The organism is Pseudomonas helvetica, from assembly GCF_039908645.1.
GTDB lineage: Bacteria > Pseudomonadota > Gammaproteobacteria > Pseudomonadales > Pseudomonadaceae > Aquipseudomonas > Aquipseudomonas helvetica.
Genome location: NZ_CP150917.1, coordinates 2,510,706 through 2,741,391 on the forward strand (window position 1 = coordinate 2,510,706; position 230,686 = coordinate 2,741,391).

Consider the following 230,686-nt stretch of genomic DNA (forward strand, 5'->3'; position numbering starts at 1 on the left):
AGCAAGGCTTGCCCGCGATGGCGGTCTCACGGATGCCATTATTGGCGAGCCAGGCGCCTACACGTCAGGTGGAGGTCTTCAGGTAATCGGTGTGCTGACGAACGCCGGCAGCTGTTCGGCGTAGGCGGTGAACGCGCGGATTTTCGGGAACTGCGCGTCACTGACCTGATCCGGCACCACCAGATTGGTGAAGCTCCAGGCCACGGCGAGGGTGATGCCCGCCTGGTCGAGGGAACCGTCGGTCTTCAGTGGCTGCTTGACCAGTTCCTGTTCCAGCGCCGAATACGCCGCCAGCAACTGCCCGCCGACGCGTTCCAGCCACGGTTCATGCTGTTTCTCGGCAGGTCGCAAAGTGCGCTCGTAATAGATCTGCACCGACTTCTCGCAAGCCGCCAGGGCCAGGCCGATCAGCCGCAATGCACGCACGCGCTGGTCCAGTTGCGCGGGCATCAGGCTCTTGTCCGGTCCGCTCAAGGCTTCCAGGTAATCGATGATCAAGGTCGAATCCATCAGCACTTCGCCGTTGTCCAGCACCAGCGTCGGGGCCTTGACCACCGGGTTGATCTGCTGGAACTGCGCAAAGTGCCGGAACACCGACACCGAGGCGTGCTCGAACGGGATGTCCAGCGATTTCAGGCTAATGGCGACGCGTCTTACATAAGGTGAATCGAGCATTCCGATCAGCTTCATGTACAGCTCCTTTGATAATGCGTAGACAGTGCGCCGCCAATTTAGCGGTAAACCCATGACCTTCGCCAGTGCACTCGGGCTCAGCCGCTATGCTTGAGAGTCTAGGTACCCGGATGTTTCTGGAGGTCTGTCATGCCCGCCGAAAAAACTGCGCTCGTCCTTGCCGGTGGCGGCAGCCTCGGTGCGGTTCAGGTCGGCATGTTGCAGGCGCTGGTCGAAGCGGGCGTGTCGTTCGATATGGTGATCGGTGCCTCGGTCGGTGCCATCAACGGTGCGTACTTCGCTGCGCGCCCGAACGCGCAAGGGGTGGCCGAGCTGGCGGACTTCTGGCGTGGTTTGCGCAAGGCCGATGTGTTTCCGTTTTCGTTGCTCGATAGCCTGTCGGCGATTTTTCGGCGCAGGGGTTTTCTGTTGCAGTCTGCGGCGCTGGAACATCTGGTGCGGCGGGCGTTGCCCTTCAAGCAGATCGAAGACACCGAGTTGCCGCTGCACATCGTCACCACCAATTTGCTGACCGGCGCCGAAGAGCTGCTGTCCAGCGGCAGTGTCGAGCAGGCGTTGCTGGCCAGTGCGGCGATTCCATTGGTGTTTCCGTGTGTGCAGATCGGCGGCAAGCTGTTGATCGACGGCGGCGTGGCCAGCAATACGCCGATTGCCAGTGCGGTGTACCTGGGCGCGACGCGGGTTGTCGTGGTGCCGACCGGATTCGGTTGTGACTGCCCCAGTCCGCCCTCAGGGCTGGTGGCGTTGGCGCTGCACACCTTGAACCTGATGAGCATGCGCCAGCTGGTGCGCGACATTGAACTGTATTCACCGCGAGCGGCGATCCACGTGGTCGCGCCGCTGTGTCCGCTGGGGATCTCGGTGTTCGATTTCACCCAGACCGATCAACTGCTGCAGCGCGCTTATCAGTCGACCCAGGCCTGGATCGAAAGCGGCGGGCTGAATCGCGCCGGGGTGCCGGGCTCATTGCAGGCCCACACCCATCATGGCGCTGAGGGTCAGTCCTCGAACCCGACCTGCTCGTGAATCTCATCCATCTTCAACTCCAGGCGATAGGCCACGGCGATGAACAGCGCCTGGCACAGGCACAAGGTTGCACTCAAGGAGCGGAACGCAAACGAGGAGCCTTCATTGACCAGCAACACTGTGTTCGCCCGTTTGGCCAGCGGCGAGAGGTTGCTGTCGGTGATGATCAGGGTTTTCGCCTGATGGTGCTGGGCGATGCGCAGGCAATGCTGGGTTTCCTTGCCGTAGGGCGTGAAGCTGATGGCGATCACCAGGTCATTGGCCCGCACGCTGCGCATTTGCTCGCGGTAGCTGCCGCCCAGTCCCGAGACCAGGTGAATACGCTTGTTGGTGTGTTGCAGGTTGTACACCAGGTAATCGGCCACCGCGAACGAGCGGCGCACCCCGACCACGTAGATGTTGTCGGCATTCACCACCAGGTCCACGGCTTTCTCGAAGGACTGGTCATCCAGCTCCAGGCCCAGGCGTTCGATGCCTGACAGCGTGGCGTTGATGCACTCGCGCGCCAGGTCGCCGCCGCTGGCCTTCTGCGATTTGTTGGCGATCATGCTGCGAATGCGCTGCTGGTAGTTCTGCACCGGCGTGGTCTTGTGGGTGTACGCCTCGCGGAACAACGCCTGCATTTCGCTGAAACCGCTGAAACCAAAGCGCTGGGAGAAACGCACGATGGCCGAAGGGTGTACTTCGCATTCGCGCGCGATGTCGCTGATGCGGTCGACCATGATCCGGTCGCTCTGCTGGCTCATGTAGCTGGCGATGCGTTTGAGCTGCCGCGGCAGGCTTTCGTATTCGTTGGTGATCAGCTGCAGCAAGCGTTCGGCATTGATCGGGGGGCTGGCGAGGTCGCTTTGCGGCGTGGTCTCGGCGGTAGCCGGCTGATCGGTGCGGGACATAGATAATCCTTCTGGCTTGTTCTTATTGGGCCGCTCGGTGAAGCGTTGCCCATGACAATAGGTTGGCTGTGCGCAGTCTACAGGGTAGGCGTGAATAAAATCTTGAGCCGTGGGTCAGCCGGACACGTGCTGAAACGATGCACAGTGTCTGGAGCGGTTCTGTAAAAGTTTATTGGAAAAAATATTCCGCGTAAAAATTTATTGGAATAAATATTGATTTGTGGGCGCCACACGTTTTAGTCTGCATCCACCAAGAGTGTTCGGCGCCACCGTCGCCCCGAACGCAGGCTGATAAAAATAACAGGAGCCAGCATGGGCCAGACTCGTTTTGCCAGTGGGCGTCAATTGGATCTGATTTGCCTCGAGCGCCTTGGCGTCGATCTCTATGCACAGCAAGTCGGTGCACGGCTGGAGGATGTCTCGAGCTTCGCCAAATACCTCGGAGGTTCGTCCGCCAACATCGCCTTCGGCACGGCCCGGTTGGGGCTGAAGTCGGCCATGCTCAGCCGGGTGGGGGACGACCACATGGGGCGTTTCCTGGTTGAATCCCTGGCCCGTGAAGGCTGCGACGTCAGCGGCATCAAGGTCGATCCGGAGCGCCTCACCGCCATGGTTTTGCTGGGCCTCAAGGACCGCGAAACCTTTCCGTTGGTGTTCTACCGCGAAAACTGTGCCGACATGGCCCTGCGCGCCGAAGACATCAGCGAAGCCTTTATCGCCTCCAGCAAAGCCTTGCTGATCACCGGCACGCATTTCTCTACCGACGGCGTCTACAAGGCGAGCATCCAGGCGCTGGAGTACGCCGAAAAGCACAACGTCAAACGCGTTCTCGACATTGATTACCGGCCGGTTCTTTGGGGCTTGGCGGGCAAGGCGGATGGCGAAACCCGTTTCGTCGCCGACCAGCAGGTCAGCCAGCACGTACAGAAAATCCTCCCGCGATTCGACCTGATCGTCGGCACCGAAGAGGAGTTCCTGATTGCCGGTGGCAGCGAGGACTTGTTGAGTGCACTGCGCAACGTCCGTCGTCTGACAGCGGCGACCCTGGTGGTCAAGCTCGGGCCGCAAGGCTGCACGGTGATTCACGGGGTGATTCCGGTTCGTCTCGAAGACGGCGCGATCTATCCCGGTGTGCGGGTCGAAGTGCTCAATGTGCTCGGCGCTGGCGATGCGTTCATGTCGGGCTTCCTCAGTGGCTGGCTGGAAGATGCCAGCGATGAGCGCTGCTGCCAGTTGGCCAACGCCTGCGGCGGCCTGGTGGTTTCTCGCCACGCCTGCGCCCCGGCGATGCCGACCCGCGCCGAACTGGATTACCTGTTCAACAGTCCGGTGCCGATCACCCGGCCGGACCAGGATGCCGTGTTGCAACGTCTGCATCAGGTCAGCGTGCCGCGCAAAACCTGGAAGCAGTTGTTCATCTTTGCCTTCGACCATCGCGGGCAATTGGTGGAGCTGGCGCAAAAGGGCGGTCGCGAACTGAGCAGCATCGGCGAGCTCAAGCAGTTGTTCATCAAAGCCGTGGAGCGGGTCGAAGCGGATTTGCGTCGGCAGGGCATCGAGGCGGATGTCGGTCTGCTGGCTGACCAGCGTTTCGGCCAGGACTCGCTGAATGCCGCCACCGGTCGCGGCTGGTGGGTGGCGCGTCCGGTGGAGGTGCAAGGTTCACGGCCACTGGCCTTCGAACATGGTCGTTCGATTGGCAGCAACCTGATCGCCTGGCCGCAGGAACAAATCATCAAGTGCCTGGTGCAATTTCACCCCGACGATGAACCGCTGCTGCGTCTGGAACAGGAAGCGCAGATCAAGGGGTTGTATCAGGCGGCGCAGGTCAGCGGCCATGAGTTACTGCTGGAAATCATCCCGCCCAAGGATCACCCGTCAGCGCATCCGGACGTGCTCTATCGCGCGATCAAACGCCTGTACAACCTGGGCATTTTCCCGGCCTGGTGGAAGATCGAGGCGCAAAGCAGCGAGGAGTGGAAACAGCTCGACGAGCTGATCCAGGAGCGCGACCCCTATTGCCGAGGCGTGGTTTTGCTGGGGCTGAATGCACCGGCCGCAACGCTGGCCGAAGGTTTTGCGCAAGCCAGCCAGAGCAAAACCTGTCGCGGGTTTGCCGTCGGCCGGACGATTTTCCAGGAGCCGAGTCGAGCGTGGCTGGCCGGCGAGATCGATGACGAAGCGCTGATCCAGAGAGTACAGGGCACGTTTGTCGAACTGATCAATGCCTGGCGCACAGCCCGCAGCTGACGAAGATTTTGTGGCGACGGGCTTGTTGTGGCGAGGGAGCTTGCTCCCGCTCGGCTGCGAAGCAGTCGTAAAACCTGTAGACGTGGTTTACCTGTTGCACTGTGCTGCCAGGTTTGGGCCTGCTTCGCAGTCCAGCGGGAGCAAGCTCCCTCGCCACAAGTGTTCGGTCGACACTTTCAGCGTTTATTTAGAAAACAATAAAAGGTGCAGCCATGCCCGCTATCCGAATTGGCATCAACCCGATTTCCTGGAGCAACGACGATCTGCCGGCCCTCGGTGGGGAAACGCCGCTGAGCACTGCCCTGAGCGAAGGCAAGGAAATTGGCTACGAAGGTTTTGAACTCAACGGCAAGTTTCCCAAGGACGCCAAAGGGGTCGGTGATGTGCTGCGGCCTTACGACCTGGCGCTGGTCTCGGGCTGGTATTCCAGCCGCCTGGCGCGGCGTTCGGTGGCTGAAGAAATCGAGGCCATTGGCAGCCATGTCGAATTGCTGGCGAAAAATGGCGCCAAGGTGCTGGTCTACGGCGAAGTCGCCGATTCGATTCAGGGCCAACGGATTCCGCTGGTCGAACGCCCGCGTTTTCACACCGAGCAGGCCTGGCAGGAATACGCCGACAAGCTCACCGAGCTGGCACGTTTCACCCTGTCCCAGGGCGTGCGTCTGGCGTATCACCACCACATGGGCGCGTATGTCGAATCGCCGGCAGACATCGATAAGCTGATGTCCCTGACCGGCAGCGAAGTCGGCCTGCTGTTCGATTCGGGCCATTGCTACATGGGCGGTGGCGAACCGCTCGAGGTGCTGCGCAAGCACATCGGGCGCATCTGCCACGTGCATTTCAAGGACGTACGCAAACCGGTGGTGCAACTGGCGCGCAACAATCTCTGGAGCTTCCCGGACTGCATCATCAACGGCACGTTCACCGTGCCGGGCGACGGTGATATCGACTTTGCCGCGCTGCTCGACGTATTGCTGGCCGCCGATTATCACGGCTGGCTGGTGGTCGAGGCCGAGCAGGATCCGGCTGTCGCGCCGAGCTACGTTTATGCCAAGAAAGGTTACGAGACCTTGCGCGCCTTGCTCGATCAGAGGACCGGACAATGAGCCTGCTGGTCAAGAGCAGCGCCAAGGGCCGGACCCTGGTCGAGTTACCCACCGGAGCGCTGGAATACGTTGGTTTCAGCGCCTACCGCCTGAGCCTCGGCGAAACCTTGCCGGTCAGCGCGGGCGATAAAGAACTGTGCCTGGTGCTGCTCAGCGGTCGGGTTGATGTCAGCGGTGAAGCGCCAGGGCAGGGCGCGTTCAACTGGGACAACATCGGCGACCGCCAATCGGTGTTCGAAGATAAATCACCGTTCGCCGTTTACCTGCCACCTGGCAGTCAGGCGCAGATAGTCGCACTCAGCGATGTACAGATTGCCGTGTGCGCTGCTCCCGGTTCGGCGTCGGCAGGCATCGGTCCACGGCTGATAACCCCCGACAGCATGAAGCGCAGCGTGCGCGGCAAGGGCGCCAATACCCGTTACGTCTGCGACATCCTGCCCGACACCGAGCCTGCGCATTCACTGCTGGTGGTGGAAGTGCGTACGCCGTCCGGGCATTCGTCGAGCTACCCGCCGCACAAGCACGACACCGACAACCTGCCACACCAGAGCTTTCTCGAAGAGACCTATTACCACCAGGTCAACCCGCCGCAGGGCTTCGTTTTTCAGCGGGTCTATACCGATGACCGTTCTATCGATCAGGCAATGGCCGTGGAAAACAGCGATCTGGTGGTAGTGCCCAAGGGCTATCACCCGGTCAGCGTGCCTTACGGCTACGAGTCGTATTACCTGAATGTCATGGCCGGCCCGAAACGGATCTGGCAGTTCCACAACGATCCGCAGCACAGCTGGCTGCTGGACCTCTGAATTCTGAAGACGCACTGGAGAACAAAAACAATGAGTGATGCCAAGGTTATCGGCCACTACCTCAACGGCCAGGTGCAGGACACTGGCAGTGAGCGCTTCAGCAATGTCTTCAATCCGGCCACTGGCGCGATTCAGGCGCGGGTCGGGCTGGCCAGCCAGCAGACCGTCGATGAAGCCGTGGCTTCGGCGCTGCGGGCGTTTCCGGCCTGGTCCGAGCAATCGTCGCTGCGCCGCTCGCGGGTGATGTTCAAGTTCAAGGAACTGCTCGACCGTCATCACAATGAGCTGGCAGAAATCATCAGCCGCGAACACGGCAAAGTTTTTTCCGACGCCAAGGGTGAAGTCACTCGTGGTATCGAGATCGTCGAGTACGCCTGCGGTGCGCCGAACCTGCTAAAAACCGAATTCAGCGACAACATCGGTGGTGGCATCGACAACTGGAATCTGCGTCAACCGTTGGGCGTTTGTGCCGGGGTCACGCCATTCAACTTCCCCGTGATGGTGCCGCTGTGGATGATTCCGCTGGCGCTGGTCACCGGCAATTGTTTCATCCTCAAACCTTCGGAGCGTGATCCGTCGGCCAGTTTGCTGATGGCGCGCCTGCTCACTGAAGCCGGTTTGCCGGACGGTGTGTTCAACGTGGTGCAGGGCGACAAGAGCGCCGTCGATGCGTTGCTGCAGCACCCGGATATCGAAGCCATTTCGTTTGTCGGTTCGACGCCGATTGCCGAGTACATCCACCAGCAAGCCACGGCCCGTGGCAAACGCGTGCAAGCGCTGGGCGGGGCGAAGAACCACATGATCGTGATGCCCGACGCCGATCTGGATCAGGCCGCCGATGCGTTGATTGGCGCTGCATTCGGCTCGGCCGGCGAACGCTGCATGGCGATCTCGATTGCCGTGGCGGTAGGCGACGTTGGCGACAAACTGATTGCCAAACTGCTGCCGCGCATCGATCAGTTGAAGGTCGGCAACGGTATGCAGGGCGACAGCGACATGGGGCCGCTGGTTACCGCCGAGCACAAGGCCAAGGTCGAAGGCTTCATCGATCAAGGCGTGGCCCAGGGCGCCCAGCTGATTGTCGATGGTCGCGGCTTCAAGGTGCCGGGTGCGGAGAATGGTTTCTTTGTCGGTGCAACGCTGTTCGACAAGGTCACGACCGAGATGAGCATCTACCAGCAGGAAATCTTCGGTCCGGTACTGGGCATCGTTCGGGTGCCAGATTTCGCCAGCGCCGTGGCGCTGATCAACGCCCATGAGTTTGGCAACGGCGTGTCGTGCTTCACCAGCGATGGCGGGATTGCCCGAGCGTTTGCCCGCACTATCAAGGTCGGCATGGTCGGCATCAACGTACCGATTCCGGTGCCCATGGCCTGGCACTCGTTTGGTGGCTGGAAGCGTTCGTTGTTCGGCGATCACCATGCCTACGGTGAAGAAGGCATTCGTTTCTACAGCCGCTACAAAAGCGTCATGCAGCGCTGGCCGGACAGCATCGCCAAAGGCCCTGAGTTCAGCATGCCCACTGCCAAATAAACACCTTGAGTGCGGAGAACAAGAATAATGAGCCAGCCCCTGCGTTTCGCCCTGAACCGTATGGTTGCCCCACGTTTGTCGCTGCCTGAATTCATTGAACTGGCGGTGACCCTGAAAGCCGATGCCATCGAGATCCGCAACGACCTCAAGGGCATCGAAATCGAAGACGGTACGCCGCCCGAACGCGTGCGCCAGTTGTGCCAGGCTAACGGAATCAGCGTGCTGTCGATCAACGCGCTGTACCCGTTCGATGTGTGGAACGACGAGCGCCGCGCACACGCCCTGAAACTTGCCGCCTATGCCCGCGATTGCGGCGCGCAAGGCTTGGTGATGTGCCCGCTGAATGATCGCGCCGACCCGCGCAATGAAGCTGAACGCAGCGCTGGCTTGCGTACTGCGTTGAGCGAACTGGCGCCAATCCTGCGCGAATACGGGATTCTCGGTTTCATCGAACCACTGGGTTTCGAAGAGTGTTCACTGCGGCGCAAACGCACCGCAGTGGATGCGATCAAGTCCATTGGCGGGCTGGATGTGTTCCGTCTGGTGCATGACACCTTTCACCATCATCTGGCCAGTGAACACGAGTTCTTTCCCGAGCTGACCGGGCTGGTGCACATCTCGGGCGTCGAGGACGCGCAAGCGCCGCTGACGTCTATCCGCGATGGGCATCGGGTGCTGGTGGGCGAGGGCGACATCCTCGGCAACGCAGCGCAGATCGATACCTTACTCAGCACCGGCTACAGCGGCTACCTGTCGTTCGAGCCGTTTGCCGACAGCGTGCACGGGCTGACGGATATCCGCCAGGCAATCGGCGCAAGCATGGATCACCTGCAGAAATCCCTGAGCTGACTAGCCCCCTGTAAGAGCAAGGCTTGCCCGCGATGAACGATGACGCGGTGTATCAGAAACACCGAGGCGCCTTTATCGCGGGCAAGCCTTGCTCCTGCAGAGACAGTGTCGCATCCACATAAAAGGAGTGGACATGAGCACAACACGACTGACCATGGCCCAGGCCCTGGTGAAATTCCTCGATAACCAATACGTCGAGGTCGATGGGGTTCAAAGCAAATTCGTCGCCGGGATCTTCACCATTTTCGGCCACGGCAATGTGCTCGGCCTCGGCCAGGCGCTGGAGCAGGACAGCGGTGATCTGATCGTCCATCAGGGCCGCAATGAACAGGGCATGGCCCACGCCGCCATCGGTTTTGCCAAACAGAATCTGCGGCGCAAGATCTACGCTTGCAGCTCATCGGTCGGCCCCGGTGCGGCAAACATGTTGACTGCTGCGGCGACGGCCACCGCCAACCGGATTCCCCTGCTGCTATTGCCGGGTGACGTCTACGCCAGTCGCCAACCGGACCCGGTGCTGCAACAGATCGAGCAGTTCCACGACCTGAGCATCAGCACCAACGATGCCTTCAAAGCGGTGAGCAAATACTGGGACCGCATCAACCGTCCCGAACAACTGATGAGCGCGGCGATCCACGCCATGCGCGTGCTCACCGATCCGGCGGAAACCGGCGCGGTGACGCTGGCCTTGCCGCAAGACGTGCAGGCCGAAGCCTATGATTACCCCGATTACTTCCTGCAAAAACGCGTGCACCGCATCGACCGTCGCCCGGCCACCGAAGCCATGCTCGGCGACGCTGTAGCGCTGCTCAAAGGCAAGCGCAAACCGCTGATCATCTGCGGCGGCGGGGTCAAATATTCGGGCGCGAATGCCGCGTTGCAGGCGTTTGCCGAGCGTTTCGACATCCCGTTCGCCGAGACTCAGGCCGGTAAAAGCGCGGTGGTTTCCAGTCATCCGCTGAACGTCGGCGGAATTGGCGAGACCGGTTGCCTGGCGGCGAACCTGCTGGCCAAGGAAGCCGATCTGATCATTGGCATCGGCACTCGCTACTCGGACTTCACCACGTCGTCGAAATGGCTGTTCCAGCATCCCGAGGTGAAGTTTCTCAACCTGAACATCAGCCCTTGCGATGCGCTGAAACTCGATGGTGTGCAGTTGCTGGCCGACGCCAGGTCCGGCTTGCAGGCATTGTCCGAAGCCTTGACCGATTACCGCTCCAGTTGGGGTGATCAACCACATCAGGCCAAGGCGCAACTGGATGAAGAGGTGGATCGGGTCTATCAGGTCGAATACCAGACCCAGGACTTCATCCCGGAAATCAACGACCACATGGACCCGGCGGTGCTGCGCGAATTTATCGAGCTGACCGGTTCCTGCCTGACCCAAAGCCGCGTGCTCGGCGTGTTGAACCAAACCCTGGCCGACGACGCGGTAATCGTCGCCGCTGCCGGCAGCCTGCCCGGCGACTTGCAGCGCAGCTGGCGCAGCAAGGGCGTGAACACCTATCACGTCGAGTACGGTTATTCGTGCATGGGCTACGAGGTCAATGCCGCGCTCGGGGTGAAACTCGCCGAACCGACGCGCGAAGTCTATGCGCTGGTGGGCGACGGCTCGTACATGATGCTGCATTCGGAGCTGGCCACCTCGATCCAGGAGCGGCGCAAGATCAACGTGATCCTGCTCGACAACATGACCTTCGGCTGCATCAACAACTTGCAGATGGAACACGGCATGGACAGCTTCGGCACCGAGTTCCGTTTCCGCAACCCTTCCACCTGCAAGCTCGATGGCGGCTTCGTCCCGGTGGACTTTGCCATGAGCGCGGCGGCTTATGGCTGCAAGACCTACAAGGTCAACACCGTCGAACAACTGCAAGCGGCCTTGGCCGATGCGCGGTTGCAGACGGTGTCGACGCTGATCGACATCAAGGTCCTGCCCAAGACCATGATCCACAAATACCTGTCCTGGTGGCGGGTGGGCGTGGCGCAGGTCTCCACCAGCGCACGTACCGATGCGGTAGCCAAAACCCTTAATGAACGACTGGCCAAGGCCCGTCAGTACTGATTGCTCTGCCATCTCAACAGGAAGGAGTCTTCGCATGTCTTTAAAGCTAGGCGTCATCGGCACCGGCGCCATCGGTCAGGATCACATCCGTCGTTGCAGCCAGACCCTGCTCAACAGCCAGGTGGTGGCGGTTACCGACATTAATCTGCAGCAGGCCGCCAAAGTGGTTGCCGACCTGAAGCTGACCGCCGAGGTGTACCCGGACGGCCACGCGCTGATCAAGGCGCCGGACGTCGAAGCGATTCTGGTCACCTCCTGGGGACCGAGCCACGAAGAGTTCGTGCTGGCGGCGATTGCGGCGGGTAAACCGGTGTTCTGCGAGAAGCCGCTGGCGGTCACCGCCGAGGGCTGCCGCAAGATCGTCGAGGCCGAAGTGGCCCACGGCAAACGTCTGGTGCAGGTCGGTTTCATGCGCCCGTACGACGAGGGCTATCGAGCACTCAAAGCGGTGATCGACAGTGGCCAGATCGGCGAGCCGCTGATGCTGCATTGCGCTCACCGCAACCCGACCGTGGGCGAAAACTACAAGACCGACATGGCGATCACCGACACGTTGATCCATGAACTGGATGTGCTGCGCTGGTTGCTCGATGACGATTACGTGTCGGTACAAGTGGTGTTTCCGCGCAAGACCAGCAAGGCCCACGCCCATCTGAAAGACCCGCAAATCGTCCTGCTGGAAACCGCCAAGGGCACGCGCATCGACGTCGAAGTCTTCGTTAACTGCCAGTACGGTTATGACATTCAGTGCGAAGTGGTTGGCGAGACCGGCATCGCCAAGCTGCCAGAGCCGTCGCAGGTGCAGATGCGCAGCGGGGCCAAGTTGTCCAACGCGATTTTGATGGACTGGAAAGACCGCTTCATCGCTGCTTACGACGTTGAGTTGCAGGCGTTCATCGACGGCGTGCGCGCCGGGCAGGTCGGTGGGCCGTCGGCCTGGGACGGTTTTGCCGCAGCGGTGGCGGCGGATGCCTGCATCGAAGCACAGCAGAGCGGGGCGATCGTCAACGTCGCACTGCCAGACCGCCCCCGTTTCTACGGCTAACCACCGCAACCTGATCGTTGCCGCCATGGACGCTCCGCGTCCGCTCCAGAATGTGACGCGGGGCGTCACGGGATGCATTCCCACGCAGAGCGTGGGAACGAGAGGAGAACAAAAAAAATGCGCATCGCACTAGACCCCTACATGTACCGCACTCTGTCCCTGGGCAAGATGGTCGACAAGGTCGCCGAGCTTGGTTACGAGCACATCGAGCTTTCACCCCGGGAAGATTTCCTGCCGTTCTACAAGGCCCCGCGTGTCGACAAGGCGCGGATCAAGGAGTTTCGCAAAGCCCTGAGCGACACCGGGGTGAAGCTCTCGTCCTTGCTCCCGATGTACCACTGGGCCGCCGCCGATGAAGGCTTGCGGGTGGCGGCGGTGCGTAACTGGAAGCGCGCAATCCAGATTGCTGTCGAGATGGACTGTGAGCTGGTCAACACCGAGTTCACCGGTCAGTCGGACAACCCGCTGGTCTGCGAGAACCAGTTCATGCGTTCCATGGACGAGCTGATGCCCGAGTTTGAACGCGAAGGCATCAAGCTCGATATCCAGGCGCACCCGTATGATTTCTGCGAACGCAATAACGAGTCGGTCGACATCATTCGCGGCCTCGATCGCGACTGGATCAACTACCTCTACGCAGCGCCGCACACCTTCTTCTACGACGACGGCAAAGGCGACATCGCCTCGATGCTCAAGTACGCGGGCTCCAAACTCAGCCACTTGATCATCGCCGACACTTACAACCACAAGGCCTCCTCGGGGCTGCGCTACATCGTCAACCCGCCGGGCGTTACGGCCACGGTGCACCAGCATCTGGACATCGGTCAGGGCGAAGTCGACTGGGACGCGTTCTTCAGCACCCTGCGCGAGATCAAGTTCGACGGCATTGCCACCGTCTCGGTGTTCGCCTGGGAAGATCGCCCGGACGAATCCAACCGGATGATGCTCGAGCGCGTGACCCGCGAGTTGTGTCGATAAGCATTTTCGGGAACGCCTCCAGACATTGTGGCGAGGGAGCTTGCTCCCGCTCGGTCGCGTAGCGAACGTAAAACCTGCCAATGGGCTCTACCTGGAGGAACCGGTTGCAGGTTTCAGGACTGCTGCGCAGTCCAGCGGGAGCAAGCTCCCTCGCCACAGGATTGATGTCTGATCTTATTCCCCGTTTTGTTCAGCGCCAAAAGGAAAGCTTCATGCGAATCGGACTTGTCGGTTACGGCCACGGTGGCCGGTTTTTTCATGCGCCGTTGATCAGTAGCTTGCCAGCGGCGACTTTTGTCGGCGTGGTGACGCGTTCCCCCGAGCGTCGTCAGCTATTGGCGGCTGAATACCCCGGCGTCCCGGCCTTCGACAACATTGGCCAGTTGGTGGAAGTCGGGGTCGATGTGCTGGTGATTTCCACCACGCTGGAAGGGCGGGCGGCGCTGGTGCTCGAAGCGATTGAGTACGGGGTAGCGGTGGTCTGCGACAAACCCTTCGCTGCCGATGCACAGCAGGCCGAAGCGCTCGTAACCGCTGCCGAGCAGCGCAAGGTCCCACTCAGCGTCTATCAGAACCGGCGCTGGGATTCGGACTTTCTCACGGTACGCAAACTCATCGAATCCGGTGCGCTGGGCCAGGTCACGCGCTTTGAGTCCAGCGTAGAACGCTATTCGCCGCAGTCAGTGGGCAAGGGCAGCGGCGGTGGGTTCCTGCGCGATCTGGGCAGTCATCTGGTGGATCAGGCGTTGCAACTGTTCGGACCGATAACACGGGTCTACGCCGAACTGGACTACCTCAATCAGGAGCAGTTATTCGACAACGGCTTTTTCCTTTCGCTGACCCATGCCAATGGCGTGACCTCGCACTTGAGCGGCAGTTGCCTGCAAAACAATCCTGGGCCACGTTTTCGGGTCAACGGCACGGCGGGTTGCTACAGCGTCGACGGTCTGGACGGACAAGAGGCCCTGGCGCTGGCCGGGCTGACGCCAACGTCCGAAGGTGATCGCTGGGGCGTTGAAGAGCATCGACGCTGGGGCTGGTTCGAGCACGGTGAAGAGCGCGAGCGGGTTCCGTCTGAGCGTGGTTGCTGGAATCAGTTCTATTTACAGCTGCAAACCGCGTTGCAAGGCGCTGGCCCATTGCCGGTCGAGGCCCGTGATGCACTGGCGACCACCCGCGTTCTAGACGCCGCACGGCTGAGTTTCGAACGCCATCAGGCGATTGAAATGAAGCCTGCATGCGGTCATGGAATAAAATTAGAATAAAATTCTAAAATGAGTTGATATGGAAATTAAATTCCAATAAAGTCATTTCCAGGTTGCCGACTATCAACGTCCCGATCGACCTCAAGCCAGCCTTGAGTGCGGGGAGGGCGAAACAAAAACAAGAAACAACGATAGGTGCCGTCGATGAAAACCTTCAGCTCTGCTCTGCACGTTTTACGTAACGCGTTCCTGCCTCGTGTTCAAACCTTTTCCCTTTCCGGTTGCCTTTGCGTTCAACGCAAGGGCGCCTTGGTGTGCTGCATTCCCGGCGCACCGATCGTTCGCTTGCCCACTCACTGAATTCGTCCCGCGCCTTATCCATAAAACCTACAAGAATGTGGAGAAAGACTTTTCATGAAGACCAAGATCCGTTTCGCCTCACTTACCCTGTCCCTGATGCTTGCCAGCGGTGCTGCACTCGCTGACCTGAGGATTGGCGTCAGCATGTCCCAGTTCGATGACACCTGGTTGACCTACTTGCGCGAATCCATGGACAAGCAAGCCAAGTCCATGCCCGATGGCGTCAAACTGCAGTTCGAAGACGCCCGCAGCGACGTGGTCAAGCAACTGAGCCAGGTCGAAAGTTTCATCAGCCAGAAAGTCGACGCCATCGTGGTGAATCCGGTGGATACCGCCGCGACCAGAAAAATCACCGAAGCGGCGGTCAAGGCCGGAATTCCTCTGGTCTACGTCAACCGTCGTCCGGATGACCTGAAACTGCCCAAAGGTGTGATTACCGTGGCCTCCAATGATCTGGAAGCCGGCCAGATGCAGATGCAGTACCTCGCCGAAAAAATGAAAGGCAAGGGTGACATCGTGATCCTGCTCGGCGACCTCGCCAACAACTCCACCACCAACCGCACCAAAGGCGTCAAAGAGGTGCTGGCCAAATACCCGGGCATCAAGATCGACCAAGAGCAGACCGGTACCTGGTCACGCGATAAAGGCATGACACTGGTCAACGACTGGCTGACCCAGGGCCGCAAATTCGACGCCATCGTCTCCAATAACGATGAGATGGCCATCGGCGCGGCCATGGCCTTGAAACAGGCCGGCGTGGAAAAGGGTAGTGTGTTGATCGCCGGTGTCGACGGTACTCCCGACGGCCTGCGCGCCGTGAAGAAAGGTGATCTGGCGGTCTCGGTGTTCCAGGACGCCAATGGCCAGGCTGTCGACTCCATCGACGCCGCCGTGAAGATGGCCAAGAACGAGCCGGTCGAGCAAGCCGTGTGGGTGCCGTATCGCCTGATCACCCCGGAAAACGTTGACCAGTTCAAATAGTCAGTCCGTTCAAAAACAACAATAAGCACGCAAGGTGGCATTGCCAACCTTGCTGATGGAGTACCTGATCATGTTCGCTTCAGCGACTGCTTCGAGCATCCCGTTGGTGGGTGTCCAGCCAAACGCCATACCTGTCGATGAGCCGTACCTGCTGGAGATCATCAACGTCAGCAAGGGTTTCCCCGGTGTGGTGGCGTTGTCCGATGTCCAGCTGCGGGTGCGTCCGGGTTCGGTGCTGGCCTTGATGGGTGAGAACGGCGCCGGCAAATCCACCCTGATGAAAATCATCGCCGGCATCTATCAGCCGGATGCCGGTGAGCTGCGTCTACGCGGTAAACCGGTGACCTTCGATACACCGCTGGCAGCCTTGCAGGCCGGGATCGCGATGATCCACCAGGAACTCAACCTGATGCCGCACATGAGCATCGCCGAGAACATCTGGATCGGTCGCGAGCAGCTCAACGGTTTCCACATGATCGACCACCGGGAAATGCACCGCTGCACGGCGCAATTGCTGGAGCGACTGCGGATCAACCTCGACCCGGAAGAACAGGTCGGCAACTTGAGCATCGCCGAGCGGCAGATGGTCGAGATCGCCAAAGCAGTGTCCTACGACTCGGACATCCTGATCATGGACGAACCGACCTCGGCGATTACCGACAAGGAGGTCGCCCACCTGTTCTCGATCATTGCCGACCTCAAGGCCCAGGGTAAGGGCATCATCTATATCACCCACAAGATGAACGAGGTGTTCAGCATCGCTGACGAAGTCGCGGTGTTCCGTGACGGCGCTTACATTGGCCTGCAACGGGCCGACAGCATGGACGGCGACAGCCTGATCTCGATGATGGTCGGGCGTGAACTGAGCCAGTTGTTCCCGGTGCGCGAGAAACCGATTGGCGATCTGTTGATGTCGGTGCGTAACCTGCGTCTGGACGGTGTCTTCAAGGGCGTGTCCTTCGACCTGCATGCTGGCGAGATCCTCGGCATCGCCGGGCTGATGGGCTCGGGCCGGACCAACGTCGCCGAAGCGATTTTCGGCATCACCCCCAGCGACGGCGGTGAAATTTGTCTCGATGGCCAGCCGGTACGTATCAGCGATCCGCACATGGCCATCGAGAAGGGCTTTGCGTTGCTGACCGAGGATCGCAAGCTCAGTGGCCTGTTCCCGTGCCTGTCGGTCCTGGAAAACATGGAAATGGCGGTGCTGCCGCATTACGCGGGCAACGGCTTTATCCAGCAAAAAGCCTTGCGCGCCCTGTGCGAAGACATGTGCAAGAAGCTGCGGGTGAAAACCCCGTCGCTGGAGCAGTGCATCGACACCTTGTCCGGCGGCAACCAGCAAAAAGCCTTGCTTGCCCGTTGGCTGATGACCAACCCGCGCATCCTGATTCTCGACGAACCGACCCGCGGCATCGATGTCGGCGCCAAAGCCGAGATTTACCGACTGATCTCCTATCTCGCCAGCGAAGGCATGGCGGTGATCATGATTTCGTCGGAGCTGCCGGAGGTGCTCGGCATGAGCGACCGGGTGATGGTCATGCACGAGGGCGACCTGATGGGCACGCTCGACCGCAGCGAGGCGACCCAGGAGCGGGTCATGCAACTGGCCTCGGGCATGTCTGTACGCCATTAAGTCAAGGGTGAACGCCGTATCTGTGGCGAGGGAGCTTGCTCCCGCTGGGCTGCGGAGCGGCCCCAATGTCTCGGATCTACCGTAGATCTGGCGAGCGCTACGCACTCGAACGGGAGCAAGCTCCCTCGCCACAGGTCTGTATTCGATGCCGGATTTCATTTGAAGGGTGAGTGGTTATGAACGCGATACTGGAAAACAAGCCTGCAATGGCACCGGCCAAGAGTCGTCGGCGCTTACCGACCGAGCTGAGTATCTTTCTGGTGCTGATCGGCATTGGTTTGGTCTTTGAAATGTTCGGCTGGATCGTGCGCGACCAGAGCTTTTTGATGAACTCCCAGCGGTTGGTCCTGATGATCCTGCAAGTGTCGATTATCGGCTTGCTGGCGATTGGCGTGACCCAGGTGATCATCACCACCGGTATCGACCTGTCATCGGGTTCGGTGCTGGCCTTATCGGCGATGATCGCCGCCAGCCTGGCGCAGACCTCGGATTTCGCCCGGGCGGTGTTCCCGTCGCTGACCGACCTGCCGGTGTGGATTCCGGTGATTGCCGGGCTCGGGGTCGGGCTGTTGGCGGGGGCAATCAACGGCAGCATCATTGCCGTCACCGGGATTCCACCGTTCATTGCCACCTTGGGCATGATGGTCTCGGCCCGCGGCCTGGCGCGTTACTACACCGAAGGCCAGCCGGTGAGCATGCTCTCGGATTCCTACACGGCCATCGGCCACGGCGCGATGCCGGTGATTATTTTTCTGGTGGTGGCGGTGATCTTCCACATCGCCTTGCGCTACACCAAGTACGGTAAATACACCTACGCCATCGGCGGCAACATGCAGGCGGCGCGCACCTCCGGGATCAACGTCAAACGCCATCTGGTGATCGTCTACAGCATCGCCGGGTTGCTGGCGGGGCTGGCGGGCGTGGTGGCGTCGGCCCGTGCCGCAACCGGGCAGGCCGGGATGGGCATGTCGTATGAACTGGACGCGATTGCCGCAGCGGTGATCGGCGGTACCAGCCTGGCGGGTGGCGTGGGGCGCATTACCGGCACGGTGATCGGCGCGCTGATCCTCGGGGTGATGGCCAGCGGCTTCACCTTCGTCGGTGTCGACGCCTACATCCAGGACATCATCAAAGGCCTGATCATCGTGATCGCGGTGGTCATCGACCAATACCGCAACAAGCGCAAACTCAAGCGCTGAAAGTCCCCCTGAATCTCCCCCCGTAGGAGCAAAGCTTGCTCGCGATGAACGATAACGCGGTGTAACAGGTAAACCGCATCACGCCCATCGCGAGCAAGAGCTGGGCGCCCCCAGCGCCTACACAGCAGTCCCCCGATTCAATCTTCTTAAAAAACTCCTAATAACAATAAAGGTGAGCTTTGCCATGGGCGTAAGAAAATCAACCTTGTACCTTTCACCGTGCCTGCTGCTGGCAGCCATGGGCAGCGCAGGACACTGCCTGGCGGCGGATGCGTTTTCGGCCGATTCGAAATGGCTGACTGGCGATTGGGGCGGTCTGCGCACCGACTGGCTGGAAAAGGGCTACGACATTCAGCTGGAGCACGGCGGTGAATTTGCCAGTAACCTCAAGGGTGGCTACAACGACGACAAGACCGCACGCTGGACCGAGCAGTTCGTGTTTGGGCTCAAGGTCGATCTGCAAAAGGCCATGGGCCTCGAGCACGCGACCTTCAAAATGGCGATCACCGAACGCGACGGTCGGAGCCTGACCAACGACCGGATTGCCGACCCGCGTGTGGGTGGTTACAACTCCTCCCAGGAAGTCTACGGTCGTGGCCAGACCTGGCGCCTGACCCAGTTGTGGTTGAGCAAGGGCTTTCTCGACGACGGCGCGCTGGACATCAAGGTCGGTCGCTTTGGTCCTGGCGAAGACTTCAACAGCTTCCCTTGCGACTTCCAGAGCTTGACCTTCTGCGGTTCCCAGGTCGGCAACTGGGCTGGCAGCATCTGGTACAACTGGCCGGTCAGTCAGTTGGCCGGGCGGGTCAAGTACAGCCTCAATCCTGAAGTATTCGTGCAGGTCGGTGCCTACAACCAGAACCCCTCGAACCTGGAAGTCGGCAACGGCTTCAAGCTTGATGGCAGCGGCACCAAGGGCACGATATTCCCGGTAGAGCTGGTCTGGTCGCCGAAAGTCCAGGGGCTGCCGGGCGAATACCGGGTCGGCTACTACTACAGCACCGCGAATGCCGACGATGTGCTCAAGGACGTCAACGGCCAGCCGCAACCACTGACTGGCAACGCGTTCAAGTCTCACAGCAGCAAGTCCGGTTACTGGCTGGTGGCCCAGCAGCAGATCACCAGCCATAACGGCGATGCCAGCCGAGGTTTGTCGCTATTCGCCAACCTGACGCTGCATGACAAGGACACCAACCAGGTCGACAACTTCATGCAGGCGGGGATGGTGTACACCGGACCATTCGATTCACGGCCCAAGGATGCGATCGGCTTTGGTGTCGCGCGGGTTCACACCAACAGCGACTACCGCGAGCGCGCGCAATTGCAGAATCAGGTCAACGGTGCGACCGATTACAACGACCCGGCGAGTATCCCGCTGCAGCACAGCGAATACAGTTCCGAGCTGTATTACGGTTTCCATGTCACCAATTGGTTGACCGTGCGACCGAACCTGCAATACGTGCGTTACCCCGGTGGTGTACGTGAAGTCGATTCGGCGGTGATCGGCGGGATAAAGGTCGAAACCGTGTTCTAAAGGCACTTTTCGCGGTGAATTACGCCACGCAGGCAAGCGTGGCGTAGCCGTTTGTCTTCTATATACAGCCGCTCGATTGAATTTCTTGCTATAAACGCACTCCGATAAGCGCCTCAAAGCTTGCCAGAGAGCAATTTAAGGGCTGTATCGGACAAATTCCCTGTCTTTTCAGTTGCTGAGGTTGCAAGTCGGCCTTAGACTGCCGCCCCTCGTAAATTGAGTGCCGGGTGGCGCTTGGAATGTACGGCGCCTTTCCGAGGCCTGCGGGTCGACCGGAAAGCTCCCTGATTCGCCTTAATGCACGTATTTTTTATAGAGAAATCAATGACAAAGGAAAAGTTGCTGGCCATGCCGGCGGATGACTACATGAATGCCGAGCAACAGGCTTTTTTCACCGAGCTGCTGCAAGCCATGAAAGTGGAAACCCACGAGCGCATCGAACAGAACCGCATCGCCATTGAGAGCCTGGATACCCCGGCTGACCCGGCTGACGCGGCTTCGGTCGAAGAAGAGCGCACCTGGCTGGTCAACGCCATTGATCGCGATCAGCGCATGCTGCCTCAGCTGGAACGAGCGCTGGAACGTATCGGCGACGACACTTTTGGCTGGTGCGACGACAGCGGCGAGCCAATCGGCCTGAAACGCCTGCTGATCAGCCCGACCACCAAGTACTGCATCGAAGCTCAAGAGCGTCACGAGCAAATCGACAAGCACCAGCGTCAGGCCTGATTCAGTAGCGCCCATTCGCGGGCAAGCCCGTTCCCACAGGTCACACTTCACCTGAGGGAGCGGGTTTGCCCGCGAAGCTTTTTGCCGCCCGGAAAATATCCCCGCACTTCTATTGATCTGCTGCAAGCACCGCGACTAATGGACCATAGATAATGGCCTTCTAGTGGCGCTTAATGCTGACACAACAAATAGAAAACGCAGTGGGGTAACGAACATGGCAGGCGACGGATCTTTGGCTGGCGCAGCGGCGCAATCACGGGTTTCACCCAAGACGGATGCGCGCTGGTTGATGCCTGCGCTGCAAAGCGCCGCCTTGATGCTGTTGCTGTGCGCCTTGGCACTCGGCGGCTGGCCGCTTTACCTCTGTTTACCGGTGGCGGTGCTGATTATCTGGCTGCCCCGCCTGCGTTCGCGGGCAATCGTCGACGTTCCCGTCGCCGACGCGTCCAGTGCGATCACTGAACTGACCCGCGATCTGTCCTATTCCACCAGTCATAACGCGTTGTCTGCCGCTGGCGTGGCCTATTCGGTCAAGCAACTGGCCGGCAAACTGCAGTCGCAACTCGACGCTGCCGCGCAAATCGTCAGCAGTGCCGAAGTCATGATCGGGACTGAGAAGGCGACCTCACAACTCAGCCAGCAAGCCTTGAGCGCCGCCAGCGAAGCCCACCAAAGCAGTGTCCTGGGGAGCACCGTGCTGGCCGAATCCATCACGCGGATGCACCAGCTCAGTGTGCGCGCCAACGACAGTCGCGAGCTGATCGAAGCCCTGAGTGTGCGCAGTGAAGACATCCAGCGAGTAACGCTGGTGATTCAGACGATCGCCAGCCAGACCAATCTACTGGCGCTGAACGCGGCGATTGAAGCGGCGCGGGCCGGAGAGCATGGCCGTGGCTTTGCCGTGGTTGCCGATGAGGTTCGCGGGCTGGCCGGGCGCACTGCAACCGCTACGGGAGAGGTCGGGTTGATGGTGGCCGACATCCAGCAGCGCACAGCGCAGGTGGTCGAGCAGATCCGTCAGTTGTCCAGCGACCTGAACAGCGGTGTCGAGCAAGTCGAGCACACCGGGCGACAATTGCAAAACATTGCCCGACTGGCCGCCGGGGTTGAAGCCCAGGTCGGTGAGATCGCCAGTGGTTCCAGTAACAATCACCAACAACTGGACAGTCTGTTTCATGCCGTCGAACAGATGCGCAGCGATCTGGCAGTCAGTGATCAGCAAACCCGGCACCTGGCGCAAGCGGCGGTGCAAATGGAGGGGCAGGCCGAGATCATCAGCGAACGCCTCGCCGAGGTCGGACTGGACGACTACCACCAACGGATCTATGACCTGGCACGCGAAGGTGCCAGTCAGATCGCTGAGCGTTTCGCGCAGGACATCGACCAGGGGCGCATCAGTCTGGAGGACCTGTTCGACCGCAACTATCAGGCAATTCCCAACACGGCGCCGACCAAGTTCCAGACCCGTTTTGATCGCTACGCCGATCAGGTGCTGCCGGGGATACAGGAACCCTTGCTCAAGCGTCATGAAGGTCTGGTGTTTGCGATCGCCTGCACCCAGCAAGGCTACGTACCGACACACAATGCGATCTTCAGTCAGCCGCTGACCGGCGACGTAGATGTCGACGCGTTGCAGAACCGCACCAAACGCAAATTCAGTGACCGTACCGGTATTCGCTGTGGCAGCCATCAACAGCCTGTATTACTTCAGACCTATACTCGTGATACGGGCGAATTGATGCATGACTTGTCGGTTCCGATCATGCTCAAAGGGCGGCATTGGGGTGGACTGCGGTTGGGTTACAAACCTGAAAGCCCACGGTAAGGCTGGTCCCGGGGACATGTGATTGTTACCGGTTATGCAAGGAAATTGTGCAGGCAGGCGGCTATTTCCAGGGAGCGGGACTCATTAACATTTCTACATTGTTAGGAAGCTAATGAAAAATTCCGAGGTGCTCTCATGCAAAGCAAAGTCGATGTGGCGGTGATGATTGGCAGTGGCGTGCCTGCCGGATTGCGGGCAGCGGGGCAAAGCGTGTGCTGGGTCGTCTTGCTCAATGGCGAGCAACGTGGCACTGCATTCTCAAGCCGTAATGAGGCCGAGGAATGTAAAGCTGCTTGGTTGGCGCAACTGAACGCCGAAAAGCCCGACAGCCTGCATTAAATCGTTTTCGCTAATGAGTCTGCTCAAGTCGCGACCTGTCGATCAGGCTTTCAGTGCGCCTCCATCAACAGCAAGCTTCAACGCTTTGGCAGATTCCATGGCCGCGGCTGCAGCGACGTCCGTGGTTTTGAACCAACGGTCTTTCTCGACCTGGTGGTAAGTCACGGTGGTCAGCGGCGGCTTGGCGCGCATTACAATGACAGCCTGGAATTCGCCGTCGACTTCTCTGGCTTCGCCCCAAATAAAAAATTCGCCGATATCAAATTCCGTCACGTACGCCTTCCCTTGGAAATTATTCTGTTGTTTTCAACGCAGCCCGCCGAAGGGGCTGAGTTTCAATGGTCGGGCAGTATGGCAGTTGTTGCTTGCTGGCGGCGCAGTTAAGTCATCGGTGTGACGAAACGACAGTGCAGGCAAACACTATCCGGGGTGTCAGAAGCGGGTTTCGAGGTTTCTGGCGAGGGCGCAGGCTTCGTTGTGGTCACCACGGAAGCCTCTTACACGACCCGTTGCGGTTTCTTTGATATGGAAAAAGCGCTTACCTGCCAGAACCACCTGATAACGCAGGTGAGGGCTATAGGTCGGGGTGTTTGTGTGCTGGGCGGGGAGGGTCAGCGTGCTCATATGAATTCCTTTTCTATGGTTTGCCGACGGATACACGTCGCTTTAGGTAGTCTAGGGGCGCATGGCTGCTCTAGAATCGCCTCCACGGGTTGGAGGTTCATGCTTATCTAAAGCAATTTTTTTCTGGCGATATGTCAGAAAAGTGCTTTTTTTAAGGAGTTTTCTCCCTAAAGTAGATAGTCCAGTATTCTCTGGCCGTTAGAAGGGCGATTTCCTTCAGCATCTGACGACCGCCAGGGAAGACGGGAGGATGGGCACTCCAGTAGTCTTTTCCTACCCTGCGATGAAGGAGCTTTCTGCTCGCTTCACGATTTCAGCTTGGGTCATTGTTGCGACATTTTCGGTATGACCGTTTTTCTGCTGCCTGTTTTTTCTGCAGGTAGCGTCATTTTCAGATGTGGGGATGTTTCCTTGGCAGTAAGTAATCTCGATATGCATGCTTTGTTTGTGCTGGGTGATCTGCGCGCAAAGCTGGTCAAACAGTTTCAATCACGTTTCGTTTACATCACCGAGCAGACCCCTGAAGGTATTTACGTCGCCGAGATCGACACCGAGTCGGCGCTGGTGGTGGACGACAAGCCTCGCCTGGAACTCAAGGTCGGCGATCATTTCCGCGCAGCGGTATTGCCGAGTCGCGAAGGTGGGAAATTCGAAATCAAGTTTCGCGAGATCAAACTGACGGTCTACGGCCTCGGTGATTACGCATTTGTGACCACGGCAGACGGCCACGCCATTCTGTTCAAGGAAGGCCATAGCGTAGTGACGGTGTTTGCCGCTCACCAACAGCTACAGGAAGGCCTGACCAAAACCTTGAAAGCGGTAACCGGCAAAGCTGCCAAGTGGCGCAAGGGCGAGCTTATAACGTTCAAGGCCAGCGAATAAATGAGCCTGTCCCGGGCCGACTTCCATGAGCAAAACCTCGACAGTGCTCGTGCACAAGCCCAGCGCCTGTTCGCTCAGAGGGCTGTTCTGCAGGGCGCCTGGCTAAGCTGGGTGGCATCGCAGATCTACACCTTGCGTCCGGCGGAGTACGCCAGCATGGTGCGAAGGGAGTTGCAGCACTTGCAGGACTCTTCTGAAAGTTGATCGTTGGACCTCGAACGCACAAACCTCTACTACAGTCAGTTGACTGAGTATTCGCAGGTGCGCGGCCTTTGTGCGCAAAGCCGTCCTGCCATGGCTGTGAACAGCACGAGGTGCAACGCATGAAAGGGTTTCGACTGCTACTGGGAAGTCTGCTAGCCACTGTTGGTCTGTTGGTGTCGCCCGTGACCGTAATGGCCGCCCCGGCGCCGATCCACTTCGCTGACCTGAACTGGGAAAGCGGCAGTCTGATCACCGACATTTTGCGGATCATTGTCGAGAAGGGTTACGGCCTGCCGACCGATACCTTGCCGGGCACCACCATCACCCTGGAAACCGCGCTGGCCAACAATGACATTCAGGTCATTGGCGAAGAGTGGGCCGGTCGCAGTCCGGTCTGGGTCAAGGCCGAGGCTGAAGGCAAGGTGGCGAGTATCGGCGATACGGTCAAAGGCGCAACCGAAGGCTGGTGGGTGCCGGAATACGTGATCAAGGGCGATCCGGCCAAAAGCATCAAGCCATTGGCGCCGGACTTGCGCAGCGTGTCGGACTTGCCGCGCTACAAGGATGTCTTCAGCGATCCGGAAAGCCCCGGCAAGGGACGTTTTCTCAATAGCCCGATCGGCTGGACCTCGGAAGTGGTCAACAAGCAGAAGCTCAAGGCCTATGGCCTGACGGACAGCTATGTGAATTTTCGCAGCGGTTCCGGCGCGGCGCTGGACGCAGAGATCACCTCGTCCATTCGCCGTGGCAAGCCGGTGCTGTTTTATTACTGGTCGCCAACCCCGTTGCTCGGACGCTTCAAGCTGATTCAACTGGAAGAGCCGCCGTTCGATGCCGAGGCCTGGAAAACCCTGACCGATGCCGATAACCCCAATCCAAAACCAACACGCTCGCTGCCCTCGAAACTGTCGATTGGGGTGTCTGCACCTTTCCAGAAACAGTATCCGCAGGTGACTGAGTTTTTCAGTAAGGTTGATCTGCCTATCGGGCCTCTGAACAAGGCCCTGGCCGAAATAAGCGAGAAGCACACCGCGCCGCGCCAGGCAGCCGAAGCCTTCATGAAGGCGCACCCGGAGGTCTGGCGGGCCTGGCTTCCCAAGGATGTCGCAGACAAGGTCTCTGCAAGTCTGTAGGGTACCCGGTCGATCAATGAACGGTCAGAGCTCAGGCGAATTTTATGCGGCGTGACTGCAACATTGTCGTGGAACAACGCACTGACAAAAAGTCTGGTCTAGGCTGTTTCTTCTGCCATCGATTCCCGGAACCCTGCTCATGACGTTTGTGCTTGCTCAATGGATCGTCGCCGCGTTTGTGCTGATCAGCCTGATTCATTTGTACTGGGCGCTCGGCGGTCGTTGGGCCATTGACGCCGTTGTGCCGCAGGTACAAGGCGGCGCAGAGGAGGGGCTGCGGCCGGCTTTCAGACCTTCTGCACTGGGAACCCTGGCGGTGGCTGTCGGGTTGTTGCTGATTGCCCTGATGGTGTGCCTGAGAGTTGGCCTGTTTGTGCCGGCAGTCGGGCACTGGTCGATGCAATGGCTGATCAGTGCAGTTGCCTTGCTGATGTTTGCCCGCGCGATTGGTGATTCGAATCTTGTCGGCTTTTTCAAGGAACAGGCCGGGTCGAAGTTCGCGCGCCTCGACACCTGGGCCTATTCACCGCTGTGTGTGGTGTTGGGGGCGGGGTTGTTGGCCGTTGCGTGGGGGTGAGTTCTAATCTTCAGGGTCGCAGGCTGCGATCTTTTCGGCTCAACGCTCGCTTTCTGTCCGTCGACTGCTGACCTCAGCCGGCACATCATCCCCGGCCATGCGCTTGCGGAACAACGCCGCACGCGCCAGCAGCAGGGTGGTGACTGGCATGGTGATCGACAGCAGTATCGGGATCAGCCAGGCGTGCAACACCGGACTCGACTGGAGTGCCGAGAAAAAGATGATCGACGCCAGCGCCACGCACCAGGCGCCCAAGGTCGAGGCCAAAGCCGGTGGGTGCATGCGTTGGAAGTAGTCCTTCAAGCGCAGCAGGCCGATGGCACCGATCAACGCGAACAGGCTGCTGGTCACCAGCAGGATCGCCACCGGGATCTCGACCCACAAAGACAACTGACCCAGCTCATTCATTCGATCACCTCGCCACGCAACAGGAATTTCGCCAGGGCAAACGAGCCGACGAAGCCGAACAGCGCGATCAGCAGCGCCGCTTCGAAGTAGGTGTCACTGGCATAGCGGACCCCCAGCACCAGCATCATCAGCATGGCGAGGATATACAGGTAATCCAGCGCCAGAACCCGGTCCTGTGCCGATGGACCTTTGAACAGGCGAATCAGTGTCAGTCCCATCGCCAGCGAGAAAATGAACAGGCTGAACAGAACCGCATTCGAGAGCAGGGCACTCATTCGAAAATCTCCATCAAGGGGCGCTCATAAGTCGCCTTGAAGTGCTGGATGAAGTGCGCTTCGTCATCCAGATCGAACACATGCAACAGCAAAATGCTGCGATCCAGCGCCAGTTCCGACCAGACCGTACCGGGAATCACCGTGGTGATCATCGACAGCGCCGCGAGGCCGTTGGCGTCACGCAGGTCCAGCGGCACCTTGATGAACTTCGAGTGTGGCGGCCGTCGCCCGGCGTTCAACACGCCCCAGGCGACGGCGAGGTTGGACGCCAGCACGTCACACCCGACCAGGAAGATCAGGCGCAGGATTACCCCGGGACGACGAATACGGATCGGCAGCGGTCGCAGCTTGCGCATCATCAGTGGTGCGCAAAAACCCAGTATCGCACCCAGTAGCAGGTTGCCCGGGCTGATGGACTGGTTCAGCACCAGCCACAACAGCCAAAGAGCCAACGACAACCAGGGGGCAGGGAACAGACGTTTCATGGTTGCACCTCCTGCATCGCAGCCTTGGCTTCGGGGCTGGGTACGGCGCGGGTGCCGAGTACCGCCATCACGTATTGCTGCGGATTGTTCAAGGTGTCGGCGGCCGCCTGGGTGTAACGCATCAGCGGTTCGGCCTTGAAGGTCAACACGATGCTCAAGGCCAACAAGGCAAAGATCGGTACGCATTCCAGGCGTCGCAGCACCGGTGACGGGCGTTCTGCGGGCGTCCAGAAACGCTGGATACCCAAGCGCGAGAAGGCGATCAACGAGGCCAGCCCGGACAGGATCAACAGCGCCAGCAGGCTCCATGCCGCGTTCGATATCGGCTGTTCCCCCGAGGTGCCGAGGCCCAGCGGGTTGAGCAGGGCGCTAAGCAAGCCGAGCTTGCCGATGAACCCGGAGAGCGGCGGCATGCCGATGATCAGCAGGGCGCAGGCAATGAAGCTCAAGCCCAGGAAGGCCATGGTCCAGGGAATCACCTGACCGACCACGGCTTTCTGGTCGTCGTCGAGGTTGATGCCCTTGCTCGGCGGTGAAGATTGCGATGGTCGCGGTAGCGCTTCGATTTCATCGTCCAGCGGCATCTCGATGGCGGTGCGCGAGCGTTCGATCAGTTCCGCCAGCAGGAACAGCGCGCTCAGCGCGAGGGTCGAGCTGACCAGATAGAACAGCGCCGCGCCAATCAGGCTCGGCTGGGCAAAACCGATGGCCGACAACAGGATGCCCGCCGACACCATGATGCTCAGGCTGGCCATGCGCTCCAGGCGCTGCGTGGCGAGGATTGCCAACGCCGCGCAGATAATTGTCGCCATGCCGCCGTAGGTCAGCCAGTCGCCGCCAAAGTATGCCGACGCACCGGCCTGGCCGGAGAACAGCAGGGTCCACAGACGCAGCAGGGTGTAGACGCCGACCTTGGTCATGATCGCGAACATCGCCGCCACCGGGGCACTGGCCGAGGAGTAGGCCGGGGCCAGCCAGAAGTTCAGCGGCCACATCCCGGCCTTGGCCAGGAATGCCACAGCCAGAATCGCCGCGCCGGCATGCAGCAAGCCGCGATCGGCTTCCGGCACCAGCGGGATCTTCAGTGCCAGGTCGGCCATGTTCAGGGTGCCGGTGACGCCATAGATCAGCGCGGCGCCAATCAGAAACAGCGACGAGGCCAGCAGGTTGATCGAAATGTAATGCAGGCCCGACGACACCCGGGCGCGCCCAGAGCCGTGCAGCATCAAGCCGTAAGACGCCGCCAGCAGCACTTCGAAAAACACGAAGAGGTTGAACAGGTCGGCGGTCAGGAAGGCTCCGTAGAGGCCCATCAGTTGAATCTGGAACAGCGCGTGGAAGCTTGCGCCGGCACTGTCCCAGCGGGCCATGGCGAATAGCAGGGCGCTGACGCCGATGATCCCGGTCAGCACCAGCATCAGCGCCGACAGGCGATCGACCACCAGCACGATGCCAAAGGGTGCCTGCCAGTTGCCCGGCAGGTAGACACCGATGGAACCAGGCACGCCTTGCGCCTGGGTCCACTGCAGCAACAGTACGGAAATCCCCAGGCCCAGCAGGCTCGAGAACAGGTTGATCCGGGCTTTGAGCGGGCGGTGTTTTTCGCCGAGCATCAACATCAGCGCCGCCGTCAGTAACGGCAGCAGAATCGGTGCGGCGATCAGATGGGGCATCCAGCTCATTCTTTAGGCTCCCGGCCATCGACATGGTCGGTGCCGGTCAGGCCCCGGGACGCCAGCAACACCACCAGGAACAACGCGGTCATGGCGAAACTGATGACGATGGCGGTGAGTACCAGCGCCTGGGGCAGCGGATCGGTGTAATGCAGCAGGTCTTGCGGCACGCCGTCCTTGATGATCGGCTCCTTGCCGATGAACAGGCTGCCCATGCTGAAGATGAACAGATTGACCCCGTAAGACAGCAGGCACAGGCCCATGACGACCTGAAAGGTCCGTGGGCGCAGCACCAGCCAGACCCCGGAGGCAGCCAGTACGCCAATGGCAATTGCGATGACTTCTTCCATCAGGCAGCTCCTGGCTTGGCAATGGGTTTAGGCTGGCTGCCCGGCTTGTGGCCACGCACCGATTGGTGCGCCAGGGCAGTCAGGATCAGCAGTGTCGAACCTACCACCACGGCATACACGCCGATGTCGAAGCCCAGCGCACTGGCAATATGAATCTCGCCCAGCAGCGGCAACCCGAAATGCCAGGTGTGGGTGGTCAGGAACGGATAACCGGCGACCATTGCACCCAGGCCGGTGAGTGTGGCGAAGAGCAGTCCGGTGCCCATCCAGCGTACCGGTCGCAGGCTCATCTGCGCCTCGACCCACTGAGTGCCGGCGACCATGTATTGCAGGATGAACGCCACCGACATCACCAGGCCCGCGACAAAACCGCCGCCCGGTTGATTGTGCCCGCGCATGAACAGGTAGAACGACACCACCACTGCAACTGGCAATAACAACCGGACCAGCACCGCCGGGACCATCATGAAGCCCAGCGCGGTATCGCTGGCGTGACGCGGGTTGACCAGATCAGTGACCACGTCCGGTGCCAGCAGGCGCTGTTGTGCCGGTAGTTGCATGCTTTCTTTCGGTGGACGGAAGCGTCGCAGCAGGGCAAACACGGTCAGCGCCACGGCCACCAGCACGGTGATCTCACCGAGGGTGTCGAAGCCGCGGAAGTCCACCAGCATCACGTTCACCACGTTGCTGCCGCCACCTTCGGGCAATGCGCGACTGAGGTAGAACGAGGAAATATCGTTCGGTGTCTGGCGGGTCAACATGGCGTAGGCGAGCAGCGCCATGCCGATGCCGACCGCGCCCGACAGCAGCAAGTCGCGCAAACGGCGAGCCCGCGCCTTGGGCACGCTGCCGGGCAGTGGCGAGACCTCTTCGATCCGCCGTGGCAACCAGCGCAGGCCAAGCAGGATCAGCACGGTGGTCACCACCTCGACCACCAATTGGGTCAGGGCCAGGTCCGGCGCCGAGAACCAGACGAAGGTGACGCAGGTCATCATGCCGCAGACACTGACCATCGTCAGGGCCGCGAGTCGGTGGTACTTGGCTTGCCAGGCGGCGCCCAACGCGCAGGCAATCGCCAGCAACCAGAGCGTGACGAAGACGATCGAGCCGGGGATCTTTGGCCGCTCGCCCCAACTCAAGCCGCTGTGCAGCAGCGGAATCAACCCCGCCAACACGGCCACCAGCACCAGCAGGAACAATTGGGTTTGCAGGCGCTTGGTACTGACCCGCCGCTCAAGCCGTCGAGCCAGGCGCATCATCACCACCAGGCCGCGTTCGAACAGGCGCTTGCCATTGAGGCGGCCAATGAGAGGCGGGTAGTTGAACCGCCCGCGTTTGAGCTGATTACGCAGCAGCAGGTACACAACGATACCGGCGGACATGGCGATCAAGCTCATGATCATCGGCGCGTTCCAGCCGTGCCAGATCGCCAGGCTGTATTCGGGCAAGGTTCCACCCACCACCGGCAGGGCCGCAGCGGCGAGTAACGGGCCGACCACCTGGGCCGGGAAAATCCCGACCACCAGGCAGGCGAACACCAGCAACTCCACTGGTGCACGCATCCAGCGCGGCGGTTCGTGCGGGGTGTGCGGCAGGTCGGTGGCGGTTGGGCCGAAAAACACGTCTACGGTAAAGCGCAGCGAATAGGCGACGCTGAACGTACCGGCGATGGTCGCAACGATCGGCAGGGTAGTCTCGATCCAGGCCGAGGCATTGATGAACACGGTTTCGGCGAAGAACATTTCTTTCGAGAGGAAGCCGTTGAGCAACGGCACGCCGGCCATCGAGGCACTGGCGACCATCGCCAGGGTCGCGGTGAACGGGATCAGTTTGACCAGGCCACTGAGCTTGCGAATGTCGCGGGTGCCGCTTTCGTGGTCGATGATCCCGGCGGCCATGAACAGCGAGGCCTTGAAGGTCGCGTGGTTGAGAATATGAAACACCGCCGCGACGGCGGCCAGCGGGCTGTTCAGCCCCAGCAACAGGGTGATCAGGCCCAAATGGCTGATGGTCGAGTAGGCCAGCAGGCCCTTGAGGTCGTTCTGGAACATCGCGCAGTAAGCGCCGAGCAACAATGTACAAGCGCCAGCCCCGCTGACGATATAGAACCATTCTTCGCTGCCGGACAGCGACGGCCACAGCCGTGCCAGGAGGAAAACTCCGGCCTTGACCATGGTCGCCGAGTGCAGGTAAGCCGAGACCGGTGTCGGAGCGGCCATGGCGTGGGGAAGCCAGAAGTGGAAGGGGAACTGGGCACTTTTGCTCAAGGCGCCGATCAGGATCAACGGCAGCAGGATGGGGTACAACGCATGGGCGCGAATCAGATCGCCGGCGGCCAGGACCTTGTCCAGGTCATAGCTGCCCACGACATGGCCGAGCAGCATTACCCCCGCCAGCAGGCATAAACCACCGGCACCGGTCACCATCAGCGCCATGTAGGCGCCACGGCGAGCATCGGCGCGGTGGTGCCAATAGCCGATCAACAGGAACGAGAAGAGGCTGGTCAGCTCCCAGAAAAACACCATTTGAATCAGATTGCCGGAGATCACCAGCCCGAGCATGGCGCCCATGAACGCCAGGAAGAATGCAAAGAAGCGTGGCACCGGGTCGTCCGGCGACATGTAATACCGCGCATACAGCGACACCAGCGTGCCGATGCCCAGCACCAGCATCGAGAACAGCCAGGCGAAACCGTCCATGCGCAGGACGAAATTCAAGCCCAGGCTCGGTAGCCAGAAGAACTCTTCGCGAATCACGCCACCGTGGGCGATTTGCGGATACAGCAACGCCACCTGGACGGTGCCGATCAAGGCAACCAGGCCAGCGAGTATCGATTCAGTGTTACGCGCGTTGTGCGGCAGCAAGGCCGCCAGACAGCTGCCAATAAAAGGCAGAAGCAGTAGAACTATCAGGGACATAGGCTTCTAATCTGCGGAAGTTTGTGAAGGATCATACGTGCCGAGCCCCTGATCACCAACTGCCAAGCTGTGGCAGGATCCTACAAGGTAGGCTGAAAACGCCTGATTCACATTGTTTCGAAGCGCAGTATTCGACCGCTCTAACGCCATCGCGGGCAAGCCTTACTTCTACAGGTGGTGAGATCCTGTAGGAGCAAGGCTTGCCCGCAATAGCAATATTGCAATGACCACCGAAACAACGATTGTCAGCTCTCGGACTCGTGCTCCAACTCATCCGCGGTTTCAGCCGCAGCTTTACCCTTGGTCTTCAACTCACTAACAATCACCGCTGCGACAATTAACCCCGCACCGAACAGCGCCAGCCCCGGCAGCCGTTCACCCGCCAGGCGCCCGGCGATACCGGCCCAGACCGGTTCGCCAGCGTAGATCAGCGTCGCACGGGTTGGTGAAACGCTTTTCTGCGCCCAGTTCATCGCCACCTGAATCGCCGCACTGGCGGCGCCCAGGCCCACCGCGCTGGCCAGCAGCAACCAGGAGAAACCGGGAAGCGTTTCCTGAGTTGGCACAATCATCAAAAATGCCAGCACCGAAGTGGTCGCCAGTTGCACCACGGTGACCCGGCGCACGTCGACCCGGCCAGCATAAGTGCTGATCAGAATGATTTCGGCGGCGATGGCGACGGCGCTGATCAGCGTGGCGATTTCCCCGGAGCTGAAATTCAGCGACGCCCCGGCAGGGCCGGAGAGCAGCATCAACCCGGTAAACGCCAACATGATGCCAATGCTCGGCATCAACCCCGGCCGACGCCCCAGCACCAGCCATTGCAGCAAAGGCACGAACGGCACGTAAAGCGCAGTGATGAACGCCGATTGGCTGCTGAGAATGGTCTGCAAGCCAACGGTTTGCAGGCCGTAGCCGAGCATGATCGCCACACCAATGAACGCGCCGGCTTTGAGTTCAAACAGGGTCAACTCACGCAGGCTGCGCCAGGAGAACAGCGCGACAATACTCGCCGCTGCAGCAAAGCGCAGGCCGACGAAAAACATTGGCCCGCTGACCGTCATCGCATGCTGCACCAGCAGGAACGTCCCGCCCCAGACCATGGTGATCAGCACCAGCACGCATTCAGCCTTGCTGAACCGTGAGAAAAAGGTAGAGGGTTTGGAAGTATTCACCGACGTCATGGCCTTGCGCACTACCTGAGGGGGACGCACAATGCGCCCGAAGTTGGGCAGTATACTGCGCAAACCTACTAAGTGAGCAATATAGTGCACAAAGATTCCGGCCAACGAGCCTCCGTCCTGCAACACGTCAGCCAGAACGTCCGACGCCTGCGCCATGCCGCAGAGCTGAGCCAGACCGCATTGGCGGAAAAATCCGGAGTCAGCCGCCGGATGCTGGTGGCCATCGAAGCCGGTGAGAAAAACGTCAGCCTGACCACCCTCGACCGGGTGGCCGAAGCCTTGGACGTAGCCTTCAGCGACCTGATTCAGGCCCCCGAAGTGCGCGACCCGAGCCGCATCAACGAACTGGCATGGGCCGGTTTGATCCCCGGCAGTAAAGCGGTGCTGTTGGCCAAGGCCAATGCCAGTCGTGAAGTCGAACTTTGGGAGTGGCGACTGGAACCGGGCGAGGAATACGTTTCAGAGCCGGATGCCGATGGCTGGAGTGAACAGCTGTATGTCTTCGAAGGCAGCCTGACGCTGGTGCTGGGGGATGAAGAGCGGATTCTCGCGACAGGCGAGTTTGTCAGCTTCGCCAGTAACCGGCCTCACGCCTATCGCAATGATGGGACGGTGGCGACGCGGTTTGTGCGTAATGTGGTGCTCTGAAACAGATCATCGGTCCCGATAACCATCCAGTGATACATTTCAGACATTCCCCTCGATCCGTGAGAACCGCATGACCGAAACTCTTGGCGGACAAGCAACAGACATTATTCGCAACGCCGACATCCTGATCGTCGGCGGTGGCTTGAGCGGCGCATTATTGGCCATGCAGTTGCTGCGTTTGCCCGGCAAGCGTCAGGTGCTGGTGATCGAGCCTCGCGCCGAGTTGGGCCGGGGCGAGGCCTATAGCGCGGTTGAATTGGGCCATACGCTGAATGGCAATGCCGCGCGGATGGGTGTCGACCCGGACAACCCCGATGACCTGACCCAATGGCTGAGCGCATTTATTGCCAATGGCGGTTGGCCGGAGTCGGACCAGCAGTCGGTGCCGGTCGCCGAGTTGTTCCCGCCTCGGGGCATTTTTGGTCTGTACGTGCAGCAGCGGTTGGCCGAAGCCCAGGCCGTCGGCGCGCGTTATGGTTCAAGCGTCGAGCATGTGCGCGGGGAAGTGGTCGACCTGCAAACCGATGAACACGCGACATTACTGACCTTGAGTGATGGTTCACGGTTAAGCGGCGCTTTTGCGGTGCTGGCGACCGGCTTGTTCCCGGCTGCGCGAACCCCACAAACCGAGTCCAGTGGCTTGAACGCTGCAGCCGTCGATCCTTGGGATGTGGCGGCCATGACACGGCTTGATCCGCAATCGACGGTATTGATCATCGGCTCGGGCCTGACCATGGTCGATGCCGTGGTGTCGCTGGAGCAGGCCGGGCATCGTGGACCGATCGAAGTGTTTTCCCGTCACGGCTTGCTGCCGCATGTGCGTCGGCAACCGCCGGCGTGGGTGGATTTTCTGGCCGAAGATCCCGACATTCGCAGCCCGCGTCAGTTGATGCATGAACTGCGACGGCATTGCCGTGCGGCGATGGCGGAGGGTATCGACTGGCAGGCGCCGCTGGATACCGTGCGGGCGCATATCGGGCGGCTCTGGAGCCAGGCAACGGATGTGCAACGCCGGCAGTTTGTGCGTCATGTGCGGCCATGGTGGGAAAGCCATCATCACCGGTCGCCGCCCTTGAGTGCAGAGCTGGTGGCGCGTTTGCATCAGTCAGGGCGCTTGCGAATTCAGGCCGCTTCGTTCAAAGGCCTGGCGCCCTCGGCGGACGGACGGGTGAGCATTTTCATTCGTCGGCGCGGGGAGTCTGAAGTGACGGTGGTCAGTGGCGACGCGCTGATCAACTCCAGTGGCATCGAATACGACTGGCGCCGGGTCGCCCGACCCTTGCCGCAGCAACTGCTGGCCCGCGGCTTGATAAAACCGGGGCCATTGGCGCTGGGGATCGCAGCGGATCCGAGCGGGGCGGTCATGGATGCCGAGGGGCAGGTTGCCCAGCGCTTGTTCGCCATGGGCCCGCCCCTGCGTGGAATGTGGTGGGAAAGCACGGCGGTGACTGACGTGGCGAGCCAGGCCAAGGCGTTGGCACTACAGCTGGCGCGCTGAGCGTTGCCATGACGCAGCGCTGGAGCGATCAGACCTCCCTGATATTGACCCAGCGCTGCTCCCGCGCCGCCAGTCGAATCGCCGCCGCCAGGCGCTCCACTTCCCAGGCCTCCTCGAAATCCGTGCCGTCCTGGCCTTGTCCGGCCAGGGCCATGATCAGCGCATGCACTTCCAGCGTCTTCAACTCGTTGTAGCCCAGTTGATGCCCCGGTGCAGGGCTGAATGCCGCGTAGCCGGGCAGATTCGGTCCGGCCAGTAAACGCTGGAAACCGTCCTGGCCGGCGCGGCACAGGCGTAACTCATTCAAACGCTCCTGATCGAATGCCAGAGTGCCCTGGGTGCCGCTGATCTCGAAACTCAGGTGATTCTTGTAGCCGTGCTTGAGCCAACTGCTGCTGAAAGTGCCACGAGCGCCGTTGGCAAAGCGCAGCAGGGCGTGGGCCTGATCGTCGACGGCAATGCTGCGTTGTTCCAGGCTGCCCGCTGTAGCTGGACGCTGACGGTGCACCGTTTGGGTATCGGCGCACACCGCCTCGACATCGCCCACCAGATAGCGTGCCATGGCCAGCAAATGACTGCCCAGGTCCGCCAGCGCGCCGCCGGCATGTTCGGCCTCGCAGCGCCAGGACCACGGCGAGTTCGGGTCAGCCATGAAGTCTTCGCTGAATTCGCCTTGAAAGCTGATGATCTCGCCCAGGTCGCCATTTCGAATCAGCTCGCGGGCTAAGCCAATGATCGGGTTGTGCTGGTAGTTGTAGCCCACGCGGGTGACCACGCCGGCTGCTTTGGCCGCCAGGTGCATGGCGTTGGCTTGCTCAAGGCTGACTGCCAGCGGTTTTTCACAGTACAACGGTTTTCCGGCGGCTATAGCGGCCATGGCCATTGGGTAGTGAAGATGGTTGGGGGTGGTGATAGCGATCAGGTTGACCTTGGGGTCGTCGATCAACTGTTGCCAGTCACTGTGGGCCCGTTCGAAGCCCCAGGCCGTGGCGCACGCTTGTGCGCGAGCAGGATCGGCGTCGGCAAGCGCGGCGAGGCGCAGCGTGAAGGGCAGTTCGAAAGCCGCGCTGACATTGCGAAAGGCCAGGGCGTGGGCACGGCCCATGAAGCCCGTGCCGATAAGTCCGATTCCGAGTTCGCGCATAACTGGGTCCTTTGGATTTTTGTTTTCAGGATGCCTAGTTATGGAATAAATATTCTCTAAATGCAATTGATGGAATTAAAATTCCTTAATCTCTGGGATGACCTTCTTCCCTGTGGGAGCCGGGCTTGCCCGCGATACAAGCGCCACGGTACGACAGATGCACCTCGCTGATGCAATCGCGGGCAAGCCCGGCTCCCACAGGAGACAGAAAATCAGGACAGGAAACCACCGTCCACATTCAGCGAAACCCCAGTCGTATAGCTCGACGCATCACTCGCCAGATATAACACCGCACCGGCCATTTCGCTTGGATCCGCCACACGCTTGAGCGGAATCTGCTGCAGCGCGGTCTTCAGGATCGCGTCGTTTTTCACCAGCGCCGAGGCGAACTTGGTGTCGGTCAGGCCTGGCAGCAGGGCGTTGCAGCGGATGCCGAACTGCGCGCATTCCTTGGCGAAGACCTTGGTCATGTTGATCACCGCAGCCTTGGTCACCGAGTAGATGCCCTGGAAGATACCCGGCGAAATACCGTTGATCGACGCGACGTTGATGATGCTGCCGCCACCGTTTTCGCGCATCAGCTTGCCGGCTTCCACCGACATGAAGAAGTAGCCGCGAATGTTCACGTCGACGGTTTTCTGGAAGGCACTGAGATCAGTGTCCAGCACATTGCAGAACTGCGGGTTGGTTGCGGCGTTGTTGACCAGGATGTCCAGGCGACCGAATTGTTCGCGAATACTGGCGAACACTTGAGTGATTTGTTCCATTTCACCGATGTGGCAAGCGATAGCGGTGGCTTTGCCGCCGTCGGCGATGATCGCGTCGGCCACGTGCTGGCAGCCGTCGAGTTTGCGACTCGATACGATCACGTGGGCGCCTTGCTGGGCCAGCAGTTTGGCGATTGCTTCACCGATGCCACGGCTGGCGCCGGAGACGAAAGCGATTTTACCGTCGAGGTCGAACAAATGGGTCTTGGACATGGTTTTTCCTTGAGATGGGCAGGCGCCGGGCGCGTGATCAGAGGCTGGATTTCTGGATGACTTGCAGGCTCATCTGCTCCAGCAGCTTGTTCATGTGAATGAACTGCGCGAAGCGTTTGTCCTGGGTCTGACCATGGAAGAAACGGTAGTAGATCTGCTGCACGATACCGGCCAGGCGGAACAGCCCGTAGGTGTAATAGAAGTCGAAATTGTCGATCTTGATCCCCGAGCGCTCAGCGTAGTAATCGACGAATTCGCGCCGGGTGAGCATGCCGGGGGCATGGCTCGGTTGACGGCGCATCAGTTGCACCGGTGCCGGGTCGCCGGCTTCGATCCAGTAGGCGAGGGTGTTGCCCAGATCCATCAGCGGATCGCCGAGGGTGGTCAGTTCCCAATCCAGTACGCCGATGATCTGCATCGGGTTGTTCGGGTCGAGGATCACGTTGTCGAAGCGGTAGTCGTTATGGACGATGCTTGACGTCGGGTGGTCGGCGGGCATCTTGTCGTTGAGCCAGTCCTTGACCGCTTGCCAGCTCGGCGCATCAGGCGTCAGGGCTTTTTCGTAGCGCTCGCTCCAGCCATGAATCTGCCGGGCGACATAACCTTGCGGCTTGCCCAGGTCGGCCAGGCCACAGGCCTGGTAATCAACGCGGTGCAGTTCGACGAATTTGTCGATGAAACTCTTGCACAGGGCTTCGGTTTTAGCGGCATCGAGGCCCAGTTCCGCTGGCAGTTCGGAGCGCAGGATGATCCCCTTGACCCGTTCCATTACATAGAACTCGGCACCGATCACCGATTCGTCGGTGCAGTGCACGTAGGCTTTCGGGCAATACGGGAAACCGTCCTTGAGCTGATTGAGAATGCGAAACTCACGGCCCATGTCGTGGGCGGACTTGGCCTTGTGGCCAAACGGCGGCCGACGCAGCACGAACTCCTGCTCGGGGTATTCGAGCAGATATGTCAGGTTTGAAGCGCCACCGGGGAACTGGCTGATCTGTGGCAACCCGCTCAGGCCCGGAATGTGCGCCTTGAGGTACGGATCGATCAGGCTGGCATCGAGTTCTTCGCCAGAGCGGATACGGGTGGACTGGTCAGTAAGCGCCATGCTTATCCCTTCTGCTTATTTTGGAGGCCAGACATCATTGACTAATCTAATGGCGTGCCGGGGTCGCCACAAGCGCGGCAAGGTCTTATAGGTTAGCGTGTTGCTGGATAATCAGCGTTCCTGATGTGCGAGAGCAGGCTCGGCGAACTATGGTTCAGAGGAGCATCGCTTTCAGGAAGGAGATTCGACATGGGCTGTCCGCAAGTGTGCGCCACCGCGACCCTGCAATGCAGTTTCGGTGCGGCACCGGGGGTGCTCAACGTGCTGCCGGTAAACCGCACGCTGACCGGCGGCATGCCGGCGGCGAACATCATGGATCACATTCCGCTGCTGAACATCATGCCGTTTGGCATGTGCATGAGCCCGGCCAATCCAATGGTCGCCGCGGCCACGGCGGCCGCCCTCGGCGTGCTGACGCCGATGCCATGCATTCCGGCCACCGCCGCCCCGTGGATCCCCGGAGCACCGACCCTTTTGCTGGGGGGAATGCCTGCCCTCGATGCCAACTGCAGCTTGATGTGCAACTGGGGCGGGGTGATCAAGATTGCAATGCCGGGGCAGATGCAGATGCTTATCCCCTGATCCGAAGAGCGCCGCTGCCCTTGTAGCAGCTGGCGTAGCCTGCGTTCGGCTGCGTAGCAGTCGTGAAGTCAGACGCCGCGGTCTTTCAGGTCGACCGCGTGTAATGGATTGACGACTGCTACGCAGCCGAACGCAGGCTACGCCAGCTGCTACAGGTCTGCGTCAGGCCTGTGTCGGATCGGCCCAGCGCCGGTACCACCAGCGCATCCGCGAGATCGGTTTGCCCTCGGTATCCAACGGTCGTCCATCGCTGGCAAAGCCTTGTTCAGGTTCAAGCAACTGACCGTTGAGGTAGCGGGCGTTGACGGCGGGTTTGCCGTTAGGGTGAAAACGCTGGTAAACCCCTTCACGCACACCGTCGCGATAACACTCCAATTCAGCCACTTTCCCATCGGGGAAATAGTTGGTTGCTTCGCCATGCAGCAGGCCTCGGCGATACGTGGCTTTGCGTTGCAGCCAGCCTTGCGGCGCATAAAACGTTGCGACACCTTGTAACTTGTCATGCTCAAAAGGCAGTTGTGCCGACAGCTTGCCATTGGGGTGATACAGCAGGCTCCTGCCTTGCAGTTCGCCCTGGCTGTAATTCAAGGCGGCCTGGGGTTTTCCGGCTTCCTTGATGTGCAGCGGACCTTCCAGCCGGCCGTCGAGCATTCGTCCGTCGAGCCGGCTGTCACCGCGTTCCAGTTCCAGTTTGTCCGATGGCATCTTCGCTCGCTCCTCAATTGACCTTCACCAGTCCGCCCTTGATGGTCAGCATGCCGCCGCCATCCACGGTCTGTTCGGCGCCGCCCTTGTTGGTCAGGCTGACCCCCGCATCATTGGTCAGCGAGGTGCCGGCTTTGTTGGTCAGCTCCGTGCCGGCCTGATTGCTCAGGGAGGTGCCGGCTTTCTGGCTGATCGAGGTGCTGGCCTGGGCCGCCAGATCGGCGCCACTCTTGATCGCGAAACTGCCACCGCTTTGCAGCGTGAGAGTGCCGCTCACCTTGATGGTCAGGTTGCCGTCCACCGTCAGGCTGTAATCGCCGGTGACCTTGTGCTCATAGTTGCCGCCGGTACTGTGCTTCTGATCGGCGCCGACCTTCACCGTTCGGCTGTCCTTGACGTCGAGGCTGTCGCTGCCGGTCTGGATCGTCACGCTGCGTTTGCCTTTTTCCAGGGTCACGGTCTCGTCGCCTTCCTTGACCGTGCGGGTGCGGGCGTTCTTTACCGTAAGGATTTCGTCGTGGCCGACGCTGGCGGTGGTGTCGTTGAGCACGTTGATCTTGAAGTCCTTCTGCGCCTGCAGAAACACCTCTTCGGCGTCCTTCTTGTCCTCGAAGCGCAACTCGTTGAACCCGTCGCCACCTTTGGATGAGTGGGTCTTGATTCCGGATTGGGTCTGGTTCGCTGGCAGCGCATAGGGCAGGGCGTTGTCGCCGTTATAGACACAACCGGTGACCAATGGCCGGTCCGGGTCGCCGTCGATAAAGGTCACGATTACTTCCTGACCGATCCGTGGCACAAACTGCATGCCGAAGCCTTTGCCACTCCACGGCAGCACCACGCGGACCCAACAGGAACTGCTTTCGTCATTCTTGCCGTCACGATCCCAGGGGAACTGCAACTTGATCCGGCCGTACTGATCGGTCCAGATTTCCTCGCCGGATTTGCCGACCACCAGCGCCGTTTGCGTATGCATCCGCGGCTTGGGCGTAATCCGCGCCGGGCGATAAGGCGTGGCCTTGGGAATGGCTTCGAAGCGGTTGCGGTAGCTGTCGTGACTGGCCTCATGCGTGACCGCCGTCACCACCCAATCGATATTCAGCGTCGGGTCATCGTGACCGGCCAGCGTGAACCAGTGCCCCGGCACCAGCCAACGGCAATCGCTCTCGCCGACGAATCGTTTCTCCTGACTGCGCAAACCGTCCACCCGCTGCTTGGTCAGCGCATCGCCCCGGGCCTTGGCGTTGTAACCGCCCGGATGTTCGTAGATAGAGCGCGGCCCGGCCACTGCTTCAGCCTGATCGTAGAGGGACGTGGTCGGTGTGGTGAACTCATAATCCGTCGCCCGATACACCCCGGCCACCGCCTGCACACAGACTTGTCCGGAACGGATGCCATGCAATTCGCGCTCGCCCATTCGCTGCCCGAGATACGTCACCTTCGGCCCGTTGGGGATTGGCACAAAAGCGTCGTTGCTGTCCCCAAGCACCAGCGTGTGCTTGCCGTCTTCATGGGTGAAAAACCAGAAAATCCCTTCCTCTTCCAGCAACCGCGAAACGAAGGCGAAATCGGTTTCACCGTACTGCACGCAGTACTCGCGCGGGGTGTAACTGCCGGTGAGTTTCAACTGGAAATCGGTGAAGCCGTGAGCCTTGAAAATCGTCGTGACGATGTCCGAGGTGGCGAGGTTCTGGAACACCCGGTTGTTGCTGGCCAGGGTCAGCCACCAGAGCCATGGCCTTAGAACAAGCTGATAGCGCTCGGCGGTGGCGTCGGCGGGGAGTTGGCGGATCTCGGCGACCAGTGCGTCGAAGGGGCGGGTCAGGGCGTCATTGTGCAGGGTGGTAGTGATGTGGCTGGCGACGGCGCTGGTCAGGGTGAGGGACGCGCCGTCGTTGAGGCCGTTGAGGGTTTGTGAACTCAGGGCGTTAAGCGATTCTTCGCCGGAGATTGACTCAGGGTAAAGCGCCGACAGTGAGGTGGCGGTGAGGGAGAGGGTGGTGTTGCTGTCGGCGGTGCGGGGCATTGAGCAGTCTCAAATAGTCTTCAATGATTCGGCTGGCCATAGAAAAAATAAGTACCTTCGCTGGAAAGTTGAATCAAGGTACCCATCCCCAACCATCATGTTGGTTATAGGTGACCAATGTTGCTGCATTGGTCGCTACAGCAGTGCTGGATAAAATCACACGTTTGCTTGAAGCGCCTCCCCCCATATTCTCATCTGCATGAGAAAAAATTCGCAGAGGCGTATTGTTCAGCCCGTATAGGGTTCGCATCAGTGTTGGTACGGAATACAAACACCCGTGCTGGCCGGTACAGGGCATCAATTTGCAGTCGATGTCGATGCTGGTGATATTACCAACGCCACCGGCGCCCGCAATCGCGTTGGTAATGGCTGCAATCGCGGCCACAGCGCCATTCTGTCCAAGCGTTCTCCAATACTGTTGGTCTGGATGATTGGCCGGTTGATTATTTGCACCAGCAGACAATGGCGGTCGCAAACAGACAATTGTTCCATTAGCCAGATAAGCATGAGCCACATAGGAAATTTGTGGAGCGTTCCACCAGGTTTGTACGGTGTTGTGAATGTTAACGTTTCCGGAAGTACACGCTGCTTTGGAACGTCTTAGAGCCATTGTTATAGTCCTCTTAAGGAGTAACTTTAAGATTGTCTGACACGGCAACTGGGGTCTGCATTCACATCGGATGTCACCCTATAGCGGACTGATAGGTAGCACTGGAATTCATCAAGGACAAAAACGGACAGGGACGGTCTTCCTCCCCGAGCAGAAAAGTTTTTCTCTCTATGAAAATTGGAGCTGAGTCGGTTTCCAGAGGTTTCATATTTTTTTCCATGAATTGCCGACCTTTTTTTGGACCGGTGACCATATTCCCAAATTGGCATTTGGGTTAAGGTTTTTGGTGATTGAAGTAGGGTCGTCAAGCGGTGCCTTGAATCCTAACTTTCCATAAAACGTCTGGCCACCGGCCTCTCTCGGTTTGCTCATGTCGGTCAAGGTCAATCGGCCATTTTTCCCCATGCGTTCGGAAAACTGTACGGCACGCTCTATCAGTTCCGTACCTGTTCCTTGCATGGTTGGATTCGCGCAAAGATCTTCAACTTTAACTTCAGTGTCCTGGGTTTTGAGCTTCATTAGTCCCGCCACACTGCCGCCTGATTTAGTCAGCGCAATAAACCAGTACATTCCAGGCTCTTTGATCGAATAGGACTCCGCAATATTGAGTGCGTCACTCGCCTGGATAGCACGCTGACCCGTCACTGTTTTTTGTTTGATTAAATCGGCTACTTGGAACAGGAAGGCTTTTGCAGCCTCGGCGTAATGTTCCTGATTGACTTGATAGATGTCGTAAGTCATAACCAAAGCTCCGTGTAGACGATACTTAATGGATTACTCCAACACCCACTCCGCCAACTTCCCCGTCACCTGCGTCATCAACACATTCTCGACATCCCGCGCACCCGCCGCGCTGCACTTGGCCAACACCGCCTGCACAATCCCGGCATCAAACTCAAACTGTTTCCCGGTTGCCGCTTTGTAGCGGCCACGCAATTTCTCCAGTTTCGCCAGCACAATCCCTTCCAGCGTCGCCTCATCCAACGGCCGGTACGCCACCACGGTCATGCGCGCCAGAAACGCCGGGCGGAAGGCTTTCAGCAGCACGTTGTGCAAGGCTTCGGTGAAGGCATCGCTGTCGAGTTGCGCGGTCGGTGTGTCGAGCAACAGTTCGGCGCCGACGTTGCTGGTCGCGAGCATCACGGTGTTCTTGAAGTCCACCACCAGGCCGGTGCCGTCCTCCATCAGGCCCTTGTCGAAGACGTTATAAAAAGCCTCCAGCACATCCGGGTGGGCTTTTTCGATTTCGTCCAGCAACACCACGGAATAGGGTTTGCGCCGCACGGCTTCGGTGAGCACGCCGCCGCTGCCGTAGCCGACGTAGCCGGGTGGGGCGCCTTTAAGTTGGCTGACGGTGTGGGCTTCTTGATATTCAGAAAGGTTGATGCTGATCAGATTGCGCTCACCGCCATACAGCGCATCGGCCAGGGCGTAGGCGGTTTCGGTTTTGCCGACGCCGGTGGGGCCGACCAGCAGGAACACGCCGACCGGTTTTTGCGGGTCGGTGAGGCCGGCGCGATACGCCTGCAAGCGTTGGGCGATGGTGTTCAGCGCGGTGCGTTGGCCCATCACCCGTTGGCTCATGCGCTGGCCGAGGGTGCGCACGGCGTGGGCTTCGTCGGCGAGCATCTTGCCCACCGGGATGCCGGTCCAGCCGGCAATCACCGCGGCGACGGTTTTCGCATCGACTTGCTCCGGTACCAGCGGGTCATCCTGGCGAATGGCGTCGAGGCCGGCTTCCAGGCGCAGCAGTTCGGCGGCCAGATGGTCGAGGCGTCCATCAGTGACGTCGTCCGGTTTGTCATTGTCGGCGCGTTCGCTCAAGGCCAGCAGCTCGCGTCGGGTTTCCAGCAGCTCGCGCACGGCGACGCGCTCTTCGCTCCAGCGAATCTCCAGCTCGCGAATGGCCTGCACGTTACTGGTGGACTCGGTCTCGAGCACGGTAATGCGCTCACGATGATCGAGGCCGGTGGCCTGTTCGCGGCGCAGGCGTTCGACTTCATCCTTGAGGCTTTGCTGGCGATGACGCAGGCTTTCCAGTGGTGGCGGTACGTCGTGTTGCCCGAGGGCGACCCGCGCGCAAGCGGTGTCGAGCACGCTGATCGCTTTGTCGGGCAGTTGCCGGCCAGAGATGTAGCGATGGGACAGCTTCACCGCCTCATGAATCGCCGCATCCAGGACCTGCACGCCGTGGTGCTGCTCGAGTTTGGCGGCGACCCCGCGGAGCATTTCCACGGCAGTGATTTCATCCGGTTCTTCGACCTGCACCAGTTGGAAGCGCCGGGCGAGGGCCGGGTCTTTCTCGAAGTATTTCTTGTACTCAAGCCAGGTGGTCGCGGCCAGGGTCCGCAGTTCACCACGGGCCAGCGCCGGTTTGAGCAGGTTGGCGGCGTCGCTTCCGCCCTCGACACCCCCGGCGCCGATCAGGGTGTGGGCTTCGTCGATGAACAGGATGATCGGTTTTTCCGCGCTGCGGACGGCATCGATCACCCCTTTGAGCCGTTGCTCGAATTCACCTTTGACCCCGGCGCCGGCCTGCAACAAACCAAGGTCGAGGACCCGCAGACTGACTTCTTGCAGCGACGGCGGTACGTCGCCGGCGGCGATGCGCAGGGCCAGGCCTTCGACCACTGCGGTTTTGCCAACGCCGGGCGCGCCGACCAGGATCGGATTGTTCTGGCGACGGCGCAGCAGGATGTCGATGCACTGGCGAATTTCGCCGTCACGCCCGACGATGGGATCGATGCGTCCGGCATGCGCGTCGGCGGTCAGGTCCTGGGTGAACTGATCAAGTATCGAGTCCTGTTTCTGCTGCGGTTTGCCGCCGGTTGCGGCGACCGAGCGGGCGCCGCCGACGTGCTCGCGGGAGCTTTCGGTCCACTCCAGCAGATTGCTGCGCAGGGCGTCCCGAGGAATGCGCAGCAGCGACGAAGCACTGTTGAGCAACAGGCTGCGGCGTTCATCACGGTCGAGCAGTGCCAACAGCAACAGGCCGGAACGGATGCTCTCAAGGCCAAGCACGCTGGCCTGCACCACGGCGTCCTCCAGCAAGCCGATGGTCTGTGCCGAGAGTGCCGGAGTGCGGGTACTGCCGGTCTTGAACAGCTCCAGGGCCTTGTTGATTTCCGCCGTCAGGGCATCGCGTTCCAGGCCGAAGCGCGGTAGCAGGTAGGCGAAGTCGCCGCCTTCGATTTCCAGCAGTTCAAGCAACAGGTGCTCGATTTCAACGTAATGATGACCACGTTGCAGGCAACGCTGGGCGGCCCGTTCCAGGGCGCGGCGGTTGTCCGGGTTGAGGCGTCCGATCAGGCTGGCCAGTTCCATGTTCAGGTGATCTCCAGCTGACGAAGACGAGTCTCGATGCGTTGCAGAGTGAGGCTGGACTGGCGCTGCAAGCCACCGTTCCAGCTCAACAGCGGCGGTGTCTGACGACCGAGTTTTATCGGGCTGGCGCCACGCACCAGCAGCACCAGTGTGCACTCCAGGTCCGGCCCGAAATACAGTGCGCTGAGGCTGGCCAAGGCCGCGTGCGTTTCACCGTCCGGCAAGAAGGCGGCAGCCTGGGCGGGTGTCAGTGGGCCAAGGGTCAGACGGATGCCGGCATGTTCGTCCCAGACCCGGGTGCCGGCCACGGCGCTGCGCCCCAGTTGCAGGTTGCGTCCACCGGGCTGCAAGCGGCTGCGACTGGCGGCTGGAATCTCGCGCCAGGCACCTTCATAGGCGTTGAGCTCGACCGGCAATTCGAACTGTTCGCGCACGATGGCAGCGAAGCCTGCGAGCGAACGACGCCCGTCGGCGAACAGCGCGCTGCACGCCAGCACGGCGGCATCGGGAATCGCCTGACGATCATGCAGGGCCTTGGGCAGCAGGCCGGTCAGCGCTCGCAACTGAGCGTGCACCGGTGTTGCGCCAGGCACTGAAAAGCCCACGGCAATCCGGTGTTTGCGCAGCACTTTGTAGAGCAGGCTGAGCAGTCGGTGCTGGAACAGATCGAGGAACTCGGCCGGCGCATAATCCTTGGCGCGGGCGCGTTGTTGCAGCCATTCCTGATAGGCGTAGGGCAGTGGTCCGTCTGGTCCGCCGAGACCGAAAACCGGAGTGGTCAGGGTCGGCTTGTGATCCGTTTCCTCGGTCAGGCTTTCAACCTGGCTGGCGGCGAACAACGGCGTCAGCGGACCGCGCAGACGCAGCGCTTCAGCCTGCGGTGCGGTGCCGCTACCCAGCGATTCGGCTTGTGGATGCTCACGCTCGAGCAGCAACAAGGCCTGCAACAACTCGAACGCCTGAGGATCGCGGCGCAGTCGTTGGCTCAGGCTCAGAGGGAGAGCGGCATGCCGGCTTGGGGTTGCCATGCCTTGATCTCCTTGTCCGATTCAACCAGCACCGTGCGCACGAAGCGATTGGCCGTGGCATAGAGTGAGAAAAACTGCGCCAGCACCGCTGAAAACAGCACCGCGCTGGTGCCGACAAAATGCTGCGGATCGAGTTGCAGGCGCACCTCCAGCCCATTGCGCCAGCCGCGCCAGGCATCTTCACCGACATGCGCAATGACGCGCTCACAGCTCAGGCTCAGCAGACCTTCGATCTGCCGCAGAGCACTGGCCTCGTCACGCAGGTTATGCAGTGCGAGGATTTCCTTGAGTGCGTCCAGCGCCTGCGGACCTTCGACCAATGACAAATGATTGAGGGTCAATTGCGAGACCAGTCGCCAGCGCGATTCACCGTCCAGCCGCGGCAGGCTTTGCGGGCTCGGCGGATTACGCAGGCGCGCCGAGGCGACTGGCCCCGGTCGCTCGAAGCCTAGCGGTGTTCCAGCCGACAGGCTCTGGGCCAAGTGCCGATTGGTGCAGAGCAGCTCGGCGGACAGGCTCAGTTCAGTCACGTCTTCAAACGGGTCGAGCTGGGTGTCCACCAGACTCAACATCAGGTCGGTGCCCAAGCGGTTTGGGGTCATGCCGCTGATTCGCCGGGCGTGCCAATAGCAGCGGTGGTTGCCGCCGTGCTGGCTGCCGTAATACGCCGGTACGCGCTGCACGCCCTGCGAGGTGCTGGCGCGAAGGGCGCGGATGCTATGGATTTCGACGCTGTTTTCCCGATGGCTATCAGCAACCAGGCGGTATTCGCTGCGAGTGCCGTCCGGGCGAAGCGGCTCGGAAGTCCGTGGGAACAGGTTGATCACCGGCGCGCAACCCAGCGCGATATCGCTGGCTTGTAAATGCAGGCGGCTGCCGAGTGCCTGGTCGAAAACGATGTACAGATACAGCGTCTGGCTGTCGCTGATTGCACCCGCCAGCGGCACGTCGAAAAAATTGAATTTGTCCGGAAAGGCAAAGTACTCGGCGAGCAAACGCATCCCAGGATGCACGCCGTCTTCATCGGGTAGCAGCACTTCATCGTTGGCGAAACCGACGATTTTCGGCAGCCCGGCCAGCACTTTTGGTGTGCTGCCGGGTGGCCCGGCGAGGAGCTGAATCGCATGGGCACCGAGCAAGTCGTAGAGCTTGGCGTTAATCACCGGCGACGCGGCCAGGTGCAAGCGCAACTGCTCGATGCCGAGTTCTGCCCATTGGCTTTGGCCCAGGCAGCGCAGGCTCAAGCGCAGCGCCGAACGTGCCTGGGCGACGCCGGTCAGGGCCTGGGCTTCGTCACTTCCCAGCAGCAAGGCTTCGTCGATTGCCAGCGGCCAGAGGTGAACGGCGGCGCTGGTACGAAAGTGAATGCTTTCACCGTGGCGGGTGGTGACGAACAGCGGCGTGTCGCGCGGCAGCGGGTAACCGCCGGCCAGGTTGCCCTTGCTTGGATCGGGCTCGAACTGGACGATGGCGCAGGACGGCAGCGGCCGCATGGTCAGCGGATAGAGTTGTTCCAGCAGCGCGTCGCTGAACTCGGCGTAATCGTCGTCGAGTCGCCGTTGCAGGCGCGCCGCGAGCAAGGCGAAACCTTCCAGCAAGCGCTCGACATGCGGGTCCGGGCATTCGCCGGGAGACAGTTCCAGGCGTCTGGCAACCTTGGGATAGCGTTCGGCGAAAATGCTCCCGGCATGGCGCAGCCAGGTCAGTTCCCGCTGGTAGTAATCGAGCAGTTGCGGGTCAATCGAGTCGCTCATTGCGCACCTCAAGGCCATCGCCGGCGTTCTCGATGACGAATGCGACAGGCCAATGCTGCTTGCCGCTGCGTAGCTCACCTTGCAGCTTGATACTCAGCTGTTGCGGATTTTCGGGGACCGGCGTGACCTCGACCGCGTTGAGTCGCAGACGTGGTTCGAAGGCGTCGATGGCTTCACGAATCTGCCGCATCAATTGACGGCGGTCATCGCTGCGCTGTTGCTGCAATGCAGTCCAGTCAGCGATGCCGTAGTCAATAACGCTTGGCGGCGTGGTCAGCGGGCGCTGGCCACGACGGGTGTTGAACAAGCGCAGCAACTCGATACGGACCGACTCCAACAGTGCCTGGCGATCGAACGCCTGCACGGTATCCGCCTCACTGGCGGAAAGGCGTTCGAACAGCGGCGGCAGAATGCCGGTGCCGGTCATTTTCGGGGTACTCCGTCAGCCCTTGATCAGCTTGTTCGCGGCCAGGTCCCAGGTCGAAGCGGCCGTGCCTTCCTTGGTGCCATCGTCTTTCTGCGCGGTCAGTTCCCACTTGATCTTGGTGAAGTTCAGCGAGAGGGTTTCCACCGGTTTGCCGCCCGTACCACCGCTGACGCTGACGTTGGACAGCACCACGTTGTTCAGGGTGTAAATGATGAAGGGCATCAACTGGCCACTGCCTTCGGCCGCGTTGCGTCCGATGGTGATCTTGGCTTCCGGGATCGGTTTGCCGGCGCAGCAGTACTCGTTGAGAGACGGGGTCGAGCTGTCGACGAACTTGGTCAGCGTGAACTCGCCGATGTGCGGCTTGCCGGAGGTACGCTCGGAGTTGCTGACGTCGTTGGTCACCTGCATCGCGACGTTGTGGCTGTAGGACATGACTTCGATCTTGTCCTTGTAACCTTCGAGCAGACTGTCGCCTTTGATGTCGCCGCCGAGGTCGAGAATGATTGCATCCATCGCATGAAACTCCTGAAGAAAATCGCGTTAGATAAGCAAAGGAAAACCCGCCGGCCAGGCCGGCGGGAGGCAGGTCAGGCAGCTACCGGTGGCGGCAGGGTGGCGACCAGGCGGATCGAGGCTGTCAGCTCTTCGAGCTGGAAGTGCGGCCGCAGAAACACCGTGGCCCGATAGACGCCCGGTTTTCCGGCGACTTCCGAGACATCCACTCGGGCCTCACGCAGCGGGTACTGCGCCTTGATTTCCTGTGGGGCGTTGTCGTTGATCAGCACGTAATCGGCGATCCAGTTGTTGAGGTAGGTCTGCACGTTGTCACGGGTCATGAAGCTGCCGACCTTGTCGCGCATGATGACCTTCAGGTAGTGGGCGAAGCGGGACGCCGCGAGCACGTAAGGCAGCATGGCCGAGATCCGCGCGTTGGCGTTCGCCTCGTTGGTGTTGTAGACCTTGGATTTGTTGGTGGTCTGGCCACCGAAGAACACCGCCACGTCGCTGTTTTTCTTGTGGCACAGGGCGATGAAGCCGAGGTCGTTGAGCTCTTTTTCACGACGGTCGGTGATTGCCACTTCGGTCGGGCATTTGAGCGACAGATCGCCAGAGGTGGTGCGGAACGTGTGGGCGGGCAGTCCTTCGACGGCGCCACCGCCTTCGGCGCCGCGAATTGCTGCACACCAACCGTATTTGGCGAAGGCTTCAGTGATGCGTTGCGACAGGGCCCAGGCCGCATTGCCCCAGAGGTATTTGCTGTGGTCGCTGCCGTTGACGTCCTCGACGTAGTTGATGCCTTCCACCGGCAAGGTGTCCGGGCCATAAGGCAGGCGCAGCAGGAAGTGCGGCAGCACCAGCGACACGTAGCGCGAGTCTTCGCTTTCGCGGAAGGAGCGCCACTTGATCAGCTCCTGGCTCTCAAAGACTTTCGACAGGTCACGCGGCACCGCGAGCTCGGTGAAGCTGTTCATGTCGAACAGCCGCGGGCTGGCAGCGGCAATGAACGGCGCATGGGCGGCGGCCGCGACGTTCGAGAGTTTCTCCAGCAGGCCGATGTCCTGCGGGTTCCGGCCGAAGGTGTAGTCACCCACCAGCAGGCTGAACGGGTGACCGCCAAAGGTCCCGTATTCTTCTTCGTAGATCTTTTTGAACAGCGCGCTCTGGTCGAACTCGACGGCTTTTTCCAGATCGTTCTGCAGCTCTTTCTGGGTCACGTTGAGCAAGCGCAGTTTCAGCCTGGAACTGGTTTCGGTGTTCTGCACCAGCAGGTGCAGGCCGCGCCAGGACGCTTCGAGTTTTTGCAGGTCCGGATGGTGCAGGACTTCGTTGAGCTGGGTGCTGATCAGCTTGTCGATCCGGCTGATGCGGTCATTGATCATCGCCACGGTGTCCTTGTCGACGACCATGTCTTTGTCAAGAACCTGGGTGGCGAATTCCGCAAGCATGTCGCGGGCGTAATCCTTCTGGCTTTCGTCGTGGGCCATTCGCCCTTCGGCGATGATTCGGTCGAGCAGAGACAAGGTCTCGTTCACACTCTCGCTGGCTTGGGCCTGGGCGCTGGATGAGGCGGGCATGGCAATTTCTCCCTAAGTGAATGGACGATCAGGCTTGATCTTGCGGCGCCGCGTCGGCATCACCGGCAGGTGCAGAAGGCTGCGCTTCAGGCTGCGCTTCAGGCCGGGCCGACTTGATCTCTTGCAGGCCTTCGGTGTTGGCGATGACATCACGCAGCAGCTTGTCCAGGTCATCGTTGCCATCGAGTTTGGTCAGCAGGTCGCGCAGACGCTGACGCGCTTCGAACAGGCGCCGCAACGGCGCTACTTGCTCGACCACCTTGACCGGATCGAAGTCATCGATATGACCGAACTTGAGCTCGATGTTGAGCTTGCTGTCATCGCCGGTGAGGGTGTTGTTGACCTGTAAGGTGGCGCGCGGGGCGATCGAGGCGAGCACTTCGTTGAAGTTGTCGCGATCGATCTCGGTGAAGCGCCGTTCATTCAGTTTTGGGAGGGGTTCCAGCGGTTTGCCAGAAAGGTCGGCAAGAATGCCGACCACCAGAGGCAATTCTTTCTTCTCGATGGCGTTACCTATTTCAACGTCATAGGTGATTTGCACACGGGGTGGACGGACCCTGTCGAGCTTGTGCTGAGTACTTTCTGCCATGGTGGCTGACTCCGATGCATGGGCGGGAGCAATGCACCGGAGGGTCCGTTCATCGCATTCCCTTACCGAACCGTAGGTTAGAAAGGGAGGGCAGTTGGAACTGTCATTCCTTTGACGAACCTTCCACATTCGTCGTACCGACCGAACTACCCAAGACGCTAGAACAGGTCTATAAAAATGCAAACAAAAACAATTTTGGACCGTCATGAGAAAAGGAAAATTCATTGTGCGCGCAGGTTTTTTTATCTCTCTCTCGTTCCTGTTACTCGCGGGCTGTTCGTTGTTCGGGCCGCGAGTCGATCTCGATCGCCTGACGCTGGACGTCGCCGCCCATGCCAATGACGACACGCCGATTGCCGTGGATTTTGTCGCGGTGAATGATCCGGACCTGCTCAAACAGCTGTCGGCACTGACCGCTCGGCAATGGTTCAGCGAGCGCGAGCAGTTTCAACGCGACTACCGACAGCTGATGACGGTCTGGGGGCTGGAGCTGGTTCCAGGGCAGTTTATCGATCAACAACCCTTCCCCCTGGGCGGCAAGCGGGCCGCTGGACTTTTGATCTTCGCGAGCTATAACACACCCGGAGCGCACCGACTTCGACTGGACGATCAGAGCAAGGCCTGGCTGAAGTTCGACAGTCGCGAGATGACACTGGTCAGCGACACTGCGCACTGATCTGCACTGAAAAGATCGCCAGGCCGCGGCAAGCGGCGCCATTCGACGTCGAAGGGAATCGTATGAGTTTGCTACCTGACGCGGTTTGCTGGCACGAGGGCATGCAGTTGCTGCCCCAGCATTTTCAGTTGCAAGGTCTGCGCGCCGAAGCGTTGGTCGCGCATTTTGCCAAGGCCTGCAACCCCTGGTTCTGGGGTGTCACCCATCTCGACATCGACCCTTCGGCACTGAGTGCCGGGCACGTTCGCTTGCTCGCCTTGCAGGCGACCTTGCCGGATGGTTTGCCGATCAACGTGCAGGCCGGTGTGGGACCGATGCTGGAACTCGATGTCAGCGAAGCGGTCGATGCAACGGACAATGCCACTGTGACCGTGTACCTGGCGGTTAGTCCGTTGTGGCGTGCCGGACAATTACTGCCACTCACCGGACGCTTGCAATCGGTAATCGGCGATGCCTTGCCAGACCTCACCAGCGGTCAATACCCCGAGTCGATTACGGTGTGGCGACCCAATCCGCGTTTGTGCACGCAGTTGAACAAGGCCGATTCGATCTGTGTACCGCTGGTGCGTATTCGCAAGGAAGGCGGCGGCTTTTTGCAGTTGCCCTACACCGCGCCAACGCCGTGTCTGCTACCGGAGTCGGTGTTGGGCCGTCGGGTCGGCGGCCTGTGCGCCCGGGCCCGAGAGAAATGCATGTTTCTGGCCGGTCGCTTGCGCCAGGCACAGCAAGCTGGCAATCAGGATGATGCTGCGGAAATTCGTCGCCAATTGACCGCACTCTGGGCGCGTCTGCCGGAAGTCGAGGGTTTGTTGAGCAGTCGGTTGGCGACGCCTCAGGCGTTGTATGGTCTGCTGCTGGGGCTGGCCGGTGCCTGGTCGGCGCTTGATCCGCTGGCAGGGGTGCCGGCCTTTGCCGCGCTGGATTTTCTCGAGTTGCAGCGCGGCTACGAGAGCGTACTCGACTGGCTGGACAAGACCCTCGAATTGATTCGCGCCGGCTATCGCAGCCTGCCGTTCGAACGCCATGAACACCTCTTCTCGATCCAGTTGCCCGACGATCAGCCAAGCCAGCGCCTGGTGATCGGCTTGCGCATGCCCAATGGTGCAAGCGAGCAGTCTGCGAGTGAATGGTTGAGTCGGGCGATCATCGCTTCCGCGCCGCACGTTGCCCTGCTCGGTCGACAACGCATGCGCGGTCTGGCGCATGAGGCCATGAATCGCAACGAACAGGTGGCCTACAGCGTGGGCGAAGATACCCGGTTGTTTGTGGTCACCGCAGAGGGCCAATGGTTCGACGGGCAACTGCCGCTGCAGATTGTCGCGCCGGCCTCGCAGCTGGCGAGCAGCCCGTGGCAAGTGGTGCTGTTTGTCGCTCAAGCCAGTGAAAACGCTTGATCAGGGAAGGGGAATCGAATGCCTGAAGGGAACGTCGGCAGCGCTGCACGAGGCCTCCACGAAGCGCCACTGAGCAGTGCTTTTCGCCAGGCCTGGCAAGAGTGGTCGCAGGCCTGGAACGAACAGCCCAAAGACAGTGACGATGAAGCGTTGGTCGAGGCCGTCGTCGAGTTTTCCACGCAGATTACCCAGCGTTTGTGGCGAACCGCGTTTGCTAAAGTCGGTGATGCCGCCACCGAACAGGTGACCGCCGTAGTGTATGCGTTTGTCGCGTTGATCGACGAGACCCTGTTGTTTACCGCCTGGCCAGGTCAGCTCGGCTGGCAGGACAAACCGCTGGAGTCACGGATGTATGCCAGCCGTCAGGCGGGCGAACGGTTGCCACTGGCGATCAAGACATTGCTCGACGACCAGGTGCCGGCCACTCGGGATCTGGCCAACGTGTATTTGCAATGCCTGGTACTGGGTTTTGAAGGGCGTCTGCGCGGCGAGCAGAACCAGCTCCAGCATGAGAAGTGGCGGTTGGCGTTGTTCGCGTTTGCCTGGCAACACGAGCCCGATTACGCCGATGTCAGTGCTCGGCTGGAGCAGCCTTCAGCGGTGACTCCCGTGCAGTTGCCCCTGCGTCTGTCGCTACCCGACGGCTTTCGGCTGGCGCTGGCGATCCTTGGCGTCGTGCTGTTGATGACCGGGTTGGGGCAGATGTTCTGGCGTGACATTCGTCAAGAGCTTGAGCCGGTCATGCACCTTTCCGAAACGGCAGCGGCCCAGGAGCAAAACTCATGAGCACCCTGGGGATTGTCGCAACCGTCGTCGCGGTGCTGTTGTTGCTGGCGGTGTTGCTGGTGGCGGTGTGGTGGTTGCGCACCCAGAGCGGTGCGGCGATTCGCAGTTTTTATCTGTCGGTCCGGCACATGGAGCAGGAGCAAGGCACGCAGGATCGCTATCAGATTCCGTGGCTGCTGATGCTTGGCAACGAAACCCAGGGCACTCAACTCTGTGCCCAATGGCGCTTGCAACCCACCGACAAACCGGCCTGGTTCGGGCGCTGGTGGTCGGACCCCGAGGGCGCGGTGCTGGTGGTGCCACAAACGTTGTTTTTGCCTGATGAAGGCTTGAACCTGCAACGTGGCGGCTGGTGGCGTCTGTTGGGATTGATCGTGCGCCTGCGCAGCAAGCGGCCTCTGGACGCGGTGATCTGGACCGTGCCAGCCAGTCAACTGGGCGATCCGGAGCTGGCCGCCAGCCTCGGTCTGGCGGCACGGCGGCGCTTCATCGATCTGTTACAGCGTTTCGGTCTGAGCCTGCCGGTGTATGTGGTGATTACCGGGATGGAGGAAGTGCCGGGCTTTCAGACGTTGATTGCTGCACTTCCGGTCGAGGCACGTGAACAGGCGTTGGGCTGGTCGTCGCCGTATTCGCCTGAGGCGGTCTGGCAATCGCACTGGAGTGATCAGGCGCTGGATCAGGTGAGCCGGGCATTGTCTGAATCGATCATCGAGATCGGCGCCTTGTCCGGGCATTTGAGCAACGAACTGTTTGCCTTGCCGGACCGTTTCGAAGCGCTGCGGCGCACACTGCAAACGTTGCTTGAGCCGGTTTTTCAGGGCAACGCACAAGGTGAGGCGCCGCGTTTTCGAGGGATTTACTTCACTGCCAACCAAGCGCCGGAGAGTACTCGGGAGAGCTTCTCGGCCTATGACACGGTGTTGCAGCAGAGCGCGTTTGCCCGGCAGTTGTGGCAGCGCCGGATTGTCGCCGAACGTGGCGTGGCTCAGGTCGTACCGCGGATTTTGCGGCTGCGCCAACGCTGGCAACGGGTGACCGGCGTGGTGGCGCTGGTGGTCGGGCTGGTGTGGGCGATCGGTATGGTTTGGGTCTGGCACGACTCGGTCAAGGATGCCCATGAGTTGTCACGCTTGCTGCAAGGTGCGCAGAAAAATTATGTCGCGGTCACGGACGAAAGCCATCGACTGGAACCGACGCGACGTAACGTCGAAAGTTTCTGGCGGGTACTGGAACGAGCCCCGCGCTGGACGTTCAGTTCGGTGGTCTTTCCCACCTCCTGGTTTTCCTCGCTGGATGCGCAGCTGGAGGACGAACTGCGGCTCACTGCTCAGCGGCACTTGCTGGTGCCGCTGCAAGAGTTGCTGGTGTCGGACCTGGCGCAGCTCAAGGCGATCCGCAATACCGAGCGTCGAGTGAACGTGGAAAGCGAAGACCCGGCGCAATGGCAGAACTACGTCAAGGCCAAGGAACTGGTCGAGCGCGCGGTGCGTCTCGAACAACAGAACCAGTGGTTCAATCAGGCGTTGAACAATCCCCGGAGCCCGCTCGATGACCTGGTGCTGTTGAGCAATAACGCCTTGTCGCTGAACCTCAACGTCGGCACGTTGCGTCGCTCGGCCTTCTATAACCGGGTACTGCTCAATTCCGACACCAGCGGGTTGAAAGCGCTGGACCTGAGCGCGGAGCGCTCGACCATCTCGACGAATTTTGAAGGACTGATGGAGCGCTGGCTGGACCAGTACTTCCTGGCTGACAACTTCGTGCGTCAGGCCGGCTATCTCAAGCTGCAGCTGGAGCGGCTGGAGTCCGGCAGTGGCAATTCACTCAGCGAGCTCGAGGACTTGAGGGCGCTGATTGACGACCTGCAAGCGTTGATTGGCTTGACCAACTCGGCGTGGGGACGAGGCAAGGGCCAGGACCTGGTGCCGGGCTACCGCGAGCTGATGGATAAAGTCCGCCAAAGCGCCTTGCTCGGGCCGCAACTGGAGCAACAACTGGACATGCAGGCGTCGAAGTTGCAGCAGAGCTTTCGTGATCAATGGATTGCCCAGGCAGGCTCGCGTGGCAATTTGCTGGTTCAGCAAGGCAGCGGACAACTGGCGTTGCAAGAGCATGTCAGCCAGCTGGACAACGCCGTGCAGGCGTTGTTCAAGCGCGATTTCGTGGCTATTGCACTGCGTCAGGATGATTCCAGCCTCAGTGCTTCACAGGGGCAGAACGCCGACAGCGATGGTCTCAACAGCGCATTGAATTACTTCGCCAGTTACAAAAGCTACGTCAGCGAAGAGCTGCCACGTATCCCGCCAGCCTACCGGGGCGCACTGCTTCAGGCGGCGGAAGGGGCGGCGGCCAAGGCGATGTGGCTCAGCCTGGAGGAACAGGGCGGCCAGGTGCAGCAAGGCACAGGGTTCAATGTGCAGGCCTCGCAGGCGGTGGCGTTGCAAAAAGCCTTTGTCGAGTTGCGCCGCAGTGACCTGGCTACCCGTTTGCAGAACGCACTCAACCGCCGCGCGTTGGCCGAGGTCGCCAATGGCCTGAACGAAATAATCGCCCAGCCGCTGTTCAGCGAAAGGACCAGTATTGCGCGCTGGGATGGTTCGAAAAACCTCGGCTTGCAGCTGTACGGTGCCAGTGATGTGCAGGACCTGAAGCTGAGCCTCAAGCAGCAGTTCAACACCATGTTGGGTATTACCGAACAACGTACTTCGGCGTTGGAGTGGCTGAAGGTCCAGCAGCAGAATCTGTCGGGACTGGATTACGAACGGGTTGTGCAGTTCAGTGCCTTGAATGATGAACTGCTCAAGTACAAGGAGCAGAATCCTGCCAGCTCTGCGGCACAGATCGAACAGTTGGTGAGCCGGGACTTTATCGACATGGATGCCGGGTCCTGCGCACAAATCCTGCAAACCGCCAACCTTTCCGGTGGCCGTGGGACGCTTGCCCTGAGGGCTCAGGAACTGCAGCAAACCGCGATGCAACGCTGCCAGTCGCTGCAGCAGCAACAGGCTTCGGCGGCGTGGAACGACCTGGCCAACTATTTCAATCAGTACCTGGCCGAGCGTTTTCCATTCTCCAATGGCACGCAGGTGACCGATGCCGACCCGGCGCGGGTCCAGCATTTGCTGGAATTGATCGACAAGCGCCTGCCGGTGGCGCAAGCCGGTTTGCAACTCAGCCGGACGCCGGAACGGTTGGCCGCCGAGGACTTTCTCAATCGCTTGAAACAGGCCAGCACTTGGCTCGGGCCGCTGTTTGTGCGAGATAAAAGCGGCATTCTCGGGGTGGAGATGGATGTGCGCTGGCGCACTGATCGCGAGGAAGAGCACGGCGCCGATCAGGTCATTGCCTGGGGCTTGAATGCCGGTAATCAACAGATCAGCTACCCCGGCGAGGCCCAGCAGAACCTGCGCTGGATGGTCGGCCAACCCGTCAGGTTGACGTTGCGCTGGGCCAGGAATGGTCCGCAGCGGCCGGTCAGCGACCCGTTGCAACCGAACCTGGTGATCAGGGACCTGGAAGCTGGCTGGGAGTACGGCGGCCCTTGGTCGTTGCTGCGGCTGATGCGTTCGCACCAGTCGAATCAGCGCCAGCCAAGCATGGACTACACCGATTTTCCACTGACCTTGCGCTTGCCGGTCGCCGCGAGCACCAGCATTGAGGAGCCGACACAGATGTTCATGCGCCTGTCATGGATGACTCAGGGATCAAAACTGCAGTTGTCCATTCAACCGTTGCCGACCCGTGCGCCGCGTTCACCCTTTGTCTCGACGGGTTCGACGGCGGCCATCGTGACGAACGAGGAGGGCTTGTGAGTTTGCCGTCACTATCATTGTCATCGCCGCTGCCGGAGTTGATCTCACAGTTGCTCGAACCGATCAGCGATGAAGCGCCCTGTGGCCAGGACCTGCGCTATGAGCCTGAGTTCGATCAGTTGCGCGAGCTGCGCCGCGAGGACGATACCAGTTTGCCGACAGGGGTCTGGCAGTCGTCGATCAAGCGTGCCCAATGGCCGGAACAGGCAAAGCTCGCCAGCCGTTTGCTGCTGGAGCGCAGCAAGGACTTGATGCTCAGTGCCTGGCTCGGCGAGGCCTGGTTGCATCTGGACGGCCTGGAAGGGTTGCCGGGCAGCCTGGCGCTGGTGGCGGGGTTATGCGAGCGCTACCCCGAGCAACTTCACCCTCAGGCCGAGGAGGGCGATCAGTCGTGGCGGGTGATTCCTCTCGAATGGCTGGCAAGACGCTACAGCGAAGTCCTGCTCACCCGGGTGCCGCTGTTCGACACGCGCACCAGCGAATTTGCGGATTTCTGCCTGGATGACTGGCGGCGCTTGCAAGTGCAGCAGGTGATGGTCAATGACACCAAGGCCGCAAAAACCTCAGCTGAAACCGCGCGCAACGAGCAGAAAAAACTCACCGAACAGATTCGCGCGACACCGCTGTCCTTCTGGTTGCGCAGCCAAGGCAGCCTGTTGCTGAGCTTGCAGCATCTGCAACGGCTGGAGGACTGGAGTGATGCCTACCTGGGCAATCAGGCGCCAGGCTACAAATCATTGCGGGGCATCATCGAGGCGCTGTTGACGCTCGTTCAGGAGTTCATCGCCATGCATCCACGTCAACCCACCCAGGCCCCGGTCGAGCCACCGCAGGTCCAGGCGCCACAAAACACTCTGGAGCCAGAGCCTGCGCCAGCCCAACAGGCACTGCGCGAGCCGGTGAGTCGCGAAGAGGCTTATCGGCAACTGCTACTGATTGCCGAATACCTGGCGCGAACCGAGCCCCACAGTCCGGTGCCTTACTTGATCAGGCGCGGAGTGGAGTGGGGCAATAAACCGCTGAGTGAACTGTTGGGCGAGTTGATATCGGCTGACGCGGAGTCGCGCCGACTCTGGACGTTATTGGGTGTGCTCTAAACATCGCAGCGCCTCTCAGAGCGGCTTGGGCAACTTGATGGGCGTCAACACCGGATGACCGGAGAAAAACGCCATCAGGTTCTGCCCGACCAGTTCAACGGTTCCCTTGGTCGCTTCCGGCGACAGGCCGGCCACATGCGGCGTGAGGATCACGTTGCTCAATACCTTGAGCGCATCCGGCACCTGAGGCTCTTCATCGAATACATCGAGCGCGGCACCGGCGATCCGCCGTTGCTCGAGCGCGCTAACCAGATCGCTGGTAGCAACCACGCTGGCGCGGGCAATGTTGACGATAAAACCCTGGGGGCCCAAGGCATCCAGCACCTGCTTGTTGACCAGGTGCTGCGTGCCGATGCCGCCGGGCGTGCAAACGATCAGAAAGTCAGAGACCCGAGCCAGTTCGGTGGGCGTTGAGCAAAAGTCGTAGGGGATGTCGCTGAGCAACTGGCGGCTGTGGTAACTCACCGTCATGTCGAAGCCGTTGGCGGCACGTTTGGCGATGGCCATGCCGACGGCGCCGAGCCCCAGAACACCCAGGCGCTTGCCGGCCAGTGACGGGCGCATGATCTTCGGCCATTCACCGCGTCGCACCGCCGCGTCGCACCGAGGGATGTCACGCACCAGCGACAGCAACAAGGCCATCGCATGATCGGCCACCGACGAGGCGTTGACGCCAGCACCATTGGTGACGGTTATACCGCGGTCGCTGGCGGCTTGCAGATCGACCTGCTCGTATCCGGCACCGATTACGCAGATGATTTTCAGGTTCGCCAGCGCGGCGATTTCATCGGCATACAGCCCCAGCGGGCCGCGCGTCAGCACGGCATCGATCTGCCCGCGATGACTGGCGATGGCCTGGGCACGCTCGGCGGGAGTGGGGGCGAGAATCAGGTGGAAGCCTTGATGTTCGAGAATCGGCAGGTAGTCGTTAATGGTTTCAACCAGTACCAGTACGGTTGCAGGCATGCTGGGCTCCTGTAGGCATTGGAATAAGCGGTTCAGATTGCTGACTACAGAGTGGTTTGGCAATTACCAAAAGTTGCAGAACTCAGTGTAGGAGCTGACGAAAGCAATAAAGCAAGATCAAAAGATCGCAGCCTGCGGCAGCTCCTACGCGATCACAATCGTTGCGGCGAATGTGGTCAATGTAGGAGCGGCCATAGGCTGCGATCTTTTCAGCGCATCAGAACCTGGCGTCCGCTGTGTTCATTAATTTCACGAACGCCCCGCCAAGGGTTGCATTGTGGTGCTCAATGATCATTTTGGCCGATAACGCCGCAGTGTCCATGCAGGTGTGAGCATCGGCGACGAGCGTAACCTGTAAGCCCTGTTCGGCTGCGGCTCGGCAGGTACTGTCGATGCAGTACTGGGTTTTCATGCCGACGATGAACACATGGTTTATCGAGGCGTCGGTGAGTTGTTGTGCCAGTCGAGTTCCGAGGAAGCAATTGGGGCGGGTTTTATCGAACAGGGTGTCGACATTCGCATCCAGCTCCAGCTCGGGAAGTAATTGCCAGAATGGGCTTCCTGCCTCAATGGGCGAACCCTCAGGACCGGTGTGTCGTACCGCATAAATCGGCACTTCGCGCGCTCGGGCCCGGTGAATGAGCTGGCGGATGTTGGCAAGTACTCGCTCGCCGTCGTGGGGCTTGTCCGGGCCGTAGAACAGACCGACCTGCATATCGATGATCAAAAGTGCCGATGACATAGGTGTTTCTCCATGAAGTGCCGAACGGACGGGAGAAACAACAAGGCCCCGTCCATTGCTGGCGGGGCCTGGGGTTCACTGCGCTGTATTTATCTCAGCCAGCCACCGCACGACCCGCCGGAAGCGGTCGTGGTGGTGCGGGTGAGGTTCAGCGCAGCGAAGTTCATGAGGCCGATCATGCTGTGGGTTCGGCAAACATGTCAATGCAGTCGCAAGGCGATTATTGAGTGCACTCGGCTCGCCGATTAAGCGCCCCCATAAAAAGCAGCTTCTTCGGATTGCTCGCGTTCAGCCGGCGGATTGTGTGGGCTGTGGCGCGTAACGCCTTTTCCGAGCATCTGATCTGCATAACCATTCCTCAGCTAAGTCTTTGCTTCTGCTGATTAATCCCGGACAATCGCGCCCCTGTTTCGGCCAGGGCGCTGCCTGTCAGCTTTTTCTGACTCGTCCTGACCGAGTGGCAAGTGACCGGAATGCGGAGATCTGACCGGATGAATGATCAGGCCAATAGCGTTGATGAACGCTATGAAGCGGCGGCACCAGCGAGCCTCAGCAGCTGGAATCGCCATGACACCACCTGGATGCTGGGCCTGTTTGGCACGGCGATTGGTGCGGGTACCCTGTTTTTGCCGATCAACGCAGGCCTCGGCGGTTTCTGGCCGCTGTTGATCCTGGCGTTGTTGGCGTTCCCCATGACCTTTTACGCACACCGTGGCCTGACCCGCTTCGTGTTGTCCGGTCGCGCAGGGGCAGACATTACCGAAGTCGTCGAAGAGCATTTCGGGATCAAGGCCGGCGCCCTGATCACCTTGCTGTACTTCTTCGCGATCTTTCCGATCCTGCTGATCTACAGTGTTGCGCTGACCAACACCGTGGGCAGTTTCCTCGAACACCAGTTGCACATCATGCCGCCGCCACGGGCGATTCTGTCGTTCGTGCTGATCCTCGGTCTGCTGGCCGTGGTGCGCTGCGGCGAGCAGATGATCGTCAAGGCCATGAGCCTGATGGTGTACCCGTTCATCGTGGCGCTGCTGTTTCTGGCAGTGTTCCTGATTCCGCACTGGAACGGCGGCATTCTCGAAACCGCGAGCACCTTGCCCGAGCCTTCGGCATTGCTGCACACGCTGTGGCTGGCGATTCCGGTGATGGTGTTCTCGTTCAACCACTCGCCGATCATCTCGGCCTTTGCGGTGGACCAGAAGCGTCGTTATGGCGCGCACGCCGAAGAGCGCAGCTCGCAAATCCTTTCTCGCGCTCACACCTTGATGGTGGTGATGGTGCTGTTCTTCGTCTTCAGTTGCGTGCTGACCCTGTCGCCAGCACAACTGGCCGAGGCCAAGGCGCAGAACCTGTCGATCCTGTCGTACCTGGCTAACCACTTCAGCAACCCGACGATCGCGTTCGCCGCACCGTTGATTGCGTTCGTGGCGATTTCCAAATCGTTCCTGGGCCACTACATCGGCGCCAGCGAAGGCCTCAAGGGGCTGATCGTCAAGAGCGGTCGCCGTCCGGCACCGAAGACCCTGGACCGTATGACCGCAGCGTTCATGCTGGTGGTCTGCTGGATCGTCGCCACGCTGAACCCGAGCATCCTGGGGATGATTGAAACCCTCGGTGGCCCGGTCATCGCGGCGATTCTGTTCCTGATGCCGATGTACGCGATCCGCAAGGTGCCAGCCATGGCACGTTATCGCGGCCAGGCCTCCAACGTCTTCGTGACGCTGGTGGGCCTGGTGGCGATTTCGGCGCTGATTTATTCGCTGACCGCCTGATTCAGTGAGGCAACGGCCGTTGCGCTTTATATGCGCAGCGGCCGTTTTTTTTTGCTCGGTCGAAAAGCTTGGCGCAGACCCTCTGCGCGGGTTATCGGGGGCAAACTGATCCAGCTCACATGTCATGGCGGATTTGAGGCTACGCTTGTGCCTGCAAAGCAGTGTGATCGATGTTCTGTTTTGTGCCGTTGTCGATCTGGCCGGCTTGGAATTGATTGCCTGGAGACACCTGATTGCCGACTGATCCACCGACTGTAGCGCCCCAAACCACCACCGAGCGTCCTAACCGTTTGCAGGACCTGTTGGCCGGCTTATCGATTGCCGGTCTGCTGCTGCCCGAGGCTGTCGCGTATTCGAGTATTGCGGCCCTGGCGCCGCAGGCCGGGGTAATTGCGCTGTTCGCTGGCTTGCTCTGTTATGGACTGTTTGGCACCAGCCGATTTGCTATCGTTTCCGCAACCTCTTCGTCAGCCGCCGTGCTGGCGGCCGCCACGGCGACATTGGCCAATGGCGACCCGCAACTACGTGCAAGCCTGGCCATCGGCCTGGTACTGGTGACCGGCGCGTTCTTTTTACTGGCCGGATTGTTCAAGCTTGGCAGGGTGACGTCGTTCATCGCCAAACCGGTATTACGCGGCTTTGCCTTTGGCCTGGCGCTGACGATCATCCTTAAACAGCTCGCCAGCGTAGTCGGCGTGCACCTGAGCAACGGCAATCCGATTCGTTTTTTGCCGGAGTTGCTGGAGCAACTGCCTCAGTGGAACTGGGTCGCCGCCGGCGTGGCTGCGGTGGCGCTGGCCTTGTTGTGGTTGTTCGGGCGGTTCCGGCGCTTGCCGGGTGGCTTGCTGGTGGTGGTGATCGGCATCGCGGCGGGGCAATGGCTGAACCTGCCGGCCTACGGGGTCAGGATGATCGGGGTTATCGACCTTGGCCTTGAGGTTCCGAAGCTGCCGGTGCTGCCTTTTACCGACTGGTTACGCCTGGGAGAACTGGGCTTTGCCATGGTGATGATCCTGTATGCGGAGTCCTACGGCTCGATCAGCTCCTTCGCACTCAAGCACGGTGATCGGGTGTCCTCGAACCGGGATTTGCTGGCGTTGGGGGCGTCGAACCTGGTGTCCGGGTTGTTTCACGGGATGCCGGCAGGGGCGGGCTATTCCGCGACTTCCGCGAATGAGGCCGCCGGCGCGACGTCGCGTTTGGCCGGTGGCGTGGCAGCGCTGGTGGTGCTGATCATCGTCCTGACAGTGCTGCCTTATATCGCCTTGACCCCTGAACCGATACTGGCCGCGATCGTCATGCATGCGCTGGGCCGTGGCTTGAGCCTGCAACCGTTGGGGCGCTATTTTGTCTGGCGACGTGATCGCCTGCTGGTGATCTGCGCCGTGGCGGCCGTGTTGGTATTGGGGGTGCTGGACGGCTTGCTGGTGGCGGTGGCGATCAGTGTGCTGCTGATGCTCAAGCAAATGTCAGCGGCGGATATCCAGGTTCTCGGGCACATCGGCACCGGGCACGATTTTGTCGACGTGCAACGTCATCCATTGGCCAGGGCCGTGCCGGGGATGCTGATTGTCCGACCGGGCGAAGCGCTGTTTTTTGCTAACGCGGAGCGAATTCTCGGCGGCGCATTGCACTTGATTCGGCACTCTGAAACGCCGATTCACACAGTGATTCTCAGCCTGGAAGAGTCACCGGACCTGGACGGCACCAGCATCGAGGCGTTGCAGGAGTTTTTCTTGCGGGTACGCAACGAAGGCAAGCGCCTGGTGCTGGCGCGTCTCAAGCTCGAGGCGCAAGCGGCACTCTCGGCGCTACCGGAAGTCAAGCGTTTGCAAGTCACTCTCTGTGACTTGAGCGTCGACGGGGCGGTGCAGGAGGCGCTTAAAGGCCAAGGGTAAAACCTTCGTGCATAAAAAAACGCCGCGCACCTTACGATGCGCGGCGTTTTTTTGTGGCGAGAGAGCTTGCTCCCGCTGGGTCGCGAAGCGGCCCAAAAATCAAACACCGCGAGTATTCAGATAGAATGCGGGGCTGATTTTACGACTGCTCCGCAGCCGAGCGGGAGCAAGCTCCCTCGCCACAGGCGTTAAGCTTGAATGACCGGGATGTTGGCATTCGCTGCAGCTTCACGGAACTCGGCGATCTGGTCGAAACTCAGGTAGCGATAGACATCGCTGGCCATAGTGTCGATTTCTTTCGCGTAGGCCATGTACTCCTCGACGGTCGGCAGGCGACCCAGGATCGAAGCCACCGACGCCAGCTCGGCCGAAGCCAGGTAGACGTTGGCGCCATCGCCCAGACGGTTCGGGAAGTTACGGGTCGAGGTCGACACTACGGTGGAGTTCGGTTCTACGCGAGCCTGGTTACCCATGCACAGCGAGCAGCCCGGCATTTCCATGCGCGCGCCAGCCTTGCCGTAGATGCCGTAGTAGCCTTCTTCGGTCAGTTGGTGAGCATCCATCTTGGTCGGCGGCGACAGCCACAGACGGGTTGGCAGCTGACCCTTGACCTGATCCAGCAGTTTACCGGCAGCGCGGAAGTGACCGATGTTGGTCATGCACGAACCGATGAACACTTCGTCGATCTTCTCGCCAGCAACGCTGGACAGCAGACGGGCGTCGTCCGGATCGTTCGGCGCGCAGAGCACAGGCTCTTTGATATCGTTCAGGTCGATTTCGATGATTTCAGCGTATTCGGCGTCAGCATCGGCAACCATCAGCTCAGGGTTGGCAATCCAGGCTTCCATCGCTTGAGCACGACGTTCCAGGGTGCGCGCATCGCCGTAGCCTTCGCCGATCATCCAGCGCAGCAGGGTGATGTTGGAGCTCAGGTACTCGGTGATCGACTCTTTCGACAGCTTGATGGTGCAACCGGCAGCCGAACGTTCAGCCGAAGCGTCGGACAGCTCGAAGGCTTGTTCGATGCTCAGGTTGTCCAGGCCTTCGATTTCCAGGATGCGGCCGGAGAAGGCGTTCTTCTTGCCTTTCTTCTCTACGGTCAGCAGGCCAGCCTGGATCGCGTAGTAAGGAATGGCGTGAACCAGGTCACGCAGGGTGACGCCCGGTTGCATTTTGCCTTTGAAGCGCACCAGGATCGATTCCGGCATGTCCAGTGGCATCACGCCAGTGGCTGCGGCGAACGCGACCAGACCGGAACCGGCCGGGAACGAGATGCCCATCGGGAAACGGGTGTGCGAGTCACCACCGGTGCCGACGGTGTCCGGCAGCAGCATACGGTTCAGCCAGCTGTGGATGATGCCGTCGCCCGGACGCAGGGAAACGCCGCCGCGGGTCATGATGAAGTCTGGCAGGGTGTGGTGAGTGGTGACGTCGATCGGCTTTGGATAGGCCGCGGTGTGGCAGAAGGACTGCATCACCAGATCGGTCGAGAAGCCCAGGCACGCCAGGTCCTTCAGTTCGTCACGGGTCATCGGGCCAGTGGTGTCCTGGGAACCGACGGTGGTCATTTTCGGTTCGCAGTAGGTACCAGGGCGAACGCCGGCTACGCCGCACGCCTTGCCGACCATTTTCTGCGCCAGGGTGAAACCCTTGGTGCTTTCAGCTGGAGCTTCCGGCTTCTTGAACAGGTCGGACGGTGGCAGACCCAGTTCGGCACGCGCCTTCTCGGTCAGGCCACGGCCGATGATCAGCGGGATACGACCGCCAGCACGGACTTCGTCGAGCAGGACCGGGGTCTTCATTTCGAAGGTGGTCAGGATTTCGTCGCTGTTGTGCTTGGTGACTTTACCGGCATGAGGGTACAGGTCGATCACGTCGCCCATGTTCATGTTGGTGACGTCGAATTCGATTGGCAGTGCGCCGGCATCTTCCATGGTGTTGTAGAAGATCGGAGCGATTTTGCTGCCGAAGCAGAAACCGCCAGCGCGCTTGTTCGGCACGTAAGGAACGTCGTCGCCGAAGAACCACAGCACCGAGTTGGTTGCCGATTTACGCGAAGAACCGGTACCCACTACGTCGCCGACGTAGGCGATCGGGAAACCTTCGCCGCGCATGGTTTCGATCTGTTTCATCGGACCGGTAACGCCTTGCTCGTCCGGCACGATACCGTCACGGGCCATTTTCAGCATGGCCAGGGCGTGCAGCGGGATGTCTGGACGCGACCAGGCATCAGGAGCAGGGGACAGGTCGTCGGTGTTGGTTTCGCCGGTGACCTTGAATACACGCAGGCTGATCTTGTCGGCCAGCACCGGGCGGTTCTTGAACCACTCGCCGTCAGCCCAGGATTGCAGTACGCCTTGAGCGTGGACGTTGCCGTTCTTGGCTTTTTCCGCGACGTCGTGGAAAGCGTCGAACATCAGCAGGGTGTGTTTGAGTTGCGCGGCAGCGACAGCGGCCAGTTCGGCGGAGTCGAGCAGGTCAACCAAGGTCACGATGTTGTAGCCGCCTTGCATGGTGCCAAGCAGTTCAACAGCGCGCTTTTTGTCGATCAGGGGAGAAGTGGCTTCGCCTTTGGCCAACGCAGACAGGAAGCCGGCCTTTACATAGGCTGCTTCGTCCACTCCAGGCGGAACGCGGTTGGTGATCAGGTCAACGAGGAAAGCTTCTTCGCCAGCAGGAGGATTCTTCAGCAGCTCAACCAGGCCTGCAGTTTGTTCGGCGTTAAGCGGCTGGGGAACGATACCCAGTGCTGCACGCTCTTCGATATGTTTGCGGTAGGCTTCAAGCACAGTTATTACCCTCATCAGTGGTCCCAAATGGGTGTCCGGGACGCTCATCCCGAAATTGCCGTACTCATGCGCTGCGTGGCGTTGTGGGCCGCTTAGCCAGAATTACCGACAATTCCTTACAGAAGCTGCTTTCAAAGTTTTACGCCTGCAGAACGGGGAGCTGATGAGGGTTGGCGCTGAGTTTTTCCCCGCTGGAAATACTCATCGCCAACACCGCTCTGAAGGAACGACTGTGCTCGTGACGCTTTGAAAACAGCTTCTAACGGACATTGGCGCCTTAAAAGGCTGGCTGATTCTACGGCAAAAAAAAATTAAAGGTAAGTTAGGCCCTGAACTTTGAGGGGTGATGAATGTTAGACAAAGGGCTAACATGCCGACCTGTTTTGCTTTCTCGCGTTCTGCCTACCTATGCCCAATCAAACCATCAAGACTCCCTGTGTCGGCCTCTGTTCCACTGTTTACGGTGATCTGGTGTGCCGTGGCTGCAAGCGTTTCCACCATGAAGTGATTCACTGGAACGGTTACAACGAGGAAGAAAAGCGCGCCGTCTGGTTGCGTCTTGAGCAGCTGTTGGTGCAGGTGATGGCCGGGAAAATCGAGATTTTCGATCCCTGGCGGCTGCGTGAGCAACTGGAGCAGCGCAAGATCCGTTTTGTGCCGCATCAGTCGGAATATTGCTGGGCGTACCAGTTGATTGCCCGGGGGGCGCGGGTCATCAATAATCTGGAAGCTTATGGGATGGTGTTGTTGCCGGAGTTCCGCGACTGGAATTTGCTGGAGTTGCGTGATGCCATTGATCGGGAGTTTTTCCTGCTGTCGGAAGCGCATTACCAGCGTTATATCGCGCCGGGTTTTCTCAGGGATGCGTTTGGCGGTTGATCCTGGCGGCCTGACAGCCGACCAATCTCCCGCAGATGTACACAGAACTACTGTAGGAGCCGAGCTTGCTCGCGATGGCGGCCTGATAGCCGACCAATCTCTCGCAGATGTACATAGTCCCACTGTGGGAGCCGGGCTTGCCCGCGATGGCGGCCGGACAGCCGACCAACCTCTTGCAGGTGTACGTATCCATTTCTGCGGTAACGGCCACTTAGGGTTTCGCCCTGACGGCGAGTCCCTTTTGGCAAACGCCCCAAAAGGAACCAAAAGGTCTCGCCCCAAGCGTACGGCACCTCGCCTAGGCTCGGCGTTCCCTCGTTCCGGTATTCATCAGGGGGCATCGCCTACGGTCTGCTTCGCTACGACCTCCTCTCGATGTGTTCGACTTCGTCGAACGGCGCTGCGCGCCTACCCCCTGATGAACACCTCCACTCGGCCTCCCGAAGGGGCGGGTGGATCAAGATCAACGGCGGCAGGCGAGCTAACGCTCGGCCTGTTGAGTGGTGGGGCGGGCGCGGGGGGCGGGGGTGGGCGCTGCGCTTTATTGTGTGCCGTAGGCTGCGATCTTTTGATCCTTAGTTGTCGTAACCCAGGTTAGGTGCTAGCCAGCGTTCACTCACGCTCAGCTCCTGGCCTTTGCGAGCGGTGTAGCTTTGCACTTGATCCTTGTCGATTTTGCCGACGGCAAAGTACTGCGCCTGTGGGTGGGCGAAGTACCAGCCGCTGACGGCGGCGGCCGGGAACATGGCGTAGTGTTCGGTGAGGAACACTCCGCTGCGACCGGCGTGCATTTCGCTGGCCTCGGGATCCAGCAGTGCGAACAGCGTGCCTTTCTCGGTGTGGTCCGGGCAGGCCGGATAGCCGGGGGCAGGGCGGATGCCGGTGTATTGCTCTTTGATCAGCGCCTCGTTGTCGAGGGTCTCGTCCTTGGCATAACCCCAGTAGTTTTTACGAACCTGCTGGTGCAGCCATTCGGCACAGGCCTCGGCCAGACGGTCGGCCAGTGCCTTGACCATGATCGAGTTGTAGTCGTCGCCAGCGTCCTGATAGGCCTTGGCGACTTCTTCGGCGCCGATCCCGGCGGTGGTGATGAAGCCACCGACATAGTCGGTAATGCCGCTGTCTTTCGGCGCGACGAAGTCGGCCAGGGAGAAGTTCGGCTTGCCGTCGGTCTTGATGATCTGCTGGCGCAGGTGATGCAAGCGGGCCAACGGCTTGCCGTCGTCGCCATAGACTTCCAGGTCATCGTCATGCACCTGATTGGCCGGCCAGAAGCCGAACACCGCACGGGCGCTGATGAGCTTCTCGTCGATCAGTTTGGCGAGCATTTCCTGAGCGTCGGCGTACAGCGCGGTGGCAGCTTCGCCGACCACTTCGTCCTGGAGGATGCGCGGGAATTTACCGGCCAGGTCCCAGGAGATGAAGAACGGTGTCCAGTCGATGTACTCGGCCAGCACCTTCAAGTCGATGTTGTCCAGCACCTTGGCGCCGGTGAACGTCGGCTTGACCGGTTCGTAAGAACTCCAGTCGAACTGTGGCTTCTTGGCGATCGCCGCCGGGTAGCTCAAGCGTTCGGTGCGGGCGCTGCGGTTAGCCGTGCGCTCGCGGACTTCGATGTATTCCTCGCGGGTTCTCTCGACAAAACCGGCCTTCAGTTCCTTGGACAGCAACTGCGTCGCCACGCCGACGGCGCGAGAAGCGTCGGTGACGTAGACCACCGCATCGTTGCTGTACTTGGGTTCGATCTTCACTGCCGTGTGGGCTTTGGAAGTGGTCGCGCCACCGATCATCAGCGGCAGATGGAAGTCCTGGCGCTGCATCTCGCGGGCCACGTGGACCATCTCGTCCAGCGAAGGCGTGATCAGGCCGGACAGGCCGATGATGTCGCACTTCTGCTCTTTGGCCACTTGCAGGATTTTTTCGGCCGGGACCATCACGCCGAGGTCGACGATGTCGTAGCCGTTGCAGCCGAGTACCACACCGACGATGTTCTTACCGATGTCGTGGACGTCGCCCTTGACCGTGGCCATCAGGATCTTGCCCTTGGCTTCCGGCTTGTCGCCTTTTTCCAGTTCGATGAACGGGATCAGGTGCGCCACCGCCTGCTTCATCACGCGGGCGGATTTCACCACCTGCGGCAGGAACATCTTGCCGGCGCCAAACAGGTCGCCAACGATGTTCATGCCGGACATCAGCGGGCCTTCGATGACCTCGATCGGCCGGGCGAAGGACAGCCGGGATTCTTCGGTGTCCTCCACAATGTGCGTGGTGATGCCTTTGACCAGCGCGTGCTCCAGACGCTTATTGACGTCCCAGCTGCGCCATTCTTCGGTCTCGGCTTCCTTGACGCTGCCATCGCCCTTGTACTTGTCGGCAATCGCCAGCAGCGCGTCGGTGCCGTCCGGGGTGCGGTTGAGGATCACGTCTTCGACCGCATCGCGCAGCTCGGCCGGGATCTGGTCGTAGATCTCCAGTTGGCCGGCGTTGACGATACCCATGGTCAGGCCGTTGCGGATCGCATACAGCAGGAACACCGAGTGGATTGCTTCACGCACCGGGTTGTTGCCACGGAACGAGAACGACACGTTGGACACGCCGCCCGAGGTCAGCGCGTAAGGCAGTTCGTCACGGATATAGGCGCAGGCGTTGATGAAGTCGACTGCATAGTTGTTGTGCTCTTCGATACCGGTGGCGACGGCGAAGATGTTCGGGTCGAAGATGATGTCTTCCGGCGGGAAGTCGACTTCGTTGACCAGAATGTCATAGGAGCGTTTGCAGATTTCCTTCTTGCGCGCTTCGGTGTCGGCCTGGCCGGCTTCGTCGAAGGCCATCACCACCACGGCAGCGCCATAGCGCTTGCACAGTTTGGCGTGGTGAATGAACTGCTCGACGCCTTCCTTCATGCTGATGGAGTTGACGATGCCCTTGCCCTGGATGCACTTGAGGCCGGCTTCGATCACTTCCCATTTCGACGAGTCGATCATGATCGGCACGCGGGAGATGTCCGGCTCGCCAGCGATCAGATTGAGGAAGGTCACCATGGCCTTCTTCGAATCGAGCATGCCCTCGTCCATGTTGATGTCGATCACCTGTGCACCGGCTTCGACCTGTTGCAGGGCGACTTCCAGCGCTTCGGTGTAGTTGTCTTCACGGATCAGCCGGGCGAACTTGGCGGAACCGGTGATGTTGGTCCGCTCGCCGACGTTGACGAACAACGAGCTGCGATCGATGGTGAACGGCTCCAGGCCCGACAGGCGGCAGGCCTTGGGGATGTCCGGAATCTGCCGTGGCGCGTAGCCGGCGACGGCTTTGGCGATGGCCTCGATGTGTCCCGGCGTGGTGCCGCAGCAACCGCCGACGATATTCAGGAAACCGCTTTGGGCGAATTCTTCGATGACCTTGGCGGTTTGCGCCGGCAGTTCATCGTATTCACCGAATTCGTTCGGCAGGCCGGCGTTCGGGTGCGCCGAAACGTAAGTGCTGGCCTTGTTCGACAGTTCTTCCAGGTACGGACGCAGTTCACGGGCGCCAAGGGCGCAGTTCAGGCCGACGGAAATCGGCTTGGCGTGGGCAATGGAGTTCCAGAAGGCTTCGGTGGTCTGGCCGGACAGGGTGCGGCCGGAGGCATCGGTGATGGTCCCGGAAATCATGATCGGCAATTCGAAACCGACTTCCTCGAACACGCCCTGCACGGCGAAGATCGCGGCTTTGGCGTTCAGGGTGTCGAAAATGGTTTCGATCAGGATCAGGTCGGCGCCGCCTTCGATCAGGCCTTTGGTGGCCTCGGTGTAGTTCTCCACCAGTTCATCGAAGGTCACGTTGCGATAGCCAGGGTTGTTCACGTCCGGCGACAGCGAGCAGGTGCGGCTGGTCGGGCCCAGGACACCGGCGACAAAACGTGGTTTGTCCGGGGTTTCGAGGGTCTTGGCGTCCGCCACCTTGCGCGCAAGGCGTGCGCCTTCTACGTTTAACTCGTACGCCAGGCCCTGCATGCCGTAGTCGGCCTGGGATACCTGGGTGGCGTTGAAGGTGTTGGTTTCCAGAATGTCGGCGCCGGCATCCAGGTATTGCTTCTCGATCGCCCCGATTACGTCCGGGCGGCTCAGTACCAGCAAGTCGTTGTTACCCTTGACGTCGCTTGGCCAGTCGGCAAAGCGTTTGCCACGGTAGTCCTGCTCCTCGAGCTTGAAGCTCTGGATCATTGTGCCCATGCCGCCATCGAGAATCAGGATGCGCTCTTTGAGGGCTTGCTTGAGGACGTGTAGGCGAGCGCTGCGATCGGACATTAGGACTACCTGGTAAGGCCATTACGAAGGGTCGGAATAATAGCAAACCTGCGTGCAATTAGAGCATGAGCTGCTTTTGCATGAATATCGCTCATGTTGGTGGGCGGGCCAGGACGGTAGAATCGCGACGTTTTTTCATGATCGGGACCAGGGATATGTCGTATCGCGTTTTCATCAGCCTCTTTGTGCTGCTTATAAGCAGTGTCGCCACAGCACAAGGCACGGCGCCGGCGATCTCATACACCCGCGACGTTCAGCCGATCTTCACTGAAAAATGCGTGGCCTGCCATGCCTGCTATGACTCCGCCTGTCAGCTCAATCTGGGCAGTGGTGAAGGTGCGGCGCGTGGCGCCACCAAGCGCCTGGTCTATGATGGCCAGCGCAGCCAGGCGGCTCAACCGACCCGGCTGTTTTATGATGCTTTTGGCAAGTCGGCCTGGCAGTCCAGAGGCTTTAGTTCGGTACTCGATGCTCAGGGCAGTCAAGCGGCGCTGATGGCGCGCATGCTCGAACTCGGTCACCGGACGCCGCTGCAACCCAACGCCAGGTTGCCGGAAGAGATTGTGCTGGGACTCAATCGCGAGACCATGTGCCCGATGCCAGGAGAGTTCGAGGCCTACGCCGGCGCCCATCCGAAAGAAGGCATGCCGCTGGCGGTGACCGGGCTGACCGATCAGCAGTACCAGACGCTGCAACGCTGGCTGGCCTCCGGTGCGCCAATCGACCAGCAGGGCCTGGTCCCGAGCGCCAGGGAAGCCTTGCAGGTGGTGCAGTGGGAAAACCTGCTGAACGCACCGGGCGCCCGTGAAAGTCTGGTAGCACGCTGGTTGTTCGAGCACTGGTTTCTGGCGCATATCTACTTCAAGGACGGTGAGCCGGGGCACTTCTTCCAGTGGGTGCGTTCGCGCACACCGACGGGCCAACCGATCGACCTGATCAACAGCCGTCGCCCGAACGACGATCCGGGCACCCAGGTGTATTACCGCTTGTGGCCGGTGCAAGGGGTGATCGTGCACAAGACGCACATCACCTATCCGCTGAGCCCGGCGAAAATGGCCCGGATCAAAACCCTGTTCTACAACGGCAACTGGCAGGTTCACGCCTTGCCGGGTTATGGCCCGGAACGTCGGGCCAATCCGTTCGAGACCTTCCAGGCGATTCCGGCCCAGGCGCGGTATCAGTTCATGCTCGATAACGCCGAATACTTCGTGCGCACCTTTATCCGCGGCCCGGTCTGTCGCGGGCAGATCGCTACCGACGTGATCCGCGACAACTTCTGGGCGTTCTTCCAGGCGCCGGAGCATGACCTGTACATCACCGATCCGAGTTATCGCGGCAAGGCCACGCCATTGCTGGCCATGCCCGGCCAGAATGACGATGTCGGCAGCGTGCTGAGCCTGTGGCATGCCTACCGCGACAAGCGTAACGAGTACGAAGCCTTGCGCCGTGACACCTACGCCAAGGCACACGCGCCGAGTTGGTCGACCTTGTGGGCCGGTAACGACAACGCCTTGCTGAGCATCTTCCGGCATTTTGACAGTGCTTCAGTGAACAAGGGGCTGATCGGTGAAGTGCCACAGACCATGTGGTTATTCGACTACCCGTTGCTGGAGCGCACCTATTATCAGCTGGCGGTCAACTTCGACGTGTTCGGCAACGTTTCCCATCAGGCGCAGACCCGGCTGTATTTCGACTTGATCCGTAACGGCGCCGAGCAGAATTTCCTGCGCCTGATGCCGGCCGATTCGCGTGACGGGTATCTGGACGACTGGTATCAGAGCAGCGGCAAATTCAAGATGTGGCTGGATTACGAAAGCATCGACAACGATAAGCCGACTGCACTGAAACTCGACGAGAAAGACCCGAAACGCGATTTCGTCCAGCAATTGCTGATGCGTTACGGTGACCTGAACGCCAGTCCTGATCCGATCAATCGCTGCGATGGCGCTTATTGCTCACGGCCCAATATCGATCCGGCCTTGCAGAATGCCGAGCAGGCATTGAGTCGCCTGACCGCACGCCCGGCGGCCGGGCTTAAGGTGATCGACCAGTTGCCGGAAGCGACGATGCTGCGCATCGAAAGTCGCAGCGGCAAGCGCGAGGTGTACAGCCTGCTGCGCAACCGTGCCCACAGCAACGTGGCGTTCCTGCTCGGCGAGGCGTTGCGCTATCAGCCGGGGCTGGACACCTTGACCATTTATCCCGGTGTGCTCAGCAGCTACCCGAACTTCATGTTCAACATTCCCGCTGAACAAGTACCGGCATTTGTCGCCGAGATGGAGAATGCCAAGAATGCCCAGGACTTCGAGAAAATCGTCGAGCACTGGGGGATTCGTCGCAGCCATCCGCAGTTCTGGCAGTATTTCCACGATTTAAGCCGGTATATCCACGAGACCGATCCGGTGGAAGAGGGCGTACTGGACATGAATCGCTACGAAAACCTGTGATTTACCTGCCGGTCGCCCTGGCGGCGACCGGTTCTTTCCCGACAAAAATACTGGGACTTTGTCCGGCGCGATGATTGGCGTAAACTGCGCCCAAGCCTGCGAGGAACTTCCATGACCGCCATTACTATTACCGACGCCGCCCACGATTATCTGGCTGATCTGCTCTCCAAGCAGAACACCCCGGGGATCGGCATTCGGGTCTTTATCACCCAGCCTGGCACTCAATACGCCGAAACCTGCATTGCCTATTGCAAGCCGGGCGAAGAAAAACCTGAAGACACAGCGCTGGGGCTCAAAAGCTTCACCGCTTACATCGACTCGTTCAGCGAAGCATTCCTGGACGATGCGGTGGTCGACTACGCCACTGACCGCATGGGCGGCCAACTGACCATCAAGGCGCCAAACGCCAAAGTACCGATGGTCAACGCCGACAGCCCGGTCAATGAGCGCATCAACTACTACCTGCAAACCGAAATCAACCCGGGGCTGGCCAGCCACGGCGGTCAGGTCAGCCTGATCGATGTGGTTGAAGACGGCATCGCCGTATTGAAGTTCGGTGGCGGCTGCCAGGGCTGCGGCCAGGCTGACGTGACCCTGAAGGAAGGCATCGAGCGCACGCTGCTTGAGCGCATTCCCGAGCTCAAAGGTGTCCGTGACGTGACCGACCACACGCAGAAAGAAAACGCCTACTACTAAGGTGTTCGCTGCGACATGAAAAACGGTGCCCGTGAGCGCCGTTTTTTTATGCCCGCGATTTGTGGCGAGGGGGCTTGTCGGAACGCCGCACCGCCCCGCTCGGCGGCGAAGCCGTCGCAAAGCGGTATGTCTGAAAGAACACAGGGGGCCGCTTCGCGACCCAACGGGGGCAAGCCCCCTCACCACAGGTTATGTGTGCACCTAAGGGCGGTAGAGATGTGCATGCCCGGCGCGGTACAGCGACGATTCGCTGAAGGTGTCACTGCCCAACACCCGACCCACCAGAATCAGCGCCGTACGCCGGAATCCCTTGGCCTGAACCTTTTCGGCGATGTCTGTCAGCGTTCCCACCACCCAATCCTGGTCCGTCCAGCTGGCCCGATGCACCACCGCAATCGGGCAGTCCGCGCCGTAATGCGGCAGCAGTTCAGCGACGATTTTCTCCAGGTGATTGACCCCCAGATGAATCGCCATGGTCGTACCATGCTGGGCCAGGCTGCTGAATTCTTCGCCTGGCGGCATCGCGGTCTTGTCGGCGTAGCGGGTCAGGATGACGCTTTGCGAGATGTCCGGTAGCGTCAGCTCGGCACCCAACAACGCTGCACACGCAGCAGTGGCGGTGACGCCAGGAATGATTTCAAACGGAATGTTCAGCTCGCGCAGATAACGAATCTGCTCGCCGATCGCCCCATACAGGCTCGGATCGCCGGAATGCACGCGCGCTACATCCTGACCTTTGTCGTGGGCGATTCTGATCAGTTCGACGATCTGTTCCAGGTGCAATTCGGCGCTGTTGACCACCTGTTCAGCCTGATGGCCTTCCAATACGGCTTCAGGCACCAGCGAGCCGGCGTAGATGATCACCGGGCAGCTGCGAATCAGTCGCTGGCCCTTGACCGTGATCAGTTCCGGGTCGCCGGGACCTGCGCCAATGAAGTAGACGGTCATGGCCGGCTCCTGTGAAAAATTGTCAAAGCAAGGCTTCAGATGAAGATTGCTCATGATCGAAGGCGGGGATTATCGAGGATTTTACGCGGCGCCGGCCAATGCAAACGTCGCCTGGGCATATTTTTGTCGCGGGATCAGCAGTTTTGCCGGTGTCTGCGCCAGTTGTTCGGCGAGGGCCAGTGCGGCACTTTCCGCTATGCCATAGCAGCCGGTGCGCTCGAAAGCGATTTGCGAGCGATGGCTGAGTTGCGCTTGATAGCTGGAAAGTTGCTCGCTGCTGAAGCAGATCAGTGGCAGTGACAGTTGCCGGGCCAACTCGATCAGACCGGGCTCATCACGTTTCAGATCGATGCTGGCCAAGGCCTTGATCGTTCGTAATTCGATGTGATGAGCCTGCAACGCCTGGTCGAGCAACGTGCGCAGCGTGCTGGCCGGGCAGCCGCGCTGGCAGCCCAGGCCGACCACCAGGGTCGGCGCTGCGCGCGTTTCACTCATGCGTGGTATTGACCATCGCTTTTGCGGCGGAACAACCAAGCGCTGATCAGGCCCATGGCCAGCCAGAACGCGGCGTTGGTCAGCTGCGAGGCGATTTTGAATTGCGCTTCGAGGGCTTCGGGGGCCAGCATCGAATGCACTTCAGGCTGCGGTGCGCCGATGATGTGCGGCACGGCCAGAATGGCGACACCGAGCACTTTCAGTAGCCAATGCCGGGCGAACACGATCAGCGCGATACCGACAGCGGTGGACGCTGCCGTGCTGATCCACCAGATCTGCCGTTGTGTCAGGTCTGCGGCGGCAGTTCCCGGCAATTCCGGCGGCAAGCCCAGGGTCGGAGCGAGGACGAAGGTCGCGTAACCGGCCAATCCCCAGAGCAGGCCTTGAGAAGTGCGAGTCGGCGCGCGCAGGGTGTAGAGACCCGCGAGCATCAGCGCAAAACCGACGGCGACCACCAGATTACCGCCAGTGGTCGACAGCACGCGCTGCCAGCCATCTTCCGGTTCCCAATCCTCTGCATCGTGGGTGTGACCAGCCATGGCACCTTCGGCATGTTCATGGACTTCAGCCGCCGGGGCTTTTTCGTAGGTCTCCGCCTGCAGAATCAGCGGCGCGACCCAGAAGCTTTGCAGCAGGGTCAGCAGCAGGGCGGCCAGCAAGCCGGTGAAACCTGCGGTTTGCGCTATACGCTTGATCATCTCGGCAGGTCTCAGTGGCACGGGAACGCAGAACTGTGACGGGTATCGTGGGCGGCGTTGTGCACCGCGTCGATGTGCGAGAAGCCGGCGAAATACACAAGGCACGCGCCCAGAATCGATGCGCCAATAGCGGCAACGAGGCGTTGGCTCAGGGTGGAGGTGGTGCTGGTGGTGACGTGGCGAGTGCTGCTGATGATCGACATGGCGCTTCCCTCTGGTCAGTCAGTGGGTGAATCGAGCGCATGCAAACCCCCGCGAGCCGGGCACGCAGAGGCTAAAACAGCGCCCGCCCACCGCGGGTTTGTTATTGATGTGTTGCGGGCCGGTCTCCGGGCTCACGAGGGGCTGGCATTCGCCGAACCTGCAAGAATCGCCTTCCCATGCCGAACTGCTGGCACAGTGGATCTGATTCTTCGCTCGCTTACCGTTGCGGGGGCAGCACCGGACTGACATGGCTTTTGAGTAAAGCACATGATTCACCGGTTTCCCGTTTCACCCTATGAAGGGCACCCGTAACAAGGTGCGTAGGAGAGCATGGGCGAGGGCGGGGCGTCAATTGGCACGCGTTCTCAGTTGAGGTCTAAGCAGAACCCTGTGGCGAGGGAGCTTGCTCCCGCTCGGCGGCGCAGCCGTCGTAAATCGTGTGCACGCGGGGTACTTGCGGGAATGAGGGGCCGCTTCGCGACCCAGCGGGAGCAAGCCCCCTCGCCACAGTGGATCGCGAACATTGACCCGCCCCGATGCGATGCGTAGCCTTGCGCTTTCGAGGTTCTTTGGCGCGTGCGCCGAAGCTAAGAAGGGAACGCGGTCGATGCCGCGGCTGCCCCCGCAACTGTGAACGGTTTCGTTTCTGCCATGCCACTGCGCTCTTTTGTTTTCAGGCGCGGGAAGGTGCAGGAATCGTCAGTCGAAAGACTGGCCCACCGTCAGCCAGGAGACCTGCCTCGCTACAGATTCTCACTACAACCGGGCGGGGTGATCCGGTGGCGAATTCTTCCGCGCGCTCAAGCGCTGCCGGTTGTCGTCCCGTATGCCCGCCACCTTGCCAAAGGGCATCCGATGAAAACACTGGCCAAACTTCCCGTCACCATCGTTACCGGCTTCCTCGGCTCGGGCAAAACCACCTTGCTGCGGCACATGCTCGATAACGCCCAGGGCCGACGCATCGCGGTGATCGTCAACGAGTTTGGCGAGCTGGGCATTGACGGCGAAATCCTCAAGCAATGCTCCATCGGCTGCACTGAAGAAGAAGCCAACGGCCGCGTGTATGAACTGGCCAACGGCTGCCTGTGCTGCACCGTTCAGGAAGAGTTCTTCCCGGTGATGCGCGAACTGGTTGCCCGTCGCGGCGATCTCGACCACATCCTCATCGAGACCTCCGGCCTGGCCCTGCCAAAACCGTTGGTCCAGGCCTTCCAGTGGCCGGAAATCCGCAGCGCCTGCACCGTGGATGCGGTGATCACCGTGGTCGACAGCCCGGCCGTGGCCGCTGGTACTTTCGCTGCGTTCCCGGATCAGGTCGATGCCCAGCGCAAACTCGACCCGAACCTGGACCACGAATCGCCTCTGCACGAGCTGTTCGCCGACCAACTGGCCAGCGCCGACCTGGTGATTCTCAACAAGGCCGACCTGATCAGCCCGGCAGATCTGGCCAAAGTGCGCCTGGAAGTCGCCGAAGAACTGCCGCCCGCGGTGAAAATCATCGAAGCCAGCAGCGGTCGCTTGCCGCTGGACGTGCTGATCGGTCTGGGCGCCGGCTCTGAAGAGCACATCGACGGACGTCACAGCCACCACGACCATCACCACGATGGCGACGACCACGATGATCACGATCACGACGCTTTCGATTCGATTTCCATCGAACTGCCGCAAGCCGACGAAAGCCTGTTGCTCGATGCCCTGACCCAATTGGTGGTTCAGCACGGCATCCTGCGGGTCAAGGGCTTCGCCGCGATCCCGAGCAAGCCGATGCGCCTGCTGATCCAGGGCGTGGGTACGCGTTTCGACAAGCACTTCGACCGTCAGTGGGGCGCAGACGAAGCGCGCAGCACCCGTCTGGTGCTGATCGGCCAGCAATTGGACGCCGTCTTGCTCGAAGCGCAATTGCGCGCCGCGCTCAGCGTTTAACCCATGCACCTGCTCAGGACCCAGCCCGGCGGTTTCGTCTCGGATGACAACATTGCCGACCTTGGCCAAACCCCCGCCGAGCTGGTGATTCTGTGCAGCGGCGACTCCAGTCTGGCGCTGCTCGCCGAAGCGGCGCAGCAGTTGCCCGAGGACTATCCGAGCCTGCGCCTGGCCAACCCGATGCAGGTGCAGAATCACGCCTCGGTCGACTTGTACGTCGACGAAGTGCTGCGCCACGCCAAGGTGATTCTGATCTCGCTGCACGGCGGGATCGCCTATTGGCGCTATGGCATTGAACGTCTGGTGGAGCTGTCGCAACGCGGTGTGCAACTGATTCTGGTGCCGGGCGATGACCGTCCTGACCCGGAGCTCAGCGACCTCAGCACCGTGCCTGTCGAAGACCGCGAGCGGCTTTGGCACTTTTTGCGTCAGGGCGGCATGGGCAATGCGCTGGATTTGTATCGCTGTCTGGCCAGCCGTTGGCTGGGCCGCGATTACCACTGGTCCGAACCGCAGACCTTGCCGCGTACCGCGATTTACCACCCACACAAAAGCAACGCGACGCTGGGCGATTGGCAAGCCGACTGGCAGCTTGATCAACCGGTGGCGGCGGTGCTGTTTTACCGTTCGCATTTGCAGGCGGCGAACACCGCTTTCATCGATGTTTTCTGCCAGCGCTTGCAGGCAGCGGGGCTGAACCCGCTGCCGATAGCGCTGGCCAGTTTGAAAGAGCCCGGCTGCCTGACGGTGGTCGAGGATTGGCTGGATGAGGTGCAGGCCTCGGTGATTCTCAACACCACCGGGTTTGCTCAATCGAGCCCCGAAGCCCCGCATCTGCGACCCTTCCGGCGCAATATCCCGGTGATCCAGGCGATCTGCGCCCAGGACAACGAACCCGGTTGGCGTGCCAGCGAGCAAGGGCTTGGCCCGCGGGATCTGGCGATGCACATCGCTTTGCCGGAGCTCGATGGGCGGATCATCAGCCGACCGATCAGTTTCAAGGATCTGGCTTGGCGCAGTGAGCGCAGTCAGTCCGACGTGGTCTGCTATCGACCGCAACCTGAACGCATGGATTTTGTCGCTGAACTGGCGCGGCGCTGGGTCGAGTTGGCGCGGGTGGCGAATACTGAAAAACGCATTGCGCTGATCCTCGCCAACTACCCGACCCGCGATGGGCGGATTGGTAACGGCGTTGGCCTCGACACGCCGGCTGCGGCGCTGAATATCCTGCGGGCGCTGCACGCCGAGGGCTATCCATTGCCCGCCGGTTTGCCGGAAAGCGGCACCGCATTGATTCAGCAATTGCTCGGCGGGGTCAGCAATGACCTGGAGAGCATCGACCTGCGCCCGTGCCAGCAAAGTCTGGCACTGGCCGACTATTATTCGATGTTCAACGCTTTGCCCGAAGCCAACCGTGCAGCGGTGCTGGAACGTTGGGGATCGCCTGAAAACGACCCGATGTTCCGCAGTGGACGAATGATGGTCGCCGGGCTGCGGTTTGGCCTGACCTTTGTCGGCATTCAGCCAGCGCGCGGTTATCAGGTCGATCCGAGCGCGGTCTATCACGATCCGGACCTGGTGCCGCCCCACGGTTACCTGGCGTTCTATTTCTGGTTGCGTCAGGCCTACGGCGCCCACGCGGTGATTCACGTCGGCAAGCACGGTAACCTCGAATGGTTGCCGGGCAAGGGCGTTGGCCTGTCCGAAAGCTGCTGGCCGGACGCATTGCTCGGGCCGCTGCCGAACATCTATCCGTTCATCGTCAACGACCCGGGCGAAGGCGCGCAGGCCAAACGGCGGACTCAGGCAGTGATCATCGACCACCTGATGCCGCCGCTGACCCGCGCGGAAACCTACGGCCCGTTGCGCAATCTGGAACTGTTGGCCGACGAGTATTACGAAGCCCAATTGCTCGACCCACGCCGAGCGCGTGAGTTGCAGCGCGACATCCTTAATCTGGTGCGTGAAACCCATATCGACCGTGAGTTGCAACTCGACGAGAAGCTCGACAGCGACGCCGATGCCGCGATCTGGTTGCCGCGTCTGGACACCTATTTGTGCGACTTGAAAGAGTCGCAGATTCGCGACGGGCTGCACGTGTTCGGCGAATCGCCAAGCGGGCGTCTGCGTATCGACACCTTGCTGGCGTTGCTGCGCATTCCGCGCGGTGACGGTCGAGGGGCGCAATCGAGTTTGCTCCGGGCGTTGGCCAAGGCTTTCACGCTCGGGTTCGATCCGCTGGATTGTGTGTTGTCCGATCCTTGGTCCGGTCCGAAACCGACTGAATTGCTGACGCTCAGCGCTGAGGCATGGCGCACCGCTGGCGACACTCGCGAACGTCTTGAGCTGTTCGCCGCGCAGTTGATCGAGCAGGCGCTCAGCGCTGATGTCGAGTTGTTGAGTCAGCCCGGCTGGGGTGACGTCGGTGCGATCATCGGCAGCTTGCGTGACGTCGTCGCACCGCGACTGGACGCCTGCGGCCCGGCAGAAATGCGCGGTCTGCTGGATGCGCTCAGTGGTCGCTTTGTTCCGGCAGGGCCTAGCGGCGCACCGAGTCGCGGACGCCTCGATGTGCTGCCCACCGGGCGCAATTTCTACTCGGTGGATGTGCGCAACCTGCCGACCACCACCGCCTGGCGCATTGGATTCCAGTCGGCGAACCTGATTCTTGAACGGCACCTGCAAGACCACGGCGATCATTTGCGCCAGTTGGGTTTGTCGGTCTGGGGCACGGCGACCATGCGCACCGGCGGCGATGACATCGCCCAGGCCATGGCACTGATGGGCGTGCGTCCGGTCTGGGCGACGGGCAGTCAGCGGGTCGACGACTTCGAAATTCTGCCGCTGAGCCTGCTCGACCGGCCGCGCGTGGATGTGACGTTGCGCGTTTCCGGGTTCTTCCGCGATGCCTTCGCCAACCTGATTCGGTTGTTCGACGCGGCCGTGCAAGCGGTTGCCGCGCTGGATGAACCGGACGACATGAACCCGTTGGCGGCCAAGGTTCGCGGCGAACGCGAAGCGCTGATCCAGTCCGGTCTGGACGAGGAGGCCGCCGCACGACAGGCCGGCTGGCGGATTTTCGGCGCCAAGCCCGGTGCCTATGGCGCGGGCGTGCAGGGCGCCATTGATGGCCGTTTGTGGCAGAGCCGCGAGGATCTGGCCGAGGTCTATCTGAACTGGGGCGGCTACGCTTATGGCGGTTCCGATGAGGGCACGGCCGCTCGCGAACAGTTCGCCCAGCGCTTGAGCCAGGTTCAGGCGGTGCTGCAAAACCAGGACAATCGCGAGCACGACTTGCTCGATTCCAACGACTATTACCAGTTCCAGGGCGGCATGCTCGCCGCCGTCGAAAGCCTCAGCGGTGAAGCGGTGGCGAGCTACCATGGCGACCACAGTCAGCCGGATTTACCGAAGATCCGCACCCTCAAGGAAGAGCTGAACCGGGTGATCCGCTCCCGAGCGGCGAACCCGAAGTGGATCGACGGGATCAAGCGGCACGGCTACAAAGGCGCTTTTGAACTGGCGGCCACCGTTGATAATCTGTTCGCCTTCGACGCCACCACGCAGTTGATCGACGATCACCAGTACGCCTTGCTCGCCGACGCCTATTTGCTTGACCCGTCGACCCGCGAATTCGTCCAGCAGCATAATCCGCACGCCTTGCGCGACATGACCGAACGCCTGCTCGAAGCCCAGCAACGCGGGATGTGGCAGGAGCCGGGCGAGTACCGCGAGGCGCTGGAGAATTTGCTGCTGGATATAGAAGAAGACAGTTGATGCCCGGCACAAAATTGCGCTCCGACCGTTAATCCTGTGGCGAGGGGGCTTGCCCCCGTTGGGCCGCGAAGCGGCCCCAAAACGACGATCACGGTGTGTCAGATATTACGCGTCCGCTGGTTTCCGACTGCTGCGCAGTCGAACGGGGGCAAGCCCCCTCGCCACAAATGCCGGGCTTGTCCGTGATATGTACTAATAGACACCACCGACCACATACGAGAAAACCCGATGACCGACACCCCGCATTTCCCGCTCTCCGCCGTGGTCGGCGCCGATGCCCTGAAACTGGCGCTGTGCCTGACGGCCATCGACCCGAAAATCGGCGGCGTGCTGATCGAAGGCCCGCGGGGCATGGCCAAGTCGACGTTGGCCCGTGGCCTGGCGGATTTGCTCGCCAGCGGGCAATTCGTCACCTTGCCGTTGGGCGCGACTGAAGAGCGGCTGGTCGGTACCCTGGATCTGGACGCCGCGCTGGGTGAAGGCCGTGCGCAGTTTTCCCCCGGTGTGTTGGCCAAGGCCGACGGCGGCGTGTTGTATGTCGATGAAGTGAATCTGCTGCCCGATCACCTGGTGGATCTGTTACTCGACGTCGCTGCCAGCGGCACCAACCTGATCGAACGCGACGGCATTTCCCATCGGCATTCGGCGCGCTTTGTACTGATCGGCACCATGAACCCGGAAGAGGGCGAGCTGCGTCCGCAACTGCTCGACCGTTTCGGCCTGAACGTCGCCCTCAGCGGTCACACGGCGCCGCTTGAGCGCGGTCAGATCATCCGTCGCCGGCTGGACTTCGACAGCGACCCCCAGGCTTTTTGCGCCGACTGGGAAGTTCAGCAGCAGGCATTGCGTGAACGCTGCCAAGGTGCACGTGCGGCACTGGCGAACATTCCTCTGGATGATCAGGCGCTGGCGCAGATCACCGAGCGTTGTTTTGCCGCCGGGGTCGACGGCTTGCGCGCCGACCTGGTCTGGCTGCGTGCCGCTCGCGCCCATGCGGCGTGGCGTGGGGCCGGGGCGATCAGCGAGGAAGACATCGATGCCGTCGCCGAGTTTGCCTTGCGCCATCGGCGTCGCGACACGCCGCCGTCTGCGCCGCGCCAGAACACCACGCCAGACTCGTCCGCAACCCAACAACCGAACCCCGGCGAAGGCCAGGGCCAGTGGGGTGAAATGCCGGCTCAGGCATTACCCACCGGCGCCCGCCGTGAAGTGCCGAGCTGGCCAAAAAAGCCCTAGGCATTCGCCCTCGATCTGATGCGGGGGCGAATGCCAAACCCCGCGCAGGACGCCTGAAAAATGGCAGGCAAGGTCAGCGTCGAGCCAGCCAAAACGGCTCGGTCAATTGGCCCGGCACGCTGCTCAACGGCCGTCCGCGTCAGCGCGAAGATCTGCTGTTTCACCTGCGCAGTCGTTCACCTCACGAGCTGTGGCTGGTGATTGTCGATGCCTCGGCCTCGACCCGGCGTCATCAGGCGCTGAGCGACGCCAAAGGCCTGCTGGCGCAATTGTTCGACGACGCCTATCGCCAACGTGCGCGCCTTGCGCTGTTGACCGCCAGTGGTGCTGCGCCGAAGTGGCAAGTGCAAGGCCTGAAAGCCTCGGCCAGCCTGCGCGACTGGCTCGACGCACTCGGTGCGGGCGGAGGCACGCCGTTGTTCGCCGCGCTGGATGAGGCGACGAAGTGGTTGGCGTTGCGGCAAAAGCGTTTCCCGGCAGAGCAACAACGCGTGTTGCTGTTGACCGATGGCCGTCTAAAAAACACGCCAATGCAGGTGGCGCTCAATTGCCCGGCGCTGCTGGTGGACATCGAGCGCGGGCCGATTCGATTGGGGCGGGCGAAGGTCCTGGCGCACGAATTGAACGCAGACTATCGACATATCGACACGCTTTAATCTGCCGAATTACCCACAGCACCTATGCTGTGGATTCAGCTCATCACAGGAGTGGATCATGCGTGTTCTAGCCGCTAACAGTCAGGACGATTTCCGGGTCAAAGCCTATGCCGGTACCAACGGTGTGTTACTGGCCATGGACCTGGCCGAACCGCGACGCAAAGGCCTGCTCGGTTTCGCCATCGAAAAACAGCAAGGCAGCGGGCCTTGGGAGTTTTTGTTCAACAGCCTGACCTTCCCCGGCAAGTCGCACACCTTTCCCCAGTACAACGCGACGCCCAGCGACAGCGCGCCGTTGCAGAAATTTCGCTGGGCTGATTACGCCGTCAATCCGGGCGTGACGATCAACTATCGGGTGCATCTGGCCTATGGCACGCCGGATGCGCCGCAACTGGGCGAGGCCCTGGCGGTGACGGTTACCACCGACAATGGCCTGCCGGCGGGCCAGCATGTCATTTTCAATCGTGCGGTGGCGGCCAGCCAGGCATTCTCCCGCAAGTTCCCCGAGCTCGACGCACAGCTGAGCGCCAACAAGAACCTGTCCCTCGACGACTGGCCCGCCGCACCACGGCAATGGCTGGAGAACGGCTTGCTGGAGCAGATCACCGGTTTCATCGAGCGCGCCGTGGATGGCCAGTGGGCGCTGGACATCGCGATTTACGAGTATCAACTGCCGACCATTATCGATGCGGTCAACGCGGCGTTTGGGCGCGGTGCCAAGGTTCGGGTGCTGTATCACGCCAAGCCCGGTGATGCCGACACCACCATGAATGAAGAGAGCCTGGCGAAGCTTCCCGACGAGAGCAAGCGGGGGCGGGTGACCCACGCGATCTTCCATGACAAATTCATCGTGCTGAGCAAGATCGATGGTGGTGAATATCGGCCGCAATCGGTGCTGTGCGGCAGTACCAATTTCACCGACAACGGCGTCTACCGCCAGGCCAACGTGGTGCATGTGCTGGACAATACCGCTGTGGGTGTCCGTTATTTGCAAGTGTTCGAGCAGATCTGGGCTGCGCCGGCCGACGTGGGTGCTACACGCAGCTGGTTGACCAAGAACAACCCGATGGACCCGTCACAGCCGTTGTTTGTCGGATTCTCACCGCGTACCGGCCAGGCCGATCTGCAGCAATTCGTCGAGATCATCAATGCGGCGAAGAAGGACGTTCTGTTTGTCACCGCGTTCGCGCTGCCGGACGAAATCCTCAACGCCTTGCTCGGCCAGCCCCACGACGATGTGCTGCGCTATGGCCTGCAAAACACCGCCAGCCGCATCACCGGTTATCACGCCGACCGCACGGCCGATTTCGCCGCCACTGCGTTGCTCAACACCGGTATCGAAGGCTGGCTCAAGGAAAGCATGAAAGGCCAGAAGGGCGATTTGCTGGTGCACCTCAAAGCCATCGTCGTCGACTTCACCACCGACGCGCCGATCATCATCAGCGGCAGCCACAATCTGAGCATCAATGCCAGTGAAGGCAACGACGAAAACTTCCTGATCATTCGCGGCGACACCGATCTGGCCGACCGCTATGGCCTGGAATTGCTGCGCTTTTACGAGCATTACCGATTCCGCTATGCCGCCAGGCAAGAGGACCTCAAGCAGGTTCCGCCCCTGGCAGTGGATGACAGTTGGACCAACGCCTATTACCTGGACGGCGACCTGCGAATGCTCTCGCGGTTACGTTTTTCCGGGCGGTAAATGATCGCCGATTCTGCCTGGCCGTGAAGGTCATGCCGCCGGTCTGCTTTCACAGGGGCTGTGCGGCACCTGATCTACCGTTGCTTGTTGAGGAGTGTGCTCCTCATTCACGCGGTTTTTCAGGGAGAACTACCATGGCACATGTACGGCGTGATGTATGGAAGCTGGGTTCTGGCTGGAGCGATACCTTGTTGTGGTATGCGCGTGGCGTCGGAGTCCTTCAACAACGACCGATCACTGACCGCACCAGTTGGCGGTTTCTGGCGGCGATTCACGGTATCGATATTCCCCTTTGGCAAAGCGCCGGTTATCTGCGACGGGGTGAGCAGCTACCGTCCCAGGCAGATCAGGACACCTACTGGAACCAGTGTCAGCACCAGAGCTGGTACTTTTTGCCGTGGCACCGCGGCTATCTTGCTTCATTCGAGCAGATCGTCCGCAAGGCTATCGTCAGCCTCGGAGGGCCAAGTGATTGGGCCCTGCCGTATTGGAACTACAACGAGAACCAGCAGACGCTGAAGCTTCCGGCCTGTTTCGCGGCGACCACGTTGCCCAACGGTGAGCAGAATCCCTTGTTTGTAGCTCGCCGGTTTGGCCCGACCGGTAACGGGGTGGTGGTGCTCAACGAGCAGCGGATCAATCTGCGTCCGGCCCTTACCGATCATGATTTCGCCGGCGGTTCCGGCGGTGGCTCTCCAGGTTTTGGTGGCCCGGTCACGGTGTTCGAGCACTATGGCCAGGTCAGCGGCCGGCTCGAGTCGCAACCGCACAACTACGTGCACGTCGCCGTGGGCGGCCAGCAACAGGGCACCCGGGTACCGGGGTTGATGATCGATCCGGATACCGCTGGTCTGGACCCGATATTCTGGCTGCATCACGCCAACATCGACCGGCTCTGGGACGTGTGGCTGCAGCGTGACCGGCAGAACCGCAACCCGGTCAACGGTGCGTGGCTCAATGGTCCGCCGACCCCGGGTCGGGGTTTCGTGGTGCCGACGGTCAGCGGCGATTCGTGGCCGTTCAAGGTGTCTGACATGCTCGATACCCGGGCACCGAAGCTGGATTATAGTTATGAGGATACGTCCGACCCGCTGCACGGTACCCGGGCATTTCAACAACGCTTGGAAACCTTGGGCGCAAGCCCCGAGCCTCTTGGTGCGGCAGTAGTGAAGGAAAAATCCATGAGCGCCCAATCACCCGCCGAACTGCTCGGCGCCAATGACAAAGCCATCGCCTTGACCGGCGCTACAGTCGAGACGCCGTTGCAACTCGATCAGAGCACCTCGGGCAAGCTGATGGGCAACCTGAAATCCCGGGCCTTTGCCCCCACGGTTGCGGAGCATTCCCTGGACCGGGTGTACCTCAACCTGGAAAACATCCGCGGAAACAATGACGCGGCGACCTTCGACGTGTACATCAGTCTGCCGGTCGAGGGACAGTTGTCGGCGCTGCCTGACCAATACGTTGGGTCGATCTCGCTGTTTGGCGTGCGCAAGGCCAGCAGTCCGGACAGCCAGCATGGCGGCAAGGGTGTGAGCCATGTGCTGGAAATCACTGATGTCTTCGACAAGCTCAGTGCCAGCGGCCATCCGGTTCTGGCGAAATTGCAAGTGCGCTTTGTGCCGGTGACCGATGTTCAGGCCGAGGACAACATCACGGTCGGTCGTGTGAGTGTCTATCGGCAAGGCGACTGAAGATGGGGGCATACCTCATCCAGGCCGTGACCCGAGGCTTCCTGCCGTGGCTGATCCTGATCAGCCTGGCAGGTTGGGGGCTGCTCCTCGGTTCGGTGCAGATGCTGTCTATCCCGGCATTCTGCGGAGCCTTCGTGCCGCTTGCTTATGCCGCGAGCTGGCAGGGGATTGAACAGGCGTTGCTGTTCAATCCTCCTCGCCAGTTGGTGGTTTCATGGCTATCGATGTTGCTGGCGATGACTCCTTTGCTGCTGGTCCATCCGCTGACGTATGTATGGCAACGCAGTTTGCTGAGGAAGCGCTGGCAGGCAGTGGTGTTGTTTGTGCTGGGTTTCACCAGTGTCTGGACGCTAACCGGTCTGCTGCTCATGACCTTGGTAGTCGCGGCGCGGGTGATGTTTGGGGTTTCGCAGGCGATGGCGTTTATCGTCACTTTGGCCGTGTGTCTGGTGTGGCAGGCCTCGCCGCTCAAACAACGGTACCTGAACCGCTGTCATCACCAGCCAAGGATTTCGGCGTTCGGCTGGGGGTTTATCAAGGATTGTCTGGCCTATGGTGTGGTCAGCGCAGGCTGGTGCGTCGGGTCGTGCTGGGCGCTGATGTTGTTGCCGATGCTGGCAGAGCAGGGGCATGTGCCGTTGATGCTGTTGAGCATGGGCTGGATGCTCTGGGAACGGTTCAAGCGTCCTCGACCCGCTCGTTGGCACTGGCCCCGCCTGTTTCGCTGACCCTCACCCGTGAAGCGGCCGCAGGCAGCTCCACGAGGATTGCATAAGCCATCCGGCTATTTGCTCATCGCTGCCCGGTACTGGCGCGTGCGTTTGGCGATGTACAACTGGTCGAGAATCAACGCCCAGAGTGCCGACACCGCAGGTTTTGGCTGGCGACCGCGGCTCAGGCGCTGGATCTGAAAGCGCACCACGGCCATGTTGGCCAGTGCCGCCAAGGGCTTGCGTTTCCAGGTGATCGGCGGCAATTGTGGGTGGCTGTCATGTCCCTCGCGCCACAGTTTGACCAGCAACGGCTCGACCGCCAGCGCGGTGCCGATACCGGCCATGGCAATGCCGCTGGCCAGCACCTGTTCGACAACCGGCAGGCGTCGGATACCGCCAGTCACCATTACCGGCATCTGTGCCCGGCTCGCCAGTTCACCGGCCATTTCGAGGAAGTAGGCCTCGCGCGCCAGAGTCCGACCGTCGCGGGCTTCGCCTTGCATCGCCGGAGCTTCATAGCTGCCACCCGACAACTCCAGCAGATCGATGGCAAGCGGGTTGAGCAGGTCGATGACCTGCCGCGCATTGTCGGCATCGAAGCCGCCACGTTGGAAGTCGGCGGAATTGAGTTTCACCGCGACGCAGAAGTCTGTCGTGACGGCTGCACGAACGGCGTTCACCACTTCAATCAACAAGCGCGCGCGATTTTCCAGCGAACCGCCCCAGCGGTCGGTTCGTCGATTGCTCAATGGCGACAGGAATTGACTGATCAGGTAGCCATGCGCCGCGTGAATTTCCACACCGGTAAAACCGGCTTTTTCGGCCAGGGCAGCGCTGGTGGCGAAGCGCTGGATGACCTCCTGGATGTTGTCTTCGCTCATCGGTGTGGGCTGGGCGAACATCTTCGAGAACTGTCCCATTTCCAGCGCCACGGCAGACGGCGCCCAGGCGGGTTGACCGAGATTGGCCATGGTCTGGCGCCCGGGATGGTTGAGCTGCATCCAGAACTGTGCGCCCTTGGCCCGACCAATCGCAGCCCATTGACGGAAACGTTCAAGGTGCCGTTCATCCTCCAGCACTACACCGCCGGGGCCGGTCATGGTCCGACGGTCGATCATTACGTTGCCGGTCAACAGCAAACCGGCCTCGCCATCAGCCCAGGCCCGATAGAGCTGCATCAAGGCCTGTGAGGGGGCTTGATCAGTGTCGGCAAGGTTTTCTTCCATCGCCGCTTTAGCGATGCGATTGCCGATCGTCTGGCCGTTGGGCAGATTCAACGCGTGAAAGGGCGACATGCTTGACTCCTCAGTAGTGGAGAGGTGAGGCTAAGCTTAAAGTTAACTTTAATGTCAAGCGTGGTAATGAGGTTCTGATGAAGATTGGTGAGTTGGCGCAAATGAGCGGCCTGAGCGCTTCGCGCATCCGGTTTTACGAAAGCCAGGGGTTGATCGGCCAGGTCCAGCGCTTGGCCAACGGTTATCGGCGCTACCCGGCAGAGGTGCTGCAAACCCTGCAAATCATCCAGTGTGCGCAGCAGGCCGGGTTCAGCCTGGAAGAGCTCAAGCAGTTGCTCACCAGTCCAAAGCAGGGTGAGCTCAGGCACGACGAACTGGTGTCGAGCCTTGAGCACAAGGTCGGACAGATCGAAGAGATGCAACAGCATCTGGCGCAGAGCAAGGCGAAGTTGCTGGGCATGATCGAGACCATCAAGGATCGGCCTGAGGGGATGGCGTGTTCGGAGAACGCCGAGCGCGTGCTGGCGACGCTCAAGCACCACTGATGCGTTCAGTTCTGATTGGTGCAACCGTCGGCAGAGACTGGAGACGAGGGTTTCGAAGTCTTCGCGCTGCGATGAGCGAGCAACTGATGCGCCCGTGGAACGGTGCGTAAAGAGCCAAGGGTTTGCCGTAACCATTGCAGGTCACGCTGCGGTCTGCGTGGGACAGGTTTAGCGCGAGCCTTGCCCAAGAGAGCGATAAACACGTTGTTCAAAGTCTCCGCACTATCAAAACCTTTGAGCTTTCTCAGCAGTTTCCCGTTGCAATAGCACAACACCGTGGGGGTGCCGCTGACCTTGGGGTGACGGGGGGATTCGGCTGTATTCAACATGTAAAACTCGGCGCGATCTTTATAGGCCTCGGCCGTCGCCCGAAATATCGGCCCGGCAAACTCACAGGCGTAGCAGTGCTGACTGCCGAAATACAGGACAACCGGGAGATAGGTCTTCAATGCCCGGCGGTATTGCGGCGCCAGGGTAATGGGAGCGGTTTTTGGATTCACGGAATACTCCTTTGCACAGAAAACGTTGGGACAAGTACGTATTCAACATGATCGGAACGTGAGAGCTGTTCGTGCCGCGTTCACTGGCAAAGACCTAAAGACTAAAAGAAGTTGCGAGTTCGAACGGGTCCGTCAGGAGAATTGACGGACCGCCGTCAAGCCACAGCGTCATTCAGAGCCGTTTGAGCACCACATCATCAAAGCGCGACCCGAAGACGCCGCTTGCACCATCGTTTGCCAGCAACTCGACTTCCATGTGCTGAGTGTCAGCTGGAGCAGAGAAGTGAAGTTCTTTTTCAGTCCAGTGCATGCCGCCGCCCAGATCGAGTTGTTTGCTCTGCTTGGAGGGATGCATCACGACCGTTGCCTGGCACGCTGAACCACTGTCCGTTTTCATTTTTACGGAAAACTTGAAATCTCCCCCGCCTTCGAACGTAACGCGCTGAGTAATTTGGGCATTAACCTGCAAGGCACAGTACCCCTCGGAATACTCGACCTTCGCTGGCGAGTTAGGTGTCCAGTGCTCTCCCTTCCGTGAAAAATCACCATTGAGCAGCAAATTATTTTCTGCGGGTTGTAGGGACATTTGGAAACTCCTGTAAGTGGGTGTTACGCGAAGTTGATCATCACGACTCAGCGACATCTGAAAGGCCTCTGAAGTCGGGGTAAAAAGATTGAGCGCCAGAAACAAGCAACCTACAACTGTCAGATCTGACAGGTCAGGTACAAAAGTCGACGAACGGTGGTAGCAGAGTGGATGGTGGTTTTCATGACACGTATCGGCTCGCTCGCCCTCAATTGGGGCCCAACTACCCGTGCCTGTAGCCAACGGTAGCGCTTGTGCGCTGCGTCGTTTGGTAACGCCTTTTTTGTGCTTTCACATATCCCGTTGATTCGATTCACATTTCATTTGCCTTGGGATTTTCCGTTCGGGCTATGGCACACTTTCTGCTGTCTATTCCGTTGTTACATACCATGTTCCGTTATAGCGGAATAAACATCATCCTGGAGTGCCCGTCATGCAGCGTCGACTTTCCTTGTTTACAGCGTGTGTTTTTCTCTTTGCGGCCACAGCCTCTGCCGTGGGCATTGCCCAGGCGGCGGACAGCAGGCTCGACAATGTGTTGAAGCGTGGGCATTTGATCGTGGGCACGGGCAGCACCAACGCGCCGTGGCACTTCCAGGGCGCGGACGGAAAATTGCAGGGTTTTGATATCGACATCGGGCGGATGGTCGCCAAGGGTTTGTTCAATGACCCGAGCAAGGTCGAGTTCGTGGTGCAGTCGTCAGACGCGCGGATTCCGAATTTGCTGACCGACAAGGTCGACATGAGCTGCCAGTTCATTACCGTCACCGCCAGCCGTGCGCAGCAAGTGGCGTTCACCCTGCCGTACTACCGCGAAGGCGTTGGCCTGCTGTTGCCGGCCAACAGCAAGTACAAGGAAATCGAAGACCTGAAGGCGGCCGGCGACAGCGTCACCGTGGCGGTGCTGCAAAACGTCTATGCCGAAGAACTGGTGCACCAGGCGCTGCCCAAGGCCAAGGTTGACCAATACGACAGCGTCGACCTGATGTACCAGGCAGTGAACTCCGGCCGTGCCGACACCGCTGCCACCGACCAGTCTTCGGTCAAATACCTGATGGTGCAGAACCCCGGCCGCTATCGCAGCCCGACCTATGCCTGGAGCCCGCAAACCTACGCCTGCGCGGTTAAACGCGGCGATCAGGACTGGCTGAATTTCGTCAATACCGTCTTGCATGAAGCCATGACCGGCGTTGAGTTCCCGACTTACGCGGCGTCGTTCAAACAGTGGTTTGGTGTCGATCTGCCGTCCCCGGCAATTGGCTTCCCTGTCGAATTCAAATGATCCCGTGAGAGTGGGGCGCCCATAACGCGCCCCGCTCAAGGTACTGCTGACCATGAACTATCAGTTGAACTTTGCCGCCGTCTGGCGCGATTTCGACACCTTGCTGGCGGGGCTCGGCCTGGGTCTTGAACTGGCGTTGGTGTCGATCGCCATCGGTTGCGTGATCGGCCTGCTGATGGCGTTTGCTTTGCTCTCAAAGCACCGCGCATTGCGGGTGCTGGCGTCGGTGTACGTGACGGTGATCCGTAACACGCCGATTCTGGTGTTGATTCTGCTGATCTACTTTGCGCTGCCGAGCCTGGGTATCCGGCTGGACAAGCTGCCGTCGTTCATCATCACCCTGTCGTTGTATGCCGGGGCGTACCTGACCGAAGTGTTCCGTGGCGGGTTGTTGAGCATCCCCAAAGGCCTGCGTGAAGCCGGGCTGGCGATTGGTCTGGGGGAGTGGCAGGTCAAGGCGTACGTCACCGTGCCGGTGATGTTGCGCAACGTGTTGCCGGCGCTCTCGAACAACTTCATTTCGCTGTTCAAGGACACCTCGCTGGCGGCGGCGATTGCCGTGCCGGAGCTGACCTATTACGCGCGCAAGATCAACGTCGAGAGCTACCGGGTGATTGAAACCTGGCTGGTGACGACAGCGCTCTATGTTGCGGCCTGTTATCTCATCGCGATGCTGCTGCGTTACCTCGAGCAGCGTCTGGCGATTCGCCGTTAGGAGCGCCCCCATGTACGAGTCCCCAAGTTGGTTGCATGAATTATGGGTCGCCCGCGACACCCTCTGGTCGGGGTTTTTGACCAGTGTGCAGTGCTCTGTCCTGGCGATCATGCTGGGTACCCTGATCGGCATCGTTGCCGGGCTGGTGCTGACCTACGGCACGCTATGGATGCGTGCACCGTTTCGTTTTTACGTCGACCTGATCCGTGGCACGCCGGTGTTTGTGCTGGTGCTGGCCTGCTTCTACATGGCGCCCGCACTGGGCTGGCAGATCGATGCGTTCCAGGCCGGAGTGCTGGGGCTGACGCTGTTCTGCGGTTCGCACGTTGCCGAGATCGTTCGCGGTGCGTTGCAAGCGCTGCCACGTGGGCAGATGGAAGCGAGCAAGGCCATCGGTCTGACGTTTTATCAGGCTCTCGCTTACGTGCTGCTGCCTCAGGCGCTGCGGCAGATTTTGCCGACCTGGGTCAACTCGTCGACCGAAATCGTCAAGGCTTCAACCTTGCTCTCGGTAATCGGTGTGGCCGAGTTGCTGCTGAGTACCCAGCAGATCATTGCGCGGACCTTCATGACCCTGGAGTTTTACCTGTTTGCCGGTTTTCTCTTTTTCATCATCAACTACGCCATCGAATTACTCGGCCGGCATATTGAAAAGCGGGTGGCCTTGCCATGATTCAAGCTCAAGTTTCGACACAGAACGCTAGCCAGGCCCTGCTGGATATTCGCGGCCTGCACAAGCAATACGGCCCGCTCGAAGTGCTCAAGGGCGTCGACCTGACCATGCAGCGTGGCAACGTGGTCACGTTGATCGGCTCGAGCGGTTCGGGCAAGACCACGCTGCTGCGCTGCGTGAACATGCTCGAAGAGTTCCAGGGCGGGCAGATCCTGCTCGATGGTGAGTCCATCGGTTACCACGAGGTCAATGGCAAACGTGTGCGTCACTCGGAAAAAGTCATTGCCCAGCATCGGGCGATGACCGGCATGGCGTTCCAGCAGTTCAACCTGTTTCCCCATCTCACGGCGTTGCAGAACGTCACCCTTGGCCTGCTGAAAGTCAAAAAGCTGCACAAGGACGAAGCGGTGGTGCTGGCGGAAAAATGGCTGGAGCGTGTCGGCCTGCTGGAACGTCGCGATCACTATCCGGGTCAGTTGTCGGGTGGTCAGCAACAGCGCGTGGCGATTGCCCGGGCGATTGCGATGAACCCGAGCCTGATGCTGTTCGACGAAGTGACGTCGGCACTCGACCCGGAGCTGGTCGGCGAAGTATTGAGCGTGATCAAGGGCCTGGCCGAGGATGGCATGACCATGCTGCTGGTGACCCACGAGATGCGTTTTGCCTTTGAAGTCTCGGACAAGATCGTCTTCATGAATCAGGGGCGAATCGAAGAACAGGGGCCACCCAAGGAGCTGTTCGAACGCCCGCAATCTCCGCGTTTGGCGGAGTTTCTCAAGAACACGCGTTTTTAACATTCAATATCGAATCAGGAGAAACACCCATGAGCATTACTCGTTACGGCACTGGTAGCACCGCCGGTGGCGGCCAGCCCCGTCCTTTCGCCCGCGCGGTCGAAGCGGATGGCTGGCTGCATGTGTCTGGCCAGGTGCCAGCGGTGGACGGCGAAATCATTGCCGGCGGGATCGTCGAACAGACTCACCAGACCATGCGCAACCTGATCGCGATCCTCGAAGAAGCCGGCTATGGCCTGGAAGACGTGGTGCGTACGGGCGTATGGCTGGAAGATCCACGGGATTTCTGGAGCTTCAACAAAGTCTTCTCCGAATACTTCAGCCCCGAGCACGCACCGGCCCGGGCCTGTGTGCAGGCGAACATGATGGTCGACTGCAAGGTCGAGATTGATTGTGTGGCGTATAAGAAGAAGGCCTGAACCGAGGTGGCCCCATCGCGGGCAAGAGCTAGGCGCCCGCGATGAGGGCCTAACGGTCGCGACCTCACTCTGGTTAAACTCCCCGGCGAATTTGAATGAGAACCCACTGACATGACCGAAGACACCATCAAGCGCCGGGCTCGCGGTCTGGACCGGGCGTTCGATATCCTCGACTTCCTCAAGGAAATTGGCCAGCCGCTGCGCCCGAACGATATCGCCAGCGGTATCGGCAGCCCGAAATCCACGGTCTACGAACTGGTCGCGTCGCTGCTTGAACGACGGATTCTCGAACCGGTGGGCAAGGAAGGTCACGTCTATCTTGGCCGGCAACTGTACTTTCTGGGGCAAGCGCATTTGCGCCATTTCGACCTGAGCCGCGAGGCCGATCATGCCTTGCAGGAAATCGTCAGCCAGACCCGCGAAACCGCGCAGATGTGCCTGCTCAACGGGCGCAAGTACACGGTGGCGCTGATGAAGGAGGGCGAACGGCACTTCCGCATTTCCTCGGACATCGGCGAGAACGCGCCGATCCCGTGGACCGCTTCCGGGCGCTTGTTGCTGGCGCACTTGAGCGATCAGCAAATAATCGACCTGATCGATGAAGATGACTTCATCCTGCCTGATGGCGAACGCCTGCCGCTGGAGCGTTTTCTGGCGGAAATCCGTCAGGCCGCTATCGACGGATTCTTCTCCTTCGACAGCGTCGCCGACACCTTTACCCATTGCTTCGCCGCCCCGGTGAAAGACCCGAGTGGCGTCGCCATTGCGACCCTGTGCATCGTCGCCCCAAGGGCCGATGCCAAGAACAATTACAACGACTATCGCCGGGTGCTGATCGAAAGTGCGAACAACCTGGCCCGTCGCATCAACGAATAACAGTGGCCGTTCGCGGCCGCGTGTGAGGAGTTAGAACATGTCTTCTGCCTTGAACATCGCCGCCGTGGAAAAGGGCGCCGGCCAACCCGGCGCCAACCTGGTGCGTGACGTCAGCCTGCCGGCGCTGGTGCTGCACCGCGAAGCGCTGGAGCACAACATTCACTGGATGCAGGCATTCGTCAGCCACAGCGGTGCCGAGCTGGCGCCGCACGGTAAAACCAGCATGACCCCGTCGTTGTTTCGTCGCCAACTGGAGGCGGGCGCCTGGGGCATTACCCTCGCCACTGCGGTGCAGACTCGTGCCGCCTACGCCCATGGCGTGCGCCGGGTGTTGATGGCCAATCAGTTGGTGGGGGCGCCAAACATGGCGCTGATCGCCGAGTTGCTGGCAGATCCGTCTTTCGACTTTTACTGCATGGTCGATCACCCGGACAACGTTGCCGACCTCGGGGCATTTTTCGCCGCGCGCGGCCTGCGCTTGAACGTGATGATCGAGTACGGCGTGGTTGGCGGCCGTTGCGGCTGCCGCAGCGAAGCCGAAGTGCTGGCACTGGCTGAGGCGATCAAAGCGCAGCCGGGGTTGGCATTGACCGGCATTGAAGGCTACGAAGGGGTGATTCACGGCGACCAGGCGGTCAGCGGCATCCGCGACTTTGCTGCATCCCTGGTACGCCTCGCGGTGCAGTTGCAAGACAGCGGCGCTTTCGCCATCAGCAAGCCGATTATCACTGCGTCGGGCTCGGCCTGGTATGACCTGATCGCCGAGTCGTTCGAAGCCCAAAACGCCGGCGGACGTTTCCTCAGCGTGCTGCGTCCGGGCAGTTACGTGGCTCACGACCATGGCATCTACAAGGAAGCACAATGCTGCGTGCTCGATCGTCGAAGCGATTTGCATGAAGGCCTGCGTCCGGCACTGGAAGTCTGGGCCCATGTGCAGTCGTTGCCGGAGCCGGGGTTTGCGGTGATTGCCCTGGGCAAGCGCGATGTAGCGTATGACGCGGGGCTGCCGGTGCCGTTGCTGCGTTACCGGGCGGGTGTGCTGCCAGCGATCGGTGATGACGTCAGTGCCTGCAAAGTGACGGCGGTGATGGATCAGCATGCGTTCATGACGGTCGCGCCCGGGGTTCAGTTGCGTGTGGGCGACATCATCTCGTTCGGTACGTCTCACCCGTGCCTGACCTTCGACAAATGGCGCACCGGTTGCCTGGTGGATGAGCAGTTGAACGTCATCGAAAGCATGGAAACCTGCTTTTAAGGTTTGAGACCGAGGCGCGGCCATCGCGAGCAAGCTTTGCTCCTACGCGTTTGTGCTGAGCGTAGGAGCAAAGCTTGCTCGCGATGAGGCCCTACCAGACAACACCGAAACCCCAGAGAGCCCACAACCATGAACACCCTCAGCCCTCTCGGCCCCGACAGCCCGCGCATTGCGCTGATCGGCGAGTGCATGATCGAGTTGCAGCAGCGCGCCGACGGCAGTTTGCAACAGAGTTTTGGCGGCGACACCCTGAACACCGCGGTCTACCTGTCTCGTGAAATGGGTGATGGGGCCACGGTGGATTACGTCACCGCGCTGGGCGATGACAGCTTCAGCGATGCCATGTGCCAGAGCTGGTCCGAAGAAGGTATCGGTCTGGGCATGGTCCAGCGACTGCGGGGACGTTTGCCCGGTTTGTACTGCATCCAGACCGATGCTTCGGGTGAACGTCGTTTTCTCTATTGGCGCAACGAAGCCGCCGTGCGCGATTGCTTTACCACGCCGGCGGCGGCACCGATTCTTGCGGCGCTGCCGGATTACGACGTGCTGTATTTCAGTGGCATCACCCTGGCGGTGCTGGGCGAAGCAGGGCGTAAAAAGCTCATCGAGACACTGATTGAAGCCCGTCAGCGGGATGCGCGGATCGTCTTTGACAACAACTATCGGCCGCGTTTGTGGAGCAGCGTCGAACAGGCTCGGACGGCGTACCGGGAAGTCTTGCCCTATGTCGATCTGGCACTGCTGACAGTGGATGATGAACAGGCGTTGTTCGGCTTTTCCGATGAGGCGGCGGTGTTCGCCGCCTACGAGCAGATCGGCATACCGGAAGTGGTGCTCAAGCGCGGCGCCGAGCCGTGTCTGATTCGCTGTGACGGTGAGTCGTTCGAGGTTCCGGCGTTACGCGTCGAGCGGGTGGTGGACACCACGGCGGCGGGGGATTCGTTCAGCGCGGCGTATCTGGCCAGTCGGCTCCGTGGCGCAAGCCCGGCAGAGGCTGCAGAAGCCGGGCATCGGTTGGCGAGCCGGGTGATCCAGGTTCCGGGGGCACTGATCCCCAAAGATTGAAATACAGTCAATGTGGTGAGGGGGCAAGCCCCCTCACCACAGGACCCCCTCTGTGTTCTCAATCGCGGTAAAACACCTGCACCAGGTGATAACCAAACTTGCTTTTGATCGGCCCATGCACGACACGCAGCGGTTTCTTGAAGATCACCGCATCGATGGCGCCAACCATCTGCCCGGGCCGAACTTCGCCCAGGTCACCTCCGCGTTTGCCAGACGGGCAGGTGGAATACTTCTTGGCCAGCACATCAAAGGCTTCACCCTTGGCGATACGTTGTTTGAGCTGTTCGGCCTCTTCGGCGGTTTTCACCAGAATATGGCGGGCTTGAGCTTTCATTGGGGCAGTTACCTTGGAGCGGTGGTGGCGGCGGGGCGCGATTATGCCTCAAATCATCCGGTTCGGCGGATCATGTGGCGAATCTTGCCGGCCAGTTGTTCAAGGGTGAAGGGCTTGGCCAACAGGTCCATGCCCTCGTCGAGAAAACCCTGACGTTCGGCGGCTTTTTCCGCGTAGCCGGTCATGAACAGCACGTTAAGCCCAGGTCGATGCTGACGGGCGATTTCCGCCAGTTGCCGGCCATTCATGCCGGGCAGGCCGACATCGGTTACCAGCAGATCGATACGCAGGTCAGACTCCAGCAGCGGCAGGGCGTTTTTGGCATCTTGCGCCTCATGGGCGATGTAGCCCAGTTCGTTCAGCACATTGAGCACCAGCATACGCACCGCAGGGTCGTCTTCGACCAGCACCACCGACTCGCCCGCCGTTGCATAGGGGCTGCCCAGGCTGACTGCCGCCAGCGAGCTGTGCTGAGGCGCGTTGTGCAGGCGTGGCAAATACAGGCGCACCGACGTGCCTTGTCCCGGCTCACTGCTGAGGGTCACGTGGCCGCCGGATTGCTGGGCGAAGCCATAAATCATCGACAACCCCAACCCGGTGCCCTGGCCGATGGGTTTGGTGGTGAAGAACGGATCGAAGGCCTTGGCCAATACGCGCGGAGTCATGCCGGTACCGTTGTCGCTTACGCCGAGCATCACATAGTCACCGGCCTTGACCGGCTCAAGGGTGCTGATGTCGTTGCCATCGAGGTAGCTATTAGCGGTCTCAATCACCAGCTCGCCGCCCTCAGGCATTGCATCGCGGGCGTTGATCACCAGGTTGAGCAGGGCGTTTTCCAGTTGGTTGGCATCGGTGTTGACCGGCCAGACTTCCGGTGCCAGCTGAAACTTCAGTTCTATATGCTCGCCCTTGGTGCGGCGCAACAGCTCTTCGAGCGAACGCACCAGCGTGTTGGGCTCGAGCGGTCGACGGTCCAGCGATTGTCGGCGGGAGAATGCCAGCAGCCGGTGAGTCAAGGCGGCAGCCCGATTGGCTGACGACACGGCCGCATCGGCAAAGCGGCCGATCTCATCGCTACGCCCATCGGCAATGTAGCGCTGCATCAGGTCCAGGCTGCCAATAATCCCGGTCAGCATGTTGTTGAAGTCGTGGGCGATACCGCCAGTGAGTTGGCCGACGGCTTCCATTTTTTGGGCATGGCGCAACGCATCTTCGGCGCGTTCACGCTCAAACATCTCGTTTTGCAGGCGATGGTTGGCTTCAGCCAGTGCCTTGGTGCGTGTGTCGACCCGTTCTTCCAGCGTCTCGTTGAGGTTGCGCAGGGCTTCCTCGGTCTGTTTGCGCTCGGTTTCGTCGATCACGAAAATGTAGAAGCCATTGACCGCACCGTCAGAACCAAAGCGTGGCAGGTACTTCATCAGTGCGTAACGCGGTCGGCCGTCGCGGTGCGGTGAATAGGCCTCGAAACTGCAGGCTTTGCCCGCCAGCGCGGCGCTGATGTGTTCGACGCGGGTGGCATAGAGTTCGTCGCCGAGAATTTCGCGAATGGTTTTACCGTACAGCTCCTGCGGGGTCATGCCGTACCAGTCCAGGTACGCGCTGTTGTTCAGGCGAAAGCGTTGTTCATGATCGACATAGCCGATCAGCACCGGCATGGCGTTGATGATCAGCTGCAGCTCGGTCTGGCTTTGCCGTAACTCTTGTTCGGTGTGCTTGCGCTCGGTCAGGTCCAGAGCGGCACCGAGAAAACGCAGGGGGCGACCGTGGTGATCCTTGTAGCAGCGGCCTCGGGCAAAGACCCAGCGCACTTCGCCACTGGCTTGCAGCAGTCGGTATTCCTCGGCGTATTCGCTGCCATGGCTGATGCAATGCTTGATGCTGCGGGCGACCATGCCCCGGTCTTCCGGGTGCACGCCGTTGAGGTATTCGGTGATGGGCAGTTGGCTGGCCAGTGCCGGATCAACACTGTGCAACTGGGCGAAGTGAGCATCGGCAATAAAGCGATCTTCGCCGATATCCCAATCCCAGGTGCCCACCGCGTCGGTGGCGGCGAGGGCCAGTTGCAGGCGCTCTTCGGTTTCGTGCTGGGCCTTGAGACTGGCCTCCGAGCGTTGTTTGAGCTCCAGGGCGATGCGTCGGCGCTCATTGGTTTCGATGGCGGTGACCAGGATCCCGGCGACCTGCCCACGTTCGTCACGAATCGGGCTGTAGGTCAGGTCCAGCCAGACATCCGATTCGCCGCCATCACGTTGCAGGCTGAAACGCTGCTCGCTGTAGGAACGCACTTGGCCTTGTAGGACAGCGCTATAAATGGGGTCGGTGAAGTCTTTAAGTTCTGGCCATGTCTGGTGCGTGGGTTGTCCGAAAGCCTGCGGATGCTTGTTGCCGGCCAGCAGCGCAAAGCCGTCGTTGTAGATCTGCGAGAGCTCTGGTCCCCATAACAACAGCATGGGCATGGGCGAGTGAATCACGATGTCCACGGCGGTGCGCAGGCTCTGCGGCCAGTGGCTGGCAGAGCCCAGTGGGCTTTGTGCCCAGTCGAGTCGAGCAATCAAGGCCTGGGCGTCGCTGCCGGTAGGGGATCCGTTCATCAAGGGTTCCTGCATCATGTCCGTGCTACATATCGGTACTGGGGCATCTACTATGCTTCGAAGGAGTAGACGCTCGGACGCGTGAAAAGTGGCGTGCCTTGGCAATTTTCGTTCAATGGAAGGCTCAATGGATATTTTTTTGCCATGGACATTCACTCGCTGCTAAGAATGCTGGCCAGCCAGGATGGCTCCGATCTTTACCTGTCGACTGGCGCACCGCCTACCGGGCGTTTCAAGGGTGCGCTCCGAACACTGGCCCATGAAGTGTTCAAGCCCGGCGAAATCGCCCGGATTGCCGAGACCCTTATGGACGTCGAGCAGCGTGCAGAGTTCGACCGCGAGCTGGAAATGAACCTGGCGGTTTCTCTGGTTGGCGTCGGGCGCTTTCGCGTCAACATCTTCAAGCAGCGCAATGACGTGTCGATCGTGGCGCGCAACATCAAACTCGATATCCCGCGCTTTGAAGACCTTAAACTACCCGCCGTGCTGCTTGAGACGGTGATGCTCAAACAGGGACTGATGTTGTTCGTCGGCGCTACGGATTCGGGCAAGTCGACATCGCTGGCAGCGTTGATCGATTACCGCAATCGCCACAGCAGCGGGCACATCATCACCATCGAAGACCCGGTGGAGTATATCCATAGCCATCAACAGTCGATCATCAACCAGCGTGAGGTGGGCGTCGATACGCGCAGCTTTCATGCCGCCTTGAAGAACACCCTGCGTCAGGCCCCGGATGTGGTGCTGATCGGTGAAATTCGCGACCGCGAAACCATGGAGCATGCATTGGCTTTCGCCGACACCGGGCACCTGGTGCTCTCCACCTTGCACGCCCACAACGCCAGTCAGGCGCTGGACCGGATCATCAACTTTTTCCCGGAAGAACGCCGTGGGCAGTTGCTCAATGATCTGGGTAACAACCTCAAGGCCTTTGTTTCCCAACGTCTGGTACGCACCCGCGATGGGCAGCGCCGGGCGGCGGTGGAGGTGATGCTGGGTACGCCAACCATTGGCGATCTGATACGGCGCAATGAGCTTCACCAGCTCAAGGAGATCATGGAAAAGTCGGCAGAGTCGGGAATGAAGACGTTTGATACGGCGTTGTTCGATTTGGTTGTCGAGGGCGCGATCGATGAAGAAGAGGCGTTGAAATTCGCCGATTCGGTGAATAACTTGCGCTTGCGCCTGAAGTTGCACGCGGACAGTGTGCCGAATGCCGCCCCCCCATCCACCGAAACCGGTGAATGGGGGCTGATGGACTGACATTCCCTTACGCGGATTTTTAGTTCGCCAGCTCCGGTCGATCCCGAAATTGCTCCAGCGCTTCGGGGTTGGCCAGTGCATCGGTATTTTTCACCGGCTGGCCGTGCACAACATTTCTGACGGCCAGCTCGACCACCTTGCCGCTGATGGTTCGCGGTATATCCGTCACCGCGACGATCTTCGCCGGCACATGCCGAGGCGTGGTATTGGCGCGGATGACCTGGCGAATCTCCTGCTCAAGTTTTTCGTCCAGCGTTACGCCGTCACGCAGGCGCACGAACAACACCACGCGCACGTCATCCTGCCATTGCTGGCCGATGGCGACCGAGTCCAGTACCTGATGGATTTTTTCCACCTGACGGTAGATTTCCGCGGTGCCGATGCGCACGCCGCCGGGGTTGAGTACTGCGTCGGAGCGCCCGTGGATCAGCCAGCTGCCATTGGGCCGTTGTTCGGCGTAGTCGCCCTGAGCCCAGACGCCCGGAAACTGGCTGAAATAGGAGGCGCGGAGTTTTTCCTGCTGCGGGTCGTTCCACAGGCCGATCGGCATCGCCGGGAAGTGCCGGGTGCAGACCAGTTCGCCTTTTTCACCGATCACCGGCTGACCGGCCTCATTCCAGACTTCAACCGCCATGCCCAGGCCCTTGCACTGCATCTCGCCACGGCGGACCGGCAGGACCGGATTACCGGCCAGAAAGCAGGAAATGATGTCGGTACCGCCGGACATCGACGACAGGCACAGATCGCTTTTGATCTCGCGATAAACGTACTCGTAGCTTTGCGGCGACAGTGCCGAACCGGTCGAGAGCAGGGCTTTCAGGCTGCCCAGGTCATGGCTGAGACGCGGCTGGATCTCATTGCTTTCCAGTGTCGCGAGGTATTTCGGGCTGGTGCCGAAGACACTGATGGCTTCGCTGTCGATCAGGTCGATCAAGCGTTGCGGGCCGGGGTGGAAAGGCGAGCCGTCGTACAGCACCACGCTGCTGCCGACTGCCAATGCCGAGACCAGCCAGTTCCACATCATCCAGCCACAGGTGGTGTAGTAGAACAGTCGGTCGTCTGGCCCGAGGTCGACGTGCAAGCCGTGTTCCTTGACGTGTTGCAGCAGCACGCCACCGACGCTGTGAATGATGCATTTCGGCACGCCAGTGGTGCCGCTGGAGTAGAGAATGTACAGCGGATGCGCGAAGGGCACCGCGACGAACCCGGGTTCGCCGCCTGGGCGATAAAAACTGTCCCACAACGCGACGTTGGCTTGGGTTTTGTAATCGTCAACGCGGGCCTGTGGCCGGGCATAAGGCACGATGATCAGTTGCTGCAGCGATGGCAGGCGCTCGAGGATTTCGTTGACCTTGGTCGTCTGGTCGATTTTCTTGCCGGCGTAGCGATAACCGGCGCAGGTGATCAGCACTTTCGGTTCGATCTGGCCGAAGCGGTCGACCACTCCATGCGTGCCGAAATCCGGTGACGAGCAGGACCAGATCGCTCCCAGGCTGGTAGTTGCGAGCATGCCCACCAGGGTCTGCCAAGTGTTCGGCATGCACGCCGCCACCCGGTCACCCTGGCCGACGCCAGCGGCTCTCAGGCTTTTTTGCAGGCCGGCGACGTGTTCGGCCAGCTCACGGTAACTCAAGCTTTCGCGCTGGCCGTTTTCGGCGATGGCAATCACGGCAGTTGCGTCATCGCGACGACGCAGCAGGTGTTCGGCGAAGTTCAGCGTGGCGCCGGGAAACCACTCGGCGCTGGGCATCTGCGGACCCTCACGCAGCACCGTGCTCGGTGGCTGGTGAAAGTTGATCTCAAAAAAATCGACGATGGCCTGCCAGAAATCTTCGCGCTGATCGATGCTCCATTGGTGCAGGGCGGGGTAGTCCGCGAGTGTCAGGTTGTACCGCTGATTGCTGAAGCGGCGGAAGGCATCCATGCGGGTCTTGCCGATGCGTTCGGCGCTGGGTTGCCAAAGAACTTCTGACATGATTGGCCTCTTTTTTATGACTGCACGCACGCTGTTGTGGCGAGCGGGCTTGCCCGCGTTGGGCTGCGAAGCGGCCCCAATAATGGCATGCGTACTCTCGGACAACGCATTAGCCGGACTTGCGACTGCTGCGCCCGAACGCGGACCGGCCGGCGGGGGCAAGCCCCCTCGCCACAGAGTTTGAGTAAAGGCTACTGCGCCAGCCACCCGCCATCAATATTCCACGCCGCGCCACGCACCTGGCTGCCGGCTTCACTGCACAGGAACAGCACCAGTTCACCCAGTTGTGAAGGGGTCACGAATTCCAGCGATGGTTGCTTTTCGGCCAGCAGATCATGTTGCGCCTGCTGTGGGTCAATCCCTGCTGCGGCGCGGTCGTCTATCTGTTTCTGCACCAGCGGCGTCAGTACCCAGCCGGGGCAGATGGCGTTGCAGGTGACGTTGCTGGTGGCGGTTTCCAGGCCGACCACTTTGGTCAGGCCGATCACCCCGTGCTTGGCAGCGACGTAGGCGGCCTTGCCCACCGAGCCGACCTGGCCGTGTACCGAGGCGATGTTGACGATCCGTCCCCAACCTTTGGCACGCATGCCTGGCAGGCTGAGACGGGTGCTGTGGAAGACCGACGACAGGTTGATCGCAATGATCGAATCCCAGCGCTCCACGGGGAAGTCTTCCACCGCAGACACATGCTGGATGCCCGCGTTGTTCACCAGAATATCGACGCCGCCGAACTCGCGCTCGGCGTAGGCGATCATCTCGGCAATTTGCGCAGGGTCACTGACATCGGCCGGGTGATGCCCGACCTTGCCACCAAACTGCTGCACCTGCGCGATGACCGTGGAGGCATCGCCGAAACCATTGAGGATCAGGTTGGCGCCGGCCTTGGCCAGGCTCAGTGCGATGCCCAGACCGATGCCGCTGGTGGAGCCGGTGACCAATGCGGTTTTGCCCGAAAGAGTTGTCATGAATGCCTCACACAATGCCGGTGGCGTAGAAAGTACCGATGACTACGAAGACCGCCAGGGTCTTGATCAGCGTAATACAGAAAATGTCTTTATAGGCTTCGCGGTGGGTCAGGCCCGTTACCGCGAGCAAGGTAATGACGGCGCCGTTGTGCGGCAGGGTGTCCATGCCGCCACTGGCCATGGCCGCGACCCGGTGCAGCACTTCCAGCGGAATGTTCGCCGCATGGGCTGCCGCGATGAAGTCATTGGCCATCGCCGCCAGGGCGATGCTCATGCCACCCGAGGCCGAACCGGTGATACCCGCCAGCAGGGTCACGGTGATCGCTTCATTGACCAGCGGGTTGGGGATGCTTTTCAGCCAGTCGGCCAGTACCAGGAAGCCGGGCAACGAGGCGATGACCGCGCCAAAACCGTATTCCGATGCAGTGTTCATCGCCGCCAGCAAGGCGCCGCTGACCGCGCTTCTGCTGCCCTCGGCGAGCTTGCCGCGGATCGCCTGGAAGCCGAACACCAGCACCATGACGATGCCGACCAGCAACGCCGCCTGGACCGCCCAGATCGCGGTGAGCTTGGCGATTTCGGTGGTCACCGGCACGGCCATGCCCGGCAGGCTCAGGCTGTGGGTCTTGCCGTACCACAGCGGAATCCAGTGGGTGAACAGCAGGTTCATGATGCCCACCAGCAGCAATGGCGAAAGCGCGATCCACGGATTAGGCAGCTTCACGTCTTCGGCGGTTTCCGGCTCGTTACGCAGCGTTGTGCCGTAGCCTTCACCCTTGCGCTGGGCTTTGTTGCGCTGACGCTGGAGGAACAGCATGCCGGCGCAAAAGACGAAGATCGTGCCAATCAAACCCAGCCACGGCGCGGCCCAGGCGGTGGTGTTGAAGAAGGTGCTGGGAATGATGTTCTGGATTTGCGGGGTGCCGGGCAGGGCGTCCATGGTGAAGGAAAAGGCGCCGAGGGCGATGGTCGCCGGGATCAGCCGTTTCGGGATATTGCTCTGACGGAACATCTCCGCGGCAAACGGATACACCGCGAATACCACGACGAACAGCGACACGCCGCCGTAGGTGAGCAGGGCGCAAACCAGCACGATCACCAGCATCGCCTGGCGGGTGCCGAGCAGACGAATCGCTGCGGCGACGATCGAACGTGAAAAGCCCGACAACTCGATCAGCTTGCCGAACACCGCGCCGAGCAGGAACACCGGGAAGTACAGTTTGACGAACCCGACCATTTTCTCCATGAACACGCCGGTGAAGGCGGGCGCAACGGCAGAGGGGTCAGTGAGCAGGACCGCGCCAAGGGCGGCAATCGGAGCGAAGAGAATGACGCTGTAGCCACGGTAAGCAGCCAGCATCAGCAGCGCGAGGGCTGCCAAGGCAATGATCACACTCATGGTGTGTCTCCTGGATTGTTATTTTTTTTGGGGTGGAGCGGGTGTGGAGGGGGCTATAGCGAGTTTTGTGCCAACTTGTTAAGTTATTGATAAGTAAGGATATTTTTATATACGGCGATAACTCTTAAAATATTCGTCTCTGTTTTGAGATTGTGCTGTTCGAGTTGACGCCATCGCGGGCAAACGGAACGCCGCCCGGCCGCTCCTACAGATTTTGTGCCGATCGCGGATGATGCGTACACCCGAAACCTGTAGGAGCAAGGCTTGCCCGCGATGGCCGCGACGCGGTTTCAAGGCATGTCTATAAAAAGAGACAAGCATCTCTTTATAGAGACTCGGCGATCCCCAGCGCCACCATCTTCTTGTACAGCGTCGAACGCCCCAGCCCCAGCCGCGCCGCCGCGTCGATCACCTTGCCACCACAATGCGCGAGCGTACTTTCAATCAACTGCCGGTCGAAGCGTTCGCGTGCGGCACTGAAGGTCTCGTTGGCATGGGTTTCAATGGCCAGTGATGCGCAACGCTGTACCGGCACAAAACTGCCAATCGCCGCGCGAATTTCCGCGGCATTGAGGATCAGGTCATCGCTGAGCAAAGCGGCCCGTTCCAGCACGTTGCGCAGTTCACGAATATTTCCTGGCCAGGCGTGTTGGCCGAGCAACTCCAGGGCCTGGCTGTCGAGCTCATGCTGACTGCGCAGCTCTTCCAGGATCGCTTCGCTCAGGGCCGGCAGGTCGTCGAGGCGCTCGCGCAGGGGCGGCACCTGGATCGGCAACACGTTGAGGCGGTAATACAGGTCGGCACGAAACTCGCCGCGTTTGATCGCCGCTTCAAGGTCGGTGGAGGTCGCGGCGATCACCCGTACGTCGCTCTGGATCACTTCGTTGGAGCCGACCGGTTCGAATTCTTTTTCCTGCAATACCCGCAGCAGTTTGCTTTGCAACGGCAGCGGCATGTCGCCGATTTCGTCGAGAAACAAGGTCCCGCCCTGAGCGATCTGCAGCTTGCCGGAGCGGCCCTTGCGATCTGCACCGGTGAAGGCGCCAGGCGCGGTGCCGAAAAATTCGGCTTCGAGCAACGCTTCGGGGATCGCCGCGCTGTTGATGCTGACGAAGGCTTTATGCGCCCGTGGCGAGGCCCCATGAATCGCCTGGGCCAGCAGTTCTTTGCCGGTGCCGGTTTCACCCAGCAACAAGACCGGGGATTCGGTGCTGGCGCTACGTCGGGCGCGGCGTTTGACCTCCAGGCTGGCGGCGCTGGTGCCGATGAAGTGGGCGAAGGTGTACTTGGCTTGCCGGGCCCGCAGCAGCGAACGCGTGGACGCAAGCTCTTCCTGCATGCTCAGGTAACGCTTGAGCATCGGCGACAGGCTGCGCAGTTCATCGAACAGTGCGAAGCCGATGGCGCCGATCACCGCACCGGTGTCATCGTGAATCGGCAGGCGCATCACCACCAGCGGTTCTTTGGACGTGTCCTGCATGTCCAGCAGGATCGGTCGACCGGTACGCACCACCTCGCGCAACAGGCTGCCGGGGATCACGCTTTCACAAGGCCTGCCGATTGCCACTTCAGCTGACGCCAGACCGAAGCGCTTGGCATAACGTTCGTTCATCCAGACGATGTTCGCGTCGCGGTCGACGATCACCGTGCCTTCGCTGGATTGCTCGATGATCTCGAACAGCGAGCGGATCGCCAGCATGCGCACACGTTGGTAGTCCTTGAGGCTTTCGGTGGTGTTCATTGGTGTCGTGTCCAGAATGTGTGGTGTCTGTTCGGGCGTCATCGCGGGCAAGCCTTGCTCCTACAGGTCCGCGCCGATCCCAATAATGGGAACGATACAAAAACCGTAGGAGCAAGGCTTGCCCGCGATGGACGCGACGCGGGCAAACGACATGTGCGCGATCATACCCAGCCCGGATGCGCTGCGGCCAACAGCTCTTTGGTATAGGGGTGCTGCGGTGCGGCGAACACGTCATGGCTGGCGCCGCGTTCCACGACTTTACCGTCCTTGATCACGATCATGTCATGGGCCAGGGCGCGAATCACTGCCAGGTCATGGCTGATAAACAGGTAGGTCAGGCCGTATTTTTCCTGAAGCTGGCGGAGCAGGGCGACCACCTGTTTTTGCACCGTGCGATCAAGTGCCGAGGTCGGTTCGTCGAGCAGAATCAATGCCGGTTTCAGTACCAGAGCGCGGGCGATGGCAATCCGTTGGCGTTGGCCACCGGAGAATTCGTGCGGGTAGCGGTGGCGGCTTTGCGGGTCAAGGCCAACCTCTTTCAGCACCTGAATGACCTGGGGCTCGCATTCGGCAGCGCTTGATTGGCTGTGGACTTCCAGCCCTTCGCTGATGATCTGTGCGACTGACATTCGCGGGCTGAGGCTGCCGAACGGGTCCTGAAAGACTACCTGCATCTGCTTGCGCCAGGGCCGCAGCTGCTTCTGGTTCAGGCTGTCGAGCGCCTCGCCCTGAAAGCGGATGCTGCCGTCGGAGTCGAGCAGGCGCAGGATCGCCTGGCCGAGGGTGGACTTGCCGGAACCGGATTCGCCAACGATGCCCAGCGTCTTGCCACGTTGAATACTCAGGCTGATGCCGTCGACTGCATGCAGCCAGGTTTTGCGCTGGAACAATCCGCCGCCCAGCGGAAAGCGCACATTGAGGTCGTTGACTTCCAGCACCACTTCACGCTCGTCACGAGGCAGGGGTTCGCCTTCCGGTTCGGCGTTCAACAGCAGGCGACTGTAGGGATGTTGCGGGTGGTTGAAGAGGCGCTCGCACTCGGCTTGCTCGACGATTTCCCCAGCGTGCATGACGCAGACACGCTGGGCGATGCTGCGCACCAGATTGAGGTCGTGGCTGATCAACAGCAGCGACATGCCCAGGCGTTGTTGCAGTGATTTGAGCAGCCGCAGGATCTTGCGCTGTACCGTCACATCGAGCGCGGTAGTTGGCTCATCGGCGATCAGCAACTCGGGTTCGCAGGCCAGCGCCATGGCGATCATTACCCGTTGCCGCTGGCCACCCGAGAGCTGGTGCGGATAGGCCTTGAGGCGCTCTTCGGGTTTTTTGATGCCCACCAGTTCAAGCAGCTCAAGGGTGCGTTTTTGCGCCGCCTTGTCACCCAGTCCCTTGTGCACCAACAGGGTTTCGCCAATCTGCTTTTCGACGCTGTGTAACGGATTGAGGGAGGTCATCGGTTCCTGAAAAATCATCGCGATGCGATTGCCGCGCAATGCTCGCAGGGTCGCGACGTCCGCGCCGATCAGTTCCTGGCCACGATAGCGAATGCTGCCCCGGGTTTCGGTGCCGCCGTCAGGTAGCAGTTGGAGGATCGATTGGGCGGTCACCGATTTGCCCGAGCCGGATTCGCCGACCAGCGCCAGGCACTCGCCGGGACGGATGTCCAGGCACACATTGCGCACTGCAGCCTGACCACTGAAGGCCACGTTGAGGTCACGGATTTCGATCAGGTTGTCATTCATATTCAATGTCCGTTTCAAGATCGCGGCTCAAGATCGCGGCTCAAGAGCGTGGATCAAGATCGCGGATCAAATGCATCACGCAATGCTTCACCGATAAACACCAGTAAGGAAAGAATCAGCGCCAGAGTGAAAAACGCCGTCAGCCCAAGCCACGGTGCTTGCAGATTCTGTTTGCCCTGACCGATCAACTCACCCAGCGAGGCGCTGCCGGCGGGCATGCCAAAGCCGAGGAAGTCGAGGGCGGTGAGGGTCGAGATCGCCCCGGTGAGAATGAACGGCAGGTAACTCAAGGTCGCGTTCATCGCATTGGGCAGAATATGCCGCACGATCACTTTACGGTCGGTCAGGCCCAGTGCGCGCGCCGCTTTGACGTACTCCAGGTTGCGCCCGCGAAGGAACTCGGCGCGCACCACGTCCACCAGTGCCAGCCAGGAAAACAGCGCCATGATCCCCAGCAGCCACCAGAAGTTCGGCTCGACGAAACCCGACAGGATGATCAGCAGGTAAAGCACCGGCAATCCTGACCAGACTTCCTGCAAACGCTGACCGAGCAGGTCGACCCAACCGCCGTAGTAGCCCTGCAAGGCGCCGGCGGCGATGCCGATCAGTGCGCTGATGAAGGTCAGCGCCAACGCAAACAGTATCGACACCCGGGCGCCGAAAATCACCCGCGCCAAGACATCGCGCGCCTGATCATCGGTGCCCAGCCAGTTGACCTTCGAGGGTGGACTCGGCGCCGGCTGATTGAGGTCGTAGTTCGGCGTGTCGTCGCTGAACGGGATCGGCGGGAAGAGCATCCAGCCGCCATCCTTGTGGATCAGCTTCTGCACGTAATCACTGCGGTAGTCGGCCTGGAACGGCAGTTGCCCGCCGAACTCTTGCTCGGTGTAGCGCTTGAACGCCGGGTAGTACAACGAACCCTGATAGCTGAGTACCAGTGGCTTGTCATTGGCAATCAACTCACCACCGAGGGTGAGGACGAACAGGCCGATGAACAGCCACAGCGACCACCAGCCTCGACGGTTTTTCTTGAAGCGTTCGAAGCGTCGGCGCGCCAGGGGCGAGAGATTGAGCATCAAGCGTTCCTCGCGGCGAAGTCGATGCGCGGGTCGACCAGGGTGTAGCAAAGGTCGCCGATGATTTTTATCAAGAGACCGAACAGGGTGAAGATGAACAGCGAACCGAACACCACCGGGTAGTCCCGGGACACCGCCGCTTCATAACTCATCCGTCCCAGGCCATCGAGGGAAAAGATCACCTCGATCAACAGGGAACCGGCAAAAAATACGCTGATCAACGCCTGGGGAATGCCCGAAACCACCAGCAGCATTGCGTTGCGAAACACGTGGCCGTAGAGCACTCGGCGTTCACTCAGGCCTTTGGCGCGGGCGGTGACCACGTACTGACGGGTGATCTCGTTGAGGAACGAGTTCTTGGTCAGAATGGTCAAGGTAGCGAAACCGCCGACCACCAGCGCCGTCACCGGCAGCACCAGGTGCCAGAAGTAGTCGGCCACTTTTCCCAGTGTCGACAACTGATCGAAATTCTCCGAGACCAGTCCCCGTACCGGAAACCAGTTCAACGACGTACCGCCGGCAAATACCACGATCAGAAACATTGCAAACAGGAACGCCGGCAACGCGTACCCGATGACGATTATGGTGCTGCTCCAGATATCGAAGAGGCTGCCGTGATGCACGGCTTTGCGAATGCCCAGCGGGATTGATACCAGGTAGGTGATCAGTGTCGCCCAAAGCCCGAGGGAGATGGTCACCGGCATTTTTTCAAGGATCAGGTCGGTGACCGTGGCACCGCGAAAGAAGCTCTTGCCGAAGTCCAGCCGGGCATAGCTGGTGATCATCAGCCACAGGCGTTCCGGTGCCGGCTTGTCGAAGCCATACTGTTTTTCGATGTCCTTGATCAATTGTGGATCAAGCCCGCGGCTGGCCCGCGAGCCGTGGCTGATGGCATCACCGGAAGATCCGATGGCTGGGCCGCCGATGCCTTGCAGGTGAGCGATGGCCTGTTCGACCGGGCCACCCGGTGCGGCCTGCACGATCACGAAGTTGACCAGCAGAATGATCACCAGCGTCGGAATGATCAGCAGCAAACGTCGAACTATATAAGCCAGCATCAATGCGGCCCTCCGGGTTTGCCACGGCTGATGCGTTCGACGGCCATCTGTTCGTTGGTCAGCGGCGTTGGGCTCATTTCCCACCAGCTCTCGATGGCTTCGTCATTGCTCGCTTGTATCGCCGGAATGCCGAAACGGTTCCACCACACGGTCGAGGAGCCTGGCGGGTAATAGTTGGGAATCCAGTAGTAGTTCCATTGCAGCACCCGGTCCAGTGCGTGGGCATAACGCAACATGTCAGCCTGGGTGGTGGCTTTGACCAGACCGGTAATCAGCGTGTCGACGGCCGGATTTTTCAGCACCATGTAATTATTGGAGCCGGGGTCGGTGGCGGCGGCCGAGCCGAAGTAGTTGTACAGCTCGCTCCCTGGTGAGGTGGTTACCGGATAGCCGGTGACGATCATGTCGTAGTCACGACTCATCAAGCGGTTTACGTACTGTGACGAGTCGATCCGGCGGATGTCCAGATTGATCCCGATCTGCGCCAGGTTGCGTTTGTACGGCAGTAGCAGACGGTCCATGCCGTTCTGGCCGATCAGGAAGGTAAACGCCAGTGGCTCGCCTTCGGCGTTGACCAGTCGATCGCCATCGGCTTTCCAGCCGGCTTGTTCGAGCAGCGCCAGTGCCTGCAATTGCTTGTCACGGATCAGGCCGCTGCCGTCGGTCTTCGGTGCTTCGAAAACCTCGGTAAAGACCTCGTCTGGAATCTGCCCGCGCAAGGGTTCGAGAATCGCCAGTTCGCCGGCATCGGGCAGTTGCCTGGCTGCCAACAGGCTATTGGAAAAGTAACTCTGCTGGCGAATGTACATATCGCGCATCATCTGCCGGTTACTCCACTCGAAATCCCAGAGCATCGCCAGGGCCTGACGTACACGGCGGTCCTGGAACATCGGCTTTTGCAGATTGAACACAAAACCCTGGGAAGGTTGTGGTGCCTCTTTGGCCAGATGAGCTTTTTGCAGGCGACCGTCGTTCAACGCCGGACCTTCGTAACCGATGGAATACGCAGTGGCCGAGAACTCGCGGTTGTAGTCATAGGCACCGCCGCGCAAGACCTGACGAGCGACATCGGTGTCGCCGAAGTACTCGATGCTGAAATGGTCGAAGTTGTACAGGCCACGGCTGACAGGCAAGTCCTTGCCCCACCAGTCGGCATTGCGCTCGAAGGTAATGCTGCGCCCCGAATCAACCTTGCCGACGCGGTACGGGCCGCTGCCCAGGGGGGCTTCGTAACCACCGCCATTGGCGAAGTCGCGGGTTGTCCACCAGTGCTCGGGAAATACTGGCAGGGTCGCAATGTCCAGGGGCAGGGTGCGGTTTTCGCTGCTCTTGAAGTCGAAGCGAATAGTGCTCGGCGACTCGACTTCGACGCCTTTGACGTCGGCGAATTGGGTGCGATAGCGCAGGCTGCCCTGGGTCATCAGCAGGTTAAAGGTGTAGCGCACGTCTTCGGCGGTGATGGGCGCGCCGTCGGCGAAGCGAGTCTTGGGATTGAGGTAGAAACGCAGCCACAGACCATCGTCGGCACGCTCCATTTTCTCTGCCACCAACCCGTACACGGTGTAGGGCTCATCCAGCGAACGCTGGGCCAGCGGCGAGTAAATCATCCCGTCGACCTGAGTCACGCCAATCCCCTTGTCGATGTATGGCAACACGTGGTCGAAGTGGCCGATTTCCATCGCCGAGCGGCGCATGCTGCCGCCCTTGGGGGCTTGCAGGTTGGTGTAGGCAAAGTGACTGAAACCGGCAGGGTACTTGGCCGGTTCGCCATACACGGTCAAGGCGTGTTGTGGCGCAGCGTTCACGCCTGCGGTGTTCAGCAGCAAGGCCAGGGCCGTGAAGATCAATGAGGGGAAAGCCAGTCGCATTGTCAGCCTTAAGAGCCGGATGATCGATAAGCACAATTTGTACGCTAGCAGCGCGTGACTCGCCAGCCATAATCATTCGATCCAAACGCAACGGCCCACCAGAAGGTGGGCCGTTGTTTGAGCAAATCGCGGAATAATCAGTCCTGGCGGCTGGTCACTTCCAGCAGGTGGTAACCGAACTGGGTCTTGACCGGACCTTGTACGGTGTTGACCGGAGCGCTGAAGACCACGGTGTCGAATTCCTTGACCATCTGGCCTGGACCGAACGAACCGAGGTTGCCACCGTCACGGCTCGACGGGCAAGTGGAGTTGGCTTTGGCGATTTCGGCGAAATCAGCGCCGCCTTCGATTTGGGCTTTCAGTTCGTTGCACTTTGCTTCGGTGGCAACCAGGATGTGGCGGGCAGTGGCTTTGGCCATGAGAGAAATCTCCATTCAATGTTCAAGTAAGGTGCTGAGCCTACCGGATTCAGTGACCTATTTCTCGTCAAAGTTCCGTCAAACCATTGCCTGCTGTCGCGACGACTTGCCGTCGCCGCCGTCACCCAACGTCAACAAACCCTAGAGACCGACGCCTTTCAAGCGTTCGGCATGCAGCAAGTACAATTCGACGGGGTCGATGCCTTTGCGTATCAGACCGGCCGTTTGATTGATCGCATCCAGGTGGTCCATTGGGTAATCGGAGCGCAGGACGGTGCCCAGGTGCGAGCTGTAGCGACCGACCATCCCGTCGTTTTGCTCGGTCTCGCGAGTGAAAAACCTGGAAAACCCTCGACAAAAAGCGTGCAGTGGATCGAGCGCATGCAGCCCTGCATCCAGCAGGTTGCCCTGCAATGTGCCACTCCAGGAGTAGTAACGAACGCCGTTGACCAGTTCTTCGCCGTTGCCACCCCAGGTCTTCGGCAGGCCTTGGGGGTATTTGGCGTTGAACTCAGCGACGCCGTCGGTGGTTAAAGCGTTGAGGGCGGCGACGGCGTTCTGCGGGATATTCGGCTTGCCACTGATAAACGACAGGAATTCGACAAACAACGTCGAGACTGCCACTGCGACGTGTTCTGGCAGGTGGCCGGGGGTCAACGCTTTGCGCAAGCAGTCGGCGAGCTCGGAGCCATGGTTCGGTCCGCTGACCGAGGTCACCGAAGCGATGTTCTGGGGGACCATCGCTGCGGCATAACGAGCGGTCAGTGCACCTTGGCTATGACCGATCAGATTGACTTTGCTCGCGCCGGTGCCTGCCAGCACCCGATCGATTTGTGCCAGCAGTTGCTCGCCACGGACCTCATTGCAGTGAGTGGCCGAGAGGTGGGGTATGAACACTTGAGCACCAGTGTTCCTCAGTGCCTGTTTTACGCCATGGAAGAGTTCCAGTTTGCCGATGCTTTCGAATCCGAAGAGACCATGGACCAGCAGGATCGGGTGTTGCGTGATTGCATTCCGTTGCATGGGCGTACCTGTATTCCGTAAGTTCGAGTGGGGTTCACGTCCTCACTCTAATGCAGGGCGACAGGCGAGCGGTGTGGGAAAAAACCGCTAGAAACTGTTGAAAGCGGAATAGAAATAGCGGGAAAGATCAGATTTTTTCGAGGCATTGCTCGGAACATTTTGAGATCTTTTCGTCAGTGATTGTCTGGCACTGCCGTTCCAGAGGTGCAACTGGAACGGCAGTGCCGGGCAATTGATCGCTGAGTACTTGTATGTGGGTTTGTTCAGATGCCCGCTTCAGATCCGCGCAGTTTCAGGCTGGCGTTGCGCAACAATTGCTCGGTCGCCTCCCACCCCAGGCAGCCGTCAGTCACCGAAACGCCATAGCGCAGCGACGTGCTTAACGGTTGGCAGCCTTCGAACAGATGACTTTCAAGCATCATGCCGATCAGCGAGCGATTGCCGCTCAGGCGTTGCTCAAGCACTTCGTTGAACACGGCTGGCTGGCGTAGCGGGTCTTTACCGCTGTTAGCGTGGCTGCAATCGACCATGATCCGCGAGGCAATCTTCAGTTTCTGCAAGTCGTTCTGTATTTGAGCGACGCTCTGAACATCATAGTTTGGCCCGCGATGCCCGCCGCGCAGTACCAGATGTGTATCCGGGTTGCCCTGAGTCTGAATGATTGCCGGGTGCCCCTGGCTGTCGACACCGAAGTGCCGATGCGGATGCGCTGCAGAGCGCATGGCGTCGGTGGCTACACCGACACCGCCATCGGTGCCGTTCTTGAAACCGACCGGCATGCCCAGGCCGCTGGCCATTTCCCGGTGAATCTGTGATTCGGTGGTACGTGCGCCGATGGCGACCCAGCTCAGCAGGTCATCGAAGTAGCTGGCGGCCATGGGTTGCAGCAGTTCAGTGGCGATCGGCAAACCGAGGCGCAGCATTTCGCGCATCAATTCACGGGAGAGGGTCAAGCCACCGACCATGTCGTCGCTGCCATCCAGGTGCGGGTCGTAGGCCAGGCCTTTCCAGCCCACCGTGGTGCGAGGCTTTTCGATGTAGGCGCGCATTACCACGAGCATTTCATCGCTGACGTCGGCCGCAAGCCGGGCGAGCTTGCCAGCGTATTCGAGGGCGGAGTGCGGATCGTGTATCGAACAAGGGCCGACGACGACCAGCAGACGGGAGTCTTCACCGTCGAGAATCGCGCGAACCGCTTCACGGTGGGCAGCGACCTGTTGGGTCAGCGTGAGGCTGAGTGGCAATTGGTGCTTGAGTTGCAGCGAGCTGGGCAAACGCTGGGTCAGCGCTTCATTGGCCGGGCTCAAGGTGGACAGTGGCAGAGCAGAGATGGACGAGTTCATATTCAGGCTTCCTGGGCTGGCAGCGGGTTCGGTCCCGCGCGCTCGGCCCTACTGGGGTGTTCGACAATTGGCCGGGTTGGCTTCGAGTGTGTGCATGCCACCTGTGGGTGACCGATCGGAGGCGGCAGGCTGTCCCGAGCGGAGGCTGGTAAATCGCCAGGCGGAAAAACTGTCGTAACGGTAATAAGTGGCGTAGTTCATGTCGTGATTCCTTGAAGTCAGTGATGTCGCTAAAAATGTATGGGGCTGAAAAAACAAAACCCCCGGTCGGGAAGCCGACCGGGGGTTGAGAATTCTCTGGTAGGCGACCCCTTGAGTAGTGGGCGCCGTGTGGGTATCAGGCGCGCCAGTGGCTAAACCAATACCCAAAATAAAAGTTTACCGGTGCGCAGACGCCATTTACCCGTGCAGCCGCAACCGAGCGCGGGGCGCTGGCGATGTGAAGCTGTGAAGGGGTATGCAGCATGGTCTGTCTCCGATGAATGCGCCGAGCTTACTAGAGGCGGGTGTGCAGATTCAATCAGTAAATACTATCGGCTCGCAGGTCAGTTTCTATGGCTTAAGCACGGCGTAGCTTTGTGCCACACTTCGTGATTGCTCGCGGACACTCATCAAGGACAACGCAGATGACGACACTGACCATCGCTGCCGCACAATCGATCTCGATTGCCGGGGACCTTCGCGCCAACATTACTCGGCACCAGCACTTCATCCAGGTCGCCGCCGAGCAGGGCGTACAACTGTTGGTGTTCCCCGAGTTGTCACTCACGGGGTATGAGCGTGGATTGGCGGCGCAATTGGCGATCGCGCCGGATGCAGCGGTTTTGCAGCCACTGCGGGATCTGGCTCAAGAGCTGGGTATCACCGCTGTGGTCGGAATGCCAATTCGCCTGGCGGCCGATTCGCCGGTACTGATTGGCGCGCTGGTACTGGCTGCCGATGGTTCGCTGGGGGTCTACAGCAAGCAGCATCTGCATTCGGGCGAGGAGGTGGCGTTTGCACCGGGGTCGGGCGGTTCGCTGCTGACAATAGGTGACGATACGATCGCGTTGGCGGTGTGCGCTGACTTTTCGCATGCCAGTCATGCCGCTGCGGCCGCCGACAAGGGGGCGAACCTCTACGCCGCAGGCGTGCTGATTACCGAAGGTGGCTATGCTCCGGACACCACATTGCTGCAGGGTTATGCCCGCGAGCACTCGATGGTGGTGCTGATGGCCAATCATGGCGGTGCAACGGGCGGTTGGGAGTCGGCGGGGCGCAGTGCAATCTGGGCGCCGGACGGTTCGCTGATCACAGCGGCCCCGGGAACCGGGGATTTACTGGTGATCGCCCGTCGAAATTCCAGCGAATGGAGCGGGGAGGTCCTGCCCGTGGTCAGTGCATGAGGAGGGCAAATGGATCTTGAACTGCGGCCGGCCTCGGCGGAACATTTGTCGTTTGCGCGAGCGTTGGCCTGCCAAGCCATGCTTGGCTACTACATTCGGCATGACCTGCCGTGGATCGACGAGGCTTTCGATGTGGCTTGGGTGGGGCGGGAAAACTGGCTTATTTGCCAAAATTCATTAGTTCTGGGCTTTACCAGCCTGAGCCGCGACTCAAAGGCCCTGTACATTCGCGAGTTGCATGTGATCGAGACATTTCGCAATCAGGGCGCGGGTGCCTGGACGATCGAACAGGTGTATTCGAAAGCCTGTGCGGAGCGACGTCCGGCGCTGCGTCTGACTGTGTTCAAGGACAATCCCGCCCAAGCGCTTTATCAACGCATGGGCCTGGAGATTGTCGGGCAGGACGATTGTTTCCTGAGGATGGAGCGCAAATGTTCCCGCTGAAACCTCTGTAAAGCCTGTAGCTCAAGCCATTCAAGACGAATTGAAACTTTTTATATAGCGCTTGCTGCTAGGTCTACCGGATGCTTTTTGCTAAGGTGTTCGGCAACCAATAAGACCATATCGCGAGGTGTCTGCTTGATTAGGGTGCTAGTAGTCGATGACCATGATCTCGTTCGTGCAGGTATTACACGAATGTTGGCTGACATCGATGGTCTGCAAGTAGTCGGCCAGGCTGAGTCGGGGGAGGAATCCCTGCTTAAAGCGCGTGAGTTGAAACCGGATGTGGTGCTGATGGACGTCAAGATGCCTGGGATCGGCGGTCTTGAAGCCACGCGCAAGTTGCTGCGCAGCCACCCGGACATCAAAGTCGTCGCTGTAACCGTGTGCGAGGAAGATCCGTTTCCTACCCGACTGTTACAGGCAGGTGCCGCGGGCTATCTGACCAAGGGCGCAGGGCTTAATGAAATGGTGCAGGCGATTCGCCTGGTATTTGCCGGGCAGCGTTATATCAGTCCGCAAATTGCCCAGCAGTTGGCGATCAAGTCGTTCCAGCCGAGCAATGATTCGCCCTTCGACGCACTGTCCGAGCGGGAGATCCAGATCGCCCTGATGATTGTCGGCTGCCAGAAGGTCCAGATCATTTCCGACAAGCTATGCCTGTCGCCAAAAACCGTGAACACCTACCGTTACCGCATTTTCGAGAAGCTTTCGATCAGCAGCGATGTTGAGTTGACGCTGTTGGCGGTTCGTCACGGCATGGTCGATGCCAGCCTCTGACAATGACTGACCCGTTTGATCCAAGCGCCTTCCTTTCGACCGTCAGTGGGCGCCCTGGTGTGTATCGCATGTTCGACAGCGATGCGCGCCTGCTGTATGTGGGCAAAGCCAAGAACCTGAAGAAACGTCTGGCGAGTTATTTCCGCAAGACCGGTCTGGCACCCAAAACGGCTGCATTGGTTGGCCGCATCGCCCAAATTGAAACCACCATCACTGCCAACGAAACCGAAGCACTGCTGCTTGAGCAGACACTGATCAAGGAATGGCGGCCGCCTTACAACATCCTCCTGCGAGACGACAAGTCCTATCCGTACGTATTTCTTTCGGATGGCGATTTTCCACGCTTGAGCATCCATCGCGGTGCGAAAAAGCTGAAGGGCAAGTACTTCGGTCCTTACCCGAGCGCCGGTGCGATTCGTGAAAGCCTGAGCCTGCTGCAAAAGACCTTTTTTGTTCGTCAGTGCGAAGACAGCTACTACAAGAACCGCACGCGACCTTGCCTGCAGTACCAGATCAAACGGTGCAAGGCACCTTGCGTTGGCCTGGTCGAACCGCAGGTGTACGCCGAGGATGTGCGTCACTCGGTGATGTTCCTCGAAGGTCGCAGCAATGCGCTGACAGACGAGCTGTCCGCAGGCATGGAGCAGGCGGCGAGTACCCTCGATTTCGAACGGGCGGCCGAGCTGCGGGATCAGATTTCCCTGCTGCGCCGGGTGCAGGATCAACAGAGCATGGAAGGCGGAACGGGGGATGTCGACGTCATCGCGGCGTTCATCAACCCGGGCGGTGCCTGTGTTCATCTGATCAGTGTGCGTGGCGGACGGGTGCTGGGCAGCAAGAACTTTTTCCCACAGGTGGGTATTGAAGAAGATGTTGCCGAGGTGATGGCGGCGTTTCTTGGCCAGTACTTCATCAGCAGTCCCGAACGCGACTTGCCGAGCGAATTGATCGTCAATGTGGTCCACGAGGACTTTCCGACCCTTATCGCGGCCATTGAAGAGCTGCGTGGTCGTGAGTTGACTATCAGCCATCGGGTCCGCGGTACGCGAGCACGCTGGCAGCAACTGGCCGTGACCAATGCCGAGCAGGCGCTCGGGGCGCGTCTGGCCAACCGTCAGCACGTTGCTGCACGGTTTGAAGCCTTGGCGCAAGTGCTTGACCTGGATGAGCCACCGCAACGGCTGGAATGCTATGACATCAGTCACTCGAGCGGCGAAGCGACAGTGGCGTCTTGCGTGGTGTTTGGCCCCGAAGGACCACTGAAGTCCGACTACCGCCGCTACAACATCGAAGGTGTCACACCGGGCGATGACTACGCGGCGATGCATCAGGCGCTGACTCGACGCTTCAGCAAGCTGAAGGACGGCGAGGGCAAGTTGCCGGACATCTTGCTGGTGGACGGCGGCAAGGGGCAGTTGTCCATGGCGCGTGATGTGCTCAACGAGTTGGCCGTGCCTGACCTGATTCTTCTGGGCGTGGCCAAGGGCGCGACGCGCAAGGCCGGGTTTGAAACGCTGTATCTCAATGACGCCGCCCACGAGTTCACCTTGCGCGGAGATTCTCCGGCGCTGCACTTGATCCAGCAGATCCGTGATGAAGCTCACCGATTCGCCATTACCGGTCACCGCGCGCGACGTGGTAAAACCCGCCGCACTTCAACGCTCGAAGGCGTTGCCGGGGTAGGGCCGACACGGCGGCGTGACCTGTTGAAACATTTTGGTGGATTGCAGGAGCTGTCTCGTGCAAGCATCGAAGAGATCGCCAAAGCACCGGGGATCAGTAAAAAGCTCGCTGAGTTGATTTATGCAAACCTGCACAGCGAGTAGAATGCCCAACTCACCTCGTAGCCAGTTGTGCCGATGAATATCCCTAATCTGATCACCGTTCTACGCGTTCTACTTATTCCAATCTTCATTTTGCTGTTTTACCTGCCGTACCAATGGAGCTACCTGGCGTCCGCCTCGGTCTTCGCGTTCGCTGCGGCTACCGACTGGCTGGATGGCTATTTGGCCCGCCGCCTGGAACAAAGCACACCGTTCGGCGCATTTCTCGATCCGGTAGCCGACAAACTGATGGTCGCAGTGGCATTGGTGCTGCTGGTGCAAGAGCATGGCAACCTGTGGCTCACGCTGCCGGCTGCGGTGATCATCGGTCGTGAAATCGTCGTTTCCGCTCTCCGAGAGTGGATGGCCGAACTGGGGGCGCGTGCGCATGTTGCCGTCTCGAACCTGGGCAAATGGAAAACCGCTGCGCAGATGCTGGCGCTGGTGATCCTGCTGGCCAATCCGTCGGACTTCAGCTTTTGGGTCCTGGTGGGTTATACCTTGCTGATGGTCTCCGCAGGCCTGACGTTGTGGTCCATGGTGCAGTATCTGCGCGCTGCCTGGCCGCATCTGAAAACCGATGTAGAAAAAAAATAAAACTTTTTTGAATCAAGGGGTTGACGAGACTTCCAAATTCTATAAAATGCGCCACACCAAGACGCGGGAATAGCTCAGTTGGTAGAGCACGACCTTGCCAAGGTCGGGGTCGCGAGTTCGAGTCTCGTTTCCCGCTCCAAATACAGAAAAACGCCACTCAATGAGTGGCGTTTTTTTTGTGCGTTATTTTATTGGTACGTCCATTCGCAACGTAAAAAACCTCGTAAAAAATTACAGCCTCAAGGACATGGATGGCTTGCACCTATTCGTCAGCTCGAAGGGTGCCAAGAGCTGGCATTTTCGTTTTAACTGGCTGGGTAAACCGGCTCGCATTTCCTTGGGAATGTATCCGGAAATAAGCCTTAAAGACGCTAGGCTGGCACGCGATCAAGTTCGATCCTTGGTTGCCAAGGGCGCTGACCCTCGCGCAGCTTGAAGAGAGGATCGTTTTACCGCTTTGGCGGCTGATGAGAACTCCTTTACAGCGGTCTTCCTCGCATGGCGAACCTTCAAGGCAGTCACGCTGAAGCTGGGACGCCCTTGATGGATTGATGAGGGGTAGAGGACGTTGAGTCCGGTGCTGACAGGCGGTTGTTGGTTACAAAGTCAGCTGCCCGCTGTGCAAAGGCGTCTTCCCCATAGGGCAGCAGCACCTACACGGTGGGCGGAATTGCTGTGGCGCTGGACGGTATGAAAACCGCCTGTGGTGCCAGCCTGATCGCCAGTGATCCGAAGGGGGCTGTGATCAGCTGGCAGCCAAGCACTTCAAGGCGGGGTATCCGACTGTTGTGACTACTCGATGTCGTGCAAACGTAATCACAGGACGAACGAGAATACAGTGAACACCCCCGCCTGGGCAGGCACAAGGCGATGAGTTGATTGAGTAGATCGAATAGGCCGGGGCGCCAAATGAAATGTAACCGGTTTTTAAGGGGGTATAGTTTGTGTTATCAGCTGTGGCCACAGCCTTGTCCCCTATGCAAAGGGGCGTTTCCCAACGACGGCCACAGTGATCTACCCGACTACAATGTATGTCTCCGGTGAGCCTACCCCCCCGACGCTGATCGCTTAGGGGCGGATGAATAACCTCTTGAATCACAACAACTAGTTCTTCACCGTTTCCTCAAGACTAAAACGTCCCAACGGATTTTGCTGGAAGTGTTCGATGTTTTTGCGCGAAACGTTGATGTACGGGCTGTAGTAGAGGTCGATCCAGTTGACGTCCTGCTTGGCCATCGTCTGCAGGTCGGTATACATCTGCTTGCGCTTGCTCGGGTCCACTTCGACTCGTGCGGTAGCGACCAGATCCTTGACCTTGTCGTTCTTGTAGCGGGTCATGTAATTCATGTTGGTGTCGTGCCCCAGAACGAAGGTGGTCTTCTGGTCCGGATCAAGGATGTCGTTGGTCCAGTACATCACGGACAGATCGTAATCGCCGTCGATCAGCATTTGCCAGCTCTGGGTCGGGTCGACTTTCTGCAAGGTGACAGTCACCCCCGCTGCTGCGAGCTGCTGCTGAACCAGTACGGCGATCTGCTCATCGGCCTCGTTGCCAGCGTTGACTACATAGTTGAGCTTCAGGCGTGAAGCGCCAGCATCCGCCAACATTTTTTTTGCTTTTTCCGGGTTATACGGACGCTGCAGGTTATCGGCATTGTGATAAAGCGCACCTTTAGGGATGTATGAATAAGCCACTTGGCCATGGCCGAAAGTCACGGTATCGACTAGGGACTTTTTGTTGATTGCAAGATCCAGTGCTTGGCGCACTTCAGGCTTGGCCAGCAGTCCGTGTTCATGATTGATCAATAAGTGATCTTCCCGGGTGGAGGGGTTCATGTGCACGACCAGGTTGGAGTCCTTCTTCAGGGTTTCGACGCGGGAGAAGGGGACGAAGATTGCCGAGTCCAGTTCGCCTGCCTGTACCTTCAGCATCCGCGTATTGTCATCCGGTATGGAGATCCACTCCACGCCATCCAGACTGACTTTGTCGGCCTGCCAGAAGTTGGGATTCTTCTCCAGTACGACGCGATCCCCACGCAACCACTCTTTGACGGTAAAGGCACCGGACGCAACAGGCTCCTGGGCGTAGGCCTCCTCACCCATTTTTTCCATGGCTTTCTGCGATAGGATGGAAACATTGGGTAATGCCAGTTGCGAGAGGAACGGCACAGAAGGGGTTTTGAGCGTCACTACCAGTGTCTGTGGGTCGATCGCTTCAGCTTTGTCGATAATCTTGTAAGAGTCGCTCCATAGCGACCCTTTGTTGTCGCGAATGCGCAATAGGCTGAACACCGCATCGCTGGCGGTAATCGGTGAGCCGTCGGAGAACTTGGCCGAGCGCAGCTTGAAGGTGTAGGTCAGGCCGTCATCGGAAATTTTCCAACTTTCAGCCAACCCCGGTACCAGCTTGGTACCCGCGTTGTCGACACGCACCAACACATCATAAACATTGGAGAACACCCAGTTATCACGGTTCTGTGCGCTTTTGATCGGGTCGAAGGTTGTGCTTTCTTCACGGCAACCGATGGTCAGTACGCCTGCCGCCTGGGAGACACCGGCTGCAAGTGTGCAAGCAGCCAGCGTAGCGGCGGTCAACAGTTTCAGATGTTTCGATTTCATGGTCAAAATCCTTCTTGATGAATGTGTTGGTTCTATAACAACGGCTCTCCGAGCACGCAGCTGTAGCGGTGCCCCTTGAGGTTATGGGTTGGCGCGAGCGTTTCGGCGCAGATGGGTTGCGCATGCTGGCAGCGTGGGTGAAAGGCGCAACCGGATGGACGATTCAAAGGACTGGGCGGCTCACCCGGCAGGGGCATGCTCGGCAACGGGCGAGTCGGATTGATGTTCGGAATGGACTGGATCAATGCGGCGGTATAAGGATGGCGCGGGGAGCTGAATACGGCCTCCACTGGGCCCTCTTCAACGATCTGGCCGAGGTACATTACCGCTACTCGATCACACAATCGCTGAATGATTGCCAGGTCGTGGGCGATGAACAGAATCGCCAGGTTCATGCGCTGGCGCAGCTCCAGCAGCAGGTTGATGATCTGCCCCTGGATGGAAACATCCAGAGCGGCCACGCATTCGTCGGCGATGATCAGCCGCGGCTCGATGGCCAGCGCCCGGGCAATACCTACACGTTGGCATTGGCCACCACTCAACGAGCCGGGCTTGCGGCTGGCCAGCTCCGACCGCAGACCGACCTGTGTCAGCAATTCATCGACTCGGCGGGGAATCAGTGGTGTAGCGACCTTGCGTTGCACCCGCAGTACTTCAGCAATGGTTTCACCGATGCTCAGCCGCGGATTAAGGGCAGCATAAGGGTCCTGGAATATCATGGCGGTCTCGCGCCGCAGCCGTTCGATGTTGATCTTCCCGCCTAGGGCCATGTCGACCCCATCGAACAGTACTTGCCCGGCGGCAATATCATTGAGGCGCAAGATGGCCCGGCCAAGGCTGCTCTTGCCACTGCCCGACTCCCCCACCAACCCAAGAACTTCCCCTGCGGCCAGACTTAGCGATACACCGTTGACTGCATTCACCCATTGCCTGTTCATCCTGAACAGGCCACTGCCGGGAGCGGCGAAGCGCACCTGCAGATCCTTCACTTGCAACAGCGTCATAACTGACCTGCCGCAGTCAGCGGGTAATGGCAGGCTACCCGCTGCCCCTCAGCCATGATTTGTAAATCCGGCAACAACATCGTGCATTGGCTGCCTTGCTGCAGGCAGCGTGGATTGAAGCGGCAACCGGAGGGCAACGCGTCCAGCAGAGGAGGCTGGCCGGCGATGGTCCTGAGCATGGCATGGCCGACGCTGGAGGCGGGTTGGCAGTCGATCAGGCCGGCCGTATAGGGATGCCGCGGTCGAACCAGTAGTTCATGCTTGCTACCGTGCTCGCAGAGCCGACCGGCATACATCACTGCGATGGAATCACAGGTCTGGGCGACGACACCCAAGTCATGGGTGATCAAGATGATCGACAAACCGCGTTGGTCGCGCAAGTCCAGTAGCAGGCGCAGAATTTGTGCCTGCACAGTGACATCCAGAGCGGTGGTCGGCTCGTCAGCGATTAGCACCTGGGGGTTGCAAGCCAATGCCACAGCGATCATCGCCCGCTGACGCATGCCGCCGGAAAACTCATGGGCATAACTGTCGACCCGCCGCGGCGGGTCGGGAATGCCCACTTGACGCAGCACCTCGATGGCCTGTGCCCGCGCTTCACGTTTGGACGCGCCCTGATGCAGGCGAATACCCTCGCCAATCTGCTCACCGATACGCATTAACGGATCAAGGTGACTGCTGGGATTCTGAAAAATCATCCCCAACCGTCGACCACGTATGGCGCGCATTCCGGCTTCGTCCAGCTGTAACAGATTCTTACCGGCAAGCTGCACGGCCTTGCCCTGGACCCGCAGGCTTGGCGATGGCAGCAGACGCATCAAGGCGCGGCAGGCCATAGTCTTGCCTGAACCGCTTTCGCCGACTAGACCGAGGATTTCGCCTTCGGCCAGGTCAAACGACAAGCGATCTACCATAGTGACGTCGCGCTCACCGTTATGGGCGATCACGCTGAGCTCCTCGACGTGCAGCGCCGGTGTACTCATGAGCGCTCTCCGAGGTGTTCGGCAACACCGTCGGCCAGCAGGCTGAAACCCATTGCCAGGGTGACGATCGCCAGCCCAGGGAAGGTGCAGATCCACCAGGCACTGGTGATAAAACTCTGACCTTCAGCGACCATCGTACCCCACTCGGCGGTAGGTGGCTGAACCCCTAAACCGAGGTAACTGACCGCTGCACCGTTGAGCAATACCAGCACCGCATCGGACATGGAAAATACGATCGAGCCGAATAAGGCGTTGGGCAGCAGATGCCGAAACAGAATGCGTCCATGGCCGAACCCCAGGCTTTTCGCTGCCAAGGCGAAATCGCTTTCCTTGAGCACCAGGATCTGTGAACGGATCAACCGTGCATAGGACACCCAGCCCACTAAGGCCATAGCAACGTAGAAGCTGCTCAAGCCTGGCCCGAGAATGGCCATGATTGACAACATCAGCACCAAAAAGGGGAAGGCCAGGATGATATCGATCAGGCGCATGCAGATCGTGTCGAAGCGGCCACCGATATAGCCGGAGAGTGCTCCAATACAGGTGCCGATCAGGAAAGGGAAAACCACTCCTATAACCGATATCTGCAGGTCGATGCGGGCTCCCCAGATCACTCGGGAAAGAATGTCACGGCCGAAATTATCCGTGCCGAACGGATGCACCAGACTCGGCGCCAGCAGGCGGATATCGGTGTTCTGGGCGATCGGATCGAAAGGCGCGACCCATGGTGCGAAGAGCGCCAGCAACAGCCAGCCAAATAGAATCACCAGCCCCGACGCGATAGCCAGACGGCCGTTGCGCACGCTGAAACGCAGGCGCAAGCACCAGCCTGGAATCATGACCTGGCTGCTCATCGCATGTTCACCCGCGGATCGATCGCCACCGTTACCACGTCGGCTAGGAAGTTGACTACCACGGTGGCACAGGCCAGCACCATGGCGACTCCCTGCACCACCATGTAGTCACGGGTGAAAATGCCACGCACCAGCAATTGGCCGATACCGGGAATGGCGAACAGACTTTCAATGACTACCGTACCGCTGATCAACCAGCCGATATTCACCGCCAGCAGGTTGATTGCCGGCACCAGCGAGTTGGGCAGCACGTGTCGCCGAAATACCGCCCCCTCGGGCAAGCCGCGGGCCCGAGCCGCGGTGACATGATCGGCCTGTAACTCCATGAGCATACTGGCTCGCAGGTTGCGCACCAGAACCGCGGACAGCGCCAAGGCAATAGTCAGGCACGGCAGGAGCATGTGATGCAGCTTGTCCAGCCAGGTACGTCCATAACCCGAGACCGGAAACAACCCCAGTTGCACACTGAACAGCAGTATCAACATGATTCCCAGCCAAAACGCCGGCATCCCAAGGCCGGCGGTGGTGAACAGACGAATCAGGCTATCGCTCCAACCGCCTTTGTTGCGTGCGGCCACCGTTGCCAGAGGCACGGCGATCAGTAACGCCAGCAACACGCTGCCCAGTACCAGGAACAGGGTGGGTTCAATGCGGGTGCTGATCAATTTTAGGGCATCGACCTTATAGAGCAGCGATTGGCCGAGGTCACCCTTCAACAGGTTCTTGAGAAAGAAGAAATATTGCATCCACAGCGGCTGATCGAGACCGTACTGAGCGCGAATCCTGATCAGCGCATCCGGCGTGCTGCGTGAGCCCAAGAGTGCCCGAGCCGGGTCGCCAGGAATCGAACGCACGAGCACAAAGGTGATCACGCTGATCCCAAACAGCACCGGTAACAACTGCAGCGGACGGGACAGGATGAAACGATAGCGCGCCAGATTCATTGGCTAGCTCCGATGGCGCTGCAGGAAGTCCAGTAACACCGGGAAATAGGCTTGAGGCTCTTCGTAGAACGGCATATGGCTGCTATTGGGGAAAACATGCAGCTCGGCATCCTTGAGCGCCATTTTCATACGCATCGCGCAGGCCGGCGTCTGTTCGTCATGCTGGCCGGTAGTGATCAGCACCGGCATGTCGAAATCGACCATCTGCTCGATGCGGTTCCAGTTCTTGAGATTGCCGGTGTAGAGAAACTCGTTAGGGCCCTGCATCGTCACGTAAGGCCCCATGTTCCAGTTACTCAGAGAGCGTGCCAACGGCGCAGGCCATTCGTCCAGGCGACAGACATGGCGATAGTTGAGCAGTGTGATGGCCGCCTGGTATTGGGGATGGTTGAGGGTGCCCAAGGCTTCATGGCGTTGCATCATCGCCACAGTTTCGCTGCCTAGGGCACCGCGCAGACGCTCCAGTTCCTGGGACAAGTGCGGGATATCGCCGGCGGTATTTTCCAGAATCAGGGTTTTCACCGACTGGGGGTGATGAATGGCATATTCGATCGCCAACCAGCCGCCCCATGAATGCCCAAGCAGGTGTATTACGCCCAGATCGAGGGCTTCGCGGACGGTTTCCACCTCCGCGACATAACGCTTAATGTCCCACAGAGATTTGTCGACAGGCTTGGCCGATGCACCAGTGCCCAGTTGATCAAAGGCGATGACGCGCAAGCCCTTGTCCTTGAGCCAACCGTGAGCATCACGTAGGTAATCGCAAGGCAAGCCCGGGCCGCCATTGAGGCAGAACAGCACCTCATGGCCGTCACCGAAGCCATAAACCGCCAGATTGTGGCCATCAACCTCCACGGTATATCGCTGGTCCGGCTCGATTTCACGCCACATTGTTACTCTCCCTGTCAAATGTCAGCCGTGCCGGGTATACGACGCCGTCGTCCCAATTCTACTGGAGGAACCGAGACCCCATAAGCTAGCAATTCTTATAGGTTTGTCTGGCAGTCCCTCGCCCAAGCGTGGCATTCTACTTGCCCGATTTCAGGATTGAAATTAATAAGGGAGCTGAATGGATGCAGACCAAGCTGTCCGACTTCAATAGTCGTCTTCTGTCCGGCAGGAATCTGGACGAACAGATGGACAATGCGTTGCTGATGGTCAAGGAGCTGGGCTTCGACGCCCTGGTTTACGACTACAGTCCTGTGCCGCTGGACCATGAGGGCGCACTGATCACGCCTTCGGTGCTCAAACTGCGCAATACCCCCCGTGATTGGTATTCGCTCTGGTGTGGGGAGGGCTACTACCAAATCGACCCTGTCCAACATCTGGCGGTGAATGCTGTTTCACCCTTTGTCTGGTCCTATCAGCGAGATGCCGACACCATACTGCGGTCGTTCATCGGCCAGAGTCATGCGCCAGTGGTGAGCTATCTGCAGGACTCTCAGATGACTTGTGGTGTGACTGTGCCGATTCATCTACCCAAAGGCGGCTTCGCTACCCTGACAGGCCTGCGTTCAGGCAGTTCCGCAAGTGCATTACAGGATCTCCGTCAGACGCTGGGGGACTTCAGTCTGATTTCTCATTCCCTGCAAGAAGTGGCCTATCCACTGCTCAACAAGGAAGTTCGTGCGAGCCCGTTCCGCCTGACCAGGCGCGAGCGTGAGTGCTTGAGTTGGGCGGCTGAAGGCCTGACCACCGTTGAGATCGCCACTCGACTGAATCGCTCATTGGCCACCATCACCCTGCATCTGACCTCGGCCATGCATAAGCTCGGTGCCAAGAATCGGGTCCAGTCAGTGGTTCGGGCTACGCACTATCGGTTGCTCGATAGCTGAAATAGGGCAAAACCTATCTTTTTCTCTAGTTATTTCGTGGCTTCGCTCCCGCTATCGTGTGCCGTATGGTTTTCAGGGGCGGCACACAAAATGGAATTTATCGGAATACGCGAAGGCTTCGCATCTTTTGGCCCGTATCGGACGTGGTATCGCATTACTGGTGACCTCGGCGATGGCCGCACTCCACTCGTGATCCTGCATGGAGGTCCGGGCTGCACGCATGATTACGTTGACGCTTTCAAGGATATTGCCACGAGTGGATATCCAGTAATTCATTACGACCAACTGGGCAATGGTCGCTCCACCCATCTACCGGAAAAAGACTCCTCGTTCTGGAACGTAGCGTTGTTTCTCGATGAGCTGGAGAATCTGCTGGATCATCTCGGCATTAGCGACAATTACGCACTCCTGGGGCAATCCTGGGGCGGAATGCTGGCCAGCGAACATGCGGTACTTCGGCCTACGGGGCTGCGGGCATTGATTGTCGCCAACTCCCCGGCGGATATGGGTGTCTGGATCCGTGAAGCTCACCGCTTACGCCTGCTTCTACCTTACGACGTGCAGCAAACCCTCCTTAAGCATGAACGGGCCGGTACTTTGAAATCTGCCGAGTACCTTGAGGCAACACGCGTCTTTTATGATCGCCATGTCTGCCGAGTTACTCCGTGGCCAGGAGAGGTTTCCCGCACCTTTGCCCAGATCGATGCCGATCCTACCGTTTATCACGCCATGAACGGCCCCACCGAATTTCATGTGATCGGCAGCATGAAAGACTGGACCATCATTGATCGGCTATGGCAAATCAGCGTGCCGACCCTACTGATTTCTGGCCTCTACGATGAAGCGACCCCGACCGTGGTCAAACCCTACCTGGATCACATTCCGGATGTTCGCTGGGCACTGTTCGAAAACTCTAGTCATATGCCCCATGTCGAAGAGCGGATGGCTTGTATGGGGACTGTGGTGAGGTTCTTGGATGAATGCTTGTAAGAGGGGGGGTAGTGGTCAACTGATCCCGGACACGACGTTAAGTTTTTTCTCGGCCTGAGCGGGTGCCAGCCCACCGTTGAATTGATGGGGCCGAATTCAGTTGTACCGATGCATCAAAAAATGACTGATATCGCGTTGGGCCTCTTGGGCCGTTCGGTAGCCCGTGGTTGGTATCCATTCGGTTTTCAAACTCCGAAATACCCGCTCCATCGACGCATTGTCCCAGCAATCTCCCCGGCGACTCATGCTGTGGGGCATGCGATAACGCCAGAGCCGCTGGCGAAATAAACGACTCGCATACTGGGCGGATTCAACCGGTCATCGCAACACTTTTGATCGAGATGTTTATGGGACGACCTGCAGGCTGGATGGAAGTTGACGGGACGAGGAACGATACGTTCGTCCAGATTTACGCAAGGTTGTAGCAATGGCCTTGTCTGGATTACTTGATTGACGTCAACCGTATGTGTCGGCCCGCTCTGTATTCTGCGCTGAAACCGACTGTTGGTAGCGCAAGGCTTATCGCTTATGACTGAATTGATGCTGACTCACCTCGACTCACTGGGACGCGCACGAATGGTCGATGTTACGGATAAAGACGTGACGTCCCGAGAAGCAGTGGCTGAGGCATGGGTTCATATGCTTGCCGAGACCCGACAACTGATTGCCAGTGGTGCTCACCCTAAAGGTGATGTCTTTGCGGTAGCGCGGATCGCTGGCATTCAGGCGGCCAAACGCACGAGCGAGTTGATTCCGCTCTGTCATCCGCTGCTTTTGAGCAGTGTTAACGTTGAGTTGAGTTTTGAAGGTGACCAACGCGTACGCATTGTTTCTCGGTGCAAGTTGTCCGGACAGACCGGTGTCGAGATGGAGGCACTGACCGCCGCGAGTGTGGCGGCCTTGACCCTGTATGACATGTGCAAGGCCGTGGACCGGGGCATGAGTATCGAATCGGTGCGGCTGTTGGAGAAACGGGGTGGTAAAAGCGGTTGGTATCAGGCGTTGGAACAATGAAGCTGAATGTTTTGTATTTCTCGCGGTACCGCGAAACGCTGGGCCGTGACGATGAAACGATTGAAGGTGATTTCACTTCTGTCGATCAGTTGCGTCAGCACCTGATACATCGTTCCGGTGTCTGGCGGGTGCTGGCCGAACAGAACCTCATGTGTTCCCGCAACCAGGACATGTGTGGGCTCGATGAGCCGTTGATAGACGGTGATGAAGTGGGTTTTTTCCCAACCGTAACGGGAGGCTGAATCGATGATTCGAGTCCAGACAGGCAGCTTCGACCCCGGTACTGAAATCAACACGCTGCATGCTTTGAGCCTTGATGTCGGCGCGGTGGTGAGCTGCGTAGGGTATGTGCGTGACTCCAACGTCGGACGGGAAGTCGCCGGTCTGTTTCTTGAGCATTACCCCGGGATGACCGAAAAGGTGCTTGGCAAGATCGCCGATGAAGCCCGACAGCGCTGGCCGTTACTTGGATTGCTGTTGATCCATCGAATCGGAGCGTTGCAACCGGGAGAGCCTATTGTGTTTGTCGGCATCAGCAGCAGTCATCGTCAGGCGGCTTTCGAGGCCTGCGCGTTCGTGATGGATTACCTGAAAACCCGCGCGCCATTCTGGAAGAAAGAACAGACGGCCGAGAGTTCCCATTGGGTCGAGGCTCGCAACAGTGATCGCGAGGCGGCGCAACGATGGGATTGACGTTTCCCTCGCTGTGAGTGAATCGTGTTCAGCTGTACTGAGAGCGAGAATCCCATGCTCTATCCGCTATTTGTGACGTTGCATCTGTTTGCCGCACTGATTTTTATCGGCACGGTGTTCTTCGAAGTCCTGTTCCTTGAAAGCATCCGCAAGCAACTGCCCGTCAAGGTCATGTTGCTGGTCGAGCAGGGGATCGGTCGACGTGCCCGCACCTTGATTCCATGGGTTCTGCTGGTATTGTTCGGCGCCGGGCTGGGGATGGTCTGGCTGCGTTATTTGCCGGTCCTTGCAACGCCGATGAGCTCATCATTCGGCACATTGCTGATGTTGAAGATCGTGGTGGCCGTCAGCGTACTGCTGCATTTCCTGGTCGCCATGTTTTTGTTCAAAAGTGGCCGAATGAGTGCTCGATACCTGCATTTCATCCATGGCAGCCTGTTCTGCCACATGGTCGTCATCGTACTGTTGGCCAAGTGGATGTTTTACCTGACGTGGTGACTGTAAGTACCTGGTGTCTGTTGCGCGACAAGCACCTTGCTCGCGCTTGATACAAATCAAGGAGCATTGATCGCCAAACCCCGACACTGGCGGTCCGCAGCCAGTCTCTGAGACCCGTCATGCTCAATTTATTCCACAACCCCGGCGAGCCGAACGCTCGGTGCGATCAAGGCGTGCTCGATCCCAACTGCCATGTCGACACTGAAAAGTTCCATGACGGTATCGGCTCTCTGGATTTGCTTCGTGCATTGCGCGTCAGCCGACAGAAGTGCCGTCCGCTGTCGCTGAATGTGCAACTGCCTTCTAACCTGAAGCCTTCCTTGTGTTCCCCTCGCGATATTTCATGCGAACACAGTGGTGTCGAACACTATCTTCAGCGTCTGCAACATGAGATCGACCTCGTCGGTTGTCACCTGGGGACCGGACAGCGGGTCGAGCAGTTTCATCTGGGGGGCGGAACACCTGCCATCGCCCACCTGAGACGGCTGATGAATCACCTTCGTGGTCGATTCAACTTTCTTGGACATGAGTGCGCTGACTACAGCGTAGAAGTTGACCTTCACCATACCGATTGGTCGACCATGGGCGTGCTGCGTGATCTGGGATTCAACCATGTCAGCATCGGAGTTCCAGACATCGGTGCCGACAGCGCGATGTCGGTGGCCTGCTACCAGAACCCGGCACCGATCCATTCGCTTATCGATGCCGCTCGTACCTTCGGTTATCGATCCATCAATGTCGATCTGGGTTATGGCCATACCTGGCAGACGCCAGAAAGTTTTGCGTTGAAACTGGCAACCATCATCGAACTGGAGCCGGACCGGCTGCTGGTGTTTGATTATGCCCGGCCACCTCAACGCTATCGGCCAAAGGCCGCAGACGAAATCAAGGCGTTTTGCAGTGAGGAAGATAAAGGCGCCATGCGCCAGATCTGTTTTGAACAGTTGATCGGTGCCGGTTATCACTACATTGGGCTGGGGCAATTTGTCCGGCCCGATGACGATTTGGCGATTGCTCAGGAGCGCGGCCGATTACGTCGCAATAGTGAGGGGTTTACCCGTCACGGATATTGCGACCATATCGGGTTCGGTTTGGGCGCTATCAGTCAGATCGACGATTTGTATGCGCAAAACACCGACAAGCTGGAGCTGTATCAGCAGCAACTGGACATGGATCAATTGCCGACGAGCCGTGGCTGGCGCTGTGAGACAGGGAATCAGGTCAGGCACATGGTCGTGGAGCGCCTGGCATGTGATCTGGAGCTGGATATCCAGGCAATCGAGACGCGCTATGGACTGATTTTTCGTCAGTACTTTTCCGCCGTCTGGCCTGTGCTGGAGCAATTGACCCGTGACGGGTTGATTGAGTTGTCTGATCGTTTCATCAGTATTCTTCCGGCCGGTCGGCCGCACGTGGATGCCATCTGCAACCTGTTTGAAAAGGATTCGGGCAGTGCGGGGCATGAGCCCCCATTGCGAATGGATTGATTATGACAATCTCGTTTGATTTCAATCGTGCCCTGGTCGAAAAGTATGACCGCCCGGGGCCGCGCTATACCTCTTACCCGACTGCGCCGCAGTTTCATCAGGCGTTCGCCGTCGATGACTATCAGCGTGCCGCCTCGGACAGCAACCAGGCGGCAACGCCAAAATCGCTGTCGGTGTACATCCACATCCCGTTTTGCAAGAGCCTTTGTTATTACTGCGCCTGCAATAAAATCATTACCCGGAAAACCCACCGCGCCGAGGAGTACCTGACGTATCTCAAGCGCGAAATCGTGATGCAAGCCGCCTTGTTCGACCGTACCCGCAAACTCACGCAACTGCACCTGGGTGGTGGCACGCCGACCTATTTGACCAGTGAACAGCTGGCTGAGCTGATGGACTGTCTGCACCAGGCATTTGACATGGATGATAGCGATGACCATGAGTTTTCCATTGAAGTCGACCCTCGCACCATCAGCACTGAACAGATCCAGTCGCTGCGTCGGTTGGGATTCAATCGCCTGAGCTTCGGCGTGCAGGACTTCGATCCCGACGTGCAGGCTGCGGTCAATCGTCAGCAAAGTGAAGGGCAAATTTACGCACTGGTCGCTGCTGCGCGTCAGGCGCAATTCAAGTCGATCAGCGTCGATCTTATCTACGGCCTGCCATTGCAAACCGTGAACAGTTTCGGCGTCACCCTCGGCAAGATCATCGCGTTGCGCCCGGACCGGATTGCCGCCTACAGCTATGCCCATTTGCCGGAGCTGGTGCGCGCGCAAAGGCTGATTCGTCCGGCCGATATGCCGCCACCTGAGCGCAAGCTGGAGTTGCTTGAACTGACTATCCGCCGTCTGACCGAGGCCGGTTATGTCTATATCGGCATGGACCATTTCGCCTTGCCGGACGATGAGTTGGCGTTGGCCCGGGCCAATGGCACCTTGCAGCGTAATTTCCAGGGCTATTCCACCCACGCCGACTGCGATTTGATCGGTCTCGGGGTGTCTTCGATCGGCAAGGTCGGCGATAGCTACAGCCAGAGCGTCAAGGAGCTTTCGCAGTATTACGCGCGACTGGATCAAGGCTTGTTACCGGTCCATCGAGGTTACCGCTTGAGCGCCGATGATCAGCTTCGCCGTGAAGTGATCAGCGATCTGATGTGTCATGGCCGGATCGACTTCGGCAAGTTTGAAACGCGTCATGCCATCTGCTTTACCGAGTACTTTGCTGATGCGCTGATGCAACTGGACGAGCACGTTCGCGATGGATTGCTGGAGATTCACGAAGATGCGTTGGTGTTGTTGCCTCATGGACATTTGATGATGCGCAGCGCGGCGATGGCGTTTGACGCCTATCTGGACGGTGATCAAAAAGGCCGGTTTTCACGCACCGTTTGAAGTCCCCGGCACCGGGGATGCGTCAGCGCTGGCCAACGTGATTGTTTTTCAGCTGTCCCAAGGTGCTCGGGGTGTCTACGTTCAGGACTGGGAAGTCGACAACGGTTACACCTTGGGGTAGAGCGATCGGCACAAGGTCTAGTGTGAAGTGCCCTCGGCAAACTCGATTTTGTTGCCGACGTTGTACTTGCCCGAGGGCTTGTTCATCGGCAGGCGCTTGATCTCTTTGAGGGTGTTGCTGTCGTAGACAATCAGCGCACCGTCGGTGGCCCAGATACTCAGCAGCAGGTAGCGACCGTCGCGGGTGAATTCGACGTGGGCGGCGGTCTTGCCGGGCATCGGGCGTAGTGTGTGGGCGATTTCCAGGGTCTGTTTGTCGATCAGGTGAATCGCATCGTTGTCGGGGCCGAAAAATACATCAGTCCAGGCATACCGCGAATTGACATGACTGCGCATGAAGAATCCTGGCCCCAGGGTCGGTATTTCCTTGATCAGTTTCCAGGTCTTGAAGTCGATGACCGAGATCAGGCCCTTGCTGATGTTCGGCGTGGCGAACACCCACTCACCGTTACGTTTCCAATACGTCCCCGACCCCAGGTGCGGCATGCCTGGCAGCGGAATGTCGGTGACCACCTTGCCACTGTCGAGGTCGATCACCTGGCCGCCCTTGGCTTTGCGCGATGTGGCCAGCAGTTGCTTGTAGTCCGGTGAAAAGGAAAAGTCGTCCAGCACATCCTCTGCCTTGATCCGTCGCGGTTCGAAGTCCGGTGTGCCGGCGCAGGGCAGCTCCCAGACTTCCTTCACATCCTTGAGTGCGACGATGAAGCTGTTACGCGGCGGGGCTGTGTACACCGCGCTGACCCGCGACGCGGTACCGTCCTGACCGATCGCCGGGATCGTTTTGACCAGCGACAGATCGCGGGCATCGAGCACCACGAGATTGCCTGGCAAGTAGTTGCCCACCAGTACCCAGCGGCCATCCTTGCTCACCGCCAGGTTGCGGGTGTTGAGCCCGGCGCGGACCTCGGCGATCAGTTTCAGGTTGTGCAAGTCATACAGACTGATCCAGCCATCGCGAGAGGCCACGTAGACGAAGCGTCCATCCGGCGAGAACTTCGGCCCGCCATGCACGGCAAAGTGCGAAGCAAACCGTGCCAGCACTTCAAAGCGGTCGCCGTCGAGGATGTCGATGTGATGATCGCCGGCTTCGACCACCACGAACAGGTTCAGTGGATCGGCGCCATGCTGAGGAGTGTCGGGCAGCTTGTTGATATCAGTGAGAATGGAATGACTGCCGCGAATGTCATCGTTACTCCAGGTGGGAGGGGTGGCGGGTGGTTGCTGAAGGTAATCCACCATCGCGTCGATCTGCGTGGGGTTGAACACGTTGGCATACCCGGTCATCTGACTCGCGGGGCGACCGTTCTGGATAACGCTGCGGATTTCGTCAGGTTTGATCCGGCTCAGACTCTCCGGCAGCAAGGCCGGCCCCGCACCGCCGAAACGGTTGGCGCCATGGCAGCTCTGGCAATGCTGTTGGTAGAGGTTGGCGGCCGCATCGGAGGGCAGAACCGCCGCACCGGCATGAGCCGGACCGATCCACAACAATGGGGCAAGCAGCATCCGCCTCATATCGCCACCTTGGGGTAGCGTTGCAGCGCTGGGGCGGGGTAAAAACGCGCCGGGTATTCCTGTTGTTGAGTAGCGAACAGATCAACCACTTTGCCGATCACCGTCAGCGTCGGAATGCCAGGTGGGCAATCCTGCGCCAGGGTCGGTAACTGGTGCAGCCTGCCTCGAGCAACATGCTGGTCGGGCCGCGTACCGTTGCTGATCAGCGCCGCCGGCGTGTCGGCGGGCATTCCGGCCTCGATCAAGCGCTGCGCGATAATCCCAAGGTTCGATAACCCCATGTAAAACACCAGGGTCTGAGTGCTGTCTGCCAGGCTGCTCCAGGGCAGTGCCAACTCTCCATCGCGTTGCAGGTGCCCAGTGATGAAACGGCAGGAGTTGACCAGATCCCGATGGGTCAGCGGAATGCCGGCGTAAGCGCTACACCCGGAGGCGGCAGTAATGCCGGGGACCACCTGGCAATCAATGTTACGTTGCAGCAGATACTCCAACTCCTCGGCGCCACGGCCGAATATGAACGGGTCGCCACCCTTGAGCCGGACCACGCGCTGCCCCAGATCGGCGAGGTCGGCGAGTAGTTCGTTGATCTGTTCCTGGGGCAGGCTGTGGCAGCCGCTCGCCTTGCCGACGTAATGCCGGGCACAGGTGAGGGGGATCAGCGTCAGCAGCTCGGGGCTGATCAGGCGGTCGTAAACCACGGCGTCGGCTTGCATCAACAGGCTCCAGGCACGCAGGGTCAGCAAGCGTGGATCGCCGGGGCCGGCGCCGACCAAGGCGACTTCGCCCGGTCTGAACGGGGACTCAAGTGCAGCCGGTAAAATAATCGATGGATGCATGGGACGTCCTTGGTGCTTCATCAGGTGGTCCGGCCCCATCCTGTGTCAGATGGCTCGCCAGGCGTGTGCTTCAGTGCATGACGCAAGGGATGATCGTTGAGGGTGGTATGCCGATTTCTTCATCGCTGAGGTGGCAACCGGGGTCCTGGCCCCAGAGATCACCTTCGGCCCAGGCGCGGGTGCGGGTATTGCCGTTGCAGATGCTTAGCCAGCGGCATTGACCACAGCGGCCACCGACGGCCCGAGGATGCGCGCGCAGCTGCTGCAACAAGGCGTCCGGGCGATCCAGCCACAGTGTGCGAAACGGCGTGTGCCGGACATTGCCCACCGAGTGCTGCCACCAATAGGTGTCGGGGTGTACTTCACCGGTGTTGTCGATGTTGGCGATGCCGCTGCCCGAGGCGTTGCCGCCCCAGGCGCGGAGCATATGTTCCAGACGCGGGTAATGTTCGGGTAGATGCAGGCCCACCCATTGCAGCAAGAGAATCGCGTCGGCGTCGTTGTTGCCGCTGACAAAATCGCTGTCGCGACCGTGCTGGATGTCTTCCCAGGCCCGTTCGAAGATCAGCGTCATCGCCTCGCGGCTCATCTGCTGTCGGGCGTCGAGCTGGCGGCTGCGTTTGCCGCGACCGCTGTAGTTGAGGTGCGACAGATAAAACTTTTGCACGTCGTACTCGCGCATCAACGCCAGCAGCTGGGGCAGCTGCGCATGGTTCGCCTGGGTCAATGTGGTCCGCAGCCCGACGCGAATGCCTTGTTCGCGACAGAGCTGGATCGCGTGCATGGAGCGGGCGAAGCTGCCCTTCAGCTGGCGGAAGGTGTCATGGGTGGCTTCCAGGCCATCGATGCTGATCCCGACATAGTCGAACTTCGCCGCGCTGATCTGCGTGATGTTCTGCTCATCGATCAGCGTGCCATTGGTGGACAAGGCCACAAAGAAACCTTTGGCGCGGGCATAGGCACCGAGCACAAACAGATCCTCGCGCAACAGCGGTTCCCCCCCGGAAAGAATCAGTACCTTCACGCCAGCGTCGTGCAGGTCGTCAATCACGGTCAGCGCGGCGGCCGTATCCAGTTCGTCGCGAAAGACACTGTCGGCCGAGGTGGCGTAGCAGTGTTTGCAGGTCAGGTTGCAGCGCCTGAGCAGGTTCCAGATCACCACCGGCGGCCGGTTGCTGCCCGGAGGGCTGGTTCTGGGGGCAGGCACCCGGCCGGTCAGGGCGCGCAGATATTGGCTGATCCTCAACATGCAAATCTCCTTGAGCCAGCGTGTGTTCAGCGTGGTGCTGGCGGTAGCCGTAAACCGGTTTTTTTCAGGATGCGACTGCTCACCAGCATCTCGTCGGCGACACAGGCGTCGCCCAGCAAGTAGCGCAGGTGTTCGCGGTAGCTGTCGATTTCCTCGCGGCTGCGACCGTGGACCATGGCGAACAGGTTGTAGCGCCACGCGGTTCGTCGCGGGCGTCGATAACAGTGGCTGACAAAAGGCTGCGCACCGATCAGCGCACCGAGGCGCGGCATATCGGTGTCGCGCACATCCCAGACTGTCATGCCGTTGTAGCGATATCCGAGGCGATAGTGGTTGGGGACGGCGGCGATGCGTCGGATCGCGCCCTCGGCCTGCAAGCGCTTGAGCAAATCCAGGGTGGATTCGATACTCAGGTTCAGCTGTTCGGCTAGCCAGGTCCAAGGGTCGTCCAGCAGCGGCAGGCCCGCTTGGGTCAATTCGATCAGTCGGTGTGCCAGGGTGTCTTCAGACCGGGAAGTACAGACCGACATGGTAAGTCTCCTCTTTGGGCACGTTGAGCAGCGGCAAACCGGTCAGGGTTTCGATGTGCTGCAAGGTTTCGGTGATGCCTTGTTCGGTCGCGCAGCCGAGTACGAACCACATGTTCCAGGCGTGTTCGCGTCGATAGTTGTGCGCCACTTCAGGCAGGGCGTGCAGTTGCTCGGCGACCTCTTCGAACCGTTCTTCCGGCACCGCCAGCGCCGCGAGGGTGAAGGCGCCACCGAGGCGTTCGATGTCGAACATCGGACCGAAGCGCGTGAGTATTCCCTCACAGAGCAGTTCGTGGACGCGGTGGAGCAATTCAGTACTGCTGCTGTCCAGTTCGCTGGCCAGTGCCTGCCAGGGGTTACGCACCAGCGGCAGGCCCAGTTGCAAACGGTTGATCAGCCGACGGTCAAGATCATCCATGGGGCGTGGTTCCCGTTGAGGAGGCGGCAAAGCGTCCGCCGCACTGTTTAAAGACGTGGGTGCTGAACAGCAGTTGGTGGGGCAGGTCGCTCAGCAAGTGTTCTTCCAGCAACGCCTGGATCTGCGCCTCGACCTGCGCGCGTTGGCGCCCGTGAACCATGCAGAAAAGGTTGTAGCGCCACTGCGGCAGGCGCCGCGGCCGTTGATAGCAGAGGGTGATACCGGGCGCTTGCCCCAGGCGTTGGCCGACTTCGTCGATCAGCGCGTCCGGAACATCCAGCACCAGCATGGCGTTGGCAGCAAAACCCAGCGCGCGATGGTTGAGCACCAGACCGACCCGCCGAAACAGCCCTTGTTCGTGCCACTGATGCATTTGCGCGAGCACCTGGTTTTCATCGGCGCTTATCTGTTCCGCGAGGGCCTGATAAGGCCGTGATACTCTCGGCAATCCGCCTTCCAGATGCCGACGTAGCGCCAGTGCCTGTTTGGGGCTCAATCCCGGCTTCATGGGCCTTCTCCCAGGGCAAAACCGAGGTTGATGCGGTAAGCGGTCAACATCGGCAGATCCAGCGGCGTGAGGCCGGTATCTTTCTCGAGTTCGTCGAGTACGCGTTCGATGTGTGGGCGATCAGGCCCGGTCAACACAAACCACAGGTTGTAGAAATGCTCCCGTGCGTAGTTGTGATTGACCTCGGGATACTGGCTGACGCGCTCGGCGACTTGTTGCAGGCGTTCGGCGGGCACGGCGAAGGCGGCGAGGGTGCTGGCCCCGGCGCGGCTGTGTTCGAACACCGGGCCGATCCGCGAGAGGGTGCCGGCCTGATCCATTGCTTGCAGGCAGGCCAGCACTTGCGCCTCGTCGCAACCGAGGACTTTGGCGATCTCTTTATACGGTTCCGGGCACAGTGGCATGTCGTGCTGGAAGCGATCGATCAGTTGGCGACTGAGCAGGTCGAGGTTCATTTCAATAGCCCATTTTCTGTGCGCGACTGCTGAAGAAGATGCCACTCGGCGCGATGGCGGGAAGGGTGCTCAGCAGTTTCAGGCTGTACGGGTCCCAGACCTGAACCTGATCGCCATCGCGTAATGACAGCCACAACTGGTCGCCGCGCGCGGTGAACTCCATGTGCAGCACCGCCGGCCCCGGTCGCAGGTCGGCGACCACGGCGTGGGTTTCGGTATCGATCACCTGAACCCGATCATTGTCCGGATAGGCGAAATTGACCCACAGCTGCCGACCGTCTGGCCGTGAGGTGACGAACACCGGCTGCCCGGCCACAGGGATGGCCGCGGTCTGCTGCCAGCTGCGCGAATCCATTACCAGCACTTGATGGCGGCCGACGGCGGGCACGAAGGCCTGGTTGTCAGCAACCGCCCAGCCTTCCAGATGGGGCATCTTGTAGACGGGTAATTTCACCTGGCCGCGCCCGTAATCACCAAGCACCCGCAGCACGCCACGCTCCAGATGCCAGAGGTCGAGTTGGGCCATGCCGTCTTCGCCGAACAACCCGGCCATGTAATAGCGCCCATCCGGGGTAATCAAGGCATCGTAGGGCTGTTGGCCGATGTTCTTGAAGCGGTTGATCTGCGGTGTGTTGCCTCGGCTGAAGTCGGCGGTCCAGATTTCGCCGCTATCGAACAGGCTGAACACGAAACGTTGTCCGGGGGCATCCACCAGACCAACCACCCGAGAGCGTTTGCTGCCATCGGCCAGGGCTGTGGCGGGAATGTCGGCCACCTGTTGCAGGGTGTTGGCATCGAATACCTTGACGCCGCCGGGCACATAGTTGGACACCGCGATCAACTTGCCGTCCTGACTGATTGCGCCGCCGATGCTGTTGCCGCCCTGGATGACCCTATGGTCGATGCGTTGGGTCAGCAGGTCGATTTTGCTCAGTCCGCCGTCGCGACCGAACACATAGGCATAACGCTGGTCGTGGGAGAACACCACCGAGGCATGGGACAGGTCGCCCAAGCCTTCGAGGCGAGCCAGCGCGGTGCGGGTGTCGCTTTCGATGATTTGTACGCTACCGCTGGTGCGCTCAATCACTACACCCAGGTCGCCCGTGCCGCGCAGGGGGGACTGAACGCAGGCGGATAACAAGAGGCCGGTCGCCGCTGACAGCAGGATTGAACGGATCATGATGCGGGATATCCCTGGAGAAGAAGATTGACCAGCCAACGGATGTCGTCAGCACTGAGCAGCGGGCCCCAGCCGGGCATGGCGGTGCCGGGGCGACCTTGGGTGACGGTGGCAATCAGGCTGTCCCGGGGCTTGCCGGACAATGCGCTACGGGTCAGTTCAGGGCCCAGCCCACCGGTCATTCGCAGCCCATGACAGGCACCGCAATCCTGGGCCAGCAGGTGTTCGAGTTGCGCCTGACGCTTGGCGTCCGGCGTCGCTACCGAGGTCGCGCAAATGAGGAGGAGGGCCGCCAGAAGCACCGCGTGTCGATAAACCTTCATGACGCCCTCCCGTTGGCTATTTGAGACTCAAGACCCAGGTCGCGAGGGTCTGCGCTTCTTCATCCGTTACTGGGTTGGCCGGCATCGGTATCGGTCCCCAATTGCCTTGTGTGCCGTTCTTGATGTGGTTGGCCAGGGTATCGGCGGCACCGGCGACACCAGCGTTCTTGGCGGCTACCTCCTTGAGCGCCGGGCCGACGAGCTTGGTGTCGATGGCATGGCAGGCGGCGCAGGGTTTGCTCTTGAACAGCTCTGGCGCGTCTTGCGCCATCACCGGTTGCAGGCTCAATGCGCCAGCCAGGACGATCAGTGATATCAGCGTATTTTTCATGACGATTCCTTTCATTGATGGAGCTCAATAAATGTCGTGTTGGGTGTTGTAGACGTTGAATTTTCCGGTGGGCGTAATCAGCCGTTTGTCCTTGATGACTGATTTGAGCTTCAGGGTTTTGTCGTCGATCACCACCAGTGCCGACTCGTCTGCCTGGCCACTCCACACGGAGAACCAGACCTCATCGCCGGCCTTGTTGTACTCCGGTTGTACGACGCGCATGGCCCCTTGCTTGATGCCGGCGTACTCGGCGATGGGCAGCACGGTGTAGCCGGCGTCGAGCTTGTCGAGATTGAACACCGCCACCGACTGACTGAGCTTGGCGTCCGGGTTGAGGGTGGTGTCGACATACAGGTGGCGCGAGTTGGGGTGGGTCTTGATGAACAACGAACCGCCGCCCTGGCCCTTGAGCGAGGCGACCTGTTTCCAGGCGTATTGCGGGTGTTTGATCGGGTCGGTGCCGATCAGCGAGATACCGTCATCTCCCAGATGGCTGGTGGCCCAGACTGGCCCGTAAGCCGGATGGTCGAAGTTGGCGCCGCGGCCTGGGTGAGGGGTTTTTCCGACGTCCACCAAAGCAGTCAATTTGCGCTCTTTGGAGTCGATCACGGCGATCTTGTTGGAGTTGTTGGCGGCGGTCATGAAATACCGATGAGTGCTGTCCCAACCACCGTCATGCAGGAACGGCGCGGCATCGATGTAGGTGACGGTGAGGTTTTTGATGTCCTGGTAATTGACCAGCATGACCTTGCCGGTTTCCTTGACGTTGACGATGAACTCCGGCCATTCGTGGGAGGCGATGATCGCCGCGACCCGGGGTTCCGGGTGGTACTCCTGTTTGTCGACGGTCATGCCACGGGTCGAGACGATTTGCTTCGGCTCCAGGGTTTCGCCATCCATGATGGTGAACTGCGGCGGCCAATAGGAACCGGCGATGGTGTATTTGTCTTGGTAGCCCTTGAACTTGGAGGTCTCCACCGAGCGTGCTTCGATGCCCACTTTGACTTCGGCGACCTTGGTCGGCTCCACCGGCCACAGGTCGATCATGTCGATCCGGGCGTCTCGACCAATCACCAGCAGGTAGCGACCGGAGGCTGAAATACGCGAGATGTGCACCGCATAACCAGTCTCGATCAGCTTGACGATTTTCTTGCTGTCACCGTCGATCAGAGCGATCTTGCCGTCATCGCGTAACGTCACCGAAAACAGGTTGGGCAGATTGAGTTTGCTCAGCTGTTTTTTCGGACGGTCCTCGGGCTTGACCAGTACTTTCCAGGTTTTCAGCGTCTCGGCCATGCCCCATTCCGGCGGCGTTGGCGGCGTGTGCTGAATGAACTTGGCCATTGCCGTGATCTGGTCCTTGGTCAGGGCGTTGGACGTCCCCCAATTCGGCATGCCCGCCGGTGACCCATAAGTAATCAAGGCCTCCAGATACGGTTGCCCACGGGACTGGGTGATGTCCGGTGTCAGTGGTTTTCCGGTGGCACCTTTGCGCAGAACGCCGTGGCAACCGGCGCAGCGCTGGAAGTAGATCTCCTTGGATGCGTCGAAGTCGGCCTGGCTCAGGTCCGGCGCTCCCGCGGTTTTGACCATGGGCGGGGTGGCTGCTCCTGCGGCAGGTTCCTCAGCGGCAACGGCATGACTCATTGCCAGGGCCAGCGTTGAACACAGTGTGGCGGCAGTCAGAGCAAACGTTTTTCTATTGCTGATCAGCATTCCATTTCTCCTCAGGCAAGACCTTTGCGATGTGCTTTGACGGCAGCGCAGAACGCAGGTTCTTAGTGCCGTGCAAGGCTATGCCCGAGCAGGCCAATGCTCGCTTGACCGCGATCAAGTTTGCCGGCCATGTCACTTGCCAGGTTGTCGCAGGCGCTCGTAGCGTGTTGCTTGAATCCGCTTTTGGAACAGGCAGCCCATGGACCGTATCCCGTCTTGCGAACACCACGTCGAACCGTTCTACCAACCGCTGAATAATGAGCAGGCGCTGTTCGAGCAGGCCTGGCGTCACGGCATGCCGGTGCTGATCAAAGGCCCGACCGGGTGCGGCAAGACCCGTTTCGTCCAGCACATGGCCCACCGGCTGAAACTGCCGCTCTACACCGTGGCTTGCCACGATGATCTAAGTGCCGCCGACCTTATCGGCCGGCATTTGATCGGCGCCGAGGGCACGTGGTGGCAGGATGGGCCGTTGACCCGCGCGGTGCGAGAAGGAGGTATCTGCTACCTCGACGAAGTGGTCGAGGCCCGTCAGGACACCGTGGTGGTACTGCATCCACTGGCCGATGATCGTCGGGAATTGTTTCTGGAACGCATCGGCGAAGTGTTGAAGGCGCCGCCCTCATTCATGCTGGTGGTGTCGTACAACCCCGGTTACCAGAACCTGCTCAAAGGCATGAAACCCAGCACCCGCCAACGCTTCGTGGCGATGCGTTTCGGCTATCCGCCGGTGGCTGACGAAGAGCGCATTGTCGCCAGGGAAGCGCAGGTGGACTGCGCCCTGGCGGCGCAAGTCGTCAGGCTGGGGCAGGCGCTGCGCCGGCTCGATCAGCATGATCTGGAAGAGGTCGCCTCAACGCGGCTGCTGATTTTCACGGCGCGAATGATCCGCTCCGGCATGAGTCCGCGTGAGGCGTGCATGGCCTGCCTGGCCGAGCCGTTGAGCGATGATCCGCTGACGGTTGCGGCGCTGATGGACGTGGTTGATGTCCACTTCGGCTGAGCCCAGGGGCGTTGTGCGTGGTCACCTGCCGGGCGACTTGGCGATGTGGTTCTTCATTCTGGCCGAGCTGTCGGTGTTCGCCGTTCTGATTCTGGCGTTCGCCGTGACCCAGGCGCTCAAGCCGCAGCTGTTCGGCGAAAGCCGTCTGTTGCTCAACACCTCTACCGGCCTGGCGATGACCCTGAGCCTGCTCACCGCTGGGCTGTTCGCCGCGCTGGCTCAGGAACAAGTCAGGCGCTCTCGGTCCCGCCACGGCGCCGTGCTTTTGTTGGCAGCGTTGCTTGCCGGCAGCGTCTACGTGGTGTTGAAACTTACCGAATACCAGCACTTGCTGGCCTCGGGGCTGGGCATGGAGCACAACACTTTTTTCACCCTCTACTGGATCCTCACCGGTTTTCATTTTCTCCATGTATTGCTCGGCATGGTCATTCTCGGATGGTTGGCCGAGCGTTGTCGTCGTGGCTTGTACAACGAAGACAACCGCAGCGGGTTTGAATCCGGTGTGCTGTATTGGCACATGGTCGACCTGATCTGGGTCGTGCTGTTTCCGCTGGTCTACGTGCTGAATTGACGGGGGGTTTTATGTCCGCTTCCAGGTTACTGCTGGTCTGCTGGGCCGCGCTGGCCACGTTAAGCGTGTGCACCGTTGTGTTGTTACAAGTCGGCGCGACGTGGCTGTTGCCCATTGCCATTTTGCTGGTGGCGGTTGGCAAGGCCTGGCTGATCACCGATGGCTTCATGGAGATGCGCCATGCGCCGCGATTGTGGCGCCGGTTGATGGTGAGCTGGGCGCTGGTTTTGGCAGTCGTTGTGGGGCTGACGCTGGTGTTGGTCGACTAGCCAACCCGTGGCGAGGGAGCTTGCTCCCGTTGGGGCGCGCAGCGGCCCTAAAACCAGTCACCGCGAATATTCAGATAGAAAGCAGGCACAGGTTTACGGCTGCTTCGCAACCGAGCGGGAGCAAGCTCCCTCGCCACGGGTAGTGCCTGGCATCCTGGTGCCTATACCCGACCAAAACCATCTGGCTTTCTTGATCGCCATCAAGCGGGTTTCAACCCTTCGCTTCCTATCATGGACGGGCCAAGCAACGAGGAAGCGACCATGTCAGAGACCTTCACAAAAGGCATGGCCAGGAACATCTATTTCGGGGGAAGCATCTTTTTCTTCCTGATATTCCTGGCTTTGACCTATCACACGGAACAAACCTTTCCAAAGCGCAGCAATGAAGCGCAATTAACTGAATCAGTGATACGCGGCAAAACGGTCTGGGAGCAAAACAACTGCATCGGCTGCCACACATTACTGGGCGAAGGCGCCTACTTTGCGCCTGAGTTGGGCAATGTGTTCCAGCGCCGGGGCGGGGAGGACGGCTTCAAACCCTTCCTGCATGCCTGGATGAAAATGCAGCCGTTGGGCATACCGGGCCGGCGAGCGATGCCTCAGTTCAAGTTGAGTGAGCAGGAGGTGGACGACATCGCCGAGTTCCTCAAATGGAGCTCGAAAATCAATACCAATGGCTGGCCGCCAAACAAGGAGGGCTGAGAGATGAGCATGGCTAATCCGCATCTGAAATTTGCCTCGCAAGCTGTGGCCAAACCCTACTTCGTGTTCGCCTTGATGCTGTTTCTTGGTCAGGTGCTGTTCGGTTTGATCATGGGCCTGCAATACGTGATCGGGGATTTTCTGTTCCCGATCATTCCCTTCAACGTGGCGCGAATGGTCCACACAAACCTGCTGATCGTCTGGTTGCTGTTCGGCTTTATGGGCGCTGCCTACTACTTGATTCCGGAAGAGGCCGATCGCGAACTGCACAGTCCAAGGCTGGCGCTCATTCTGTTCTGGGTATTCGCCGCTGCTGGTGTGCTGACTATCCTCGGTTACTTGCTGGTGCCTTATGCCGGCCTGGCCAGGTTGACCCACAACGAGTTGCTGCCGACGATGGGGCGCGAGTTTCTGGAGCAACCAACCATCACCAAGATGGGCATTGTGCTGGTGTGCCTGGGCTTTCTCTACAACATCGGCATGACCCTGCTCAAAGGTCGCAAGACCACCGTCAGCATGGTCATGATAACCGGGCTGATCGGGCTGGCGGTGTTCTTCCTGTTTTCCTTCTATAACCCCGGCAACCTGGCCCGCGACAAGTTCTATTGGTGGTGGGTGGTGCATCTTTGGGTGGAAGGCGTGTGGGAACTGATCATGGGGGCGATGCTGGCCTTCGTGCTGATCAAAATCACCGGTGTAGACCGGGAAGTCGTGGAGAAATGGCTGTATGTGATTATCGCCATGGCGCTGATTACCGGGATCATCGGCACGGGTCACCACTTCTTCTGGATTGGCGCACCTGAGGTCTGGTTGTGGGTCGGTTCAATCTTCTCCGCGATGGAGCCGCTGCCCTTCCTGGCGATGGTGATATTCGCCTTCAGCACAGTGAAGAACCGGCGTCGGCAACACCCGAACCGCGCCGCGACGCTGTGGGCCAAGGGCACCACGGTGACGGCCTTCTTCGGTGCGGGCGTCTGGGGCTTTCTACACACCCTGGCCCCGGTCAATTTCTACACCCACGGTTCGCAACTGACGGCAGCTCATGCTCACCTGGCCTTCTACGGGGCTTACGCGATGATCGTCATGACCTTGATCAGCTACGCCATGCCACGCTTGCGCGGGTTGGGTGAGGCCGGCGACGAGCGCTCGCAGACTCTGGAGATCTGGGGCTTCTGGATGATGACCCTGTCGATGGTGATGATCACGTTGTTGCTCACCGCTGCCGGTGTTGTACAGATCTACCTGCAACGCTGGCAGGCTGACGGAATTGCCTTGCCGTTCATGGCCACGGTCGAACATTTGCAGGTGCTGTTCTGGACGCGTCTGGGGGCCGGGGTCGGTTTCCTCGCCGGGCTGCTCTGCTATTTGTTCAGTTTCAAGCAGCGGGGGCGTGCCGCCTTGCGCGCCCCGGCGGCCGTGGTGCCTTCATGAGCCGGGTTAACGGCTAGAAAAGGTCGGCCCGGCTGATACAGCGGGCCGTTTTTTTGGTGTCCAACAAGGGCAAACAGCATGGCCTTTACCGTCGAACTGGAAGAGTGGGTAGGCAGTGCCTGGCACCGCTTCATCACCCGGCGCGCCAGCCCGGATTTCCCCGAAGCACGGGTTGAACTGATCAACCAGCAACGCCCACTGGCGCTGTTGTTCCGCGCCATGGGCGGTGCCAATGGCATCGGGCTTGAAGCGGCCAGCGACCGCGATCTGCTGCTGCGGCGTAACGTGCTGCAGCAAATCGCCGGCACCTGCAAACAAGTGCCCTTGGCGTGGTGTGACGAAAATACCCTGCGGCTGCCGTCGAGCCTCGCGGTGTTCCCTGAAGTCGCACTGAATGAGGAGCTCTATCGTTGGCTCGCGTTGCTGGCAGCGCAGGCTGGTCGGATGCGGCATTGGGGGCGGGACAACCAGCGCTGGACGCAATTGCTGTTGCGGCGCTATCCAGCACTACGCGCGCGCTACCAGCGATTGGTCGAGGCCCACCTGCAATTGCGCCCGGACCCGGCCTCATTGAGCCGTAGTGAAGCGGCACTGGAGCGCGTCTTATGCCAGGCGTTGCGCGAGCCGGGCAGTGTCGAGAATTTTCCGCGTAGCGAACGGGCGGCATGGCCGCTGCCGTTGTGGTTGTACCCGCCGCAACATCTCGCCAGCCCGCTGGCGGCCGATCTGGGTGATGAATCCGAAGAATCGTTGACGACTCCACCCGGCGAGCAGAAAGGTGGGCGCAAACGCGCCAAACGCATTGATGACAGCCCCCGTGACGGTGGATTGTTGGTGGTGCGCCTGGAGAACCTGTTCAGTTGGACCGAACACGTGGACCTGGATCGCTGGTCGGATGACAGCGAAGACCCGGACGCCGCCAGGGTCGCTGATGATCTGGACGAATTGACCCTGTCGCGCACCCGGCTGCGCAAGGGCGGCGGGCTGAAGCTGCACCTGGATTTGCCACCGGCCGATGTCGACGATATTCCCTTGGGCGAGGGCATCAAGTTGCCAGAGTGGGACTATCGAAAACAGCAGATGCAGGGCGACTTCGTCAATCTGCAAATGATGGTGCCCCGTAACTGTGATGCGCAGCCGCTGCCGCCTCGGTTGAAGGTTTCGGCGCAGCGCCTGCGACGCCAGTTCGAGCACTTGCGCAATGACCGTCAGTGGTTACGCCAGCAACTTCAGGGCTCGGAACTGGACATGCAGGCCTGGCTGGATTTTCACGTTGAACGCGAGCATGGCCAGTGTGCCGAGCGCGGTCTGTTCATGGAGCAACGCCAGACGCGCCGCGACCTGGCGTGCCTGTTGCTGGCCGATATGTCGATGTCCACCGACGCACACCTGAACGATGAGCATCGTGTGATTGATGTCATCCGCGACACGCTGTTGCTGTTTGGCGAAACCCTGTCGGGGCTGGGGGATGATTTCGCCCTGTACGGGTTTTCCTCACTGCGTCGTCAGCAAGTGCGCATGCAGGAACTCAAGTCCTTCACCCAGCGCTATGACGACAACACCCGCGGTCGTATTCAAGGGCTCAAACCTGGGTATTACACGCGCATGGGGGCTGCGATTCGCCAGGCCACGCGCCTGCTGGGCAGCAGCAAACGGCGCAGTAAACTGTTGCTGCTGCTGACAGATGGCAAACCGAATGATCTGGATTTGTACGAGGGCCGCTACGGTGTTGAAGACACCCGCGAGGCGGTGCTGGAGGCACGGCGTCAAGGACTGACGCCGTTCTGTATCACCATTGATCGTGAGGCCGGGGATTACCTGCCGTACATGTTTGGCGCCAATGGCTACACCGTGATCCGTCAGCCTGAGCAATTGCCGCTGCGTTTGCCGCAGTTGTATCGCCAACTGACTCAGCCTTGAGCCCGGGTCTGACTCAAGCGGCATCAACTGATGCCGCGCGGCAACCCGAAAAACATTGCTATGCAAAAGATTGTCAGGCCGATACAGAACCACCTGAACCGGCGCAGCCGACGTTCCTGAGCACGTTCGGCCATCGCCGGCAGGGGCATGCCGCATTGGAGGCATTCGGATTGTTTTGGCGGGTTAGGGTGTTGGCAATACAGGCAGACGGGCAAGGTGCTCACTCAAACTGCTCCAGGCGCAGACGATCAAGAATGGCGATCTGGCGGCCGTCCTGAGTGATGATGTTTTCATCGATCAGGCGCCGGATGATCCGCGAAAAGGTTTCCGGCTGGATCGACAGATGCCCGGCAATCAGCTGCTTGGCCATCGGCAGCTCGAAATGGCTGTTTACGGTTTGCTGGCGCACCAGTTGCGTCAGCAGGTAACGCACGACCCGGTGGGTGGCGTTTTTCAGGGACAAGGTTTCGATTTCATTGACCCGTTGATGCAAGCGAACGCAGAGCTTGCCGAGCAACGCAAAGGTCAAGCGGCTATTGCTCTGAAGCAGGCGCATGTAGGTGCTGTTGGATAACCGGTAGAGCTGGGTGGGGCAGACCGCCTCGGCCGAGGCTACATAATTGGGTGTGTCCATCAACATCATCGCCTCGGCGAAGGTTTGTCGATCCCCGATGACTTCAAACACTTTCTCCTGCCCATCGGGTGTCAACCGGTAGATTTTCACCGCCCCGGCAATTATGAAATAGAACGAATCTGCCGGCTCACCCTGACGGAACAACGGCTCGCCTTTGTCGATGCTCAGCAAGTGGCTGGTACTCATCAACTCATCCAGCTGTTCTTCATTCAACGGCTCGAACAAGTGATGACTGCGCAGAATCTGGTGATGGACACGATGAAGCACCATGGAAATTCATCCTGAAGATTGAGGAAGGAGCGGTTATCCCGTCAAACGAGGCCCAGGGAGAGACTGCTGGCCAGGGCCAGGACTGAGGTCAACACCACAAACCAGGCCAGTGGCTGGATGATTTTTTTCATGACGACTCCGGGCAATCGAGAGGGATCCAGGATTTCTATAAGGTTGCCCATGCAGAGCAAGACGTGGGCCAGGCTCGGAGGCCTTTGTTTAGTGGGGTTCTCAGGTGTGAGGGTAAAAAAGACTATGCTGCCTGGGGTGTAAATAACCATTAAAGGGTCATTTCTACCCTGAGCCGATCACCCCGTGGTGAGGGGGCTCGCCCCCGTTCGGCTGCGCAGCAGTCGTAAAACTGGCTGATGGGTTCTATATGACGCGTCGCGGATGCTGGTTTCAGGAGCGCTTCGCACTCCAACGGGGCAAGCCCCCTCGCCACCGGGGTTCGAATGAGTATCGGGGCACGCCCCTTGCACACTTGATCTGCGACAAAGGCAATGGATCGGTAATACCCGATGATGGCCCCGGGATTTACCTCGGCGCCTGCGGGTTGGTGCCAGGTCCGCAACAAGGCAGAGGAGTGGCTTTATGCAAGTGCTTGAGCGCCGTAAAGCGTTGGCGATCCCACCGCTGTTACGGCTGGCCTTTCGGCCATTTTTCCTCGCGGGCTGCCTGTTGGCGGTGCTGGTCATACCGCTTTGGCTGGCCGCCTTCAGTGGTGGGATTTCCGGCTGGCAGCCGGCAGGCGGTTGGCTGGGCTGGCATCGGCATGAACTGTTGTTCGGGTTTGCGCTGGCGATTATCGCGGGCTTTCTGCTGACGGCCGTGCAGACCTGGACCGGTCGCCCCGGCCTCAGCGGCAAACCGTTGGCTGCGCTGGCGCTGCTGTGGTTACTGGCGCGCGTGGCCTGGCTGGCCAACGCACCGTGGCCGTTGCTCGCGGTGCTGGAGCTGGCGTTCCCGTTGGCGGTGGCGGTCCTCATGGGCTTCACCTTGTGGAAGGTGCGGCAGAAACGTAACTACCCGATTGTGCTGGTTTTGCTGTTGTTGGCCGTGGCCGATGGGTTGTCCCTGTATGGCTTGGTCGAGGGGCATGAAGGCTGGCAGCGCCAGGGCGTGCTGACCGGCATCTGGCTGGTGGCGGCGATGATGGGGTTGATCGGCGGGCGGGTGATTCCGTTCTTCACCCAGCGTGGCCTTGGTCGGGTGGAAGGTGTTGCCGCCTGGCTCTGGCTGGATCGACTGCTGTTGGTCGGTTCGCCGTTGGTGGCGTTGTTGTATGCCGCAGGACCCGCGCTCGTTCCCAATGTCTGGGTGGGTCTGCTGTTCGCGGTGCTGGCGGCAGGGCATCTGGTGCGTCTGGTGCGCTGGCATGACCGGGCACTCTGGCGCGTGCCGTTGCTGTGGTCGTTGCACCTGGCCTATGGCTGGTTGGCGGTGGCGTGTCTCGGGATGGCGTTCTGGCATTTTGGCGTGCCGGTTAACCCGAGCCTGGCGGTGCATTGCCTGACTATTGGGGCCATGGGCGGCCTGGTGCTGGCGATGATCGCGCGGGTCAGCCTCGGGCACACCGGTCGTGCACTGGAGCCGCCGTCGGGCATGACCCTGGCGTTCATCGTGCTCAACCTGGCATGTCTGAGCCGAGTGGTGTTGATCCTGTTTTTCCCATTGCCGGCGTTGTGGCTGGCCGGTCTTTGCTGGACGCTGGCGTTTGCGTTGTTCGCCTGGCGTTATGGGCCGATGTTGCTGCGCACCCGAGTTGACGGTCATCCGGGATGAGCCAACGAACTGAAGGAGGCGGACGCTGATGTATCCCTATCTGCTGGTCACACACCTGTTGGCGGCGATTGCCTTTATCGGCACGCTATTTTTCGAGGTGGTGATCTGGCATCACGCCCGCCAGCATTTGATGGCGGCCGCGCAATTGACCGCGGACCAGACGATTGCAGTGCGCTCGCGCAAGGTGCTGCACGGCGTGGTGTTGCTGTTATATGGCGCCGGCATCGGTTTGGCATGGCAGTACCGGGGCGCATTGAGTCAGCCGCTGGCCAGCAGTTTTGGTACGTTGCTGAGCCTGAAAATCCTGTTGGCCCTGAGCATCATTGGTCATTACTTGCTGCTGGCCTATTGGCTGACCCACGCGCGCCTGACCGCGCCCCGCGCAAGCTGGATTCGCCGCAGCATCCTCGGGCACATGCTGTTGATCGTGATCCTGGCCAAGGCCATGTTCTATTGGCATGGCTGATCGCAAGACGTCCTTCATAAACAAAACCCGCGTCAACCGGTGGGATGGCGCGGGTTGGGTGTGGCCGGCAAGCGATCAATGGCGGGGGTTCAGGGCGTTAATGAACAACACGTTGTTTTCCAGGTGGATGTGCTGCATCAAGTCGTCTTTGAACTCCAACAGTCCGCGATAGAGCGCACGCCAGGTGTTGCAGGCATCGGCGGGCGGGATTATGTGATTGGTCAGGGCGAGCATCTTTTCCAGCGCTTCGCCATGTTGATCATGTTCGAAGCGCAGCACCTGGATCGGCGGAGCCGCTTGAGCACCGATGCCCTTTTGCAGCATCGGGAAGAGCACTTGTTCTTCCTTGAGCATGTGGCCTTCGAGTTCTTGTTGCATGTCGGTCAGGAGATCGGCCAAGCCATTGGGGCAGCTGCTGCGCGCGCCGTGGACGTGCTCGACCCGGCGGGCCAGACGGATCAGTTCCGGCAGTTGCTCGCGGTGGCGGGCGTGATAGCGCGTGAGGAGGTGGGCGATCAACAGTTCCGACGGCTCGTTGCGCCAGTCGTGCTGGGTTTCACCGGCGTCTTGCAGAGTGTGCAGGGCATCGGCAATCAGCATCGGGTCGAGGTTTTTGCCCTGGGCTGCTTCACGCAGGCTTTTATGGCCGCCACAGCAGAAGTCCAGTTTGAAGGTATGAAATATCCGGGTGGCACCGGGTATATCGCAGGCCAGTTGGCCGAGGCTTTGTTCCAGTAGGGTCTGGCTCATCGGGGTTCCTTATTTGGGTTTCAACGGTTCCCCAGGCTCATTGCATCCGGCATGCCATATTTAAACGACTGATTCATATGGATTAATTTTTAGTTATGGTGATAGATACCCTGACGCTTCAGGGTGAATCCAACCATAGAGGGTAATTACTACCATGCTGCGAGAAAGCCTGGCAGCCGACCTGATTGTCGAGTTGCCCAATGCCGTACGCTTGCAACGACTGGTGCAGACCCTGCGCGAATACTTCAACAGTGGCGCGGTGGGATTACTGCGTCTGGACGACGACAGTCTCAGGCCTGTCGCGACGGTGGGGCTGGTGCATGAGGCATTGGGGCGCCGGTTTGTCATTGCTCAGCATCCTCGGCTGGCAGCGATCATGGCGTCGCGCGAGCCGACCTGGTTCGAGCCGGACAGTCGACTGCCGGACCCCTATGACGGCCTGCTCGACAACCATGTCGGCGAGCCGCTGCCGGTGCATGACTGCATGGGTGTGAGCCTGTATGTGGAGGGTCGCATCTGGGGTGCGATCACGCTCGATGCGCTGCATGCCGGAACCTTCGACAGCCGTGCCCGGGAGGAGCTCAAGCGTTGCACGTTGCAGATCGAAGCCGCCGTGCGCGTCACCCGGCTTGAACAGGAAAACCGCAGCTTGCGCTTGTCCCGCAGCGATCTTCAAGACCTGCGGATGCCTGCGGATGAAGGTGAAATCCTCGGGCAGAGTGAGGTGTTGCACCAGTTGCTCAATGAGCTGGATGTACTGGCCGATTCCGATTTGCCGGTGTTGCTGTTGGGCGAAACGGGCGTCGGCAAGGAGCTGTTCGCCCGACGGCTGCACCGTCTTTCGCGTCGCAGCCACAAGCCGCTGGTACAGGTCAACTGTGCCGCCTTGCCGGAGTCTTTGGCAGAGAGTGAGTTGTTCGGCCATGTCAAAGGCGCATTTTCCGGCGCCACCAGCGACCGCGCGGGTCGTTTCGATGCGGCCAACGGCGGCACGCTGTTTCTCGATGAAGTGGGTGAATTGCCGTTAAGCGTTCAAGCGAAGTTGCTGCGAACTTTGCAAAACGGCGAGATCCAGCGACTGGGGGCGGACAAGCCGTTGCATGTCGATGTGCGAATCATCGCCGCGACCAACCGGCATCTGCCAGATAGTATCCGCGATGGCCTGTTTCGTGCGGACCTGTATCACCGGCTCTCGGTGTACCCGGTGCCGATTCCGTCACTGCGCGAACGCGGTCACGATGTGTTGATGCTGGCCGGGCACTTCCTGGAACTCAATCGGGCGCGGCTCGGCCTGCGTGGTTTGCGCTTGTCGCCTGCGGCCGAGCGGGCCTTGCTGGCGTATACCTGGCCGGGCAATGTGCGCGAGCTGGAGCATGTGATCAGTCGCGCCGCGTTGAAGCAGCTCAGCCGTGGCACCAGTCGCGCGCTGATCATGACGCTGGAGCCGCACGTCCTTGATCTCGACAGTACGATGGGCGCTGCAGGGGCGAGCGTCGAACCGCCGCGGGAAGTGACGTCTGATGTGCCATTCCAGGCCCTGAGCGACGCCGTCGACGATTGTCAGCGGCAAAAAATTCTCCATGCCCTGAGCCTTTCCGGGGAAAACTGGGCCAGCGCCGCGCGGTTGCTGGAAGTCGATCCCAGCAATCTGCACAAACTGGCCCGGCGTCTTCGCCTTAAGTAAGTCTGGGCGGCGCAGCATGTTGATGACGGTCAAGGTGGCTTGGCGCAGTGGCTCGCACACTGCGAAAAACCATCCGGAGATCACCGTCATGCCCCTTTCCCTGGCTCAGATGCGCCGTAACTACACCCTTAATGGCTTACAGGATGAGGCTGCGCTGGACGATCCCCTGGCCATGTTTCGACGGTGGTTGCAACAGGCACGCGATACCGAGTGCGCGCCTGTCGAGGCCAATAGCATGATGTTGGCGACGGTCGACAGTGACGGGCGACCACATTGCCGGGTTCTGCTGCTCAAAGGCTTGAGCGACGACGGTTTTACGTTTTTTGGCAATTACCAGAGCGACAAAGGCCTGCAACTGGCCGCTAACCCGAATGCCGCCATGACGTTTTTCTGGCCGGGGCTGGAGCGTCAGGTTCGTATTGAAGGCCGAGTGTCCAGGCTCGATCCGCAACTCTCGGACGCGTACTTCGATTCCCGCTCCATGGCCAGTCGGCTGGGTGCCTGGGCTTCACCGCAGAGCCGGCCGCTGGTCAGTCGGGCAGCGCTGGAATCGCTGTTGGCCGACACCATCAAACGTTTCGTTGGCCAGACCGTGCCGCGACCCGCGCATTGGGGCGGCTACTGCCTGCACCCGGAACGCCTGGAGTTCTGGCAGGGGCGTGCCGACCGCTTGCATGACCGTCTCGATTACCGCCTGCAGGACAGGGTGTGGTATCGCAGCCGCCTGGCGCCTTGAGCCTCTATTTGCCCGGTCGAGGTACCTCCTTGGAGGAATAGGCCAGGCCGCGATTGCGGTTCAGGCTTGGCCAAACCCTCATCTACGGGAAGGCTTGGATATGGCCCATCTGGCGCAACGCACGTTTGAACCCCTGAACATTGCCGTGTTGACCATCAGCGATACGCGCACCTTCGAGACCGACACCTCGGGACAGACCCTGACTGATTTGCTGCAAACGGCCGGGCATGTGCTGGTCGATCGTGATCTGGTCAAGGATGATATTTATCAGATCCGCGCAAAGGTATCCCTCTGGATCGCCGACCCCAAGGTGCAGGTTGTACTGATGACCGGCGGCACCGGCTTCACCGCTCGCGACAATACGCCGCAAGCCGTCTTGCCCTTGCTGGACAAACATGTGGAAGGCTTTGGCGAACTGTTTCGTCAGGTCTCCCTGGCGGAAATCGGCATGTCCAGTTTGCAGTCACGGGCATTGGCCGGGATGAGCAACGGTGTGCTGGTGTGTTGCGTTCCGGGTTCGCCGGGGGCCTGCCGAACAGCCTGGAACATGATCCTGTTGGAACAACTGGACAGTCGTACCGGCCCGTGCAACTTCGCCCCGCATTTGAAGCCGCAAACGCAGCGGGTCATCGAAGCCTGCGAGACACGCTCATGACCGGTCGGGTGTGCGATCTCGGCAACCTGATACCCGTCGACGAGGCCATCGATCGTCTGTTGGATCAGGCACCGCCACCACCCCAGGCGCAAATGATCGGTCTGGATCAAGCCTTGGGGCGAGTTCTGGCAGCCGACCTTCACTCCCTGGTGAACCTGCCGGCCTGGGACAACAGTGCCATGGACGGTTATGCCCTCAGGGCGGCCGACCTGCCATCGGAAGGTGGTTATCTGCCGATTGGCGGGCGAATTGCGGCGGGGGATCAGGCCTGCTTGCCCTTGATCGCACAGCAGGCGGTGCAGATCTTTACCGGTGCGCCATTGCCTGCGGGGGCCGATACGGTGGTGCCACAGGAGCGCTGCCGTATCGAGGGCGAGCGTGTCTGGTTCCCGCCCGTGATTGCGGGGGATCACGTGCGTAAGAAAGGCGAAGAGGTTCGTCGAGGCGATCTGTTACTCAAGGCCGGCAAGCGCCTGCGCGCACAAGAACTGGGGTTGCTGGCCGGCGCAGGCATAGCGCGGGTCGAGGTCTATCGACCATTGCAAGTGTGCTTGCTCAGCAGCGGAAATGAACTGCGTGAGCCAGGCGATGCATTGGTGCGGGGGCAGATTTACAACAGCAATCGCTATTGCCTGGCTGCGCTGTTGCGCGGTTGGGGCGTTGAGGTTCACGACTATGGCGTCATGGCCGATGAGTTGGCGGCCAGTCGGCATGCCTTGAGCCTGGCTTCTTCGGAATGCGACATGCTGCTGAGTTCCGGCGGCGTGTCGGTAGGCGAGGAGGACCACCTCAAACAGGCAATCGAGGAACTGGGCAGCGTGGATTTCTGGCGGCTGGCCATTCAGCCGGGTAAACCACTGGCTTATGGCGAAGTCGCCGGCAAACCCTGGATCGGCATGCCGGGCAATCCTTCGGCGGCGCTGATTACCGCGTTGGTGGTGGTGCGTCCGTTCCTGCTCAGGGCCCAGGGCGTGACTGACGTGCTGCCGGTGCCATTAGCCGTCCCGGCCGGATTCGACTGGTTGCAACGCAACAAGCGCCGGCAGTACCTGCGGGCAAGGCTGACGCCTGGTGCTGACGGCCAGTTGAGCGTGGCGCTGCACCCTCAGCAAAGCTCGGCGATGTTGACCGCTGCCTGCTGGGCCGACGGGCTGGCGGTGATCGAGTGCGAGCAGCAAGTGCTCAAGCACGACAACGTGATGTTCCTGTCCTTCGCCGACCTGATGCATTGATGGCAATTGATTGCCGTCAAGGCCGTGCCTGCCGGTCTGGCTAGACTGTGTGGCGAGGGAGCTTGCTCCCGCTGGGTCGCGAAGCGGCCCTGTTATTCAGGCCTGCTGTGCAGTCCAGCGTCGGAACGCCGTCCCGAACAAGCTCGCTCGCCACAAGCGCATTCCAACCATGACTGATCAGGCCCCGGACTGCGTTTTTTCATGAGGATTACCCATGCAACTGGTCTGCCCGGCAGGGAACCTGCCTGCGCTAAAAGCGGCGGTGCGCCAAGGCGCCGATGCCGTCTATGTCGGCTTTCGCGATGACACCAACGCCCGGCATTTCGCGGGCCTCAACATGGACGACAAGCAGTTCGACGCTGCGGTCGCCCACATCCGTCAGCATCAACGCAAACTCTACGTCGCGGTCAACACTTACCCGCAACCCAAGGGCTGGGAGCGCTGGCAGCGGGCAGTCGATCGAGCCGCCGATTTCGGCGTGGATGCGCTGATCGCCGCTGACCCGGGGGTGCTCGACTATGCCAGCCAGCGACATCCGCAACTGGCGTTGCACCTGTCGGTCCAAGGCTCGGCAACCCATGCCGCAGCGCTGGAGTTTTATGCCCAGCGCTACGGCATTCGACGCGCGGTGTTGCCGCGGGTGTTGTCGTTGGCGCAAGTACGCCAGGTTGCCGCCAGCAGCCCGGTACCCATCGAGGTGTTTGGCTTCGGCAGCTTGTGCATCATGGCCGAAGGGCGTTGCCACCTGTCCTCCTACATTACCGGCGAGTCGCCGAACCTGTGCGGTGTCTGTTCGCCGGCCAAGGCGGTGCGCTGGAGCGAGGACGCTCAAGGCTTGAGCGCACGACTCAGCGAAGTGCTGATTGACCGCTATACCCCTGACGAACCGGCCGGTTACCCGACCTTGTGCAAGGGTCGCTTCCTGGTCGACGGCAAACGCTTTCATGCGCTGGAGGAACCCACCAGCCTCGACACCCTCGACTTGCTCCCGGAGCTGACGGCCATCGGTGTCGAAGCGGTAAAAATCGAGGGCCGACAACGCAGTCCGGCCTATGTCGAACAAGTCACTCGCGTCTGGCGGGCGGCACTGGATGCCCATCGTGGTTCACCGGGCAGTTTTCGGGTCAAGGAGGAATGGCGTCAGGTACTGGCCGGCTTGTCCGAAGGCAGCCAGACCACCCTGGGCGCTTATCATCGATCATGGCAATGAGGGACGCGACATGAAACTCAGCCTGGGACCGGTCCTGTTCTATTGGGACAAAGCGCAACTCAGCAACTTTTACGCCGAGATGTCGGCCTTGCCTCTGGATGTGATTTATCTGGGCGAAACCGTGTGTTCGAAACGCCGGGCGTTTTCACTGGATCAGTGGCTGGGGTTGGGGCGCGAGTTACAGGCCTGCAGCCAGACGCAGTTGGTGATCTCCAGCCTGACACTGATCGAAGCCGCGTCCGAACTCTCCAGCCTGCGCCGACTCTGCGACAACGGCCAATTGTTGGTGGAGGCCAACGACATGGGCGCGGTGCAGTTCTTGGCTGAGCGAAAATTGCCGTTCGTGGGTGGTCCGGCGCTCAATTTGTACAACGGGCACGCGCTGACGCAATTGCTGGACTGCGGAATGACCCGTTGGGTGCCGCCAGTAGAATGTTCGGCAGCGTTGATTGGCGATGTGATCGAGCAGGTCCGCGGACTTGGCCGCACAGTACCGGAAGTGGAAATCTTCGCCTACGGGCATTTGCCGTTGGCCTATTCCGCACGGTGTTTTACGGCCCGCGCAGAAAACCGGCCCAAGGACGACTGCCAGTTTTGCTGTATCAACTACCCCGATGGTCTCGCGCTGACCAGCCAGGAAGGGCAGCCGTTGTTCACCCTCAATGGCATTCAAACGATGTCGGCGCAGGTGACCAATCTACTGGCCGATTATTCCGGGCTGGTGGCCTGCGGCGCCGATCTGCTGCGTCTGAGCCCGCGTGCTCAGGGCATGGCCGAGGTGATCGGCGCCTATCAACGGGTTCGTCTGGGCGAGACACCGCCGCTGTTCGTCGAAGGCTGCAATGGTTACTGGCATGGCCAGGCCGGCATGTTGCGCGTCGAGGAGGTTGGCCTGTGTTGAACCGAAAAAAGTGGCTGTTGAAAGGCGCCGACCGCTTATTGCCGCTGGTGCGTCGGGTGCCTTTTGCCGTGCAGCGCCTGGCGTTGCAACAGGCACTGAATCGCTGCCTCGCCGAGCCATTGCGCGAGGGTGAGTTCGACGTGCTGCGTGGGCGTTGGCTGTGCCTGCGGATTCCGGATCTGGGCTTGTCCTGGTATCTGACGCTGGGCCGCGAGGGCTTGCAAATTGCCAGGCAGGCCACGGCTCACGTGACCATCAGCGGCAATTGGCGAGAGTTTCTGCTCCTGGCCAGTCGCCAGGAAGATCCGGACACGCTGTTTTTTCGCAGGCGTTTGGTGATTGAAGGGGATACGGAGTTGGGGCTGGCGTTGAAGAATCTGATCGACAGTCTTGATCCCGATGTTTTGCCTGTTTGGTTGTGGCGCAATCTGGAGCGGGCGGGGAAGGGGTTGGCGGCCTGATAGCCGACCTGTATTTTTGGTCGGAGTACATATCCATTTCTGCGGTAACGGCGGCTTAGGGTTCCGCCCTTACGGCGGGTTACTTTGAAAAGCGCAAAGTAACCAAACGCTTTCGCCCCTGACGTGCGGCCCTTCGCCTAGGCTCAGGGTACCCTTGCTCCGGTCCTGCTCCGTGGGCCCGCCGCCATCGGCCATCCATGGCCGGGGGCGGCTACCGCGGCATCCTTACCGCGGTGCCCACTGCGCAGAACCTCCACTCGGCCTTCCGACGGGGCAGATCAAGATCAAGATCAAAAGCCAAAGCCAAAGCCAAAGCCAAAGCAAGATCAACAGCTAGAGCCAAAGTGGCATTGAATCTGTGGGAGCGAGCTTGCTCCCACAGGGAAATGAGTACGTTTGAAGAGACAGGCCGGCCGGTAGGCCGCCTCGCCTTTGCGGTGCACGCCCCCTCGAGAGGCCGAGTGGAGGTTCTGCGCAGTGGGCAACCCGGCATGGATGCCGGGTTAGCCGCCCCCGGCCATGGATGGCCGATGGCGGCGGGCCCACGGAGCAGGACCGGAGCGAGGGCATGCCGAGCCTGGGCGAGGCACCGAACGAAAGGGGCAAGAGCGCTTTGGTTACTTTCGCGCTTTTCGAAAGTGACCCGCCGTAAGGGCGGAACCCTAAGCCGCCGTAACGGCAGAAATGGATATGTACTCAATCAACAAACCACAGACCGCCTTCGCGAGCAGACTCATTCCCACATTAGATTTTCGTCAGCCCTCAAGCCATCGTTTGCTGTCGGTTTCATGCTGGCGAGTATCACTGGCAATCAACTGCCTGATCCCCTCAAACAACTCATCACTCTGCGCCTGCGTGCAGTCTTCGCCATGGCGTTTGCGCAGCCCATAGTGGCTCAGGATCAGGTGCACATCAGCATGCAGGCCATGTTGCTTGAGGCAGTTTTCGACGCATTGCAGCGGGCAGCCGTCCAGCGCGAAAATCCGGCGCCCCGAGCGCGCCTTGTTGAGCAACGCTGGCACATGCCCTCCGATACCGACGATGCAGGACATTTCAGCCAAGCCGCTGCGATCCAGCCGCACGGCCAGGGTGTTGGCCAGTTGGGCGACGTTGGAGCAGCCTGAGCAGGAGTAAACCAGAGGCAAAGTTGAGGGGGGCATTGACACTCTCCATTGATGGGCTCTTCCAGTGTGCAAGGCGCATGACGTTACTCAATTGATTGCGGTCAATTCTGCCTACTGGAACGCCGCCAGTGCCTCTTCTTTGGCGAGGATGCGGATATTGCGTCGTTCCATCGCAATCAGGCCGCACTCGACCAACCGATGCAAAATCCGCGAAAAGGTTTCCGGCTGAATCCCCAGTTTCGATGCCACCAGGCGTTTGGATACTTGCAAGACGATCTGGCCAGTGACGGGATGGCGTTCCTGGAGCAGGAAATTGATGACCCGACGGCTCGCGCTCGCCAGCGTCAACGTGTCTATGTCCCGCAGACGCAGGTGCAAGTGAACGCTCATGCTGGCCAGAATCGCCAGGCAAACCTTCGGCTGGTCCTCCAGGGCGTTGCGGTAATGGTTGCCCTCGATACTGACCAGCACACTGTCTTTCAGCGCGGTGGCGCTCACTGGATAGAGTCGGGCCTGGCTGAACAGCAAGGCTTCGGCAAAAGTCTGACCTGGCTGGATGATCTCCACGAGGTTTTCCTGACCTTCGCCGGTGAGCCGGTACAACTTGATCTGACCGCTGACCAGCAGGAAAAAACGCTTGGCCGGATCCCCCTGGTGCATGAGTGTGCAGTGACAACTCAGGCGCTTGAGCATGGCCTGGCTGCAGACTTCCTCGAAGACTTTCTCCGGCAATTGGCTGAACAGGTGATGACGGCGCAACGTTAAAACGATAGAAGGGTGGGTCAGCATGGCGTACCTCCGCTGACGGTCATAGTAGAGGGCGCGGCCCGGATGACCTATGCCTCTGCAGGCCTACCTCCAAAGAGGAATACCCGTCAGCCGGCGTTGCGCAGATGCTCCATGGCCCACACCGCCGCCTCGACCCGCGAACGCAAGCCGAGTTTATGCAGCAGGTTCTTGACGTGAACCTTGACCGTCCCTTCGGTGATGCCGAGCTTGTGCCCGATGACTTTGTTGCTGAAGCCGCTGGCGATGATTTTCAGCACCTGCCGCTCACGTTCGGTCAGTTCCACCACCGCCTGACGCGCAGGAGCACGCAGCGCCTGGGCCATGACTTGGGTCAGCCCCGGGCTGACCACCAACGCGCCGTTCAGCGCATCACGGATGTACTGAATCAACAGTTCGGGCTCCATGTCCTTGAGCAGATAGCCGTCGGCATCCAGGCGCAGTGCATCGCGAATATCGTCTTCAGCATCCGAGACAGTGAACAGCAGCACCTTGCCGGTGTAATGCATCGCGCGTAATCGGCGCAGGGTTTGAATGCCATTCATCTGCGGCATGTTGTTATCGAGCAAAACCAGATCCGGCTGCAGCGGCTCAATGAGGCTGAGTGCTTCTTCGCCGTTGCCGGCTTCGCCGACGATCTTGAAATCATCTTCGAGTTCGAGCATCTGGCGGATGCCGTGACGCATCATCGGATGGTCGTCTACCAGCAGGATGGTGTGTTGTTGGGACGGGTTCATGTGACGCTACCTTCTGTTTGCTGCCCGAGAAACTCCGGCTGGAATTCCAGTTGGACACGGGTGCCTTGCGGCTCCCTGGAAAATATCTGCAATTGGCCGTGCAAGCTGCGAGCTCGTTCGTCCATGATGTTCAGGCCGTGGTGTTCGCGCTGGTCGACGTTGCCGCTGAAGCCGCGCCCGTCGTCTTCGACGATGAGCCTGACGGTTTCGCCGTCCTGGCGCAGTTGTAGCCAGGCGTTTTGTGCGTGGGCGTGGCGCAGGCAGTTGGAGAGTGCCTCGCGGGTGATCTGCAGAATGTGGATTTGCTCGCTGGCGGAGAGCGGAAAGGCCAGCGCATCGACGTGCAGGTGGACCTGAAATTCTCCGCGACGGGAGAACTCCTCGGCGGTGTCCTTGAGCTCTTGCACCAGTCCCGCATCGTGAATCTGCAAGCGAAAGGTGGTCAGCAGTTCGCGTAACTGGCGGTAGGCATTGTTCAGCCCCTCGCGCAATTCGGCGGTGACGGTTTCCAGGGTTTCGACTGGTTCGCCACGGCGCATCAGGGTCTGCATGCGGCTGACTTGCAGTTTCATGTAGGACAGGGCCTGGGCCAGTGAATCGTGCAGTTCGCGGGCGATGATCGTGCGCTCTTCGAGCAACAGCAGGCGATGATCCTGTTCCCGTTGGCGTTTGAGCGAAAGCGAGGTGCCAATCAGGTTGGCCAGGGCCTGGATCAACTGGGTTTCCCAGGCCTGCGCCGGATGCCCGTCGACAAAATGCGCCTTGAGCTCCCCCAGTTCGCTGCCCTGGTTGCTGATGCTGAAAGTCTGCGGGTTGGTTTTTTGGTGCTTCAGGCACGTGGCGCAATCGCTGCTGGCGCAAACATCCCGACTGTTTGCCCCATGCAGGGCGAGTAATTGCTGGGCGGGTGCCTGCAAGTGTCCTTGTAGACACAGCGACAGACGCAAGCCGGGCAGGCGTTGCTGGAAGCGCCGGATCAACTCGTCCAGGCCTTCGGCGTTGGCCAGGCGTGTGGCCAGGTTTCGACTGCTTTGGTACAGCAGCTCCAGGGCTGCATTGGCTTGTTGCAAGTTCAGGGTTTTTTGCTGGACCTGGCTCTCCAGGGTGCGATGCGATTCTTCGATCGTTTCCGCCATGGCATTGAAACTCATGGCCAACTGGCCCAGTTCGTCCTGGGACTGATGGTTGACCCGCACCTTGAAATCGCCACGACGAAAGCGCTGGGTGGCGTCCACCAATTCTTTCAAGGGCGTGACAACGCCGTACTGCAGTTCATATAGCCCAACCAGCAGGACGATCATGGTGGTGAACAAGGCCAGGCCCTGGATCGCCTGTTGCCAGCCTTGCTTTTGTTCGCTTTGGCGCTGCAACAGGCTGACAAACTGGTTCAGTTGTTCAACGAAAGGCTGGGTCAGAGCCTGAAAAGAGGTCGCATCGCCACGTTCGAGTGCCGGGCGTAAATCCTCGTTCCAGCGTTGCTGGATTTGCCCATAGCTGATTTGCAGAGCGGTGGGCGGGCCATCTTCCAGTACCGCTTTGAGTGACTGGCTGTTGAGGCGAGTTTGCAGGCTGTCGGTGATGCTGGCGACTTCTTCGCCAGGTGCGCCAGCGGCCAGTTTCCAGCTCAGGTGGTACGTCTCCATGCGCACCGAGCCTGCGGTGTTGATCGCTGCGGCATCGCCCTGACTGAACCAGGCGATCAATCCGGCGCTCAATGAACTGGCAAGGGCGAGTATGGCGATAAGGATCACTGCCAACCCGGCGCGAGCGGGCAGGGAGCTGCGCAACCAGCGCATCATCAGCGATGATCCTGGGGAAAGACACGGAAACTGAGCATACGGCGTCCCGGAGTGCGGTTTTGCAGCCAGTCCCGGGTGCGCTACCTCTAAAGAGTTGCCGACGTCTCCCTGTCGGCAATGGCGTTACTGGAAAACCTTAAGAAGCTGATAAATAAAGGGTTTCAAGGTTTTCTTGAACTACCTCCTTGGAGGTAGGCCGGGCAAGGATAGCCCCTTGCCCTCATGGGCTTCGTTGACGTGGATCAAGTTTTTGCGGGGTTCGCCTCTCTAGTCTGCCGCCATGGCTAACTGACTGGAGAGCATTGTGATCCAACCGCGTGTACGACAAGGCTTGGTGCTGGGCATGAGTACGTTGGCCTTCACCGTCTGTTTCATGGTCTGGATGATGTTTGCTGTGCTCGGGGTACCGATCAAGGAACTGCTCCAGCTCAACGAAACCCAGTTCGGCCTCTTGGCCGCAACCCCGGTGCTGACCGGCTCGCTGGTGCGTTTACCGCTGGGCCTGCTGACTGACCGCTTTGGTGGTCGCAGCGTGTTCTTCTTGCTGATGCTGTCCTGCGTCGCACCGCTGTACCTGATCAGTCACGCCACCGCCTACTGGCAATTCCTGGTACTGGGCTTGTTCGTCGGTCTGGCCGGTGGCTCGTTTTCAGTGGGCATTGCCTACGTCGCCAAATGGTTCGATAAGGAGAACCAGGGCTTCGCCATGGGCATCTTTGGTGCCGGCAATGCGGGAGCCGCAGTGACCAAGTTTCTCGCTCCGGCACTGATCGCTGCCGGCAGTTGGCAACTGGTGCCAAAGGTCTTCAGCGCGATCCTGTTCATTACCGCGCTGTTGTTCTGGTTCGTCAGCGCCGAAAACAAGAACCACCGTAGTGCCGCCGGCGCCAGCTTGCGTGAACAGTTGCGTTCGCTGAAAGATCCGGCGGTGTGGCGCTACTGCCAGTACTACTCGATCGTCTTCGGCGGCTACGTCGCCCTGGCCTTGTGGATGACCAAGTACTACGTGCAGGAATACGGTTTCAGCCTGCAAAGCGCAGCGCTGCTGGCGGCCTGTTTTTCCCTGCCCGGCGGGGTCCTGCGTGCCGTCGGCGGCTGGATGTCGGATCGCTGGGGCGCGCAAAGCGTGACCTGGTGGGTGTTGTGGGTCAGCTGGATCTGCCTGTTCCTGCTCTCCTACCCACAGACCCAACTGCAAGTGCAGACCCTCAATGGTCCGATGGATTTTCACATCGGCCTGAATCCCGCGCTGTTTACCGTGCTGCTATTCGTCATGGGCATCGCCTTCGCGTTCGGCAAAGCCTCGGTTTTCAAATACATCGCCAATGACTACCCGAAAAACATGGGGGCCGTGTCCGGCATCGTTGGCCTGGCGGGCGGCCTGGGCGGTTTCGTGTTGCCGATTCTGTTCGGCGCCCTGGTGGACCTCACCGGGGTGCGCTCTTCCTGCTTCATGTTGATGTACGGCGTGGTCTGGGTCTCCCTCACCTGGATGTACTTCAGCGAAATACGCAAGACCCCGGTGTTCGGTAAAGAGCTGCCGGTGACCACTTCCCCGTTTTCCAGCATTGCCCAAGGAGAAGAACATGTCCGTTCTGCAAAAGCCTGACAAAGGCCCGGTCATACATGACTGGCGCCCCGAGGACCCCGCATTCTGGGGGCGTAGCGGCAAACAGACTGCCACCCGCAACCTGTGGATTTCCATTCCTGCACTGCTGCTGGCCTTTGCGGTGTGGATGGTCTGGAGCACGGTAATTGTGCGTTTGAATGCCATCGGCTTCAGCTTCACCACCGACCAGTTGTTTTGGCTGGCGGCGTTGCCGGGTTTGTCTGGTGCGACCTTGCGCGTCTTCTACTCATTCATGGTGCCGATTTTCGGTGGCCGGCGCTGGACCGCCCTGAGTACCGCATCGCTGTTGCTGCCCTCGATCTGGATGGGTTTCGCCGTGCAGAACCCAAGCACCTCTTACAGCGTGTTCGTATTGATCGCCTTGCTCTGCGGTTTTGGTGGCGGCAACTTTGCCTCAAGCATGTCCAACATCAGCTTCTTCTATCCCAAGTCTCAGCAGGGTACAGCCCTTGGCCTCAACGCCGGGTTGGGTAACCTGGGCGTTTCGGTGATGCAATTCTGTGTACCGCTGGTGATCACCTTCGGTGTGTTCGGCTTTATGGGCGGCAAACCGCAAGTCCTGGCCGACGGTGGTCAATTGTGGTTGCAGAATGCCGGGTTGATCTGGGTGCCGTTCATTGTGTTGGTGACGCTGCTGGCCTGGTTCGGCATGAATGATCTGTCCAGTGCCCGCGCTTCGTTCAGCGACCAGGCCGTTATCTTCAAACGCAAGCACAACTGGCTGATGTGCTGGTTGTACCTGGCGACTTTCGGTTCGTTTATCGGTTTTTCCGCAGCGTTTCCGCTGCTGATCAAGACCTCCTTTCCTGATGTCATCGCCTTGAAATTCGCCTTCCTCGGCCCATTGGTCGGCGCGCTGGTACGCCCATTGGGTGGCTGGCTGGCGGACAAGCTCGGTGGCGCGAAAGTGACCTTGTGGAACTTCATGCTGATGATCGTGATGGTCTTCGGCGTATTGCACTTCCTCCCCCAGAACGGTTCGGGCGGCAACTTCTACGGCTTCCTTGGCATGTTCATGCTGCTGTTCATCACCACCGGTGTCGGCAATGGCTCCACCTTCCGGATGATCCCGGTGATCTTTCGCACCCAGCATGAAAAAGCCTCTGCCGGAAAACCACCTGCCGTGCGCGAACAAGCGCTCAAGGATGCCGGCAAAGAGTCGGCCGCCGTCCTCGGTTTCAGTTCGGCCATCGGCGCTTTCGGTGCGTTCTTCATTCCCAAATCCTTCGGCACTTCGATGGCCCAGACCGGCGGCCCTGAGATGGCTTTCTACATGTTCGTCGGCTTTTACCTGAGCTGCATTGTGGTGACCTGGTGGTGGTACGCGCGCAAAGGCGCCGCAACCCCCTGCTAAGACGATCCGAATCCAACCTGCGTGGGCGGGGCACAGAACCCCGCAGCAAGCCTGAGAGGACACACCGTGAGTCATTTACTGGATCAACTGCGGTTTTTCAATCGCAAGCAAAACGAGTTTTCCGACGGTCACGGCGAGACCCGCAAAGAGTCTCGCGACTGGGAGAACGTCTACCGTTCGCGCTGGCAGTACGACAAGATCGTGCGTTCCACCCACGGGGTGAACTGCACCGGGTCTTGTTCGTGGAAAATCTACGTCAAGAACGGCTTGATCACTTGGGAAACCCAGCAGACCGACTACCCGCGTACCCGCAACGACCTGCCTAACCATGAACCCCGTGGTTGCCCGCGTGGCGCCAGTTACAGCTGGTACATCTACAGCGCCAACCGGCTCAAGTACCCGAAAATCCGCAAGCCGTTGCTCAAGCTCTGGCGTGATGCGCGGCAGACCCTGGCGCCAGTGGAAGCCTGGGCGAGCATCGTTGAGGACAAGGTCAAGGCCGACTCCTATAAAAGCAAGCGTGGCATGGGCGGCTTCATTCGTTCCAACTGGGAGGAAGTCAACGAGATCATTGCCGCGTCCAACGTCTACACCATCAAACAATATGGCCCCGACCGCATCGTCGGGTTCTCGCCGATCCCGGCCATGTCGATGGTCAGCTATGCGGCCGGTTCGCGTTACCTGTCGCTGATCGGCGGCGCTTGCCTGAGTTTCTACGACTGGTACTGCGACTTGCCACCGGCTTCGCCGATGGTCTGGGGCGAGCAGACCGACGTGCCGGAATCGGCCGACTGGTACAACTCCAACTACATCATCGCCTGGGGCTCCAACGTCCCGCAGACGCGCACCCCGGACGCGCACTTCTTCACCGAAGTCCGTTACAAGGGCACCAAGACTGTCGCCATCACCCCCGACTATTCGGAAGTGGCCAAGCTCACCGACCTGTGGCTGAACCCTAAACAAGGCACTGACGCAGCGCTGGCCCAGGCGTTCAATCATGTGATCTTCAAAGAATTCCACCTGGACAAACCGAGCGCATATTTCACTGACTACGCCAAGCGCTTCACCGATTTGCCGGTGCTGGTGCTACTCAAGCAAATGCCCGACAAGGCACCGGGTGCCGGTTATCAGCCGGACCGTTTCTTGCGCGCCAGTGACCTGACCGACAACCTTGGTCAGGAAAACAATCCGCAATGGAAAACCATCGCCCTGGATGTCAACGGTGAACTGGTATCCCCTCAAGGTTCCATCGGCTATCGCTGGGGCGAGAAGGGCAAGTGGAACATCCTCCCTCGTGAAGGCGGCGAAGGCCGTGAGATCGATCTCAAGCTGAGCCTGATTGGCGATGACGTCGCCGAAGTGGCGTTCCCGTATTTTGCCGGCGAATCCCACGAGCACTTCCAGCACGTTGCTGGCGATGCCGTGCAGTACCGCCGTGTGCCAGTGCATAACGTGGTGCTGGCAGACGGTAGCATCGCTAAAGTTGCCACCGTGTTTGACCTGTCGGCAGCCAACCTGGCTATCGACCGCGGTCTCGGTGGCGCTAACGTCGCCAAGGATTACAACGACGCTTCGGTGCCGGGAACTCCAGCCTGGCAGGAGCAGATCACTGGCGTCAGCCGTGAGAAAGCGATCCAGATCGCCCGTGAGTTCGCCGACAACGCCGACAAGACCAAGGGCCGCTCGATGATCATCGTCGGCGCGGCAATGAACCACTGGTACCACATGGACATGAACTACCGCGGGCTGATCAACATGCTCATGCTCTGCGGGTGTGTCGGTCAGACCGGTGGCGGTTGGGCGCACTACGTCGGCCAGGAAAAGCTCCGTCCGCAATGCGGCTGGCTGCCCCTGGCGTTCGGCCTGGACTGGAATCGCCCACCCCGTCAAATGAACGGTACCAGCTTCTTCTACGCCCACAGTTCGCAATGGCGCCACGAGAAAATGAGCATGCACGACGTGCTCTCGCCGCTGGCCGATAAATCGCAATTTCCCGAGCATGCGCTGGACTACAACATCCGCGCCGAACGTGCCGGCTGGTTGCCCAGCGCACCGCAACTCAATACCAACCCGCTGCACATTTGCCGCGATGCCGCCGCAGCCGGCATGGACCCGAAAGACTACGTGGTCAAGTCGCTGCAGGATGGTTCGCTGCGGTTCTCCTGCGAGCAGCCGGACAGCCCGGTGAACTTCCCGCGCAACATGTTTATCTGGCGTTCGAACTTGCTGGGCTCCTCGGGCAAGGGCCACGAGTACATGCTCAAGTACCTGCTCGGCACCAAAAACGGAGTGATGAACGAAGACATCGGCCAGGTCGGCGATTGCAAACCCGAAGAAGCCGAATGGGTGGACGAGGGTGCCATCGGCAAGCTTGACCTGGTCACCACGCTGGACTTCCGCATGTCCTCGACTTGCGTCTACTCCGACATCGTCTTGCCGACCGCAACCTGGTACGAAAAAGACGACATGAACACCTCGGACATGCACCCGTTCATTCACCCGTTGTCGGCGGCTATCGATCCGGCCTGGGAATCGCGTTCCGACTGGGAGATCTACAAAGGCATCGCCAAGGCGTTTTCCAGCATGTCGGAAGGGCACCTGGGCGTTGAAAAAGACCTGGTGACCATCCCGCTGATGCACGACAGCGTCGGCGAACTGGCCCAGCCGTTTGGCGGCACCGACTGGAAAAGCGCCGGCGTGGCACCGATACCGGGCAAGAACGCGCCGAACCTGCATGTGGTCGAGCGTGACTACCCGAACATCTACAAACAGTTCTCCTCGCTGGGGCCATTGCTGGAAAAACATGGCAACGGCGGCAAGGGCATCAGCTGGAACACCGATGACGAAGTGAAGTTCCTCGGTGAACTCAATCACCACGAAGGGGCTGCCGGGATCAGCCATGGTCGGCCGAAAATCGACACGGCGATCGATGCCGCGGAAGTGATTCTGTCTCTGGCACCGGAAACCAACGGCCATGTCGCCGTCAAGGCCTGGGCCGCGTTGTCGGAATTCACCGGCATCGATCACAGTCACCTGGCGTTGTCCAAGGCCCATGAGGCGATTCGTTTCCGCGACATTCAGGCACAGCCGCGCAAGATCATCTCCAGCCCGACCTGGTCGGGACTCGAAGACGATCACGTCAGCTACAACGCCGGCTACACCAATGTTCACGAGGCGATCCCATGGCGCACCATCACCGGCCGTCAGCAGTTCTATCAGGATCACCCGTGGATGCAGGCATTCGGCGAGCAACTGATGAGTTATCGGCCGCCGGTCAACACCCGGACCATCGAAGGGGTGAAAGGCAAGCGCAGTAACGGCGAGACCGAAATCGTCCTGAACTGGATCACTCCGCACCAGAAATGGGGCATTCACAGTACCTACAGCGACAATCTTCTGATGCTGACCCTCAGCCGTGGCGGGCCGATTGTCTGGCTCTCGGAGGTCGACGCGAAACGCGCCGGCATCGAGGACAACGACTGGATCGAGTGCTTCAACGCCAACGGCGCACTGACCGCCCGGGCGGTGGTCAGCCAGCGGGTCAAGGAAGGCATGGTGATGATGTACCACGCCCAGGAACGGATCGTGAACGTGCCAGGTTCAGAAACCACCAAGACCCGTGGCGGCCACCACAATTCAGTCACCCGGGTGGTGCTCAAGCCGACCCACATGATCGGCGGCTATGCCCAGCAGGCCTACGGTTTCAACTATTACGGCACGGTCGGCTGCAACCGCGATGAATTCGTCGTGGTGCGCAAGATGGCCAAAGTCGACTGGCTCGACGGTTCAAGTGGCGATGACCTGCCACGTCCCCTGCCGAACGATATCGAGGAGAACTGAGATGAAGATTCGCTCACAAATCGGCATGGTTCTGAACCTGGACAAATGCATCGGTTGCCACACCTGTTCGATCACCTGCAAAAACGTCTGGACCAGCCGCGAAGGCATGGAATACGCCTGGTTCAACAACGTCGAATCGAAACCGGGGATTGGCTATCCGAAAGAATGGGAAAACCAGGACAAGTGGAAGGGCGGCTGGATTCGCAACGCCAACGGCACGATCAACCCGCGCATTGGCGGGAAATTCCGGGTGTTGGCGAACATTTTCGCCAACCCTGACCTGCCGAGCCTCGACGACTATTACGAACCGTTTGACTTCGATTACCAGCACCTGCACACCGCGCCGCTGGGCGAGCACCAGCCAACAGCGCGCCCGCGTTCGCTGATCTCCGGCAAGCGCATGGAGAAAATCGAGTGGGGCCCGAACTGGGAGGAGATTCTCGGTACCGAGTTCGCCAAGCGCCGCAAGGACAAGAACTTCGACAAGATTCAGGCGGACATTTACGGCGAATACGAAAACACCTTCATGATGTATCTGCCGCGCCTGTGCGAGCACTGCCTCAACCCGACCTGCGCGGCCTCGTGCCCGAGCGGGGCGATCTACAAGCGCGAAGAGGATGGCATCGTCCTGATCGACCAGGAAAAATGCCGTGGCTGGCGGATGTGCATCAGCGGTTGTCCGTACAAGAAGATCTATTTCAACTGGAAAAGCGGCAAGTCCGAGAAATGCATCTTCTGCTACCCGCGTATCGAAGCCGGGATGCCGACCGTTTGCGCTGAAACCTGTGTCGGCCGTATCCGCTACCTCGGCGTGCTGCTGTATGACGCCGATCGCATCAGCGAAGTGGCGAGCACCGCCAATGAGCAGGATCTGTACGAGAAACAACTGGAGATCTTCCTCGACCCGAATGACCCGGCGGTGATCCGTCAGGCCTTGGCCGATGGTGTGCCGCAGTCAGTGATCGACTCTGCGCAACGTTCGCCGGTCTACAAAATGGCCGTGGACTGGAAGTTGGCGCTGCCGCTGCACCCGGAATACCGCACCTTGCCGATGGTCTGGTACGTACCGCCGCTGTCGCCGATCCAGAATGCGGCGACCGCCGGCACCGTGGGCATGAACGGGGTGATCCCGGATGTCGACAGCCTGCGTATTCCACTGAAGTACCTGGCGAACCTGCTGACAGCGGGCGATGAAAAACCGGTCAAGCGTGCGCTTAAACGCTTGCTGGCGATGCGCGCCTACAAACGTTCCGAGCAAGTCGATGGCGTCCAGGACCTGCAAGTGCTTAAGGATGTCGGCTTGAGCGTGGCCCAGGTCGAAGAAATGTATCGCTACCTGGCGATCGCCAACTACGAAGACCGCTTTGTGGTGCCCAGCGCCCACCGTGAAGACGCGATGAGCGATGCCTTCGCCGAGCGCTCCGGTTGCGGTTTCAGTTTCGGCAGCGGCTGTAGCGGCAGCTCCGACACCAACATGTTCGGCGCCAAGAAAGCCAACCGCCGCGACATCCTCAAAACCGTTCAGTTGTGGGAGGAATGAGCATGCAAATTCTCAAAGTGATTTCGCTGCTGCTCGACTACCCGACCGAGGCATTGATTGGCGGTCGCGACGAACTGGAGCAGGCGATCATCGAGTCCCGGGAAATCAGCCCCAAGCAGCGCGGTGCGTTATTCGAGTTGCTGGAGCTGATCTGCACCAATGACCTGATGGACGGACAGGAGCACTACGGTGCGCTGTTCGGCCGGGGGCGTTCGCTGTCGCTGCTGCTGTTCGAGCATGTGCACGGTGAGTCCCGTGACCGAGGTCAGGCGATGGTCGACATGATGGCGCAATACGAAGCCGCCGGGTTTGCCATCGGCGTCAAAGAACTTCCGGACTATATCCCGCTGTATCTGGAGTTCCTTTCTACTCGCGAAGACATCGAGGCCCGCGAGGGCCTGGCAGATGTGTCGCACCTGTTGGCCTTGCTCGCGGCGCGTCTGGATGAGCGTGAAAGTGCGTACGCCAGTTGCTTCCGCGCGCTGCTGCAAATTGCCGGGGCCGAGCCGCATCAGGCGGTGGCCGACCTGCGGGCGCAGGTGGCTGCCGAGCCGCGTGACGACTCCCTTGAAGCCCTCGACAAGATCTGGGAAGAGGAGGCCGTGGACTTTCTCCAGGCCGAACAGCAGGACCGTTGCAGTTCGCTGCCAAGCGCACCGGGCAAGGTCCGGGAAGAAAGCGCAGTGCCGTTGCACTGGGTGGATTTTCAGCATGAAGGGCTGGCCGCCGTGCCGGCCAAGGAGGTAGGCAATGTCTAAATGGAACCTGTTGTTGTTCGGGATCTATCCCTATATCGCCCTGGCTATTTGCCTGATTGGCAGTTGGGCCCGCTTCGATCTGTCGCAGTACACCTGGAAGGCAGGCTCCAGTCAGATGCTCAACCAGCGCGGCATGCGCGTGGCGAGCAATTTTTTCCACATCGGGGTGTTGTTCATACTGGCCGGGCACTTCGTCGGCCTGCTGACCCCGGCGTCGGTTTATCACCATGTGATCAGCACTGAGAACAAGCAGCTGCTGGCAATGGTCTCCGGCGGGCTTTTCGGTCTGTTGTGCCTGGTTGGCCTACTGATGCTGGTCAATCGGCGGCTGAGCGATCCACGGGTACGCGCCACTTCCAGCACTTCGGACATTCTGGTGTTGCTGGTGCTGCTGGCGCAGTTGCTGCTCGGTCTGCTGACGATTGTGGCGTCCACTGAACACATGGACGGCTCGGTGATGGTGATGCTCGCCGATTGGGCGCAGAACACCGTGCTGTTGCGGCCGATGGAAGCGGCGGCGTCCATCGCGCCGGTCGGCTTGATCTACAAGCTGCATGTGTTTCTCGGTTTGACCCTGTTCGTGCTGTTCCCCTTCACCCGTCTCGTACACATGATCAGTGCACCGGTCTGGTACTTGGGGCGTCGTTATCAAATCGTTCGTCAGAAGTTCTGAGGAGACAATCATGTCAGGTGGATGTGGATGTGGGGGCGGTAACGGGGGCAGCGGTGGCTGCGGTTCTTCCAAACAAGCGCAACCCGATGTTGTGGATATCGCGCCGACCGGGGCGGTGCAGTTTGACGCACTCCCGGTTGCGCCGGCGGCCCACGACGCCCCGGCGCAGTTGATCGCCAGCAGTGAGCAGGAGTGGCCGATCATCAGCGTCAACGCGGTGTCGATCACCCCGGAGGCGATGGCTCAGGAACTGCAATATCACCCGGCGGAAAGCCGCGAGGAGGCGGTCTACCTGGCCGCCAGGGCGCTGGTGATCCGCGAGTTGTTGCAGCAACGCATTGCCGAACTCGGCGTGTCGCTGGAAGTCGGCTCCGGTGAGAACGAAGAAGAAGCGGCCACGCGCTTGTTGCTTGAGCGTGAGGTTCAGGTGCCTCAGTGCGATGAGGAAACCAGCCTTCGTTACTACGAAAACAATCGCGGGCGCTTTCACAGCGCGCCGTTGCTGGCGGTGCGGCACATCCTGCTCGAATGTGCGCCGGACGATGCCGAGGCCCGCGCGCTTGCGCATGTTCAAGCTGAAATTCTGTTGCAGCGGCTGGAGGATTTTCCCGGCAGTTTCGCCGAGATGGCCGTGAAATATTCGGCCTGCCCGTCGAAAGCTCAAGGCGGTTCTTTGGGACAGATCAGCAAGGGTCAGACCGTACCTGAACTGGAACGTCAGCTGTTCACCCTGGCGCCGGGGCTGGCGAGTAAACCGCTGGAAAGCCGTTACGGTTGGCATGTGGTCAGTGTCGATCAGCGGGTCGAAGGCATGCCGTTGCCCTATGAAGTGGTGTCGACGGCGATCCGCACGCAGTTGCAGCAAGGTGTCTGGCAAAAAGCCCTGGTGCAATACCTGCAAACCCTGATCGGTGCGGCGGATATTCGCGGCATCCACTTGCAGGGCGCCGACTCACCGCTAGTGCAGTGAGCCTTGGGGTAAACGGGGAGATGTGATGAACGCTGTCATGCAGGATGGTTTTGGACGGCAGATCGACTATCTGCGGATGTCGGTGACGGACCGTTGTGATTTTCGCTGTGTGTATTGCATGGCGAAAAACATGACGTTTCTGCCGCGTCAGCAGGTCCTGACGCTGGAGGAACTGCAGCGTCTGGCGGCGCTGTTCGTCGGCCAAGGTGTTCGCAAAATCCGCCTCACCGGCGGCGAACCGCTGATCCGTCCCGGTATTGTCGGGCTGTGCCGCAACATCGCCGCCTTACCCGGTTTGCGCGAACTGGTGATGACCAGCAACGGCTCGCAACTGGGCCGTTTGGCCCGGCCGTTGGCGGAGGCAGGGGTCAAGCGGATGAACATCAGTCTCGATAGCCTGGACGGGCAGAGGTTTCGCGCGATTACCCGCAACGGCGATCTCGATCAGGTGCTGGGCGGCATTGAAGCCGCGCGGGGCGCGGGGTTTGAGCGGATCAAACTGAACTGCGTGGTGATGAAGGGGCGCAACTTCGATGAAGTCCCGGCGTTGGTGCAATACGCCATCGATCAACACATCGATATCAGTTTTATCGAAGAAATGCCCTTGGGCGATGTTGGCCGCGCGCGTGGCGAGTCGTTTTGCTCCAGTGACGAAGTGCGGGCGTTGATCGCCAGTCGTCATCGATTGCTCGACAGCACCGAAAGCAGTGGCGGGCCAGCACGCTACGTTCGCCTGGAAGACCATTCCGATACCCGGATCGGTTTCATTTCACCCAACAGCCACAACTTCTGTGGCAGCTGCAACCGGGTGCGGATGACCGTTGAGGGGAAGCTGTTGCTCTGTCTGGGGCAGGACGATGCCCTGGATTTACGCGGATTACTGCGGCGTTACCCGCTGGATGACCAACCCCTGGTCAACGCGGTGCAGAAGGCCTTGCGCGGCAAGCCGCTACGCCACGACTTCGGCCCCGAAGGGGAGGTGCAGATTGTGCGGTTCATGAACATGAGCGGCGGGTGAACTGACTGTTAAGGAAAGAGTTTGCCAAACACAATCCTTGTGGCGAGGGAGCTTGCTCCCGCTCGGCCGCGAAGCGGTCGTAATCCTGCTAGCTCGATCTGTCTGAATAGTCTTATTGCCTCATTTAGGGTTGCTTCGCAACCCAGCGGGAGCAAGCTCCCTCGCCACAGTGTTCGCAGCGGATTCTCCCTTCACCGTCATCGAGTGTTTTTTCACCGGCAAATCTTGACGTTGGTCAATTGCAGAACAGCGCTTTGTCCGTAGTCTTCACTGCATGTTGTGTTTGTTTGTCTACAAACATCTATATGTAGTATCTGGAGGCCAAATGCAGAGCACGCTGATCTCAGTTGGATGTAACCGCTTGCACAAGCGCGATGGCAGTCTGGTTGCCTTCGATGCCGACAAGATCCGTCAGGCATTGATCGCTGCCGGCAAGGCAACCGGGGAGTACACCGACGTTGAAGCCGAAGGTCTGCTCGAAGCGGTACTCGCCCGATTGGAAAGGCTGCCAAGGCTGCATGTCGAGCAGATCCAGGATCGTGTTGAGCGGGTGCTGATGGACGCCGGTTTTTTCCTCGCCATGCGTGCTTACATCGTTTATCGCGAACAGCACGGGCGTTTGCGTCGCGACCGCCGGACCCTGGTCGAAGTGGCGACGTCGATGAACGAGTACCTGGACCGTGAAGACTGGCGGGTCCAGGCCAACGCCAATCAGGGCTACTCACTGGGCGGGCTGGTGTTGAACGTGTCGGGCAAGGTCACCGCCAACTACTGGCTGGACGAGGTGTACAGCGAGGCGATCGGCCACGCTCATCGAGAGGCGGATTTGCATGTACATGACTTGGACATGCTGGCCGGTTACTGCGCTGGCTGGTCGCTGCGCACCTTGTTGCATGAGGGTCTTAATGGTGTGCCCGGACGTGTTGAAGCCGGGCCGCCGAAGCACTTGAGCAGTGCCTTGGGGCAAATGGTGAATTTCCTCGGCACCCTGCAAAACGAATGGGCCGGCGCCCAGGCCTTCAGCTCGTTCGATACCTACCTGGCGCCGTATGTGCGCAAGGACCAACTGAGCTATCCGCAGGTCCGCCAGGCGATCCAGGAGTTCATCTACAACCTCAATGTGCCGTCACGCTGGGGCACCCAGACACCTTTCACCAATCTGACCTTCGACTGGGTGTGCCCGCAGGATCTGCGCGAGCAGATACCCGTCATCGGCGGGGAGGAAATGCCGTTTGCCTACGGCGACCTGCAAGTCGAAATGGATGTGCTCAACCGCGCCTACATCGAGGTGATGCAGGCTGGCGATGCGAAAGGGCGAGTGTTCACCTTTCCGATTCCGACCTACAACATCACCCATGACTTTCCATGGGACAGTGAAAACGCCGACCGTCTGTTCGAGATGACGGCGCGTTACGGTTTGCCTTACTTCCAGAACTTCCTCAATTCGGATCTACAGCCCAATCAAGTGCGTTCGATGTGCTGCCGGTTGCAGCTGGATGTGCGCGAGTTGCTCAAGCGCGGCGGTGGCTTGTTTGGCTCGGCGGAACAGACCGGATCGCTCGGCGTAGTGACCATTAACTGTGCGCGTCTGGGCTATGTGTTCAAGGGCGATACCAGCGGTTTGCTGAAACGGCTGGACACGCTGATGGAGCTGGCGATGGAGAGCCTGGAGGTCAAGCGCAAGGTCATTCAGCACCACATGGATGCCGGTTTGTACCCTTACACCAAGCGCTACCTGGGGACCTTGCGCAACCATTTCTCCACCATCGGCCTCAATGGCCTGCATGAAATGCTGCGCAATTTCACCGGCGACGAGGAGGGCATGCACACCGAGCATGGCCGGCGATTTGCCCTGAATCTGCTGGACCATGTGCGCGCCACATTGCTGCGCTTCCAGGAAGAAACCGGTCATCTCTACAACCTGGAAGCGACACCGGCGGAAGGCACCACCTACCGCTTTGCCAAGGAGGACCTCAAGCGCTATCCGGACATTCTCCAGGCGGGCAGTACGCAGGCGCCGTATTACACAAACTCTTCGCAACTGCCCGTGGGCTACACCGAAGACCCCTTCGAAGCCCTGGAACTTCAAGACGAGCTGCAATGCAAATACACCGGCGGCACGGTCTTGCATCTGTACATGGCCGAGCGGATTTCCTCGACCCAGGCCTGCAAGCAGCTGGTGCGCAAGGCCCTTGGACGTTTCCGCCTGCCGTACCTGACCGTGACCCCGACGTTCTCCATCTGCCCGGTGCACGGCTACCTCGATGGCGAGCATGAGTTCTGCCCCAAGTGCGACGAAGTTCTGCTGCTGCAAGAGCAGAAAATCGGCACTGTTCATTGATTTCTATCCCCTCAACCGCAAGGAGCTTCACCATGACTGCATCGCAACCACTGCCTCAGGCTCAACGTCAACGCTGCGAAGTCTGGACCCGCGTGATGGGCTATCACCGTCCCGTGTCAGCGTTCAATCCGGGTAAACAGTCGGAGCACCGCGAGCGGGTGCACTTTACTGAAAGCGCGGCGCTGGTCGGGCGCCAATGAGTCGAACGCTTCGGGTTGGGGGCATGGTGCCCCTGACCACTCTCGACTATCCGGGGCAGCTCGCCTGCGTGTTGTTTTGCCAGGGTTGCGCCTGGCGTTGTCGTTATTGTCATAACCCGCAGCTGATTCCCCCTCGTGGCAGTGAGGAAGTGGATTGGCGGCGGGTGTTGGCGTTTCTGCAACGTCGTCAGGACCTGCTCGATGCCGTGGTGTTCAGCGGCGGTGAGCCGACGCTGCAGGACGGCTTGCTCGGTGCCATGGATGAAGTGCGGGAAATGGGATTTCGCATTGGCATGCACAGCGCTGGCATCAAGCCTGCTGCCTTCGCCAAGGCACTGACCGGTGCTGATTGGGTCGGCTTCGATGTCAAGGCATTGCCCGAGGATTGCCAGGCCATCACCCGGGTCGAGGGCAGTGGAGCGGCCAACTGGCGCAGCCTTGAGTCTCTGTTGGCCAGTGGTGTGGACTACGAATGTCGCACCACCGTGCATTGGCATCTGTTCGAGCCAGCACGTCTGCTGATCCTGGCCAAACGCTTGAATGCACTTGGCGTCAAACGCTTCGCCGTGCAACTGGTTCGCACCGAGCGGATGTTCGATCCGCTGTTGCCGAGCGTTTCGGCACAAGCCTTGCTGCCAGAGTTGTGGGGGGCCATGCGCGAGTTGTTCCCAGTCTTCGTGCTACGGGGGTAACGGGGCTTGAGGGAACTCAAGCCCAGCCCCAGAACTGCAACCACCAGCCAAACCCGATCAGGCCGTTGGCGAGTAACAGGCAAACGCCCCCCGACCCGCGCCGAACCAGGGAAATATTTTCGTGTTTCAGCCGTTTCCAACCCAGTAGCAGGCTCCACCCCATGGCGGCCAATAACAGACAGGCCCTGGCGGGTTGTACCCACTCCAGCAGCAGACCTTCATAACGCAGTAATTTGACGGTGGTGGCCGACAGCCCGAGAAACAGTCCGGCCCCCCCCAGAGGTGTGAGTGTCAGCGCCAGAGGCCAATACAGTGCGCGATCTCGCGCCAGTCGGGCCGTCAATCGCAGAAGCAGCGTCAACGCTGCGCCGAGCACAATCGAACTCAAACTCAAGTAAGTGACGATGCTGAAGCCGTCGAGCCAACTGAAGCTGTCGTTGAGTTGCGGGTAATGGGTGAGCAACCACCAGGGGGCATTGTCCTGCAGGGCCCAGAGCTGGTTGTGTTCGACCAGCCACTGGGCCAGGTGTTGTTTGAGGGCGATAAACCACGGGCTGACCGTCCACTGAAACGCGCCCATGGCCAAGCCGATCACGCCGAACAGCAGCAAGCGTGTATCCCAAGGCGACAGCGTCTGCGCGCTTGCGTGAAGAATCTCCTGATTGCTGGAGCGGGCGATCAGTTGAACGGCACCGCGTTGCCCGCTGCAGCGTCCGCAGGCGTGGCAATCACTGGCGCCTTGCAGGCGGCGGATATCGAGTAGGGGAGCGCAGTTGGGCGGTGACAGGCGTGGTGCGGCATTCTCTATCCAGCGTTGTTCATCGACCTGAAAGTGCACAGGGGCCAGCCGGGCGAGCAAGGCGAAGACGCCGCTGACCGGGCACAGGTAACGGCACCAGACCCGTTTGCCCCGGGCGAACAACAACCCAACGATGACCGCTGCGACGGTCGAGCCACCCAGAATCAACAGCGCGGCCTGGGCGTAGTCATAAACGCTGATCAACTGGCCGTAGAGGGTTGTCAGGCAGAACGCCAATGTGGGCCAGCCGCCCCAGCGCACCCAACGCGGCACACCCAGGCCTTTTCCGTAATGGCTGGCCCACTCGCTGAGCGAACCTTCCGGGCACAGAACGCCACACCAAAGTCGACCGAAGAACACCATTGACAGCAACACGAACGGCCACCAGATCCCCCAGAATAGAAACTGCGCGAGCAAGGTCAGGTGGTCGAGTATCCGCGCCTGGCTATCCGGTAGCGGCAATAGCGCCGGGGTCACCAACAGCACCGCGTAAAACAGTACGACAACCCACTGCACGGCCCGAATGACGGACGCATGGCGACGCATCCCGTCACCCAGGCGCTGAAGCCATTGATTGTGGCGGCTCAGGTCGGGCATGGCAGGTTGTCCGCAGTCTGTTGCCGTAGCCAGCCGCCGACGACCAGCCAGTAACCGACCCACACCAACAAGGTCAGGCCACTGGGGGTTGCCCGATAACCAGCAAAACTGGCCAGAAAGCCACCCAATCCATGGCTGTCGTTCAACAGTGTGCTGCTGTCCCAAAGCGCCTCACCAACGATGCTGTACACCTGCTCTGGAAAATCGAGGACGAGCAGTTGGCCGCCGATTCGCTCGGTGCCGCTGACCAGCAACGCCGCGCCGAGCATGAGCAGGACGACTTCGCTGATGGCAAAGAATCGCTGCCATGAAATGAACCGGCGACTGCTGTGCAGCAGGGCAAGGGTGAGTGCCGACAGCACCAGCCCCATGACGCCGCCGACCGCAAACAAACCGAGTTGCGGGCCTCGCAAGCGGGCGCCAGCACCATAGAGAAATACTACGGTTTCGCTGCCTTCGCGGCCGACGGCGAGCATGGCCAGCAACAACAACCCCAGGCCGCCTCGCCGGGTCAGATGGCTATCGGCATGTCGTCGCAAGTCAAATTTCAGCGTGCGCCCGTTGCGATGCATCCAGCCAACCATTTGCACCATCAACAGGCTGGCAATTAACGCCAGTGCTGCCTGGAACCATTCACTCGCTGAACCGCTCATGGCCTCGCCGGCAAACAGAATCAGCACCGCCAGCAGGCCCGAGAGCATCAATCCCAGCATCACACCGGCCCACAGATATTTGACCAGGCGATTGCCTGGACCTTGTTGGCAGGTCCAGGCCTGGAGAATGCCGATCACCAGCAGCGCCTCGACGCTTTCGCGCCAGACGATGAACATTGATTGATTCATGGAAACTCCGTGCGGGTGCGGGTTATTTCGCGAGAATGCCGCCCTCGGGCAGTTGTGGGTTGAACTCGTCGAAAAAGGGGTAGTGGCCGGATCTGAGGGGGTGAATGACAACAAAGGTAGTCACGCCTGGTGACAGCACTTTTTCAACCCGCAGCGGTGTGCTCTCGAACTCGGCCGGCCCCTGACCGCTATTCCTCAGGACGATCTTGAAACGCTGTCCGGCCGGAACCTCGAGTAAGGCAGGGGAGAAGTGGCCATCGCGCAGGATCAGTTCGTAGCTCGGCAAATCGGCATGGACGGTCAACGGCGCAACGGCTCCGGCCACCATCAGCCAGGCAAGCGGCAGGCGCTTCATTCAATAGCCACCTTTTTTACCGATGCCGGCATAAATGAACTCGTAGTGCAGTTCGCAGCGTTCGAACCAGGGCGCTACACCGGTTTCCTTATCGGTATGACGCCCGAGGGAACCGTGACCGGTGGGTGGTAGCACGGTGAAGGTCAGCCGATATTTGCCCGGTCCCAGCAGCTTCACATTGTCGCCATAGTGCGGACCGTCATTGGCGACCATGGCATGGAAGTCGCCCTTGATTTCGTCCGGGTTACCCGCTCTGCTCAAGTTGAACGAGACATTGAGGTAAGGCACGAAACTACCTTCCTGAAAGCCCTGTCGATTGTCCGCGGTGGCCCGAATGTCGGCTTCCAGGTGAACATCGGAATCGACAGTCGCCCGCATCATGCCCGCCGGGGCCATCTCGATGGGTTGCAGATACACCGCCCCGACTTCCAGTCCCTGACACAGCTGGGGTTCCCCGATCGGGTACTCCTTCGCGTGAGCCAGCGGTACGAGCAAGAGCAGGGCGAGTGAGAGGTGAGTACGCATGAAGTCTTCCTGGGCACTAACGAGTAGGAACCCGAGTCTAGGAAGCTTTTATGCAAACAATAATGATTGTTATCAAGTTTCGAGCACTTAAACCGATCGCTTGTCACGCTGGCGAAAGCGCTGGGCGCGCTCGACGCTGTGGGTCATCTGTGCCGCCGCATGAACGGGCAGTCGCTCGATGTTGATTCTTGATATCGATCAAGGATGGTTTTGCACAAAGGCTGTAGCTTGCAAAAACGTCTCTCAATGATTGGAGATCGACATGGCCAAGAACTTCCCCGTCAACCCCAAGCACCCCGAGCGGATCTGTTGGGGATGCGACCGGTATTGTCCAGCCAAGTCCCTGGCGTGCGGCAATGGTTCCGACCGTACGATGCATCCGGCCGAGCTGTTCGGGGAAGATTGGCATCTGCCTGGCGACTGGGGTATCGAGTCCCTCATCGTCACAGACAAGACAGAGAATGAAGGTATCTAGCGCAAGCCCGCAATGGTCGTTCGTTACCGCAGTCTTCCTCGCATGGAGAACCTTCAAGGCAGTCACACTGAAGCTGGGACACCAAACCTCGCTTTCTCAGATTGATCGCATCTTTGGACAATACCGGCCGTGATCGTTAAGCAATTGCAGGTACGGTTAAGAAAGGAATGGATCTCTGAAAAGAGATCCATTTTTTTGGTCCAAAGAAAGTTTTTTTGTTTGGCTGTTCCCGCAATACTCCTTGAAAGCACCCAAATCCAGCCCCGATCTTCTGGGTCACCGGATGCAGGCGGGTGATCTGCGAGCTATCGATATAGCCGAAGAAAATCACCCGCGCTGAGTGCTCCTGCCCGATCCGCAACGAACGCGGTGCTGCCTGTTGCCGTGTGTAACCGTGAGTGCTTTGGCGACGATGGATAGTCTTGTCGTCAGCCCCCATCGAGCCACCATGGTGCTTGCGCTGGTGGCGGTCGATGGGCTCTCTCAGCGCTCCATGTAGTCATCTATGGGATACATTGCGCACAACGCTTCGGCCTGTAGACGGAATTGCTCCTGCAGCGCGGGTTCCAGTGTGTACTCTTGCTCGTTGAGCGGCATCACCTTGTCCAGGATCCGGCAAACCAAATCGACGACTTGGCGGCATCCCTGGGGGTCGATGTGGCGTTGCGCCATGGAGCCGGTGCCGATACGCAACCCTCTGGTGGCGGATGACGATCGGGTCTCGCCCGGCACGCGATTTTTATCAACTATGATCCCGCAGCGCTCTAGCGCCGACTCCGCGATGGAACCAGTGATGGCCCCACGCAACCGAATCAGAATCGTGTGGTTTTCGCTGCGACCTCCCACGACCTCGTAGTCATGGGCCTGAAATGCTCTGGCCATCTCATCAGCCGTGGCCCGAATCCGTTCCATGTAGGCGTCAAACTCCGGGGACATTGCGTAGCCCAGCGCGGCGGCCTTTGCAGCGATCATGTTGACGGCTGGCGCGCCCTGCATCCGGGGAAAAACGGCTTGATCGAGGACACGACTAAAGGTTGATTTCAGGCCTGGAACCTTTTTGTTGGCGTCTCGGCCTGAAAGAATCAGGCCTCCGCGGGGACCCGCAAGCTGCTTGTGTGTGCAAGTCGTAGTGACGTGGGCAGCATTGATCGGGCTCGGATGTCGCCCCGTGGCAACAAGTCCGGCGATATGCGAAATGTCAGCGAGCAGGATGGCCCCGGCTTCATCGGCAATCTTGCGGAACAGTTCGAAATCTACGACCCGCGAGTAGGCAGTTGCACCGCAGATGATGATGCGCGGGCGATGGGCGAGAGCCAGTTTGCGCACCTTGTCGTAATCGATGAGTCCCTCTGATGTCGTGCCGTATCTGATCGCCTTGTAGTAAGTGCCAGTGAATGTGACGGAGTTGCCGTGTGCAAGATGTCCTCCGTGATCGAGGGCCATTCCAAGTAGAGTATCCCCAGGCTCAAGTAGGGCAGAGAGGACGTGGTAATTGGCGTTCGATGCCGAGTGTGATTGCACGCCTGCGTATTGGGCGCCGAACAGTTCCCGAGCTCTTCGGATTGCCAGAGACTCGACCAAATCGACGTTCTCGCAGCCTGTGTGATAGCGCCTGCCTGGTGTGCCCTCCGCCGTGACGTTGACGAGCGCCGAGGCTGATGCCACCAAGGTTCGAGGCTTGACCGCACAGGAAGAAGAGACCAGTGACAGTGTTCGGTGTTGACGCGTGACTTCAGCGTCCAAGATCCTCGCCAGCTCGGCGTCTTCTGCTCGCAGATCCGCCAAGCCTCGTCGCAGTAGGTCAGCTTGGTTCTTAAGCTGTTCAGTATTGACTGCCATTATTCGGTATCCCTTCCTTGTTTGTTGAGTGCTGCGAACGACAGCACGAAGCAATGCAGATCCCTATTGCTGCCCCAGCGTAATGTCCTTAAACAATGAGTTGATCGGCATCTATCTTTTCAATCGCTGTGGCGAGGGTGTTAACCCGCGCTGAAAAAAACTGCTACGTCCTCTATTTCGAGCTACCCGAAGCCCACCCCGAAGACACGCATGTCCCGATTTGTGCGAAATAGATCGCGGTAATAGGGCAAAGCCGAACCTGACCGCAGGCTGTATGAGGTGCGCTATCGAGGCGATTTTCAGCTCAATTTGCGACTGACCTGAGCGACCGGTTCGCAGTAATAACGTTTACCTCAGCGCCTCGATCACATCGTCCTGGACAGTGGGGGACTGACCACCACAGAGGAAAAAGCGCTGAATGCCTGGATTCGTCGCAATCGTTGTCGTGTGGAGTTTGTTTGGGTCGAATCGAAAGAAGTGTTAACCGAAGAGGAACTGCTTTTGGAGTTCTCTGCAGGAGGGACGATGAGGCCTTTCCCAAAGTTCGAGGTGAGGTGGAAAAGGAAGCTCAATCTCGATTTTTGCGCTTTTTCACATAAGCTATTGAAATGCATTGATTTTTTTATCATAAAAACCAGGTTTTCATCCTTGAAGCTTCCCTTTCGTCCATGATCCATCCAACCCTACCCGTGAGGGCTGTGTTTTTTGGCGTCCGTTCTCTCAAAAAACCAAAATCTGTATATGCAACCAGTAGTCCCTTAGAGGTTACCTCTCCTCGTGTGAGGATGTGAGAACAGGATTGCACCAAGAAGCATAGGTTTTTTAGCAAGAAACTCCACTTAATTAATCAAAAAATTAAACATTCTTCAAATTAAATGATTCTTTTTTGCTGTCCATGGGATCTCGCGAGCAGTAAATTCAAAAAAAGAGGCGATACCAGTCATCCAGGCTGAGCCGTCTTGATACCTGGATGATCGACTCCACAACAGGAGGCGCTTCAGGCCCCGGGAAAAAAAGGGGGCTTGAAGAGTCGTCAGATCATGCGTTGGGTCGAAGCCGCAGGACCTTGACGACTAAGGCTCACACACCCTGCGAAACCAACGGGATACTCCTTTGCCGCCAATTGTCAGGGGCCAGGCCAGCGATATCTCGTATGTGCACCCCTTGCTTGAACAGGTCAAAATCGACGGTCGGGAAGGGCTGCCTTCCAAGCGTTGCCGGTGGCCATTCGCTGACAAGGACTACGACTCCGAGCATCTGGGTCTTTATTGTTATAGCTAACGCATGCAACACTTCAGCCCGCTGCGAACCATGAAGCGCAAACCCGAATCGGACTTCCCCAACGATTTGATCGCCTCAAGTACCGGCACCGCAACATTAACGGACGGAGGTAGGTTGGTTAAAAGGAGAAGTACAGGGTTGGTACCGGTGACGAAAAAATCGCGAAGAGTTTTACTGCAATGATCTCGCAGGCCTGATCATCTTCGTCGAGCAGTGGAATGACCATTCAGGGCATGATATCCACAGAAGTGCGATTTGTTACAGCTATAAGGAAGTGGTGGGCACTTGATGCACAGAAGAGAAAAAATAGAGTGTTTGAAAAGTAATATTAAGTACTTGATAAAAAGTCGCGGAGAGACGCAGTTGTCTTTGTGCAATTCCAGCGGCCTGACCAGAACGACTATCTATAATATTCTGGAAGGGCGGGTGGCAAATGTGCAGCAGTCCACCATTCGCAAGATTTCTGATTTCTTCGGCGTGTCTTATGAGGAAATAGAAACTATTGATTTTGAAGAGAAGGAGGTAATAGAGAGTAGTGTCTCTCTGCAAGGGAATATGAATCCAGCTGCAGTCCCTATCATTAAAGAGAGCTTGGTTATTCAAAGCCTGGATAGAAGAATTGGTGAATTGGCCACCCTCTACCCTTTGACTTACTATTTTGGCACATCCTATAATTTAATAGGCGTACTTCTGGAGAACGAAATTATTGGCCTGAATGAGCCAGGAGATCTATTGATAATAAAGAAAGGCTCGTCGAGTGACGATAAAGAAAAGCTGGTGTACGACAAAATAACCCAAAAACTATTCATAACAAGCGAGGCCTGTTTTAGTTCGGATCGTATTTGTGTTGTGGGGGATATAATAGAGGAGCGGTTTAATGGCGCGTGATGGCGAAGTCGAAAACAGCAAATACAAATTGCTAGGGTTTGAGAACAGCAAAAATCTTGCTGTGATTATGATCATCGCTACCGGTAAGGTCATCAGGGTAAAATTAAGCGAAGTATTAAGTAGTGAAATAATGGACAATTTAAATAAAATGGAAATCAAGAACTTGTATAAGAAATTTTATTCTCAAGGGGGGGCGGTAACCGCTTACGAAATGAATGATCGCCATGAAAGCTCATGGATGATTTATATTGTTCTAAATCTACTGCTGTTTACATTTTATATTTTTACCAGTATTGCAGCGACCAAGCCTATTTATTTAGAAAGCCTTGATATCATTGTTACTCCGGGCACTTTTCTTTATCCGTTGACGTTTTTAATCGTTGACTTGCTGAATGAGGCTTACGGTCTTAGGCTTGCGAGGAAAGCCATATTATTTGCTTTTGCAAGTAATGCTCTTATTATTGTTTTGCTGAACGCTTCGACCTATCTCCCAGGGCTGCCTGGCTGGAAGCTTGATATGCCTTATAATCAGGTTATTACTCATGTGTCTTCTGTGCTGGTAGCGTCCTCTGTTTCTTTTCTTTTTTCTGAAAATATAAACTCGTATTTGTTGTGCAAAATAAAAGAGCTGACAAATTCCAGGTTTCTATTTTTGCGTGTGTTTTTAAGTACTTTTTTTGCGGTGATAATAGACAGCTTCCTTTTTTGCTACATTGCATTTTATGGAAGCATGGAAAACAGTGATATATTGAATATGATTTATGTTCAGATAGCGATAAAGGTGTGTTTTGCTTTCTTTAATGTTTTGCCTGCCTACGGTGCAAGGTCGTTGTTTAAAAAATATATAACTGCAAGCCCTGTTAAGTAAATAGGGTGTGGGTTGCTTTTAAAGAGCATGCTGCTCCAATAGCAAGGGTGTATTGATAGTTTCTTTGCACAACGCTGATGGATTCAACGCTCACTTAGTATGTGGCTGTCGTGATGAACCCCATGTGCGAGCGCGTCTAAGCGCGCCAATCATTAGGGGGGTGCCTATCATACTTAAGTGAGCGTTTGTTGAATGTGTTTTATCGAGTTTCTATTTTAATTTCAGTTTGTCTTTTAAGCTGTTCATGATGTCTGTTTTATTCTCCAGATAATCATTCAGTCCTTTTGCGCGAAGATTGCAAGCGTCGCAGTTGGCGCAGCCACTTCCTTTTATACCGTTGTAGCAGGAGAGTGTATCGTGGCGAATCAAGTCTAATTGGTTGTGGTAGTCGGCCAAGGCCCACGTTTCCGCCTTGTTCAGCCACATAAGCGGAGTTTCAAGTTGCAATGTATATTCCATGCCTAATTCAATGGCTTTGTTCAATGCCTTGACAAACTCATTTCGACAGTCAGGATACCCAGAGAAGTCTGTTTCGCAAACCCCTGTGATTACAGTTTTAGCTTGAACTTGATAGGCGTAAATAGAAGCCAAGGTTAAAAACAGAATATTTCTTCCGGGTACGAAAGTGTTTGGCAGACTTTCTCCGGAGCTATTCATGGTTGGAACCGGGATGTTGTCGCGTGTCAGGCTGCTGATGGCCAACTCATTTAGCAAGGAGGTGTCCAGTACTTTGTGCACTGTCACGCCAAGCTTTTTTGAAAGGTGTTGTGCGACTTCAATTTCTGCACGATGGCGCTGACCATAATCAAACGTAATACAGTGTATTTCATCATAGAGAGGCAGTGCATGGATTAAACAGGTTGTTGAATCTTGTCCGCCACTAAAAACGATAACTGCTTTGTTACTCATGGTTCTGCTCCCTGCATTAATGTAGTAGGTGTAACGTTTGAAACAAAAGTTCGAGATCCAACCGCCGGCATAATCCAGATGCTCATACCAAAGGCTTTCATCCCAGGAGACTCCAGGCCCAAGGCCGGGCAGGCAAAACCATACCAGCAATGGCTGGGCGTGACAGCAGGAAAATCCTGAAGATTTATGAGGTTGCCACCCTGCGGAAAAGCTTCGCTCCCGACGCCTTTGCGGAGTCAATACCTCATGATGCGTCCCGACGCCCACGGCCGGATCTGGTTCTCCGCCGAGCGCATTTCAGGCCAGCCCCGGTCCGCGACGTAATCGTCGCTCGCTCGACGACTGCTGAATAACTCATAAGCAGTCGCCCAGCGGCTATAGGTCCTTGTCGAAGCGGAATGAGGCTCCGTAAGCCGAATCGGGTAAGTGGTTGCTGCCATCCTCCCTCAGCCTGGACCTGAAGGTTCCACTTTGCGGCTGGGTTCTGTAGAGGCCGCGCTTCTGCAATTCGGGAATGATCAACTCTACGAAATCTTCAAGTGTGCCGGGGCTGATCAATGGATTGATCATGTAGCCGCTGGTACCGGAAATGCGCGCGTGTTCTTCGATCCGGTCGGCTACCTGTTGCGGGGTGCCCACCAGGATCAGGTCGCTGCCGCGGGTGACCTTGGCAAAACGTTGCTTCACGTCCCCGGCAGTCAACGGTTTACCACTGCCATCAGGGTGCATGACATAGGACGTCAGCCCTTCGGTATGGGTCGACAGTGCATCGCTGTCGGCGTAGCGGCTGATGTCGATGCCGGTGTCACCCGCATAACTGACCAGTTGCGCCTGCAGATGGTAGTTGCTTTGCAACGCATCATATTTACGCTGGGCTTCAATCTCGGTTTTGGCGGTGACGATACGCAGCACGGTCAGGGACTTTACATCCTCACGCTGGCGGCCGCGTGCCTGAGCCTTGGCCCATATGTCTTCCAGGCCCTGGCGGATTTCCTGAGGGTTGGATTTAGCGATGAAAATCAGCTCGGCGTGCTTCGCCGCGAACTCACGGCCGCGACCCGACCAGCCGGCCTGGATCAGCAGCGGCGTGCGTTGCGGTGACGGCGAGGTCAGGTGCGGACCGGCTACCCGATAATGCTCGCCAGCGTGATTGATCGGCCGTACCCGATCACCTCGGGCATACAAATGACGAGCCTTGTCGGCAACCACGGCGTCGTCGGCCCAACTGCCTTCCCAGAGCTTGTACACCACATCGAGGAACTCTTCGGCGCGCTCATAGCGGTCATCGTGTTTGATCATCTGTTCAAGACCGAAATTACGCGCGGCGCTGGACAGATAAGAGGTCACGATGTTCCAGCCCACGCGGCCATTGGTCAGGTGGTCCAGGGTGCTGAAACGCCGGGCATGGGTGAAAGGGTGTTCATAGCTGGTGGTGACCGTGACGCCGAACGCGAGGTTGTCCGTGACCGCGGCCAAGGCGGGAATGATCATCAGCGGGTCGTTGGCCGGCGCTTCCACAGCCCATTTCATCGCGGCATCGGCATTGCCACCAAAGACGTCGTAGAAACCCAGCACGTCGCCGAAGAACAACATATCGAGGTTAGCCTGGTCGGCAATGCGCGCCAGGTTCGACCAGTAGCCCAGGGAGTTGATTGCCAGACGCTCGTCGACCGGGTGCGTCCAGAGGCTCGGAGCACCGCCGCAGCCCACGCTGGCTTGTTCGTAGAGTGCAAACAGCAGAGGTTTTGCATCGGACATCATCGCTCCAGAGAAAGTAAAAGTAGTTGAAGGGGCGGATTCACCTTTGGTGCTTGAACCCTTTGTCGAATGTCGCTCAAGGCGCACCTGGATCAGTTCCGGGCCGATGGAGAACAGCCAAGAGATGACGCCTGCGGTGGTGAGCATTTCGATATAGCGACAAGAAGATCGGCCATGCGAGTGCGCCAGAAGCGTATAGATTGAAACGTACTATAAAATCTATGTGTACTTCTTTTGTGGAATAACAAGCTTGTATCGAGCTATATCAAGTGACTGACCTCAAACGCTCAATTTGCTGTCAAGAATCGAACCTAAGCTAATGCAAAAAAGATATTTATTGGCGGTTTTTAAGATCGTTTAGCTTCAACAGGACGCCAGGCTGAGCGCGCTCAGTCAATTCACATGGGAGTGAACCATGCCGCACACACGGGACATCACCACCTTACCGACCCTGGATCTTTCATTGCTCGACGGCAGCCCGGTGCAGCGTCAGGCGTTTCTTGACGATTTGCGCCACGCCGCACGGGATGTCGGATTCCTCTACCTGACCGGCCACGGCATCGACAGCATCTTGTTGAAGCAGGTGCAGGAGCATGCCCGACAGTTCTTTGCCCTGCCGGACCACGAGAAGGCGGCAGTTGGCATGATCAACTCACCACATTTTCGCGGTTATAACCGTACGGCTTCGGAGGTCACTCGCGGCAAGCCTGACCTGCGCGAGCAGTTCGATCTGGGGGCCGAGAGGGAGGCTTTGCCGCTCGACCTGAACAGCCCGCTCTGGGCGCGCCTGCAAGGCCCCAATCAATGGCCGGCCTCGCTGCCGACACTCAAGCCCTTGCTGCTGGATTGGCAGCAAGCCATGACCCGCATGTCGTTGCGCTTGCTGCGTGCCTTCGCCCAGGCGCTGTCGCTGCCGCAGGAGGCTTTCGATCAGTTGTACGGCGACAAGCCCAATGAACACATCAAATTGATGCGTTATCCGGGGCGGGCGCCAGACGAAAGTAATCAAGGCGTCGGGGCTCACAAGGATTCGGGATTCCTGAGCTTCCTGCTGCAAGATCACCAGGCCGGCCTGCAAGTCGAGATCGAGGAGGGGCGCTGGATCGACGCGCTGCCTCGGGACAACACCCTGGTGGTGAACATCGGCGAATTACTGGAGCTGGCCACCAACGGTTATCTGCGCGCTACGGTGCATCGGGTGCTGTCGCCACCCAAGGGCAGCGAGCGCTTGTCGATTGCGTTTTTCCTTGGGGCGCAACTGGACGCGGTGGTGCCGCTTTACCCCTTGCCCGCGGCGTTACTGCGTGAAGCGCGAGGCCCGGCCAGTGATCCTGACAATCCCTTGTTTCGTGACGTGGGCTGGAACTACCTCAAAGGCCGCCTGCGCTCCCATCCTGACGTTGCCCAGCGTTACTACGCCGATGCACTGATCCCCAAGGCCCTGAGTGCCTGACCCCATCATTTGATCAAGGACTATGAGCATGTTCAAACAAACAGGATTGACCCTGGCAGTGCTGGGTGGGCTGGTTGCTTCTTTCAGTGCCCTGGCCCTGGAGCCGTTGCGGGTGGCAGCGGACCCGGTACCGCATGCGCAAATTCTGGCGTACGTCCAGAAGATCGATCCCCAGCTGAACCTCAAGGTCATCGAGATCCCCAATGGCGTGAACTCGAATGAGTTGCTGGTGCATGGCGACGTAGATGCCAACTACTTCCAGCATTTGCCTTACCTGAAGTCTCAGGAACAGGCCCTTGGCAAAAAACTCGAGGTGGCTGCGACGGTGCACATCGAGCCACTGGGGATCTATTCCCATCGGCACAAAAGCTTCGCCCAGGTGCCACAAAAAGGCACGGTAGCCGTCCCCAACAACGTCACCAATCTCAGTCGCGCCCTGTACCTGCTTCAGGACAACGGCCTGATCAAACTCAAGGCAGGCTTCAACGACCCGGCCACCGATCAGGCGACACCCAAGGACATCGCCGAGAACCCGAAACAGCTGAAGATCCTCGAAATCGAGTCGCCGCAGATTCCCCGCGCCCTGGATGACGTGGACCTTGCGGTGATAAATGGCAACTACGCGCTGGAAGCCGGTTTGGTGCCAGCCAAGGACGCGCTGGGGCTGGAAAAGGCCGAGCACAACCCGTACGCCAATATCCTGGTGACCACGCCCACGTTGCGGGACGACCCGCGGATCAAGCAACTGGCCAAAGACCTGACTTCGCCTCAGGTGACCAAGTTCATCACTGACAACTTCTCGGGTTCGGTGATCCCGGTTACGGTGGCGGACAGCAAGCCATGATCATCGTCGAGCAGTTGAGCAAAACCTACGCGTCAGGGCAGGCTCCTGCACTGGATCAGGTGTCCTTGAGCATTCCCGATGGAGCGATCTACGGGATTCTGGGGCGTAGCGGTGCGGGTAAATCGACGCTGCTGCGTTGCCTCAATCTGCTCGAACGCCCCAGTTCCGGGCGCATTCTGCTGGATGGCAAGGACCTCACAGCCTTGTCCGACATCGAACTGCGCCGGCAACGCCAGCGCATCGGCATGATCTTTCAAGGCTTCAACCTGCTGCACTCACGCAACGTCTTCGACAACATCGCCGTGCCTCTGGAAATCGCTCGCGTCAGTAAAGAACAGCGTCATTCACGAGTAAGAGAGCTGCTGGATCTGGTGGGCTTGAGCGATAAAGCGCGGGCGTTTCCCTCCCAGCTGTCCGGTGGGCAGAAGCAGCGGGTGGGAATCGCCCGGGCGTTGGCGGCGCGACCGGCTTATCTACTGTCGGATGAAGCCACCAGCGCCCTGGACCCGGAAACCACGGCCTCGATTCTTGAATTGCTGCGCGACATCAATCGTCAACTGGGGCTGACCATCGTGCTGATCACCCATGAGCTGGATGTGGTCAAGTCCATTTGTGGTCACGCGGCGTTACTGGCCCACGGCCGGTTGGTCGAGGCGGGACCTATCGCACAACTGTTGGCAAACCCGGAATCAAGTCTCGGTCGCTCACTGCTGCCGGGTTACAGCGCGCCCTTGGGCAACGATACCCTGGCCTTGGAGCTGAGCTTTTTCGACAGTCTTCTGGCCACCCCGGTGCTCAACGAATTAGTGCAGCAGCAGGGCGTCGAGGTGAACTTGCTGGCCAGTGGCGTCGAGTCCATTGGCGGGCGGCGAGTCGGGCGTTTGCGCGTGGCCTTTAGTCATCCCGGCGATAAGCTGAAATTGACTCGGGTGCTGGCCTTTCTCACGCAGCGCGGTGTCAGGGTGGAGCGCTCATGAACCGTAGCATCGACTGGAACGAGATCCTCCAACTGGTGCTCAACGCGACGGGCGAAACCCTGTACATGGTCTTGCTGGCGGGACTCTTTACCCTGCTGATCGGCTTGCCTCTGGGCGTGTTGCTGTTCATCAGCCGCAGCGGTGGTCTGTACCCGATACCCAAGCTCAACAAAGGCCTGGGTGGCCTGGTCAACCTTGGTCGCTCGTTACCCTTCGTGGTGATGCTGATTGCCTTGATCCCGCTGACCCGGTTGATAGTCGGCACGACACTGGGCAGCACCGCCGCGGTGGTGCCGATCACCATCGGCGCCTTTCCATTCTTTGCCCGTATCGTCGAGAACGCCCTGGACGAAGTCGACAAGGGCCGGATCGAAGCCATCCTTGCCATGGGGGGAGATATTCGCCATGTGATCTTCAAGGTGCTGCTGCCCGAAGCGCTGCCCGCGTTGTTGGCGGGCATCACCTTGACCCTGGTGATGCTGATCGGGTTTTCTTCCATGGCTGGCGTCATTGGTGGCGGTGGTCTGGGGGATCTGGCGATCCGCTACGGCTATCAACGCTTCAACAACCAGGTGATGGTTGCCACCGTGGTCGTGCTGGTGATCCTGGTCCAAGGCGTGCAGAGCCTCGGCGACCGCTTGGTGCGCTCTCTGGCACATCGACGTTGAACTCGACATCCTCAAACCCGATGTGCACCCATTCAGATCAGGTTCCCGGGTATTGCGCAATGATCTGATCGGTGCCCGCTTTAGTCAGGCCGACAATCTGATAAGCGTCGTGCTTGCCATCGACTTCCATCCCTGGCGAACCTGCCGGCATTCCGGGTGCAGCGATCCCGAGCAGGTCATCGCGTTTGCTCATCGCAAGTATTTGCTCTGCGGGTACATGACCCTCAACAAACTTCCCGTTGAACATTGCGGTGTGGCAAGACGAGAGTCGTGGAGCAACACCAAGGTCCTGTTTAACCGCGCTCATGTTGGTTTCCAGATGATCAATGACGGTGAAACCGTTGGCCTCAAGGTGCTGAATCCACTGCTTGCAGCACCCGCAGTTTGCGTCTCGATGAACATCGATGGTCAGGGTCTGAGCTGCGTGAGCCGTTGAACCAATGAACAGTGCTGCGAATGTCGCGATGCATAATGCTCGCAGGTGGAAGTTACTTTGCATGGCTATTTTCCTTGGCCTCGGCAGCGGTGTGAACCTTCGGCGAAGCAACAGAATTACTGCATGGGCGTGCGTGATGGTGAGGGTGTTGCTCAGGCAAATGCCTCAGAACCACATCCGAATACCGGCTACAAATCGAGCCTCATTGGTCTTTTGTCCTTCGTCTTCGGCCAGGTCGGCGGTTTTACCGTAGGAGCGATTCCAGGTCACCCCGATATAAGGGGCAAACTCACGGACAATTTCATAGCGCAAACGCAAGCCCACTTCGGTATTCGCCAAGCCTGAGCCAATGCCGCGCTGAGGGTCGTTTTTCCCGTAGAGATTCGCCTCGGCGGTCGGCTGCAAGATCAGGCGATTGGTGAGCAGAATGTCGTAGTCACCCTCGAACCGAGCCGCAGTCTGGCCGTTCTCGCCGATGTAAGCAGTCGCTTCGGTTTCGAAGTTGTAAAGGGCCATCCCCTGAATACCAAGAGCCCCCCATGTCTGCGGTGATCCGGGTTTGAAGTCCTGGCGTACGCCGGTGACGACATCCCACCATGGACCGATCGAGTGCCCCCAAAGCGCCTGGAGTTCGGCGCTCTCGGTTACGCCGTTGGTCCGTTCACCTTCCGAACGCAACCACAGGCGATCGACGTCTCCACCAATCCAGCCTTTTGCATCCCAGCTCAGTGCACTGCCGTTGTCGGCATCCTGGTATTCGAACTTATCAAGCAGGACGAAGGAGTTGAGTTTCTTGTCGTGGACGCCATGCCCAGCCACCGGTGGAAAGGCGGCTGCACGATCAGCGTCGGTCAGTACGGGAATGGGGGTACGACTCGTGGTGGTCGCTCCTGAGTCCATACTTTCCATACCGTCCATTTGGCCCAGGTCCATGTTCATCTTGCTGTGATCCATGGTTCCCATCGAACCGTGAGCCATCTCTTCAGCGGCGTTGGCCACGGTAAAGAAAGCCGGACTGACGGCGACCGCCAGTGCAATCAGGGCTGGGCGTAAAAGCTTACTGGTCATGGTCTCAAGCTGCCTTTCTGGATTTTTGCGCATAACCCGTCTCCTTTACTCATCAACCCGTACTTCACGGAACATGCCCATTTCCATATGGAACAGCAGGTGGCAGTGATAAGCCCAGCGACCCAGGGCATCGGCGGTGACTCGGTAGCTGCGTCTGGTTCCGGGGGGCATGTCGATCGTGTGTTTGCGCACCATGAATTTGCCGTTCTCATCCTCAAGGTCACTCCACATGCCGTGGAGGTGGATGGGGTGAGTCATCATGGTGTCGTTTACCAGTGTGATGCGAAGACGCTCGCCATACTTGAGGCGCAACGGTTCGGCATCGGAGAACTTGATGCCGTTGAACGACCACGAGAATTTCTCCATGTGACCGGTCAGATGCAGCTCAATGGTGCGATTGGGTTCGCGGCCGTCAGGATCCTGGAAGGTACTTTTCAGGTCGGAATAGGTGAGCACACGACGGCCGTTGTTGCGTAAGCCAATGCCAGGATCGTTGAGCTTCGGCGTTGGGCTCATGGCTTGCATGTCAACCAAGGGGTTGTTGGTTTCGGAGGCCGGGTGAGTCTGCATTTCTCCACCCATGCCAGCCATTCCCGACATATCACCATGGTCCATCCCGGCCATTTTGCTGTGATCCATGCCGGCCATGCTGGACATGTCGCCGTTATCCATACCGGTCATGCCGCCCTGGTCCATACCGGTCATATTGCCGTGGTCCATTGCGGTCATGCCAGACATGTCGCCGCCCATGCTGCTGTGATCCATGCCGGCCATACCGCCCATTCCCATGTCATCCATGGTCAAAAGAGGGCGCGGATCGATCGTCGGAACAGGCGCCTTCAACCCTTCGCGTACCGCCAGGGTTCCGCGTGCATAACCGGTTCGATCCATGGATTGGGCGAAGATGGTGTAAGCCTCCTGGCTGGAAGGCTCCACGATCACGTCATAGGTTTCTGCTACGGCGATGCGAAATTCATCGACGCTGACCGGGTTGACGTGTTGGCCGTCGGCAGCCACAACAGTCATTTTCAAACCCGGGATACGGACGTCGAAATAGCTCATGGCCGAGCCGTTGATGAAGCGCAGGCGCAGCTTCTCACCCGGTTTGAAAATCCCGGTCCAGTTGCCATTGGGGGCCTGGCCATTCATGAGATAGGTGTATGTGTCCCCACTGACGTCTGCAAGATCGGTGGGGTTCATTTTCATCTCGGCCCACATCTTCCGATCGGCCACCGCCGCGGACCAGCCTTGCTTGCTGACATCGTCGATGAAGTCGCCAACAGTCCGTTTGCGGTGGTTGTAGTAGTCAGATTGCTTCTTGAGCTTGGCCATGACACGACCAGGATCTTCATCGGTCCAGTCGGTCAGCATCACCACATAATCGCGGTGGTATTGAAAGGGCTCGGGATCTTTCGAGTCGATCACGATTGGGCCGTAAACGCCTACCTGTTCCTGAAAACCCGAGTGGCTGTGGTACCAGTACGTACCGTTCTGATGAACCTTGAATGTGTACTCGTACATGCCATCGGGGGCGATGCCATGGAAGCTCAAACCAGGTACACCGTCCATGTTGGCCGGCAGGATGATCCCGTGCCAATGGATAGAAGTATCCTGGTCCAGGCGGTTTTTCACCCGCAATGTGACCGTTTCTCCTTCGCGCCAGCGCAGCAGAGGCCCGGGCAACGTGCCGTTGATGGTCATGGCTGTGCGCGGCGAACCGGTGATGTTTACCGGTGTTTCACCAATAAACAGATCAAATTCGTTGCCGCTCAGTACGCTCGGCAGGCCCGGGCTGGTGACTGCCCATACAGGCGTACGCCACAGGCCAAGGCCGCCAAGAATTCCACCCGCGGCCAGGCCTTTGACGAACGTCCGCCTAGAGGTTTTGGAGTGCATGCCGTTTATGTCCAATCAATCAAAAGGGGAGCTGTGCGAAACAACCAGTGAGTTGCTCATACAGGTTGAAGGCACTCTCTCGGGAGTTCGTATTAGTCCCGGATAAGTTTCGCCCGCCGTTGCCAGAGACGAATTGATACGGCAAGCGAGCCCGGAAATTGCCACATTTGAACCACCGCAGTGATTACATTTCTGTCAGCTTGGAATGCACCAAGCTCTTCAGCAATTCTTGTGGTCCATCTCTTTGGTTTTGCTTTCGGCGACGGGAGGTTGGGTGCCTTGGGTTTGGGCTACTTGGTACGCTTGCATTGAGTTCTGTCTGGCAGCTTCCATGCGTTCGAATACGCGATCACTGCCGCCTTCGGCCATCGCCAGAGAAGAGACAGTCAAGGCCGCGATGATCAGAAAGGTTTTTACAGATTTCATTTGGGTATCCCCGGATGAGTGTTGTTTACCCCTTTGAATCCACATCAGGATGATGATTCTTGGGGGTGAGCGTTAGGCTTGATACAACTTTAAAGCTCGCCCCCTGTCAGAAGCCTTAAGTGAGCATTACCGTTTTGTCAGGTTGCAACTTTCTTCTTGAACCTATGGGTAAACAGAATGCAGGTGCACGTCATGATGCCCAGCCTGGATGGCTGGGCAGTCCTTATTCAGGGCAAAGAGCCACTCCAAAGCTGACTGAAATGTAATCGCACGGCCTGCATTCATGTGGCATGGTGTAGTCGCACTATAACGCTGGCGTCTTGGCCAAGTTCCCCGTGTTCAGTACTTACCAGGACGTGGAATACGCTGAGTATTCGTCTGTGGTTTTAACAAAAAACAAGAAGTAAAAACTGGATCTTCCCCCCACCAAACCTCGAACTAACAGCTCATGCTGTGAGGAGTCTTGCATGTCATTCCTTAAAACCACCACCGTAGCGGCTGTACTGACCGCTGGCTTGCTTCTGAGTGCAATTGCTCAAGCACATCCAAAACTTCTTTCCTCCACTCCAGCAGAAAGTTCGGATGCAGCGGCCCCTTCGAAAATTGAACTGCACTTTTCCGAGAACCTCACGACTCAGTTCTCCGGTGCAAAACTGATCATGACCGATATGCCTGGCATGCCGAACTCTCCAATGGGCGTTAAGGCCGGCGTCGCGGGTGGCAGTGATCCGAAAACGATGGTTATTACGCCCGCATCGCCATTGACCACAGGTACTTACAAAGTCGAATGGCGTGCCGTCTCTTCGGACACTCACCCGATGACCGGCAACTTTTCTTTCAAAGTGAAATGATTCATGAGCGACTCAATAAACATCGTGGTTCGTTTTGCTCTTTATTTCGACCTGATGCTGTTATTCGGATTGGCCATTTTTGGCTTATACAGCCTCAGGGGAAAGGAAAGAGTATCGGGCACAACCTTGAATTTTGAGTCGCTTCTTTATGGTACTTCTGTGGCAGGTGTAGCCCTGTCCCTGGCCGCCATGTTGTTGCTTGCGAAAGCAATGAGCGGTGTGTCGGGGTTTATGGAGCTACATCACCATATTTTTCAAATGGTCCTCATGGGGACTGACGTCGGGTTGACCTGGATGGTCCGAATAGCCGCTCTGGTGGTGGCAATGATTGGCGTCGCATTGAATAAGCGCCTTCCGACACTCAGCCTCTGGATCGTCACCGCATGTGGAGCCATTGCACTGGCCACCCTGGCGTGGACAGGACATGGTGCTATGGATGAAGGTGGCCGTCGTTATTGGCATTTCATCAGCGATATCTTCCATCTTTTAGCCGCAGGTGGTTGGCTGGGTGCCCTCGCGGCGTTCGCTCTACTGCTGCGTTTGAAGTCACTGAAGGGCGAGCAAGAGGCGCGAATGCTTGCTCGGGTACTGACTGGATTTGAATTGGCTGGCGCGGTGATCGTAGTAATCCTGAGCATCACCGGTGTAGTGAATTACCTGTTTATCGTAGGTCCAACCCTCGATGAGGTGATGCTGAGCACTTATGGGATATTGCTGTTCCTGAAAGTCCTGCTGTTTTCCGGAATGATCGTACTGGCCACTCTCAATCGCTTTCATCTAAGCCCGCTGTTAGAGCGATCAGTTCGAAATGGCGAGTATTCGGTTGCGGTCAACGCTTTGCGGCGTAGCATGATCTTTGAATTCTCAATGGCAGTCGTCATCGTGTGTCTTGTCGCTTGGTTAGGAACGTTGAGCCCGGAGATGAGTATGAACGCTGAATAGAGCTAAAAGCCGCGTGTCTCGTTTCCCTCTACAAGCATTAAAAGACGGATTGAAAAAAGAGGCTTTTGCCTCTTTTTTCGTTGGCGCATGGGCAGGCACCAGGGCTGCCGACAATGTGTCCGCCAGCGCTGCATCGGCTACATCGGAGGCCATCCGCCCATACCGCATTCATGTTGATGAAGCGCGCCTGACCGATCTGCGAAAACGCATCGCAGACACCCGCCGGCCTGATGATCGGCGCCAACGCATCGGCGCAAACTGAAAAGCCTGCTGTCGTTCTCGTGCACGGTGCCTTTGCCGATGCGTCGAGCTGGAGTGGCGTGGTGAGGATCCTCGAAAAGGATGGCTACCCCGTTGTGCTGGTCGGCCACTCCTACGGGTTTGCGTCAGCGCGTTCGCGCCCGAGGCGGGCGAAACCGTCGTCGGGCTAGTCAGGTATCGAATCAAGGCATCGAGTGAGGCATTCACTCCTGCCTTGATCGATTTTTTGTGTCCGGCGTCCCTTATGGATGAACGGGATAATCAATGTATCCGCGCTGGTCGCCACCAAAGAAGGTGCTCGGGTCTGAAGTGTTGAGCGCCAGTCCGTCACGGATTCGCCGCGGCAAGTCAGGGTTGGCCAGAAACGGCCTTCCAAAGGCAATGATGTCAGCACGATTGACGGCCAGGGCTTGTTCTGCCGTTTTCGGATCGTAACCACCGGCGACCATCAGCACGCCTTTCCATTGCGTACGAAGTTGACCGATGATTGCGTCCCAGCGGGGATCGAAGTTCTCGTCCTTGACGGTGCCCACCACTGCAGGTTCCACAAGATTCAGATAGGCCAGGGGCCAGCGGTTCAGAGAACGCACGATGTGGCCGAATGTGGCCTCGGGTGTCGCATCGCCCATTCCCATGAAGCGCCCCATGGGCGTAAGCCGTACACCCACTCGTTCGGCCCCGACCTCATCGGCAACAGCCTCTACGACCTCCAGCAACAGGCGAGCGCGATTTTCCACGCTGCCGCCGTAGTCGTCCTCGCGCTGGTTGCTGTTGCTATTGATGAATTGGTCGAGCAGATAACCGTTACCCGCGTGGATTTCAACGCCGTCCATGCCGGCTTTCAAGGCGTTGCGCGCAGCGCGACGATAGTCGCCGATGATTTGCGCAATCTCCGAGGTTTCCAGGGCACGCGGCACTGGCACATCTCCCCAGACACCATTGCCATCGTCATCGACGATAAATGTCTTACCTGGAACAGGCAGTGCGCTGGGAGCAACCGGCAGGGCGTTATCGGGTTGGAAGCTCGGGTGAGAGACACGACCGACATGCCATAGCTGCATGAATATTAGTCCTCCCGCTTCGTGCACTTGTGTACTCACCTGGCGCCAGGCATCCACCTGTTCATCGCTGTAAATCCCCGGGGTCCAGGCGTAACCCTGGCCTTGACGGGAAATCTGCGTGGCTTCGGTAATGATCAAGGCCGCACTTGCGCGTTGCCGGTAATACTCGGCGTTCATGGCGGTCGGAAGGTCGCCCGGCTGTCCGGCTCGGGAGCGGGTCAGAGGGGCCATCGCCACGCGATGAGCCAGTGTGTAGGGACCAACCGCAATCGGTTGAAACAGGTGCTGAGTCATGGGTATTTCCTTGGGAGGGCATCGACCGGGATGCCGTGATTGCTCAGGCGGACGGTGCCTGGTTGAAAAGCAGGTGATTGCCGATTTCCGTGCCCTGTATCCGCAGTTTCCGATCCAGCGCCAGTTGGGTTGATGATCCCGGTCCCGGTTTGATCGACGTGTACAAGAGTCTGTCGACAATGGCGCGGCGTTGACGATGCGATTGTGATGCAGTGCCGAACACGCGGTTTTCCTCCTGTTGGGCACTAACTTAATCCGCCGGGCCTTGAGTGATAATCCAACCGCAGCTCTACGCTGCATTGCGTGAAACGCAACGCTTCTACGGGAGGTGGATTTCAGGCTATGCCTGCTGCTCTGAGCGGGTCAGGGGGAGATTCAGCCAGCGTCGGCCGGTAGCGTTCGCCACGGCATTCCCGATGGCGGCGGCCATGGGGCCCTGGACGATCTCGGCTGCACCGAGAAAGGGTTGTCCCGGCTGATCGAGCAAATGCACATCGACCTGCCTGGGTAACTGAGGAAAGCGCAGGATCGGATAACCGCTCCAATCGTAGCTGCGCACACCTCCCGGGTCGTAACCGACTTTTTCATACAAGGTCCAGCTGGCGGACTGCACGATGCCTCCTTCCACCTGGTTGCGCAGGCCATCAGGGTTGACGATTTGCCCCACGTCCACTGCTGTTACCACTCGATCGAGCTGAACCTCGCCGGTCTGCGGATGCACCTGCAAACGGACGGCTATTGCGCAGTACCCCATGATGTTCTTGTAGCGGGCAAACGCGAAGCCAATGCCGGAACCAGGTTCATTGCCTTTGTGCGGCCAGCCGCTGGCGTCCCGGACGCGTTCGACCACCGCCCGTGCTCGCGGGTCTGTCAGATGGGCGAGGCGCAAGGCAACCGGATCGGTGCCGGCCTGAGCGGCCAGTTCATCGATGCAGGCTTCGATGGCGAAGATATTGATGTGTGCCCCCAACGAACGCATGGCGGATGTGCGAAACGGCATGGTGGTCACGAAGTTCATGTCGATGCGGGTGGATGCCAGGGTGTACAGCGGCACGACATTTCTATCGCCATCCCCTTCGGGCTGGGCGATTGGAACCGACGGCGCGGAGACGAATGGGCGGGCCAACAGCCGTGCAGGAATCAATCTGCCGGCATTTACGATGCGTTCGTTGTGCGGTGTCGTCCACAGCTCATAGGCCCAGTCCTGCAGTTTGCCCTGCGCATCGAGGCTGGCCTGGACCTCGGTGAGCATGGCGGAGCTATAGGGCTCCCAGAGATTTTCCTGCTCGCGCATCCATTGCACACGCACAGGCGCGCCTGCAACACGCATCGCAATCAACGCGGCATCGGCTGCCGCGTCGTCCGCGCCGTTGTGGCCGTAACACCCGGACCCCTCGGTATGGATGCAGCGCACCCGCTCTGGCGCCAGTCCCACCATTTCGGCGATCCCCGTGCGAAGAGGGTAGACACCCTGCGTGTGGGTCCAGACAGTGAGCGTGCCATCCTTGAACCAGGCCACGGCGCAGGATGGGCCGATGGAGCCGTGCATGAGGTACTGTTTGGTGACCCGCGCGCGATAACTCGCGCTGGCTCCGGCAGCCGGGCTGCCTTCGTGGCTGATCGGATAGCGGTGTGCGGGGAGGCGTGTCAACAACGAGTGGATGTCCCGAGATTCGGGGATCGCCTGTCCGCCGCTCCAGCGGGCCCGCTCATACCCGCTGCGCATCGCTTTAATGGCTTGCCACTCGTCTCGGGCCACCACTGCCAGGTAATTGCCGTCGTGCACCACCTGCACCACCCCGGGCAGACCCTTTATCGACTCCGCATCGAAGTCTTCAAGGGTGCAACCAGGACGTGGCGGACGGATAACGCGGGCATGCAGCATGCCGGGCAGGCGCAGATCCTGGACGAAGGGTGGAAGAAAGGTCTGCCCACGGCTGGCCAGGCCTGGCCTGCTCGCGAACAAACGATGCCAGCGCTGCAAGCTGGTCGTTATCCAGGCTGGCTGCGAAAGGTGGCATCACCGGCCCGGGTAGCCCTGGGGTGGCAGGCACACCTTCGAGCACTGTCTTGAGAAAGTTGCGCGCGCTCGCTGCATGCAGCGCTGATGTCCGATCCAGAGCGGGGCGTCCATCAATCTCTCGCATCGGTGCGGCCGGGCCATGGCAACCCGCGCACGCACCCTGGAACAGCAGGGCGCCAGACGTCTGCCCGACTACCTCGGTGGGGCGCGTGATCGCTGAGGCGGGTAGGGTGGACGCAGGGTTCTTGAGGCTCAGCAGATATTCGGCAATGGCCTCGGCATCGCTGGCGGGCAGGTTGGCCAGGCTGAGGCTGACCGGTCGCATCGACCCCGCGGCGGTGCCATGGCCCTCCACGACTTCAGCGCGTAAGTAGCTCACCAACTGCTCGCTGCTCCAGGGAAAGTCACGGTTGGCCATACCCAGCAGAGAAGGCGCCTCCCATCCGTCTACCGTCCCTCCTGCAAGGTGCTGAGCGGGTTTCTCGGCGCCTAGCAGGTTGAGCGGAGAATGGCAGCCGGCGCAGTGGCCAGGGCCTTCGACCAGATAGCGTCCGCGGTTCCAGGTTGCAGATTGCTGCGCCACGGGCGTCAAGGGTTCTGTATGCAGGAACAGCAGATTCCAGAACGACACCAATGGCCGGATGTTCATCGGGAATTTCATCCGGTTCTGTATGGCTGGCGAATGCACGGCGGGGCCGCTCATCAAATACGCGTAGACATCCGCGATATCCCCGTCCGTCATGCGCCGGTAGTGCACGTAAGGGAATGCGGGATACAGCAAGTGCCCATCGCGCGAGACTCCTTCGCGCATTGCCCGTTCAAAGGCCGGCAATGACCATTGGCCAATACCGGTCTCGGCGTCCGGAGTGATATTGGTGCTGTAGAGCGTGCCGAACGGTGTCGCCAGCGCCAATCCACCGGCCAGGTGTTGGCCACCGGGACGCGTATGGCAGACCGCGCAGTCGCCGGCTTCGGCTACGCGCGCACCTTGTTTTACTTGAGCTGAATCGAAATGCTGTGGCGGTTTGGCCGGCGCGATCGCCGGGCGCCACATCAGCAACGCAGCGCATATCCCGCCTACCGAAGCTAGAACCACAGCGCCCACCCACAGCTGCCTGGCTTTCATGACGTCACCCTTCATTCGTCCGTGGAACCCGCGAGGGACTCATCTCGCCGAGGGTAGAGAAGGGGGACGGGCGGCGGTATTAGCAAACTGCGCAACGGCGTTTTGCGCCATCGGCAACGCTGGGATCGTTGCGCCATACGCATCGCTCAATTGCCCCAGCGGTGGATTCTCCTTGGCGAACGTCGCGTTTAGCCTTGCCGAAACTTTCTCCCAGCAAATGAGGTTTCATCATGCCCATCGGCAACGTTGCAACAACGGCAAGTACGACGGTGACGGGTGAACGGCCCGCGTCAATCTCTGGCGCCCTCGTGGCCTTGTTGGCCTTCTGTTGTGGCGCCGTCGTCGCCAACCTTTACTATGCCCAGCCGATCGTCGAGCTGATCGCTCCGCAAATCGGTCTATCGAACGCCCATGCCAGCCTGATTGTTTCGCTGACCCAGTTTGGCTATGCCGCGGGTTTGCTCCTGTTGGTGCCGTTGGCCGACCTGATGGAAAACCGCCGTCTGGTGGTGGGTTTCACGCTCGCTGTGAGTCTTTGCCTGGTTGGCGCCGGCTTTACTCAGTCGCCTTCGCTGTTCCTGGCACTGTCAATGCTCATCGGTCTCACTTCCGTGGCGGTACAGATTCTCGTGCCGTTAGCTGCGCACATGGCACCTGAAGAAACCCGCGGGCGGGTGGTAGGAAACATCATGAGCGGCCTGCTGCTGGGCATTCTGTTGGCGCGCCCGCTGTCGAGCCTGTTGTCGGAGGCATTCGGTTGGCGCGGAGTATTCTTCAGCGCCGCGGGCCTGATGGCATTGATCGCCTGCATCATGGCCGTTGCCCTGCCACGGCGCATGCCAACACATCAGTCCTCTTATGGCGAGTTGATCCGCTCGGTATTTGTGCTCGCGCGACGCCATCCAAGCCTGCGTGAACGGTCCTTGTATCAAGGGTTGTTGTTCGCCAGCTTCAGCCTGTTCTGGACCATCGTTCCTATTGAATTGATTCGCCAGCATGGCTTTAGCCAGGCGCAGGTCGCGGTGTTTGCCCTGGTGGGGGCCGTTGGGGCGATCGCGGCCCCGATTGCCGGCCGGCTGGCCGACGCGGGGCATGGCCAGCGCGGCACGCTCGTTGCGTTGATGCTGGCGCCTGTTTCCTTGCTGATCGGTGCTCTGCCGGGCAGTGGTTACCTTTGGCTGGTGGCGTGCGCGGTGCTGCTGGATTTTGCCGTGCAACTGAACATGGTGCTCGGACAGCGTGAGGTATACGCCATCGATCCGCACAGCCGGGCGCGCTTGAATGCCGTGTACATGACCAGCATCTTTGTCGGTGGGGCCCTGGGATCGCTGGTGGCCAGCCCCCTTTACGAGCTGGTTGGATGGAACCTGTCGGCAGCCTTGATTGCGGCGGTTCCTGGCGTGGCACTGGTGATGTTTCTAATTCGTCAGTACCGCCAGGGGTGAGCACCGTCGCGAACTATCGAGACCGAAGCCGAAGAGAAGGAATGCTCGCCGCAGGGTAATGGATATCCTTGGGGGGCAGCGACCTGTCGATGGAGTTCTGGAGTCACACCCGTGCTTGAGCACAACCATGCAAGACACCTCAATGGCGGTCAGGCATAGTAGTTCGCTTGATTTTTCGCTCTCGGGATTGCCTGATGGACAAGTTGCTGGCGCTGAAGATGTTTGTTGAAACCGTGCGCTGTGGCGGCTATTCATCAGCGGCGCGCAAGCTCGGCCTCTCGACGTCTTCGGTGACGCGGCAGGTGGCTGGCCTGGAAAGTGAACTGGGCGCCAGCCTGCTTAATCGCACCACGCGCAACACCAGTGTCACGGTCGCAGGGCAGGCTTATTTCGAGAAGGCCGTGGCGATTCTCGAAGCCGTCGACGAAGCCGATGCCACCGTCGCCGACCGTGGCACCGAGGTCCAGGGACATCTGCGTGCCAGCGTTCCGGTGGAGTTCGGCCGGCGCATCATCGCGCCTCATCTGGGGCGCCTGTTTGAGCGCCATCCGGGCCTGGAGATCAGCCTGTCGTTGAGCGACCGGGTCAGTGACCTGATCCGCGACCGAATCGATGTGTCTGTGCGTCTCGGTTCTTCGGTGGTCAGCGATGACATCGTCAGCAAGAAGATCGGTGACTTTCAGCGTTGGGTCGTGGCCAGTCCCGAGTACCTGACTCGTACCGGTCTGCCGCGCCACCCGAGTGACCTGCTGGAACATCAGTGCCTGCGTTTTGACTATGGCGCGGAGCACCACGATTGGACGTTCCGGGGTGACGAAGGCACCCTGCGCCTGAGTGTGCAGGGGCGATTGCAGAGCAACAACGCCGACATCCTGCGCGAGGCGGCGCTGGCCGGTGGCGGAGTGGCGCTGCTGGCCGACTGGCTGGTGCGTGACGATGTCAGCCGGGGCCGTCTTACCCGCGTGCTGGAGCAGTATGAAGTCAATCCCGGCACCGCCAGCACCTGCATCAACGCGCTGTATCTGCCCAACCACCGCGGCTCCAGTCGCATCAATGTGTTCATTGAGTTCCTCGAGGAAGTCCTCGCTTCCTGAACACCACTCAGGTATTCGACAAAACAGCGTTGCGCGCCATGTGGCTACTCGTCCGGCAGATGCAGGTCTAGAGTCTGGCCATCATTTGTCGAAGGAAGGTGGTCGCTATGGATAACGCCATTCATCTGGCGTACGACTTCATCAATCCCTGGTGCTGGATCGGTGAGCTGAACCTGCGCAAGGCTATGGCGGCAGCGAATCGGCCACAGCCGATTGTCTATGTGCCGTGCCGATCCGCTTTCGACCTTCCCGCCAGCCGTATCGAACAGGGTGAGTACGCCAAGCGCAAGTTCGGCAGCCTGTCGCGCAGCCGGATGTTCGAAACGGAAATCACCCAGGCCGGCCAGGCGCTGGGTTTGTGTTTCGCCTTCGACCGAATCGAGCGTTTGGTCGATACCGACCCGGCGCACAGCTTGATGCTGGAGCGGGCCGCACGCGGCGGTGACTGTGCCGGTCTGTTCAGGCGTATCTTCCGAGCCTATTTCTGCGAGGGCCGCGATATTGGGGATGTGCGGGTACTCGCGCAGCTGGGTGGGGACAGCAAGGTCCAGCAGGACCGGTTGCTCGATTATCTGCGCGGAGGTGAAGGAATGGCGGCAGTGCAGCGCCACAAACGTGATGCCGCAATTTGGCCAGGTGGGGTGCTGCCGGTGCTTCGTATCGGCGACACCCTGGTATCGGGTGCCCAACCCAGCGCATTGCTGGCCCGTGTGTTGCGGGACGCGGCGGTAGCTGAGGTTCAAGTGGCCCACCGCCGCAGCGGTGGGCGAAGTGCATTAGCGTAGCCGACGTGCAGTGATATCCAGCACCCGCGGCTGGCAGGTTACGCTCAACGAACCCACCGACATCGCCTCAAGCGTTTGCGGGGTCCTGTCTGTCGAAGTCTTAGCCTGCCAATCAAGCCTGGGGGCGCAGGCCCCCAGGCACGTTACGATCAAGGCATTTCTGGCAGTTCTTGTGGACGCAGATCGAACACCAGCACTTCAGCATCCACGCCGTTGCTCAAGGTCAGTGCTTGTTCTTCCCGAACCCGCACGCCATCGCCTTCCTGCAATTGCAGGCCGTTGAGCTCGACCTTGCCACGCGCCACATGCACATAAGCGTAGCGATTCGCGGCGAGCGTGAGCGTGGCGGTTTCCTTGCCGTCGATCAGGCCGGCATAGACCCGGGCATCCTGACGTACCCGCAGCGAACCGTTGGCCCCATCGGGGGAGATGATCAGTTGCAGGCGCCCGCGTTTTTTCTGCGTGCTGAAGTGCTCTTGCTGATAACGCGGTTTGGCGCCGCTGACGTCCGGTACGATCCAGATTTGCAGGAAGTGCACCGGGCGGGTTGCCGAGTGGTTGTACTCGCTATGCGCCACGCCGCTGCCGGCGCTCATCAATTGCACGTCGCCAGGGCGGATCACCGAACCTGTGCCTAAAGTGTCCTTGTGTTCCAAGGCACCCTCGAGCACATAGGAGAAAATCTCCATGTCCCGGTGCGGGTGTTGGCCAAAACCTTTAGCGGCTGCCACACGGTCATCGTTGATCACCAGGAGGTCAGAAAAACCCTGCTCCCGCGGGTTGCGGTAGTTGGCAAAGGAAAAGGTATGGAACGACTTCAACCAGCCGTGATTGGCCGCGCCGCGATCAGAGGCTTTGCGAAGGGTCAGCATGATGAAATCTCCTGTTTGGGACGAGAGTTCGTCCGAGTGAGGAGAAGGTTAATGTTTATCAGTGGGTGCAATAAGTAGATGGAAATTGAAATACTGTCTCGATCAGGTTGACAGTTATGTGAGCGGGTTCATGTATTCTTGTTGTTACAAATGGCCATAATGTTCAGCGCTGACGCTACGTTTCCTATTTCTTTGATATCAGTGATTTCCAACCCATGAAAACCGTGGCAATGGTGCTGTTTCCAGACTTTCTCCTGCTTGATATGGCCGGGCCCATGGAGGTGTTTTCCATCGCCAACCGTTATCTGGAGCCGGGCGACCGTTATCAGCTGTCGATGATCGGCACCGAGCATGGCTTGCTGCGAGCTTCCAACGGTGTCAGCGTTCAGGCCGATGTGCATATCGATCAGGCGTGCGAGGGCTATGACCTGTTGCTGGTACCGGGCGGCCCGGGGGCCTACAACGAAAAACATCCGCCGCTGCTCGCCTGGCTTCAGGGCGCCGTCAGCCGGGTGGCCTGTTATGGCTCGATCTGTACGGGGGCGTTCATATTGGGGCATGCCGGTTTGCTGGACGGTTATCGGGTGACGACTCACTGGCATTACACGGAGCGGTTGATTCGAGCCTTCCCCGAGGCGACGGTGAAGACCGATCAGATATACGTCCAGGATCGCAACCTGATCAGCTCTGGCGGGGTCACCGCCGGCATCGACCTGGCACTGGCGGTGGTCGCTCAGGATCACGGCAAGAAAGTCGCCCAGGACGTGGCCAAGGTGTTGCTGGTGGTGATGAAACGCCAGGGCGGGCAGGCACAGTTCAGCCCGTTGATGACTGCGGTGGCACCCCAGGAAACGCCGGTGACCCGGGTGCAGAACCATGTGCTCGAACACCTTGATGAAGCCTTCAGCGTCGAGCGCATGGCCAGCCTGGCGAATATGAGTGCGCGACATTTCGCCCGGGTGTTTGCCCGTGAAGTGAATATGACGCCGATGGAATTTCTGCAAAGCGCGCGCATCGATTGCGCCAGGAACCTGCTGGAAACCAGTGACCTGCCGCTCAAGACCGTCGCCTACAAGAGCGGCTTCGGCAGCGTGCGGCACATGCGTTTTCTGTTCAGTGAAAAACTGGGTCTGACTCCCGCCCAGTACCGCGAACAATTCAGCTAAAGCGTTCATGTCCGTCCAGCGCACCGCGATGGCCGTGACGCTCCCTCCATCGCCGTTGTACCGTCACCGATGCCTGCCAAGATACTCGTGGACTCTTGGCAATGGAGGTGCGGGAGCCTGGGCGAACTCGTGCAATGGATGATGCAGTACCTTGAGACGGGCCAGGTTTTCAGCACGTAAACGTGCATGAACAGACTCAGAGATTTAAATAGCAGTGCGGTGCTGCGGTTTGGCCCGTACGTGTTCCACACTCGTCAACGGCTGATCCTGGACGGTGATCGGCCGCTGCGTATGGGCGGACGGGCACTGGATATCCTCCAGGTACTGGTCGAGCGCGCGGGTAACGTGGTCAGCAAGGACGAACTGATTGCCCGCGTCTGGCCGACCTCGGTGGTCGAGGAAATCAATCTGCGCGTGCACATAGCTGCCCTGCGTCGGGCTCTCGGCGACGGCCAGAACGGGCAGCGCTACATCGTCAATATTCCCCGGTGCGGTTATAGCTTCATCGCCCCGGTGCAGTGTGAGTTGGACGGTGCGCTTTTCTCGATCGAGACCGTTCAAAAGCACCAGCACAACCTGCCTGCACGGATCACGCCAGTGACCGGCCGAGATTCGATCGTTGGCAGTGTGGTTAGGCAGTTGCCGGTTTATCGTTTCATGACCTTGGTCGGCCCCGCCGGCATTGGCAAGAGCACGGTGGCCTTGCGTGTGGCCGAACTGCTGTTGCCGCACTATCGCGATGGCGTCTGGATCGTTGATCTGGCGGCAATCGATGACCCCGCGCGGCTCGTCGATTATCTGAGCCAGACCCTTGAACTGGACGTTGGCGTGGATGCACTGGCGCGACGGCATGCTTTGCTGGTGCTCGACAATTGCGAGCACCTGCTCGAACGTTGCCGATCACTGGTGGAAGGTCTATTGGTTTCGGCGCCACGGGTCTCGATCCTGGCCACCAGCCGCGAACCGCTGCGGGCTGCGAGGGAAACGGTCCAGCGATTGCCAGCCCTGGCGGTGCCGCCGATGTCGGCGCTGCAGAGTGTCAGCGAGGTTATGAGCTATTCGGCGGTGCAGCTGTTTGTCAGCCGTGCCCGTGCCCGCCAACAAGGCTTTGCTCTGCGTGAAAAGGACCTCAAGGCTGTGCGGGAAATCTGTCGGCGCCTCGACGGTCTGCCCCTGGCCATCGAACTGGCAGCGGCGCAGATCGATGCCCTGGCACTGGTTGGGCTGCGAGCACAACTGGACAACTGTTTTCAACTGCTGACCCAAGGCCGGCGCACCGCTGTGCCACGGCATCAGACGCTCAAGGCCGCGCTGGAATGGAGCTATCAGCGGCTGAGCCCGCTGGAGCAGACCGTACTGCAGGGGCTGGCGGTGTTCAAAATAGCTTTTACGTTGGACGCTGCGATCGGTGTCATCAGTTGTGCGGTGCTGCGGTCCACCAGTCTGGCAGAGGTGATAGAACGGCTGGTGCTGAAATCGCTGTTGTCGGTTGAACAGGGTGATGGCATGACACGTTATCGGTTTCTCAACACTACCCGCACTTACGTACTGGAAAAGCTTGAACTGAGCGGGCTGCGGCGAGTATTTGAAATGCGTTATGCCCGCTACATCAGCCGGGCACGCTGGGTTTCAGGACGGCCTATGTCGTTGCAACTCGTCGAGCAGACGGCGGACTTTGCTTAGGTCTGGTGTGGCAAAGCCTTCGGTGAAGCGGTTGTAGATTGGCGCCAGCAGGTCATAGGCTTGTTGGAGGCGGCCTTGATGCTGCCAAAGCTCGGCCAGTGATGTGGCAGTGCGCAGCTCCCACGCCAGAGCGCCCTGGGCTTTTGCCACTGCCAGCGCTTTGAGCAGCACGGTCTCGGCTGCACTTCGGCTGTTCTCTGCAAGCAGAGCATTCGCTCTGGCCCGAAGGATCTCCGCCGTGCTCCAACCCGCAGCGCCGTTTTCGGCCCGTGCCAGCAATGCGTCATCGACGAAACCGCTATCGAGGGTGACCATGATTTCCTTGATCAGCCCGGTGCCGGGTTGCGGGTCTGGATGTGCACCATGGCTATCGATCACCTGTGCATAGTGTCGGGCCCAGTTGTAGAACAACAGCACCGAATGTTTTTGTGCTTGTTCGAGCAGCAGGCGCAAGAGGTCGCGGGCAGTTTGAGTGTCGCCGTTGTAGTGGGCGATCAGGCAACCGGACAGTGCCAGCGTGTAGCAGATGGACGTGCCGTGGTCGATCTGAAGCGCAATGTCCAACGCCTGACGCGCGGTGCTCCAGGCCTTTTCCGGATGGCCTTGTAGCCAGAGGATCCGCGCAAGAATGGTCAGGGCGGCGACGCTCTGGTCGTACTGCACGCCAAAGCCGTGGGTGAAGCGATTGAGGTGTCCGCTCTGGGCCATGCGCTGAATGACCTGTTCAGCACTCTCCCGTGCCCGTTGTTGATCCCCGGCAAAGTGCAGGGCCAGCACCTGCAAACGGTGTGTACTCAGGGACACTGCGGCGTTGCCTTGCACACCCAGGCGATCGAATTGCTGGCTCTGTTCCAGAGCTGTTTGGTAGTTGCCGCAACTGAGGTTGACCGCCATGTGCCCGGACACGGCCCTGAGCTGACCGGCCACATCGTTGCAGCGTTCGGCCAGGGTTCCGGCGCTCACAAAGGCTTCGACGGTTTCGGCGGTGCCGCCTTGGGTGTGGTAGCAGGAGCTGCCGAGGGCGAGCTTGAGGGCCATTTTCAGACGAGGGCAGGGCTCGGGCGTCAATTCGAGCAGCGCCAGGGCCTTGCGCACGTACACGCCGTGTTCCTTGAGCAGCGACAGTTCCTGCCAGAGTGGCGTCGAAACCGAAGCCAGCCGGATCGCCACAGCCTGCGGCCCTTGAGCGTTCAAGCCCCAGTCCAGGGCCGAGCGGATGTCTTCCAGACTGCGGGCGTAACGCTCGATCCATATATCGGTCTGGATGTGCTCCCAGTCGTTCTGGGCCTGATGCATCAATGCCAGGCAGCGCTCGGCGTGGCGTTCCAGGGTGTCTGGCAAATCATTGGCCTGGTCGAGTTTTTCCAGGGCATAGCTGCGGGTGGTATCGAGCAGACGGTAGAACACCTGCTCGTCGCCGACCTCCACGTTCAGCAGTGACTTGGCCACCAGTTGCGTAATCGCGCCAAACACCTCGCGGGGTTCGATGTGTTCGCCGACAATCACCGCGGCCGCCGATTCCAGCGTGAAACCGCCCCTGAACACACCCAGTCGGCGCAGGCAGGTTTGTTCGCAGGTACTCAGCAGCTCGAAGCTCCAGTCGAGTGTCGCGCGCAGGGTCTGATGCCGTCCCAGCGCCGTCTGGCAGCCCTGTGCGAGCAGACGAAAACTGCCTTGCAGTTGCGTCAGCAATCCACTTAGACCAAGGCTGTTCACTTGCGCTGCGGCCAGTTCGATCGCCAAAGGAATGCCGTCCAGGCGGCGACAAATCTCGATCGCCAGAGGCAGTTCAGCATCGCTCAGTTCGAAGCTGTCATGGCTGGCCATCGCCCGTTCGATGAACAATTGCACAGCCGAAAAGCTCAAGGCCTGGGAGCGGTCCAGCGCAGCGATGGGCGGTGGGCAGTCCAGGGACTCCAGGCGCTGAACGAATTCGCCTTCGGCCCGCAGGCTTTCGCGACTGGTGGCCAGAATGTGCACATCGGGCGCGCCACGAAGGATGCTTTCGCTGAGCAACGCAACGGCGTCGATCAGATGTTCGCAGTTGTCGATGACCAGCAGCATTTGCCGCTCGCGCAGGAAGGTCGTGAGACAGTTCATCGGTTCAGTGTCGTGCAACGACAGGTCCAGCAGCGTCGCCAGGTGAGTGGCGATCATCAACGGGTCGCTGATCTGGGCCAGGTCCAGCAGGCGAATGCCGTCCCGGTAGCGACCGATCAGTTGTTCGGCGACGCGCAGTGCCACCGTGGTCTTGCCGATACCGCCAGGGCCAACGAGGGTGATCAGGCGTTGGCGTGGCAAGTTCGTCACCAGACTGTCGACCAAGGCCTGGCGACCGATCATGCGAGTCCGACGAATGGGCAGGTTATGGCCGCTCTGCTCGTGGCCGCTGCTCGGCGGACGTTGCTCGATGTGCTCCAGCGAGTACGGCGCGACAAAACTGTAACCACGCTGGGCCACGGTGACGATGTAGCGCTGGCCGGCTTGACCGTCGCCGAGGGCTTTGCGTAGCGCCGCGATGTGCACTCGCAAATTGATGTCTTCGACTACGCATTTGGGCCAGACCTGCGCGATCAATTGCTGCTTGCTGACTACATTCCCGGCGTGTTCCAGCAGGATCAACAGAATGTCCATGGCGCGCCGACCCAGGCGCAGCGGCTGGTCGGCCTCCAGCACCAGACGTTGTCCGGGGTAGACCCGGTAAGGGCCGAAATGCACAGCCTGTTCGGGGGAAAGGGTCAACGGGTCACTCCTGCTTGTGTCCTTCTATCTCGCGGTATTCGAGCATGTTCTTCAGATTTTTTCGTCAACGCAACGCAGTGACCGAACGACTGTCCTGCGTGTGCAGTGTATGCAGCGTTTGCGGCACCGTTCGCAAGCGCTGTATTTACTGGGCGCGGCGGTGACAAATGACTGAGTCGCGGCTTTAGGCGCACCGTTGAAAATTAACAACGTTTAACTCGTCCTGCGCCCTGTTTACGCCCAAAAATACACTACTTCCAGTCCATCAACCGAAGGCGCCGGTCTTCGTGCAGCAAAAGGGATGAACACTTCAGGAGGATGCCGGAATGAGCGACGTGGTAGTGGTCTATCACAGCGGCTATGGTCATACGCGAGTTATCGCCGAAGCTGTGGCTCAGGGTGTGGAGCGACACTTGGGCAGTACCTGCCAATTGATTGCGGTCGAGGAAGTGGATGGGCACTGGGACCGCTTGCACCGCGCCGACGCGATCATCTTCGGCGCCCCGACGTACATGGGCAGCGCATCGGCGTCGTTCAAGGGCTTCATGGAGGCTACTGCGTCGTTCTACCTGGCGCAGCCCTGGCGCGACAAATTGGCCGCCGGGTTCACCAACTCCGGCTGTCTGTGCGGCGACAAGCTCAACACCTTGCTGCAGATGGCCGTGTTCGCCGCTCAGCACTCAATGATCTGGGTCGGCCTCGACCTGCTGCCGGCGCGTTCCAGCAGCGGGGTGTTCGATGGGCAATTGAATCGTCTGGGCAGCTCCCTGGGCGCCATGGCCCAGTCGAATGTCGAACAGTCTCCCGAACAAGCGCCACCTGTTGAAGATCGCCGCACCGCCGCGCACTTGGGCGAGCGGGTGGCGCGCCTGGCCGAGCGCATGGGCCATCCATCGAATTGATTCACCCAAACACCCCCCACGCCTTAATTAAGGAGCAATCGCCATGAGCACATTTACCACCCGCGACGGTACCGAGATTTACTACAAGGACTGGGGCACCGGCCAGCCCATTGTCTTCAGCCACGGTTGGCCGCTGAATGCCGACAGCTGGGAATCGCAGATGATCTACCTGGCGTCCAAGGGCTACCGGGTCATCGCCCATGACCGCCGTGGTCACGGGCGCTCCAGCCAGCCCTGGTCCGGCAATGAAATGGACACCTACGCCGACGACCTCGCGCAGTTGATCGAGCTGCTGGATCTGCAAAACGCGGTGCTGTTCGGTTTCTCCACCGGTGGCGGCGAAGTGGCGCGCTACATCGGTCGTCATGGCACTGGGCGAGTCGCCAAGGCCGGGCTGATTTCCGCGGTGCCACCGTTGATGCTCAAGACCGAGGCCAATCCAGGCGGCCTGCCGATGGAAGTGTTCGACGGTCTGCGTCAGGCGTCCCTGGCGGACCGTTCGCAGTTGTACAAAGACGTCGCCAGCGGGCCATTCTTTGGTTTCAACAAACCGGGTGCCAAACCTTCCCAGGGCATGATCGACTGGTTCTGGATGCAGGGCATGACCGCTGGTCACAAGAGCGCCTACGACTGCATCAAGGCGTTCTCCGAAACCGACTTCACCGAAGACCTGAAAAAGTTCGACGTGCCGACCCTGGTAGTGCACGGTGACGCCGACCAGATCGTGCCTATCGAAGCCGCCGGTATCGCCTCGGCCAAACTCGTCAAAGGTTCGAAGCTGCTGGTCTATCCAGGCGCGCCTCATGGCCTGACCGACACCCACAAGGATCAGCTCAACGCCGATCTGCTGGCGTTCCTCAAGGCCTGATCAAAATCAAAAGATCGCAGGTTGCGCCAGCTCCTACACGGACATGTGTACACCCGCGGGAGCTGCCGCAGGCTGCGATCTTTTGCTGTTGAGAGAGGGCAGGGCGCGCACCGCCTGACAACGCCAGGCAAACGGATTGATGCCTTCGCTGCGGGTGAACATGTGGCAGAAGTGCGCCTGATCGCAGAACCCGCACTCCAGACTGATTTGGGTCAGGGTCAGGTCAGTGTTCTGGATCAATTGCTTGGCCCGGGCGATACGCTGGCAACGAATCCAGTCCTGAGGCGAGAGGCCGGTGCTGCACTTGAAGGTGCGGGAGAAATGACTGCGCGACATCGCGCAGGCCCGGGCCAGTTCGGTGACTTCCAGGGTTTCGCTGAGGCGCTCGAGGATCAATTGCTTGACCAGGCTTTCCCGCCAGGGGCTGAGGCCGCCAGTGGTGGCTTTTCGCGTTTGCGTGGCTGGTGCGTGGGCGGCGTTGTGCTGAACGTGGGCCATGGCAAATGTCCGTGTCGGTGGGAATGCGCTGGCGCACTGCACGGTGGGTCAGCACCATCCCTTTTGGAATAACAGGTTTGCGTAGAAGGTTTGATTGTTGGTCGCAGGGCTTTGGCTTGCGAGTTAAACGTTGTTAATTCCTCCGGTTAACAGCGAGCGCAAACCTTTGATTGAGTAAAGTCCAAAAGACTTTGCCTGGCTAAAAAAACACCATGGAACCGTACCTATGAACCGTAACGATCTACGCCGCGTCGATATGAACCTGCTGGTGATTTTCGAGGCTCTGATGTTCGAAAAGAATCTGACCCGGGTCGCCGAAAAACTCTTTATGGGGCAGCCGGCCGTGAGCGCTGCATTGGGGCGGTTGCGTGATCTGTTCGACGATCCGCTGTTGCTGCGCAACGGTCGCGGCATGGAGCCGACGGCACGGGCGCTGGCGATTCTCAAGGAGCTGCAGCCGGCGATGGACACCATCTCCGGGGCGGTCAGCCGGGCCAGGGAGTTTGATCCGGCTACCAGTTGTGATGTGTTTCGCATTGGTCTGTCGGATGACGCCGAGTTTGGTTTGTTTCCGTCGCTATTGAGCCATCTGCGGGAGGAGGCACCAGGGATCATTGTGGTGGTGCGCCGGGCCAATTATTTGCTGATGCCGACGTTGCTGGCGTCCGGGGAGATTTCAGTCGGGGTCAGTTACACCACCGAACTGCCGGCCAATGCCAAACGCAAGAAACTGCGGGATATCCCCTGCAAAGTGCTGCGCGCAGACAACCGGCCAGAAGCACTGACGCTGGATGAGTACTGTGAGCGGCCCCATGCGATGGTGTCGTTCTCGGGGGATTTGAGCGGCAACATTGATCTTGATCTGGCCAAGGTCGGGCGCACCCGGCGGGTGGTGTTGGGGGTGCCGCAGTTCAGTGGGTTGCGGGCGTTGCTCGCAGGGACTGAAATGATCGCTACCGTTCCCGACTATGCCGCCTGCGCGCTGGTCGAAGGCTGTGCCTTGAGGGCCGAAGATCCGCCGTTTCCCATCGATAAGGCACAGTTGTCGATGGCCTGGAGCGGGGTGCACGACAATGATCCGGCGGAGCGATGGTTGCGCTCGCGGATTACTCAGTTCATGTCCGAGCCGTTGAATATCCCAGCTTCATAGCGGAAAAACTTCTGCCAGATTTCGCTTCTGTGGCAAGCAAGCTTGCTGTGGCGAGGGAGCTTGCTCCCGCTGGGGCGCGAAGCGGCCCCAAAACCAGCCACCGGGATTCATCAGGTAGAACACGACAGCCGGTTCCACGACTGCCGCGCCCGAGCGCAGACCGGCCGGCGCGAGCAAGCTCGCTCGCCACAGGAAAGTGTCAGGCTCAAGTCCGCTCGCAAAGAGAGCACATACGTTCAATTTTCCCCTCCCTCACGCCGGCATTATCGAACCAAGTCCTGGCGCATCAACGCCGCTGGTTTTCACTTGTGCTGCGCACAATTTCCGTTTCGCCGGAGCCTTTCGTTATGCCTGATTCCAATCGACTCGACCCTGCAACCACCCACCCGGTGCGCGGCTTCGAAGAAGTCGTGACCCTGGTCGTCAAACACCGGGTCAAGGCCGGTTTTGAAGTGCCCTATGAAGCCTGGCTGCGGCGGATTGTCGGTATTGCCGGGCAGAGCGAGGGGCATTTGGGGGTGGATGTGATTCGCGGCAAGAGCGCCGGCCTGGACATGTTTACCTGCGTGCTGCGTTTTTGCTCTACCGAGGCGATGCAGCGCTGGCTCGAATCGCCGCAACGGCTGGAGTTGGTCAACGAAGCCGAGCCGATGCTGGCGGATGGGGACCAGACTGAGGTCAACCCGGTCAAGGAGTTCTGGTTCGCGCCACAGGACGATGCCGGTTCGCCACCGCCGCGCTGGAAACAGGCCGTGGTGACGCTGCTGGTGATTCTGCCGCATACCTTGCTGGTGCCGCTGATCTGGGGCCCGCTGCTCAAGCTCAACGCCTTTCTGTCCAATTACGTGGTTGCCACTTTTCTGATCACCGTGACCATTGTGGTTTCGGTGGTGTACCTGTTCATGCCCAGGGCGACGCGTCTGTTCGCGCCGTGGCTGAAAGCCGGACAACCTCATCCCACTCTGCCTGAGGAAAACCAATGAACGCCGATCTGATTCTGTTCAATGGCCAATTTCATACCGTTGACCGTGAAAAACCCCTCGCCAGTGCGGTCGCGATCACCAATGGTCGCTTCGTCACGGTGGGTACCGATGCCGAGGCCATGGCCCTGCGCGGTTCGGGCACCCAGGTCATTGACCTCAAGGGCCGCTGCGTTATCCCTGGCCTCAACGACTCGCACTTGCACTTGATTCGGGGTGGCTTGAACTACAACCTCGAACTGCGCTGGGAGGGCGTACCATCGCTGGCCGATGCCCTGCGCATGCTCAAGGACCAGGCCGATCGCACGCCGACGCCGCAATGGGTGCGGGTGGTCGGTGGCTGGAACGAATTCCAGTTCGCCGAAAAGCGCATGCCGACGATTGAAGAACTCAACCAGGCTGCGCCGGATACGCCGGTGTTCGTTTTGCACTTGTACGACCGCGCCTTGCTCAACCGCGCAGCGCTCAAGGTTGTCGGTTACACGCGCAACACGCCGAACCCACCGGGTGGCGAGATTGTGCGCGACGCCAACGGCGAGCCGACCGGCATGTTGGTGGCCCGTCCGAACGCGATGATTCTTTACTCGACCCTGGCCAAAGGGCCGAAGTTGCCGCTGGACTATCAGGTCAACTCAACCCGTCAGTTCATGCGTGAACTCAATCGCCTGGGCTTGACCAGCGCCATCGATGCGGGCGGTGGTTTCCAGAATTACCCGGACGATTACGCAGTGATCGAGCAGTTGGCCAAGGACCAGCAACTGACGATTCGCATTGCTTATAACCTGTTTACCCAGAAGCCCAAGGAAGAGCTGACCGACTTCAAGAACTGGACCAGCAGCGTCACCCTGCATCAGGGCGACGATTACCTGCGGCACAACGGCGCCGGTGAAATGCTGGTGTTTTCGGCGGCGGATTTCGAGGACTTCCTCGAACCGCGTCCGGACCTGCCGCAGACCATGGAAGAGGAACTGGAACCGGTGGTTCGCCACTTGGTCGAGCAACGCTGGCCGTTCCGTCTGCACGCCACTTACAACGAATCCATCAGCCGTATGCTCGATGTGTTCGAGAAGGTCAATCTCGACATTCCGTTCAACGGTTTGCCATGGTTCTTCGACCACGCCGAAACCATCACCCCGCAAAACATCGAGCGGGTGAAGGCGCTGGGTGGCGGCATCGCGATTCAGGACCGCATGGCGTTCCAGGGGGAATACTTCGTCGACCGTTACGGCAGCAAAGCCGCCGAGCACACCCCGCCGATCAAACGCATGCTCGCCGAGGGTGTGCCGGTCGGCGCGGGCACCGATGCCACACGCGTTTCCAGCTACAACCCGTGGACCTCGCTGTACTGGATGGTCAGCGGCCGCACCGTCGGTGGTCTGGCGTTGTACGAGGAAGGCTTGCCGCGCACCACTGCGCTGGAACTGTTCACCCACGGCAGCGCCTGGTTCTCGTCCGAACAGGGCAAGAAGGGCCAGATCAAGGTCGGGCAACTGGCGGACCTGGCAGCGTTGAGCGCGGACTTCTTCAGCGTCGAGGAAGAAGCGATCAAGTGGATCGAGTCGGTACTGACGGTGGTCGGCGGCAAGGTTGTGTACGCCGCCGGCGACTTCGAAAAACTCGGGCCGGCCAGCGTACCGGTACTGCCGGACTGGTCGCCGGTGATGAAAGTCCCCGGCCACTGGCGCCCGAATTCGCCGATGCAGGCTCAGGTCCACCATTGCAGCGGCCCGTGCGCGGTGCATACGCACAGCCATGAAAAGGCGCGCCAGTCGAATGCGCCGGTCAGCGATTTCGCCGGTTTCTGGGGCGCATTCGGCTGTTCCTGCTTCGCCTTCTGATTCCGAAACAAAGCGCCGGTCTTCGTGACCGGCGCTCCCCCGCAACAACCATCCATCGAGGAGTTTCACATGAGCAACGTTCCTTACTCGCGTCTGAACAAAGACGATGCCGTTGTGCTGTTGGTCGACCACCAGACCGGCCTGATCTCGCTGGTGCAGGATTTCAGCCCGAACGAGTTCAAGAACAACGTCCTGGCGCTGGGCGACATCGCCAAGTTCTTCAACCTGCCGACCATCCTTACCACCAGTTTCGACAGCGGCCCGAACGGCCCGATCGTGCCGGAACTCAAAGAGCAATTCCCGGACGCGCCGTTCATTGCCCGCCCTGGCCAGATCAACGCCTGGGACAACGCAGACTTCGTCAAAGCCATCAAGGCCACCGGTCGCAAGCAACTGATCATCGCCGGTGTGGTGACTGACGTGTGCGTGGCGTTCCCGACCCTGTCGGCGCTTGCTGAAGGTTTTGAAGTGTTCGTGGTCACCGATGCTTCCGGCACCTTTAACACCACTGTGCAACAAGCGGCGTGGGCGCGGATGTCGGCCGCCGGTGCGCATCTGATGAACTGGTTCGCGGTGGCCTGCGAGCTGCAAGTCGACTGGCGCAATGACATGGAAGGTTTGGCGAATCTGCTGTCGCAGCGTCTGCCGAACTATCGCAATCTGATCAATAGCTATACCAAGTTCACCGCCAAGTAATCCGCTGAAAAAAATGCCCGTCGATGTGCGCAATGCTGTTCACTTACGCCGATGCTTCAGGCATATCCGCAGTTGTGGCGAGGGAGCTTGCTCCCGCTGGGGCGCGAAGCGGCCCTGAATTGGGCCTGCTACGCAGTCCAGCGGGAGCAAGCTCCCTCGCCACAGATACTTCTCAGGCCTCCAGACCTCCTTAAATGAACAGCATTGCCGCCGATGTGCGGGCATTTTTCTGCTCAACGTTTTTGCAACCACCCCAGAAATCCACCTTTCCTGACCGGCACAGGCTTGGCCATCAACGCCAGCCGACTGTTCTGTTGCCGTACCGCTTGCAACTTGTTCAACGCCTGGCCCACTTCGTTGCGCTGCTCCATACACTGGCGGGTCAGGTTCTTGTCGAGACGGTAGATGATGGAGGAAGTCAGCGCGGTGAACGTCGCCTGGGACGGTGTATCGGCAAGGATGCTCTGTTCGCCCATGACTTCGCTCGGCCCCATGCGACCTGCCTCGGCCAGGCCATTGCCGTCGGACACGCTGGCGCTGACGACACCGGTGGCAATCACAAACAGGCTGTCCGGCACTTCGCCCAGATCCAGCACCACCTGGCCGGCGGTGTACTGCTGCGGCACCATCGATTCGGCGAGGCGGTCACGTTCTTCATGGCTGAGCGAGCGGAAAATCTTCACTTCATCGAGCAGTGCGCGGGCGCGGCTCGAGGGTTCGATCAAACCGTCCGGATGCCGCGAGATGCCCGCCGCTTCAAGGTGCCGATGGGCGAGGTCGAACAGTTGATTGCGCACGTCGCCTTTCTTGCCCAGTTCGGCGATGAAACCGCTGGCCACGTATTCGGACATTTCTTCACCGGCCTCTTTGAGCAGCGCTTTCGGCGCCGGATCGAGCAACAGACTGCTGCTGCCTTGCAGAGTCCGCTCGAGGGCATCGAGCACCCGGCGCGGACGGACGTGGTTCGGCACCTTGATGCTGATCGACACGCCGTGCAGGTGGGTCGGGCGGCTGAGATTGACGATCTTGGCCTTGGCCGCCACCGAGTTCGGCACCACGGCCAGGGTGCCAGCGCTGGTCAGCAGATGGGTGGCGCGCCAGTCGATATCGAGCACCTTGCCTTCGACACCATCGATCATCACCAAATCGTCCACCTGATAGGGCTTGGTGGTGTTGAGCACGATGCCGGAGAACACGTCGCTCAACGTACTCTGCAACGCCAGACCGACCACGATGGCAACCACCCCGGAGGTCGCGAGCAGGCCTTTGACCGGCAGCTCCAGCACATACCCGGCGGCAGCGACAATGGCGGCCAGGAACACCAGCGCACCGATCACGTCCTGCAACAACCGACCGCTGTGACCGATGCGGCGCATCAGGGCCAGACCGATCACTTCGGTCAGCACCCGCGCGGCGTACAACCACCAGAGAATCCCCAGTGCCGTGGCGCCCAGTTGCGCAACAGGGTCATCGGCGAACAACGGCGCCTGCAACGGGCTGACGCCGGCGTTGATGACCAGCGCACTGAACGCCAGAAACAACCCCAGACGCACGCCGACCCGCAAGGCGCGGTGCTTGAACGGGGCGAGGTGCCAGAGCAGAGCGTCGAGTACCAGAAGCAGGGCGCTCCAGGACAGCAGGTGGGTGAGGAGAAAGGACATGAGGAACTCCAAAGTCTGGATGACATTTGTGGCGAGGGAGCTGGCTTCCGCTTGAGTGCGCAGCACTCACAAAATCGTCGGTGTCTTGAGGATGTTGGGGCCGCTGCGCAGCCCAGCGGGAGCTAGCTCCCTCGCCACAATGTGGACTCAGTTCAGATGCGTCTTGAGCTCAGCCGCCGCTTGTCGCACTGCGGCCTTAACTTCCGGAATCTGACTCAGCGGATTGAGCAGGCCGAAGTCATGGATCATCCCGTTGTAGCGCACCGAGGTCACCGGTACGCCGGCCGCATCGAGGTGGCGGGCGTAGCCTTCGCCTTCGTCACGCAACACGTCGAATTCGGCAGTCTGCACCAGCGCGGCGGGCAGGCCCTTGAGCTGTTCGGCGCTGGCATTCAGTGGCGAGGCATGGATCTGCGCGCGTTCGGCCGGGCTGGTGGTGTAGTTGTCCCAGAACCACTGCATCATGCCTTTGGTCAGGAAGTGGCCTTCGGCGAATTGCTGGTACGAGCCGTTATCGAACCCGACGTTGGTCACCGGCCACATCAGCAACTGGAAGCGCAGGGCCGGGGTGTTCTGTTCCTTGGCCATCAACGCCACCACTGCCGCCATGTTGCCGCCGACACTGTTGCCGGCCACCGCCAGACGCTTGCCGTCGACACCGATGTCCTTGCCGTGCTCGGCCACCCATTTGGTGGCGGCGTAGGCCTGGTTGATCGCGGTCGGGTAGTGCGCTTCAGGCGACGGGGTGTAGTCGACGTACACGGCAACTGCCCCGGAGCCCACCACCAGATCACGAATCAAGCGTTGGTGGGTCGGGAAGTCGCCCAGTACCCAACCGCCACCGTGGAAGAACATGAACACCGGCAATTCGCCCTTGGCCCCGGCTGGGCGCACCACTTTCAGGTTGATCGTCTGGCCGTCGACCTTGATCGCCTTGTCGCTGACTTCAACACCGGACAGATCGACCTTCACCGAGGCCTGGGCACCGGTCAGCACCGCGCGGGCGTCTTTCGGGCTCAGTTGCTCCAGCGGTTTGCCACCACCGGCGGCGAGGGCATCGAGGAAGGCCTGGGTGTTGTGTTCGACGCCGGGGCTGCCGGCGGCGAAAGCGTTGCCGATGGACAGGGCGAGGAGGGAAGCGCTGAGGGTTTGCTTGATGTTCATGGTCAATTCCTTTTTCAATCGTTCGAGTTTTTATGCCTTGGGATCGGGCTGCTGTGACGCTGGGGTTCAGGTCTCAGCAACACTGTGAGCACAGATTAATGAGGTGCCTGAAAGTGAAAAAGCGGCTATAAAGCGTTTAACTGTCAACCAGGGAGTGACAATGAACCCGTTCGAAGACATGCGTATTTTTTGCCAGGTCATGGACTCCGGCAGCTTCACGGCGGCGGCCGATCAGTTGGGCCTGTCCAAGCAGTTCGTCAGCCGCCGGCTGATGCAATTGGAGGAGCGCCTCGGCGTGCGGCTGCTCAACCGCTCGACTCGGCGACTGGACGTCACGCCCCTGGGGCAGAGTTATTACGAGTCGGCCTTGCGCCTGCTCAGCGAAGTCGAACACGTGGAGCAGGGCATCGCCGGCCAGACCGCCGAGCCACGCGGCACCATTCGCTTGAGCGCGCCGTTGTCGTTCGCGGTGGCGCACTTGGGGTGCCTGCTGCCGGTGTTCTTGCAGCGCTATCGCGACGTCACGGTAGAAGTGGACTTGAGCGACCGGCCTGTGGACTTGCTCGGCGAAGGCTACGACCTGGCATTGCGCATTGGCGTGCTGGAAGACTCGACGCTGATCGCCCGACGCCTCGCCGCCATCCAGCGGGTGTACTGCGCCAGCCCGGCCTACCTGGCCGAGCGCGGTACGCCGGTTCACCCCGAAGACTTGCACAGCCATGACTGCCTGCCTTACGGCCATGGTCGCCAGGTGCAATGGCGGTTCGAAGGGCAGGGCAAACCACTGACCGTGAACGTCACCGGAAGGATGCGGGTCAACAACGGTGAATTGCTCAAGGACGCGGCCATCGCCGGCATGGGCATTACTTATTTGCCGACCTTCATTGTCGGTTCGGCCTTGAAGGACGGGCGGCTGGTGCCGGTGCTGGACAACTTCCGCCCTGCGCCGTTGACGTTATCGGCAGTCTATCCGCAGCATCGCCAGGGCTCGCGACCGGTGCAGGCGTTGATCGAATTCTTGCGTGAACGGCTGGATCGGACCGAGGACGCCTGAGGCGGTGGGCGTAAAAAGAAATTTTATCAGCATGATTTTTCCAGAGTCGCACATCCATACAATCGCTCTGCTACAGCGAAGCCGAAAATAGCCCCTCTCAAACATATCCGGAGAAGTGTTATGGCAACCGCAAAAGCAGCACCAGGTAAAGGTCTGATCAATCCAAGCAACCACGCTCTGATCCTGATCGACTTTCAGTCGCAGATGTCATTTGCGACCAAATCCATCGACGCTGTTTCACTCCGCAATAACGCTGCACTGATCTCCAAGGCAGCGAAGGAGTTTGGCGTTCCGGCCATTCTTACCACCGTCGCCGAAAAAAGCTTTTCGGGCCCGATGTTTGAAGAAATCACCTCGGTTTTTGCCGGTCAGGAACTGATTGACCGCACCAGCATGAATACCTGGGAAGACGAGCGCATAGCTGTCGCTGTGAACAAGATCGGTCGCGACCGTATTGTTCTTGCCGGTCTCTGGACTTCGGTCTGCATTGTCGGCCCGGCGATCTCGGCGCTTGAACAAGGCTTCGAGGTCTACATCATTTGCGATGCGTGCGGTGACGTTTCGGATGAGGCTCATGAGCGCGCTATCGAGCGCATGATTCAAGCCGGTGCGCGTCCGATGACCTCACTCCAGTACTTGCTGGAACTGCAACGTGACTGGGCTCGCAGCGACACCTA

The 230,686-nt window shown here is 59.5% G+C and carries 204 protein-coding genes, 1 tRNA gene, 7 pseudogenes and 2 riboswitches (1 of these 214 running past the window's edge); of the genes and pseudogenes, 118 read left to right on the forward strand and 94 right to left on the reverse strand.

Annotated elements, in window-relative coordinates:
* Positions 1-78: 78 nt before the first annotated feature.
* Positions 79-690: a glutathione S-transferase N-terminal domain-containing protein gene (locus tag AABM55_RS11570; protein ID WP_054596729.1), complete on the reverse strand. Its 612-nt coding sequence runs from the start codon at positions 688-690 to the stop codon at positions 79-81.
* Between the two features lie 132 nt (positions 691-822).
* Between AABM55_RS11570 and AABM55_RS11575 the strand changes: the two genes are divergently transcribed.
* Positions 823-1,719, forward strand: a complete 897-nt coding sequence (locus tag AABM55_RS11575; protein WP_054596730.1) for a patatin-like phospholipase family protein — start codon at positions 823-825, stop codon at positions 1,717-1,719.
* Here AABM55_RS11575 and AABM55_RS11580 read toward each other — a convergent pair.
* Positions 1,692-2,612, reverse strand: a complete 921-nt coding sequence (locus AABM55_RS11580; protein ID WP_054596731.1) for a MurR/RpiR family transcriptional regulator — start codon at positions 2,610-2,612, stop codon at positions 1,692-1,694. The genes AABM55_RS11575 and AABM55_RS11580 overlap by 28 nt on opposite strands.
* A gap of 312 nt (positions 2,613-2,924) precedes the next feature.
* On the opposite strand from AABM55_RS11580, the gene iolC reads away from it, so the two are divergent.
* The 16 genes from iolC to AABM55_RS11660 all read left to right on the forward strand — a co-directional run bounded on the left by iolC (position 2,925) and on the right by AABM55_RS11660 (position 23,052).
* The gene (gene iolC, locus AABM55_RS11585) at positions 2,925-4,862 is read left to right on the forward strand and encodes a 5-dehydro-2-deoxygluconokinase (protein WP_347929620.1); all 1,938 of its coding nucleotides are present in this window, start codon (positions 2,925-2,927) and stop codon (positions 4,860-4,862) included.
* A gap of 212 nt (positions 4,863-5,074) precedes the next feature.
* Positions 5,075-5,968: a myo-inosose-2 dehydratase gene (iolE, locus tag AABM55_RS11590; protein ID WP_347929621.1), complete on the forward strand. Its 894-nt coding sequence runs from the start codon at positions 5,075-5,077 to the stop codon at positions 5,966-5,968.
* Positions 5,965-6,774 (forward strand): 5-deoxy-glucuronate isomerase, encoded by an 810-nt coding sequence (gene iolB, locus AABM55_RS11595; protein WP_347929622.1) that lies wholly within the window; start codon positions 5,965-5,967, stop codon positions 6,772-6,774. Before iolE ends, iolB begins: the two co-directional genes overlap by 4 nt.
* Before the next feature lie 30 nt (positions 6,775-6,804).
* Positions 6,805-8,307, forward strand: a complete 1,503-nt coding sequence (locus tag AABM55_RS11600) for a CoA-acylating methylmalonate-semialdehyde dehydrogenase (protein WP_347929623.1) — start codon at positions 6,805-6,807, stop codon at positions 8,305-8,307.
* Between the two features lie 27 nt (positions 8,308-8,334).
* Positions 8,335-9,156: a TIM barrel protein gene (locus AABM55_RS11605; RefSeq protein ID WP_347929624.1), complete on the forward strand. Its 822-nt coding sequence runs from the start codon at positions 8,335-8,337 to the stop codon at positions 9,154-9,156.
* A gap of 133 nt (positions 9,157-9,289) precedes the next feature.
* Positions 9,290-11,221, forward strand: a complete 1,932-nt coding sequence (iolD, locus tag AABM55_RS11610; protein WP_347929625.1) for a 3D-(3,5/4)-trihydroxycyclohexane-1,2-dione acylhydrolase (decyclizing) — start codon at positions 9,290-9,292, stop codon at positions 11,219-11,221.
* A gap of 34 nt (positions 11,222-11,255) precedes the next feature.
* Positions 11,256-12,266: a Gfo/Idh/MocA family protein gene (locus AABM55_RS11615; protein WP_054596738.1), complete on the forward strand. Its 1,011-nt coding sequence runs from the start codon at positions 11,256-11,258 to the stop codon at positions 12,264-12,266.
* Positions 12,267-12,383: 117 nt separating this feature from the next.
* Positions 12,384-13,244, forward strand: a complete 861-nt coding sequence (locus AABM55_RS11620) for a sugar phosphate isomerase/epimerase (RefSeq protein WP_347929626.1) — start codon at positions 12,384-12,386, stop codon at positions 13,242-13,244.
* A 212-nt stretch (positions 13,245-13,456) separates the two neighbouring features.
* Complete coding sequence (locus AABM55_RS11625) at positions 13,457-14,509, forward strand: Gfo/Idh/MocA family oxidoreductase (protein ID WP_347929627.1); 1,053 nt, start codon at positions 13,457-13,459, stop codon at positions 14,507-14,509.
* Between the two features lie 354 nt (positions 14,510-14,863).
* Entirely contained in the window at positions 14,864-15,790 is a 927-nt protein-coding gene (locus AABM55_RS11630) for a sugar ABC transporter substrate-binding protein (RefSeq protein ID WP_347929628.1), read from the forward strand.
* A gap of 70 nt (positions 15,791-15,860) precedes the next feature.
* On the forward strand, positions 15,861-17,426 hold the full coding sequence (locus AABM55_RS11635; RefSeq protein ID WP_347929629.1) for a sugar ABC transporter ATP-binding protein: 1,566 nt from the start codon (positions 15,861-15,863) through the stop codon (positions 17,424-17,426).
* 176 nt (positions 17,427-17,602) lie between these two features.
* On the forward strand, positions 17,603-18,625 hold the full coding sequence (locus AABM55_RS11640) for an ABC transporter permease (RefSeq protein WP_054596742.1): 1,023 nt from the start codon (positions 17,603-17,605) through the stop codon (positions 18,623-18,625).
* A 184-nt stretch (positions 18,626-18,809) separates the two neighbouring features.
* Positions 18,810-20,159 (forward strand): carbohydrate porin, encoded by a 1,350-nt coding sequence (locus AABM55_RS11645; protein ID WP_347929630.1) that lies wholly within the window; start codon positions 18,810-18,812, stop codon positions 20,157-20,159.
* 324 nt (positions 20,160-20,483) lie between these two features.
* Positions 20,484-20,888 carry a TraR/DksA C4-type zinc finger protein gene (locus AABM55_RS11650; RefSeq protein ID WP_019691009.1) on the forward strand — a complete coding sequence of 135 codons (405 nt, stop codon included), beginning with the start codon at positions 20,484-20,486 and terminating at the stop codon, positions 20,886-20,888.
* A 214-nt stretch (positions 20,889-21,102) separates the two neighbouring features.
* A complete protein-coding gene (locus AABM55_RS11655) occupies positions 21,103-22,713 on the forward strand; it encodes a methyl-accepting chemotaxis protein (RefSeq protein WP_347929631.1) in 1,611 nt (536 codons plus the stop codon).
* 135 nt (positions 22,714-22,848) lie between these two features.
* Positions 22,849-23,052, forward strand: coding sequence for a hypothetical protein (locus tag AABM55_RS11660; RefSeq protein ID WP_054596745.1), 204 nt, complete (start codon positions 22,849-22,851; stop codon positions 23,050-23,052).
* 42 nt (positions 23,053-23,094) lie between these two features.
* On the opposite strand, the gene AABM55_RS11665 is transcribed toward AABM55_RS11660, so the two are convergent.
* On the reverse strand, positions 23,095-23,325 hold the full coding sequence (locus AABM55_RS11665; protein ID WP_054596746.1) for a hypothetical protein: 231 nt from the start codon (positions 23,323-23,325) through the stop codon (positions 23,095-23,097).
* 159 nt (positions 23,326-23,484) lie between these two features.
* Positions 23,485-23,676, reverse strand: coding sequence for a hypothetical protein (locus tag AABM55_RS11670; protein ID WP_054596747.1), 192 nt, complete (start codon positions 23,674-23,676; stop codon positions 23,485-23,487).
* Positions 23,677-24,108: 432 nt separating this feature from the next.
* Here AABM55_RS11670 and AABM55_RS11675 point away from each other — a divergent pair, with 432 nt between their 5' ends.
* From AABM55_RS11675 to AABM55_RS11690, 4 genes are all read left to right on the forward strand, one after another.
* Positions 24,109-24,558 (forward strand): hypothetical protein, encoded by a 450-nt coding sequence (locus tag AABM55_RS11675; protein WP_054596748.1) that lies wholly within the window; start codon positions 24,109-24,111, stop codon positions 24,556-24,558.
* Positions 24,559-24,762: a hypothetical protein gene (locus AABM55_RS11680; protein WP_054596749.1), complete on the forward strand. Its 204-nt coding sequence runs from the start codon at positions 24,559-24,561 to the stop codon at positions 24,760-24,762. It abuts the gene before it with no gap.
* Between the two features lie 119 nt (positions 24,763-24,881).
* Positions 24,882-25,895: an ABC transporter substrate-binding protein gene (locus AABM55_RS11685; protein ID WP_347929632.1), complete on the forward strand. Its 1,014-nt coding sequence runs from the start codon at positions 24,882-24,884 to the stop codon at positions 25,893-25,895.
* Positions 25,896-26,034: 139 nt separating this feature from the next.
* On the forward strand, positions 26,035-26,472 hold the full coding sequence (locus AABM55_RS11690) for a DUF3995 domain-containing protein (RefSeq protein WP_103315189.1): 438 nt from the start codon (positions 26,035-26,037) through the stop codon (positions 26,470-26,472).
* 39 nt (positions 26,473-26,511) lie between these two features.
* Here the strand turns inward: AABM55_RS11690 and AABM55_RS11695 are convergent, their stop codons facing one another.
* From AABM55_RS11695 to AABM55_RS11725, 7 genes are all read right to left on the reverse strand, one after another.
* Entirely contained in the window at positions 26,512-26,880 is a 369-nt protein-coding gene (locus AABM55_RS11695; RefSeq protein WP_347929633.1) for a Na+/H+ antiporter subunit G, read from the reverse strand.
* A complete protein-coding gene (locus AABM55_RS11700; RefSeq protein ID WP_019690998.1) occupies positions 26,877-27,155 on the reverse strand; it encodes a K+/H+ antiporter subunit F in 279 nt (92 codons plus the stop codon). Before AABM55_RS11700 ends, AABM55_RS11695 begins: the two co-directional genes overlap by 4 nt.
* Entirely contained in the window at positions 27,152-27,640 is a 489-nt protein-coding gene (locus AABM55_RS11705) for a Na+/H+ antiporter subunit E (RefSeq protein ID WP_347929634.1), read from the reverse strand. Before AABM55_RS11705 ends, AABM55_RS11700 begins: the two co-directional genes overlap by 4 nt.
* Positions 27,637-29,322: a monovalent cation/H+ antiporter subunit D gene (locus tag AABM55_RS11710; RefSeq protein WP_054596754.1), complete on the reverse strand. Its 1,686-nt coding sequence runs from the start codon at positions 29,320-29,322 to the stop codon at positions 27,637-27,639. Before AABM55_RS11710 ends, AABM55_RS11705 begins: the two co-directional genes overlap by 4 nt.
* Positions 29,319-29,663, reverse strand: a complete 345-nt coding sequence (locus AABM55_RS11715) for a Na+/H+ antiporter subunit C (protein WP_003202835.1) — start codon at positions 29,661-29,663, stop codon at positions 29,319-29,321. The genes AABM55_RS11710 and AABM55_RS11715 overlap by 4 nt, the downstream gene beginning before the upstream one ends.
* Positions 29,663-32,581, reverse strand: a complete 2,919-nt coding sequence (locus AABM55_RS11720; RefSeq protein WP_347929635.1) for a monovalent cation/H+ antiporter subunit A — start codon at positions 32,579-32,581, stop codon at positions 29,663-29,665. Before AABM55_RS11720 ends, AABM55_RS11715 begins: the two co-directional genes overlap by 1 nt.
* A gap of 245 nt (positions 32,582-32,826) precedes the next feature.
* Positions 32,827-33,855 (reverse strand): DMT family transporter, encoded by a 1,029-nt coding sequence (locus AABM55_RS11725; protein WP_347929636.1) that lies wholly within the window; start codon positions 33,853-33,855, stop codon positions 32,827-32,829.
* On the opposite strand from AABM55_RS11725, the gene AABM55_RS11730 reads away from it, so the two are divergent.
* Together AABM55_RS11730 and AABM55_RS11735 are read left to right on the forward strand one after the other, a co-directional pair.
* Complete coding sequence (locus AABM55_RS11730) at positions 33,850-34,413, forward strand: helix-turn-helix domain-containing protein (RefSeq protein ID WP_054596757.1); 564 nt, start codon at positions 33,850-33,852, stop codon at positions 34,411-34,413. The genes AABM55_RS11725 and AABM55_RS11730 overlap by 6 nt on opposite strands.
* A gap of 70 nt (positions 34,414-34,483) precedes the next feature.
* Positions 34,484-35,911, forward strand: coding sequence for an FAD/NAD(P)-binding protein (locus AABM55_RS11735; RefSeq protein WP_347929637.1), 1,428 nt, complete (start codon positions 34,484-34,486; stop codon positions 35,909-35,911).
* Positions 35,912-35,939: 28 nt separating this feature from the next.
* Here AABM55_RS11735 and AABM55_RS11740 read toward each other — a convergent pair whose 3' ends face one another.
* The 3 genes from AABM55_RS11740 to AABM55_RS11750 form a co-directional block, all read right to left on the reverse strand.
* Entirely contained in the window at positions 35,940-37,055 is a 1,116-nt protein-coding gene (locus AABM55_RS11740) for a Gfo/Idh/MocA family oxidoreductase (RefSeq protein ID WP_347929638.1), read from the reverse strand.
* A 212-nt stretch (positions 37,056-37,267) separates the two neighbouring features.
* Positions 37,268-38,035, reverse strand: a complete 768-nt coding sequence (locus AABM55_RS11745; RefSeq protein WP_347929639.1) for an SDR family oxidoreductase — start codon at positions 38,033-38,035, stop codon at positions 37,268-37,270.
* Positions 38,036-38,072: 37 nt separating this feature from the next.
* The gene (locus AABM55_RS11750; protein ID WP_347929640.1) at positions 38,073-39,140 is read right to left on the reverse strand and encodes a phosphotransferase family protein; all 1,068 of its coding nucleotides are present in this window, start codon (positions 39,138-39,140) and stop codon (positions 38,073-38,075) included.
* A 189-nt stretch (positions 39,141-39,329) separates the two neighbouring features.
* On the opposite strand from AABM55_RS11750, the gene AABM55_RS11755 reads away from it, so the two are divergent.
* Positions 39,330-39,722 carry a DUF4280 domain-containing protein gene (locus tag AABM55_RS11755; protein ID WP_347929641.1) on the forward strand — a complete coding sequence of 131 codons (393 nt, stop codon included), beginning with the start codon at positions 39,330-39,332 and terminating at the stop codon, positions 39,720-39,722.
* Between the two features lie 162 nt (positions 39,723-39,884).
* Here the strand turns inward: AABM55_RS11755 and AABM55_RS11760 are convergent, their stop codons facing one another.
* The 11 genes from AABM55_RS11760 to tssB form a co-directional block, all read right to left on the reverse strand.
* Positions 39,885-40,427: a toxin-antitoxin system YwqK family antitoxin gene (locus AABM55_RS11760; RefSeq protein WP_347929642.1), complete on the reverse strand. Its 543-nt coding sequence runs from the start codon at positions 40,425-40,427 to the stop codon at positions 39,885-39,887.
* Between the two features lie 13 nt (positions 40,428-40,440).
* On the reverse strand, positions 40,441-42,450 hold the full coding sequence (gene tssI / locus AABM55_RS11765) for a type VI secretion system tip protein TssI/VgrG (RefSeq protein ID WP_347929643.1): 2,010 nt from the start codon (positions 42,448-42,450) through the stop codon (positions 40,441-40,443).
* Between the two features lie 73 nt (positions 42,451-42,523).
* Positions 42,524-43,060, reverse strand: a complete 537-nt coding sequence (locus AABM55_RS11770; RefSeq protein WP_146016082.1) for a hypothetical protein — start codon at positions 43,058-43,060, stop codon at positions 42,524-42,526.
* A gap of 204 nt (positions 43,061-43,264) precedes the next feature.
* Entirely contained in the window at positions 43,265-43,801 is a 537-nt protein-coding gene (locus AABM55_RS11775; RefSeq protein ID WP_054596765.1) for a GNAT family N-acetyltransferase, read from the reverse strand.
* A gap of 33 nt (positions 43,802-43,834) precedes the next feature.
* Positions 43,835-46,384, reverse strand: a complete 2,550-nt coding sequence (gene tssH / locus AABM55_RS11780; RefSeq protein WP_347929644.1) for a type VI secretion system ATPase TssH — start codon at positions 46,382-46,384, stop codon at positions 43,835-43,837.
* A gap of 2 nt (positions 46,385-46,386) precedes the next feature.
* On the reverse strand, positions 46,387-47,412 hold the full coding sequence (tssG, locus tag AABM55_RS11785) for a type VI secretion system baseplate subunit TssG (protein ID WP_347929645.1): 1,026 nt from the start codon (positions 47,410-47,412) through the stop codon (positions 46,387-46,389).
* Complete coding sequence (gene tssF / locus AABM55_RS11790) at positions 47,376-49,166, reverse strand: type VI secretion system baseplate subunit TssF (protein ID WP_347929646.1); 1,791 nt, start codon at positions 49,164-49,166, stop codon at positions 47,376-47,378. Before tssF ends, tssG begins: the two co-directional genes overlap by 37 nt.
* A complete protein-coding gene (gene tssE, locus AABM55_RS11795) occupies positions 49,150-49,593 on the reverse strand; it encodes a type VI secretion system baseplate subunit TssE (RefSeq protein WP_347929647.1) in 444 nt (147 codons plus the stop codon). Before tssE ends, tssF begins: the two co-directional genes overlap by 17 nt.
* A gap of 15 nt (positions 49,594-49,608) precedes the next feature.
* Positions 49,609-50,109 (reverse strand): Hcp family type VI secretion system effector, encoded by a 501-nt coding sequence (locus AABM55_RS11800; protein WP_054596770.1) that lies wholly within the window; start codon positions 50,107-50,109, stop codon positions 49,609-49,611.
* 74 nt (positions 50,110-50,183) lie between these two features.
* Positions 50,184-51,671, reverse strand: coding sequence for a type VI secretion system contractile sheath large subunit (tssC, locus tag AABM55_RS11805; RefSeq protein WP_054596771.1), 1,488 nt, complete (start codon positions 51,669-51,671; stop codon positions 50,184-50,186).
* 28 nt (positions 51,672-51,699) lie between these two features.
* Positions 51,700-52,260, reverse strand: a complete 561-nt coding sequence (gene tssB / locus AABM55_RS11810; RefSeq protein WP_347929648.1) for a type VI secretion system contractile sheath small subunit — start codon at positions 52,258-52,260, stop codon at positions 51,700-51,702.
* A 205-nt stretch (positions 52,261-52,465) separates the two neighbouring features.
* Between tssB and AABM55_RS11815 the strand changes: the two genes are divergently transcribed.
* The 5 genes from AABM55_RS11815 to tssA all read left to right on the forward strand — a co-directional run bounded on the left by AABM55_RS11815 (position 52,466) and on the right by tssA (position 60,028).
* Positions 52,466-52,936: a type VI secretion protein gene (locus AABM55_RS11815; RefSeq protein ID WP_347929649.1), complete on the forward strand. Its 471-nt coding sequence runs from the start codon at positions 52,466-52,468 to the stop codon at positions 52,934-52,936.
* Between the two features lie 62 nt (positions 52,937-52,998).
* A complete protein-coding gene (gene tssK, locus AABM55_RS11820) occupies positions 52,999-54,330 on the forward strand; it encodes a type VI secretion system baseplate subunit TssK (RefSeq protein WP_347929650.1) in 1,332 nt (443 codons plus the stop codon).
* Positions 54,331-54,348: 18 nt separating this feature from the next.
* Positions 54,349-55,116 (forward strand): DotU/TssL family secretion system protein, encoded by a 768-nt coding sequence (locus AABM55_RS11825; protein ID WP_347929651.1) that lies wholly within the window; start codon positions 54,349-54,351, stop codon positions 55,114-55,116.
* On the forward strand, positions 55,113-58,931 hold the full coding sequence (locus AABM55_RS11830) for a type VI secretion protein IcmF/TssM N-terminal domain-containing protein (protein ID WP_347929652.1): 3,819 nt from the start codon (positions 55,113-55,115) through the stop codon (positions 58,929-58,931). Before AABM55_RS11825 ends, AABM55_RS11830 begins: the two co-directional genes overlap by 4 nt.
* Positions 58,928-60,028, forward strand: coding sequence for a type VI secretion system protein TssA (gene tssA, locus AABM55_RS11835; protein ID WP_347929653.1), 1,101 nt, complete (start codon positions 58,928-58,930; stop codon positions 60,026-60,028). Before AABM55_RS11830 ends, tssA begins: the two co-directional genes overlap by 4 nt.
* Positions 60,029-60,043: 15 nt before the next feature.
* Here the strand turns inward: tssA and AABM55_RS11840 are convergent, their stop codons facing one another.
* Complete coding sequence (locus AABM55_RS11840) at positions 60,044-60,994, reverse strand: 2-hydroxyacid dehydrogenase (RefSeq protein WP_347929654.1); 951 nt, start codon at positions 60,992-60,994, stop codon at positions 60,044-60,046.
* A 217-nt stretch (positions 60,995-61,211) separates the two neighbouring features.
* Positions 61,212-61,736: a cysteine hydrolase family protein gene (locus tag AABM55_RS11845; protein WP_347929655.1), complete on the reverse strand. Its 525-nt coding sequence runs from the start codon at positions 61,734-61,736 to the stop codon at positions 61,212-61,214.
* Positions 61,737-62,227: 491 nt separating this feature from the next.
* Between AABM55_RS11845 and AABM55_RS11850 the strand changes: the two genes are divergently transcribed.
* Positions 62,228-63,508, forward strand: a complete 1,281-nt coding sequence (locus AABM55_RS11850) for a serine/threonine transporter (protein ID WP_054596780.1) — start codon at positions 62,228-62,230, stop codon at positions 63,506-63,508.
* 233 nt (positions 63,509-63,741) lie between these two features.
* On the forward strand, positions 63,742-65,406 hold the full coding sequence (locus AABM55_RS11855; protein WP_054596781.1) for a SulP family inorganic anion transporter: 1,665 nt from the start codon (positions 63,742-63,744) through the stop codon (positions 65,404-65,406).
* 188 nt (positions 65,407-65,594) lie between these two features.
* On the opposite strand, the gene acnB is transcribed toward AABM55_RS11855, so the two are convergent.
* Entirely contained in the window at positions 65,595-68,195 is a 2,601-nt protein-coding gene (gene acnB, locus AABM55_RS11860) for a bifunctional aconitate hydratase 2/2-methylisocitrate dehydratase (RefSeq protein WP_347930020.1), read from the reverse strand.
* 408 nt (positions 68,196-68,603) lie between these two features.
* On the opposite strand from acnB, the gene AABM55_RS11865 reads away from it, so the two are divergent.
* Complete coding sequence (locus AABM55_RS11865; protein ID WP_347929656.1) at positions 68,604-69,074, forward strand: DUF1289 domain-containing protein; 471 nt, start codon at positions 68,604-68,606, stop codon at positions 69,072-69,074.
* A gap of 575 nt (positions 69,075-69,649) precedes the next feature.
* On the opposite strand, the gene metH is transcribed toward AABM55_RS11865, so the two are convergent.
* A complete protein-coding gene (gene metH / locus AABM55_RS11870) occupies positions 69,650-73,360 on the reverse strand; it encodes a methionine synthase (RefSeq protein WP_347929657.1) in 3,711 nt (1,236 codons plus the stop codon).
* A gap of 155 nt (positions 73,361-73,515) precedes the next feature.
* Between metH and AABM55_RS11875 the strand changes: the two genes are divergently transcribed.
* A complete protein-coding gene (locus AABM55_RS11875; protein WP_347929658.1) occupies positions 73,516-75,807 on the forward strand; it encodes a fatty acid cis/trans isomerase in 2,292 nt (763 codons plus the stop codon).
* 111 nt (positions 75,808-75,918) lie between these two features.
* Positions 75,919-76,503: a Fe-S biogenesis protein NfuA gene (gene nfuA / locus AABM55_RS11880; RefSeq protein WP_007946504.1), complete on the forward strand. Its 585-nt coding sequence runs from the start codon at positions 75,919-75,921 to the stop codon at positions 76,501-76,503.
* Between the two features lie 201 nt (positions 76,504-76,704).
* On the opposite strand, the gene cobM is transcribed toward nfuA, so the two are convergent.
* The 4 genes from cobM to AABM55_RS11900 form a co-directional block, all read right to left on the reverse strand.
* Positions 76,705-77,451 carry a precorrin-4 C(11)-methyltransferase gene (gene cobM / locus AABM55_RS11885; protein WP_347929659.1) on the reverse strand — a complete coding sequence of 249 codons (747 nt, stop codon included), beginning with the start codon at positions 77,449-77,451 and terminating at the stop codon, positions 76,705-76,707.
* An 81-nt stretch (positions 77,452-77,532) separates the two neighbouring features.
* A complete protein-coding gene (locus AABM55_RS11890; RefSeq protein ID WP_347929660.1) occupies positions 77,533-77,946 on the reverse strand; it encodes a cobalamin biosynthesis protein in 414 nt (137 codons plus the stop codon).
* Complete coding sequence (locus AABM55_RS11895) at positions 77,943-78,644, reverse strand: CbtA family protein (RefSeq protein WP_347929661.1); 702 nt, start codon at positions 78,642-78,644, stop codon at positions 77,943-77,945. The genes AABM55_RS11890 and AABM55_RS11895 overlap by 4 nt, the downstream gene beginning before the upstream one ends.
* An 11-nt stretch (positions 78,645-78,655) precedes the next feature.
* A complete protein-coding gene (locus AABM55_RS11900; RefSeq protein WP_347929662.1) occupies positions 78,656-78,847 on the reverse strand; it encodes a CbtB-domain containing protein in 192 nt (63 codons plus the stop codon).
* Positions 78,848-78,946: 99 nt separating this feature from the next.
* A riboswitch (cobalamin riboswitch) is annotated at positions 78,947-79,173 on the reverse strand.
* Positions 79,174-79,393: 220 nt separating this feature from the next.
* Positions 79,394-79,606, forward strand: a riboswitch (cobalamin riboswitch).
* A 97-nt stretch (positions 79,607-79,703) separates the two neighbouring features.
* Here AABM55_RS11900 and cobW point away from each other — a divergent pair.
* The 7 genes from cobW (at position 79,704) to AABM55_RS11935 (ending at position 90,564) form a co-directional block, all read left to right on the forward strand.
* On the forward strand, positions 79,704-80,771 hold the full coding sequence (cobW, locus tag AABM55_RS11905) for a cobalamin biosynthesis protein CobW (RefSeq protein ID WP_347929663.1): 1,068 nt from the start codon (positions 79,704-79,706) through the stop codon (positions 80,769-80,771).
* Positions 80,772-80,774: 3 nt separating this feature from the next.
* On the forward strand, positions 80,775-84,548 hold the full coding sequence (gene cobN, locus AABM55_RS11910) for a cobaltochelatase subunit CobN (RefSeq protein ID WP_347929664.1): 3,774 nt from the start codon (positions 80,775-80,777) through the stop codon (positions 84,546-84,548).
* Between the two features lie 228 nt (positions 84,549-84,776).
* Positions 84,777-85,784 carry an AAA family ATPase gene (locus AABM55_RS11915; protein ID WP_347929665.1) on the forward strand — a complete coding sequence of 336 codons (1,008 nt, stop codon included), beginning with the start codon at positions 84,777-84,779 and terminating at the stop codon, positions 85,782-85,784.
* Positions 85,785-85,837: 53 nt separating this feature from the next.
* On the forward strand, positions 85,838-86,440 hold the full coding sequence (locus AABM55_RS11920; protein WP_347930021.1) for a VWA domain-containing protein: 603 nt from the start codon (positions 85,838-85,840) through the stop codon (positions 86,438-86,440).
* 58 nt (positions 86,441-86,498) lie between these two features.
* Positions 86,499-88,142, forward strand: a complete 1,644-nt coding sequence (locus tag AABM55_RS11925; RefSeq protein WP_347929666.1) for a phospholipase D-like domain-containing protein — start codon at positions 86,499-86,501, stop codon at positions 88,140-88,142.
* A gap of 134 nt (positions 88,143-88,276) precedes the next feature.
* Positions 88,277-89,836: a tyrosinase family protein gene (locus AABM55_RS11930; protein ID WP_054596796.1), complete on the forward strand. Its 1,560-nt coding sequence runs from the start codon at positions 88,277-88,279 to the stop codon at positions 89,834-89,836.
* Between the two features lie 2 nt (positions 89,837-89,838).
* Positions 89,839-90,564, forward strand: a complete 726-nt coding sequence (locus tag AABM55_RS11935; protein ID WP_347929667.1) for a DUF2182 domain-containing protein — start codon at positions 89,839-89,841, stop codon at positions 90,562-90,564.
* A 56-nt stretch (positions 90,565-90,620) separates the two neighbouring features.
* On the opposite strand, the gene AABM55_RS11940 is transcribed toward AABM55_RS11935, so the two are convergent.
* Positions 90,621-91,844, reverse strand: a complete 1,224-nt coding sequence (locus AABM55_RS11940; RefSeq protein WP_347929668.1) for an NADH:flavin oxidoreductase/NADH oxidase family protein — start codon at positions 91,842-91,844, stop codon at positions 90,621-90,623.
* A gap of 77 nt (positions 91,845-91,921) precedes the next feature.
* Here AABM55_RS11940 and AABM55_RS11945 point away from each other — a divergent pair, with 77 nt between their 5' ends.
* Positions 91,922-92,329, forward strand: a complete 408-nt coding sequence (locus tag AABM55_RS11945; RefSeq protein WP_054596799.1) for a MerR family transcriptional regulator — start codon at positions 91,922-91,924, stop codon at positions 92,327-92,329.
* Between the two features lie 5 nt (positions 92,330-92,334).
* Here the strand turns inward: AABM55_RS11945 and AABM55_RS11950 are convergent, their stop codons facing one another.
* Both AABM55_RS11950 and AABM55_RS11955 read right to left on the reverse strand, forming a co-directional pair.
* Complete coding sequence (locus AABM55_RS11950) at positions 92,335-92,829, reverse strand: thioredoxin family protein (protein ID WP_347929669.1); 495 nt, start codon at positions 92,827-92,829, stop codon at positions 92,335-92,337.
* Between the two features lie 172 nt (positions 92,830-93,001).
* Positions 93,002-93,415 carry a hypothetical protein gene (locus AABM55_RS11955; RefSeq protein WP_347929670.1) on the reverse strand — a complete coding sequence of 138 codons (414 nt, stop codon included), beginning with the start codon at positions 93,413-93,415 and terminating at the stop codon, positions 93,002-93,004.
* 433 nt (positions 93,416-93,848) lie between these two features.
* Here AABM55_RS11955 and AABM55_RS11960 point away from each other — a divergent pair, with 433 nt between their 5' ends.
* The 8 genes from AABM55_RS11960 to AABM55_RS11995 all read left to right on the forward strand — a co-directional run bounded on the left by AABM55_RS11960 (position 93,849) and on the right by AABM55_RS11995 (position 100,494).
* Complete coding sequence (locus AABM55_RS11960; RefSeq protein ID WP_054596801.1) at positions 93,849-94,697, forward strand: transporter substrate-binding domain-containing protein; 849 nt, start codon at positions 93,849-93,851, stop codon at positions 94,695-94,697.
* A gap of 52 nt (positions 94,698-94,749) precedes the next feature.
* On the forward strand, positions 94,750-95,412 hold the full coding sequence (locus tag AABM55_RS11965) for an amino acid ABC transporter permease (protein ID WP_054596802.1): 663 nt from the start codon (positions 94,750-94,752) through the stop codon (positions 95,410-95,412).
* Between the two features lie 10 nt (positions 95,413-95,422).
* Positions 95,423-96,085, forward strand: a complete 663-nt coding sequence (locus AABM55_RS11970) for an amino acid ABC transporter permease (protein ID WP_054596803.1) — start codon at positions 95,423-95,425, stop codon at positions 96,083-96,085.
* Complete coding sequence (locus AABM55_RS11975; RefSeq protein ID WP_347929671.1) at positions 96,082-96,879, forward strand: amino acid ABC transporter ATP-binding protein; 798 nt, start codon at positions 96,082-96,084, stop codon at positions 96,877-96,879. Before AABM55_RS11970 ends, AABM55_RS11975 begins: the two co-directional genes overlap by 4 nt.
* Before the next feature lie 29 nt (positions 96,880-96,908).
* Positions 96,909-97,298, forward strand: coding sequence for a RidA family protein (locus tag AABM55_RS11980; protein ID WP_054596805.1), 390 nt, complete (start codon positions 96,909-96,911; stop codon positions 97,296-97,298).
* A gap of 111 nt (positions 97,299-97,409) precedes the next feature.
* A complete protein-coding gene (locus AABM55_RS11985) occupies positions 97,410-98,174 on the forward strand; it encodes an IclR family transcriptional regulator (RefSeq protein ID WP_347929672.1) in 765 nt (254 codons plus the stop codon).
* Between the two features lie 37 nt (positions 98,175-98,211).
* Positions 98,212-99,429 carry an amino acid deaminase gene (locus tag AABM55_RS11990; RefSeq protein WP_347929673.1) on the forward strand — a complete coding sequence of 406 codons (1,218 nt, stop codon included), beginning with the start codon at positions 98,212-98,214 and terminating at the stop codon, positions 99,427-99,429.
* Between the two features lie 129 nt (positions 99,430-99,558).
* Positions 99,559-100,494 (forward strand): sugar kinase, encoded by a 936-nt coding sequence (locus AABM55_RS11995; protein WP_347929674.1) that lies wholly within the window; start codon positions 99,559-99,561, stop codon positions 100,492-100,494.
* Between the two features lie 58 nt (positions 100,495-100,552).
* On the opposite strand, the gene AABM55_RS12000 is transcribed toward AABM55_RS11995, so the two are convergent.
* Together AABM55_RS12000 and AABM55_RS12005 are read right to left on the reverse strand one after the other, a co-directional pair.
* Positions 100,553-100,828 (reverse strand): peptidylprolyl isomerase, encoded by a 276-nt coding sequence (locus tag AABM55_RS12000; RefSeq protein WP_019690952.1) that lies wholly within the window; start codon positions 100,826-100,828, stop codon positions 100,553-100,555.
* A gap of 53 nt (positions 100,829-100,881) precedes the next feature.
* Positions 100,882-103,419, reverse strand: a complete 2,538-nt coding sequence (locus tag AABM55_RS12005) for a PAS domain-containing protein (protein ID WP_347929675.1) — start codon at positions 103,417-103,419, stop codon at positions 100,882-100,884.
* A gap of 144 nt (positions 103,420-103,563) precedes the next feature.
* Between AABM55_RS12005 and AABM55_RS12010 the strand changes: the two genes are divergently transcribed.
* Positions 103,564-104,682 (forward strand): PilT/PilU family type 4a pilus ATPase, encoded by a 1,119-nt coding sequence (locus AABM55_RS12010; protein ID WP_347929676.1) that lies wholly within the window; start codon positions 103,564-103,566, stop codon positions 104,680-104,682.
* A 19-nt stretch (positions 104,683-104,701) separates the two neighbouring features.
* Here AABM55_RS12010 and AABM55_RS12015 read toward each other — a convergent pair whose 3' ends face one another.
* The 11 genes from AABM55_RS12015 to AABM55_RS12065 all read right to left on the reverse strand — a co-directional run bounded on the left by AABM55_RS12015 (position 104,702) and on the right by AABM55_RS12065 (position 119,291).
* Positions 104,702-106,657, reverse strand: coding sequence for an acetoacetate--CoA ligase (locus AABM55_RS12015; protein ID WP_347929677.1), 1,956 nt, complete (start codon positions 106,655-106,657; stop codon positions 104,702-104,704).
* Between the two features lie 191 nt (positions 106,658-106,848).
* Entirely contained in the window at positions 106,849-107,622 is a 774-nt protein-coding gene (locus AABM55_RS12020; protein ID WP_054596812.1) for a 3-hydroxybutyrate dehydrogenase, read from the reverse strand.
* A 7-nt stretch (positions 107,623-107,629) separates the two neighbouring features.
* Positions 107,630-109,021 (reverse strand): GntP family permease, encoded by a 1,392-nt coding sequence (locus tag AABM55_RS12025; RefSeq protein ID WP_347929678.1) that lies wholly within the window; start codon positions 109,019-109,021, stop codon positions 107,630-107,632.
* A 325-nt stretch (positions 109,022-109,346) separates the two neighbouring features.
* Positions 109,347-110,762 (reverse strand): sigma-54-dependent Fis family transcriptional regulator, encoded by a 1,416-nt coding sequence (locus AABM55_RS12030; RefSeq protein WP_103315240.1) that lies wholly within the window; start codon positions 110,760-110,762, stop codon positions 109,347-109,349.
* Between the two features lie 161 nt (positions 110,763-110,923).
* Positions 110,924-112,504 (reverse strand): ABC transporter ATP-binding protein, encoded by a 1,581-nt coding sequence (locus AABM55_RS12035; RefSeq protein ID WP_347929679.1) that lies wholly within the window; start codon positions 112,502-112,504, stop codon positions 110,924-110,926.
* 53 nt (positions 112,505-112,557) lie between these two features.
* Positions 112,558-113,580: an ABC transporter permease gene (locus AABM55_RS12040; protein WP_054596816.1), complete on the reverse strand. Its 1,023-nt coding sequence runs from the start codon at positions 113,578-113,580 to the stop codon at positions 112,558-112,560.
* Entirely contained in the window at positions 113,580-114,638 is a 1,059-nt protein-coding gene (locus tag AABM55_RS12045; protein WP_054596817.1) for a microcin C ABC transporter permease YejB, read from the reverse strand. Before AABM55_RS12045 ends, AABM55_RS12040 begins: the two co-directional genes overlap by 1 nt.
* Entirely contained in the window at positions 114,638-116,506 is a 1,869-nt protein-coding gene (locus AABM55_RS12050; protein ID WP_347929680.1) for an extracellular solute-binding protein, read from the reverse strand. Before AABM55_RS12050 ends, AABM55_RS12045 begins: the two co-directional genes overlap by 1 nt.
* A 137-nt stretch (positions 116,507-116,643) precedes the next feature.
* On the reverse strand, positions 116,644-116,925 hold the full coding sequence (locus AABM55_RS12055; RefSeq protein ID WP_054596819.1) for a peptidylprolyl isomerase: 282 nt from the start codon (positions 116,923-116,925) through the stop codon (positions 116,644-116,646).
* Positions 116,926-117,066: 141 nt separating this feature from the next.
* The gene (locus AABM55_RS12060) at positions 117,067-117,948 is read right to left on the reverse strand and encodes a triacylglycerol lipase (protein WP_347929681.1); all 882 of its coding nucleotides are present in this window, start codon (positions 117,946-117,948) and stop codon (positions 117,067-117,069) included.
* Between the two features lie 263 nt (positions 117,949-118,211).
* The gene (locus AABM55_RS12065) at positions 118,212-119,291 is read right to left on the reverse strand and encodes a 3-deoxy-7-phosphoheptulonate synthase (RefSeq protein WP_347929682.1); all 1,080 of its coding nucleotides are present in this window, start codon (positions 119,289-119,291) and stop codon (positions 118,212-118,214) included.
* A 626-nt stretch (positions 119,292-119,917) separates the two neighbouring features.
* Between AABM55_RS12065 and AABM55_RS12070 the strand changes: the two genes are divergently transcribed.
* The 8 genes and pseudogenes from AABM55_RS12070 to AABM55_RS12105 all read left to right on the forward strand — a co-directional run.
* Positions 119,918-120,676: a carbon-nitrogen hydrolase family protein gene (locus tag AABM55_RS12070; RefSeq protein ID WP_347929683.1), complete on the forward strand. Its 759-nt coding sequence runs from the start codon at positions 119,918-119,920 to the stop codon at positions 120,674-120,676.
* Positions 120,677-120,685: 9 nt separating this feature from the next.
* Positions 120,686-121,120 carry a GNAT family N-acetyltransferase gene (locus tag AABM55_RS12075; protein ID WP_347929684.1) on the forward strand — a complete coding sequence of 145 codons (435 nt, stop codon included), beginning with the start codon at positions 120,686-120,688 and terminating at the stop codon, positions 121,118-121,120.
* Between the two features lie 135 nt (positions 121,121-121,255).
* A complete protein-coding gene (gene uvrY / locus AABM55_RS12080) occupies positions 121,256-121,897 on the forward strand; it encodes a UvrY/SirA/GacA family response regulator transcription factor (RefSeq protein WP_081013790.1) in 642 nt (213 codons plus the stop codon).
* Between the two features lie 2 nt (positions 121,898-121,899).
* A complete protein-coding gene (gene uvrC / locus AABM55_RS12085) occupies positions 121,900-123,723 on the forward strand; it encodes an excinuclease ABC subunit UvrC (protein WP_054596825.1) in 1,824 nt (607 codons plus the stop codon).
* A 33-nt stretch (positions 123,724-123,756) separates the two neighbouring features.
* On the forward strand, positions 123,757-124,317 hold the full coding sequence (gene pgsA, locus AABM55_RS12090) for a CDP-diacylglycerol--glycerol-3-phosphate 3-phosphatidyltransferase (protein ID WP_054596826.1): 561 nt from the start codon (positions 123,757-123,759) through the stop codon (positions 124,315-124,317).
* A 63-nt stretch (positions 124,318-124,380) separates the two neighbouring features.
* A tRNA-Gly gene (locus AABM55_RS12095) sits at positions 124,381-124,456 on the forward strand.
* A gap of 21 nt (positions 124,457-124,477) precedes the next feature.
* A pseudogene (locus tag AABM55_RS12100) lies at positions 124,478-124,744 on the forward strand (Arm DNA-binding domain-containing protein); the annotation flags it as partial.
* 160 nt (positions 124,745-124,904) lie between these two features.
* Positions 124,905-125,109 (forward strand): annotated as a pseudogene (locus tag AABM55_RS12105) (PAAR domain-containing protein); the annotation flags it as partial.
* Positions 125,110-125,421: 312 nt separating this feature from the next.
* Here the strand turns inward: AABM55_RS12105 and AABM55_RS12110 are convergent.
* From AABM55_RS12110 to AABM55_RS12135, 6 genes are read right to left on the reverse strand one after another with little or no spacing between them, the layout of a single operon-like run.
* A complete protein-coding gene (locus AABM55_RS12110; RefSeq protein WP_103315248.1) occupies positions 125,422-126,936 on the reverse strand; it encodes an ABC transporter substrate-binding protein in 1,515 nt (504 codons plus the stop codon).
* A gap of 32 nt (positions 126,937-126,968) precedes the next feature.
* Positions 126,969-127,940, reverse strand: coding sequence for an ABC transporter ATP-binding protein (locus AABM55_RS12115; protein ID WP_347929685.1), 972 nt, complete (start codon positions 127,938-127,940; stop codon positions 126,969-126,971).
* On the reverse strand, positions 127,937-128,923 hold the full coding sequence (locus AABM55_RS12120) for an ABC transporter ATP-binding protein (RefSeq protein WP_347929686.1): 987 nt from the start codon (positions 128,921-128,923) through the stop codon (positions 127,937-127,939). The genes AABM55_RS12115 and AABM55_RS12120 overlap by 4 nt, the downstream gene beginning before the upstream one ends.
* Positions 128,920-129,777, reverse strand: coding sequence for an ABC transporter permease (locus AABM55_RS12125; protein ID WP_054596830.1), 858 nt, complete (start codon positions 129,775-129,777; stop codon positions 128,920-128,922). Before AABM55_RS12125 ends, AABM55_RS12120 begins: the two co-directional genes overlap by 4 nt.
* Positions 129,774-130,721 (reverse strand): ABC transporter permease, encoded by a 948-nt coding sequence (locus AABM55_RS12130; RefSeq protein WP_054596831.1) that lies wholly within the window; start codon positions 130,719-130,721, stop codon positions 129,774-129,776. The genes AABM55_RS12125 and AABM55_RS12130 overlap by 4 nt, the downstream gene beginning before the upstream one ends.
* A gap of 3 nt (positions 130,722-130,724) precedes the next feature.
* The gene (locus tag AABM55_RS12135; RefSeq protein WP_347929687.1) at positions 130,725-131,612 is read right to left on the reverse strand and encodes a proline iminopeptidase-family hydrolase; all 888 of its coding nucleotides are present in this window, start codon (positions 131,610-131,612) and stop codon (positions 130,725-130,727) included.
* 182 nt (positions 131,613-131,794) lie between these two features.
* On the opposite strand from AABM55_RS12135, the gene AABM55_RS12140 reads away from it, so the two are divergent.
* Together AABM55_RS12140 and AABM55_RS12145 are read left to right on the forward strand one after the other, a co-directional pair.
* A complete protein-coding gene (locus AABM55_RS12140) occupies positions 131,795-132,556 on the forward strand; it encodes a LuxR family transcriptional regulator (protein ID WP_054596833.1) in 762 nt (253 codons plus the stop codon).
* A 90-nt stretch (positions 132,557-132,646) separates the two neighbouring features.
* A complete protein-coding gene (locus tag AABM55_RS12145) occupies positions 132,647-133,546 on the forward strand; it encodes a proline iminopeptidase-family hydrolase (RefSeq protein ID WP_054596834.1) in 900 nt (299 codons plus the stop codon).
* Positions 133,547-133,561: 15 nt separating this feature from the next.
* On the opposite strand, the pseudogene AABM55_RS12150 reads toward AABM55_RS12145, so the two are convergent.
* A pseudogene (locus tag AABM55_RS12150) lies at positions 133,562-133,858 on the reverse strand (integrase core domain-containing protein); the annotation flags it as partial.
* A 228-nt stretch (positions 133,859-134,086) separates the two neighbouring features.
* Between AABM55_RS12150 and moaC the strand changes: the two are divergent.
* From moaC to AABM55_RS12185, 7 genes and pseudogenes are all read left to right on the forward strand, one after another.
* Positions 134,087-134,560: a cyclic pyranopterin monophosphate synthase MoaC gene (gene moaC, locus AABM55_RS12155; protein WP_054598297.1), complete on the forward strand. Its 474-nt coding sequence runs from the start codon at positions 134,087-134,089 to the stop codon at positions 134,558-134,560.
* Positions 134,557-134,802: a MoaD/ThiS family protein gene (locus tag AABM55_RS12160; protein WP_054596835.1), complete on the forward strand. Its 246-nt coding sequence runs from the start codon at positions 134,557-134,559 to the stop codon at positions 134,800-134,802. The genes moaC and AABM55_RS12160 overlap by 4 nt, the downstream gene beginning before the upstream one ends.
* Before the next feature lie 4 nt (positions 134,803-134,806).
* Positions 134,807-135,253, forward strand: coding sequence for a molybdopterin synthase catalytic subunit MoaE (moaE, locus tag AABM55_RS12165; protein WP_054596836.1), 447 nt, complete (start codon positions 134,807-134,809; stop codon positions 135,251-135,253).
* Positions 135,254-135,307: 54 nt separating this feature from the next.
* Positions 135,308-135,751 carry a CopD family copper resistance protein gene (locus AABM55_RS12170; RefSeq protein ID WP_054596837.1) on the forward strand — a complete coding sequence of 148 codons (444 nt, stop codon included), beginning with the start codon at positions 135,308-135,310 and terminating at the stop codon, positions 135,749-135,751.
* Between the two features lie 119 nt (positions 135,752-135,870).
* Positions 135,871-137,238 carry a coproporphyrinogen III oxidase gene (locus AABM55_RS12175; protein WP_347929688.1) on the forward strand — a complete coding sequence of 456 codons (1,368 nt, stop codon included), beginning with the start codon at positions 135,871-135,873 and terminating at the stop codon, positions 137,236-137,238.
* Positions 137,239-137,240: 2 nt separating this feature from the next.
* Positions 137,241-138,629 (forward strand): oxygen-independent coproporphyrinogen III oxidase, encoded by a 1,389-nt coding sequence (gene hemN / locus AABM55_RS12180; protein WP_347929689.1) that lies wholly within the window; start codon positions 137,241-137,243, stop codon positions 138,627-138,629.
* 16 nt (positions 138,630-138,645) lie between these two features.
* Positions 138,646-138,750: pseudogene (locus tag AABM55_RS12185) on the forward strand (short-chain dehydrogenase); the annotation flags it as partial.
* A 17-nt stretch (positions 138,751-138,767) separates the two neighbouring features.
* Here AABM55_RS12185 and AABM55_RS12190 read toward each other — a convergent pair.
* The 11 genes from AABM55_RS12190 to nirS form a co-directional block, all read right to left on the reverse strand.
* Entirely contained in the window at positions 138,768-140,261 is a 1,494-nt protein-coding gene (locus AABM55_RS12190) for a cytochrome D1 domain-containing protein (RefSeq protein WP_347929690.1), read from the reverse strand.
* The gene (gene cobA, locus AABM55_RS12195; RefSeq protein WP_054596841.1) at positions 140,258-141,097 is read right to left on the reverse strand and encodes a uroporphyrinogen-III C-methyltransferase; all 840 of its coding nucleotides are present in this window, start codon (positions 141,095-141,097) and stop codon (positions 140,258-140,260) included. The genes AABM55_RS12190 and cobA overlap by 4 nt, the downstream gene beginning before the upstream one ends.
* Before the next feature lie 70 nt (positions 141,098-141,167).
* Positions 141,168-142,346 (reverse strand): heme d1 biosynthesis radical SAM protein NirJ, encoded by a 1,179-nt coding sequence (gene nirJ, locus AABM55_RS12200; RefSeq protein WP_347929692.1) that lies wholly within the window; start codon positions 142,344-142,346, stop codon positions 141,168-141,170.
* 26 nt (positions 142,347-142,372) lie between these two features.
* Entirely contained in the window at positions 142,373-142,876 is a 504-nt protein-coding gene (locus AABM55_RS12205; protein WP_054596843.1) for an Lrp/AsnC family transcriptional regulator, read from the reverse strand.
* On the reverse strand, positions 142,851-143,294 hold the full coding sequence (locus AABM55_RS12210; RefSeq protein ID WP_054596844.1) for an Lrp/AsnC family transcriptional regulator: 444 nt from the start codon (positions 143,292-143,294) through the stop codon (positions 142,851-142,853). The genes AABM55_RS12205 and AABM55_RS12210 overlap by 26 nt, the downstream gene beginning before the upstream one ends.
* Positions 143,287-143,802: an AsnC family protein gene (locus AABM55_RS12215; protein WP_347929693.1), complete on the reverse strand. Its 516-nt coding sequence runs from the start codon at positions 143,800-143,802 to the stop codon at positions 143,287-143,289. The genes AABM55_RS12210 and AABM55_RS12215 overlap by 8 nt, the downstream gene beginning before the upstream one ends.
* Entirely contained in the window at positions 143,799-144,257 is a 459-nt protein-coding gene (locus tag AABM55_RS12220) for an Lrp/AsnC family transcriptional regulator (RefSeq protein WP_054596846.1), read from the reverse strand. The genes AABM55_RS12215 and AABM55_RS12220 overlap by 4 nt, the downstream gene beginning before the upstream one ends.
* 1 nt (position 144,258) lies before the next feature.
* The gene (locus AABM55_RS12225; RefSeq protein WP_347929694.1) at positions 144,259-145,437 is read right to left on the reverse strand and encodes a cytochrome D1 domain-containing protein; all 1,179 of its coding nucleotides are present in this window, start codon (positions 145,435-145,437) and stop codon (positions 144,259-144,261) included.
* Complete coding sequence (locus AABM55_RS12230; RefSeq protein WP_103315261.1) at positions 145,434-145,760, reverse strand: cytochrome c; 327 nt, start codon at positions 145,758-145,760, stop codon at positions 145,434-145,436. Before AABM55_RS12230 ends, AABM55_RS12225 begins: the two co-directional genes overlap by 4 nt.
* A gap of 16 nt (positions 145,761-145,776) precedes the next feature.
* Complete coding sequence (locus tag AABM55_RS12235) at positions 145,777-146,091, reverse strand: c-type cytochrome (protein WP_347929695.1); 315 nt, start codon at positions 146,089-146,091, stop codon at positions 145,777-145,779.
* A gap of 24 nt (positions 146,092-146,115) precedes the next feature.
* Positions 146,116-147,738, reverse strand: coding sequence for a nitrite reductase (nirS, locus tag AABM55_RS12240; protein WP_237143001.1), 1,623 nt, complete (start codon positions 147,736-147,738; stop codon positions 146,116-146,118).
* A gap of 268 nt (positions 147,739-148,006) precedes the next feature.
* Here nirS and AABM55_RS12245 point away from each other — a divergent pair, with 268 nt between their 5' ends.
* From AABM55_RS12245 to AABM55_RS12270, 6 genes are all read left to right on the forward strand, one after another.
* Entirely contained in the window at positions 148,007-148,810 is an 804-nt protein-coding gene (locus AABM55_RS12245; RefSeq protein WP_347929696.1) for a CbbQ/NirQ/NorQ/GpvN family protein, read from the forward strand.
* The gene (locus AABM55_RS12250; RefSeq protein WP_347929697.1) at positions 148,794-149,381 is read left to right on the forward strand and encodes a cytochrome c oxidase subunit 3; all 588 of its coding nucleotides are present in this window, start codon (positions 148,794-148,796) and stop codon (positions 149,379-149,381) included. The genes AABM55_RS12245 and AABM55_RS12250 overlap by 17 nt, the downstream gene beginning before the upstream one ends.
* Before the next feature lie 11 nt (positions 149,382-149,392).
* Positions 149,393-149,650, forward strand: a complete 258-nt coding sequence (locus tag AABM55_RS12255; RefSeq protein ID WP_347929698.1) for a cytochrome C oxidase subunit IV family protein — start codon at positions 149,393-149,395, stop codon at positions 149,648-149,650.
* A gap of 261 nt (positions 149,651-149,911) precedes the next feature.
* A complete protein-coding gene (locus AABM55_RS12260; protein WP_054596854.1) occupies positions 149,912-150,352 on the forward strand; it encodes a cytochrome c in 441 nt (146 codons plus the stop codon).
* A 3-nt stretch (positions 150,353-150,355) separates the two neighbouring features.
* Entirely contained in the window at positions 150,356-151,783 is a 1,428-nt protein-coding gene (locus tag AABM55_RS12265; RefSeq protein WP_347929699.1) for a cbb3-type cytochrome c oxidase subunit I, read from the forward strand.
* A 78-nt stretch (positions 151,784-151,861) separates the two neighbouring features.
* Positions 151,862-153,703, forward strand: coding sequence for a VWA domain-containing protein (locus AABM55_RS12270; protein ID WP_347929700.1), 1,842 nt, complete (start codon positions 151,862-151,864; stop codon positions 153,701-153,703).
* Positions 153,704-153,726: 23 nt separating this feature from the next.
* Here AABM55_RS12270 and AABM55_RS12275 read toward each other — a convergent pair whose 3' ends face one another.
* Together AABM55_RS12275 and AABM55_RS12280 are read right to left on the reverse strand one after the other, a co-directional pair.
* Positions 153,727-153,927 (reverse strand): protein DnrP, encoded by a 201-nt coding sequence (locus AABM55_RS12275; RefSeq protein ID WP_081013795.1) that lies wholly within the window; start codon positions 153,925-153,927, stop codon positions 153,727-153,729.
* A complete protein-coding gene (locus AABM55_RS12280) occupies positions 153,924-154,607 on the reverse strand; it encodes a Crp/Fnr family transcriptional regulator (protein WP_054596857.1) in 684 nt (227 codons plus the stop codon). Before AABM55_RS12280 ends, AABM55_RS12275 begins: the two co-directional genes overlap by 4 nt.
* 594 nt (positions 154,608-155,201) lie before the next feature.
* Between AABM55_RS12280 and AABM55_RS12285 the strand changes: the two genes are divergently transcribed.
* Positions 155,202-156,392, forward strand: a complete 1,191-nt coding sequence (locus AABM55_RS12285) for an NnrS family protein (RefSeq protein ID WP_347929701.1) — start codon at positions 155,202-155,204, stop codon at positions 156,390-156,392.
* Between the two features lie 28 nt (positions 156,393-156,420).
* Positions 156,421-156,858, forward strand: a complete 438-nt coding sequence (locus tag AABM55_RS12290; RefSeq protein WP_054596860.1) for a hypothetical protein — start codon at positions 156,421-156,423, stop codon at positions 156,856-156,858.
* Between the two features lie 75 nt (positions 156,859-156,933).
* Here AABM55_RS12290 and ytfE read toward each other — a convergent pair whose 3' ends face one another.
* A complete protein-coding gene (ytfE, locus tag AABM55_RS12295) occupies positions 156,934-157,608 on the reverse strand; it encodes an iron-sulfur cluster repair protein YtfE (protein WP_347929702.1) in 675 nt (224 codons plus the stop codon).
* A gap of 154 nt (positions 157,609-157,762) precedes the next feature.
* Between ytfE and norR the strand changes: the two genes are divergently transcribed.
* The 7 genes from norR (at position 157,763) to AABM55_RS12330 (ending at position 164,487) form a co-directional block, all read left to right on the forward strand.
* Positions 157,763-159,292: a nitric oxide reductase transcriptional regulator NorR gene (norR, locus tag AABM55_RS12300; RefSeq protein ID WP_054596862.1), complete on the forward strand. Its 1,530-nt coding sequence runs from the start codon at positions 157,763-157,765 to the stop codon at positions 159,290-159,292.
* Positions 159,293-159,380: 88 nt separating this feature from the next.
* Complete coding sequence (gene pdxH / locus AABM55_RS12305) at positions 159,381-160,028, forward strand: pyridoxamine 5'-phosphate oxidase (protein WP_347929703.1); 648 nt, start codon at positions 159,381-159,383, stop codon at positions 160,026-160,028.
* 100 nt (positions 160,029-160,128) lie between these two features.
* Positions 160,129-160,683 (forward strand): molybdenum cofactor biosynthesis protein B, encoded by a 555-nt coding sequence (gene moaB / locus AABM55_RS12310; protein WP_054596863.1) that lies wholly within the window; start codon positions 160,129-160,131, stop codon positions 160,681-160,683.
* Positions 160,680-161,915, forward strand: a complete 1,236-nt coding sequence (gene glp / locus AABM55_RS12315; protein WP_347929704.1) for a gephyrin-like molybdotransferase Glp — start codon at positions 160,680-160,682, stop codon at positions 161,913-161,915. Before moaB ends, glp begins: the two co-directional genes overlap by 4 nt.
* A gap of 214 nt (positions 161,916-162,129) precedes the next feature.
* Entirely contained in the window at positions 162,130-163,125 is a 996-nt protein-coding gene (locus tag AABM55_RS12320) for a peptidase U32 family protein (protein ID WP_054596865.1), read from the forward strand.
* Positions 163,126-163,135: 10 nt separating this feature from the next.
* Positions 163,136-164,026, forward strand: coding sequence for a U32 family peptidase (locus tag AABM55_RS12325; RefSeq protein ID WP_347929705.1), 891 nt, complete (start codon positions 163,136-163,138; stop codon positions 164,024-164,026).
* Entirely contained in the window at positions 164,020-164,487 is a 468-nt protein-coding gene (locus AABM55_RS12330) for an SCP2 domain-containing protein (RefSeq protein ID WP_054596867.1), read from the forward strand. The genes AABM55_RS12325 and AABM55_RS12330 overlap by 7 nt, the downstream gene beginning before the upstream one ends.
* 755 nt (positions 164,488-165,242) lie before the next feature.
* Here AABM55_RS12330 and AABM55_RS12335 read toward each other — a convergent pair.
* From AABM55_RS12335 to AABM55_RS12350, 4 genes are all read right to left on the reverse strand, one after another.
* Complete coding sequence (locus AABM55_RS12335; protein WP_347929706.1) at positions 165,243-165,647, reverse strand: putative zinc-binding protein; 405 nt, start codon at positions 165,645-165,647, stop codon at positions 165,243-165,245.
* A 75-nt stretch (positions 165,648-165,722) separates the two neighbouring features.
* Positions 165,723-166,400 carry a Crp/Fnr family transcriptional regulator gene (locus AABM55_RS12340; RefSeq protein WP_054596869.1) on the reverse strand — a complete coding sequence of 226 codons (678 nt, stop codon included), beginning with the start codon at positions 166,398-166,400 and terminating at the stop codon, positions 165,723-165,725.
* An 86-nt stretch (positions 166,401-166,486) separates the two neighbouring features.
* Positions 166,487-167,134 carry a two-component system response regulator NarL gene (gene narL, locus AABM55_RS12345; RefSeq protein ID WP_103315278.1) on the reverse strand — a complete coding sequence of 216 codons (648 nt, stop codon included), beginning with the start codon at positions 167,132-167,134 and terminating at the stop codon, positions 166,487-166,489.
* The gene (locus AABM55_RS12350) at positions 167,131-168,933 is read right to left on the reverse strand and encodes a HAMP domain-containing protein (RefSeq protein ID WP_347929707.1); all 1,803 of its coding nucleotides are present in this window, start codon (positions 168,931-168,933) and stop codon (positions 167,131-167,133) included. The genes narL and AABM55_RS12350 overlap by 4 nt, the downstream gene beginning before the upstream one ends.
* A gap of 304 nt (positions 168,934-169,237) precedes the next feature.
* Between AABM55_RS12350 and AABM55_RS12355 the strand changes: the two genes are divergently transcribed.
* The 11 genes from AABM55_RS12355 (at position 169,238) to AABM55_RS12405 (ending at position 183,949) form a co-directional block, all read left to right on the forward strand.
* Positions 169,238-170,542 (forward strand): nitrate/nitrite transporter, encoded by a 1,305-nt coding sequence (locus tag AABM55_RS12355; RefSeq protein ID WP_054596872.1) that lies wholly within the window; start codon positions 169,238-169,240, stop codon positions 170,540-170,542.
* Positions 170,520-171,917, forward strand: coding sequence for a NarK family nitrate/nitrite MFS transporter (locus tag AABM55_RS12360; RefSeq protein ID WP_054596873.1), 1,398 nt, complete (start codon positions 170,520-170,522; stop codon positions 171,915-171,917). Before AABM55_RS12355 ends, AABM55_RS12360 begins: the two co-directional genes overlap by 23 nt.
* Before the next feature lie 66 nt (positions 171,918-171,983).
* Complete coding sequence (locus AABM55_RS12365) at positions 171,984-175,757, forward strand: nitrate reductase subunit alpha (protein WP_347929708.1); 3,774 nt, start codon at positions 171,984-171,986, stop codon at positions 175,755-175,757.
* A gap of 1 nt (position 175,758) precedes the next feature.
* A complete protein-coding gene (narH, locus tag AABM55_RS12370; RefSeq protein ID WP_038982852.1) occupies positions 175,759-177,297 on the forward strand; it encodes a nitrate reductase subunit beta in 1,539 nt (512 codons plus the stop codon).
* A gap of 2 nt (positions 177,298-177,299) precedes the next feature.
* On the forward strand, positions 177,300-178,055 hold the full coding sequence (gene narJ / locus AABM55_RS12375; RefSeq protein ID WP_054596876.1) for a nitrate reductase molybdenum cofactor assembly chaperone: 756 nt from the start codon (positions 177,300-177,302) through the stop codon (positions 178,053-178,055).
* Positions 178,048-178,728: a respiratory nitrate reductase subunit gamma gene (gene narI / locus AABM55_RS12380; protein WP_103315284.1), complete on the forward strand. Its 681-nt coding sequence runs from the start codon at positions 178,048-178,050 to the stop codon at positions 178,726-178,728. The genes narJ and narI overlap by 8 nt, the downstream gene beginning before the upstream one ends.
* Before the next feature lie 10 nt (positions 178,729-178,738).
* Positions 178,739-179,698 (forward strand): peptidylprolyl isomerase, encoded by a 960-nt coding sequence (locus AABM55_RS12385; protein ID WP_347929709.1) that lies wholly within the window; start codon positions 178,739-178,741, stop codon positions 179,696-179,698.
* Positions 179,699-179,723: 25 nt separating this feature from the next.
* Entirely contained in the window at positions 179,724-180,716 is a 993-nt protein-coding gene (gene moaA, locus AABM55_RS12390) for a GTP 3',8-cyclase MoaA (RefSeq protein WP_347929710.1), read from the forward strand.
* A gap of 325 nt (positions 180,717-181,041) precedes the next feature.
* Complete coding sequence (locus AABM55_RS12395; protein WP_347929711.1) at positions 181,042-183,057, forward strand: ribonucleoside triphosphate reductase; 2,016 nt, start codon at positions 181,042-181,044, stop codon at positions 183,055-183,057.
* Positions 183,058-183,089: 32 nt separating this feature from the next.
* Positions 183,090-183,257, forward strand: coding sequence for an anaerobic ribonucleoside-triphosphate reductase (nrdD, locus tag AABM55_RS12400; RefSeq protein ID WP_054596881.1), 168 nt, complete (start codon positions 183,090-183,092; stop codon positions 183,255-183,257).
* Entirely contained in the window at positions 183,254-183,949 is a 696-nt protein-coding gene (locus AABM55_RS12405) for an anaerobic ribonucleoside-triphosphate reductase activating protein (protein WP_347929712.1), read from the forward strand. Before nrdD ends, AABM55_RS12405 begins: the two co-directional genes overlap by 4 nt.
* 16 nt (positions 183,950-183,965) lie before the next feature.
* Here the strand turns inward: AABM55_RS12405 and AABM55_RS12410 are convergent, their stop codons facing one another.
* The 4 genes from AABM55_RS12410 to AABM55_RS12425 are packed head-to-tail and all read right to left on the reverse strand — an operon-like array spanning position 183,966 to position 187,067.
* Positions 183,966-185,345, reverse strand: a complete 1,380-nt coding sequence (locus AABM55_RS12410) for a 4Fe-4S binding protein (RefSeq protein WP_347929713.1) — start codon at positions 185,343-185,345, stop codon at positions 183,966-183,968.
* The gene (locus tag AABM55_RS12415; RefSeq protein WP_347929714.1) at positions 185,333-186,187 is read right to left on the reverse strand and encodes an FTR1 family protein; all 855 of its coding nucleotides are present in this window, start codon (positions 186,185-186,187) and stop codon (positions 185,333-185,335) included. The genes AABM55_RS12410 and AABM55_RS12415 overlap by 13 nt, the downstream gene beginning before the upstream one ends.
* 22 nt (positions 186,188-186,209) lie before the next feature.
* Positions 186,210-186,542 carry a cupredoxin domain-containing protein gene (locus AABM55_RS12420; RefSeq protein ID WP_054596885.1) on the reverse strand — a complete coding sequence of 111 codons (333 nt, stop codon included), beginning with the start codon at positions 186,540-186,542 and terminating at the stop codon, positions 186,210-186,212.
* Positions 186,543-187,067 carry an iron transporter gene (locus AABM55_RS12425; RefSeq protein ID WP_018927822.1) on the reverse strand — a complete coding sequence of 175 codons (525 nt, stop codon included), beginning with the start codon at positions 187,065-187,067 and terminating at the stop codon, positions 186,543-186,545.
* 262 nt (positions 187,068-187,329) lie between these two features.
* On the opposite strand from AABM55_RS12425, the gene AABM55_RS12430 reads away from it, so the two are divergent.
* Positions 187,330-187,542: a DUF3079 domain-containing protein gene (locus AABM55_RS12430; protein WP_054596887.1), complete on the forward strand. Its 213-nt coding sequence runs from the start codon at positions 187,330-187,332 to the stop codon at positions 187,540-187,542.
* 136 nt (positions 187,543-187,678) lie between these two features.
* Here AABM55_RS12430 and AABM55_RS12435 read toward each other — a convergent pair whose 3' ends face one another.
* On the reverse strand, positions 187,679-187,981 hold the full coding sequence (locus AABM55_RS12435; RefSeq protein ID WP_347929715.1) for a hypothetical protein: 303 nt from the start codon (positions 187,979-187,981) through the stop codon (positions 187,679-187,681).
* A 44-nt stretch (positions 187,982-188,025) separates the two neighbouring features.
* Complete coding sequence (glyA, locus tag AABM55_RS12440; protein ID WP_103315293.1) at positions 188,026-189,381, reverse strand: serine hydroxymethyltransferase; 1,356 nt, start codon at positions 189,379-189,381, stop codon at positions 188,026-188,028.
* Positions 189,382-190,950: 1,569 nt separating this feature from the next.
* On the opposite strand from glyA, the gene AABM55_RS12445 reads away from it, so the two are divergent.
* On the forward strand, positions 190,951-191,550 hold the full coding sequence (locus AABM55_RS12445) for a helix-turn-helix transcriptional regulator (RefSeq protein ID WP_347929716.1): 600 nt from the start codon (positions 190,951-190,953) through the stop codon (positions 191,548-191,550).
* Positions 191,540-192,418 (forward strand): queuosine precursor transporter, encoded by an 879-nt coding sequence (locus AABM55_RS12450; RefSeq protein ID WP_103322126.1) that lies wholly within the window; start codon positions 191,540-191,542, stop codon positions 192,416-192,418. Before AABM55_RS12445 ends, AABM55_RS12450 begins: the two co-directional genes overlap by 11 nt.
* A 210-nt stretch (positions 192,419-192,628) precedes the next feature.
* Here AABM55_RS12450 and queC read toward each other — a convergent pair whose 3' ends face one another.
* Positions 192,629-193,327, reverse strand: coding sequence for a 7-cyano-7-deazaguanine synthase QueC (queC, locus tag AABM55_RS12455; protein WP_054596888.1), 699 nt, complete (start codon positions 193,325-193,327; stop codon positions 192,629-192,631).
* A gap of 375 nt (positions 193,328-193,702) precedes the next feature.
* Entirely contained in the window at positions 193,703-195,085 is a 1,383-nt protein-coding gene (locus AABM55_RS12460; RefSeq protein ID WP_347929717.1) for an LLM class flavin-dependent oxidoreductase, read from the reverse strand.
* Positions 195,086-195,500: 415 nt separating this feature from the next.
* Between AABM55_RS12460 and AABM55_RS12465 the strand changes: the two genes are divergently transcribed.
* Genes AABM55_RS12465 through AABM55_RS12480 form a run of 4 tightly spaced genes read left to right on the forward strand, consistent with a single transcriptional unit; the run spans position 195,501 to position 199,027 of the window.
* Positions 195,501-196,538: an isopenicillin N synthase family oxygenase gene (locus AABM55_RS12465; RefSeq protein ID WP_347929718.1), complete on the forward strand. Its 1,038-nt coding sequence runs from the start codon at positions 195,501-195,503 to the stop codon at positions 196,536-196,538.
* Between the two features lie 28 nt (positions 196,539-196,566).
* On the forward strand, positions 196,567-197,382 hold the full coding sequence (locus AABM55_RS12470; protein ID WP_054596891.1) for a MetQ/NlpA family ABC transporter substrate-binding protein: 816 nt from the start codon (positions 196,567-196,569) through the stop codon (positions 197,380-197,382).
* Positions 197,379-198,359 carry a methionine ABC transporter ATP-binding protein gene (locus AABM55_RS12475; RefSeq protein ID WP_347929719.1) on the forward strand — a complete coding sequence of 327 codons (981 nt, stop codon included), beginning with the start codon at positions 197,379-197,381 and terminating at the stop codon, positions 198,357-198,359. Before AABM55_RS12470 ends, AABM55_RS12475 begins: the two co-directional genes overlap by 4 nt.
* Positions 198,356-199,027 carry a methionine ABC transporter permease gene (locus tag AABM55_RS12480; RefSeq protein WP_347929720.1) on the forward strand — a complete coding sequence of 224 codons (672 nt, stop codon included), beginning with the start codon at positions 198,356-198,358 and terminating at the stop codon, positions 199,025-199,027. Before AABM55_RS12475 ends, AABM55_RS12480 begins: the two co-directional genes overlap by 4 nt.
* Before the next feature lie 37 nt (positions 199,028-199,064).
* Here the strand turns inward: AABM55_RS12480 and AABM55_RS12485 are convergent, their stop codons facing one another.
* From AABM55_RS12485 to AABM55_RS12500, 4 genes are all read right to left on the reverse strand, one after another.
* Positions 199,065-199,526, reverse strand: a complete 462-nt coding sequence (locus tag AABM55_RS12485; RefSeq protein WP_347929721.1) for a DUF411 domain-containing protein — start codon at positions 199,524-199,526, stop codon at positions 199,065-199,067.
* Positions 199,527-199,628: 102 nt separating this feature from the next.
* A complete protein-coding gene (locus AABM55_RS12490; protein WP_347929722.1) occupies positions 199,629-200,564 on the reverse strand; it encodes a copper resistance protein B in 936 nt (311 codons plus the stop codon).
* Positions 200,565-200,576: 12 nt separating this feature from the next.
* A complete protein-coding gene (locus tag AABM55_RS12495; protein ID WP_347929723.1) occupies positions 200,577-202,427 on the reverse strand; it encodes a copper resistance system multicopper oxidase in 1,851 nt (616 codons plus the stop codon).
* A 219-nt stretch (positions 202,428-202,646) separates the two neighbouring features.
* Positions 202,647-202,853 (reverse strand): co-regulatory protein PtrA N-terminal domain-containing protein, encoded by a 207-nt coding sequence (locus AABM55_RS12500; RefSeq protein WP_347929724.1) that lies wholly within the window; start codon positions 202,851-202,853, stop codon positions 202,647-202,649.
* Between the two features lie 467 nt (positions 202,854-203,320).
* Here AABM55_RS12500 and copC point away from each other — a divergent pair, with 467 nt between their 5' ends.
* From copC to AABM55_RS12520, 4 genes and pseudogenes are all read left to right on the forward strand, one after another.
* The gene (gene copC, locus AABM55_RS12505; protein WP_347929725.1) at positions 203,321-203,704 is read left to right on the forward strand and encodes a copper homeostasis periplasmic binding protein CopC; all 384 of its coding nucleotides are present in this window, start codon (positions 203,321-203,323) and stop codon (positions 203,702-203,704) included.
* A 3-nt stretch (positions 203,705-203,707) separates the two neighbouring features.
* Positions 203,708-204,646, forward strand: coding sequence for a copper homeostasis membrane protein CopD (gene copD, locus AABM55_RS12510; protein WP_347929726.1), 939 nt, complete (start codon positions 203,708-203,710; stop codon positions 204,644-204,646).
* Positions 204,647-204,695: 49 nt separating this feature from the next.
* A pseudogene (locus tag AABM55_RS12515) lies at positions 204,696-204,878 on the forward strand (hypothetical protein); the annotation flags it as partial.
* Positions 204,877-205,076 (forward strand): annotated as a pseudogene (locus AABM55_RS12520) (alpha/beta hydrolase); the annotation flags it as partial. The pseudogenes AABM55_RS12515 and AABM55_RS12520, both read left to right, overlap by 2 nt.
* Positions 205,077-205,149: 73 nt before the next feature.
* Here the strand turns inward: AABM55_RS12520 and AABM55_RS12525 are convergent.
* The 3 genes and pseudogenes from AABM55_RS12525 to AABM55_RS12535 form a co-directional block, all read right to left on the reverse strand.
* Positions 205,150-206,262 carry an alkene reductase gene (locus tag AABM55_RS12525; protein WP_347929727.1) on the reverse strand — a complete coding sequence of 371 codons (1,113 nt, stop codon included), beginning with the start codon at positions 206,260-206,262 and terminating at the stop codon, positions 205,150-205,152.
* A gap of 340 nt (positions 206,263-206,602) precedes the next feature.
* Positions 206,603-208,174 (reverse strand): annotated as a pseudogene (locus AABM55_RS12530) (xanthine dehydrogenase family protein molybdopterin-binding subunit); the annotation flags it as partial.
* Complete coding sequence (locus AABM55_RS12535) at positions 208,098-209,411, reverse strand: c-type cytochrome (RefSeq protein WP_347929728.1); 1,314 nt, start codon at positions 209,409-209,411, stop codon at positions 208,098-208,100. The pseudogene AABM55_RS12530 and the gene AABM55_RS12535, both read right to left, overlap by 77 nt.
* Before the next feature lie 230 nt (positions 209,412-209,641).
* Between AABM55_RS12535 and AABM55_RS12540 the strand changes: the two genes are divergently transcribed.
* From AABM55_RS12540 to AABM55_RS12550, 3 genes are all read left to right on the forward strand, one after another.
* The gene (locus tag AABM55_RS12540) at positions 209,642-210,856 is read left to right on the forward strand and encodes an MFS transporter (protein ID WP_347929729.1); all 1,215 of its coding nucleotides are present in this window, start codon (positions 209,642-209,644) and stop codon (positions 210,854-210,856) included.
* Between the two features lie 194 nt (positions 210,857-211,050).
* A complete protein-coding gene (locus AABM55_RS12545; RefSeq protein ID WP_347929730.1) occupies positions 211,051-211,950 on the forward strand; it encodes a LysR family transcriptional regulator in 900 nt (299 codons plus the stop codon).
* A gap of 107 nt (positions 211,951-212,057) precedes the next feature.
* On the forward strand, positions 212,058-212,735 hold the full coding sequence (locus tag AABM55_RS12550; protein WP_347929731.1) for a DsbA family protein: 678 nt from the start codon (positions 212,058-212,060) through the stop codon (positions 212,733-212,735).
* A gap of 149 nt (positions 212,736-212,884) precedes the next feature.
* Here the strand turns inward: AABM55_RS12550 and AABM55_RS12555 are convergent, their stop codons facing one another.
* Positions 212,885-213,607, reverse strand: a complete 723-nt coding sequence (locus tag AABM55_RS12555) for a pirin family protein (protein ID WP_347929732.1) — start codon at positions 213,605-213,607, stop codon at positions 212,885-212,887.
* Between the two features lie 215 nt (positions 213,608-213,822).
* Between AABM55_RS12555 and AABM55_RS12560 the strand changes: the two genes are divergently transcribed.
* Positions 213,823-214,773 (forward strand): GlxA family transcriptional regulator, encoded by a 951-nt coding sequence (locus tag AABM55_RS12560; RefSeq protein WP_347929733.1) that lies wholly within the window; start codon positions 213,823-213,825, stop codon positions 214,771-214,773.
* Between the two features lie 186 nt (positions 214,774-214,959).
* A complete protein-coding gene (locus AABM55_RS12565) occupies positions 214,960-216,456 on the forward strand; it encodes a winged helix-turn-helix domain-containing protein (protein WP_347929734.1) in 1,497 nt (498 codons plus the stop codon).
* Here AABM55_RS12565 and AABM55_RS12570 read toward each other — a convergent pair.
* Positions 216,403-219,198: a winged helix-turn-helix domain-containing protein gene (locus tag AABM55_RS12570; protein WP_347929735.1), complete on the reverse strand. Its 2,796-nt coding sequence runs from the start codon at positions 219,196-219,198 to the stop codon at positions 216,403-216,405. The two genes, AABM55_RS12565 and AABM55_RS12570, sit on opposite strands and share 54 nt — an antisense overlap.
* A 326-nt stretch (positions 219,199-219,524) precedes the next feature.
* On the opposite strand from AABM55_RS12570, the gene AABM55_RS12575 reads away from it, so the two are divergent.
* Together AABM55_RS12575 and AABM55_RS12580 are read left to right on the forward strand one after the other, a co-directional pair.
* Entirely contained in the window at positions 219,525-220,100 is a 576-nt protein-coding gene (locus tag AABM55_RS12575) for a flavodoxin family protein (protein ID WP_103320150.1), read from the forward strand.
* A gap of 43 nt (positions 220,101-220,143) precedes the next feature.
* Complete coding sequence (locus AABM55_RS12580) at positions 220,144-220,968, forward strand: alpha/beta hydrolase (protein ID WP_347929736.1); 825 nt, start codon at positions 220,144-220,146, stop codon at positions 220,966-220,968.
* A gap of 33 nt (positions 220,969-221,001) precedes the next feature.
* On the opposite strand, the gene AABM55_RS12585 is transcribed toward AABM55_RS12580, so the two are convergent.
* A complete protein-coding gene (locus AABM55_RS12585; RefSeq protein ID WP_347929737.1) occupies positions 221,002-221,466 on the reverse strand; it encodes an AraC family transcriptional regulator in 465 nt (154 codons plus the stop codon).
* Between the two features lie 226 nt (positions 221,467-221,692).
* Between AABM55_RS12585 and AABM55_RS12590 the strand changes: the two genes are divergently transcribed.
* The 4 genes from AABM55_RS12590 to ycaC all read left to right on the forward strand — a co-directional run bounded on the left by AABM55_RS12590 (position 221,693) and on the right by ycaC (position 226,130).
* Positions 221,693-222,616, forward strand: coding sequence for a LysR substrate-binding domain-containing protein (locus tag AABM55_RS12590; RefSeq protein ID WP_347929738.1), 924 nt, complete (start codon positions 221,693-221,695; stop codon positions 222,614-222,616).
* A gap of 347 nt (positions 222,617-222,963) precedes the next feature.
* Positions 222,964-223,599: an antibiotic biosynthesis monooxygenase gene (locus tag AABM55_RS12595; protein ID WP_347929739.1), complete on the forward strand. Its 636-nt coding sequence runs from the start codon at positions 222,964-222,966 to the stop codon at positions 223,597-223,599.
* A complete protein-coding gene (locus AABM55_RS12600; RefSeq protein ID WP_347929740.1) occupies positions 223,596-225,434 on the forward strand; it encodes an amidohydrolase in 1,839 nt (612 codons plus the stop codon). Before AABM55_RS12595 ends, AABM55_RS12600 begins: the two co-directional genes overlap by 4 nt.
* 69 nt (positions 225,435-225,503) lie before the next feature.
* Positions 225,504-226,130 (forward strand): isochorismate family cysteine hydrolase YcaC, encoded by a 627-nt coding sequence (gene ycaC / locus AABM55_RS12605; protein ID WP_019690857.1) that lies wholly within the window; start codon positions 225,504-225,506, stop codon positions 226,128-226,130.
* A 233-nt stretch (positions 226,131-226,363) separates the two neighbouring features.
* On the opposite strand, the gene AABM55_RS12610 is transcribed toward ycaC, so the two are convergent.
* Positions 226,364-227,791: a mechanosensitive ion channel family protein gene (locus tag AABM55_RS12610; RefSeq protein WP_347929742.1), complete on the reverse strand. Its 1,428-nt coding sequence runs from the start codon at positions 227,789-227,791 to the stop codon at positions 226,364-226,366.
* A 147-nt stretch (positions 227,792-227,938) separates the two neighbouring features.
* Positions 227,939-228,955 carry an alpha/beta hydrolase gene (locus AABM55_RS12615; RefSeq protein ID WP_347929743.1) on the reverse strand — a complete coding sequence of 339 codons (1,017 nt, stop codon included), beginning with the start codon at positions 228,953-228,955 and terminating at the stop codon, positions 227,939-227,941.
* Positions 228,956-229,115: 160 nt separating this feature from the next.
* On the opposite strand from AABM55_RS12615, the gene AABM55_RS12620 reads away from it, so the two are divergent.
* Both AABM55_RS12620 and AABM55_RS12625 read left to right on the forward strand, forming a co-directional pair.
* A complete protein-coding gene (locus AABM55_RS12620) occupies positions 229,116-230,009 on the forward strand; it encodes a LysR family transcriptional regulator (protein ID WP_054596912.1) in 894 nt (297 codons plus the stop codon).
* A 120-nt stretch (positions 230,010-230,129) separates the two neighbouring features.
* On the forward strand, positions 230,130-230,686 hold the 5' portion of the coding sequence (locus AABM55_RS12625; RefSeq protein WP_054596913.1) for a hydrolase. 97 nt of this gene lie beyond the right edge of the window; the window shows 557 of its 654 coding nt (coding positions 1-557); its start codon is at positions 230,130-230,132; the stop codon falls past the right edge of the window.

Bases quoted from the DNA above. Each gene is read 5' to 3' on its own strand.
- AABM55_RS11570 (WP_054596729.1), bottom strand. From the start codon at position 690: ATGAAGCTGATCGGAATGCTCGATTCACCTTATGTAAGACGCGTCGCC.
- AABM55_RS11575 (WP_054596730.1), top strand. From the start codon at position 823: ATGCCCGCCGAAAAAACTGCGCTCGTCCTTGCCGGTGGCGGCAGCCTC.
- AABM55_RS11580 (WP_054596731.1), bottom strand. From the start codon at position 2,612: ATGTCCCGCACCGATCAGCCGGCTACCGCCGAGACCACGCCGCAAAGC.
- iolC (WP_347929620.1), top strand. From the start codon at position 2,925: ATGGGCCAGACTCGTTTTGCCAGTGGGCGTCAATTGGATCTGATTTGC.
- iolE (WP_347929621.1), top strand. From the start codon at position 5,075: ATGCCCGCTATCCGAATTGGCATCAACCCGATTTCCTGGAGCAACGAC.
- iolB (WP_347929622.1), top strand. From the start codon at position 5,965: ATGAGCCTGCTGGTCAAGAGCAGCGCCAAGGGCCGGACCCTGGTCGAG.
- AABM55_RS11600 (WP_347929623.1), top strand. From the start codon at position 6,805: ATGAGTGATGCCAAGGTTATCGGCCACTACCTCAACGGCCAGGTGCAG.
- AABM55_RS11605 (WP_347929624.1), top strand. From the start codon at position 8,335: ATGAGCCAGCCCCTGCGTTTCGCCCTGAACCGTATGGTTGCCCCACGT.
- iolD (WP_347929625.1), top strand. From the start codon at position 9,290: ATGAGCACAACACGACTGACCATGGCCCAGGCCCTGGTGAAATTCCTC.
- AABM55_RS11615 (WP_054596738.1), top strand. From the start codon at position 11,256: ATGTCTTTAAAGCTAGGCGTCATCGGCACCGGCGCCATCGGTCAGGAT.
- AABM55_RS11620 (WP_347929626.1), top strand. From the start codon at position 12,384: ATGCGCATCGCACTAGACCCCTACATGTACCGCACTCTGTCCCTGGGC.
- AABM55_RS11625 (WP_347929627.1), top strand. From the start codon at position 13,457: ATGCGAATCGGACTTGTCGGTTACGGCCACGGTGGCCGGTTTTTTCAT.
- AABM55_RS11630 (WP_347929628.1), top strand. From the start codon at position 14,864: ATGAAGACCAAGATCCGTTTCGCCTCACTTACCCTGTCCCTGATGCTT.
- AABM55_RS11635 (WP_347929629.1), top strand. From the start codon at position 15,861: ATGTTCGCTTCAGCGACTGCTTCGAGCATCCCGTTGGTGGGTGTCCAG.
- AABM55_RS11640 (WP_054596742.1), top strand. From the start codon at position 17,603: ATGAACGCGATACTGGAAAACAAGCCTGCAATGGCACCGGCCAAGAGT.
- AABM55_RS11645 (WP_347929630.1), top strand. From the start codon at position 18,810: ATGGGCGTAAGAAAATCAACCTTGTACCTTTCACCGTGCCTGCTGCTG.
- AABM55_RS11650 (WP_019691009.1), top strand. From the start codon at position 20,484: ATGACAAAGGAAAAGTTGCTGGCCATGCCGGCGGATGACTACATGAAT.
- AABM55_RS11655 (WP_347929631.1), top strand. From the start codon at position 21,103: ATGGCAGGCGACGGATCTTTGGCTGGCGCAGCGGCGCAATCACGGGTT.
- AABM55_RS11660 (WP_054596745.1), top strand. From the start codon at position 22,849: ATGCAAAGCAAAGTCGATGTGGCGGTGATGATTGGCAGTGGCGTGCCT.
- AABM55_RS11670 (WP_054596747.1), bottom strand. From the start codon at position 23,676: ATGAGCACGCTGACCCTCCCCGCCCAGCACACAAACACCCCGACCTAT.
- AABM55_RS11675 (WP_054596748.1), top strand. From the start codon at position 24,109: ATGCATGCTTTGTTTGTGCTGGGTGATCTGCGCGCAAAGCTGGTCAAA.
- AABM55_RS11680 (WP_054596749.1), top strand. From the start codon at position 24,559: ATGAGCCTGTCCCGGGCCGACTTCCATGAGCAAAACCTCGACAGTGCT.
- AABM55_RS11685 (WP_347929632.1), top strand. From the start codon at position 24,882: ATGAAAGGGTTTCGACTGCTACTGGGAAGTCTGCTAGCCACTGTTGGT.
- AABM55_RS11690 (WP_103315189.1), top strand. From the start codon at position 26,035: ATGACGTTTGTGCTTGCTCAATGGATCGTCGCCGCGTTTGTGCTGATC.
- AABM55_RS11695 (WP_347929633.1), bottom strand. From the start codon at position 26,880: ATGAATGAGCTGGGTCAGTTGTCTTTGTGGGTCGAGATCCCGGTGGCG.
- AABM55_RS11700 (WP_019690998.1), bottom strand. From the start codon at position 27,155: ATGAGTGCCCTGCTCTCGAATGCGGTTCTGTTCAGCCTGTTCATTTTC.
- AABM55_RS11705 (WP_347929634.1), bottom strand. From the start codon at position 27,640: ATGAAACGTCTGTTCCCTGCCCCCTGGTTGTCGTTGGCTCTTTGGCTG.
- AABM55_RS11710 (WP_054596754.1), bottom strand. From the start codon at position 29,322: ATGAGCTGGATGCCCCATCTGATCGCCGCACCGATTCTGCTGCCGTTA.
- AABM55_RS11715 (WP_003202835.1), bottom strand. From the start codon at position 29,663: ATGGAAGAAGTCATCGCAATTGCCATTGGCGTACTGGCTGCCTCCGGG.
- AABM55_RS11720 (WP_347929635.1), bottom strand. From the start codon at position 32,581: ATGTCCCTGATAGTTCTACTGCTTCTGCCTTTTATTGGCAGCTGTCTG.
- AABM55_RS11735 (WP_347929637.1), top strand. From the start codon at position 34,484: ATGACCGAAACTCTTGGCGGACAAGCAACAGACATTATTCGCAACGCC.
- AABM55_RS11740 (WP_347929638.1), bottom strand. From the start codon at position 37,055: ATGCGCGAACTCGGAATCGGACTTATCGGCACGGGCTTCATGGGCCGT.
- AABM55_RS11745 (WP_347929639.1), bottom strand. From the start codon at position 38,035: ATGTCCAAGACCCATTTGTTCGACCTCGACGGTAAAATCGCTTTCGTC.
- AABM55_RS11750 (WP_347929640.1), bottom strand. From the start codon at position 39,140: ATGGCGCTTACTGACCAGTCCACCCGTATCCGCTCTGGCGAAGAACTC.
- AABM55_RS11755 (WP_347929641.1), top strand. From the start codon at position 39,330: ATGGGCTGTCCGCAAGTGTGCGCCACCGCGACCCTGCAATGCAGTTTC.
- AABM55_RS11760 (WP_347929642.1), bottom strand. From the start codon at position 40,427: ATGCCATCGGACAAACTGGAACTGGAACGCGGTGACAGCCGGCTCGAC.
- tssI (WP_347929643.1), bottom strand. From the start codon at position 42,450: ATGCCCCGCACCGCCGACAGCAACACCACCCTCTCCCTCACCGCCACC.
- AABM55_RS11770 (WP_146016082.1), bottom strand. From the start codon at position 43,060: ATGGCTCTAAGACGTTCCAAAGCAGCGTGTACTTCCGGAAACGTTAAC.
- AABM55_RS11775 (WP_054596765.1), bottom strand. From the start codon at position 43,801: ATGACTTACGACATCTATCAAGTCAATCAGGAACATTACGCCGAGGCT.
- tssH (WP_347929644.1), bottom strand. From the start codon at position 46,384: ATGGAACTGGCCAGCCTGATCGGACGCCTCAACCCGGACAACCGCCGC.
- tssG (WP_347929645.1), bottom strand. From the start codon at position 47,412: ATGGCAACCCCAAGCCGGCATGCCGCTCTCCCTCTGAGCCTGAGCCAA.
- tssF (WP_347929646.1), bottom strand. From the start codon at position 49,166: ATGAGCGACTCGATTGACCCGCAACTGCTCGATTACTACCAGCGGGAA.
- tssE (WP_347929647.1), bottom strand. From the start codon at position 49,593: ATGACCGGCACCGGCATTCTGCCGCCGCTGTTCGAACGCCTTTCCGCC.
- AABM55_RS11800 (WP_054596770.1), bottom strand. From the start codon at position 50,109: ATGGATGCAATCATTCTCGACCTCGGCGGCGACATCAAAGGCGACAGT.
- tssC (WP_054596771.1), bottom strand. From the start codon at position 51,671: ATGCCCGCCTCATCCAGCGCCCAGGCCCAAGCCAGCGAGAGTGTGAAC.
- tssB (WP_347929648.1), bottom strand. From the start codon at position 52,260: ATGGCAGAAAGTACTCAGCACAAGCTCGACAGGGTCCGTCCACCCCGT.
- AABM55_RS11815 (WP_347929649.1), top strand. From the start codon at position 52,466: ATGAGAAAAGGAAAATTCATTGTGCGCGCAGGTTTTTTTATCTCTCTC.
- tssK (WP_347929650.1), top strand. From the start codon at position 52,999: ATGAGTTTGCTACCTGACGCGGTTTGCTGGCACGAGGGCATGCAGTTG.
- AABM55_RS11825 (WP_347929651.1), top strand. From the start codon at position 54,349: ATGCCTGAAGGGAACGTCGGCAGCGCTGCACGAGGCCTCCACGAAGCG.
- AABM55_RS11830 (WP_347929652.1), top strand. From the start codon at position 55,113: ATGAGCACCCTGGGGATTGTCGCAACCGTCGTCGCGGTGCTGTTGTTG.
- AABM55_RS11840 (WP_347929654.1), bottom strand. From the start codon at position 60,994: ATGCCTGCAACCGTACTGGTACTGGTTGAAACCATTAACGACTACCTG.
- AABM55_RS11845 (WP_347929655.1), bottom strand. From the start codon at position 61,736: ATGTCATCGGCACTTTTGATCATCGATATGCAGGTCGGTCTGTTCTAC.
- AABM55_RS11850 (WP_054596780.1), top strand. From the start codon at position 62,228: ATGAATGATCAGGCCAATAGCGTTGATGAACGCTATGAAGCGGCGGCA.
- AABM55_RS11865 (WP_347929656.1), top strand. From the start codon at position 68,604: ATGCCCAATCAAACCATCAAGACTCCCTGTGTCGGCCTCTGTTCCACT.
- metH (WP_347929657.1), bottom strand. From the start codon at position 73,360: ATGTCCGATCGCAGCGCTCGCCTACACGTCCTCAAGCAAGCCCTCAAA.
- AABM55_RS11875 (WP_347929658.1), top strand. From the start codon at position 73,516: ATGTCGTATCGCGTTTTCATCAGCCTCTTTGTGCTGCTTATAAGCAGT.
- nfuA (WP_007946504.1), top strand. From the start codon at position 75,919: ATGACCGCCATTACTATTACCGACGCCGCCCACGATTATCTGGCTGAT.
- cobM (WP_347929659.1), bottom strand. From the start codon at position 77,451: ATGACCGTCTACTTCATTGGCGCAGGTCCCGGCGACCCGGAACTGATC.
- AABM55_RS11890 (WP_347929660.1), bottom strand. From the start codon at position 77,946: ATGAGTGAAACGCGCGCAGCGCCGACCCTGGTGGTCGGCCTGGGCTGC.
- AABM55_RS11895 (WP_347929661.1), bottom strand. From the start codon at position 78,644: ATGATCAAGCGTATAGCGCAAACCGCAGGTTTCACCGGCTTGCTGGCC.
- AABM55_RS11900 (WP_347929662.1), bottom strand. From the start codon at position 78,847: ATGTCGATCATCAGCAGCACTCGCCACGTCACCACCAGCACCACCTCC.
- cobW (WP_347929663.1), top strand. From the start codon at position 79,704: ATGAAAACACTGGCCAAACTTCCCGTCACCATCGTTACCGGCTTCCTC.
- cobN (WP_347929664.1), top strand. From the start codon at position 80,775: ATGCACCTGCTCAGGACCCAGCCCGGCGGTTTCGTCTCGGATGACAAC.
- AABM55_RS11915 (WP_347929665.1), top strand. From the start codon at position 84,777: ATGACCGACACCCCGCATTTCCCGCTCTCCGCCGTGGTCGGCGCCGAT.
- AABM55_RS11925 (WP_347929666.1), top strand. From the start codon at position 86,499: ATGCGTGTTCTAGCCGCTAACAGTCAGGACGATTTCCGGGTCAAAGCC.
- AABM55_RS11930 (WP_054596796.1), top strand. From the start codon at position 88,277: ATGGCACATGTACGGCGTGATGTATGGAAGCTGGGTTCTGGCTGGAGC.
- AABM55_RS11935 (WP_347929667.1), top strand. From the start codon at position 89,839: ATGGGGGCATACCTCATCCAGGCCGTGACCCGAGGCTTCCTGCCGTGG.
- AABM55_RS11940 (WP_347929668.1), bottom strand. From the start codon at position 91,844: ATGTCGCCCTTTCACGCGTTGAATCTGCCCAACGGCCAGACGATCGGC.
- AABM55_RS11945 (WP_054596799.1), top strand. From the start codon at position 91,922: ATGAAGATTGGTGAGTTGGCGCAAATGAGCGGCCTGAGCGCTTCGCGC.
- AABM55_RS11955 (WP_347929670.1), bottom strand. From the start codon at position 93,415: ATGTCCCTACAACCCGCAGAAAATAATTTGCTGCTCAATGGTGATTTT.
- AABM55_RS11960 (WP_054596801.1), top strand. From the start codon at position 93,849: ATGCAGCGTCGACTTTCCTTGTTTACAGCGTGTGTTTTTCTCTTTGCG.
- AABM55_RS11965 (WP_054596802.1), top strand. From the start codon at position 94,750: ATGAACTATCAGTTGAACTTTGCCGCCGTCTGGCGCGATTTCGACACC.
- AABM55_RS11970 (WP_054596803.1), top strand. From the start codon at position 95,423: ATGTACGAGTCCCCAAGTTGGTTGCATGAATTATGGGTCGCCCGCGAC.
- AABM55_RS11975 (WP_347929671.1), top strand. From the start codon at position 96,082: ATGATTCAAGCTCAAGTTTCGACACAGAACGCTAGCCAGGCCCTGCTG.
- AABM55_RS11980 (WP_054596805.1), top strand. From the start codon at position 96,909: ATGAGCATTACTCGTTACGGCACTGGTAGCACCGCCGGTGGCGGCCAG.
- AABM55_RS11985 (WP_347929672.1), top strand. From the start codon at position 97,410: ATGACCGAAGACACCATCAAGCGCCGGGCTCGCGGTCTGGACCGGGCG.
- AABM55_RS11990 (WP_347929673.1), top strand. From the start codon at position 98,212: ATGTCTTCTGCCTTGAACATCGCCGCCGTGGAAAAGGGCGCCGGCCAA.
- AABM55_RS11995 (WP_347929674.1), top strand. From the start codon at position 99,559: ATGAACACCCTCAGCCCTCTCGGCCCCGACAGCCCGCGCATTGCGCTG.
- AABM55_RS12000 (WP_019690952.1), bottom strand. From the start codon at position 100,828: ATGAAAGCTCAAGCCCGCCATATTCTGGTGAAAACCGCCGAAGAGGCC.
- AABM55_RS12005 (WP_347929675.1), bottom strand. From the start codon at position 103,419: ATGAACGGATCCCCTACCGGCAGCGACGCCCAGGCCTTGATTGCTCGA.
- AABM55_RS12010 (WP_347929676.1), top strand. From the start codon at position 103,564: ATGGACATTCACTCGCTGCTAAGAATGCTGGCCAGCCAGGATGGCTCC.
- AABM55_RS12015 (WP_347929677.1), bottom strand. From the start codon at position 106,657: ATGTCAGAAGTTCTTTGGCAACCCAGCGCCGAACGCATCGGCAAGACC.
- AABM55_RS12020 (WP_054596812.1), bottom strand. From the start codon at position 107,622: ATGACAACTCTTTCGGGCAAAACCGCATTGGTCACCGGCTCCACCAGC.
- AABM55_RS12025 (WP_347929678.1), bottom strand. From the start codon at position 109,021: ATGAGTGTGATCATTGCCTTGGCAGCCCTCGCGCTGCTGATGCTGGCT.
- AABM55_RS12030 (WP_103315240.1), bottom strand. From the start codon at position 110,762: ATGAACACCACCGAAAGCCTCAAGGACTACCAACGTGTGCGCATGCTG.
- AABM55_RS12035 (WP_347929679.1), bottom strand. From the start codon at position 112,504: ATGAATGACAACCTGATCGAAATCCGTGACCTCAACGTGGCCTTCAGT.
- AABM55_RS12040 (WP_054596816.1), bottom strand. From the start codon at position 113,580: ATGCTCAATCTCTCGCCCCTGGCGCGCCGACGCTTCGAACGCTTCAAG.
- AABM55_RS12045 (WP_054596817.1), bottom strand. From the start codon at position 114,638: ATGCTGGCTTATATAGTTCGACGTTTGCTGCTGATCATTCCGACGCTG.
- AABM55_RS12050 (WP_347929680.1), bottom strand. From the start codon at position 116,506: ATGCGACTGGCTTTCCCCTCATTGATCTTCACGGCCCTGGCCTTGCTG.
- AABM55_RS12055 (WP_054596819.1), bottom strand. From the start codon at position 116,925: ATGGCCAAAGCCACTGCCCGCCACATCCTGGTTGCCACCGAAGCAAAG.
- AABM55_RS12060 (WP_347929681.1), bottom strand. From the start codon at position 117,948: ATGCAACGGAATGCAATCACGCAACACCCGATCCTGCTGGTCCATGGT.
- AABM55_RS12065 (WP_347929682.1), bottom strand. From the start codon at position 119,291: ATGAACTCGTCCATCTCTGCTCTGCCACTGTCCACCTTGAGCCCGGCC.
- AABM55_RS12070 (WP_347929683.1), top strand. From the start codon at position 119,918: ATGACGACACTGACCATCGCTGCCGCACAATCGATCTCGATTGCCGGG.
- AABM55_RS12075 (WP_347929684.1), top strand. From the start codon at position 120,686: ATGGATCTTGAACTGCGGCCGGCCTCGGCGGAACATTTGTCGTTTGCG.
- uvrC (WP_054596825.1), top strand. From the start codon at position 121,900: ATGACTGACCCGTTTGATCCAAGCGCCTTCCTTTCGACCGTCAGTGGG.
- pgsA (WP_054596826.1), top strand. From the start codon at position 123,757: ATGAATATCCCTAATCTGATCACCGTTCTACGCGTTCTACTTATTCCA.
- AABM55_RS12110 (WP_103315248.1), bottom strand. From the start codon at position 126,936: ATGAAATCGAAACATCTGAAACTGTTGACCGCCGCTACGCTGGCTGCT.
- AABM55_RS12115 (WP_347929685.1), bottom strand. From the start codon at position 127,940: ATGACGCTGTTGCAAGTGAAGGATCTGCAGGTGCGCTTCGCCGCTCCC.
- AABM55_RS12120 (WP_347929686.1), bottom strand. From the start codon at position 128,923: ATGAGTACACCGGCGCTGCACGTCGAGGAGCTCAGCGTGATCGCCCAT.
- AABM55_RS12125 (WP_054596830.1), bottom strand. From the start codon at position 129,777: ATGAGCAGCCAGGTCATGATTCCAGGCTGGTGCTTGCGCCTGCGTTTC.
- AABM55_RS12130 (WP_054596831.1), bottom strand. From the start codon at position 130,721: ATGAATCTGGCGCGCTATCGTTTCATCCTGTCCCGTCCGCTGCAGTTG.
- AABM55_RS12135 (WP_347929687.1), bottom strand. From the start codon at position 131,612: ATGTGGCGTGAAATCGAGCCGGACCAGCGATATACCGTGGAGGTTGAT.
- AABM55_RS12140 (WP_054596833.1), top strand. From the start codon at position 131,795: ATGCAGACCAAGCTGTCCGACTTCAATAGTCGTCTTCTGTCCGGCAGG.
- AABM55_RS12145 (WP_054596834.1), top strand. From the start codon at position 132,647: ATGGAATTTATCGGAATACGCGAAGGCTTCGCATCTTTTGGCCCGTAT.
- moaC (WP_054598297.1), top strand. From the start codon at position 134,087: ATGCTGACTCACCTCGACTCACTGGGACGCGCACGAATGGTCGATGTT.
- AABM55_RS12160 (WP_054596835.1), top strand. From the start codon at position 134,557: ATGAAGCTGAATGTTTTGTATTTCTCGCGGTACCGCGAAACGCTGGGC.
- moaE (WP_054596836.1), top strand. From the start codon at position 134,807: ATGATTCGAGTCCAGACAGGCAGCTTCGACCCCGGTACTGAAATCAAC.
- AABM55_RS12170 (WP_054596837.1), top strand. From the start codon at position 135,308: ATGCTCTATCCGCTATTTGTGACGTTGCATCTGTTTGCCGCACTGATT.
- AABM55_RS12175 (WP_347929688.1), top strand. From the start codon at position 135,871: ATGCTCAATTTATTCCACAACCCCGGCGAGCCGAACGCTCGGTGCGAT.
- hemN (WP_347929689.1), top strand. From the start codon at position 137,241: ATGACAATCTCGTTTGATTTCAATCGTGCCCTGGTCGAAAAGTATGAC.
- AABM55_RS12190 (WP_347929690.1), bottom strand. From the start codon at position 140,261: ATGAGGCGGATGCTGCTTGCCCCATTGTTGTGGATCGGTCCGGCTCAT.
- cobA (WP_054596841.1), bottom strand. From the start codon at position 141,097: ATGCATCCATCGATTATTTTACCGGCTGCACTTGAGTCCCCGTTCAGA.
- nirJ (WP_347929692.1), bottom strand. From the start codon at position 142,346: ATGTTGAGGATCAGCCAATATCTGCGCGCCCTGACCGGCCGGGTGCCT.
- AABM55_RS12205 (WP_054596843.1), bottom strand. From the start codon at position 142,876: ATGTCGGTCTGTACTTCCCGGTCTGAAGACACCCTGGCACACCGACTG.
- AABM55_RS12210 (WP_054596844.1), bottom strand. From the start codon at position 143,294: ATGGATGATCTTGACCGTCGGCTGATCAACCGTTTGCAACTGGGCCTG.
- AABM55_RS12215 (WP_347929693.1), bottom strand. From the start codon at position 143,802: ATGAAGCCGGGATTGAGCCCCAAACAGGCACTGGCGCTACGTCGGCAT.
- AABM55_RS12220 (WP_054596846.1), bottom strand. From the start codon at position 144,257: ATGAACCTCGACCTGCTCAGTCGCCAACTGATCGATCGCTTCCAGCAC.
- AABM55_RS12225 (WP_347929694.1), bottom strand. From the start codon at position 145,437: ATGATCCGTTCAATCCTGCTGTCAGCGGCGACCGGCCTCTTGTTATCC.
- AABM55_RS12230 (WP_103315261.1), bottom strand. From the start codon at position 145,760: ATGAAGGTTTATCGACACGCGGTGCTTCTGGCGGCCCTCCTCCTCATT.
- AABM55_RS12235 (WP_347929695.1), bottom strand. From the start codon at position 146,091: ATGAAAAATACGCTGATATCACTGATCGTCCTGGCTGGCGCATTGAGC.
- nirS (WP_237143001.1), bottom strand. From the start codon at position 147,738: ATGAGTCATGCCGTTGCCGCTGAGGAACCTGCCGCAGGAGCAGCCACC.
- AABM55_RS12245 (WP_347929696.1), top strand. From the start codon at position 148,007: ATGGACCGTATCCCGTCTTGCGAACACCACGTCGAACCGTTCTACCAA.
- AABM55_RS12250 (WP_347929697.1), top strand. From the start codon at position 148,794: ATGTCCACTTCGGCTGAGCCCAGGGGCGTTGTGCGTGGTCACCTGCCG.
- AABM55_RS12255 (WP_347929698.1), top strand. From the start codon at position 149,393: ATGTCCGCTTCCAGGTTACTGCTGGTCTGCTGGGCCGCGCTGGCCACG.
- AABM55_RS12260 (WP_054596854.1), top strand. From the start codon at position 149,912: ATGTCAGAGACCTTCACAAAAGGCATGGCCAGGAACATCTATTTCGGG.
- AABM55_RS12265 (WP_347929699.1), top strand. From the start codon at position 150,356: ATGAGCATGGCTAATCCGCATCTGAAATTTGCCTCGCAAGCTGTGGCC.
- AABM55_RS12270 (WP_347929700.1), top strand. From the start codon at position 151,862: ATGGCCTTTACCGTCGAACTGGAAGAGTGGGTAGGCAGTGCCTGGCAC.
- AABM55_RS12280 (WP_054596857.1), bottom strand. From the start codon at position 154,607: ATGGTGCTTCATCGTGTCCATCACCAGATTCTGCGCAGTCATCACTTG.
- AABM55_RS12285 (WP_347929701.1), top strand. From the start codon at position 155,202: ATGCAAGTGCTTGAGCGCCGTAAAGCGTTGGCGATCCCACCGCTGTTA.
- AABM55_RS12290 (WP_054596860.1), top strand. From the start codon at position 156,421: ATGTATCCCTATCTGCTGGTCACACACCTGTTGGCGGCGATTGCCTTT.
- ytfE (WP_347929702.1), bottom strand. From the start codon at position 157,608: ATGAGCCAGACCCTACTGGAACAAAGCCTCGGCCAACTGGCCTGCGAT.
- norR (WP_054596862.1), top strand. From the start codon at position 157,763: ATGCTGCGAGAAAGCCTGGCAGCCGACCTGATTGTCGAGTTGCCCAAT.
- pdxH (WP_347929703.1), top strand. From the start codon at position 159,381: ATGCCCCTTTCCCTGGCTCAGATGCGCCGTAACTACACCCTTAATGGC.
- moaB (WP_054596863.1), top strand. From the start codon at position 160,129: ATGGCCCATCTGGCGCAACGCACGTTTGAACCCCTGAACATTGCCGTG.
- glp (WP_347929704.1), top strand. From the start codon at position 160,680: ATGACCGGTCGGGTGTGCGATCTCGGCAACCTGATACCCGTCGACGAG.
- AABM55_RS12320 (WP_054596865.1), top strand. From the start codon at position 162,130: ATGCAACTGGTCTGCCCGGCAGGGAACCTGCCTGCGCTAAAAGCGGCG.
- AABM55_RS12325 (WP_347929705.1), top strand. From the start codon at position 163,136: ATGAAACTCAGCCTGGGACCGGTCCTGTTCTATTGGGACAAAGCGCAA.
- AABM55_RS12335 (WP_347929706.1), bottom strand. From the start codon at position 165,647: ATGCCCCCCTCAACTTTGCCTCTGGTTTACTCCTGCTCAGGCTGCTCC.
- AABM55_RS12340 (WP_054596869.1), bottom strand. From the start codon at position 166,400: ATGCTGACCCACCCTTCTATCGTTTTAACGTTGCGCCGTCATCACCTG.
- narL (WP_103315278.1), bottom strand. From the start codon at position 167,134: ATGAACCCGTCCCAACAACACACCATCCTGCTGGTAGACGACCATCCG.
- AABM55_RS12350 (WP_347929707.1), bottom strand. From the start codon at position 168,933: ATGATGCGCTGGTTGCGCAGCTCCCTGCCCGCTCGCGCCGGGTTGGCA.
- AABM55_RS12360 (WP_054596873.1), top strand. From the start codon at position 170,520: ATGTCCGTTCTGCAAAAGCCTGACAAAGGCCCGGTCATACATGACTGG.
- narH (WP_038982852.1), top strand. From the start codon at position 175,759: ATGAAGATTCGCTCACAAATCGGCATGGTTCTGAACCTGGACAAATGC.
- narJ (WP_054596876.1), top strand. From the start codon at position 177,300: ATGCAAATTCTCAAAGTGATTTCGCTGCTGCTCGACTACCCGACCGAG.
- narI (WP_103315284.1), top strand. From the start codon at position 178,048: ATGTCTAAATGGAACCTGTTGTTGTTCGGGATCTATCCCTATATCGCC.
- AABM55_RS12385 (WP_347929709.1), top strand. From the start codon at position 178,739: ATGTCAGGTGGATGTGGATGTGGGGGCGGTAACGGGGGCAGCGGTGGC.
- moaA (WP_347929710.1), top strand. From the start codon at position 179,724: ATGAACGCTGTCATGCAGGATGGTTTTGGACGGCAGATCGACTATCTG.
- AABM55_RS12395 (WP_347929711.1), top strand. From the start codon at position 181,042: ATGCAGAGCACGCTGATCTCAGTTGGATGTAACCGCTTGCACAAGCGC.
- nrdD (WP_054596881.1), top strand. From the start codon at position 183,090: ATGACTGCATCGCAACCACTGCCTCAGGCTCAACGTCAACGCTGCGAA.
- AABM55_RS12405 (WP_347929712.1), top strand. From the start codon at position 183,254: ATGAGTCGAACGCTTCGGGTTGGGGGCATGGTGCCCCTGACCACTCTC.
- AABM55_RS12410 (WP_347929713.1), bottom strand. From the start codon at position 185,345: ATGCCCGACCTGAGCCGCCACAATCAATGGCTTCAGCGCCTGGGTGAC.
- AABM55_RS12415 (WP_347929714.1), bottom strand. From the start codon at position 186,187: ATGAATCAATCAATGTTCATCGTCTGGCGCGAAAGCGTCGAGGCGCTG.
- AABM55_RS12420 (WP_054596885.1), bottom strand. From the start codon at position 186,542: ATGAAGCGCCTGCCGCTTGCCTGGCTGATGGTGGCCGGAGCCGTTGCG.
- AABM55_RS12425 (WP_018927822.1), bottom strand. From the start codon at position 187,067: ATGCGTACTCACCTCTCACTCGCCCTGCTCTTGCTCGTACCGCTGGCT.
- AABM55_RS12430 (WP_054596887.1), top strand. From the start codon at position 187,330: ATGGCCAAGAACTTCCCCGTCAACCCCAAGCACCCCGAGCGGATCTGT.
- AABM55_RS12435 (WP_347929715.1), bottom strand. From the start codon at position 187,981: ATGGGGGCTGACGACAAGACTATCCATCGTCGCCAAAGCACTCACGGT.
- glyA (WP_103315293.1), bottom strand. From the start codon at position 189,381: ATGGCAGTCAATACTGAACAGCTTAAGAACCAAGCTGACCTACTGCGA.
- AABM55_RS12445 (WP_347929716.1), top strand. From the start codon at position 190,951: ATGCACAGAAGAGAAAAAATAGAGTGTTTGAAAAGTAATATTAAGTAC.
- AABM55_RS12450 (WP_103322126.1), top strand. From the start codon at position 191,540: ATGGCGCGTGATGGCGAAGTCGAAAACAGCAAATACAAATTGCTAGGG.
- queC (WP_054596888.1), bottom strand. From the start codon at position 193,327: ATGAGTAACAAAGCAGTTATCGTTTTTAGTGGCGGACAAGATTCAACA.
- AABM55_RS12460 (WP_347929717.1), bottom strand. From the start codon at position 195,085: ATGTCCGATGCAAAACCTCTGCTGTTTGCACTCTACGAACAAGCCAGC.
- AABM55_RS12465 (WP_347929718.1), top strand. From the start codon at position 195,501: ATGCCGCACACACGGGACATCACCACCTTACCGACCCTGGATCTTTCA.
- AABM55_RS12470 (WP_054596891.1), top strand. From the start codon at position 196,567: ATGTTCAAACAAACAGGATTGACCCTGGCAGTGCTGGGTGGGCTGGTT.
- AABM55_RS12475 (WP_347929719.1), top strand. From the start codon at position 197,379: ATGATCATCGTCGAGCAGTTGAGCAAAACCTACGCGTCAGGGCAGGCT.
- AABM55_RS12480 (WP_347929720.1), top strand. From the start codon at position 198,356: ATGAACCGTAGCATCGACTGGAACGAGATCCTCCAACTGGTGCTCAAC.
- AABM55_RS12485 (WP_347929721.1), bottom strand. From the start codon at position 199,526: ATGCAAAGTAACTTCCACCTGCGAGCATTATGCATCGCGACATTCGCA.
- AABM55_RS12490 (WP_347929722.1), bottom strand. From the start codon at position 200,564: ATGCGCAAAAATCCAGAAAGGCAGCTTGAGACCATGACCAGTAAGCTT.
- AABM55_RS12495 (WP_347929723.1), bottom strand. From the start codon at position 202,427: ATGCACTCCAAAACCTCTAGGCGGACGTTCGTCAAAGGCCTGGCCGCG.
- AABM55_RS12500 (WP_347929724.1), bottom strand. From the start codon at position 202,853: ATGAAATCTGTAAAAACCTTTCTGATCATCGCGGCCTTGACTGTCTCT.
- copC (WP_347929725.1), top strand. From the start codon at position 203,321: ATGTCATTCCTTAAAACCACCACCGTAGCGGCTGTACTGACCGCTGGC.
- copD (WP_347929726.1), top strand. From the start codon at position 203,708: ATGAGCGACTCAATAAACATCGTGGTTCGTTTTGCTCTTTATTTCGAC.
- AABM55_RS12525 (WP_347929727.1), bottom strand. From the start codon at position 206,262: ATGACTCAGCACCTGTTTCAACCGATTGCGGTTGGTCCCTACACACTG.
- AABM55_RS12535 (WP_347929728.1), bottom strand. From the start codon at position 209,411: ATGAAAGCCAGGCAGCTGTGGGTGGGCGCTGTGGTTCTAGCTTCGGTA.
- AABM55_RS12540 (WP_347929729.1), top strand. From the start codon at position 209,642: ATGCCCATCGGCAACGTTGCAACAACGGCAAGTACGACGGTGACGGGT.
- AABM55_RS12545 (WP_347929730.1), top strand. From the start codon at position 211,051: ATGGACAAGTTGCTGGCGCTGAAGATGTTTGTTGAAACCGTGCGCTGT.
- AABM55_RS12550 (WP_347929731.1), top strand. From the start codon at position 212,058: ATGGATAACGCCATTCATCTGGCGTACGACTTCATCAATCCCTGGTGC.
- AABM55_RS12555 (WP_347929732.1), bottom strand. From the start codon at position 213,607: ATGCTGACCCTTCGCAAAGCCTCTGATCGCGGCGCGGCCAATCACGGC.
- AABM55_RS12560 (WP_347929733.1), top strand. From the start codon at position 213,823: ATGAAAACCGTGGCAATGGTGCTGTTTCCAGACTTTCTCCTGCTTGAT.
- AABM55_RS12565 (WP_347929734.1), top strand. From the start codon at position 214,960: ATGAACAGACTCAGAGATTTAAATAGCAGTGCGGTGCTGCGGTTTGGC.
- AABM55_RS12575 (WP_103320150.1), top strand. From the start codon at position 219,525: ATGAGCGACGTGGTAGTGGTCTATCACAGCGGCTATGGTCATACGCGA.
- AABM55_RS12580 (WP_347929736.1), top strand. From the start codon at position 220,144: ATGAGCACATTTACCACCCGCGACGGTACCGAGATTTACTACAAGGAC.
- AABM55_RS12585 (WP_347929737.1), bottom strand. From the start codon at position 221,466: ATGGCCCACGTTCAGCACAACGCCGCCCACGCACCAGCCACGCAAACG.
- AABM55_RS12590 (WP_347929738.1), top strand. From the start codon at position 221,693: ATGAACCGTAACGATCTACGCCGCGTCGATATGAACCTGCTGGTGATT.
- AABM55_RS12595 (WP_347929739.1), top strand. From the start codon at position 222,964: ATGCCTGATTCCAATCGACTCGACCCTGCAACCACCCACCCGGTGCGC.
- AABM55_RS12600 (WP_347929740.1), top strand. From the start codon at position 223,596: ATGAACGCCGATCTGATTCTGTTCAATGGCCAATTTCATACCGTTGAC.
- ycaC (WP_019690857.1), top strand. From the start codon at position 225,504: ATGAGCAACGTTCCTTACTCGCGTCTGAACAAAGACGATGCCGTTGTG.
- AABM55_RS12610 (WP_347929742.1), bottom strand. From the start codon at position 227,791: ATGTCCTTTCTCCTCACCCACCTGCTGTCCTGGAGCGCCCTGCTTCTG.
- AABM55_RS12615 (WP_347929743.1), bottom strand. From the start codon at position 228,955: ATGAACATCAAGCAAACCCTCAGCGCTTCCCTCCTCGCCCTGTCCATC.
- AABM55_RS12620 (WP_054596912.1), top strand. From the start codon at position 229,116: ATGAACCCGTTCGAAGACATGCGTATTTTTTGCCAGGTCATGGACTCC.